Source organism: Corynebacterium sp. LaCa54, assembly GCF_046717495.1.
GTDB lineage: Bacteria > Actinomycetota > Actinomycetes > Mycobacteriales > Mycobacteriaceae > Corynebacterium > Corynebacterium kefirresidentii.
This window is the reverse complement of record NZ_CP177115.1, coordinates 1,538,025-1,768,710: the sequence shown is the minus strand read 5'-3', so window position 1 is coordinate 1,768,710 and position 230,686 is coordinate 1,538,025. Positions and strand designations below refer to the sequence as shown.

General features: G+C 57.6%; 201 protein-coding genes, 3 tRNA genes, 1 other RNA gene, 10 pseudogenes and 1 riboswitch (2 of these 216 only partly in view). Of the genes and pseudogenes, 134 read left to right on the top strand and 81 right to left on the bottom strand.

All coding sequences use genetic code 11. From position 1 onward, the window contains the following. The 3 genes from accB to ACLI1M_RS08570 all read left to right on the top strand — a co-directional run. Positions 1-385 carry the 3' portion of an acetyl-CoA carboxylase biotin carboxyl carrier protein gene (accB, locus tag ACLI1M_RS08580; RefSeq protein ID WP_023021021.1) on the top strand. Its footprint begins 167 nt before the window's first position, so 385 of the gene's 552 nt are visible here — the last part of the coding sequence; its start codon lies off the left edge, out of view; it ends in the stop codon at positions 383-385. A gap of 33 nt (positions 386-418) precedes the next feature. After that, positions 419-1,792 (top strand): acetyl-CoA carboxylase biotin carboxylase subunit, encoded by a 1,374-nt coding sequence (gene accC, locus ACLI1M_RS08575; protein WP_411706507.1) that lies wholly within the window; start codon positions 419-421, stop codon positions 1,790-1,792. Positions 1,793-1,959: 167 nt separating this feature from the next. Next, positions 1,960-2,883, top strand: coding sequence for a DMT family transporter (locus ACLI1M_RS08570; protein ID WP_284835913.1), 924 nt, complete (start codon positions 1,960-1,962; stop codon positions 2,881-2,883). 11 nt (positions 2,884-2,894) lie between these two features. On the opposite strand, the gene ACLI1M_RS08565 is transcribed toward ACLI1M_RS08570, so the two are convergent. Then, positions 2,895-3,962, bottom strand: coding sequence for a PDR/VanB family oxidoreductase (locus ACLI1M_RS08565; protein ID WP_284835914.1), 1,068 nt, complete (start codon positions 3,960-3,962; stop codon positions 2,895-2,897). 464 nt (positions 3,963-4,426) lie between these two features. On the opposite strand from ACLI1M_RS08565, the gene ACLI1M_RS08560 reads away from it, so the two are divergent. The 5 genes from ACLI1M_RS08560 to ACLI1M_RS08540 all read left to right on the top strand — a co-directional run bounded on the left by ACLI1M_RS08560 (position 4,427) and on the right by ACLI1M_RS08540 (position 11,309). Further along, a complete protein-coding gene (locus ACLI1M_RS08560; RefSeq protein WP_284835915.1) occupies positions 4,427-5,794 on the top strand; it encodes an oxygenase MpaB family protein in 1,368 nt (455 codons plus the stop codon). A gap of 44 nt (positions 5,795-5,838) precedes the next feature. Continuing rightward, positions 5,839-7,206: an oxygenase MpaB family protein gene (locus tag ACLI1M_RS08555; protein WP_284835916.1), complete on the top strand. Its 1,368-nt coding sequence runs from the start codon at positions 5,839-5,841 to the stop codon at positions 7,204-7,206. A gap of 43 nt (positions 7,207-7,249) precedes the next feature. After that, positions 7,250-8,455, top strand: a complete 1,206-nt coding sequence (locus ACLI1M_RS08550) for an oxygenase MpaB family protein (protein ID WP_284835917.1) — start codon at positions 7,250-7,252, stop codon at positions 8,453-8,455. Between the two features lie 98 nt (positions 8,456-8,553). Beyond that, positions 8,554-9,927 carry an NAD-dependent succinate-semialdehyde dehydrogenase gene (locus tag ACLI1M_RS08545; RefSeq protein ID WP_284835918.1) on the top strand — a complete coding sequence of 458 codons (1,374 nt, stop codon included), beginning with the start codon at positions 8,554-8,556 and terminating at the stop codon, positions 9,925-9,927. Positions 9,928-10,739: 812 nt separating this feature from the next. Beyond that, positions 10,740-11,309: a tyrosine-type recombinase/integrase gene (locus ACLI1M_RS08540; RefSeq protein ID WP_158093101.1), complete on the top strand. Its 570-nt coding sequence runs from the start codon at positions 10,740-10,742 to the stop codon at positions 11,307-11,309. 324 nt (positions 11,310-11,633) lie between these two features. Here ACLI1M_RS08540 and ACLI1M_RS08535 read toward each other — a convergent pair. The 7 genes and pseudogenes from ACLI1M_RS08535 to merA form a co-directional block, all read right to left on the bottom strand. Then, positions 11,634-12,831 (bottom strand): annotated as a pseudogene (locus tag ACLI1M_RS08535) (IS3 family transposase). Between the two features lie 860 nt (positions 12,832-13,691). Then, positions 13,692-14,276, bottom strand: coding sequence for an antirestriction protein ArdA (locus ACLI1M_RS08530; protein ID WP_316327760.1), 585 nt, complete (start codon positions 14,274-14,276; stop codon positions 13,692-13,694). A 283-nt stretch (positions 14,277-14,559) separates the two neighbouring features. After that, positions 14,560-15,153: a recombinase family protein gene (locus ACLI1M_RS08525; protein WP_086589213.1), complete on the bottom strand. Its 594-nt coding sequence runs from the start codon at positions 15,151-15,153 to the stop codon at positions 14,560-14,562. Positions 15,154-15,725: 572 nt separating this feature from the next. Next, positions 15,726-15,876, bottom strand: a pseudogene (locus ACLI1M_RS08520) (IS481 family transposase); the annotation flags it as partial. Between the two features lie 375 nt (positions 15,877-16,251). Further along, positions 16,252-17,208: a cytochrome c biogenesis CcdA family protein gene (locus ACLI1M_RS08515; RefSeq protein WP_411706506.1), complete on the bottom strand. Its 957-nt coding sequence runs from the start codon at positions 17,206-17,208 to the stop codon at positions 16,252-16,254. Next, on the bottom strand, positions 17,205-17,687 hold the full coding sequence (locus ACLI1M_RS08510) for a TlpA family protein disulfide reductase (protein WP_083311901.1): 483 nt from the start codon (positions 17,685-17,687) through the stop codon (positions 17,205-17,207). Before ACLI1M_RS08510 ends, ACLI1M_RS08515 begins: the two co-directional genes overlap by 4 nt. 227 nt (positions 17,688-17,914) lie before the next feature. Then, positions 17,915-19,338: pseudogene (gene merA / locus ACLI1M_RS08505) on the bottom strand (mercury(II) reductase). 108 nt (positions 19,339-19,446) lie between these two features. On the opposite strand from merA, the gene ACLI1M_RS08500 reads away from it, so the two are divergent. The 3 genes from ACLI1M_RS08500 (at position 19,447) to ACLI1M_RS08490 (ending at position 22,093) form a co-directional block, all read left to right on the top strand. Beyond that, positions 19,447-19,836, top strand: coding sequence for a heavy metal-responsive transcriptional regulator (locus ACLI1M_RS08500; RefSeq protein WP_004601215.1), 390 nt, complete (start codon positions 19,447-19,449; stop codon positions 19,834-19,836). Positions 19,837-20,125: 289 nt separating this feature from the next. Continuing rightward, positions 20,126-20,836 (top strand): IS6 family transposase, encoded by a 711-nt coding sequence (locus ACLI1M_RS08495; protein WP_411706504.1) that lies wholly within the window; start codon positions 20,126-20,128, stop codon positions 20,834-20,836. Positions 20,837-21,544: 708 nt separating this feature from the next. Next, positions 21,545-22,093, top strand: coding sequence for a CAP domain-containing protein (locus tag ACLI1M_RS08490; protein ID WP_248100438.1), 549 nt, complete (start codon positions 21,545-21,547; stop codon positions 22,091-22,093). Between the two features lie 647 nt (positions 22,094-22,740). On the opposite strand, the gene ACLI1M_RS08485 is transcribed toward ACLI1M_RS08490, so the two are convergent. After that, positions 22,741-23,349, bottom strand: coding sequence for a P63C domain-containing protein (locus ACLI1M_RS08485; protein WP_248100436.1), 609 nt, complete (start codon positions 23,347-23,349; stop codon positions 22,741-22,743). 41 nt (positions 23,350-23,390) lie between these two features. On the opposite strand from ACLI1M_RS08485, the gene ACLI1M_RS08480 reads away from it, so the two are divergent. Both ACLI1M_RS08480 and ACLI1M_RS08475 read left to right on the top strand, forming a co-directional pair. Then, positions 23,391-24,101: an IS6 family transposase gene (locus tag ACLI1M_RS08480; protein ID WP_411706504.1), complete on the top strand. Its 711-nt coding sequence runs from the start codon at positions 23,391-23,393 to the stop codon at positions 24,099-24,101. A 501-nt stretch (positions 24,102-24,602) separates the two neighbouring features. Then, entirely contained in the window at positions 24,603-24,776 is a 174-nt protein-coding gene (locus ACLI1M_RS08475) for a type IIL restriction-modification enzyme MmeI (protein ID WP_411706740.1), read from the top strand. A 132-nt stretch (positions 24,777-24,908) separates the two neighbouring features. Here ACLI1M_RS08475 and ACLI1M_RS08470 read toward each other — a convergent pair whose 3' ends face one another. The 6 genes and pseudogenes from ACLI1M_RS08470 to ACLI1M_RS08445 form a co-directional block, all read right to left on the bottom strand. Then, positions 24,909-25,163: a hypothetical protein gene (locus ACLI1M_RS08470; protein ID WP_411706739.1), complete on the bottom strand. Its 255-nt coding sequence runs from the start codon at positions 25,161-25,163 to the stop codon at positions 24,909-24,911. An 18-nt stretch (positions 25,164-25,181) separates the two neighbouring features. Beyond that, positions 25,182-25,679: pseudogene (locus ACLI1M_RS08465) on the bottom strand (ThiF family adenylyltransferase); the annotation flags it as partial. A 270-nt stretch (positions 25,680-25,949) separates the two neighbouring features. Further along, positions 25,950-26,300, bottom strand: coding sequence for a hypothetical protein (locus tag ACLI1M_RS08460; protein WP_248100421.1), 351 nt, complete (start codon positions 26,298-26,300; stop codon positions 25,950-25,952). 5 nt (positions 26,301-26,305) lie between these two features. Next, complete coding sequence (locus ACLI1M_RS08455; RefSeq protein ID WP_248100423.1) at positions 26,306-27,010, bottom strand: hypothetical protein; 705 nt, start codon at positions 27,008-27,010, stop codon at positions 26,306-26,308. 172 nt (positions 27,011-27,182) lie between these two features. Then, positions 27,183-27,605, bottom strand: a complete 423-nt coding sequence (locus ACLI1M_RS08450; RefSeq protein ID WP_248100425.1) for a hypothetical protein — start codon at positions 27,603-27,605, stop codon at positions 27,183-27,185. A gap of 879 nt (positions 27,606-28,484) precedes the next feature. Next, positions 28,485-28,997, bottom strand: coding sequence for a hypothetical protein (locus ACLI1M_RS08445; RefSeq protein WP_411706505.1), 513 nt, complete (start codon positions 28,995-28,997; stop codon positions 28,485-28,487). Between the two features lie 736 nt (positions 28,998-29,733). Between ACLI1M_RS08445 and ACLI1M_RS08440 the strand changes: the two genes are divergently transcribed. After that, positions 29,734-30,444 (top strand): IS6 family transposase, encoded by a 711-nt coding sequence (locus tag ACLI1M_RS08440; RefSeq protein WP_411706504.1) that lies wholly within the window; start codon positions 29,734-29,736, stop codon positions 30,442-30,444. 214 nt (positions 30,445-30,658) lie between these two features. Here ACLI1M_RS08440 and ACLI1M_RS08435 read toward each other — a convergent pair whose 3' ends face one another. From ACLI1M_RS08435 to ACLI1M_RS08425, 3 genes are all read right to left on the bottom strand, one after another. Next, on the bottom strand, positions 30,659-31,033 hold the full coding sequence (locus tag ACLI1M_RS08435) for a hypothetical protein (RefSeq protein WP_248099831.1): 375 nt from the start codon (positions 31,031-31,033) through the stop codon (positions 30,659-30,661). Further along, positions 31,030-31,260: a helix-turn-helix domain-containing protein gene (locus ACLI1M_RS08430; RefSeq protein WP_039676313.1), complete on the bottom strand. Its 231-nt coding sequence runs from the start codon at positions 31,258-31,260 to the stop codon at positions 31,030-31,032. Before ACLI1M_RS08430 ends, ACLI1M_RS08435 begins: the two co-directional genes overlap by 4 nt. 344 nt (positions 31,261-31,604) lie before the next feature. Next, positions 31,605-31,677, bottom strand: a tRNA-Asn gene (locus tag ACLI1M_RS08425). A gap of 251 nt (positions 31,678-31,928) precedes the next feature. Here ACLI1M_RS08425 and ACLI1M_RS08420 point away from each other — a divergent pair. Both ACLI1M_RS08420 and ACLI1M_RS08415 read left to right on the top strand, forming a co-directional pair. Then, entirely contained in the window at positions 31,929-33,266 is a 1,338-nt protein-coding gene (locus ACLI1M_RS08420) for a glycosyltransferase family 4 protein (protein ID WP_200288807.1), read from the top strand. A gap of 173 nt (positions 33,267-33,439) precedes the next feature. Then, the gene (locus tag ACLI1M_RS08415) at positions 33,440-34,816 is read left to right on the top strand and encodes a glycosyltransferase family 4 protein (protein WP_411706503.1); all 1,377 of its coding nucleotides are present in this window, start codon (positions 33,440-33,442) and stop codon (positions 34,814-34,816) included. Here ACLI1M_RS08415 and ACLI1M_RS08410 read toward each other — a convergent pair. Both ACLI1M_RS08410 and ACLI1M_RS08405 read right to left on the bottom strand, forming a co-directional pair. Next, positions 34,799-35,644 (bottom strand): ABC transporter ATP-binding protein, encoded by an 846-nt coding sequence (locus tag ACLI1M_RS08410; protein WP_234288171.1) that lies wholly within the window; start codon positions 35,642-35,644, stop codon positions 34,799-34,801. The genes ACLI1M_RS08415 and ACLI1M_RS08410 overlap by 18 nt on opposite strands. Continuing rightward, entirely contained in the window at positions 35,634-36,578 is a 945-nt protein-coding gene (locus ACLI1M_RS08405) for an ABC transporter permease (RefSeq protein ID WP_259825054.1), read from the bottom strand. Before ACLI1M_RS08405 ends, ACLI1M_RS08410 begins: the two co-directional genes overlap by 11 nt. Before the next feature lie 72 nt (positions 36,579-36,650). Here ACLI1M_RS08405 and ACLI1M_RS08400 point away from each other — a divergent pair, with 72 nt between their 5' ends. The 7 genes from ACLI1M_RS08400 (at position 36,651) to ACLI1M_RS08370 (ending at position 47,382) form a co-directional block, all read left to right on the top strand. Further along, positions 36,651-37,427, top strand: coding sequence for a DUF6270 domain-containing protein (locus ACLI1M_RS08400; RefSeq protein WP_200288809.1), 777 nt, complete (start codon positions 36,651-36,653; stop codon positions 37,425-37,427). A 115-nt stretch (positions 37,428-37,542) separates the two neighbouring features. Next, positions 37,543-39,084: a hypothetical protein gene (locus tag ACLI1M_RS08395; RefSeq protein ID WP_248099835.1), complete on the top strand. Its 1,542-nt coding sequence runs from the start codon at positions 37,543-37,545 to the stop codon at positions 39,082-39,084. Beyond that, on the top strand, positions 39,081-40,988 hold the full coding sequence (locus ACLI1M_RS08390) for a glycosyltransferase (RefSeq protein WP_234288172.1): 1,908 nt from the start codon (positions 39,081-39,083) through the stop codon (positions 40,986-40,988). Before ACLI1M_RS08395 ends, ACLI1M_RS08390 begins: the two co-directional genes overlap by 4 nt. Before the next feature lie 123 nt (positions 40,989-41,111). After that, the gene (wecC, locus tag ACLI1M_RS08385) at positions 41,112-42,377 is read left to right on the top strand and encodes a UDP-N-acetyl-D-mannosamine dehydrogenase (protein WP_284698439.1); all 1,266 of its coding nucleotides are present in this window, start codon (positions 41,112-41,114) and stop codon (positions 42,375-42,377) included. Continuing rightward, positions 42,368-43,306, top strand: coding sequence for a hypothetical protein (locus ACLI1M_RS08380; RefSeq protein WP_200288811.1), 939 nt, complete (start codon positions 42,368-42,370; stop codon positions 43,304-43,306). Before wecC ends, ACLI1M_RS08380 begins: the two co-directional genes overlap by 10 nt. Positions 43,307-43,315: 9 nt before the next feature. Continuing rightward, complete coding sequence (locus ACLI1M_RS08375; protein WP_248099837.1) at positions 43,316-45,526, top strand: glycosyltransferase; 2,211 nt, start codon at positions 43,316-43,318, stop codon at positions 45,524-45,526. Between the two features lie 8 nt (positions 45,527-45,534). After that, positions 45,535-47,382: a hypothetical protein gene (locus ACLI1M_RS08370; RefSeq protein WP_200288813.1), complete on the top strand. Its 1,848-nt coding sequence runs from the start codon at positions 45,535-45,537 to the stop codon at positions 47,380-47,382. 53 nt (positions 47,383-47,435) lie between these two features. Here the strand turns inward: ACLI1M_RS08370 and ACLI1M_RS08365 are convergent, their stop codons facing one another. The 5 genes and pseudogenes from ACLI1M_RS08365 to ACLI1M_RS08345 all read right to left on the bottom strand — a co-directional run bounded on the left by ACLI1M_RS08365 (position 47,436) and on the right by ACLI1M_RS08345 (position 52,257). Then, a complete protein-coding gene (locus ACLI1M_RS08365; RefSeq protein ID WP_200288814.1) occupies positions 47,436-48,599 on the bottom strand; it encodes a hypothetical protein in 1,164 nt (387 codons plus the stop codon). 168 nt (positions 48,600-48,767) lie between these two features. Then, positions 48,768-49,811 carry an ATP-grasp domain-containing protein gene (locus ACLI1M_RS08360; protein WP_200288815.1) on the bottom strand — a complete coding sequence of 348 codons (1,044 nt, stop codon included), beginning with the start codon at positions 49,809-49,811 and terminating at the stop codon, positions 48,768-48,770. Positions 49,812-50,024: 213 nt separating this feature from the next. Further along, positions 50,025-51,218 (bottom strand): annotated as a pseudogene (locus tag ACLI1M_RS08355) (IS3 family transposase). 145 nt (positions 51,219-51,363) lie between these two features. Beyond that, entirely contained in the window at positions 51,364-51,783 is a 420-nt protein-coding gene (locus ACLI1M_RS08350) for an organic hydroperoxide resistance protein (protein WP_049358550.1), read from the bottom strand. A 54-nt stretch (positions 51,784-51,837) separates the two neighbouring features. Beyond that, positions 51,838-52,257, bottom strand: coding sequence for an organic hydroperoxide resistance protein (locus ACLI1M_RS08345; RefSeq protein WP_411706502.1), 420 nt, complete (start codon positions 52,255-52,257; stop codon positions 51,838-51,840). A gap of 100 nt (positions 52,258-52,357) precedes the next feature. Here ACLI1M_RS08345 and ACLI1M_RS08340 point away from each other — a divergent pair, with 100 nt between their 5' ends. Continuing rightward, complete coding sequence (locus tag ACLI1M_RS08340; protein ID WP_248099839.1) at positions 52,358-52,840, top strand: MarR family winged helix-turn-helix transcriptional regulator; 483 nt, start codon at positions 52,358-52,360, stop codon at positions 52,838-52,840. A 5-nt stretch (positions 52,841-52,845) separates the two neighbouring features. Here ACLI1M_RS08340 and ACLI1M_RS08335 read toward each other — a convergent pair whose 3' ends face one another. The 3 genes and pseudogenes from ACLI1M_RS08335 to ACLI1M_RS08325 form a co-directional block, all read right to left on the bottom strand. Then, positions 52,846-53,457 carry a hypothetical protein gene (locus ACLI1M_RS08335; RefSeq protein ID WP_248099840.1) on the bottom strand — a complete coding sequence of 204 codons (612 nt, stop codon included), beginning with the start codon at positions 53,455-53,457 and terminating at the stop codon, positions 52,846-52,848. 37 nt (positions 53,458-53,494) lie between these two features. Next, positions 53,495-54,040: pseudogene (locus ACLI1M_RS08330) on the bottom strand (PTS transporter subunit IIC); the annotation flags it as partial. A gap of 116 nt (positions 54,041-54,156) precedes the next feature. Next, a complete protein-coding gene (locus ACLI1M_RS08325; protein WP_248099841.1) occupies positions 54,157-55,062 on the bottom strand; it encodes a DUF5067 domain-containing protein in 906 nt (301 codons plus the stop codon). A gap of 132 nt (positions 55,063-55,194) precedes the next feature. On the opposite strand from ACLI1M_RS08325, the gene ACLI1M_RS08320 reads away from it, so the two are divergent. After that, positions 55,195-55,268, top strand: a tRNA-Ile gene (locus ACLI1M_RS08320). 106 nt (positions 55,269-55,374) lie between these two features. Next, the gene (locus tag ACLI1M_RS08315) at positions 55,375-56,430 is read left to right on the top strand and encodes a trimeric intracellular cation channel family protein (RefSeq protein WP_200288823.1); all 1,056 of its coding nucleotides are present in this window, start codon (positions 55,375-55,377) and stop codon (positions 56,428-56,430) included. Between the two features lie 256 nt (positions 56,431-56,686). On the opposite strand, the gene ACLI1M_RS08310 is transcribed toward ACLI1M_RS08315, so the two are convergent. Beyond that, positions 56,687-56,983, bottom strand: coding sequence for a hypothetical protein (locus ACLI1M_RS08310; protein ID WP_248099842.1), 297 nt, complete (start codon positions 56,981-56,983; stop codon positions 56,687-56,689). 147 nt (positions 56,984-57,130) lie between these two features. On the opposite strand from ACLI1M_RS08310, the gene ACLI1M_RS08305 reads away from it, so the two are divergent. Together ACLI1M_RS08305 and ACLI1M_RS08300 are read left to right on the top strand one after the other, a co-directional pair. Then, the gene (locus ACLI1M_RS08305; RefSeq protein WP_248099843.1) at positions 57,131-58,738 is read left to right on the top strand and encodes a mechanosensitive ion channel domain-containing protein; all 1,608 of its coding nucleotides are present in this window, start codon (positions 57,131-57,133) and stop codon (positions 58,736-58,738) included. Between the two features lie 143 nt (positions 58,739-58,881). Further along, positions 58,882-59,970, top strand: coding sequence for an alkene reductase (locus tag ACLI1M_RS08300; protein WP_248099845.1), 1,089 nt, complete (start codon positions 58,882-58,884; stop codon positions 59,968-59,970). A 147-nt stretch (positions 59,971-60,117) separates the two neighbouring features. On the opposite strand, the gene ACLI1M_RS08295 is transcribed toward ACLI1M_RS08300, so the two are convergent. Then, complete coding sequence (locus ACLI1M_RS08295) at positions 60,118-61,809, bottom strand: alkaline phosphatase D family protein (RefSeq protein WP_200288827.1); 1,692 nt, start codon at positions 61,807-61,809, stop codon at positions 60,118-60,120. A gap of 156 nt (positions 61,810-61,965) precedes the next feature. Between ACLI1M_RS08295 and ACLI1M_RS08290 the strand changes: the two genes are divergently transcribed. Further along, a complete protein-coding gene (locus ACLI1M_RS08290; RefSeq protein ID WP_023021124.1) occupies positions 61,966-62,760 on the top strand; it encodes a serine hydrolase domain-containing protein in 795 nt (264 codons plus the stop codon). Between the two features lie 500 nt (positions 62,761-63,260). Then, complete coding sequence (locus ACLI1M_RS08285) at positions 63,261-63,671, top strand: hypothetical protein (protein ID WP_051138330.1); 411 nt, start codon at positions 63,261-63,263, stop codon at positions 63,669-63,671. Positions 63,672-63,753: 82 nt separating this feature from the next. Here ACLI1M_RS08285 and ACLI1M_RS08280 read toward each other — a convergent pair whose 3' ends face one another. Next, positions 63,754-64,539 (bottom strand): HAD-IIA family hydrolase, encoded by a 786-nt coding sequence (locus ACLI1M_RS08280; protein WP_023021126.1) that lies wholly within the window; start codon positions 64,537-64,539, stop codon positions 63,754-63,756. After that, positions 64,536-64,829 (bottom strand): acyl carrier protein, encoded by a 294-nt coding sequence (locus tag ACLI1M_RS08275; protein WP_239204490.1) that lies wholly within the window; start codon positions 64,827-64,829, stop codon positions 64,536-64,538. The genes ACLI1M_RS08280 and ACLI1M_RS08275 overlap by 4 nt, the downstream gene beginning before the upstream one ends. A gap of 27 nt (positions 64,830-64,856) precedes the next feature. Between ACLI1M_RS08275 and ACLI1M_RS08270 the strand changes: the two genes are divergently transcribed. Further along, complete coding sequence (locus ACLI1M_RS08270) at positions 64,857-65,855, top strand: alpha/beta fold hydrolase (protein ID WP_023021128.1); 999 nt, start codon at positions 64,857-64,859, stop codon at positions 65,853-65,855. 125 nt (positions 65,856-65,980) lie between these two features. Here ACLI1M_RS08270 and aceE read toward each other — a convergent pair whose 3' ends face one another. After that, complete coding sequence (gene aceE, locus ACLI1M_RS08265) at positions 65,981-68,728, bottom strand: pyruvate dehydrogenase (acetyl-transferring), homodimeric type (protein WP_248099847.1); 2,748 nt, start codon at positions 68,726-68,728, stop codon at positions 65,981-65,983. Between the two features lie 337 nt (positions 68,729-69,065). Here aceE and ACLI1M_RS08260 point away from each other — a divergent pair, with 337 nt between their 5' ends. Both ACLI1M_RS08260 and ACLI1M_RS08255 read left to right on the top strand, forming a co-directional pair. Next, complete coding sequence (locus ACLI1M_RS08260) at positions 69,066-69,464, top strand: DUF3052 domain-containing protein (RefSeq protein ID WP_023021130.1); 399 nt, start codon at positions 69,066-69,068, stop codon at positions 69,462-69,464. Between the two features lie 68 nt (positions 69,465-69,532). Next, positions 69,533-69,605, top strand: a tRNA-Val gene (locus tag ACLI1M_RS08255). Between the two features lie 218 nt (positions 69,606-69,823). On the opposite strand, the gene ACLI1M_RS08250 is transcribed toward ACLI1M_RS08255, so the two are convergent. Together ACLI1M_RS08250 and ACLI1M_RS08245 are read right to left on the bottom strand one after the other, a co-directional pair. Further along, a complete protein-coding gene (locus tag ACLI1M_RS08250; protein ID WP_200288830.1) occupies positions 69,824-70,828 on the bottom strand; it encodes an SURF1 family protein in 1,005 nt (334 codons plus the stop codon). Between the two features lie 10 nt (positions 70,829-70,838). Then, complete coding sequence (locus tag ACLI1M_RS08245; RefSeq protein WP_034655439.1) at positions 70,839-71,330, bottom strand: low molecular weight protein-tyrosine-phosphatase; 492 nt, start codon at positions 71,328-71,330, stop codon at positions 70,839-70,841. A 95-nt stretch (positions 71,331-71,425) separates the two neighbouring features. Between ACLI1M_RS08245 and ACLI1M_RS08240 the strand changes: the two genes are divergently transcribed. From ACLI1M_RS08240 to ACLI1M_RS08220, 5 genes are all read left to right on the top strand, one after another. Next, positions 71,426-72,565, top strand: a complete 1,140-nt coding sequence (locus tag ACLI1M_RS08240; protein WP_248099848.1) for a Nif3-like dinuclear metal center hexameric protein — start codon at positions 71,426-71,428, stop codon at positions 72,563-72,565. Further along, positions 72,566-73,282 (top strand): zinc ribbon domain-containing protein, encoded by a 717-nt coding sequence (locus ACLI1M_RS08235; protein ID WP_023021134.1) that lies wholly within the window; start codon positions 72,566-72,568, stop codon positions 73,280-73,282. It abuts the gene before it with no gap. Beyond that, a complete protein-coding gene (locus ACLI1M_RS08230; RefSeq protein ID WP_248099851.1) occupies positions 73,282-74,415 on the top strand; it encodes a bifunctional RNase H/acid phosphatase in 1,134 nt (377 codons plus the stop codon). The genes ACLI1M_RS08235 and ACLI1M_RS08230 overlap by 1 nt, the downstream gene beginning before the upstream one ends. A gap of 15 nt (positions 74,416-74,430) precedes the next feature. After that, positions 74,431-74,880: RNase P RNA component class A (rnpB, locus tag ACLI1M_RS08225), an RNA gene on the top strand. A gap of 25 nt (positions 74,881-74,905) precedes the next feature. After that, positions 74,906-76,300, top strand: a complete 1,395-nt coding sequence (locus ACLI1M_RS08220) for a ribonuclease catalytic domain-containing protein (protein ID WP_239204450.1) — start codon at positions 74,906-74,908, stop codon at positions 76,298-76,300. A 12-nt stretch (positions 76,301-76,312) separates the two neighbouring features. On the opposite strand, the gene ACLI1M_RS08215 is transcribed toward ACLI1M_RS08220, so the two are convergent. Continuing rightward, a complete protein-coding gene (locus tag ACLI1M_RS08215) occupies positions 76,313-77,587 on the bottom strand; it encodes a galactokinase family protein (protein ID WP_411706501.1) in 1,275 nt (424 codons plus the stop codon). 259 nt (positions 77,588-77,846) lie between these two features. Between ACLI1M_RS08215 and ACLI1M_RS08210 the strand changes: the two genes are divergently transcribed. Then, on the top strand, positions 77,847-78,035 hold the full coding sequence (locus ACLI1M_RS08210) for a hypothetical protein (protein ID WP_023021138.1): 189 nt from the start codon (positions 77,847-77,849) through the stop codon (positions 78,033-78,035). A 58-nt stretch (positions 78,036-78,093) separates the two neighbouring features. Here ACLI1M_RS08210 and ACLI1M_RS08205 read toward each other — a convergent pair whose 3' ends face one another. Both ACLI1M_RS08205 and ACLI1M_RS08200 read right to left on the bottom strand, forming a co-directional pair. Beyond that, the gene (locus ACLI1M_RS08205; RefSeq protein WP_086587349.1) at positions 78,094-79,824 is read right to left on the bottom strand and encodes a CYTH and CHAD domain-containing protein; all 1,731 of its coding nucleotides are present in this window, start codon (positions 79,822-79,824) and stop codon (positions 78,094-78,096) included. A gap of 135 nt (positions 79,825-79,959) precedes the next feature. Continuing rightward, on the bottom strand, positions 79,960-81,018 hold the full coding sequence (locus ACLI1M_RS08200) for a DUF2786 domain-containing protein (protein WP_248099853.1): 1,059 nt from the start codon (positions 81,016-81,018) through the stop codon (positions 79,960-79,962). Positions 81,019-81,210: 192 nt separating this feature from the next. On the opposite strand from ACLI1M_RS08200, the gene ACLI1M_RS08195 reads away from it, so the two are divergent. From ACLI1M_RS08195 to ACLI1M_RS08170, 6 genes are all read left to right on the top strand, one after another. Further along, positions 81,211-82,548, top strand: coding sequence for a glutamine synthetase family protein (locus tag ACLI1M_RS08195; RefSeq protein WP_023021141.1), 1,338 nt, complete (start codon positions 81,211-81,213; stop codon positions 82,546-82,548). 7 nt (positions 82,549-82,555) lie between these two features. Further along, positions 82,556-85,627: a bifunctional [glutamine synthetase] adenylyltransferase/[glutamine synthetase]-adenylyl-L-tyrosine phosphorylase gene (locus ACLI1M_RS08190; protein ID WP_411706500.1), complete on the top strand. Its 3,072-nt coding sequence runs from the start codon at positions 82,556-82,558 to the stop codon at positions 85,625-85,627. Between the two features lie 97 nt (positions 85,628-85,724). Then, entirely contained in the window at positions 85,725-86,069 is a 345-nt protein-coding gene (locus ACLI1M_RS08185) for a hypothetical protein (protein ID WP_239204435.1), read from the top strand. Then, complete coding sequence (locus ACLI1M_RS08180) at positions 86,062-86,529, top strand: hypothetical protein (RefSeq protein WP_248099857.1); 468 nt, start codon at positions 86,062-86,064, stop codon at positions 86,527-86,529. The genes ACLI1M_RS08185 and ACLI1M_RS08180 overlap by 8 nt, the downstream gene beginning before the upstream one ends. Positions 86,530-86,674: 145 nt before the next feature. Further along, a complete protein-coding gene (locus ACLI1M_RS08175) occupies positions 86,675-86,893 on the top strand; it encodes a hypothetical protein (RefSeq protein WP_248099859.1) in 219 nt (72 codons plus the stop codon). 10 nt (positions 86,894-86,903) lie between these two features. Further along, positions 86,904-87,611, top strand: coding sequence for an AAA family ATPase (locus ACLI1M_RS08170; RefSeq protein ID WP_049361304.1), 708 nt, complete (start codon positions 86,904-86,906; stop codon positions 87,609-87,611). A 14-nt stretch (positions 87,612-87,625) separates the two neighbouring features. Here the strand turns inward: ACLI1M_RS08170 and ACLI1M_RS08165 are convergent, their stop codons facing one another. Then, complete coding sequence (locus ACLI1M_RS08165) at positions 87,626-88,933, bottom strand: MFS transporter (protein ID WP_248099861.1); 1,308 nt, start codon at positions 88,931-88,933, stop codon at positions 87,626-87,628. A gap of 39 nt (positions 88,934-88,972) precedes the next feature. On the opposite strand from ACLI1M_RS08165, the gene thrC reads away from it, so the two are divergent. From thrC to ACLI1M_RS08145, 4 genes are read left to right on the top strand one after another with little or no spacing between them, the layout of a single operon-like run. Further along, positions 88,973-90,415, top strand: coding sequence for a threonine synthase (gene thrC / locus ACLI1M_RS08160; protein ID WP_248099863.1), 1,443 nt, complete (start codon positions 88,973-88,975; stop codon positions 90,413-90,415). A 3-nt stretch (positions 90,416-90,418) separates the two neighbouring features. Continuing rightward, complete coding sequence (locus ACLI1M_RS08155) at positions 90,419-90,565, top strand: hypothetical protein (protein WP_023021149.1); 147 nt, start codon at positions 90,419-90,421, stop codon at positions 90,563-90,565. Positions 90,566-90,587: 22 nt separating this feature from the next. Continuing rightward, on the top strand, positions 90,588-91,376 hold the full coding sequence (locus tag ACLI1M_RS08150; RefSeq protein ID WP_239204427.1) for a trypsin-like serine protease: 789 nt from the start codon (positions 90,588-90,590) through the stop codon (positions 91,374-91,376). 29 nt (positions 91,377-91,405) lie between these two features. Further along, the gene (locus ACLI1M_RS08145; protein ID WP_248099865.1) at positions 91,406-91,951 is read left to right on the top strand and encodes an NUDIX hydrolase; all 546 of its coding nucleotides are present in this window, start codon (positions 91,406-91,408) and stop codon (positions 91,949-91,951) included. On the opposite strand, the gene ACLI1M_RS08140 is transcribed toward ACLI1M_RS08145, so the two are convergent. The 3 genes from ACLI1M_RS08140 to glnA all read right to left on the bottom strand — a co-directional run bounded on the left by ACLI1M_RS08140 (position 91,948) and on the right by glnA (position 95,033). Beyond that, on the bottom strand, positions 91,948-92,328 hold the full coding sequence (locus ACLI1M_RS08140; protein WP_023021152.1) for a hypothetical protein: 381 nt from the start codon (positions 92,326-92,328) through the stop codon (positions 91,948-91,950). The two genes, ACLI1M_RS08145 and ACLI1M_RS08140, sit on opposite strands and share 4 nt — an antisense overlap. 64 nt (positions 92,329-92,392) lie before the next feature. Next, a complete protein-coding gene (locus ACLI1M_RS08135; RefSeq protein WP_084279088.1) occupies positions 92,393-93,358 on the bottom strand; it encodes a TDT family transporter in 966 nt (321 codons plus the stop codon). A gap of 241 nt (positions 93,359-93,599) precedes the next feature. Then, positions 93,600-95,033, bottom strand: coding sequence for a type I glutamate--ammonia ligase (gene glnA / locus ACLI1M_RS08130; RefSeq protein WP_023021154.1), 1,434 nt, complete (start codon positions 95,031-95,033; stop codon positions 93,600-93,602). 118 nt (positions 95,034-95,151) lie between these two features. Here glnA and ACLI1M_RS08125 point away from each other — a divergent pair, with 118 nt between their 5' ends. Further along, positions 95,152-95,625 carry an RDD family protein gene (locus ACLI1M_RS08125; protein WP_248099866.1) on the top strand — a complete coding sequence of 158 codons (474 nt, stop codon included), beginning with the start codon at positions 95,152-95,154 and terminating at the stop codon, positions 95,623-95,625. Positions 95,626-95,701: 76 nt separating this feature from the next. Here the strand turns inward: ACLI1M_RS08125 and ACLI1M_RS08120 are convergent, their stop codons facing one another. The 7 genes from ACLI1M_RS08120 to sucB form a co-directional block, all read right to left on the bottom strand. After that, complete coding sequence (locus ACLI1M_RS08120; protein ID WP_023021156.1) at positions 95,702-96,487, bottom strand: DUF4191 domain-containing protein; 786 nt, start codon at positions 96,485-96,487, stop codon at positions 95,702-95,704. Between the two features lie 81 nt (positions 96,488-96,568). Then, positions 96,569-97,633, bottom strand: coding sequence for a lipoyl synthase (gene lipA / locus ACLI1M_RS08115; RefSeq protein WP_200289024.1), 1,065 nt, complete (start codon positions 97,631-97,633; stop codon positions 96,569-96,571). Positions 97,634-97,754: 121 nt separating this feature from the next. Beyond that, positions 97,755-98,564: a lipoyl(octanoyl) transferase LipB gene (gene lipB / locus ACLI1M_RS08110; RefSeq protein ID WP_023021158.1), complete on the bottom strand. Its 810-nt coding sequence runs from the start codon at positions 98,562-98,564 to the stop codon at positions 97,755-97,757. An 80-nt stretch (positions 98,565-98,644) separates the two neighbouring features. After that, positions 98,645-99,037 (bottom strand): glycine cleavage system protein GcvH, encoded by a 393-nt coding sequence (gene gcvH, locus ACLI1M_RS08105; RefSeq protein WP_023021159.1) that lies wholly within the window; start codon positions 99,035-99,037, stop codon positions 98,645-98,647. A gap of 36 nt (positions 99,038-99,073) precedes the next feature. Next, entirely contained in the window at positions 99,074-100,186 is a 1,113-nt protein-coding gene (gene gcvT / locus ACLI1M_RS08100; RefSeq protein ID WP_023021160.1) for a glycine cleavage system aminomethyltransferase GcvT, read from the bottom strand. A gap of 2 nt (positions 100,187-100,188) precedes the next feature. Next, positions 100,189-103,032 carry an aminomethyl-transferring glycine dehydrogenase gene (gcvP, locus tag ACLI1M_RS08095; protein WP_023021161.1) on the bottom strand — a complete coding sequence of 948 codons (2,844 nt, stop codon included), beginning with the start codon at positions 103,030-103,032 and terminating at the stop codon, positions 100,189-100,191. Between the two features lie 292 nt (positions 103,033-103,324). Beyond that, positions 103,325-105,028: a 2-oxoglutarate dehydrogenase, E2 component, dihydrolipoamide succinyltransferase gene (gene sucB, locus ACLI1M_RS08090; RefSeq protein ID WP_308767020.1), complete on the bottom strand. Its 1,704-nt coding sequence runs from the start codon at positions 105,026-105,028 to the stop codon at positions 103,325-103,327. Between the two features lie 125 nt (positions 105,029-105,153). Between sucB and ACLI1M_RS08085 the strand changes: the two genes are divergently transcribed. Next, positions 105,154-105,564: an oxidoreductase gene (locus tag ACLI1M_RS08085; RefSeq protein ID WP_411706499.1), complete on the top strand. Its 411-nt coding sequence runs from the start codon at positions 105,154-105,156 to the stop codon at positions 105,562-105,564. Here the strand turns inward: ACLI1M_RS08085 and thiC are convergent. The 3 genes and pseudogenes from thiC to ACLI1M_RS08070 all read right to left on the bottom strand — a co-directional run bounded on the left by thiC (position 105,556) and on the right by ACLI1M_RS08070 (position 109,840). Continuing rightward, positions 105,556-107,352, bottom strand: a pseudogene (gene thiC, locus ACLI1M_RS08080) (phosphomethylpyrimidine synthase ThiC). The gene ACLI1M_RS08085 and the pseudogene thiC sit on opposite strands and share 9 nt — an antisense overlap. After that, positions 107,351-107,461: riboswitch (TPP riboswitch) on the bottom strand. (Overlaps the previous pseudogene by 2 nt.) 316 nt (positions 107,462-107,777) lie before the next feature. Continuing rightward, positions 107,778-108,314 carry an isochorismatase family protein gene (locus ACLI1M_RS08075; protein WP_023021166.1) on the bottom strand — a complete coding sequence of 179 codons (537 nt, stop codon included), beginning with the start codon at positions 108,312-108,314 and terminating at the stop codon, positions 107,778-107,780. 38 nt (positions 108,315-108,352) lie between these two features. Further along, complete coding sequence (locus tag ACLI1M_RS08070) at positions 108,353-109,840, bottom strand: leucyl aminopeptidase (RefSeq protein ID WP_248099868.1); 1,488 nt, start codon at positions 109,838-109,840, stop codon at positions 108,353-108,355. Positions 109,841-109,943: 103 nt separating this feature from the next. Between ACLI1M_RS08070 and ACLI1M_RS08065 the strand changes: the two genes are divergently transcribed. After that, positions 109,944-111,041 carry a branched-chain amino acid aminotransferase gene (locus tag ACLI1M_RS08065; RefSeq protein WP_282439251.1) on the top strand — a complete coding sequence of 366 codons (1,098 nt, stop codon included), beginning with the start codon at positions 109,944-109,946 and terminating at the stop codon, positions 111,039-111,041. A gap of 8 nt (positions 111,042-111,049) precedes the next feature. On the opposite strand, the gene ACLI1M_RS08060 is transcribed toward ACLI1M_RS08065, so the two are convergent. Together ACLI1M_RS08060 and ACLI1M_RS08055 are read right to left on the bottom strand one after the other, a co-directional pair. Continuing rightward, on the bottom strand, positions 111,050-111,844 hold the full coding sequence (locus tag ACLI1M_RS08060; RefSeq protein WP_200288853.1) for a nicotinate-nucleotide--dimethylbenzimidazole phosphoribosyltransferase: 795 nt from the start codon (positions 111,842-111,844) through the stop codon (positions 111,050-111,052). Between the two features lie 12 nt (positions 111,845-111,856). After that, positions 111,857-112,547 (bottom strand): annotated as a pseudogene (locus tag ACLI1M_RS08055) (DUF3043 domain-containing protein). 141 nt (positions 112,548-112,688) lie between these two features. On the opposite strand from ACLI1M_RS08055, the gene ACLI1M_RS08050 reads away from it, so the two are divergent. After that, positions 112,689-113,033, top strand: a complete 345-nt coding sequence (locus ACLI1M_RS08050) for a HesB/IscA family protein (RefSeq protein WP_005324455.1) — start codon at positions 112,689-112,691, stop codon at positions 113,031-113,033. A gap of 66 nt (positions 113,034-113,099) precedes the next feature. Here ACLI1M_RS08050 and asnB read toward each other — a convergent pair whose 3' ends face one another. Beyond that, positions 113,100-115,022: an asparagine synthase (glutamine-hydrolyzing) gene (asnB, locus tag ACLI1M_RS08045; RefSeq protein ID WP_248099870.1), complete on the bottom strand. Its 1,923-nt coding sequence runs from the start codon at positions 115,020-115,022 to the stop codon at positions 113,100-113,102. 388 nt (positions 115,023-115,410) lie between these two features. Between asnB and ACLI1M_RS08040 the strand changes: the two genes are divergently transcribed. From ACLI1M_RS08040 to ACLI1M_RS07985, 12 genes are all read left to right on the top strand, one after another. Further along, positions 115,411-116,484 (top strand): cytochrome c oxidase subunit II, encoded by a 1,074-nt coding sequence (locus ACLI1M_RS08040; RefSeq protein WP_049361049.1) that lies wholly within the window; start codon positions 115,411-115,413, stop codon positions 116,482-116,484. A 19-nt stretch (positions 116,485-116,503) separates the two neighbouring features. Next, positions 116,504-116,935 carry a cytochrome c oxidase subunit 4 gene (locus tag ACLI1M_RS08035; protein WP_049361050.1) on the top strand — a complete coding sequence of 144 codons (432 nt, stop codon included), beginning with the start codon at positions 116,504-116,506 and terminating at the stop codon, positions 116,933-116,935. Between the two features lie 572 nt (positions 116,936-117,507). Then, positions 117,508-118,092 (top strand): heme-copper oxidase subunit III, encoded by a 585-nt coding sequence (locus ACLI1M_RS08030; RefSeq protein ID WP_193387608.1) that lies wholly within the window; start codon positions 117,508-117,510, stop codon positions 118,090-118,092. 53 nt (positions 118,093-118,145) lie between these two features. Next, the gene (locus ACLI1M_RS08025) at positions 118,146-119,033 is read left to right on the top strand and encodes a c-type cytochrome (protein ID WP_049361051.1); all 888 of its coding nucleotides are present in this window, start codon (positions 118,146-118,148) and stop codon (positions 119,031-119,033) included. Then, a complete protein-coding gene (locus ACLI1M_RS08020) occupies positions 119,030-120,250 on the top strand; it encodes a ubiquinol-cytochrome c reductase iron-sulfur subunit (RefSeq protein WP_023021176.1) in 1,221 nt (406 codons plus the stop codon). The genes ACLI1M_RS08025 and ACLI1M_RS08020 overlap by 4 nt, the downstream gene beginning before the upstream one ends. Next, complete coding sequence (locus ACLI1M_RS08015) at positions 120,250-121,872, top strand: cytochrome b (RefSeq protein WP_023021177.1); 1,623 nt, start codon at positions 120,250-120,252, stop codon at positions 121,870-121,872. Before ACLI1M_RS08020 ends, ACLI1M_RS08015 begins: the two co-directional genes overlap by 1 nt. Before the next feature lie 968 nt (positions 121,873-122,840). Continuing rightward, entirely contained in the window at positions 122,841-123,470 is a 630-nt protein-coding gene (locus ACLI1M_RS08010; RefSeq protein ID WP_200288857.1) for a C40 family peptidase, read from the top strand. A 113-nt stretch (positions 123,471-123,583) separates the two neighbouring features. Continuing rightward, on the top strand, positions 123,584-124,627 hold the full coding sequence (locus tag ACLI1M_RS08005; RefSeq protein ID WP_200288858.1) for a C40 family peptidase: 1,044 nt from the start codon (positions 123,584-123,586) through the stop codon (positions 124,625-124,627). Continuing rightward, positions 124,628-125,731: a glycosyltransferase family 4 protein gene (locus ACLI1M_RS08000; RefSeq protein WP_284835831.1), complete on the top strand. Its 1,104-nt coding sequence runs from the start codon at positions 124,628-124,630 to the stop codon at positions 125,729-125,731. It begins immediately after the preceding gene. A 38-nt stretch (positions 125,732-125,769) separates the two neighbouring features. Then, entirely contained in the window at positions 125,770-126,702 is a 933-nt protein-coding gene (locus ACLI1M_RS07995) for an ROK family protein (protein ID WP_239204393.1), read from the top strand. 23 nt (positions 126,703-126,725) lie between these two features. Further along, positions 126,726-127,466 (top strand): lysophospholipid acyltransferase family protein, encoded by a 741-nt coding sequence (locus ACLI1M_RS07990; RefSeq protein WP_248099872.1) that lies wholly within the window; start codon positions 126,726-126,728, stop codon positions 127,464-127,466. A gap of 65 nt (positions 127,467-127,531) precedes the next feature. Then, positions 127,532-128,623: a hypothetical protein gene (locus ACLI1M_RS07985; RefSeq protein WP_248099874.1), complete on the top strand. Its 1,092-nt coding sequence runs from the start codon at positions 127,532-127,534 to the stop codon at positions 128,621-128,623. Here the strand turns inward: ACLI1M_RS07985 and ACLI1M_RS07980 are convergent. Next, positions 128,529-129,710 carry a glycosyltransferase 87 family protein gene (locus tag ACLI1M_RS07980; RefSeq protein WP_248099876.1) on the bottom strand — a complete coding sequence of 394 codons (1,182 nt, stop codon included), beginning with the start codon at positions 129,708-129,710 and terminating at the stop codon, positions 128,529-128,531. The two genes, ACLI1M_RS07985 and ACLI1M_RS07980, sit on opposite strands and share 95 nt — an antisense overlap. 74 nt (positions 129,711-129,784) lie before the next feature. Between ACLI1M_RS07980 and ACLI1M_RS07975 the strand changes: the two genes are divergently transcribed. After that, on the top strand, positions 129,785-130,294 hold the full coding sequence (locus ACLI1M_RS07975) for a polyadenylate-specific 3'-exoribonuclease AS (RefSeq protein WP_239204554.1): 510 nt from the start codon (positions 129,785-129,787) through the stop codon (positions 130,292-130,294). 44 nt (positions 130,295-130,338) lie between these two features. Next, positions 130,339-131,727: a class II 3-deoxy-7-phosphoheptulonate synthase gene (locus ACLI1M_RS07970; RefSeq protein WP_411706498.1), complete on the top strand. Its 1,389-nt coding sequence runs from the start codon at positions 130,339-130,341 to the stop codon at positions 131,725-131,727. Here the strand turns inward: ACLI1M_RS07970 and ACLI1M_RS07965 are convergent. Further along, positions 131,724-133,058 (bottom strand): protein kinase domain-containing protein, encoded by a 1,335-nt coding sequence (locus ACLI1M_RS07965; RefSeq protein WP_248099878.1) that lies wholly within the window; start codon positions 133,056-133,058, stop codon positions 131,724-131,726. The genes ACLI1M_RS07970 and ACLI1M_RS07965 overlap by 4 nt on opposite strands. 10 nt (positions 133,059-133,068) lie before the next feature. On the opposite strand from ACLI1M_RS07965, the gene ACLI1M_RS07960 reads away from it, so the two are divergent. Beyond that, positions 133,069-133,473 carry an Rv2175c family DNA-binding protein gene (locus ACLI1M_RS07960; RefSeq protein WP_023021188.1) on the top strand — a complete coding sequence of 135 codons (405 nt, stop codon included), beginning with the start codon at positions 133,069-133,071 and terminating at the stop codon, positions 133,471-133,473. Here the strand turns inward: ACLI1M_RS07960 and ACLI1M_RS07955 are convergent. The 3 genes from ACLI1M_RS07955 to ACLI1M_RS07945 are packed head-to-tail and all read right to left on the bottom strand — an operon-like array spanning position 133,442 to position 136,626. Further along, complete coding sequence (locus tag ACLI1M_RS07955; RefSeq protein ID WP_239204385.1) at positions 133,442-134,932, bottom strand: alpha-(1->6)-mannopyranosyltransferase A; 1,491 nt, start codon at positions 134,930-134,932, stop codon at positions 133,442-133,444. The two genes, ACLI1M_RS07960 and ACLI1M_RS07955, sit on opposite strands and share 32 nt — an antisense overlap. A gap of 9 nt (positions 134,933-134,941) precedes the next feature. Continuing rightward, complete coding sequence (locus ACLI1M_RS07950; RefSeq protein WP_034655886.1) at positions 134,942-136,021, bottom strand: polyprenyl synthetase family protein; 1,080 nt, start codon at positions 136,019-136,021, stop codon at positions 134,942-134,944. A 50-nt stretch (positions 136,022-136,071) separates the two neighbouring features. Beyond that, entirely contained in the window at positions 136,072-136,626 is a 555-nt protein-coding gene (locus tag ACLI1M_RS07945; protein ID WP_023021191.1) for a GNAT family N-acetyltransferase, read from the bottom strand. 231 nt (positions 136,627-136,857) lie between these two features. On the opposite strand from ACLI1M_RS07945, the gene ACLI1M_RS07940 reads away from it, so the two are divergent. From ACLI1M_RS07940 to ACLI1M_RS07840, 21 genes are all read left to right on the top strand, one after another. After that, positions 136,858-137,289 (top strand): SAV_6107 family HEPN domain-containing protein, encoded by a 432-nt coding sequence (locus tag ACLI1M_RS07940; protein WP_086587385.1) that lies wholly within the window; start codon positions 136,858-136,860, stop codon positions 137,287-137,289. A 109-nt stretch (positions 137,290-137,398) separates the two neighbouring features. Next, entirely contained in the window at positions 137,399-137,797 is a 399-nt protein-coding gene (locus ACLI1M_RS07935; RefSeq protein WP_086587386.1) for a DUF3040 domain-containing protein, read from the top strand. A gap of 451 nt (positions 137,798-138,248) precedes the next feature. Beyond that, the gene (gene mraZ, locus ACLI1M_RS07930; protein ID WP_005324499.1) at positions 138,249-138,683 is read left to right on the top strand and encodes a division/cell wall cluster transcriptional repressor MraZ; all 435 of its coding nucleotides are present in this window, start codon (positions 138,249-138,251) and stop codon (positions 138,681-138,683) included. Between the two features lie 158 nt (positions 138,684-138,841). Beyond that, positions 138,842-139,882, top strand: coding sequence for a 16S rRNA (cytosine(1402)-N(4))-methyltransferase RsmH (gene rsmH, locus ACLI1M_RS07925; RefSeq protein WP_239207524.1), 1,041 nt, complete (start codon positions 138,842-138,844; stop codon positions 139,880-139,882). Continuing rightward, the gene (locus tag ACLI1M_RS07920; RefSeq protein ID WP_248099879.1) at positions 139,879-140,655 is read left to right on the top strand and encodes a hypothetical protein; all 777 of its coding nucleotides are present in this window, start codon (positions 139,879-139,881) and stop codon (positions 140,653-140,655) included. Before rsmH ends, ACLI1M_RS07920 begins: the two co-directional genes overlap by 4 nt. A gap of 207 nt (positions 140,656-140,862) precedes the next feature. After that, complete coding sequence (locus ACLI1M_RS07915) at positions 140,863-142,731, top strand: peptidoglycan D,D-transpeptidase FtsI family protein (protein ID WP_034655422.1); 1,869 nt, start codon at positions 140,863-140,865, stop codon at positions 142,729-142,731. A gap of 9 nt (positions 142,732-142,740) precedes the next feature. After that, complete coding sequence (locus ACLI1M_RS07910) at positions 142,741-144,276, top strand: UDP-N-acetylmuramoyl-L-alanyl-D-glutamate--2,6-diaminopimelate ligase (protein WP_200288862.1); 1,536 nt, start codon at positions 142,741-142,743, stop codon at positions 144,274-144,276. Positions 144,277-144,278: 2 nt separating this feature from the next. Further along, positions 144,279-145,808, top strand: coding sequence for a UDP-N-acetylmuramoyl-tripeptide--D-alanyl-D-alanine ligase (locus ACLI1M_RS07905; RefSeq protein ID WP_200288863.1), 1,530 nt, complete (start codon positions 144,279-144,281; stop codon positions 145,806-145,808). Between the two features lie 30 nt (positions 145,809-145,838). Then, the gene (gene mraY / locus ACLI1M_RS07900) at positions 145,839-146,945 is read left to right on the top strand and encodes a phospho-N-acetylmuramoyl-pentapeptide-transferase (protein ID WP_023021199.1); all 1,107 of its coding nucleotides are present in this window, start codon (positions 145,839-145,841) and stop codon (positions 146,943-146,945) included. A gap of 41 nt (positions 146,946-146,986) precedes the next feature. After that, positions 146,987-148,378, top strand: coding sequence for a UDP-N-acetylmuramoyl-L-alanine--D-glutamate ligase (gene murD, locus ACLI1M_RS07895; protein WP_248099880.1), 1,392 nt, complete (start codon positions 146,987-146,989; stop codon positions 148,376-148,378). Between the two features lie 28 nt (positions 148,379-148,406). Beyond that, on the top strand, positions 148,407-149,807 hold the full coding sequence (locus ACLI1M_RS07890; RefSeq protein WP_248099881.1) for an FtsW/RodA/SpoVE family cell cycle protein: 1,401 nt from the start codon (positions 148,407-148,409) through the stop codon (positions 149,805-149,807). A 23-nt stretch (positions 149,808-149,830) separates the two neighbouring features. Continuing rightward, positions 149,831-150,931: an undecaprenyldiphospho-muramoylpentapeptide beta-N-acetylglucosaminyltransferase gene (murG, locus tag ACLI1M_RS07885; RefSeq protein ID WP_248099882.1), complete on the top strand. Its 1,101-nt coding sequence runs from the start codon at positions 149,831-149,833 to the stop codon at positions 150,929-150,931. Then, on the top strand, positions 150,932-152,395 hold the full coding sequence (murC, locus tag ACLI1M_RS07880; protein WP_248099883.1) for a UDP-N-acetylmuramate--L-alanine ligase: 1,464 nt from the start codon (positions 150,932-150,934) through the stop codon (positions 152,393-152,395). It abuts the gene before it with no gap. Beyond that, positions 152,395-153,066: a cell division protein FtsQ/DivIB gene (locus tag ACLI1M_RS07875; protein WP_239207527.1), complete on the top strand. Its 672-nt coding sequence runs from the start codon at positions 152,395-152,397 to the stop codon at positions 153,064-153,066. The genes murC and ACLI1M_RS07875 overlap by 1 nt, the downstream gene beginning before the upstream one ends. A 310-nt stretch (positions 153,067-153,376) precedes the next feature. Beyond that, positions 153,377-154,696, top strand: coding sequence for a cell division protein FtsZ (ftsZ, locus tag ACLI1M_RS07870; RefSeq protein ID WP_023021205.1), 1,320 nt, complete (start codon positions 153,377-153,379; stop codon positions 154,694-154,696). Between the two features lie 24 nt (positions 154,697-154,720). Then, a complete protein-coding gene (gene pgeF / locus ACLI1M_RS07865) occupies positions 154,721-155,452 on the top strand; it encodes a peptidoglycan editing factor PgeF (protein ID WP_023021206.1) in 732 nt (243 codons plus the stop codon). After that, entirely contained in the window at positions 155,452-156,150 is a 699-nt protein-coding gene (locus ACLI1M_RS07860; RefSeq protein WP_023021207.1) for a YggS family pyridoxal phosphate-dependent enzyme, read from the top strand. Before pgeF ends, ACLI1M_RS07860 begins: the two co-directional genes overlap by 1 nt. A gap of 104 nt (positions 156,151-156,254) precedes the next feature. Then, positions 156,255-156,707 (top strand): cell division protein SepF, encoded by a 453-nt coding sequence (locus tag ACLI1M_RS07855; RefSeq protein WP_023021208.1) that lies wholly within the window; start codon positions 156,255-156,257, stop codon positions 156,705-156,707. A 76-nt stretch (positions 156,708-156,783) separates the two neighbouring features. After that, positions 156,784-157,077 (top strand): YggT family protein, encoded by a 294-nt coding sequence (locus tag ACLI1M_RS07850; protein WP_023021209.1) that lies wholly within the window; start codon positions 156,784-156,786, stop codon positions 157,075-157,077. Between the two features lie 204 nt (positions 157,078-157,281). Beyond that, complete coding sequence (locus ACLI1M_RS07845; RefSeq protein WP_317001146.1) at positions 157,282-158,457, top strand: DivIVA domain-containing protein; 1,176 nt, start codon at positions 157,282-157,284, stop codon at positions 158,455-158,457. Between the two features lie 99 nt (positions 158,458-158,556). Beyond that, the gene (locus tag ACLI1M_RS07840; RefSeq protein WP_200288871.1) at positions 158,557-158,778 is read left to right on the top strand and encodes a zinc-binding dehydrogenase; all 222 of its coding nucleotides are present in this window, start codon (positions 158,557-158,559) and stop codon (positions 158,776-158,778) included. 49 nt (positions 158,779-158,827) lie between these two features. On the opposite strand, the pseudogene ACLI1M_RS07835 reads toward ACLI1M_RS07840, so the two are convergent. Then, positions 158,828-159,799 (bottom strand): annotated as a pseudogene (locus tag ACLI1M_RS07835) (HNH endonuclease signature motif containing protein). Between the two features lie 318 nt (positions 159,800-160,117). On the opposite strand from ACLI1M_RS07835, the gene ileS reads away from it, so the two are divergent. Beyond that, a complete protein-coding gene (gene ileS / locus ACLI1M_RS07830) occupies positions 160,118-163,288 on the top strand; it encodes an isoleucine--tRNA ligase (protein ID WP_248099886.1) in 3,171 nt (1,056 codons plus the stop codon). Between the two features lie 69 nt (positions 163,289-163,357). On the opposite strand, the gene ACLI1M_RS07825 is transcribed toward ileS, so the two are convergent. The 4 genes from ACLI1M_RS07825 to ACLI1M_RS07810 form a co-directional block, all read right to left on the bottom strand. Then, positions 163,358-164,590, bottom strand: a complete 1,233-nt coding sequence (locus ACLI1M_RS07825) for an MFS transporter (protein ID WP_248099889.1) — start codon at positions 164,588-164,590, stop codon at positions 163,358-163,360. Further along, positions 164,587-165,231, bottom strand: coding sequence for a GntR family transcriptional regulator (locus ACLI1M_RS07820; RefSeq protein WP_248099891.1), 645 nt, complete (start codon positions 165,229-165,231; stop codon positions 164,587-164,589). Before ACLI1M_RS07820 ends, ACLI1M_RS07825 begins: the two co-directional genes overlap by 4 nt. Before the next feature lie 65 nt (positions 165,232-165,296). Further along, on the bottom strand, positions 165,297-165,920 hold the full coding sequence (locus ACLI1M_RS07815) for an exonuclease SbcCD subunit D (RefSeq protein WP_248099893.1): 624 nt from the start codon (positions 165,918-165,920) through the stop codon (positions 165,297-165,299). Then, complete coding sequence (locus ACLI1M_RS07810; RefSeq protein ID WP_248099895.1) at positions 165,910-166,059, bottom strand: hypothetical protein; 150 nt, start codon at positions 166,057-166,059, stop codon at positions 165,910-165,912. The genes ACLI1M_RS07815 and ACLI1M_RS07810 overlap by 11 nt, the downstream gene beginning before the upstream one ends. A 143-nt stretch (positions 166,060-166,202) precedes the next feature. On the opposite strand from ACLI1M_RS07810, the gene ACLI1M_RS07805 reads away from it, so the two are divergent. Beyond that, a complete protein-coding gene (locus ACLI1M_RS07805; protein ID WP_239207532.1) occupies positions 166,203-167,591 on the top strand; it encodes a DNA polymerase IV in 1,389 nt (462 codons plus the stop codon). A gap of 4 nt (positions 167,592-167,595) precedes the next feature. Here the strand turns inward: ACLI1M_RS07805 and ACLI1M_RS07800 are convergent, their stop codons facing one another. Beyond that, positions 167,596-168,483, bottom strand: coding sequence for an asparaginase (locus ACLI1M_RS07800; protein WP_248099897.1), 888 nt, complete (start codon positions 168,481-168,483; stop codon positions 167,596-167,598). A 108-nt stretch (positions 168,484-168,591) separates the two neighbouring features. On the opposite strand from ACLI1M_RS07800, the gene ACLI1M_RS07795 reads away from it, so the two are divergent. Beyond that, a complete protein-coding gene (locus ACLI1M_RS07795) occupies positions 168,592-169,242 on the top strand; it encodes a hypothetical protein (protein ID WP_239207534.1) in 651 nt (216 codons plus the stop codon). Here ACLI1M_RS07795 and ACLI1M_RS07790 read toward each other — a convergent pair whose 3' ends face one another. Beyond that, the gene (locus tag ACLI1M_RS07790; protein ID WP_023021221.1) at positions 169,243-170,184 is read right to left on the bottom strand and encodes a hypothetical protein; all 942 of its coding nucleotides are present in this window, start codon (positions 170,182-170,184) and stop codon (positions 169,243-169,245) included. Positions 170,185-170,225: 41 nt separating this feature from the next. On the opposite strand from ACLI1M_RS07790, the gene lspA reads away from it, so the two are divergent. The 5 genes from lspA to ACLI1M_RS07765 are packed head-to-tail and all read left to right on the top strand — an operon-like array spanning position 170,226 to position 173,460. After that, complete coding sequence (lspA, locus tag ACLI1M_RS07785) at positions 170,226-170,717, top strand: signal peptidase II (protein WP_034655419.1); 492 nt, start codon at positions 170,226-170,228, stop codon at positions 170,715-170,717. Next, a complete protein-coding gene (locus ACLI1M_RS07780; protein ID WP_248099899.1) occupies positions 170,710-171,636 on the top strand; it encodes an RluA family pseudouridine synthase in 927 nt (308 codons plus the stop codon). Before lspA ends, ACLI1M_RS07780 begins: the two co-directional genes overlap by 8 nt. Further along, positions 171,633-172,169: a hypothetical protein gene (locus ACLI1M_RS07775; protein WP_248099901.1), complete on the top strand. Its 537-nt coding sequence runs from the start codon at positions 171,633-171,635 to the stop codon at positions 172,167-172,169. The genes ACLI1M_RS07780 and ACLI1M_RS07775 overlap by 4 nt, the downstream gene beginning before the upstream one ends. A 60-nt stretch (positions 172,170-172,229) precedes the next feature. After that, on the top strand, positions 172,230-173,252 hold the full coding sequence (locus ACLI1M_RS07770) for an HNH endonuclease signature motif containing protein (protein ID WP_248099904.1): 1,023 nt from the start codon (positions 172,230-172,232) through the stop codon (positions 173,250-173,252). 13 nt (positions 173,253-173,265) lie between these two features. Continuing rightward, positions 173,266-173,460, top strand: coding sequence for a permease (locus ACLI1M_RS07765; RefSeq protein ID WP_248099906.1), 195 nt, complete (start codon positions 173,266-173,268; stop codon positions 173,458-173,460). 61 nt (positions 173,461-173,521) lie between these two features. Here ACLI1M_RS07765 and rarD read toward each other — a convergent pair. Continuing rightward, a pseudogene (rarD, locus tag ACLI1M_RS07760) lies at positions 173,522-174,372 on the bottom strand (EamA family transporter RarD). A 45-nt stretch (positions 174,373-174,417) separates the two neighbouring features. On the opposite strand from rarD, the gene dnaE reads away from it, so the two are divergent. Next, on the top strand, positions 174,418-177,990 hold the full coding sequence (gene dnaE, locus ACLI1M_RS07755; RefSeq protein WP_316326365.1) for a DNA polymerase III subunit alpha: 3,573 nt from the start codon (positions 174,418-174,420) through the stop codon (positions 177,988-177,990). A gap of 72 nt (positions 177,991-178,062) precedes the next feature. Next, positions 178,063-179,253, top strand: coding sequence for a cobalamin-independent methionine synthase II family protein (locus ACLI1M_RS07750; protein WP_200288885.1), 1,191 nt, complete (start codon positions 178,063-178,065; stop codon positions 179,251-179,253). Positions 179,254-179,302: 49 nt separating this feature from the next. Here the strand turns inward: ACLI1M_RS07750 and ACLI1M_RS07745 are convergent, their stop codons facing one another. After that, the gene (locus ACLI1M_RS07745) at positions 179,303-180,100 is read right to left on the bottom strand and encodes a hypothetical protein (RefSeq protein ID WP_248099911.1); all 798 of its coding nucleotides are present in this window, start codon (positions 180,098-180,100) and stop codon (positions 179,303-179,305) included. A gap of 98 nt (positions 180,101-180,198) precedes the next feature. Between ACLI1M_RS07745 and ilvA the strand changes: the two genes are divergently transcribed. The 4 genes from ilvA to ACLI1M_RS07725 are packed head-to-tail and all read left to right on the top strand — an operon-like array spanning position 180,199 to position 182,740. Further along, positions 180,199-181,467 carry a threonine ammonia-lyase IlvA gene (gene ilvA, locus ACLI1M_RS07740; protein ID WP_023021232.1) on the top strand — a complete coding sequence of 423 codons (1,269 nt, stop codon included), beginning with the start codon at positions 180,199-180,201 and terminating at the stop codon, positions 181,465-181,467. Beyond that, positions 181,467-182,105: a YigZ family protein gene (locus ACLI1M_RS07735; RefSeq protein ID WP_023021233.1), complete on the top strand. Its 639-nt coding sequence runs from the start codon at positions 181,467-181,469 to the stop codon at positions 182,103-182,105. Before ilvA ends, ACLI1M_RS07735 begins: the two co-directional genes overlap by 1 nt. A 2-nt stretch (positions 182,106-182,107) precedes the next feature. Continuing rightward, positions 182,108-182,350, top strand: coding sequence for a hypothetical protein (locus ACLI1M_RS07730; RefSeq protein ID WP_023021234.1), 243 nt, complete (start codon positions 182,108-182,110; stop codon positions 182,348-182,350). Further along, a complete protein-coding gene (locus tag ACLI1M_RS07725; protein WP_023021235.1) occupies positions 182,351-182,740 on the top strand; it encodes an RNA-binding S4 domain-containing protein in 390 nt (129 codons plus the stop codon). A 10-nt stretch (positions 182,741-182,750) separates the two neighbouring features. On the opposite strand, the gene ACLI1M_RS07720 is transcribed toward ACLI1M_RS07725, so the two are convergent. The 5 genes from ACLI1M_RS07720 to ACLI1M_RS07700 form a co-directional block, all read right to left on the bottom strand. Then, entirely contained in the window at positions 182,751-183,749 is a 999-nt protein-coding gene (locus tag ACLI1M_RS07720) for a GTP pyrophosphokinase family protein (RefSeq protein WP_023027873.1), read from the bottom strand. 10 nt (positions 183,750-183,759) lie between these two features. Then, positions 183,760-184,377: a hypothetical protein gene (locus ACLI1M_RS07715; RefSeq protein ID WP_023021237.1), complete on the bottom strand. Its 618-nt coding sequence runs from the start codon at positions 184,375-184,377 to the stop codon at positions 183,760-183,762. Positions 184,378-184,453: 76 nt separating this feature from the next. Beyond that, positions 184,454-185,785 carry an exonuclease domain-containing protein gene (locus ACLI1M_RS07710; protein WP_248099915.1) on the bottom strand — a complete coding sequence of 444 codons (1,332 nt, stop codon included), beginning with the start codon at positions 185,783-185,785 and terminating at the stop codon, positions 184,454-184,456. A gap of 13 nt (positions 185,786-185,798) precedes the next feature. Next, positions 185,799-187,997 carry a glycogen debranching protein GlgX gene (glgX, locus tag ACLI1M_RS07705; RefSeq protein WP_193387609.1) on the bottom strand — a complete coding sequence of 733 codons (2,199 nt, stop codon included), beginning with the start codon at positions 187,995-187,997 and terminating at the stop codon, positions 185,799-185,801. A 21-nt stretch (positions 187,998-188,018) separates the two neighbouring features. Further along, positions 188,019-188,558 carry a TetR family transcriptional regulator gene (locus ACLI1M_RS07700; RefSeq protein WP_411706497.1) on the bottom strand — a complete coding sequence of 180 codons (540 nt, stop codon included), beginning with the start codon at positions 188,556-188,558 and terminating at the stop codon, positions 188,019-188,021. A gap of 161 nt (positions 188,559-188,719) precedes the next feature. On the opposite strand from ACLI1M_RS07700, the gene ACLI1M_RS07695 reads away from it, so the two are divergent. Next, positions 188,720-189,505 carry a hypothetical protein gene (locus ACLI1M_RS07695; protein WP_200288888.1) on the top strand — a complete coding sequence of 262 codons (786 nt, stop codon included), beginning with the start codon at positions 188,720-188,722 and terminating at the stop codon, positions 189,503-189,505. Then, the gene (locus ACLI1M_RS07690; protein ID WP_248099917.1) at positions 189,480-189,992 is read left to right on the top strand and encodes a hypothetical protein; all 513 of its coding nucleotides are present in this window, start codon (positions 189,480-189,482) and stop codon (positions 189,990-189,992) included. Before ACLI1M_RS07695 ends, ACLI1M_RS07690 begins: the two co-directional genes overlap by 26 nt. A 9-nt stretch (positions 189,993-190,001) precedes the next feature. On the opposite strand, the gene ACLI1M_RS07685 is transcribed toward ACLI1M_RS07690, so the two are convergent. Beyond that, positions 190,002-190,898: a hypothetical protein gene (locus ACLI1M_RS07685; RefSeq protein ID WP_411706496.1), complete on the bottom strand. Its 897-nt coding sequence runs from the start codon at positions 190,896-190,898 to the stop codon at positions 190,002-190,004. A gap of 126 nt (positions 190,899-191,024) precedes the next feature. Here ACLI1M_RS07685 and hisD point away from each other — a divergent pair, with 126 nt between their 5' ends. The 15 genes from hisD to ACLI1M_RS07610 all read left to right on the top strand — a co-directional run bounded on the left by hisD (position 191,025) and on the right by ACLI1M_RS07610 (position 204,177). Then, on the top strand, positions 191,025-192,335 hold the full coding sequence (hisD, locus tag ACLI1M_RS07680; RefSeq protein WP_248099921.1) for a histidinol dehydrogenase: 1,311 nt from the start codon (positions 191,025-191,027) through the stop codon (positions 192,333-192,335). Beyond that, complete coding sequence (locus ACLI1M_RS07675; protein WP_248099923.1) at positions 192,336-193,466, top strand: histidinol-phosphate transaminase; 1,131 nt, start codon at positions 192,336-192,338, stop codon at positions 193,464-193,466. Next, positions 193,463-194,065, top strand: coding sequence for an imidazoleglycerol-phosphate dehydratase HisB (hisB, locus tag ACLI1M_RS07670; protein WP_023021246.1), 603 nt, complete (start codon positions 193,463-193,465; stop codon positions 194,063-194,065). The genes ACLI1M_RS07675 and hisB overlap by 4 nt, the downstream gene beginning before the upstream one ends. A 5-nt stretch (positions 194,066-194,070) precedes the next feature. After that, positions 194,071-194,238 (top strand): hypothetical protein, encoded by a 168-nt coding sequence (locus tag ACLI1M_RS07665; protein ID WP_023021247.1) that lies wholly within the window; start codon positions 194,071-194,073, stop codon positions 194,236-194,238. Continuing rightward, positions 194,235-195,485, top strand: coding sequence for an MFS transporter (locus ACLI1M_RS07660; protein ID WP_023021248.1), 1,251 nt, complete (start codon positions 194,235-194,237; stop codon positions 195,483-195,485). Before ACLI1M_RS07665 ends, ACLI1M_RS07660 begins: the two co-directional genes overlap by 4 nt. 3 nt (positions 195,486-195,488) lie before the next feature. Next, entirely contained in the window at positions 195,489-196,121 is a 633-nt protein-coding gene (hisH, locus tag ACLI1M_RS07655; RefSeq protein WP_239204308.1) for an imidazole glycerol phosphate synthase subunit HisH, read from the top strand. A gap of 14 nt (positions 196,122-196,135) precedes the next feature. Next, a complete protein-coding gene (priA, locus tag ACLI1M_RS07650; protein ID WP_023021250.1) occupies positions 196,136-196,924 on the top strand; it encodes a bifunctional 1-(5-phosphoribosyl)-5-((5-phosphoribosylamino)methylideneamino)imidazole-4-carboxamide isomerase/phosphoribosylanthranilate isomerase PriA in 789 nt (262 codons plus the stop codon). A gap of 3 nt (positions 196,925-196,927) precedes the next feature. Further along, positions 196,928-197,710: an inositol monophosphatase family protein gene (locus ACLI1M_RS07645; protein ID WP_023021251.1), complete on the top strand. Its 783-nt coding sequence runs from the start codon at positions 196,928-196,930 to the stop codon at positions 197,708-197,710. 30 nt (positions 197,711-197,740) lie between these two features. Then, positions 197,741-198,511 carry an imidazole glycerol phosphate synthase subunit HisF gene (gene hisF / locus ACLI1M_RS07640; protein ID WP_023021252.1) on the top strand — a complete coding sequence of 257 codons (771 nt, stop codon included), beginning with the start codon at positions 197,741-197,743 and terminating at the stop codon, positions 198,509-198,511. Then, positions 198,508-198,870, top strand: a complete 363-nt coding sequence (gene hisI, locus ACLI1M_RS07635) for a phosphoribosyl-AMP cyclohydrolase (protein WP_411706495.1) — start codon at positions 198,508-198,510, stop codon at positions 198,868-198,870. Before hisF ends, hisI begins: the two co-directional genes overlap by 4 nt. Continuing rightward, positions 198,867-199,505: a TIGR02234 family membrane protein gene (locus tag ACLI1M_RS07630; RefSeq protein WP_248099929.1), complete on the top strand. Its 639-nt coding sequence runs from the start codon at positions 198,867-198,869 to the stop codon at positions 199,503-199,505. Before hisI ends, ACLI1M_RS07630 begins: the two co-directional genes overlap by 4 nt. A gap of 84 nt (positions 199,506-199,589) precedes the next feature. Beyond that, positions 199,590-200,420: an indole-3-glycerol phosphate synthase TrpC gene (locus ACLI1M_RS07625; RefSeq protein ID WP_248099930.1), complete on the top strand. Its 831-nt coding sequence runs from the start codon at positions 199,590-199,592 to the stop codon at positions 200,418-200,420. Positions 200,421-200,465: 45 nt separating this feature from the next. Next, complete coding sequence (lgt, locus tag ACLI1M_RS07620; RefSeq protein WP_248099932.1) at positions 200,466-201,419, top strand: prolipoprotein diacylglyceryl transferase; 954 nt, start codon at positions 200,466-200,468, stop codon at positions 201,417-201,419. Between the two features lie 158 nt (positions 201,420-201,577). Next, positions 201,578-202,993, top strand: a complete 1,416-nt coding sequence (pyk, locus tag ACLI1M_RS07615) for a pyruvate kinase (protein ID WP_248099936.1) — start codon at positions 201,578-201,580, stop codon at positions 202,991-202,993. A 293-nt stretch (positions 202,994-203,286) separates the two neighbouring features. Continuing rightward, positions 203,287-204,177 carry a cation diffusion facilitator family transporter gene (locus ACLI1M_RS07610; protein WP_005328806.1) on the top strand — a complete coding sequence of 297 codons (891 nt, stop codon included), beginning with the start codon at positions 203,287-203,289 and terminating at the stop codon, positions 204,175-204,177. 7 nt (positions 204,178-204,184) lie between these two features. Here the strand turns inward: ACLI1M_RS07610 and ACLI1M_RS07605 are convergent, their stop codons facing one another. Together ACLI1M_RS07605 and ACLI1M_RS07600 are read right to left on the bottom strand one after the other, a co-directional pair. Continuing rightward, positions 204,185-204,868, bottom strand: a complete 684-nt coding sequence (locus ACLI1M_RS07605; RefSeq protein WP_198010462.1) for a hypothetical protein — start codon at positions 204,866-204,868, stop codon at positions 204,185-204,187. A gap of 103 nt (positions 204,869-204,971) precedes the next feature. After that, the gene (locus ACLI1M_RS07600) at positions 204,972-206,315 is read right to left on the bottom strand and encodes an IS256 family transposase (RefSeq protein WP_023021258.1); all 1,344 of its coding nucleotides are present in this window, start codon (positions 206,313-206,315) and stop codon (positions 204,972-204,974) included. Here ACLI1M_RS07600 and ACLI1M_RS07595 point away from each other — a divergent pair. Further along, positions 206,217-207,476, top strand: a complete 1,260-nt coding sequence (locus tag ACLI1M_RS07595) for an alkaline phosphatase (RefSeq protein ID WP_308767323.1) — start codon at positions 206,217-206,219, stop codon at positions 207,474-207,476. The genes ACLI1M_RS07600 and ACLI1M_RS07595 overlap by 99 nt on opposite strands. Before the next feature lie 71 nt (positions 207,477-207,547). On the opposite strand, the gene ACLI1M_RS07590 is transcribed toward ACLI1M_RS07595, so the two are convergent. Further along, complete coding sequence (locus ACLI1M_RS07590) at positions 207,548-209,938, bottom strand: glycogen/starch/alpha-glucan phosphorylase (RefSeq protein ID WP_248098821.1); 2,391 nt, start codon at positions 209,936-209,938, stop codon at positions 207,548-207,550. Positions 209,939-210,038: 100 nt separating this feature from the next. Then, positions 210,039-211,244: an amidohydrolase gene (locus tag ACLI1M_RS07585; protein ID WP_248098819.1), complete on the bottom strand. Its 1,206-nt coding sequence runs from the start codon at positions 211,242-211,244 to the stop codon at positions 210,039-210,041. Between the two features lie 36 nt (positions 211,245-211,280). On the opposite strand from ACLI1M_RS07585, the gene ACLI1M_RS07580 reads away from it, so the two are divergent. Then, positions 211,281-211,679 carry a hypothetical protein gene (locus ACLI1M_RS07580; RefSeq protein WP_200288896.1) on the top strand — a complete coding sequence of 133 codons (399 nt, stop codon included), beginning with the start codon at positions 211,281-211,283 and terminating at the stop codon, positions 211,677-211,679. Here ACLI1M_RS07580 and ACLI1M_RS07575 read toward each other — a convergent pair. Beyond that, a complete protein-coding gene (locus tag ACLI1M_RS07575; protein WP_248098816.1) occupies positions 211,676-212,758 on the bottom strand; it encodes a glycerate kinase in 1,083 nt (360 codons plus the stop codon). The genes ACLI1M_RS07580 and ACLI1M_RS07575 overlap by 4 nt on opposite strands. Positions 212,759-212,956: 198 nt before the next feature. On the opposite strand from ACLI1M_RS07575, the gene gdhA reads away from it, so the two are divergent. Together gdhA and ACLI1M_RS07565 are read left to right on the top strand one after the other, a co-directional pair. Next, complete coding sequence (gdhA, locus tag ACLI1M_RS07570; protein WP_248098814.1) at positions 212,957-214,303, top strand: NADP-specific glutamate dehydrogenase; 1,347 nt, start codon at positions 212,957-212,959, stop codon at positions 214,301-214,303. Between the two features lie 199 nt (positions 214,304-214,502). After that, entirely contained in the window at positions 214,503-215,261 is a 759-nt protein-coding gene (locus tag ACLI1M_RS07565) for a DivIVA domain-containing protein (RefSeq protein WP_023021265.1), read from the top strand. 184 nt (positions 215,262-215,445) lie between these two features. On the opposite strand, the gene ACLI1M_RS07560 is transcribed toward ACLI1M_RS07565, so the two are convergent. After that, positions 215,446-216,093 carry a hypothetical protein gene (locus ACLI1M_RS07560; protein WP_023021266.1) on the bottom strand — a complete coding sequence of 216 codons (648 nt, stop codon included), beginning with the start codon at positions 216,091-216,093 and terminating at the stop codon, positions 215,446-215,448. Positions 216,094-216,243: 150 nt separating this feature from the next. Between ACLI1M_RS07560 and ACLI1M_RS07555 the strand changes: the two genes are divergently transcribed. The 10 genes from ACLI1M_RS07555 to ACLI1M_RS07510 form a co-directional block, all read left to right on the top strand. Further along, a complete protein-coding gene (locus tag ACLI1M_RS07555) occupies positions 216,244-216,789 on the top strand; it encodes a YceD family protein (protein WP_023021267.1) in 546 nt (181 codons plus the stop codon). Beyond that, positions 216,786-217,556, top strand: a complete 771-nt coding sequence (rnc, locus tag ACLI1M_RS07550) for a ribonuclease III (RefSeq protein WP_200288899.1) — start codon at positions 216,786-216,788, stop codon at positions 217,554-217,556. Before ACLI1M_RS07555 ends, rnc begins: the two co-directional genes overlap by 4 nt. Positions 217,557-217,558: 2 nt before the next feature. Next, positions 217,559-218,374, top strand: a complete 816-nt coding sequence (gene mutM, locus ACLI1M_RS07545; RefSeq protein ID WP_248098812.1) for a bifunctional DNA-formamidopyrimidine glycosylase/DNA-(apurinic or apyrimidinic site) lyase — start codon at positions 217,559-217,561, stop codon at positions 218,372-218,374. A gap of 53 nt (positions 218,375-218,427) precedes the next feature. Then, positions 218,428-219,927 carry an alanine/glycine:cation symporter family protein gene (locus tag ACLI1M_RS07540; protein ID WP_200288901.1) on the top strand — a complete coding sequence of 500 codons (1,500 nt, stop codon included), beginning with the start codon at positions 218,428-218,430 and terminating at the stop codon, positions 219,925-219,927. 22 nt (positions 219,928-219,949) lie between these two features. After that, entirely contained in the window at positions 219,950-220,228 is a 279-nt protein-coding gene (locus ACLI1M_RS07535; protein ID WP_023021271.1) for an acylphosphatase, read from the top strand. A 78-nt stretch (positions 220,229-220,306) separates the two neighbouring features. Further along, entirely contained in the window at positions 220,307-223,816 is a 3,510-nt protein-coding gene (gene smc / locus ACLI1M_RS07530) for a chromosome segregation protein SMC (RefSeq protein WP_411706494.1), read from the top strand. Between the two features lie 102 nt (positions 223,817-223,918). Continuing rightward, the gene (gene ftsY, locus ACLI1M_RS07525; RefSeq protein WP_200288903.1) at positions 223,919-225,883 is read left to right on the top strand and encodes a signal recognition particle-docking protein FtsY; all 1,965 of its coding nucleotides are present in this window, start codon (positions 223,919-223,921) and stop codon (positions 225,881-225,883) included. 371 nt (positions 225,884-226,254) lie between these two features. Then, on the top strand, positions 226,255-229,233 hold the full coding sequence (locus ACLI1M_RS07520) for a DUF4040 family protein (protein ID WP_200288904.1): 2,979 nt from the start codon (positions 226,255-226,257) through the stop codon (positions 229,231-229,233). Then, complete coding sequence (locus ACLI1M_RS07515; protein ID WP_023021275.1) at positions 229,233-229,709, top strand: sodium:proton antiporter; 477 nt, start codon at positions 229,233-229,235, stop codon at positions 229,707-229,709. Before ACLI1M_RS07520 ends, ACLI1M_RS07515 begins: the two co-directional genes overlap by 1 nt. Continuing rightward, a protein-coding gene (locus ACLI1M_RS07510) for a monovalent cation/H+ antiporter subunit D family protein (RefSeq protein ID WP_023021276.1) crosses the window boundary here: on the top strand, positions 229,709-230,686 show its 5' portion. It continues 564 nt past the right edge of the window; only the first 978 of its 1,542 coding nucleotides appear in the window; it begins with the start codon at positions 229,709-229,711; the stop codon falls past the right edge of the window. Before ACLI1M_RS07515 ends, ACLI1M_RS07510 begins: the two co-directional genes overlap by 1 nt.

Genomic DNA, 230,686 nt, shown 5'->3' with positions numbered 1-230,686 from the left:
GCCTGCAGCTGCTCCATCCGCATCCCCAGCAGAGCAAGCTCCCGTACAGCAGGCGCCGGCCCAAGCGGAGCCTGCACCAGCTCCCGCTGCACAAGAACCCGCTGCTCAGGAGGAGCCAAAGGCTTCCGGAGCTCCGGCAGCAGAGGGCGAGACCGTCACCGCTCCTATGGTCGGTACCTACTATGCTTCCCCGAAGCCGGGCGCGGACCCATTCGTCAAAGTTGGCGATGAGGTCGAGGTAGGACAGGTGCTGTGCATCGTCGAGGTTATGAAGCTGATGAACAATATTGAGGCCAAGTTTGCCGGAACTGTCAAGGAAATCCTCGTGGATAACGAGGATGCCGTTGAGCACGGCCAGCCACTAATGATCATCGAACCAAAGTAAACCCCGTTCCCACACACCGATCTGGAGGAAAACATGTCAGATCTCTTAAATAGCGTTCTGATTGCCAACCGCGGTGAGATCGCATTGCGTGTTATCCGCGCCTGCAAGGAGCTGGGGATAAAATCCATCCTCGTCTACTCTGAGGGTGATAAGGATTCCTTGCCCGTTAAACTAGCTGATAAGGCCGTTTGCATCGGCCCAGCCAACGCCGCGAAAAGCTATAACAGCCCCGAGCTCATCCTTTCTGCAGCAATGGCTTTTAAGGCCGACGCCATTCACCCCGGCTACGGATTCCTATCTGAAAAGCCTGACTTTGTACGAATGGTAGAAGAAGAAAACATCGGCTTTGTCGGCCCCTCTGCCGAACACATTGGTTTGATGGGAGATAAGATCGAGGCAAAGCGCATCGCGCAAGCCGCCGGCGTGCCTACTGTGCCCGGCTCCGATGGCGTAGTCACCGAAATTGATGAGGCAATGGAAGTTGCCCGAAATACGGGCTTCCCGCTGCTTATTAAGGCGGCAGCCGGCGGCGGTGGTCGTGGCATGCGTGTGGTTGAATCCGAGGACACGCTGGAAAAAGATCTCAATGAGATCATGAATGAGGCCGAATCGGCGTTCAACGATCCCTCGGTGTACATCGAGCGCTATCTCACCGATATTAGGCATATTGAGATTCAGGTGCTTTCGGATGGAGAGAACGTCGTGGCCTTGGGAGAGCGTGACTGTACCTCCCAGCGCCGTAACCAGAAGCTTATTGAGGAAGGCCCGTCCCCGGTCCTGACCGAGGAACTCCGAGCGGGTATGCAGGAAGCTGCCATCAACCTGTGCAAGGAAGTTAAATACAAAAACGCCGGTACCATCGAGTTCGTCTTCGACAACACGGAAAACAAGTACTACTTCATCGAGATGAATACCCGTATCCAAGTCGAGCACCCGGTCACGGAAATGATCACCGGCGTGGACCTCATCAAGGAGCAGCTACGCATTGCCTCCGGACAGAAGTTGTCCATCAGGCAGGATGATATTGAGATACGCGGCCACGCTATTGAATGCCGCATCAATGCTGAGGACCCGAACCAAAACTTCGCTCCTCGCCCCGGCAAGATCGAACACTATCGCGTTCCAGGCGGCTTTGGTGTACGCATGGATGCCCACATCGAAACCGGCTACACCATCCCACCTTTCTATGATTCTATGGTCGGCAAACTTATCGTGTGGGCAGAAGATCGCGATGAAGCCATCGCTCGAATGCTGCGCGCTATCGATGAGTTAGAGGTGGAGGGCGTGGTGACGACTGCGCCGTTCCAGGCGATGTTGCTCGATAGCGAAAAGTTCCGCAGCGGTGAGTTCAATACCGGTTATGTGGCCAAGCTACTGGAGAACACTGACTCCATTCCCGCGGATTAATAAATCTTCTGGTAGCTAGCCCGCACCATCTCATGGCAGTGCTGCCGCCACTCCGAGAGTGCAGGTCCCACAACCCTGGGCCTGCACTTTCAGTGTTTCTGCATTGTGCAATGTGGCAGAAACCATGCTTGGCGATGCCCCCAGCTGCTTATAAGAAAGGACGCCCTATGTTGGTCATTGCCGCCCTGCTGGTCGGCGCCATAGTGCCGGTACAGACGGCCATTAATACGCGGTTTCGTGAAAGCGTTGGCTCCCCAATTGTGGCGGGATTCTTTTCCTTTATTATTGGCTTGTTCGTTTCTGCGCTTATTGCTCTTGCGCTCACCGGCCACCTAATTCCGGATTTAGCCACCGCTGCGCAACAGCCTTGGTGGGTGTGGCTCGGCGGGTTTATGGGAGTTTCCTTCATCGTGGGAAATATTCTGCTTTTCCCTCGCATCGGCAGCGTGGAGACCGTTATCTTGCCTATCTTGGGGCAGGTAACAATGGGCCTGCTTTGCGATACCACTGGCATATTTAATTCCCCACACGTTGGAGTCGGCCCGCTGCGCATCCTCGGGGTGGCCGTGGTGTTGGTGGGAATCGCGTTGGTATTGGAAATCGGGCGCGGTGCCGCTACTACGCACGCCACAGCCAGTGGTGTGAAGCTGTGGTTGTGGCGGCTTTTTGGGGTTCTTATTGGAATGGGCTCAGCAACCCAAACTGCTGTCAACGGCTTCCTCGGCCGTGCATTGGGAAGCCCCCTTCCCGCCGGCGAGATTTCTCTAGCGGTCGGCGTGCTTTTGCTTGCAGTGCTGTCTATTGTCCCCCGTGGTCCGCGGCGTGCTCTTTTCACCCGTCCCGCCCCTGGTCCATGGTGGATGTGGTCCGGTGGAGTGCTAGGGGCTCTCTTCGTGGTTGGCGGGGCTACGCTTTCTCCCATCTTGGGCACGGGAACAACCGTGATTGGATCGCTGGTGGGATCAATTGTGTGCGGTCAGGTAGTAGAGTCGCTCGGCTGGGGGCATGCGCGCCGGGGACTGCCCCCTATTCACCGCGTAGTGGGACTGGCCTTAGTCATCATTGGGGTCGTGATGGTGCGTTCGCTCTAAAGCGTAGTGCCTTAGCGGCGCCAGCGCTCGAGCACCAGGCGTCTATCCAGTGACCGTGAAACGCAGGGCGCAAAGGCGCCGTCTGTATGCATTTGTTCATTAAAGACGGAATCTCGATTATCTGGCTCGCCTTCTATCACTTTCATAACGCAGGTGCTGCAGGTGCCTTCTAAACAACGTGACATCACCGGCAAGTCAGCTTCCTCGAGTGCCTCGAGTACAGTGACATTGGCTGGAACGTGTACGGTTTCCCCACAAAATTCCACGTCGAAAGCGCAATCGCCTGCACCGGCATTTTTCTCTCCGCTAAGCGCTTCCATATCAGGGTGGAAGTTTTCCCAGTGGAAATTCTGGTGGGGAAGATAGTCCAGCACTACCTCCTTTGCGCCGGACATGAACCCTTGCGGACCGCATACATAAAACACTGTTTCCTGCGGGGCTTGGGACAACAGGTGTCGGTAGATTTCTTCTTGCCGTGCACGGGGTGAGCCAAAAACTTCAATGAGACTATCGCCGCATATGCTGCGCAATTGGGGCAGCAGTACGGCGCGGGTAATGCTAGAGGCGAAGTAGAGAACCATGAAGGGTTTGCCTTGGCGCTGTAGCGATTGGGCCATGGAAAGCATAGGCGCAATACCAACACCGGCGCCGGCGAGCACATAGTAGCTGGCGGTGTCAACGAGTTCGAAGTTATTGTGCGCTGGGGAGATAAGTAACTCATCGTCCGCGCGAAGTTGCATCATGACAAGGGAACCACCTCGCGAATTCTCTTCGCGTTTGACGGCGATGCCGTAAGTTAAGTGTGCACCGGCGTTATAACTGGAGATCTCCTTGGATGGCATTTCAAAAACGGAGTACTGGCGCACTAATTCTATTTCTTCTGGCCCGGTGAGCGTGACGTCTACGTGGCAGCCGGGGGAGTAGTCGGGGAGTTTCTCTCCATCCTTTAAGCAGAATTCCAGCACCATAAGGTCATCAGCGACTGGGGTGACCTGCTGTACTGTGGCCCGCAGCCGCGAACCTTCGCTCCGTTTTGCTGTGCCTCGTGCCGGAGAGTGTTTTAAGGAAGTTTCGTCCATTGTGGCCCCTTTCTGCTCAATGGCGTGGGCGGAGCGAGGGAAGCCTGTGAAGCGTTCTAACGCTGTGCGGCCCATTCGCATCTCGCGGCACCACTTCACGCCATTCAGCTTTTAAAGTAATTGAGGACATAGTAGCCACTAACTGAGTTCTATGTCACTCATGTAGTAACACTGGGCCAGTTAAGCGCATTCGATACACCCACATGGGTGGGTGAAGGCTTCAAATTAAAAGATTTCCTGGCGCATCCTTCTGTCTTATTTCTCATGGTAGGGGGTGTAATTCAAGCCCTTCTGTCCACTGTTGAAAGTTTAAAGCAGAGCAAAATGGGTAAACCTCCGCGAATTCCATTGCGGTGCAATCTGACTCTCTATACGATGACCACTACGTATTAAAGGTGACATAGAGCACATATTGTTCAACAGTGTGTGGTCTCACACTTGAGTGAAGAAAGGGAGTCACTGCAATGTCAACCCCCACCAAGCCCTTGGCGAGCGAAACCACGCAGCCAGAGATTTTGCCGATGTCCGATAATCCTTATGAGGATTTCCGCTATTTTTACCGCGATGGAATGCCGCTACGCCCGGCGCCTAAGCGGCGCGTAGACAAACCGGGGTGGTCCACGCTTCGCCACAATATTTTTGACAAGTGGCACACTGTCCACGATGACTGGGCCGGGTATGACACACCCCAAACACGACTCCTAGATGACCATATGTGGCAAACGGATGAACAAGGCGCCGCTTTGGCTGAATCCTTCCGTCGCGATGGCGCAAAGAAAGCTCGGGCCGACTTTGAGCAAGCTCTAAATAAGGGCATCGAAACCGTCGAAGAACCGTCCTCAGAACTCGTTGCGTTCTTTGAGCAGGTAGATACTATTCCCGAGTGGATTGATCTGGAGGCCGCTGAGCGGGGGCGCGTGGCTTATTACAATGCCACGCCAAGCGCAGATTTGCTCACCTTCAATTTTGGTTATTGGGCTACCACCATGGAGGATCGCACCTCTGCGGCCACGGGTGAGACCGGCATGTTCGAATTCAAAGCGATGCAGCGCGCGCTAGAGACTTCCAAGTTCTTTGTTGATTTGGGCAAACAGGATGTCTTTGATCGCTTTGGGGAAGGCCGCAAAGCGGCAGTGCACGTTCGCCTTTTGCATGCACAGGCTAATAGGGGACTGGAAAAGCTATGGGGCCCAGAACACTACAACGAGTTCGGACGGCCGATTGGCTCGAGCTTCCTCGTTTCGGGTGAGGGCTGGTTTGCGCTCATGCCACTAGCCATTGACGAGATATTCGGTCGTCCTCACTCTGGACAAGACTGGGATGACGTAGCTCAGTACTGGGCTTATGTCTTGCACATGATGGGTGCAGAGCACCGTCTCATTCCAAAAAATGGTGATGAGATGCGCAAAATGACTGACTTCATTTACGCAAATGGTGGGCGGTCTTCCGCGTATCACCAGCGTGTTGCCACTGCGCTGATGTCCATTGTGGAACAAATGGATCCCAATCTGCCGCTAGAAATGCTGGGCTCGTTGGCCACGTTGGTTGGCCCTGAAGATACCAAGTTCATGGTGGAGGGGACCCGTTGGGCCGAATTGGACTTTAGCCAGGCTGCGAAGGATTTTGAGGAAAAGGCCCGTAAAGAGGCTGAAGAAGCCCGCGAAGCGGACCAACGACCAGACGCTGAAGCCTATAAGAAGCAGAAAGCTACTCAAGGTCGCCCGCCGTGGTCAAACGCCTTGGAAGAAGTGCAGGAATACATCAAAAATAACGAGCCCGACGTCAAGGTGGTCTGGACTTTGCACGACGATTCGAAAGAAGCAAAGCGCTAGATCCCGCGCCACCGATTTAAAGATTAGAAAGTGAAGTGACTGGAATGTCAACCCCCACCAAGCTCTTGGCGAGCGAAGTCACACAGCCAGAGATTTTGCCGATGTCCGATAATCCTTATGAGGATTTCCGCTATTTTTACCGCGATGGAATGCCGCTGCGCCCGGCACCTAAGCGGCGCACCCCCACCCCGAGCTGGTCCGTGCTGCGCCATAATATTTTTGATTCTTGGCACTCAGTGGAAGATTCTTGGGAGGGCTACGGTACTGCGCAAATCCGCCTTTTAGATGACCACATGTGGCAAACCGATGAGACGGGTGAGAAGCTCGCTCAAGCCTTCCGTCGCGATGGTGCGAAGGAATCGCGGAAGAAATTCGAGCAGGCGCTAAATCAGGGCATCGATACTGTGCGTGAACCTGCCCCTGAGTTGGTGGAGTTTTTCCAAGAAGTAGATCGGATCCCAAGTTGGCTAGATCTCGAGGCCGCCGAACGCGGGCGCGTAGCCTATTACAACGTCACCCGCACCTCAGAGATTCTTGCTATCGCCTTTGCTTATTGGGCAACTACGTTGGAGGATCGCACCTCAGCGGCCACAGGCGAGACCGGAATGTTTGAGTTTCAAGCCATGCAACGGTCTATTGAGACTGCACAGTTCTTTGTGGATCTAGGAAAGAAGAACGTTTTCGAGCGCTTTGGTGAGGGGCGCAAGGCGGCGGTTCGCGTGCGTTTGCTCCATGCCCAGGCAAACCGCGGATTGGAAAAGATGTGGGGTCCGGAGCACTATAACGAATTCGGGCGTCCAATCGGCTCCAGTTTCCTCGTCTCTGGAGAAGGCTGGTTTGGCATGATGCCGCTTGCAATCGACGAGTTCTTTGGCCGTCCGCATAGCGGCCAGGAGTGGGATGACGTGGCTCAGTATTGGGGATACATCCTCTACATGATGGGAGCGGAGGAGCGCCTTATCCCTAAAACTGGCGATGAAATGCGCAAGATGACTGATTACATCTATGGCAATGGCGGATATTCCTCTGCTTACCACGAGCGTGTGGCTACCGCGCTGATGTCCATCCTAGAAAGCCTCAACCCCCTCGTGCCACACGTTGCCCTTGGCGCACTATCTACCATCTGCGGCGAGAAAGACACCAAGTTTATGGTGCAGGGCACACGCTGGGAAAAGATCAACTTTAGGCCTTGGGCCATCCTCTTCAAGGCGGCCGCTAAAGCGGAAGCTCGTGCGGCCCGAGTTCGGGACAAGCTGCCAGGTGCGAAAAGGGCCAGGATAAAGCGTGCCAATAATGGCAAACCCCCTTGGACTGCGGTGACGGAGGTGATCAAAGACTACATCGCTAAGAACGAACCAGATACCAAGTCCGATTACACCTTGCACGATGACTCGAAAGAAGCCCGCAGCTAAACCGACTTCACCAACTCTCACCAGACTATAAGGAGAAACCACAATGAATGCACCAGCACCGTTGAGCGCCGTAAATGAATGGCCGGCCGGCCGCGGTAGCCGCGAAGAATTTGTGGCCAAGTATGGCACGCAGCGCGCAGACCGCTACCAAGAGGCCTTCTGGGCTATGGATCCCGTGGCAGACGCTCTATTCACCAGCGGTCATACGGTTAAGGAAATCATGCCCAACCTGCGCGAGGCCTTAGCTCGCGGCACCGCCGATGACAATACCCTGCCGGAGGTAGCGGCATTGATTGAGGATATGACCAAGGCACTTGCGGGTCTAGACGCGGAAAAGCTTGAGCGCGGTCGCCGCACCTACCTGTCCATCCCGCCGTTGAGCCACGGTCTGGCATTGGGCCCTGGTTCCTTGGTACATACGTATGCTACCCCGGCCATCGCTGACCTTTTGGTTAACACCGGCGAGCTTACTGACGGTGCCGTCAAGCGCCTTGCCTACACCACAAACTGGACCTATTCGCTCTACCTGCCGGATGCTTTGCAACCAGGAGGGGAAGGCTTTATTCATACAGGCATGGTGCGCGCGATTCACGCTCATGTGCGCCGCGTACATAACCGCAAGGGCTTGGACTATTCCGACTATGGTGCGCCGATTAGTGAATTCGACATGCTGCGCACCTGGTTCGACTTCACGTATATCCCATATGCCGGGCTGCGTCGTATGGGCTGGCAACTCACCGCAGAAGAAGAAAAGGACGTGTTCTATCTGTGGAAGATAGTCGGCCGCATGTTGGGTATCCGTTCCGATCTCTTCCACGGTGAAGATGGTATAGAGGCCTCGCAGGAGACCATGGATGCCATCCATGCGGTCGACGGCGAAATTAATGAGGCTGCCCGCCAGCTTGTCGATGCCCTGATGTCCGGCTTCGTTGTTAATGCTAAGGAACTCACCGGCTTCCCAGAAAACACGCTTGCAGATTGGACCGCTGCGCACGTGCGCATCATCCACGGCGATGAGGTGGCTGATGCCTGTGGCGTGGCGCAGTCCGTGATGCAGCCCATCTTGGAGATGGAAGCCCCACTAGTGCAAGAACGTTTTGACCTGCTGCGCCAAGACAAGGAAGCCCTCGAGGCGGAAATCCAGAAGAATGAGGACATGGTCCGCCAGATGCTTACCCGTGATGCCACCTACATGAAGCAGGATGAGGGCGTGAAAATGAAGGACGGCTCGATGGCCGTCGGCGCTTAAATCGGTGACATGGCTAACAAAAGTCGCGTACTGTTGTGACAGGCACAATGCCTGCGCGATGTACATCAATATCAACACCCCATAGGAAGGAAGTCCCGATGTCTAAGGGCTACGCAGTTACCAACCCCGCCACAAATGAAGTGGTAGAAACCTTCGATACCTTTACCGACGAGCAGATTCAGGATGCACTAGCCAAGTCTCACGAGGCCTTTCAAACCTGGCGTAAGACCCCAATTGACGAGCGCGCCAAGATTGTCTCCCGTGCTGCTGAGCTCTTTAAGGAGCGTAAGGGCGAACTAGCCAAGATTGAGGCCCAAGAAATGGGCAAGGCCACCCCGGAAGGGGAGTGGGAGATCAACTTCTCCGGCGATATCCTGCAGTTCTATGCGGATAATGCGGCAGAGCACAATAAAGACAAGCCAGTCGATGTACCCGGCGGAAAGGCCGTGGTTCGCCGCCTTCCCGTTGGCTCTCTCCTGGGTATCATGCCGTGGAACTACCCCATCTACCAGGTCGCACGCTTTGCCGGACCGAACTTGATGAATGGCAATTGCATTTTGCTAAAGCATGCCGAAATTACCCCGAAGTCCGCCGCTGCTATCGAGGAGATCTTCCGCGAGGCGGGCCTGCCCGAGGGCGTGTACATCAATATATATGCCGATCATGACCAGATTGCGGACGTTATTGCTGATCCGCGCGTCCAGGGTGTTTCTCTCACTGGTTCTGAGCGTGCCGGCGCCGCCATTGCGGAAATCGCCGGCCGCAACCTTAAGAAGGCTGTGCTGGAGCTCGGCGGCACTGATCCGTATATTATTCTCGATGCCGCCGATATCACTAAGGCGGCTGAGGAAGCCTGGGTCAAGCGCATCGAGAACGTCGGCCAGGCCTGCACCTCCAATAAGCGCATCATCGTCATGGAGGATATCTACGACGAGTTTGTTGATGAAATGGTGCGCATCGCCGAGGGAATGGCACAAGGTGATCCTTCCAGCCCAGCGGATAACCAGTACTACCCAATGTCCTCGCGCAGCGCCGCAGAGAACCTAGACAAGCAGGTCCAGCGCGCCGTGGACAATGGCGCCACCATCCGTACCGGTGGCGAGCTGCATGAAACCGCGGCCTATTACACGCCAACCGTGCTTACCGACGTCCCCGTAGGCTCCGAATCCTACTATGAGGAGTTCTTCGGCCCTGTGGCCGAAATCTATAAGGTCTCTTCCGAAAAGGAAGCAGTGGAGCTAGCCAATAACTCCAACTACGGTCTGGGCGGCGCCGTCTTCTCTGAGGACACCGAGCGTGCCACCAACGTGGCTGACCAGATCGATACCGGCATGATTCACGTAAACCTGGGACAGTACTTCTCCCCAGTGCTGCCTTTCGGCGGAATCAAGAATTCCGGCTATGGCCGCGAACTTTCTGTCTTTGCCCTAGATGAGTTCGTAAATAAGCAGTATCTGTACATCAACGACTAGGCCACAAGCCGTTCTAGCCCAGAGGTAATAGGGCTGAATACAAAAGTTCCCGCTTAGCAAAGCTAAGCGGGATTTTTGCTCCTCCAACTGGGCTCGAACCAGGTAGAGTAATTAAGGTAGAAATATAAAATACCTGCATATAAACGTTTATTGACGACATTGAACGCCATTGAACGTCAATCAGTGCCAATAGATGTAGCATGTATGTAGCACGCAAGGAGGAGCGCATGCCACAATCACGAGGACGCCGCGCACGGTGGGGGTCAATCAAGAAATTGCCCTCCGGACGCTGGCAAGCGTCTTACCCGGACCCGTCAGCAGAAGGCACCCGCAAACGCATCACAGGACCAACCACATATGACAGGCGTGCAGACGCAGAAGTGTGGCTCGCCAGCGAACACGCCCTCATAGCCCAGCACGCATGGACACACCCACGCGAACGAGAAGAGACCCAAGCACGCGAGGCGGCAGAACGACAGCGAGGTGCAGTCACGTTCAAGCAATACGCAACACAATGGGTTGACACCCGCACGAACTCACAGGGAGATAGGCTCGCCAGCAGAACACGCGAGGAGTACAGGCGCTATCTCACCGACAGGCTCAGCGTATGGGCCGACATGCCGATCAACGCGATCACGCCCGACCAAGTACGAACGTGGCACGCAGAACAACTCAAATCCGGCAAGAAGACGTCTGTAGGACGCCAATACGACCTGATGAAGAGCGTGTTGAAGACCGCCGAGGAAGACGGACTCATAGCAAAAAACCCGTGCAGGGTACGCGGCGGGTCGAAGACATCCACAGAACTCACCGTGACGGCACCAACCGACTCAGAGCTAGACATCATTATTGAGGCGATGCCTGAACACCTTCGCTACCCAGTCATTACTGCAGCAGCGGCGGGTTTGCGCTGGGGAGAGATACAAGCACTGACACGTGATGACTTCACGGTCACACGGGACGAACGCGGCGAGATCGACGCCGTGCACATCAACGTGGACAAGGCAGAGGTACGACTCGCAGGCGGCACCCGCGAAGTCAAACGGCCCAAGTCACGAGCCGGAGTGCGCAGCGTAACTGTCTTCGGCAACGACGCACGATCAATCGCAGACCACGTAAACACGCACGGAGACCAACTGCTCAACGTTACCTATTCAGGTTTCCAGTACCACTGGCGAAAGGCGCGAACACAAGCAGGACGCCCAGACCTACACTTCCACGCATTGCGGCACTACTCAGGCACACGGTTTGCACAGGCAGGGGCTACACTCGCAGAGATCATGGCATGGCTAGGACACTCAGACGTCGCCAGCGCGATGCACTACCAAGAAGCCGCAGAAGAACGCATGAACGAACTCGCACGACGCGCCGCAAGGAACTAACGAGACGAACACAAACCCGCCTCAGAACGAATGCTGAGACGGGTTTCTTACCGCCAGAGACCGAATTGAGGCACTACTGCCGACGAACCCTAACAGACCTCAGAAGACCGTACAGGGCGTGTAGCAGGGCTACAGCTAGTCGTCGTCTCTGATCAATTTCGCAGCACGGTAGACCACCGTGCTGTCGATGTCGGCCTGGACACGCCGCGGCGCGCGCTCGCCCCAGAGGACGACACCCTTACCGAACAGCGGCAAGAACTGACCGGTCAGCGCAACGCACTGCTGGGTACCTGACCCCCGGACAGTGGACACGTCGGGGGTTAGCTATGCTGCTTTGGTCAGTGTAGCTGATGTGAGTGCTTCGAAGGCATCGGGAGCTAGAAGGTTGCACCACGAGTGTCGCCGGCGCGTGTTGTAGCGCATGCACCACCGGAAGACTTCCTGCCGGCAGATAATGGGATTGTCAAAGACTTTCCTATCACGTAAGACTTCCCGCTTTAAAGTAGCGTTAAACGACTCTGCCAGGGCATTATCCGCACTCGTTCCTACCGCGCCCATGGATTGGCGCACACCCAACGACGAGCAATAGCTCCTAAAGGCTTGTCAGCTGTACACACTGCCGTGATCGGAATGGAATACAGCCCCGTCAAGACTGCCACGCACACCGTGCGCGCGGGCTATTGCATCGACGACCAGTGACACTCGCATCTGACAGTCTGCGAGCGAATAACCTGCAAGTTTCCGTGAATACGTGTCAATGACTGTGGCCAAATACATGTTCTTGCCACCCTTACAGGGCAGGTAGGTAATGTCGCCAACATAAATGCGGTTCGGCTCGGTGGCTGTGAATTTACGGCCTACTAAGTCCGGCATGACACGGTGGCCAGGCTTGCGCCTGGTAGTGGCACATCGGCGGCGCTTGGTAAAGCCTTTAAGTCCCATGGATTTCATGATGCGTGCGACTTTCTTGTGATTTATCGGGCCGAAATTCGTATCACTGTTGAGGCTTGCAGCGATGCGTTTAGCACCATAAAGCCCGTGCTCATCATCGAAGATGGTTGTAATTCTCGCACCAATAAGGGCATCGGAACACATCTTTAACCTGAGCTTTTCACGGGTTTGGACCCATTTATAAAACGAGGAGCGATTGAGCTTTAAAACGTGGCACATCCGTGTGAGCCGAGTATTCGGTTTGGTGGGCATAGACAAACTGGAAGCGGATCACCAGTGAGTCTCTTTAAGCAAAATACTTCGCGGCCTTGCGCAGGGTATCGCGTTCTTCGCGTAGTTTAGAGACTTCCTTTTCTAGCTGGCGGATCCGTTCGGAATTGTTCGCCGTTTGGGCTTTCTCATGCACGGCTTTAATGCGCGCACGTTTGCCGGTGCCGTACTTCTTGACCCAAGAATGCGGCGAGGCACGGTTGATACCGAGCTCTGCTGATGCTGCGTTCAGTGAGAGGTCCTCATTGTTCTCATAGAGGGCCACGGCATCGCGTTTGAACTGTTCGGAGTACCTGGACATGGTGGTAGATTACCTTTCTTCCTAACCCAACCGGGCTGGATATCAGGTGTCCACCCAAAAGGGGTCAGGCCCCAGCAACTGAATGTTGCTGCATAGATTTTAAGCCGAATAGGCCACCGTAGACCTCACCCCGCTGGGTGGGGTCTTTTTTAAATGTGGGGATAAGAGAGGCGTCGGCTTTGCCGACCACACGCAGGGGTCTTGCCCCAAGTGTGCCACTCTCTCTTATGCCCTTTATCCCCCTTGCGCCCTTAGACCACCTACGGTGGTCGCTGGCGCGGTAAAAACGTACGATGACGTGGGTAAATGGGTAATAAAGTACTCTTTAAAAGTACCCATTTAAACGCGTCTTCGGGTATTTTAAAATTAAACCGCAGGTTTAAAACTCCTGGTCAGGGGATTTTTAAAGTATCCAATTTTTAAAATTGGTGACGTATCGTGGCACACGATGAAAATTGGCCGGGTTGGAGCGATTTCGCTGCAACCAATTTTAAAATTGCCCCTTTTAAAGGGGCTACTACCTCGTGGCTGGCACACCCCGGTGGCACTCTTGTCACCTCGCGGTGTGTCAAAAAAATAAACCACCCGTAGGTGGCTTTAGGCACTAACCACACGTGGTTAGTAGATGGCTTCTGTATGGTCGCTGTATGGTCGCTACCATACACGAACCATAGATGGTCAGTACTTGGTCTGTATCTGGTCGCTATCTGGTTGCCACCACACACTAACCACACGTGGTCGCTATCTGGTCACTGTATGGTCTCTACCACACACTAACCACATACTAACCACACATGGTCAGTATCTGGTCGAAAAAATAAACCCCGCTACTGCATAAGCAGCAACGGGGGTCTTGAGTGTTAGAAATTGCGATAGATAAATACTCCACCCTCGCGGGCGTCGGTAGCGGTGACGGTGTAATCGTAAGCTAGGTCACTCACCCAGGAGTCCCAGTCAAAGTAGGTCCGTAACGGAGAGTCGGGGTCAGTATCCTCCATCAACCCAGTGTCTTCGGCGAGATTTAGCGCGTACTCATAAAAGCTCGGCCACCATCCGCAGAACTGTTCTTCAAAAGTGGCAACATCAGGTACATTGTCCATATCTTCAACAACAACACCATCTTCAGCCCAGCGACAAAAGGCGGGCCATAGTGTGTAGCCGATCTGCTCATATGCAGCAGTCCATGCTTCAACGTTTACCGGCTCAATTGAATAGCCTTCTGGCACACCATAGGAACGGAATATTATCGCGCCCCTACACCTATCTGTCATGGGATATCCATTCCACTCATGCACGTCTTTAGCGGTCGGAACACCTTCCCATTCAGATACTTTAATAAATCGCCCTTTGTCGATACCGTCGACGGTGTAGCAGTGCTCGCACATGACAAGCGCGCCAGGCTCGCGCTCTAGAACTGTATCGGGTGCTTCTCGTTGGGTGAACATGCTCGGTCCTCCTTGTTAGTGACTGACTTGCCACCACTAACTCCGCACCGGGTCGCTACCCGGTGTGAGGACATAAAAAATACCCCTGCACTCACCGCTCTCTACTAGATGACACTTGATTTCTCCATCCAACAAATGGGGAACAGTTCATTCCCTGGTAGGGGACGGAAGTTGGTAACGGGGGCAGGATTCGAACCTACGACCTCTGGGTTAGACGCCCGAGTTCAAACAACGGGCCTGACCCCCGACGTGTCCACTGTCCGGGGGCCAGGCCCGCGCCATCCTAGGCGTTTTTCAACGCCCGATACACGGTAGGGCGAGTGATCCCGAATTCTCGCGCCAAGGCTGCTTTCGACTCCCCTGCCAGTGTGCGCCGCTTAATCTCCGCCACCTGCTGCGGACTAAGAGCAGGTTTGCGGCCTTTGTACTTGCCTGCCTTTTTCGCCAACGCAATCCCCTCCGCCTGCCGCTCCCGGATAATGGCCCGCTCAAACTCCGCAAACGAACCCAAAATACCGAGCATAAGATCCGCGCGCGGATCCGTGGTGTCTTTCGCAAACGCGAGATTCTCATGCAGAAAAGTAACAGTCACGCCCTTGCCGGTGAGTTCATCGACAATACCGCGCAGATCGGTTAGCGATCGGGCGAGGCGGTCAATTGACGAGACGACGAGTTCGTCACCGTCGCGCACATAGGCCATGCATTCGCCAAGTCCAGGGCGTGCAGTCTTGGTGCGGCCGGAAATCTTATCTTCAAAGAACCGGTCAATCCTGCCGGAAGCATTGAGTAGTTCTTTCTGGCGCTGATTATTCTGCTCCACCGTGGAAACACGGATATAGCCCACCCGCTGCCCATGCGAACCAGGGTCATTGCCCATTAGTCTTCGCCCCGCGAGGGTTTAAAGGAAACAGTCTCTTGTTCTATGACCGCATCACGATATGACTCGATTGCATCCGAGAGGGCGTAAAGCTGAACACCGTCGAGACCGTCAGCGTCAGCAAGCAAGGACTGTACAATCCTGCCCAACGCCTGCTGTCCCGACGATAATCCACCATGTAGATCTTTCACTCGCGCCAACGCGGGCACAGAGTCAATATGACTTTCAATATGGAAACCGTCAGACGACAACACCACACTCACCACTTTCTGTAAACATAAGGCCTAGACCCCACTAGACACGTGTAAAACAATGCTAGGAACGGCCCTTTTTACAGGAAACATTCTGTCGCACACCGGCGTAACAATAGGGTGTACCCCAAAAGCCTCATGTCTCGATTATGCCTCACAAACCCCTACCGAGCACCACCCTGCGACAACTTAGGGCGAGACGCTTTAGTGAGACGGGGAGGAGGCCAATTGCCCCATGAAACGGTCTCACATTCCAGTTCCTGCCGGGTGTCTCATAAAACTTTAGGTTTTCAGGACGCTCCGCGACCGCTAGTGGGCCATATAAGCGAGTCGGGTGTGGTCATCGACAGCGGCATGGACGTGGTCGAACCCGATCGGGTCTTCCGGTCGCGGATCGGTCGTGGACTCGCCAACCGCCGCTGTCGGGGGTGCGGCTGAGTTTCTTCACATCGATATGGATGAGCTTGCCTGGCCACCAGCAACGCTCTCGCATGCGTGGTCAAGCGGGCGTTACCGTTGGGCATAGAGGCTTCCTGGCAGTGAAGAACTAGACAGCTCCACTAAGCCAGGAGGCCTAGCTATTTCACAAGACCGAAAGTGCCACCAACGTCACGGTCGAGTACAACTAGTGGGTGTCACTGTGGCTTTCCGAAGTCCACCACACTGACGTTCCCGTCATTGCGGGGGCGGTACAGAGGGCTCCTGACGGATTGCCCGAAGTCCTCTGCACGAATTGACTTCCGGCCTGATGCCGCTGTACCAACCTGTCCTGATAGGCGCGCGCCTCGTTTGCCAGAAGATGGGCAAGGTTCCCTCTCCCCATTGCTTTTTGGGAGTCCTCGGCCAGCTACGGGATCGTGCCTGGCCGGTCCTCGGTCGAGTTGTTGTCCGGAGTTGGTGTGCAGCAGTCGGGTTCCCCGCTTTGCCCGGGACCCTCGCCTGTGGGCGGCGTTCCCTGTCTGATGCGCAGTCTCCTGCGCCGGTTGAGGGCGGCCAATGCCGATGCGAGCACCACGGCTGCGGCGAGGGCTGCGATCAGGGTGCTGTTGTCGCTGATCCAGGCGCTGGCGGCGGCCGACCATACGGCGAGGCTGTTGGCCTGTGCGGTTCCGCCGGTGGCGGCGGGATACCAATACCAGCTGAGGTAGGCGCCGGTTATGGTGAGGATGAAGGCGGCGATGCGGTTGCTGTGCTTGGCCAGGCCGGTGATTCTTCGCCCGAGGGCGGCCCCGGCGATGGCCGTGCCTGCCGAAACGAGTATCAGGACAGTGGCCGAGCCTGCGGCGTAGGCGGCGAAGACCGCGAGCAGCCCGGCGTAGCTGGCGACGGCCTGGGCTTGGGCGATCACGGCCAGGAGCACCCCGAGGGTGCAGCCGAGGGATGCTGCGGCGTATCCGATCCCGAAGGCCACCATGCGCCCGGTTTTGTGACCTGCCCCTGCGGCTTCTTGTGTGCGGGGTTTCGTGGCCCAGGCCGGCAGACGGAGCCGTGGTGTGAGTCCGGTGAGCATGGCCAGGCCCAGCAGGAGAAGGATCACCCCGGTGGCCATTCCCAGCCAGGGCGCTGCGCTGATCAGGGTCCTGGCGCCCGCGCTGACGATCAGCCCGAAGGCTGCCAGGGTCCCGGCGAAGCCGAGGCTGAGCGCGAGCCCGGCCCGGAGCCCGTGGGCCAGACGCAGCGCGAGCGGGCGCGTCCGGGCGTCCCCGATGGTCTGGGCTATCCAGGCGGGCAGGAGGGCGAAACCGCAGGGATTGACCGGGGCAATCATTCCAGCGGCGAAGGCCAGGGCAAGCACGGCTGTCATTGGGCACCGGCCTTGGTGAGTTCTTCTTGGATCTTTTCCGCAGACGGGTCGGTGGCCCGGAAGGTAACGTCGCCCTTCGCGTCGACCACCACCAGGGTGCTTATGGAGGTGACCTTGTACCGGGTGGTCAGTGTGGCCTCGGTGTCGATGACGGCAGGGAGCTCAGGGGCCTTGATGTAATCGCGGAATCCGTTGATGGTCTCCTTCGGTTCTCGGGGGTCCACGTCCACCAGGAGGTAGTCGGCCGAGCTTCCCAGGGCCGTGGAGGCCTTGTTCAGGGAATCGGCCCCTTCTGCACACTCACCGCATCCGGCAGAGAAGAAGAACAGTGCTGCGGGCTTACCGTCCGGGATGGTCCGGGTAGTGCCGTCAATGTCGGAGACCGTAACGGCAACGGCACCGGCCGCGTCGGGCGACGAACCGCCTGGCGCGGCCGACGGGCCGCTCGGTGAGCTGGCGCAGGCGGTTGTCAGTGCCATGACCGCTGCCAGAAACAGGGCGCAGGCGAGGTGCCTGGGCCGGGGAACGGACAGAGAACGGCGGGATCTCGGGTATGTCATGGTGTCTGGTGGTTCCTTCCAGGAATGGGGATGGGGACTCAGGCGGTGCCGTGGTCGGTGCGGTGGTGCTCGGGGACAACAGATAGGTGAGGGCCTGGTCGGTGGCGGTCAGGGCATTCCTTTGCTTCGGTAGTGGGGGCTGGAGCTCAGGCGCAGCAGGAGAGCTCGGAGACGTCGGTGGTGAAGGCCTTGACGGCGATCCTGATTCCCTCGGCCATCGTCAGGTAGGGGCTCCAGGCGGCGGCGACCTGCGCGGTGGTCATGCCCGCTTCGAGGATGTAGACGCCGGCGGCGGCGATTTCCCCGGCGTCCTTGGCCACCGCGGAGAGGCCCAGGATCCGTCCGGTGTCGCGGTCCGCGACAACCTTGATGAAGCCGCGGGTGTCGCGGTTGACCACGGCTCGCGGCACGTACTCCAGGGGGAGGACCCGGCACTCGCAGCTGATCCCGGCGGCGACAGCTTCCTTTTCCGTCATCCCGACCGCCCCGATGGCGGGACTGGTGAAGGTGACCCGGGGCAGGTGCCGGTAGTCGACCTCGGCCAGGGCATCGGTGAACGCATTGTCCACGGCCAAGGCGCCGTGGGCCGCTGCGACGTAAACGAACTCCCGATGGCCGGTCGCGTCCCCGGCGGCCCAAACCCGCGGGTTGGACGTGGCCAGGCGGGAATCGACCACGATCTCGCCGGATGCGCCGGTCTTCACCCGACGGCGTCAAGGTCCAGTCCCTCGGTCGCCGGGCGGCGGCCCAGTGCCACGAGGATGCGGGAAGCGCGGAACACCTCCTCGCCCCCGGCCACGTTTGCCGTCACCGAGACCCCGTCCGGGCCGGAGGCCACGGAGTCGGCCATGACCCGCCGGACCACCCGGATCCCCTCGTCGGCGAACACCCCCGCCAACGCCTTGGATACCTCCGGTTCCTCCTGCGAGGCCAACCGGGAACGGACCAGCATGGTCACCCGGGAGCCCAGCCGGGAGAAAAGCTGTGCCATCTCCAGGGCAACATAGCCTCCGCCCAGGATCAGCATTGATTCGGGCACCTCGTCCAGTTCCATCGCCGTCGTCGAGGTCAGGTACCCGGCCTCGGCCAGTCCGGGAACGGGCGGCACGTAGGGTGCGGAGCCAGTGGCCACGAGGTAGTGCCCGGCCTCGATCGTTCTCACTGCACCATCCGGGGAGATCACCCGGAGCAGCGGTGCGTCCTGGGTTCCGGTGAACGACGTGTCCCCCGAGATCATCGTCCACCCGTAGTCCGCGGCCAGATCGACGTACTTCTCCGTGCGCATGCTTTCAACCAGCGCGGCCTTGCCCTGAATCAGGGCCGGCATGTCCACCGGGCCCGCCGAGGCCGCCACCCCAGGGAAGCGGGCCGAATCCAACGCCACGTGGCGGGCCTCCGCGGCAGCCAGGAGCGCCTTCGACGGGACGCAGCCCGTGTTCACGCATGTCCCGCCCACGGTGCCGCGCTCCACCATCACGACGCGCTTGCCCAGTCCGGTGGCCCGGATCGCGGCCGCAAACGCTCCGCCGCCGGAACCAATAATCGCCAGATCGAACTTTTCGTTTGTCATTCCAGATGTCTCTTCCCTGTGGTTCAAAAGTTCCTATGGAACCATTGTGAACCTTCCAGTACAATGGAAGGTCAAGTGTGGTGGCCATTGGAAGGGGAATCGGCGAACATGAGGATCGGACAGCTTGCGGAAGCAACCGGAACCACGACCAAGACCCTGCGGTTCTACGAGGAGTCGGGGCTGCTCCCTCCGGCCGAGCGATTGGCCTCCGGCTATCGGGACTACGCCGAGGATGCCGTGGGTCGGGTCGGGTTCATCCACCGGGGCCAGGCCGCCGGGCTGACCCTCGCCCAGATCCGCCAGATCCTCGACATCCGCGACGGCGGCCAGGCGCCCTGCGAGCACGTGCGCGACCTGCTTGACGTGCGCCTCGCTGAGATCGAGCAGCAGATCGCGCAGCTCTCCGTGCTGCGCGACACTATCGCGGACCTCAGACAGGACGCCGCACACCCGGACCCTGAAACGTGCAGCACCGATCAAGTGTGTAGGTACTTGTAATCCAATTGGGCACACCTTCTTAGCAACCACGCTATGCGAGAGTTGCAGCTCGACGAGAGCCAGGATGACAGGATTAACCGCCAGGAGCTATCTATAAATAGGGACTATTTCTTACCTGGAAGTAACATTTTGGCGGTTGAGGATAATACCTTTGGTGCATTTTGAGCCAAAAGCTTCTTGGCCTCTGGACTGACAGTTGCCACCACAGCACTCGCAACCAAAACTGAGCCTATAAGGTGCTGTTGCAAAGTTCGGGCGACAGGAAGACCTGCGTGAAATAATCACAGCCATGGGCATTTTCTCCGGTCGTCATTTCCCCCGTGAAATCATCCTGTGGGCGGTCCGGTGGTACTGCCGCTACGGCGTGAGCTACCGCGACCTCGAAGAAATGATGACCGAACGCGGCGTACCGGTCGATCACAGCACCATCTACCGCTGGGTCCAGAAATATGCTCCTGAGCTGGACAAGCAGACCCGGTGGTACCGACAAGTCCCGGATTGGCAGGCTAGTTCCTGGCGGGTGGATGAGACCTATATCCGGGTCGGGGGAAAGTGGTGCTACCTCTATCGGGCCATCACCGCGGGTGGGCATACCCTGGATTTTTACCTGTCCCCAAAGCGTAACGTGGCCGCAGCGAAGCGTTTTCTGGCCAAGACCCTGAGGTCGAACACGATAACCGGGTTCCCGCGGGTGATCAACGCCGATAAAGCGCCCTCCCTGGCCAGGGCAATCGCCGAGTTGAAGTCAGAGGGAATCTGCCCGCCAACAGTGGAACACCGGCAGGTGAAATACCTCAATAACGTCATTGAAGGAGATCATGGGCGGCTGAAACGGATCCTCGGACCGAAGGGGGCGTTTAAAAACCGGACCTCGGCGTACCGGACGTTGAAAGGGATGGAAGCGATGCACTCATTACGGAAAGGCCAGGGCGCGATGTTTGCCTACGGGCAACCGAAGCCGGATGCGGTGATCGTCAGCCGGGTGTTCGAGGCTGCCTGAGAACGCCGACCCGCAGCGAGCATCAGAGGATGAAGACTGGGTCGTCACGGCTCTCCGCCTGAAGTTTGCAACAGCACCGCCTGATAGCCCGGAGATATAAGTAATCCCCCAATGGCCGTTGGTCTGACCAGAGGGGGAGTAGGCGTAGTTTATTTTACTTGCCGTTGTTGAGGCCAAATAGGCCGCCTAGACCATTGAGGGTGTCGGCGATGCCCTTGGCGGTGTCTACGCCCTTCTTGGCGTTGTCTAGTCGCATGCCGGTGATTTCGGCTTGCTCCTTCGGGTCCTTCTTGGTTGGGGCCTTTTGGTCTAGGAAGAAGCCAGGGTCGACGTTGGTGGTGTCGGGGGTGGGGTCAGGGGTTTCACGTTAAGGTTGTGAGTTGGTGGTTTCGCTCTTTTGTTTTTGGCTTATGTTTTAGTGGATCTTTTGGTTTTGGGGCACCCCTAGTTATTGGAAGGGGGAGGGGCTTGGTTTTGGTACGGGGGCAAATTTGGGGGTGGATGGAAGTAGGTGGAAATCACGTATTGTAATTGAAGCTACTCTCAATCTGAGAATCGCCTTAAAATTCACAGATCAAACAATATTTATACGATAAGTATTATAAGAAAACTTCTCACAGGTGGAAAAGGTCAGAAAAGCGCCTACTCTGGGTGCCGAGGGAAAGTGAAAACCGTCCCCAACATTCTCTCATTGCAGAAAGGCACACAATGCTCACTCTGAAACCAACAAAACTAGTCACACCTATCGCCGTCACAGCAGCCCTCATCGCAGGAGGCATCGCAGCACCAGCACAAGCCCAAACAACATCCGCTAACCTCAGCAGCGACATCGAAACCACTAACGGCCTTTCCTCCCAGGCCTCCAGCAAAGCTAGCAGCAAAGAACCAAATGCCGTACGAGCAGAATCCATTTACATCTACACCAACGGTGTACGCATAGTCAACGGCCGCAAACCAGTACGCAGAAGCCCAGCCCTTAACCACCTCTCCCAAGACTGGGCAGACCACCTAGCCCAAGAGGGCGAACTACAACACCGCCCTAATCACTGGGAATACTATCCCTCTAGCATTCCGGCAGGCGGAGAAAACGTACTCCAAGCATGGGACGACTATTCCAACGCTCGGCTAGTTAAAATGTGGGCCGATTCTCCAGGACACCGGAAAAACCTTCTTGACCCCGACGCAAAATCTGTAGGCATTGGAGTTGCTAAAGATAAGGACGGAAAACTTTTCGTAGTCCAAAACTTCGGACGATAAACCAAAATCAGGCTACAGGCTTCGAAGCTGATAAAGGCGTCACCAACAACCGCGTCGCATTTGCAGTAAAAGGTGACGCCTCTTCTTCTTTGTAGACATTAAGCAAAAGCTTGTACTAAACTCAGGTTCACTCGGTTTTGCTCGTTGAATCCGGGGGCCGGCAGTTCATTTTTATGGTGTCTGCTGTGAGGGAATGAACGAAGAATGAATGATGTGGACTGCTGGTCTTTTGGAAGGTCACTAGGCTTTTTCGGGCGGCGTTTGTGGGAAACGCTGTAGCCTGGTGGCCTTTCTTTTATGGTGTGAGGCAAATGCCACAGTTTGAATAATAGATTTATGAGTTTCTTAATATTAAGGTAAGTCTTGTCAGTCAGTTACATTGTTCTGACTGATGTCCAGGGGCGATCTCTCCCTGGTCACCCATCGCATTTCGCCTGTGTTGTATGTGATGGGTCTCCGGGAGAAGGCCACCAAGCTCTTTTTCATCCTTGTAGTTATGTGCCTGGTGGCCTTTTCTTCTGTCCCGGGCGGTCTTTAAGTTCATTAGGGGACAATTGCGGCTTTCTGGCGCCACATTCATGGTCTGATTTCCCGCCCCTTGGTGCTCTGCCACTTCCACATGACAAGCACCAAGGGCGGATCCTTTTTCAAAATTCGAGCATTTCTTGAACTGGTTTGCTCCTGCTCATTGCTTTATTGAAAAGAGTGTCGAACTGAAGCTTGTCCTCAGAAATCTCCATGATGGTTATAACCTTTGCTACCTGACGCTCCAGGTGCGCGACTCCGGTGTCCTCAGTGAGATGTTGGTGATGTTTTCTTGCGCGGTTCCCTTGTTCATTCTTGGGATTTAAGTCGCGTAGTTTCTCGAGGACTCCTTCCGGCATGTGCTCGTAGACATATGTGTTGATGAAGCGTCCAACGTACTGTGAATGATGGTGGTTTCCTGGGATAAATTTCCATCCTTGCAGACGGTAGATTTCACGGAAGAATGCTTCAGGGAAGCGGCGTACCCATGGTTGGAACTCTTCTGCAATATAGGCGTCGAGTAGTCGTTGCAGTTCATCTTTTGCTCTCGTTTCTTGGTAGCCCGTGGCCTCATCAACGAGCGCCGTAATTCCAACGAGAGCGAGAGCCTTAATGACTTTTCGGGCTGCTTCAGTTGCTGGTTTCTGGCTGGGAAGCAGAACTCCGGCTTCTTCGGCGTCGAGATAGACATTGCATACCCGAGGAAGGATTTCTGCATGGTGCTGTTGCAAAGTTCGGGCGACAGGAAGACCTGCGTGAAATAATCAGAGCCATGGGCATTTTCTCCGGTCGTCATTTCCCCCGTGAAATCATCCTGTGGGCGGTCCGGTGGTACTGCCGCTACGGCGTGAGCTACCGCGATTTGGAAGAAATGATGACCGAACGCGGCGTACCGGTCGATCACAGCACCATCTACCGCTGGGTCCAGAAATATGCTCCTGAGCTGGACAAGCAGACCCGGTGGTACCGACAAGTCCCGGATTGGCAGGCTAGTTCCTGGCGGGTGGATGAGACCTATATCCGGGTCGGGGGAAAGTGGTGCTACCTCTATCGGGCCATCACCGCGGGTGGGCATACCCTGGATTTTTACCTGTCCCCAAAGCGTAACGTGGCCGCAGCGAAGCGTTTTCTGGCCAAGACCCTGAGGTCGAACACGATAACCGGGTTCCCGCGGGTGATCAACGCCGATAAAGCGCCCTCCCTGGCCAGGGCAATCGCCGAGTTGAAGTCAGAGGGAATCTGCCCGCCAACAGTGGAACACCGGCAGGTGAAATACCTCAATAACGTCATTGAAGGAGATCATGGGCGGCTGAAACGGATCCTCGGACCGAAGGGGGCGTTTAAAAACCGGACCTCGGCGTACCGGACGTTGAAAGGGATGGAAGCGATGCACTCATTACGGAAAGGCCAGGGCGCGATGTTTGCCTACGGGCAACCGAAGCCGGATGCGGTGATCGTCAGCCGGGTGTTCGAGGCTGCCTGAGAACGCCGACCCGCAGCGAGCATCAGAGGATGAAGACTGGGTCGTCACGGCTCTCCGCCTGAAGTTTGCAACAGCACCTTCGCTCTTGACTCCGTCTACCTGAGTACCTTCTTGAGAAACAACTGGATCCTCTTGAGCGACAGCATTTGCCAAAGACAGCGAAGAAAGAGGCATTGTTGCAGCTAAAGCAAGTGCTACTACGCGTTTCCGCGATCGAAAAATCATCTAGACGTCCTTTTAGCATCTAGACGTCCTTTTAGCTCTGAGTGGAAAGAAGACCAATCCACAAACCTACATTACGAAGTGCACGCACGGCATTAACCTATTTCAGATAAACCCATAACGTTCAACTTCTACATTTAGGCTAATCTATTTAATTCATCGTTTCAATAGATTCCGTTAGAGAAATTCTCCTATCAACACGTTGAGTTCTCTGGATATTAGCAATTACCAGTGGGTATACACTGCTTTCCGCGTAATGAAACCAATCCTTAACGCTCACTGATCGGGCACTACAACCCGCTCGCAATGGCACCGGAACTCATCAAAGCGCATGACGCGCTCGACCGCGAGGTGGATAAAGCGTTTGGTGCACCACGAAAGCTGACAACTGTTCGGCAGCGCCAGGAGTTACTGTTTGCCAATTACGAAAAGCTCACCACACAGCAGCCGTAAAAACACCTGGTATGTCCTGTCATATGGCAGGACATATGTTTAGGCATATGTTATAGTGTATGTTCTGCCATATGCTAAAGCATATGTCCACCCGCATGGACTGCCGTGGTTAGTGCTTGTGCTGGTGGGTTTCTATATTTCGCGGGGAAGTAGTGGGGTGGCGTGGCTTTTACGCCAGGTGTTGGTGGCGCGGAATACTTCGCCTTGACGCAGTATTTTGAGCCCTATTTCACCGCGCTTGAAACCGAAAAGGGCGTGGAGCATGTTCACGGTGGCGGTCGCATCGGCTACTGCTGCGTGCGCGTCCGGATTGTCCAGTCCCAGGCGGTCAAGAAGTGCGGGCAGGTTGTAGGGGCCACGGTCGAGTGTTTGCTTAGCAAGGTCAATGGTGTCGATGAAGGGGAAGAACTCGTCCTCATAGACCGGGCCGTGGCCGGAATGGAAGACGGTGAGCTGCGCGTCGTATCCCAGAAGCGAGGCCCACACGTGCGGAATGTCCAGCTCATGGGCAGCTCAGGAGGCTAGGTGGCAGGAGTAGAAGTTATCGGTGCCGTCGATGATAAGGTCAGCTCCGCGCAGCTGGTCGAGGGCGTTATCGGGTGTCAGGCGCGAGAACTGCTCGACGGTGCACTCCGGGTTGAGGGCGTTTAAGGCTTCGGTGGCGGATTCGTTTTTGGGCTGACCTACGGTCGCCGTGCTGTGGATGACCTGGCGGTGCAGATTGGAGAGGGAAACGGTGTCGTCATCGAAAAGCAGGATGCGGCCCACTTACATCCCGGCAAGGTAAAGCAGGGCAGGTGAGCCGAGGCCACCGGTGCCGATGACTGCGACGGTGGCGTTAACCAGGAGCTTCTGTGTGTCAGTGCTCCACAAGGCTTCCTGTCGTGCGTAGCGTGAACTCATCCTGAAGTTCTCCGAGCTTTCTTGGGCTTGCCTTGATTCAATAACTCCTTGTGGCGGGATTCTGAATCCAAATCTCCCTGGCACTCTCAAGGCGTCACAACTCCATAGTTAAGAGCTACTTAACCCTTATGTACCCTTTTTGATAGATGCACCAATTTGGCCACAGTACCCGCATGAGTACTGTGGCCAAATTTTGGAAGACAGTTTAGCAAGATCCTATCACTTTTTATCAAGTGATTAATAGACTGCTAGCTCCACTTAAAACACCAATCATGCCGCTGCTCGACGAAAGACTATATGGTTATTGGGCCAGAAAAAGTAGCAGATGCCTAGGAACACCACGACTATTCGCCCAACCAAGCTAGGGAAGAAAGCTGTAATAGCTATCGTTGCAGCAAAGAGGAAAATGGAACGCACACGATGCATCCAAGGAGATACCGCTTTTTCACCCATGATCATGGAAATCCCAAAAAGGATTACTCCCAATATTGAATAGATCCACAAATATCCAGAATTGAAAAAGTGTTCAACTCCATATTTCTCAATAAGATCCGAGGGGAATATAGTGACAAAAGCCCACAGAGTTTCTGGAAAGCGAATAAACTTTGGATCTTTATCCATCCGCATTAGTCATCCTCAATCTCTGCGGTAATTGGCGGAAATCCCCACTTAGAGTACCAGGTGATGCCTTTACCCTGCGCGACCGCCCCTGTGATTTTACCAGCAAGATCGAGAAAGTAAGCTGTCCCAAGAGCACCGGCAGCGCCAGCAATAGCAGCTCCGATCGGCCCGCCTGATACAGCACCCCAAGGAAAGAATGCCGCCTCAAGAGCAGCTGGCCCTTCCATTGCCGCTGCGGTAAGAGTTGCAGCCGCCCCAACCTTCAGATCGCTATTTGATACGTGGCCGAGCTTGTGATCATATGTAGTAACAATTTTTGGCTCGTTTTCCTTGTGCTGAACAATGCTTTCATCCTCAGCAAGCACTGAGTGGAAAAAACTGACATCTTTGTCTTCGAAACCATAATCACTACGGAGCTGATCATCGTTGAGATCGGACTTGAGGTTACCCTCATCGTCGTAATCAATATGTTCACCGACGTTACTAATTAGCTCAAGCTGCTTCGTCTCTTCAGGAGTGATCTCCTCAAGAGACCTATCAAATTGCTCTTCAGACCAAACAGGAGTTTTCTCTGCTTGTTCAACCGTTTCGGCAGAAGCTGCGGGGGCAATACCTGCAGTGATTAGAGACGCAACTGTCAGAAGCGCGATTCGATTCAGGGTAGAACCTTTCTGTATCGATAGGCGGGCCAAATCGATGATACACGCCATCCTGACATCCCGCTTCTCAGATGAGCCGCACCCTACAGCATGTGGAATACTCTCGCTGGCGGAATGAGAATTGCGGGATTCCCGATGTCTCATAAATGAGAGTTCTCGCCTGTGATGGGTTCAATCACAATGACATTCGCGAATTGCTCCGAGTAGCCAGCACGGCTTGGAGCTATTCAATAAGCCCGACCCCGGTGGCCCCGGGGGCAAGCTCGAAGGTGCTGCGCCGGGCGAAGGAGCCATCGGCAGGGGACTTCTCGAACAGCCACCAGGTTTTCCCGTCGGTGAGGATTCCGTTGTAGCGGGAACCATCTTGGCTCATGCGGGTAGTGACGTAGCCAGCAAGTTGGTTGATGTAGTCCGCGTCGGCACTCTCGTTGGTGAGCCGCTTTTTTACTTCGATGACAGTGGCTCCGGTGGCGATGTCGATTCGTCGGCGAGAGCCATCACCGATCTGCTCTTCCAACCGCGGGGTATCCAGGTCGAAGTCGGCGGTAGTCAACAGGGTCTTGATGTCGGACTGAATGTCAGCTTCAGTGCGCCCAGTGACGTCTGGAGACGCCAGGCGAGTGATCAGGGATTGTGGTGTGGTCATGGCTTTCTAAGGCGGGTAGGTAAGTCTTAGTTATTGATTCTTTCACGACGTACCCGTAACAAGGGCTGGTTGGAGGCAACCAAATCTATTGATTTGGGCGGCAGCCCAACGAGCCGCAAGGCGAGGCGGGAGCAAGAACCGCACCCCGTAGTGAACGGTTTTGTTGGTTGATCGGCTGGGGATATAGATCTACAGGGATATAGTTATAAGCGACCTGGGAAAATAGATAAACCCGCAGTTAAACCCCTGTGGATAACTGGCCTCGTATTGGTAAATCAGCGCAGCTTGACCTGGGGTCCGTTTGTGTCAACTTATGCGCACGCTACTTTTGGGTAAAAAGAAAGCGCCCCGGAGGGCGCTGCTTCTTCGCGATTGGTCTAGTCGAGTTCGGGGCGAGGTGGCTTCTGTTGAATTGATGGGCCGGTTTTAGTGACTGTCACACCGTTCGTGTCTGCTGTAATGCCGGCGTTGGGCCATGCGGTAGTGAGCTCAAGAATGGATTTCTTTATTTCATTACAGAAGTTTCTTCGTGCGTACCAGAGAGCCTCCTGCCGCTGCAACAGCTAGCGTAGCTACTAGCGCGGGAAAATACACATCCTGTGTGAGTAAAAAATCATGTACAAAGATTGCGATGCTAAAGCAGAGTCCAATCCACATTGTGAATAAACCAAACCGGCGTATTCCCCGTTGCTGAGCTTTTCGATCTAATCTTTGTCTCTCTGGAAGGAGAACAAGCAGCAAGGCACCAATGACTGCGATTCCAATACTCAAAGGAAGTTGGCGAAAAAACGCGAAAACACATGTTAGTGCTGACACTATTATGCCGAGTTCTATTCGAGTGACGTGCATGATCTCTTTTCCAAAATTAAGTACTTGCTTTTAGCACTGGCTGCCCACAAGAGCGAAGAAAGCATCGACTCCATAAGCCCAAATAGCGGCGGCTAGTGCTGCCCCTGCAGGTCCCTCGGCTGCGATTATTCCCGCTGCTGCTGTCCAACCGACATGATGAATTATTCCTACTGCCCAAAGTAGCATCGCACAAGGCACCGAGGACCAATTAAAATATGGAGTAACAACAGGTTTTCCCTGTTCCGAATTTCCTCGCGTATTTGGAATCTTAAATTTTTGTTCATTGTTGTTTTCATCGATTACGGTCGCTGTGCCTGCAGCTTTATCAACCGTGACTTGATATTGATGATCTGGGGTCGATACTTGGAATTGACTTCCTGAAAGCCTTTGAATCTTAGAGCCTTCGGAAAATAAAGTATCTTCAGAATTCTTGGGCACAGATTGATGCTTTGACTGAGCTGTCATAGGAGCCGGTGTCGCGTGAGCCTCTACGCCGGTAAAACTAAGGAGTGCGGCAACCAAAAACGCCACGGTTTTTCTCATTGTTTTCCTTTCTAAAGGTGGTGTCCACAAACATTTTTGATTTTAGATCTAGTTAGGAAAGATAAGAAGAGAGCAAACTTACAATGTGATAATGAACTAAATTCAGAGTTTTTACACTGTTGAGTTGCCAGTTACTGAGAGCTGTTTATTTGGGTGAGTACTTTTAGGTTTTAAGGAGGGAAGTTTCATATCACGGGTGGGGCGTTTTGGTGGCAACCAAATCTATTGATTTGGGCGGCAGCCCAACGAGCCGCAAGGCGAGGCGGGAGCAAGAACCGCACCCCGTAGTGAACGGTTTTGTTGGTTGATCGGCTGGGGATATAGATCTACAGGGATATAGTTATAAGCGACCTGGGAAAATAGGTAAACCCGCAGTTAAACCCCTGTGGATAACTAGCAAGATGATGGTAGATCAGCGCACGCGTGATGGTAGATCAGCGCAGTCTGACCTGGGCTTTTCATTCGTGATGGTAGATCAGCGCAGCCTTTTTCTTTTAACGGTAAATCAGCGCAACTTGCCTTCGGATAAAAAGAAAGCGCCCTGGAGGGCGCTAGTCTCTACGTTCTGTTTAGTCGAGTTCTGGACGAGACGGTCGTTGTCGGATTGAGGGGGCTGTCTTGATTAAGGTGACACCGTCGGTATCGGCGGTAATTCCAGCGTTAGGCCACACACACAGAATGTGGTGCTGTTGCAAAGTTCGGGCGACAGGAAGACCTGCGTGAAATAATCACAGCCATGGGCATTTTCTCCGGTCGTCATTTCCCCCGTGAAATCATCCTGTGGGCGGTCCGGTGGTACTGCCGCTACGGCGTGAGCTACCGCGACCTCGAAGAAATGATGACCGAACGCGGCGTACCGGTCGATCACAGCACCATCTACCGCTGGGTCCAGAAATATGCTCCTGAGCTGGACAAGCAGACCCGGTGGTACCGACAAGTCCCGGATTGGCAGGCTAGTTCCTGGCGGGTGGATGAGACCTATATCCGGGTCGGGGGAAAGTGGTGCTACCTCTATCGGGCCATCACCGCGGGTGGGCATACCCTGGATTTTTACCTGTCCCCAAAGCGTAACGTGGCCGCAGCGAAGCGTTTTCTGGCCAAGACCCTGAGGTCGAACACGATAACCGGGTTCCCGCGGGTGATCAACGCCGATAAAGCGCCCTCCCTGGCCAGGGCAATCGCCGAGTTGAAGTCAGAGGGAATCTGCCCGCCAACAGTGGAACACCGGCAGGTGAAATACCTCAATAACGTCATTGAAGGAGATCATGGGCGGCTGAAACGGATCCTCGGACCGAAGGGGGCGTTTAAAAACCGGACCTCGGCGTACCGGACGTTGAAAGGGATGGAAGCGATGCACTCATTACGGAAAGGCCAGGGCGCGATGTTTGCCTACGGGCAACCGAAGCCGGATGCGGTGATCGTCAGCCGGGTGTTCGAGGCTGCCTGAGAACGCCGACCCGCAGCGAGCATCAGAGGATGAAGACTGGGTCGTCACGGCTCTCCGCCTGAAGTTTGCAACAGCACCCATCGTCGTAACTCTTAAACTCAGTATCAAAGCCAAGATCGAGGCGCACCTCATCGCCAGCCATCGCGCGAACGCTAGGCAGATCACCGAACTCGACAGTCGCGGAATCAGCAGCGCCAGCAGAGCCGGTTCCAGATTAACTGCCCGGACACGTCCGGTCAGTTAATCTGCCCGCCCATAGGGTATATTGACCGGATTCTGTTCGAACGGTTTGACCTGCGGGTGTGCGGTCAATGTTCGAATACCCTACGTCATCACTCATTTGAGTGATGACGAGATTCGCGTCACTTTCACCCTCGCGCCAAGCATCAACACGGTGCAAAACGGTGGCCAGATCGGTCAAATCCCCGCGTTGATCTGACGCGAAATCGACCAACGTTACAGACCAGCCGAGCGCATCGTTTTCAATCTGCTGATACCGCTGCAAGACACCATCAGATAGACTGGAGGGTTGAACTGCGATGTTCCAGTCCTCGTTGCAACTACCAGCGGGGGCTGTTCCCATGCTCATTGGGCATCACCCGCCACGGAGACGGAGTCGCCGTAAATTACCCGTGCTAGCTCAAGGGCGGAAATACGCAGCGTTTTACCATTGCCGCGCGAGCCAGGGACAGCCTGCAGCTCACCACGTGAGAGCATCCTATCGAGTGTGCGACGGGACACACCAGCACGTTCACAGAACTCACCTGCGGTATACGTGCGCAGGAGATCGTTCCTATCCAAAACGATTTCGGACATGCGAAAACCTCGAAGAAGTTAGTTATCCTTCGAGGCCTCACCATGCACCACGCATCTCAGCGTCTAGCGGCACAAGGCTTACTGTTCTGACAGTAGAGACCCAGACGGCCAGTTAATCACCAACGCGACAACATCACGCTGTTAACGTCTGCAAGCCGATTACCCCTGTTGAAGTCTTGGGCGAATTTTCGTATGCCACCAGTGTACCGACAGTGCCGATCAATGTCAATGGTGAACGGCGAGAATCAACCTCCGAACCATCAAGTAGCACGTTTGTAGCACGCAATACAACGATGACACTCGGAACAAGTAAAAAACCCACCGTTACCAGTGGGTTTGTGTTGCTCCTCCAACTGGGCTCGAACCAGTGACCCTTCGATTAACAGTCGAATGCTCTGCCAACTGAGCTATGGAGGAATAAATGATGTACTTCGAACTTGCTGTTCTCTGTGCAACGAGGAATAACTATATAGGGTTCATGCGATTTCAACAAATTGCCAGCACACGGCGGTAAAATGACTGAATTCGTTGTCCTTATGTAGCGGGAACGCGTCAGGAATGGGTCAGGACTCCACTCACGGGGGTTCCTGTGCAAAAATGGTGGGTAAGAAGGCTAGTTCTATGGGAACCAGTAAGCTGGAAATAGTGGATCAGTACGCTATTGAGGCTTGAGAGCGACGGATTTAGTACTAACGAAAGAGAGAAAATTGCGGATCCTCATCATTTCGCAGTATTGGTCGCCAGAAAGTAACGTGCCGCAGCGTCGCTGGGAATGGATCGCTAGCATTCTAAAGTCTCAAGGCCACGAGATTAGAGTCATTGCTCCTCCGCCGGCTTCTGTTCGACGGGCCTCTATTAAGCACTGGTGGAGCGCATCTCTTTTCCGTCCTCGAACAGAAGAAGAAAAGAATGACGCCGTAGATTTAGTCATCCGGAGTGGGTTTATCCCGTGCGGTGGCTCATTAATACAGCGTGCAATCGGTCAAGCAGGCATCGCTCTGGGGTCTCTCTATGCAGTACTAGTAGAGTTTGGCTTTTGGAAATCTTGGAAGCCTGAATTGGTTATAGGTACAGTGCCGGCTTTGCCAACCGCCGTGGTCGCCTTTGTAGCAGCGAAAATCTCAAGGGCGAAATTTGCTATCGACTTAAGAGACGCCTGGCCCGACCTCTTAGCCTATTCGAGTGAGTGGAATAAGGGGATCAAGAGTGCTTCGCTAAAGCATAAAATCTTGAGCAGAGGGCCGATTCAGTTCGTTAGTCTTGTGGTTGCCAGGACTCTCTACTACGTCTTGGGGAAAGCCCAAGGTGTCATTTTTACGGCAGAAGATTTGAAATTAGATTTTCAGAATCGACCTCAGCTGCGGAAGAACTCAAAGCTTCTGAACAATATGGTTACTATCCGGAATGTTTTTCCCCGAGAGGGATTGGGGCAGAAGAAGGCTCCAGGCTCAGGGGAAGGACCTCTAAAGGTGCTGTATGCCGGCACTATAGGTCGCGCCCAACGACTTCAAAACGTGATTGATGCAGCGGTGATCGCGGCGGAGCGTGGAGTGCCGATTGAGCTAAAGTTCGTGGGCGCAGGAGATGCTCGCTTGTCAGTAAAAGATTATGCAAAGCAAAGAAAAGTTCCCGCAACTTTCATTAAGCGGAAGTCAGCTGACTCCATCTCAGACTATTACGACTGGGCAAATACCGCGCTTGTCCATTTAACTGATTGGAAGCCATTAGAAAGAACTGTTCCCTCTAAACTGTTCGAGCTTATGGAGTACGGGGTGCCAATAACAGGTGTTGTAGCCGGGGAATCGGTCAGGTTGATCGAGTCCTTGGAAGCCGGTTATGCGGTTCCTCCCGAGTCGCCGGAAGCTCTAGCGAACCTATGGTGTGCCTTAGCTCAGGGCGAATTGTCTCTCAAGGCTAGCGAAAGAGCTAAACATTGGGTTGAGAACGAACGGAACAACGTTGTGCCCAGCTTGATTGCTAAGTTCTTGAAGCAGATGGAGTCATAAGCATGCCTGCTGGAATTGGTCGCTCGGTCATCAAATTTTGGTCCATCAATGTTGTGGGACTTGTACAGGATCCTGTGCGATTTTCGAATCAAATGGTTGAATTCGTGCGCTTAAACTCAGAGTCCAAGGTAGCCCGAGCATGTGTGAAGGGGGCACACTTTGTACTTTCGGCAATGAGGATCCCCGGGTACGAGACCGCCGAGGCCGGGGAATTGAGTAGGGCGATAAAACAGCTGGAAAAGGCGCGATTCCTTAGGCCATTGACGTTTTCGTTTGAGAGATATCTCCGCGGGAAACTTCTGCAACTCCAGTCAGTTGAATGCTTTGAGGGAGCAGTTGAACGCAGCGGTAGCGCAGCCGCCCCGCGGGTACTGTTTCATTTCACGAATGCATTGCCCTATACCCAATCTGGATACACGCTTCGGTCTAAAGCACTATTCAAGAGTTTAAGGGCAAGGGGAGTAGAAGCGTTTGCTTGTACGCGCTACGGATATCCGGAGAATATCGGTAGATTCCATCATGGTCCATATTTTGTCAACGATGGTCTCGAATATTTCGTGTTGGGCTCCTTATTTGCTCCGTTTTCAATTACTCGCCAGGAGGATCTGGCCGTCCGCCAACTAGTAAGACTCGCGAGGGAAAAGCAAGTAAACATACTTCACACCACCACCCCGTACACAAACGCGCGCGTGGTGGCTCGCGCAGCCGCTCTACTTGACGTCCCATGGATCTATGAGATCCGAGGCGAGCCCGAGAGCACGTGGGCTTCGCAGTCTCCAGACCCAGAAAAACGCCGCAGCTCGGAGTTTTTTGAATTAGCGCGTCAGGCCGAAACAGCGGCGATGATGGCTGCAAATCAAGTAATAGCGTTAAGTGAGGTGTCGAAAGAGGACCTAACGCGTCGAGGCGTTCCAGAATCGAAAATCAAGGTCGTTCCGAACGCTCTGGAAGCTGATCAGCTTGAAACTCATACTGACAAAGCGCACGCCCGAAAACGATTGGGCCTAGGCGACGAGTTCTTAATCGGTGCAATTACCTCAGTCGTGGATTACGAAGGGCTAGACATTGCTATAGCTGCGATGAAGGAGATTCCAGACGCAACTCTCATTATCGTAGGAGATGGAGTGGCTCGACCAGGTCTTGAAGACCTAGCCGATGAGCTTGATTTGAATGATCGGGTTGTCTTTACTGGTAAGCAGCCGGCTACTGATATTCACCTTTGGTACGCTGCCTTGGATGTGTTCGTGGTACCGCGGCGAGACGTTGAAGTTTGTAGGAGAGTCACTCCGCTTAAGCCGCTACAGGCGATGGCCTGCGGAGTACCGGTAATCGGAACTGACCTACCAGCGTTAAAGGAAATCACCGGTGGATTAATGGTTGAAGTTGAACCGGATAACCCCTCCGCGCTGGCCAAATCAGTTGATTTAGTCCGGCAGGGGGAACTCATCGTGAATCCTCGGGAGCTTGAAGAATGGGCCAAGAAGCGATCATGGGAGCGGAATGCGCACAGCTTGGAGGGTCTGTACTTAGAGCTACTGAGGGGAAGATGAATGGGTCAAGAACTTTGCGGCCTCAGAATCCAGTAGGATTTTGTGCGGTTTAAACGCCTTCCGTTGCCGCTTGATGATGCGGTCAGCTTCTTCAAGTTTTCCCGTACTAACTCTGTTTCCCCAGACACGGTAAGTTGTAGTTACGGTTTCCGCATCTCCGTCAGCAATCATGTCGCCTTCGTGCAGCCATATGGCACGAGTGCAGTGCGTTTGAATCGTCGCGGCACCATGAGACACGAGAAAGACTGTTCCGGATCCAGCGAGAAACTCGTCCATACGATCCTTAGCCTTAGCTTTGAACGTGGAATCTCCGGTGGAAAGGGCTTCGTCAATTAGTAGTAGCTCGCGTCGAACTGCTGTAGAGATCGCAAAAGTCAGGCGAGATTTCATGCCCGACGAATAAGTCTTTAAGGGACGATCGATTGCAGACCGGAGATCCGCCCAATCGATAATCGGATCCACTAGCTTCGAAGATTCCGCTGGGGTTAGCCCCATTGCCAAGAGGCCTAAATTAATATTTTGGCGACCGCTTAAATTTGATTGGAGAGCCGCCCCGACGCCGAGCAAGGTGGGCTGGGAGGAAACAAACACGTCACCGGAATCGGGCTTTGATGACCCAGCAATCATTCGTAGAAGGGTTGACTTTCCTGAGCCGTTTTTACCCAGGATGCCGATCGATTCTCCAGAATAAGCTACAAAGCTAACACCTTTTACTGCTTCCACAGTATGCTTCGAAAGTTTTTTGGATAAAACATGCTCAGAACCGGAGCGACTAAGGTAGTAGGACTTCTTGAGATTACGAGCGACAACCGTTGGGTTATTTGACAACTGCGTACCTTTCCTCGGCTTGCCAAAAGTAGAAGTATCCAATAATCAATAGCCCGAATGACCAAGCTGCAATATACAGCCAAGTGCCTAAGGGCGGTACCTCACCGTCCAAAACCAGCTGTCGCACCGCGGTAAGAAACTGGTAAATGGGATTAGCTTGCATGATCGCTTGAATATGAGGATTTTTATCAAATTTACTCAGATCGAAGAATACACCCGAGATGAAAAAGAGACCTCGATTGATGATTCCCACCACTGACTTTAGATCGGGAATAAATGCTGTAGCTCGTCCCACAATGAACATGCAACCGAGCGAGAAGCAGTGGATTAAGAAATACAAGGGAACCACTAGAATGATGGTCCAAGAAATTCCTTTATCGAGCTGAAAAAGAAGTGCGCCTACTATCGCAACCATGGCGGGGATTGCATGGTCGATCATTTGCTTAATAGTCGTTGAAATAGGGACGGCTGCTGTGGGGAAGTTAAAACTGCTAATCAACCCTTTAGATCCACGGATGATGGAAGTGCCAGCTGACAAACCGCCGGTTGCGAATTTGAGGTAAATTACACCGATTGTTAGGAAGCCAATGAAATTGTCCATTCCCCTAGATACGTGAAGAACGTAGCCGAAAATGAAAGCGTAGACTGCCACGTCTAGGATCGGTTGAAGGATAAGCCAAGCGCGTCCGAGGAACATATTTCTACCTCGGCTAAGCGATTTACTGCGTGCATAAGCCGAGATGAAATGTCGGCGGTCAAAAAGACAACGAGTATAAGACGCTAGGTTATCTCGGCTCCGTAGGTTATATAACTGGGAATCGTCGACGAGCTCCAAGTTGCGGAAACTAGCGTTTTTAACGCGCTTGGGCTTTTCTTGTTTTGCGTTGGTTCCCTTGGGAGCACTGTCGCTGTCGTTGTTCAATTGTGATTCCACAATTTCTCCACTGTGATGATTGCTCTGTAGTTACGGTCTAAGCTGTCACTGAGGATAGTCTAGAATCATCGTATGCAGTTAGGAAACTTTGAGCCGGCATCTTCCAAAGAAGAAGCCACGCCTGTCCATACCTTTATTTTTGGTGGGTGTGTGAGTCGGGACACTGTTGAGTTTGCGAAGCACACCGACTTCAAGGTGCTCCGCTATGTGGCGCGTCAGTCTCTACTTTCCGTGGGCTCAGACGCGAAATCCAACATTCCTGATTTCAAACTGAAAAGCTCTTTCCAGCAGCGCATGTTAGAGAGTGATTTGTCGGGAAACCTCATGCGCGAGATATCGAAGAAAAACGGTATTGATGTTTTTGTCTGGGACTTGGTCGTTGAGCGGACCGGGGTTTGGGAGTTTCCAGATGGGAGCATTGCTACCAATAGCGCGGAAATCAGGCGGCTGGAGGGCATGCCCCAAATTCTGAAAAAGGCCAGAAAGATTCCTTTCGGGTCCGCCGAGCACTTCCAGCGTTGGCAGGGGGCTGCAGCTTTATTTACTGAGTTTTTGGATTTTCTTGGGTTGAAGCAAAAATGCCTAGTCTTGGCACCGGAATGGGCCGAGTATCGCTCAGACAATAAGAAGACTGGCCGGATACGTGGCTTATCTGCCTCGCAGTATAATGAGATGTTCCGTAGATATTACGTGGTTCTAGAAAGGCTGGGGATTACTGTGTCAAGGATCGACGGCACAGTAGCTGACGAGAACCATAAGTGGGGAAATGCACCATTCCACTTCACTCGTTCGGCGTATGCTTCGATGGAGTACGAGATTAAGAAATCAGTGCACCAGACCAGGAATTAGCGGCATAGATATGAAACTAGAAGGTTTGCCGGCTTCCTTGCTGAAGAGAGCTCGTCAAATCCCGCACGGTATTAGAGCGCGAGTATACCGGGGGCGTTCCAGAGTCGAGGCGACTGTGGGTACTCGCTTTCTCGGACCGGAATTGGACGAAAACGCGAAATCCACCCTGCAAGGAGCTTGGCGCGGGTTGTCAGACGCTGCGGTGGGAGAGAAACGGCGAACGTCTAGCAGTAGCGGGGAAGTGCGGGCTTTTTCGCGTGGATATGAGTTCAGCAACCAAGGGTTCCTTCAACCACCGCCTTCACCGCGTTGGAAGGAGCTGGCTCTAGGTGAGGGGCGCCTTCGGGTTGAAGAAAACCTTCCTGTTGCATTGGCCCAGAAACGTGGAGTCTCAGTTGCCGTGCTGGGGCTTGCTATCGACTCGGAGGAAGGAATATCTGATAGCGACCTCATCGCTGACCGTATTGCTGATTTAATATTGTCTGGAAATAGCCTCGAGGCGATTGATGAGTACGTCCTGTGGCTAGGGGGCCGGTTCGTCCTTATCGCCGGGTGTGAAGACCGGTGGCGTATTCACGTAGATGCAATGGCAAGCAGAAGTTGCTACTGGACCGTCAGAAATAAACAACTTTTCGCTGCATCGCATTCTGCGTTGGTCGCTAGAGAGATAGAAGAATTCTCGAGGAAGCGGGCATATTGGGTTCTTTCAAATCCTGACTATGTGAGTGCTGCGGGAAAATGGTTGCCAGGCCGCATTACGCCGCATGATTGCACCGAGCTAGTAAGTGCTAATTGTGTGCTGTCTTTTGACGGGGAAAGGACCCTGCACTCCCGCATTTTCCCATTGGAAAAGCACCGAATATCCGCGGAATATTCGCCAAAAGAGGTCGCTCGCATTCTGATTGGTGAGCTTAGGGTGCAGACTTCGGCGTGGCTCAATACCTCTGATAAAACCTATCTCGCTTTGACCTCAGGCCAAGATTCTTTGGTAGTGCTGTTGTCGTGTATTGATCTTTTCCAAAAGCACTTCACCAAAGCTATGACCTACATTTTCGCGGAGAGAAAGGATCCTTTAGGGATCAATGACCTCCAAGGAGCCAATTTCCTAGCTATGCTGTCTGGTCTGCAACACAAGGTAGTGAAAGTGGAACCGTTCATTTTTGAAGGAAAGTTTGCTTCCGCGTACAAACGATCGTTTCCTACTTGGGCTCGTTTTCCGGCTTTAGCCAAATCTTTGTGGCAGAACTTCCCCAAAGAATCCGTAGTCCTTTTTGGGATCGGTGGTGAAATCGGCACAGTCTTTTATAAAGATAGGACCGAGAGTCCGGTTAACGGCGAAATCCTAGCCGGAAAGTTTACGACGAGTAAATTCTCCTCCAATTCTCGCCTTGTCGCAGAGATGGAGGAGTACATAGCTTATACCCAGCTAGATTCAGTCTCCTCGTCGCTTGCAAGCTTCTATGACCTCTATTATTGGGAAAATCGAATGACCAGTTGGGCGGCTGCGGGATACTCCGAATATGAGTTAGGGCCCTCAATAGGTCTTCCGTTCAATACTAGGAGAATAATCTGGCCAATGCTCAACTTGTCGTACGAGAATCGGTTAAACAAAGCAGTGTACAAAACAATAATTCGTTGGAGTGGGTGGCCTCTGTGACTCAAAATGGAAAATTAAACAAGATGGTGAATAAAACTGAATATTATTTTAAACGGGCGCGTCAGGTGGCCCGAGATGAAGGCCCTTCTGAATTAATACGCCAGACTAAAAGGCGATTTAACGTAGGAACGGTAAGCAAAAGGACCGCTACGTTTGACCCACTGGCAGTAACCGCCCAAGGGAAAACTAACAGGACAAGCCCATTCAAGGACCTATGCGTTGGCGTAATCATGGATGAATTTTCTCTCCTGGCATGGGGAGAGGAATTTTCAATCGTGCCAATCTTGCCCGGGGAAGAATCGAAACTTAAATCCTATGAGCTTGATTTATTCTTGGTCGAGAGTGCTTGGGACGGAAATGGAGGAGCCTGGAAGTACCAATTGACTGGCGGTTCCGCTCCCAGCACCGCGCTTTCCGTGATCGTCGAGCAATGCAAACAACTTGGGATTCCTACGGCCTTCTGGAATAAAGAGGACCCTCCCCATTTTGAGGAATTCTTAGATACTGCGCGGTTGTTTGATTTCGTGTTTACGAGCGATGTCAATTTGGTAGATGCCTATAAGCACGCGTTGGGGCATGATCGAGTGTGGCCTTTGAGCTTTGCTGCTCAGCCTGCGATTCATAACCCTATCCGGACTGATATGCCTAACTATCAGAAAGGAGACGTGGCTTTTGCGGGCATGTATTTTGCTCACAAATATCCAGAACGCCGTGAGCAAATGGAGATGCTGCTGGGCGGAGCTATGGATGCATCAGGGCATCTTGAAGACGGTCTCCGTATCTTCTCTAGATTCGAGGGAAAAGACGAGCGCTATCTCTTCCCGCAGCCGTTTTCCCAAAGAGTCGTGGGGTCTCTGCCGTACGAAAAAATGATTGCGGCTTACAAGAATTTCAAAGTCTTCCTAAATGTGAACTCTGTAGTTGACAGTCCCAGTATGTGCTCCCGTAGAGTGTTTGAACTTCTTGCTTCTGGCACGCCTGTAGTCTCTACATGGAGCAAGGCACTTGAGGAGACTTTTCCTTCTACTGAATTAGTGCTTGTAGATAGTAGGGAAGAAGCCACGTTGTCTATTCGTGCCTTGGTTAATTCTCCTGAGTTGAGAGACAGGCTGGTACATCGGGCGCAAAGAAGGATCTGGGAGAGCCATACCTATACAACTCGGGCAATGGAGATTTTGGAACGAGTTAGTCCCTCTGAATCTGAAGGTCTGAAGACTAAACCAAAAGTTAGTGTTATTTGCTCTACGGTGCGGGAAGGGCAATTGAAGCATGTATTTGAGCAGGTAGGTCGGCAATCCGGAGTGGATGTCGAGCTGATTTTGGTTCTGCACGGGATTCAAGTTGGTGACAAGGAGATTGCAAACTTCGCTGAGGAGGCGAAAGTTCATCAATACCGTGTACTTAGGGAGGAGCGAAGTTCCTCGCTAGGAGAGTGCTTAAATGCAGGTATCGCTGCTTCGTCAGGCGATTTCATCGCCAAGTTTGATGATGATGATTTTTACTTTGCTTCATATCTTTTGGATATGTATAACTCGTGGTCCTTTTCTGGTGCTGACCTGGTAGGCAAACAGGCAAACTATGCGTTTTTGGGCAATGAAGAATTGCTGATAGTTAGGCGGCCGGAGAGGGAACATCGCTGGACGAACTTCGTAGCTGGCCCTACTTTCTTCGGTCCCCGCAATACGTTTGCGGAAAATAAATTTGAGGCGCGTTCCCGAGGGGAAGACACTGCGTTTATTCGTTCTCTTTTGAGGAAAGGGGGGAAAATATATTCCACAGACCGCTTCAACTTTGTTCAGATGAGAAATGCTGGACAACATACTTGGGAAGTCTCAAATGCATCGTTTTTGGCTAATGGGCAGGTCGTGGGGATTGGTCGGAATTTCGAGGCTGTTGAATGCTAGATGGACCGCGTGCTCCCCAAGGGTTTTCGATGTAGGAGCGTCCCCTTTGTGGAATAATGCACTGCGGTTCTAAAACGTCGAATTAAAATTTGAAAATACTTTTTCTCCCGAGGAGGGGTTTTAGTGAGCATTGAAGAGAAACAATTGGGACCCATAAACAAGGTTTGTGTTGTTGGGCTGGGATACATTGGTCTCCCGACTGCAGCTTTTATCGCTGATTCTGGTATCTCCGTAGTGGGGGTGGACATCAATGAGCGCCATGTGGAGAAGATCAACAATGGTGAAATGCCCTTTTTTGAACCTGGCTTCGAAGCTTTATTAAAAAGCGTAGTCGCCGATGGACATCTCAAGGCTGATACAGAAGTAGCGGAAGCAGACGCGTTCATTGTGGCTGTCCCGACGCCGTTCAATGATGACTATTCAGTCAATATGTCCTACATCGAAGCGGCAGCGAAGAATATTGCTCCTGTGCTTCGACCGGGGGCGCTCGTGGTCCTAGAATCAACCTCCCCTCCAGGGACCACTGAAAAGATGGCTGAGATTCTTTTAGCCGAAAGGCCGGACCTATCGACGGATCCTGAAAGTGCTAACCGTCTCTTAGTCGCACACTGCCCTGAGCGGGTATTACCGGGCAAGATTATGGAGGAGATGGCCGCTAATGACCGAGTTATCGGAGGCCTAAATCCCCTGTCGACGGATAGGGCGAAACAGCTATACTCCTTTTTCTGCAATGGCGAGATGCTATTGACGAATGCAACAACCGCTGAGATGGCAAAGCTGACCGAGAACTCGTTCAGGGACGTGAATATTGCCTTTGCAAACGAGCTGTCAATCATCTCAGACAAGCTTGGAATTGATGTTTGGGAATTGATTGAACTCGCTAACCATCACCCACGAGTCAATATTCTGAATCCGGGCCCTGGTGTGGGTGGCCACTGCATTGCAGTTGATCCTTGGTTCATTGTTTCTTCGGCTCAGGAGGAAGCCAAGCTGATCCGTACGGCGAGGGAGGTTAATGACGGCAAGCCTGCCTACGTTATTGCCAAAATTACTGAAGCAGTCGAGGCCGAAGGCGCAGATTCAATCGCCGCACTGGGAATAGCATTTAAGCCGGATATCGATGATTTGAGAGAATCCCCTGCTCTGTCTATCGTGCAACAAATGGCCGAGAAGTGGCCGGAGAAAAACATCCTAGTAGCTGAGCCTAATGTGAATGAGCTGCCCGAGAGTCTAACCGCATATCAAAACGTGCAGCTAGTTGACGCTTCTCACGCGATATCTTCAAGCCCCGTGGTTGCTGTCTTAGTGGACCATACACCTTTCAAGAGCCTCGAAAAGAGCGTCTTGGAAGGAAAGAATGTCGTTGACACACGTGGCATGTGGAGCTGATCCTAGGGATGAAGAGGTTGGAATCCGGCAAGTCGCTTGCAAGTCTTGCCGTGTTAGCCGCTGTGTTGTTAATTGCCGCGGTGCTGTCAAGCAACTTAGTTCGCGCTGGGCTGTTGATTTTGGCGGTGGTAGTAGCGGCTTTGATCTTGATTTTAAGCGTTTCTTGGACACGACGAGTAGAGGCACAACGCCGACAGGATTACCGCAATGTAATGTCCGTTGCTAAAGAGTTGTCGCTGCTCCGAAATATGTCGGGAAGTATAGCCAAATCGCGAGAGAGTCAACGCTTTCAAGAAGAACAACTAACCCAAATCAATTCCGCGGTCGAGGAATGGCGACATGGTGAGACGGGTTCAGGGGGCGCAATCTCAGAACCTTTATCCTATTTTTCCCCTAGGCGTATCTCTGCATCGAAGCCTGTGGAGAAACCCAACTCTCATGTGGCCGGGCGACAGGCGGCGCTGCAAGACACTGGTGAGGGGTCCAAGGAAAAGCTACGGGATCTCCTTTATCCTTCCAACGAAATGACTCGAGTAGTGGCCGTTTTGGGCTCTTCCGACCTCCGTGAAAGTCTCTCGGGCTTCTGCTCCGTCCGGAAAATAGATTCTGCCGTTGACCTAGCGAAGTTTGGGAACGACATTTCCTGGCTTGTTATCGAAGAGGCGTCTTTAACCTGTGGTCGCTGGTTTGGGAGTCTGTCAGCTCAAGGGACGCATCTTTTTCAGGAGCTCCATAGCCAGATTGTGAAAGCGCAACGAAAGAATAATGTCCTTACGGCGGTCGTGGCTAATGCACCGGCCTCACATATGACGAGCGTTTTGCGTGACACCGCTGATGTTGTGCTTCCTAAGAAGCCAGGACAAGATTCTCGGGGCGCCGAAATGGCGAACCCAGTGATAAAGGCTATCGACGCATACGCGTGTAAGTGAGGTTAAGAAGTGAGCACCGCTGTAGTTTATGGGGACATCAGTCCGAATGTTGTAGATGGCTCGTCGATCTGGCTCATGTCAATAACCGAAACGCTTTCAAAGACATGCGATGAGGTCCATCTCCAGCTCAAAATGAAGCCGGATAACTATCGTCTCTTACAGTCCGTAGACAAGATTGAAAACGTCGTCCTACATCTTCCTCCGGACACCAGTTCTCCACTCAACGAGGAAGCCGCGGTTCCTGTCCTTGAATCGTTGGTCAACAGGGTCGGTGCTGACATCCTCGTTTCTCGAGGACTGAATTTGGCACACACATTAAGTCGCTCTTCGACCTTGGCGCCGATACTTTGGGCTTATATAACGGATCTTCCTTTCCCAATCACCAAGCTTTCTAAGACCAATGTGGGCCGTTTGCAAAGAATCTCGGCGAACTCTCGGAGAGTATTCGTACAAACTGAAGCGGCCCGAAACTATCTAGAATCGATCGCTCCATTCGCGGCAGGGAAGACCTGCTTGATGCTCCCAATGGTACCGAGTGAGGCGTTTTCCAAGGAAAAGCGCGGGGAGAACTACGAACAGTCGGACAAGCTCCGCATTGTCTATGCGGGAAAGATGGCTAAGGACTGGAAGACACTCGAAATGCTGGAAATCCCCAAGCATCTCAGAAAGTTGGGAATCGAGTCAGAGCTATTAGTTGTCGGCGACAAGATAAATAGGGATAAGAGCGATCCTTCTTGGCACATCCAGATGAAAGAGGCGCTAGAGAAGGCAGCGGCAGATGCTGATAGCGGAGTTGAATGGTTAGGTGGTGTATCTCGGGATGAATCCATGGCAGCCATTTCGTCCGCCCATATTGGATTAGGTTGGCGGACAGCGGTACTAGATTCAAGCCTAGAGGTTTCCACAAAGGCGTTAGAATATTCTGCTCTTGGAACTCCTGCCTTAGTTAATTTTAACGATGACACCCGTGCTCTCTTCGGTAGCGATTATCCATTCTTTATTGATGCGCAAGCTACCGCAGTGGATGCTGCAAAGGTCATTGCTAAAACTGCAAACTCTATTGACCTAATGAGCCCAAAGGTTCGGGGCAAGGTAGCAAACTTTTCAATGGATTCAGCGGTAGAGCGTCTAACTGGCTACTTCGAAGCGGCCGGCATAGTCCGTTCTAGTAACCGTTCGGTGCCTATGGATGCGATTAAGGTCGTAATCGCTTCCCACGATTTCAAGTTCATGGGCGAATTAGTGGATGCGCTTGAGAAGGATCCTCGGTTCATACTCGAGAAGGACGTTTGGTCGTCTCTGCATCAGCATGACGAAGAACGCAGCCGAAACCTGGTCAATTGGGCGGACATTGTATTTTGCGAATGGTGTGGTCCGTCAGTCCGGTGGTATGCAGAGCATAAGCGACCAGGGCAGAGGCTAATTAGTCGTCTACATGGATTCGAACTTCGTGGCCCCGGCCCATGGATGAAGGAAATCGACTGGCAAGGCGTGGACGAATTGATTTTCGTTTCGCAGCATTACGAGGAAATGGCGCTGGAACGACTTCCACTGCAATCCACGGCTACTCGGGTAATTCCAAATGCAATTGATTTAGTGGACTTTGACCGGGAAAAGCTTTTTGGTGCTCAGTTCCATATTGGTCTGGTCGGCTACGTTCCCTTCTTAAAGCGACCAGATAGAGCTGTTTCATTCTTTGAAGAGCTATTGGAACACGACGACCGGTACGTCCTTCACATAAGAGGCAGGGCCCCTTGGGAATACCCTCACGAATGGAGTAAGCCGCTGCAGAAGCAGTTGTATCTAGATTTTTTCTCTTCTATTGCCTCGAACGAGCGACTACGGGATCACGTAGTGTTTGAAGATTTTGGGCCAGATATGGCGTCTTGGTTTAGGAAGATCGGCATTGTGTTGTCGCCAAGTGATGTGGAAAGTTTCCATCTTGCGCCTGCAGAAGGAATGGCCTCGCGTGCAGTCCCCATCGTGTGGGAGAGAGATGGGGCGAAGAACATTTTTGGTCCGTATGTAGATGGGGGTAGTGACCTCGCAATCGATCGCGTACTCGCCCTACGTGAACCGGAGACATTTGCAGAAGAGGGCCAAAAGGCACGTGAATACGCCTCCCGTTGGGGAGTTAAGAAAATTATTTCCGAATGGATCGATGCCTTGACTGGGCAAAATGTTGCTGTCAAGGAGTCTGAGCGTACGGAAACTATCTAGGAGCTAGGATGTCCATTTACCTTTTGGCGGTGCCTAAGAAGAAGCTTCGCTCTACCGTTTCTGACGACCTTGCAGAGCATAATTCCGAACTGCTACGTCGGTGCTTCCAGAAATACCGCAGTTTGGTCAGTGATCACTATCGGAGTGAAATAAAAGTTTCCACACCGGGACAGCATGGGACTGCATCTATAGGTGTGTGGAAAAGGACGAACGAGTCGAACCGCGTCGTCGCAAAGAAAGACTGGTGGGCGCATTCTAGCGGCCAGGATGTTTCCGAGCTCCTGTTCGAGAAGGTGTCCAGGCGTGGCGGCGAGGTTGTTTACACCGATCCTGTTTGGGGCAGCTATACGGCGATCTGGGGTGAGCGCTATCGCGATCGCGTCATACTATGGAACACAATTCCGGCTCTAGAAGCGGTACATTATGCGGAGACGGAAGATTATGTTTTCGCTAGCAACAGACCACTTCTTGCTGCAGTAGCAAGAGCAGAGGGAGAAGCTTCTCCAGTGGCATTGGAAACTGACTTTTTAGATCAGTATTTGATGTTTGGGTTTAACCTCGATGCCGTATCTCCGTTTGAAGGCGTATCTACGATTGCAGTGGACGAGGCACTCGAGGTTAATAGCGGAGAAGTAAAGATTATTCCTCGTCCCGCAGGTCTAATCGCTAATCTCCCTAACCTTCACTCTGAAGAGGAAGCAGCTGAAGCTCTCGCCGACGCGCTAAAGGCCTCTACGCAGAGAGCATTAGCGAACTTTTCGGGCAAGAACGTTCAAGTACGAATGAGTGGCGGTAAAGACAGCCGGCTATTGCTCGGACTAGTTAAGGACTCGGAGCAACCTGTCTATGGGGTAACCTTTGGCAAGCCGAATGATGAAGAGGTCCGAGTGGCACATAATTTGTGCCGAGCGGCTAAAAAGAACTTGGAAGTAACTGCACCATCCCCAGTTGATCGGTCAAGCTTGGCGGAAAAGGTTGATCGAACAATTCTCATGTCTGATGGCATCCCGGCATCTGAACCGCATACTTCTATTTATTATGGCTCCTCGCCGCGTGTTGCTGGTGACGCAATCATGCTGGGGCAGTGGCCACTAATGAAGGGCGGTCAGGCAAAGAAGCTGCACTATTCTGAGTCGGGCTTGCAAAACGCTTTGCGACGACAAGCCGGGTGGTTCGTAAACGAGGGGATCCGAGCGCAGTACGCTTACTTCCTTGAACAATGGCAGCGTGAAGTAGAGACATCTATCGATCTCGAGTACTTGTATCTCTTTGCCCGAAACTTTAGGTCGGGACGCTGGCTGCATGCACACATAAACCTTTACGAGCGTGATGCAGTCATTGCTTATCCAATCGCTGATGAAGAGGTAGCTGCGATTTCTGACGCTATGACGATGTCAGAGAAGGTTTCACAGCGTGTTCTCTTTAGGGCCTTAGAAATGATTTGGCCCGAAGCGAACCGCATTCCTTTGTCCAACGGCAATAAATGGCGGTTTGAGAGTGCTGGTCCGGCGGAGAATCTTGGAGAAGATTCCTTTGCCGAGCGATATGCCGAAGTTCCTGCTCACGAAAGCGATGAATTCTTACAGGTGGATCCTCGGCTTAAAGATTCAAAAGCGATAGAGTACACCAAGGTTGTGGCCGTTCAGATGGCCAGAGAATTGGTGGAATCTGCTAACTGGGATCTGCTCATTTCAAAGGTCACTCCCGAATTTGGGAAAATCTTGGAAGCGGCCGCGAACGGAGAACTTATCGTTCCCGAAAAGTCGTCTCAAAGAGAGATCGTGAAATTCATTTGGCGTTTGTACGTGGCTGATCGTTGGCTGCGGAAGGAATGGCTAGCGGCGAAAGATAGTTAGCCCAAGGCTGTAGGTCGGTGAACATGATGTGCTCATGCTCACCGACCTCACTTTTAGTCTTCGGTGGGAAATAGCTGCAGCTTTAGTTTGCAGAAGTCATGGCGAGAGGAAAGCATTTGCTTTTCTTTCAATGAGAAGGTCTCTTCTGTGCCTTTTGCAAACTTGTGCTGGGCGTAGTACGAGTCCAGATAGCGCGCGATGGGGTTTATAGATTCCCCGTAAGTGGGGTAGATAAAGGAGGTCGCGTGAGGGAAAGAGTTGACTTCCAAAACTCGTGGCATGTCGTCTTTCAAACTACGCACCATGATATCGACGCCGCCAGTGTATAGACCCGGAATCGCGGCAACTGCTCGAACAGCGGTGTCCCTAATTTCCTCTGAAATGATATCGGTGATATTTGCAGTTTCAGCACCGAAAGAAATATTAGAGATTGCGCTGAGGAGAACGCGTTCTCCTGCTTCGGGAATATCTGAGAAAGACAATGAATTGGAGCGCATGAACGCTTCCATGTTCGCGTTTCGGCGAAGAAGTCGCTTGCTTCGTGCGCGGTCCTTCTGACGCTCGTCATTTTTAAGCGCCATCAGTTCTTCGATGTTGTGGGTTCCGTCGCCGGTAACGTAGGCAGGGATTCGGATGATTGAACCGAAAAACTCTCCCTCCACAACGGTGACGCGCAATTCAAAGCCGTCAACCATTTCTTGGACAATTACCGAGGGCTCTCGCTTTCGTTCCTTTTGCATCTCCACGCATTCGTGGAAGCGCTCTTTGAAGTCCTGTTCAGTAACGTTAAGAAAAACTCCGAGACCTTGGGAGAAGCTTGGTGCTTTGACCACGACTTCTCTCCGGCCTTGAGCAAAAGCGGTGTCGAAGGCGTCGTCAGCCTCGTCCGGTCCAAAAACCTGGTACCAAGGAACATTAATGCCAGCGGTGTGCAGGATTTTTTGTGTTTTTACTTTGTTCTGGCAGATTCGTCCAGCTGTCTTAGTGCAGGTAGGTACGTTCCAAGGAGTAACTACTCCGATGGGATCATCTGCAGAATCCTTTAGAGTGATATACGGACGGTTCTTTTTCGAGCGGTCAATATGGAAGTTGCGCCCCGAGCGGCGGACAGTCCGAATCCACGCGTTGTGTATGCCCGTGGTGTAACCATCTTGCCAATAATTTTGTTCAAGGCTGGGCAGAGAATCCAGAATATGGTTTAGGTGCTCGGTACGCATGTAGTTCCAATCATCTGAGCTAGGAGTGGGTTGCTTATCGCACAGATTTTAGCAACGAGGTCAGGCTGACAAGTTAGTTCGCCTTGGTTCTCACTATTAAGCCCGAGGCGGTGCAGAGATTTAGCGGAGTTACGCCGACCCAGCAACGCCTAGAGCCTTAACTAGTGCCTAAGAGTAGAGCAGCTGTGTTCGCTCGATCTGGTCGACAATATAACTAGCCGCATTAACAGGCTCGCCGTAGCTTACATAGTGGTGGATGTCGAAGAAAGGCTGCGTATTGATCTCTAGAACTGTGATGTCGGCGTCAGGCTGCAAGGAAGAGGTGAAAATGTCTACTCCCACTGTTCCCGTCCCTGGGAAGGCCCGAGCAGCGCGCTCTGCAACCGCGATGTGTTGACGAGAAATTTTATCGATGACATTAAGCGTGAAGCCGCCGCCACCTACGGAGGATATTGGATTTAGAACGACTACTTCGCCGTGCTCGGGCACTTGCTCGAGTGTCCAAGGGCTTTCGGCTAGCCAATCTTCATCTATGTTTATCTCCGTAGATTTTAGGTAAGCATCGGCAAGTCGGCGTTGGAGCTCGAGATCCACCAGTTCTTGAACCGTATGCTTCCCGTCACCTACTACAAATGCGTTTAGCCTAGAGCAAGCAACGCGTACACGGCCACCGATGACTAAGACGCGTATATCGAAACCAGCGAAGTATTCTTCGATTACAATTTCATCGCCGTAGCCGCTGTCAGCTGCTTTAGACCAAGCCTTTTCAAAGGTCTCGGTATCTTTGATATTGAGAGACACGCCGCGCCCTCGGGTGCCGCCATTCGGCTTAACTACGACAGGGCGATCTTGCGCCTTAAAATATTCGAGGGCCTCAGCTTTAGTGGCTGAATTGAACTTCTGGCCGTTAGGCGTCGGCACGTTATTGGCTTGAAGAGTCAATTTTGTGGCCTGTTTGTCGTTGGAAACCCTTCTAGCGAACATGCTCTGGGTAGATGGGCCGTGATAAACGGTTCCTCCCACCGTTTTACCGTTATTCAAAAATATCCATGTGCCGTCTTTGACTTTTTGGGTCTCCCAGCCGCGGGACCTCGCTTCGCCCAGCATAAGTTTTGTGCGGGACTTAATCCGGTCATAAGTATTGATTGGCAGCTTTGGTTTCAAAATTTCGTCATTTACCAAAGCAATTAGGTTTCTAGGATCGTAGCTCACGTAGGCATAGTACATTTAAGATTCTCGCTTTTGTACCGACTAACTCACTAAAACTTATTCACTAGTTCGCCCCATCGATGACCCCTTCAAAATCACCGCAACACGTCCGACGTAAATAGTGGCAGTTCCTTGAACTTTCATAAGATGCTGTCTCTAATGTGGTGGGGTTTCTATGGGGCCTGACCCCCGGAAAGTAGACACGTCGGGGGTTAGCTATGCTGCTTGGGTCAGTGTAGCTGATGTGAGCGCTTCGAAGTCATCGGGAGCTTAGAAGGTTGCACCAGTAGTGCCGTCTGCGGGTGTTGTAGCGCATGCACCATCGGAAGACTTCTTGGCGGCAGACGATGGGATTGTCAAAGACTTTCCGATCACGCAGGACTTCACGCTTTAAGGTGGTGTTAAATGATTCTGCCAGGGCATTATCGGCACTCGTTCCCACTGCTCCCATGGATTCGCGCACGCCAAGCTGGGCGCAGTGGTCCCTAACAGCCTGTGAGGTGTACACACTGCCATGATCAGAATGGAAAATTGCCCCTTTAAGGCTTCCGCGGACTTTCCTGGCATGAGATAAAGCTTCGATAACCAGCGATACCCGCATGTGATCTGCGAGCGCATAACCTGCAAGTTTCCGCGAGTAAGTGTCAATAACTGTGGCCAAATACATGTTCTTGCCGCCCTTACACGGCAGGTAGGTGATATCGCCTACGTAAACGTGATTCGGCCTGTCAGCTGTGAATCTGCGGCCTACTAGATCTGGCATGACTCGACGTCCAGGCTTGCGCCTGATGGTGATACACCGACGCCGCTTAGTAAAGCCTTTCAGCCTCATGGATTTCATGATGCGTGCGACCTTCTTGTGATTGATCGGAGGAAAGTCCGTATCGTCGTTGAGGTTTGCAGCAATGCGTTTTGCACCATAAAGCCCGAGCTCATCATCGAAGATGGTCTTGATTCGTGCACCAATAAGAGCATCAGAACACATCTTTAACCTGCGTTCTTCGCGAGTGTTGGCCCATTTGTAGAACGAGGAGCGATTGAGCTTTAACACCTGGCACATCCGCTTAACCGAGTACTCGGTTCGGTGGTCATAGACAAACTGGAAGCGGATTACCAGCGTGTCTCTTCGGCAAAATATTTCGCGGCCTTGCGTAGGATGTCGCGTTCTTCGCGCAGCTTCGAGACTTCTTTTTCTAGCTGGCGGATCCGTTCAGAATCAGTCGTCTCCTGGGCCTTGTCGCGTATGGTCTTCGTGCGGGCACGTTTGCCAGTGCCGTACTGCTTAAGCCAGGAATAAAGTGAGGAGCGATTGATTCCTAGCTCTGCTGCAGTCGTGTGAAGTGAGAGGTCCTCATTGTTTTCGTAGAGGGCCACAGCATCACGTTTGAACTGTTCGGAATACCTAGGCATGGTGGTAGATTACCTTTCTTCCCAACCCAACCGGGCTGGATATCAGGTGTCTACCAAACAGGGGTCAGGTTCGGAGCACAACGTATAAAAATACCCACGCGGCGCGCATGATGGCGCCGTGTGGGTTGGGGAAGAGGACTAGAAATTAGTCCTGTGCAACACCGACGTTGACTTCGATGTTGCCGCGGGTGGCCTTGGAATAAGGGCACATCTGGTGGGCGGCGTCGGCAAGCTCCTGTGCCTTGGCGTCCTCAACGCCTGGGATGGTGACCTCGAGGTCAACGCCGAGGAAGAAGCCCTCGTCGTTCTTGCCCAGCTTAACGCGGGCGCCGACGGAGGAATTCTCCACGTCAACACCCTTGTCCTTGGCCACTGCCTTGAGTGCGGAGTGGTAGCAGGCGGCGTAACCGGCAGCGAAAAGCTGCTCCGGGTTAGCGCCCTCACCGCTGCCGCCCATTTCCTTTGGGGCGGTCATGGTGAAGTCCAGATCGGAATCCTTGACTACGGCGCGGCCGTCGCGGCCTGCTCCGGTGGACAGTGCTTCGGTGGTGTATACGGCGTCCATAATGACTCCTTTTCTATCGGGTCTTTGTACGTCCGCCGATTGTACGCAAGAATTCTAGTCCTCGACGACGTTGACGGTGACCTCAATATTGCCCCGGGTGGCATTGGAGTAGGGGCAGACCTGGTGGGCGGCGTCGGCAAGCTGCTGGGCTGTGGCCTTGTCTTGAGCTGGGATGGAAACCTCCAGGTCCACTGCGAGCTGGAAGCCTTCGCCCTGCTTTCCGATGCCCACTCGTGCACCCACCGCAGAGTCACCCAACTCGACCTTCTGGTTGCGGGCCACGGCCTGCAGGGCGGAGTGGAAGCAAGCGGCGTAGCCGGCGGCAAAAAGCTGCTCTGGGTTGGTACCTTCGCCGCTGCCGCCCATTTCCTTCGGGATGGCTAGGGCGAAGTCGAGGTCAGAGTCCTTGACGGTGGCGTGGCCATTGCGGCCTGCTCCGGTGGCTAGTGCCTCGGTGGTGTACATGGCGTCCATGATTGCTCCTTTCGATTTTACAATCCGGTTTTAATATCTAATTTTGATTGTACACAATTAAATTGTGGGCAATGTTTTCTTGACGTCTATACTTTTGGCTATGAATGACGCGCCCACTGATTACCTTTCTCTCGATAGTCAGCTGTGCTTCTCGATTTACCGTGCGAGTAGGGCGGTAGTGCGTTCCTATCGGCCACTCCTCGATGAGCTGGGGCTGACCTACCCCCAATACCTGGTCATGTTGGTGCTGTGGGAGGCCGACGACGCGGTGCCACTTAAATTCATTGATTCCCGCCTCGGTCTGGATAGTGGCACGCTCACCCCGCTGCTAAAGCGCCTGGAAAAGCAGGGGTACGTGGAGCGGCGCCGCGATCCTGCCGACGAGCGCCGCACTCTCGTTAGCCTCACCGCTGATGGTGACGCCCTGCGCTCCCGCGCCGAGTGCATCCCCGAAGCAATGGCCGAGGCTTATGAGAAGTTGGGCCTCGACCTAGTGGAATTTAAAGAGTCTCTCGATGTCCTTGCCGCTACTCCCGTCGACGTGGAGCTACCGTGGCCGTCCGAAGAAGACTTTGTGAGGTAGGGGGCTTAGTTCGTCGTGGCCACGCGCCTGGACCATATGCTTTTGTCGGCGGTTTCGAATGAGGCGCGAACTGTTTTGTCTCCGGGCTTTTCGCACGTGAGAACTCGCTGGTCGCTGCCCATGCGGCAGTCAAGGTCATAGGGTTGTTTGGTCACCGGGCTGCTGGCGGAGACATCCGCGTGGTATACCGATGTCACCGTGGGATCTGGGGAGCGCAGAGTGTAGCTGGCCTGCATCGCGGCATCAAAGACCGCGGCGGCGAATTCGCAGGAAGTCGCATCGCCGGCGTCGATGGAATCGCCTGATGAAGATGTACCGCAGTAGCCGCCAATCTGGCCTACATGGATGTTGTGTTTGCCGCCGGCCGGTGGTGTGGGCTGCTCTGGGGCTGCCTTTTTGGTGACCGTTTCGGTGCGACGTTGCTTCGTTTCCTTCTCCGGGCTGGTTTCTTCTGCATTTTCACCAGCCGGGGAGTTGCTATCTTGCGCAGTGGAGAAGGCTGGCTCTTCTGCTGGGGTGGAATCAGAGTTGGAGTCTGAACCGGAGCCGCAGGCGCTTAGCACAAGACCGGTAGCGAGGAGCACGGACGCGAGAGGGAGAATGGAAGGGCGTTGCATAGGGATACTGTAGCGCCCTTCGGGGTGTGGCGCGCGGCTAATGGTCTATACGAGCGGGTGGAACTGGCGCACCTTCGGGTGGCAGAACCTTCGGGTACTTTGTGGCTGTGCCGGCGGAAGTGGGTGCGCCGGCTGCACCGCTGGTTGCGGCGGCATCGGCGTTGCTGGTGAGGGAAGGGCGGTGGGGAGTGGGGTCCCAGTGGGCGTCGACAAGCGTGCGCTGGCATACCCAGCCCAAAGCCAAAATAGCCAGTGCGATAAGGGCGATGAAGACGAGGCCCAGTGCGCCGTCGGCATGAATAGACCAGCCCAGCAGCAGGCCGAGCCAGCCAAAATCGGCATCGCCGAAAGTGGTGTTCGCAGAGCCGAAGGAACCCAAGACGCTGAGGAGGAATGCCGGCAGGAAGGTGATGATGAGGCCATTGGCAAAGGCGCCGAGCGCGGCACCACGTCGGCCGCCAGTGGCATTGCCGTAAACGCCTGCCGCACCGCCAGTGAAGAAGTGCGGCACCAAACCAGGCAGAATCAAAGCCACGCCAAAGGCTGGGTTAAGCCAAGCGGAAAGGACGGCAAGGTCCGTCAAGTACAGCCTGTGTTAGGGAGAAATAGGCTCGATTTCACTTTGGGCTTTGTATCTCGGCGGGCTTCGCTTTTTCCATTAGCTAGAGCGCGAGATATACGCCCGTTGTGCGTGGACAGTTAATCAAGCTCGAAAGTTTGGCGGCCGATCTCGTCTTGGCTGTAGGGCTTAGATGCAACAAGGTCCACAGGCGTAGTTAGATCATCGAGCTCGTAGGCCGTTGTTCCGGCGACAGTGCCTCCCTTTTTAATCTCTTCAAGCTGAGTATCGGAATTTTCAGGCTCAAAATAGGCACCGACTTCGAGCTCGTTTACCTTATTCGGATCATTGTCTTGGAAGGCGGTGAAGTACACGACAAAGTCGGTGGTGGTTAGGGTTTCATCCGTTTTATTCGTTACGTCATAGTTAAAGACGAGAAGTGGCTTCTCACCTATTTCATTGCCAGGCTCACCGGGCTTAATAACCCGGTGATCGGTAATTTCGAACTTGGCGGCTGGAACATCCAAGACTCCATCTTTAAAGGTTTGGCTGAAATCTGTGCTCTTTAGCTCATTAACGGTTGTCGGTTCATCCTTCATCTTCTTCATATGTGTGGTGAATTCCTCATCTTCAAACGCCACCTTGAAAGTTAAGGTGTCGTCATCGATAGAGAAATCTTTCTTGTCGGACCCAGCGGCCATCCACTCAGAGTCGGTGGCAACGGCATCGCGGTTTGAAGTAACGGTCTCACCGGATGCGGCGGCTTGAGCGTCAAAAGTGCCAATCCAGTAGATCATGCGATTTTCGCCGTTGTCCATGACCCATTCGATGGTGATGACATCATCGGTGATGCTGGCCTCCATCCAGCCATCTTCAGAAGCGTTGTCCTCTTGCTTCCACGTCCCAATTACGGACTTCGCATCGGCCTGTGCATCGGACGCGGAATTACTGGAGTCGCTCGTCTTTGAGCTGTCACTACCGCTATCCGAGCAGGAGGTAAGCGTGAGAGCAGAGACGAGAATGAGAGAAGAGAGTAGTTTGCGCATAATTAACTTCTACCCGCAGGGGGTAGGAAGCGTACAAATACTCAATAGCGAAGGGGGCAAATTGGTCTTTGGCCGCTCTTTGACTAATCTTTTCAGGGCAGAGAGTCGCCCAAGTGGGCGTGCAATCTGCGTGGGGCTATAGCTCAGTCGGTTAGAGCTACGGACTCATAATCCGTTGGTCGCGGGTTCGAGCCCCGCTGGCCCCACGGTGATAGGGAGGCGTCGGCAAGCAGTGCTGGCGCCTCCTTGTGCTTATCTGCGCATATGGGTGTGCTGATTGCGCAAGGGCGGGCGGTGAAGTCTAATAACTATATGGTTGAAGTAGATCCGCTCATTGAATCTCTCTACCGCTGGTCCGATATCAGTGGTGTGCTGCTGATGGGAATTATCGGTGGCACTATGGCGCGCAAGCGCGGCTACGATATCATCGGCTTTTTCTTCATTGCGATGTTCTCGTCGCTAGGCGGCGGCATGGTGCGCGACGTGCTCATTAACCGCGGCACCGTCGCGGCAATGAGCCAGCCGGAATACCTCTACTTGGCTTTTACCGGCGCGCTGATTGCTCGCTTTGTTTACTTCAAAGGCAAGACCTGGGATTATCTGCAGGCGCATGGCGACGCCGTCGTTTCCGGCCTCTGGGCCGCTACCGGCGCGGTGAAGGCTATTACCTACGGCCTGCCGCTTATTCCATGCATCATGATGGGCGTGTTTACCGCCACGGGCGGATCGATGATTCGTGACATCGTGATGGGGCGCGAGCCGAGCGTCTTCGGTGATAACCAGCCAACAGTCATTCCGGCCGTGGCTTGTGCGATTATTGTGCTGGTAGGCCACCATTTCGACATGATGGCAGTGGGCATGATTATTGGGCCGTTGGTCTCCATCTTCTTGGCGCTGCTAGGCATTTGGGCTGGGTGGCGCGTGCCGGCCTATCAGGATTGGGCACCTATTAATGACACCGCCGCACAGGTTAAGGTGTTGGCCAAGAAAGCCGAAAATAAGAGCCGTGCAGTGGGGCGTCGCCTAGAGCCGCACCGCCTACGTTCTTGGCGCCACCGCCAGATGGAGGCAGCGCTGCAGCGGCGCATTGAAAAGGAAGTGCGCTCCGGTAAGCGGCGCAAAGAAGCCGCTGCGGAGGCCAGCGAGTTTCTGGAGTCCTTCGAGTCTGATGTGGATCAGCTCAGCGCAGTGGTAGCTGAAGGCGAGGACACGGACTTCGGCGTGGACCTCACCGGTGATTCCTACAACGAGGAGGAACAGTCCTCCCATGAGGAATCACAGCGCCTCCTCGATGCCATTTTGGAAGATGACAAGCTTACGGATGAACTCATTGATCGCCTCATGAAGCGCTACGACTCCCGCGACTAGCCTGCGTTTCTTTAGTGCGGCGGCTTAGCGCCCAACCGCGCCGCAAACCTGCGGGTCCGTGATATAGCCTTGCTCGCAGCCATATTAGGTTTGGATTTCTCCGGAGCTCTTATTCCGGTTGCCGTTGGCATCGTTGCCATAGCCACACAGGTAGGCAGGACACTCTGCGCTCGGCCCATTGGGCGCTTGTACTGGCGGTTGAGCGTTTGATTCCTTGCACAACGCGGCAAACTCCACCCAAGTGCCGTCCGCGCATTTATACTGCGCGGTGTTTTCCTGCGGCCTGCGGCTGGTTTTCGGTAGCCGGTTGCACGGCTTCCTGATTTTCTGTTTGCGGTTCGGCGTGCTGCGCGGTCTCTGTAGTTGCTTCTTTGGTGGTCGTTTCTTCTGTGGATGTTTCCTCGGTGCTGGATTCTGTAGAGCTCGTTTCATTGGCCGTTTCCGTAACGGTTTCTTTCACCGTGGAAATGGTGGTGGCGGTCTCGTCGCTGCCGCCGCAACCGGTGGCAAAAAGGGCTAGGGAAAAGAAGGGAATAAGGAATGATTTCTTCATGCCCCATACCGTAGCTAAACAAGGCGGCGGGTGCCGGAGTCTGTGCAGGGCATAGGGGGAAACGGGCTGTGCGAGGGGGGAGTGTTTGCATGGTGGCTGGCAGTGAACTGGCATCCAGTTTTCAGCTCCGCCACCTACGGTAGAGGCATGAACCTGAAGTATTACTTCTACGAGCTGTGGAGCATCTTCGTTGACCACGGCTTACCGCTTATCGCGCTGCTGCTCATAGGCATTTTGATCCCACGCATCGGCAGGCTGGCGATCCGCATCATAGAGCGCCGCCTCGATGAAGATGAAGAATCCACCAAGGCGCGCCTGGCGCTGACCGGTGCGCTGGTCTACATCGTGCAGGCCATCGCGTACTTCCTCATCATTTGGGCGGCGCTGACCAATATCGGTGTTCCTGCGGTAGGCGCGGCGGTGCCGGCGACGATAGTTTCGGCCGCCGTGGGTTTTGGCGCCCAGTCCATCATTGCGGATTTCCTCTCCGGCTTTTTCATCCTGTCAGAAAAACAATTTGGCGTAGGCGATTACGTCAGCTTCGATGGCGTAACCGATGTGGAAGGCACCGTGGTGATGCTGACTTTGCGCACCACCAAGGTGCGCACTCCCACCGGCGAGCTCGTCACCGTGCCCAATAGTTCTGCCGGGGCGGTAACAAACTATTCCCAGGAATGGTCGCGCGCCGTGGTCAACTTCGACGTACCCGTGCAAGAAGGAGAGACCCTGCCAGAGATTACCCGCCGAGTGCGCACCATTTCTGAGCAAGCCATCCAAGAGCCGTCCATCGCCGTGGATGTCAACGGCGAGCTCGAGGTGCTGCCAGCCACGCAGCTGGTTGCCCCGCAGGCCGCCGGCCAATCGTGGCACGTGACCTACCGCGTACTGGTCACCGTTAACCCGGCCCGCCAATGGGCGGTGGAACGCGCCATTCGCTCGGCGCTGCTCTCGGAGTTCTGGGATCACTACAATGTGGCCGATCTCGATGAACTGCAGCGCCCGCTGACCCCACCGCAGGGAAATACCGCGGCTCAAGAATCCGTGAAAGACGCTTCCACCGCAGGGGAGGGCTCCCACCCTGAGACGAAGGTGGAGCGCAGTGCCGCCACCGCGGACGCTGAGGTGGATGGCCCGGCTAGTGACGGCCCCGGAAAACCCGCGCTGTCTGATGCGGACGACCAAGAACCAGAGCCCTCCCAGGGCATCTGGCGTGGCTTGGAGGCCAATAGCAAGTTCCAAAAGATCGCCACATTCGGCGGCCGAGTCCGCGCCTCCACCACGGGCCTTGTCCTCGCGCTGTTTGTCGTCGGTGCCTTGGCCTTGGCCTCGAGCAATCCCGAAAATGCGGACGCGGGCTGGCTCTCGCCCGAGCACTGGCGCGATAGCGGCAAGGAAACCTCCTCCTCACAGCTTTCCGACGCCCCCTCAAACCAACCCACCCCAGCAACCACCGAGACCGGTACACAGTCTGAACCAACGGAAGATAGTGCCGCTCCCACGGAAACCGACTACCCACAGGGCACTAATGACACTGGCGTGACTGATACGCCTGCCGGCGGCAGGCAGGGAACAGGCGCTACTGGTAATGCCTCCCCGGCTCCGAGCGCTGCCAATGGTGCAGGCAATGCGGGGACAGATTCCGGGACCGGCGCCGGCACTGCGCCCACTGCGGGAGGTGACGCCGGCGACGGCGCCCAAGCTTCCGGAACGGCCGGTAGCGCAGGCACAGAGATTCCGGCAGAGCCTCGTCAGTAGGATGTGCCCCCCATTTCGACCATTGCTTCCTATTGTGGTTGGCAAAGTCGGCATAAACGCTCATGTCATTGTTATTGACGTGCAGAAATGATCTTGTGTGGCAAAGGGGAAATAGTGCGAGCTAGCTGCGCGTTGCACCTAGCATGACTTCACTATTTGAACCTCTGGAACTTGGCCGATACACGATAGATAATCGCGTGACCATGGCGGCGCTGACCCGCCAGCGCGCAGGCGAAAGCGGTGTGCCTACCGAGCTGCACCAGAAGTACTACTCGCAGCGTGCCACGGCCGGGCTGGTTGTCACGGAGGGAACCTTCCCGGCGTGGACCAACCGCGCATTCCCAGGCCAGGCAGGCATTGCCACCGAGGAGCAGGCAGAAGGCTGGCGTGCGGTAGCAGACCGAGTCCACGAGGCCGGCGGCACCTTGTTCATGCAGATCATGCATGGTGGCCGCACCAGCCACCCAGATCTGATTGACGGTGCAGATCCAGAGGCCCCGAGCTCCTTCGATTGGGGCGGAACCGTGCGTGGCTTTTCCGGCAAAATGGATGCGCCGGTCCCGCGGGAGCTGAAGAAGGAAGAGCTGCCGCGCATCGTGGAGGAATTCCGCCAGGGTGCGCGCCGGGCTATCGATGCCGGCGTTGACGGCGTGGAAATCCACGGCGCGAATGGCTACCTGCTGCACGAGTTTATGGCGGCCTCGTCCAATAAGCGCGAGGATGAATTCGGCGGCAGCCCGGAAAATCGCTGGCGCCTGCCGGAGATGGTCATCCGCGCCGTGGCGGAGGAAATCGGTGCCGACCGCGTCGGTGTGCGGTTCTCGCCGGCGCACAATGTGCAGGGTGTTATCGAGGATGACCAGGACGACATGCTGGCCACCTACGGCGGACTGCTCGATGCCCTGGCGCCGCTGAACCTGGCTTATGTGTCGCTGCTACACGGCGAGCCGGAAAGCGAGCTTATCGCCACGCTGGCGCAAAAGGCCCGCGCAAATGGCGTGACCAAGGTGCTGATGAATGATGGCTTCCCCACGGTGACTTCCAAGGAAGATGCGCAACGTGAAATCGAGCTGGACTACGTGGATGCCGCAGTGGTGGGCCGCCAGCTCATCGCCAACCCGGACCTAGTGCGCCGCTGGCGTGAGGGCTTGGAGCTCAACGAGCCGGACCAGGATACGTTCTACCTGGGCGGCGAGCGTGGCTACATTGATTATGAATATGCCGCGGACTAGGGAAAAATCCGCGGCATAAAGGGGGGGCCGAGAGGCATCAGAGTGATAGGTAGTGAAATTCCCCAGAGAGGGTCTTTCACTATGCCTATCGAAGGTGTACTACCCGTTCGTTAACACCAAGTGCCTGTCATGTGACAGAACTTACAACTACTTGGTATAGCCCTTGCCTGGGCGCCAGGTCATGGTCACAGCCTCGCGCACCGGGGACTTAGCGGACAGCAGGTTATCCACACGCAGCCAGTGCATTTCTGCGGAATCCGGGCGCACGGTTACAAAGCTATAGCCGTGGTGGTCCAAGTCCACGTGGCGGGTGTGCGGGTTGGCACCTAGCAGGTAACGCTCGGCAAGCTTGGAAAGCTCGTTGCCTTCCGGCAGCTTGAGCTGCTCGTTGACATTGGGCGCAGAAACGGAGGCGCAGACCAGCTCGGCGCCAAAGATGCGGCCATCCTTGCTGATATTATGCGCCCACTCGGAATGGATATCGCCGGTGACAAAGAGGGTGTGGGCATCGTGCTTGGAAAGGGCGTCGATAAGCAGGCGGCGCTCTGCAGAGTAGCCATCCCACTGGTCGCCATTGACCGGAATGCCGGTGATATTGGAAGACAGCGAGGAAGAAACCGGCTTGGTCTTGTCATCCTTTTGCAGGGTAGCCAGGTTCATGGGGGAGAACATGACGGAATTGCCCAGCATATTCCACTTCGCAGAAGAGGTCTCAATCTTATTGAGCAGCCAATTATATTGCTCGGATCCGAGCATCGTGCGGCCTTCTGCGGCCATCTTGTGCGGGCCAAAGCGCACCTGCTCATCGCGGTAGGTGCGCAGGTCCATCATGGTTAGTTCCACCAGGTCACCAAAAGTCAGGCTGCGGTAGAGGTGGCCCTGCTCGGAAGGATTGGTTGCGCGCACCGGCATCCACTCGAAGTAGGCCTGCATTGCGGCCTTGCGGCGGTCGAGGAAGGCGCCCTCCTTGCCCTCGGTGTGGTTTTCGGCGCCCTCGCGCCAGTTATCGTTGGCCACCTCGTGGTCATCCCACACCACAACCCACGGCAGTGCCCCGTGTGCGGCTTGCAGGTTTTCATCGGTGCGGTAGCGGCCGAAGCGAATCCGGTAATCCTCTAACGAGATAATCTCGTGCGCAGGGTGGTGCAGGCGCACCGGGCCATTACCGGCGTACTCGCGCTGCGGGTATTCGTAGATATAGTCGCCCAAGAAGATCATATAATCCAGCTGGTCGGCGCGGCCGCGCTGGGCAATATCGCCATAGGCGTTAAAGAAGCCGGACTCCCAGTTTGCACAGCTAGCCACACCGAAGGTGAGCTCTTCTGGGGAGGCGCTCAGCGCCGGGGCGGTCTTGGTACGGCCAATGGGCGAGTACTTATCCTGCGCCTTAAAGCGGTAAAAGTACACGGTCTCCGGCTCTAGGCCGTGCGGATCCACGTGCACGGTGTGGTCCTGGTTGGCGTCGGTGGTCACTTCGCCCTGCTTGACGACGTCCCCGAACCCCTCATCCTTGGCAATTTCCCACTCCACCCGGGTGGCCTCGCCCAGGCCGGATCCCGGCATGGCATCGGCATCCGGGGTTACGCGGGTCCACAAAATGACCGAATCCGGAATAGGATCGCCCGAGGCAACGCCGTGGAGGAAGGGGCGCTCGCCCAGTTGGGGCTCTACCATGTGCTGCTCCACGCGCGGGGAGAGGCTGCTTTGGGCATTGGCAGAGTTGGCGGCGGCGGTGGACAAAGCGATGGCGGCGCCGGCGGTGCCGGTGGTTTGCAGGAAGCGGCGGCGATTGACGTTTCCGCGGGCAGAAGCGGACTGATTCTGAGAATTACTAGGCATGATTTAAAGCTTCGTCATGTTTGCCGCCTGTGCAAGCGATCCTAGGCCAATTACATAAAGAGTTCTTTTTGTCTTAACTGGCGGTTAACTTCCTTGCCCCTCGCCCGGCCCTAGAGTGCGGGCCTTGGGCGGGCTTGGCTCAGTAGGCTGGAGGGCATGAGTGAATTTAGCCAGATCAGCCAATGGCCCGCGGATACGGTGGCCGGTGCTTTGCTGCACCGCGGCGAGGTCATAGAAACGGTAGGAGATACCGCCCGCGAGTTTCCAGTGGCATCGGTGACCAAGCTGGTTGCGGCCTATGGCGTGATGCTTGCCGTGGAAGAAGGCGCGGTGGAATTGGGGCAGCCGGCCGGTCCGGAGGGCTCGACCCTGGAACACCTGCTTGCACACGCCTCTGGCATTTCCTTTGACTCCCGAGAGCCGCAGAAGCCGGTAGGCGAACGCCGCATCTATTCCTCGGCCGGTTATGAGTGGGCCGCAGATACCGTGGCCGATGCCACGGGCATGGACTTTGCCGAGTACCTACGCGAGGGTGTACTTACCCCGTCGGGCATGGATTCCACTCGTCTCGAAGGTTCGGCCGGTCACGGCTTGGTCTCCACGGTGAAAGATTTGGCGGCCTTTGCTGCGGAAGTCCAGGATCCGCAGCTGCTGCACCCATCCACCGTGGCCGATATGCGCCGCGTCCATTTTGGTGGCCTGCGCGGCATTGTCCCGGGCTACGGCAATTTTAAAGATTGTACCTGGGGCCTTGGTTTTGAAATCCACGGCGACAAAGAACACTGGATGGGCGCCCTGCCTGCCGACGCCGTCGGTCACTTTGGCATGTCCGGCACCTACCTCTGGGTGGCCGGCGAGTATGCCATGGTGGCGCTCACGGACCGTGACTTTGGCGAATGGTGCAAGCCACTCTGGCACGATACGAATACCTCCATCTGGAACGCCTTGTAGGCGTCCGGACTCGGCGGAGCTAGCGCCTCCAGTGCGCTAGCGCGTGTCTATAACCTTTTATCGGGGAAGCGGCACGGTGGAAGGCTCCCCCGCAGGGTGGGAAAATCGAGGATTTTTGTGCGGTAGGGGCCATAAAACTTGGGATCGCGGCGTGCCTGTAACTAGCCGCTGTTGGAGGTAAGTCAAATAGGGTTTTCGCGCCCATGAGCAGGCCGTCTGGTGGAGAATATAGAACAAGCCTAGGGAGTTCACAGAAAAGGCCAAGTTTCACATTAATAACACTGGTTTCACCTACAACTTTAGTCCCAGTCTGTACCTGGGGTTGAGGTTTAGCAAACGGGGGTTGAAGTGAAAGTTGAGGGTTGTAGGGGGAGGTGTGACGCAGGAAAATTGTGTGCAGACGCATCAGACAGTTCGTTGGGGAAGACGAAGCTCGTCTTGCATCGCGCCGGGCCGGCAGGCCTCGTGCGGTGGTGATCTATGTCGAGGGAGAATCGGCTATGAATACGTGCGTTAACCCTGCGCCGGTTGAACAGCCGGCCTCCACCTCCGCGTGGCCCTCCGTCAACGGTGGTGCCACCGTGGTTACCGGTGTGCTCAAGATTTCCGGGATGCCGCGCTCGCTGCGCTCGGAGATTGAACGCGCCATGGATCGGTGCATCCGTACCGAGTCGGAATTTATCATTCCGGGCGATGACCCACTGACCGCTCAGTGGTGCACTCGCTGGTTCCGGGATGGGCTTTCTGTCGCGGCGCTTGCTCGAGGCGGCAAAGCCTGTGCCCACTCAGACAGCGGTATTGGCTGCCACCAGGTGCTGACCGGCACCCGCGAAGAGCTAGATGCGCTGGACTGCGTCGTGCGCTACCTTGCGCAGCGCCACGGCTTTACTGCTGCCGTGCGCCTGCCGTAGAAAGCACAGGGAGGGTGGACCAACAGCTGCTGGTCCGCCCTCCCTTTTCCTTTTGCCATTAGTAGGGCCGGTTGAGGGCGGCCTATTCCTCCTCGGCGAAGGGATCAAAGATTTTGTCCGGCAGCTCGGCCACTGATTTCAGCACGGCAGAAGGGCGGTAGGGGTAGCGAGAAATCTCTCGGTCATCGGAGATGCCGGAGCGCACCAAAACTGTGCGCATGCCGGCCTCGAGACCGGCCTTAACGTCTGTATCCATGCGGTCACCAATCATCACCGTGTGCTCCGAGTGGGCACCAATATGATTGAGCGCCGAGCGCATCATGACTGGGTTGGGCTTGCCCACGTAATAAGGCTCGCGGTTGGTGGCGGCGGTAATCAGTGCAGCCACGGCACCGGTGGCCGGCAATACTCCTTCCGGGGCAGGGCCGGTGACATCTGGGTTGGTGGCGATAAAACGAGCACCATTGCGGATGAGGTTAATCGCGTTCGTGATGGCCTCAAAAGAATAGGTGCGGGTCTCACCAAGCACCACAAAATCAGGGTCATCGTTGGTAAGGATCCACCCAGCCTCGTGCATGGCGGTGGTAAGGCCGGATTCACCCACTACATAGGCCTTGCTGGAGCTTACCTGGCTGGAAAGAAAATTCGCGGTGGCGGTGGCGGAGGTCCAGATGCGCTCGGCAGGAATATCCAAGCCGGTATTGCGCAGGCGGGCAGAAAGATCCCGTGGAGTAGACATGGAGTTATTGGTCAGCACCATGTACTCGATGTCATTATCCTTGAGCGCTTGGATAAATTTATCGGCGCCAGGGATCATCTCGCCTTCTTTGATGAGTACGCCGTCCATATCGGATAGATAAGAAATCATTGGTGGTCCTCCACATACTCGGCAATATCGCCGATGGTTTCGCAGTTGAGCATCGTTTCCTCAGAAAAACGCACCTGGAAGGTCTCTTCCGCGCGCACGGTCAGCTCCACTAGATCTAGCGATTCGACGCCAATATCCTTCAGCCGCGTATCCCGGCTCAGATCTTCCTCGGTACCGGTGACCTTGTTTATGAGCGCGAGGAGCTGGCCGAGCGTATCGCGCTCCGGCTCCTTTTCCGGCGCGCTCGCGTTGAACTTTGCCTGTAATTGAGCGCTGAGGTCGTTTGCCATGCCCACCAGTCTAGTATTGATCCCGTTATGGCATTGAGAAAACGTTCTTCCGTTGTGGCGCGTAGTTGGCTCAAGCGCCTGCGCCCCTCGCACCGCGCCGAGCTAGAAAAACTCTATGGCGGATTGCATGATCCCTCCACCGAGCCGGGCCTTACCCAGGTCAGCGCTTCCGGCACTGTGGAACACGATGGCCTAGATATTGCCTGGTACGAGGTGGGGCGCGAAGACGCGCCAGTAACCGTGGTCTTCATTCACGGCTATTGCTTATCCGCGGAAGCCTATTATGACCAGGCCAATTATCTCCGCGGTCGCAATGCGCGTGCACTCTTGGTGGATTTGCGCGGGCACGGCCAGTCCTCCACGGTCGCCCCAGAGGAGTGCACCGTTGATACGGCGGCTGACGACGTCCTCGCCGTCATTCGAGAGCGCGCTCCCCGTGGCAACCTGGTCATCGTCGGCCATTCCCTGGGCGGCATGGTTGCCTTAAACCTCATCCGCCGTGCTCCAGCCGAGGTTTATGAGCGCATCAAGGGCGCGCTGCTAATTTCAACTTCGATGCGCCGCTTTGCAGCAAAGGGCGTAGCGCAGATTCTGCAGTCGAAATCTCTGCATGCGCTCTACCGCCTCTGTCTGCGCCTGCCTGGTCGCGTCGATAGCGCGCGCTTTGAGGCCGCCCGGTTCATTGCGCCACTTTTTGCTGCGACCTTGGCCGGCTTTCCACAAATGGAGAAGCTGCAATTTCACGTTGCCATGCTTCTCGATACCCCCTTGGCCTCCTACTCCGGCTTCTTCGACGACCTTTTGGAACACGCCGAGTACGGCGCCGCCCCACGGCTGGCGAAGCTCAAGGGCGAGGTGGTAGTCGGAACCGCCGATATTGTCACCCCGCGTTCACAATCCGAGGTGCTCTGTAAGCATTGGCCCGCCGCGAACCTGCAGACGGTGGAAGGCTCCGGACACATGGTGATCCTCGAAGACCCCGAGGCTATCTCCGCGGCCCTTGGCCGCGTCCTTGATGCGATATAGTGCGATATAGACGGGCCGGATGCATAAGCCCGTTTGCTGGGTACGCAAAAGGCGCCGCGGCGGGGAAGCCGGCGGCGCCTTTCTTGTAGCGCGTGGCGCGGGCCTAGCCAGCACCAAAGCGGGGATTAGTCTTCGATGTGGGTGGTCACGGTCGGATCATCCAGCTTGAGATCCTTGGCTGCCTTCTCCACAACGGAGCGCTCAATCTTGCCCTCGCGAGCCAAGCCATCGAGCACTGCGACGACGATGGACTCGGCGTCGATATTGAAGTAGCGGCGAGCGCCCTCGCGCGTATCGGAGAAGCCGAAGCCGTCCGCGCCCAAGGTGATGTAGGTGCCTGGGACATACGGGCGGATTTGCTCCTGCAGCTCGGTGGTGAAGTCAGAGACACCAACGAACGGACCCTCGTAGCCCTTGAGCTGGGAGGTAGCAAAAGCCTCGCTCGGCTCCTCGCCCTTGCGCAGGGCTTCCTTGTTACGGCGGGCGCCGTCGCGGGCCAGCTCGTTCCAGGAGGTGACGGAGAAGATGGAGGCCTTGACATCGAAGTCGTCGGCAAGCATCTGCTGTGCGCGCAGCGCCTCGTGCACGCCTACACCGGAAGCCAGGATATTGGCAGCAATGGAGCCGCCCTCTGCGGTATTGAAGTGGTAGATGCCCTTGTGCAGGCCCTCCACGTCCAAATCCTCCGGCTCGGCCGGCTGGTGTACCGGCTCGTTGTAGACGGTGAGGTAGTACATGATGGCCTCGTTGTCCTTGCCATACATGCGCTCAATACCGCGGCAAACCAAGTGGGCAACCTCGTAGCCGAAGGCCGGGTCATAAGAAACCACGGCCGGGTTGGTCGCAGCCAAGACAGGGGAGTGGCCGTCCATGTGCTGCAGGCCCTCACCGGTCAGGGTGGTGCGGCCGGCGGTTGCGCCAATGATGAAGCCGCGGCCCATCTGGTCGCCGGCTGCCCAGAAGGCATCGCCGGTGCGCTGGAAGCCGAACATCGAGTAGAAGATGTAGAGCGGAATCATGGCCTCGCCCTGGGTAGCGTAGGACGTTGCCGCAGCGGTAAAGGAGGCAGCGGCGCCGGCCTCAGAAATACCCTCGTGCATGATCTGGCCGTCAGTAGCTTCGCGGTAGGAGAGCATGAGGTCATGGTCAACCGGCACGTAGTTCTGGCCACGCGGGTTCCAAATCTTCATAGTCGGGAACCAGGAGTCCATACCAAAGGTGCGGGCCTCGTCCGGAATGATCGGCACGACGCGCTTGCCCAGCTCCTTGTTGCGCATAATTTCCTTGAAGGTGCGCACCAAGGCCATGGTGGTGGCTACTTCCTGCTTGCCAGAGCCCTTGCGTACGGAGCGCAGCTTGTCCAACGCCGGTGCCTCGAGAGGGGTGAAGTCCTCGCGGCGCTCCGGCAGGAAGCCGCCCAGTTCTTTGCGGCGCTCCAGCATGTACTTGATCTCCGGGGAGTCCTTGCCTGGGTGGTAGTACGGTGGCAGGTACGGATCCTTTTCCAGCTCCGCATCGGAGAAAGGAATTTCCTGCTTATCGCGGAAGCGCTTCAGGTCATCCAGGGTCAGCTTCTTCATCTGGTGGGTAGCGTTGCGGCCCTCGAAGTTGTGGCCCAAGCCGTAACCCTTAATGGTGTGCGCGAGGATGACGGTTGGCTTGCCGGTGCCCTTGTTCTCCAGCGCGCGAGCATAGGCGGCGTAGACCTTGCGGTAATCGTGGCCGCCGCGGCGCAGTGCCCAAATCTCATCATCGGAGATGTCTTCTACCAGCTTGGCCGTGCGCTCATCGCGGCCGAAGAAGTGCTCGCGCACATAGGCGCCATCGTTGGCCTTGAAGGTCTGGTAGTCACCGTCAGAGGTGGTGTTCATGACGTTGACCAAGGCACCTTCGGTGTCCTTTTCCAGCAGCTTATCCCAGCCACGACCCCAAATGACCTTGATGACCTCCCAGCCGGCACCGCGGAAGAAGGATTCTAGCTCCTGGATGATCTGGGTGTTGCCGCGCACCGGGCCATCGAGGCGCTGCAGGTTGCAGTTGACCACGAAGGTGAGGTTATCCAGCTCGTAGAGGGAAGCGATCTGCAGCAGGCCGCGAGATTCTGGCTCATCCATCTCGCCATCGCCCAAGAATGCCCACACGTGCTGCTTGGAGGTGTCCTTGATGCCGCGAGTCTCCAGGTACTTATTAAAGCGTGCCTGGTAGATAGCGTTAATCGGGCCCAAGCCCATGGACACGGTGGGGAATTCCCAGAACCATGGCATCAGGCGTGGGTGCGGGTAGGACGGCAGCCCCTCGCCCTCGCCACGGGATACCTCCTGGCGGAAGCTATCAAGGTCCTTTTCAGTCAGGCGGCCTTCCATGAAAGCACGTGCGTACATGCCCGGTGAGGCATGGCCTTGGAAAAAGACTTGGTCGCCGCCCGAAGGATCATCCTTGCCCTTGAAGAAGTGGTTCAAGCCCACCTCATAGAGCGGGGCAGCACCCGCGTAGGTCGAGATGTGGCCACCTACGCCAATTCCTGGGCGCTGTGCACGGTGCACCATGATGGCCGCATTCCAGCGGATCCAGCGGCGGTAGCGCTTTTCCAGTTCCTCGTCACCAGGAAACTCTGGCTCCATGGAGGTTGGGATGGTGTTGACGAAGTCCGTGGACGTCAACGAAGGCAGTTCAACGCGCTTAGCGGTAGCGCGCTCGAGTAGGCGCAGCATCAGGTAGCGTGCGCGCTCCGGATCGGAGTGCTCCAGCAGACCATCGAGGGAATCCATCCACTCGCGGGTCTCTTCTGGATCATTATCGTGAAGATACGATGCAACGCCGTCGCGGATGAGCGGGAAGTTGGAGTCGCCCTTGGTGGCGTCCTTCTCGGCCATTTAAACCTCCTGTATAAGGGTCTGCACAGTTTGCTTACTAGGATACGCGCTCACAGATCCACAATGGTTGTGAAGCCCGACTTAAGGGGACGTGCGGTACGTTACATCGTCATAACCAGTATCTTTACCGGGTTTATTGGGGTAAAAGAGGGTAGTTTGCAAACTCTGCGGAACTGGGCGAAGTGGTGGGAGGGCCTGCAAAATGGGGGAATTGCGCCCCTTAGGCGGGTAAAAGGGGCCGGTGGGCGTTAAAATACTTCTATTAAGCCGCGATTTACCCGCAGGATGCGGGGGATGCGCGGACCGGACATTCACCAAATTAGGAAGGAAATGCATAGTGGCTGACGCTGCAGTCAAGCTCGGAATCAAGGAAGGGCAAATCGCCCTAGAGCTTGGTTGGGACGAGGATTGCGATACCGCGATCTCTGAATCGATCGAAGCCGTGCTCGGCGATGATTTCTTGGAAGAAGAAAATGACGAGCTGTGCGATGTAGTCCTTCTTTGGTGGCGCGACGAGGATGGCGACCTTGTGGATGGACTCGTTGACGCGAGCCGTCCGCTGGCCGATAACGGTGCGGTCTGGCTGCTTACCCCGGGTGCCGGAAAGCCTGGCACCGTAGAGCCAGGGCTCATCTCTGAGTCCGCTCAGCTGGCAGGCCTAGTGCAGACCAAGGCAGAGCGCCTAGGCGAGTGGCAAGGCTCTTGCTTGGTGCAGCGCGGATACACCAAGAAGTAGGGCTTTACCTGCCGATTTGTGTTGCTCTAGCAACCTGCGCTACTGTTTCTAACAGCGCAAGAGCGCATGCGGCTTTAGCTCAGCTGGAAGAGCAATTGGTTTACACCCAATAGGTCGGGGGTTCGATCCCCTCAGGCCGCACAACACAGACCGTCTCTCGGATTGATTTCCGGGAGGCGGTCTTTTCCGTATGCATGGGCACGGGCTAGCCCGGGAGGGACTCAAGGCTTAAGGCGCCTGTGGGCCAACTTTCGGCCACGTTGTGCATGGCAGTTGGGGAAGTAGCCCTATTAGCGTGGCTGCTTCTTAGGCTTCGGCTAAGTACTCAGGCACTTCAGCCACGGCTGCGGGTTGTCGGCTTAGTAGCGCTCGCGGCGGCGCTTATTCAGCTTGGCGTAGTGATCCGGCTTCGAATCGCCGTAGCGGGAGCGATTGCGGCGGCTGGCAGCGTGCGAGGAGGACGCGGCGGGAACGGCCGTGGAATCGTCGTTTGCGGGCGCATGCTCGCTGGGCACGGAGTCAACGCCGGCCGTTGGTTCTGCGGGCGTGTGGTCCGCAGCGGAGGCGTCACTAGAGGCAGGCTCGGAGGGGGTAGAGGCATCGGCGTCGAGGGCGGCGAGGGCCTCTTCCTCTTCGCGCAGGCGGCGTCGCTCACGGATTTCGGACCACACGAAATAGCCCAAGCCCAGCGGGGCCATGATGCCAAAGGCAATCCATTGGTAGCCATAGGAGAGGTGGTTGCCGCGGTCGAGCTGCGGGATGGGCATGGGGTTGAGCACGCCGGGCTGGTCCGCGGAAAGCTGGATGTAGTCGTGGGCTAAGGGGGCGTCGATAAGCGAGGCAATCTGCTCCGTGTGGATGGAATAGACCTGCTGGTAGCCCTCCTGCTTAATGGGTGCGGACGGGTGCTCGGCCTCGTCGGCGCGGATCATGCCGGTAATAGTGGTCTCGCCCGAAGGAGCGGCGGGAATATCCGGCACGGCGTTGGCCTCGCCGGCCTTGACCCAGCCGCGGTTAACCAAGATGGTCAGCCCGGAATCGGTACGGAAGGGGACCAAGGACTGGTAAGACGGGCCAGACTCGGCTGGGCGCAGGCGCAGCAGGACTTCATCCTGCGGCAGGTAGCGGCCGTGCAAGGTGGCGCGGGACCACTCATCGTCTTTGATAGCGCCGTGGTCATCCACGAGGTCTTCTACCGGCTGGGGGTCAGCCTCATAGGCGTGAGTGATGAGCTCGTTGCGTTCCACAATGTCATCGTCCTTGCCCAGCTGCCACGGGGCGAGGACGGTAAAAGCGAGGTAGGAAAAGGCCACGACGAACAGCAGCAGTAGAACCCAACCCGGCTTAAGGAACGTCTTTAGCATGGGGCCTAGTTTAGTCGTGGTGAGCGCGAATCCAATCCAGCAGGCCAGGTACGGCGGCCTCGATATTGTTGCGGGTGGTTTCGAAATCGGCGGCAGAACCGTAATACGGGTCTGCCACGTCCGCGTCTTCCGGGGAGTTGGGATCGAAGCTGCGCATCAAGCGGATCTTGTCCGGGTCGATGCTGCGCTCAATAAGGGCGTCGCGGTGGCCTTTGTCCATGGCGATGAAGAGATCAGCATCCATGTGCTCAGGCCCCAGCTTGGCCGCGCGGTGGGAACCACCATCGTGGCCGCCGCGGCGCAGCTCGGCAATGGCGCGCGGATCCGCTCCTTGGCCCACATGCCAGCCGCCGAGGCCGCAGGAGTCCACGGTGGCGACAAGGTCAAGCATGTCCTTTTCCATCTCATCGCGCGCGATGATTTCTGCCATGGGGGAGCGGCAGATATTTCCGGTGCAAACAAAGACGAGGTAGAGGCCGGAGCGGGCAGCGGATTCGGTCATGCGGAAAACCCCTTCGCGCGAATAGTACTGTGGTGCGGAAGATAGGATATAGCAGTAGTAACTATTCCATGAAACGAGCATAAAGGAGTACCTCCATGTCCGCTGTGAGCGTGGGCGATGTCCGCCGCGTACTCGATGAGGCCTACCCGCCGCACCTGGCGGAAAAGTGGGACGCCGTGGGGCTTATCTGCGGTGATCCGACCGCGGAGGTCAAGCGCGTGGCTTTTGCCTTGGACTGCACCCAAGCGGTAGCGGAGCGGGCGGTTGAACTCGGCGCGGATATGCTCGTGGTCCACCATCCATTGCTCTTGCGCGGGGTGGAGTCCGTGGCGGCCGATACGCCCAAGGGCAAGGTCATACACACGCTGCTGAGCAATGGTGTTGCGCTTTTTGCGGCCCATACCAATGCCGATAAGGCGCGGCCGGGCGTCAACGACAAGCTCGCGGAGCTGGTGGGCATTAACCCAGGCCGGCCCATCGTGCCGGAGCCCCAGGGCGTGGATAAGTGGGGCGTGCACGTGCCGGTTGCCGCGGCCGAGGAGGTGAAGCAGGCGCTTTTCGACGCCGGCGCGGGCCACATCGGCGTCTACTCTCACTGCTCCTTCGATATCGCCGGCACGGGCCAATTCCAGCCGGAAGAGGGAGCAGACCCGGCGGAGGGAGAAATTGGCGCCCTGCACCGCGGCGAGGAAATCCGCGTCGAGTTTGTCGCGCCGGCCGCGCTTCGCTCCGCCTTGTTGCAGGCCCTGCACGCCGCGCACCCTTATGAAGTACCGGCCTATGACATTACGGAAACCGCTGGCCACCAAGACCTGGATAAGGCGCTCGGCCTCGGACGCGTAGGAGAGCTGCCACAGGAGATGACCCTGCGCGAGTTTACCCAGCAGGTGGCCAATGCCCTCCCCGAGACCGCCTGGGGTATCCGCGCCGCCGGGGATCCGGAACAAAAGGTGCGTACCGTAGCGGTTTCTTCCGGCTCGGGAGATTCCTTCCTCTCCGCGGCCGCGAAGCTAGGCGTAGACGTGTATGTCACGTCGGATCTGCGCCACCACCCGGTGGATGAGCACTTGCGTGCCGGCGGGCCGGCCGTCATCGATACCGCCCACTGGGCCAGCGAATTTCCGTGGACGGCCCAGGCGCGCGATATCGTAGAGAATGCTTTAGAACTGGATACGGAAATTATCAGCCTGCGCACCGACCCGTGGACTATCTCTGCGCACCCAAAGGAGTCATAAGTGAAACTATCGCAAGAACTACAGCCGGTACTGCTGGAGCTGGCCAACCTGGAACGCTCGCAGGGCCATGGCGCGAAGAAGGAAATCCCGGAACAAGCCGAGTATGACAAGGCTAAAGAAGAACACAAGCGCCTACTGGATGCTTCCGGCTCCGCGCAGATGGCCGTCGATGACATGGAGACTGAAATCCTGCGCATCCAGGCCGATGAGCGCAAGCTGCGCCAGCGCGAGCGCGATGATAAGCGCCAGCTAGGTGCTGCCGTAGATCCAGAAACGCGCAAGGACCTAGAGCACGATCTCTACGCCGCCAAGTCCCGCATCGCAGATCTCATGAGCGAGCTACAAGAAGCACATAATGAGGTGCACGCGCTGCGTTCTAACCTGGACGTGCACGGTGCGCGCGTTTCTGAGTCCGAGCGCAAGCTGGAAAAGCTGCGTCGCGCGGCCGAGGCGGCACAGGAGGCGGCTGCCAACCAGGAAGACCCGGCCGTGCGCATCGGCGAGTTGCGCCATCAGCTGCCTGCCGGGGTACTGAGCGAGTACGATACCCAGCGCGAGGAAAACGGCGTGGGCGCCGCCCAGTTCAAGGCCAACCGCGCTTGTGGCGGCTGCTTCATTGTCCTGCCGCCGGCGGAGCAAAACGCGGTGCGCAATGCCCCGGCCGATGAATTGCCGCAGTGCGGCGATTGCGGCTCCTACCTGGTGCGTTTGGTCTAATGAAGGTCATTATCTATGCCGATGGCGGCTCCCGCGGCAACCCTGGTGTGGCCGGTTCCGGCACCGTTATTTATGACGGCAGCGGGCAGCGCATCCTGCGCGAAATCGTCTACGTAGTAGGTACCAAGTCCACCAATAACGTCGCTGAGTACAACGGCTTATTGCGCGGCCTGGAAGCCGCCACCGAAATGGGCGCTACCGAAGTGGAGTTCCACATGGATTCCAAGCTGGTGGTAGAGCAAATCAACGGCCGCTGGAAGATAAAGCACCCGGACATGCAGAAGCTGGCCCTGCGCGCCCGCGACTACATCAACGGCTTTTCTTCCTTCAGCTTGGACTGGGTGCCGCGCGCTAAGAATAAGGTGGCAGACGCCCTATCCAATGACGCCATGGACGCCGCGGCCGCCGGACATCCTGAAGGCATCGTTGCCGGGGAGGAAGATACTGCCGAACCGGCACAGGCTACGGAACACGACACCACCGCGCCGCATCCCACCGATTGGCTTGGGGACCGCGGACCTACCACTCGCTTTATCCTGCTGCGCCACGGGCAGACGGACATGTCGGCCGCTAAGCAGTACTCCGGGCGCGCCAACCCGGGGCTTACGCAGCTCGGGCAAAAGCAGGCGCTGGCCGCAGCCCAAGCGCTTGCCGACGCCCACCTTGATGCCATCGTCTGCTCGCCCCTGCGCCGCTGCCAAGAGACAGCGGCGGCCGTGGCCAATGGCCGCGATATCGAGGTAGAGACCGTGGAAGGACTCATCGAGGTGGACTTCGGCGCATGGGAAGGCAAGACTGCCGCCGAGGCCCACCAGCGCGATCCGGAACTGCACGAGGAATGGCTGCATGACGCGAGCGTCGCCTGTCCGGGCGGGGAATCGCTGCAGGCGCTAAACCGCCGCGTGCGCACTACCCGAAAGGAGCTACAAGAGCGCTTTGCGGGCAAAACCGTGCTGGTAGTAAGCCACGTCAATCCGATTAAGTCCTTTATCCGCCAGGCGCTTGATGCCGGGCCGGCTACCTTTGGTCATCTCTTTTTAGACCTGGCTGCCATTTCCCAGGTGGAATTCTGGGAAGGCGGCTCTATGGTGCACGGATTTAACGATGTGGGCCACCTGGCAGGCCTGCGCTAGAATAAGGAACGCGAATGAGCCGGCCGGGTGATCGCGTCGCTTCATACGGGCAGCGAGCTGCTGCCGCGTGGGCGCCGAGGAAAGTCCGGACTCCATAGAGCACGGTGGTTGCTAACGGCAACCCGGGGAAACCCGCGGGCAAGTGCAACAGAAAGTAGACCGCCTTGTGCCTCCGCTTGAGCTTCGGCCCAAGTTGGAGCAACAAGGTAAGGGTGAAACGGTGCGTTAAGAGCGCACCAGCACCGTCAGTGATGGCGGTGGCTGGGTAAACCCCACCGGGAGCAAGGCATCACGGCCCCGCCACGTTGCGGGGCCCGATCAGGCGTTTTAAGGCTGCTCGCTCGAGCCTGAAGGTAGCTGCTGGAACCAACTGGCAACGGTTGGTCTAGATGGATGTTCACCGCACGGTGCTCCCTTGGGAGTGCCGCGATTAGACAGAATCCGGCTTATAGGCCGACTCATTCGCCCCAAGACGTTTATGGTGGTGGACATGAAGCTCTACGCCGCCCCGCTCGATTTCCGCGCCATTGCCGCAGAATTTTCGGTAGCCACCGATTTTCCGGCTGCGGTCACCCACCAGGCCGCCCACGCGCAAGACCGGTATGCCGACTCGCGCCGCGACGCCCGCGATATTCCCTTCGTAACCCTCGATCCCGCCGGCTCCATGGACTTGGATCAGGCGGTTTACCTGGAAAAGCGCGATGGTGGCTACCGCGTCTTTTATGCCATTGCGGATGTCGCCGCCTTTATTGAGCCCGGCAGCGAGCTGGAGCGCGAGTCCTTCCGCCGCGGCCAGACTATTTATCTTCCCGATGCGCCAGCTCGCCTGCACCCGCCCGAGCTTTCCGAAGACCGTGCCTCACTGCTGCCTAAAACCGATAAACCGGCCGTGCTGTGGACCTTTGATCTAGATGACGCCGGTGAGGTGGAGTCTTTCCACGTCGAGCGCGCGCTCATCTACTCCCAGGCCCGCCTGGACTATGAGGGCGCGCACGCGGACTTGGCGGCCGGTAACCTGCACCCGTCTATTGCATTGCTGCCGGAGGTGGGACGATTGCGCCAGGAGTCCTCCCTGCGCCGCGAGGCCATTTCCTTGCGCCTGCCCTCCCAGCGCGTAGTGGAAAATTCTGATGGCACCTTTGAGCTCATTATCGAGCCTCGCTATGAGGTCATGGACTATAACTCGGAGATCTCTCTGCTTGCCGGCATGTGCGCGGGACGCCTCATGCAGGAAGCGGGCGTGGGTTTTCTGCGTACTTTGCCCGCCGCCGAACCGGAGCACGAGCGCCAATTTCGCGCCGAGGCCCAAGCCCTGGGCTTTGCGCTTGGCGATGCCCCCATTCCCCAGTTTCTCCTCACCGTCGACGCCGATTCCCCACGCGGCATGGCAGTCATGCGCGAGGCCCAAAGCCTCCTGCGAGGCGCCGATTATGCGTGGCTAGGAGAGCAGGAAGCGCAGGTGCATGCCGGGATAGGCGGCTACTATGCACATGTGACCGCGCCGCTGCGGCGCCTGTCCGATAGGTTCGCCACCGAGGTTTGTCTAGCCCTCTGCGGCGACTACGAGGTTCCCGGCTGGGTGGGGGAGCGCGCCACGGAGGTCATTGGCGCAATGCGTTCTACCTCGCAGCTTGCCTCCCAAGTGGATAAGGCCTGCCTCAACCTCACCGAGGCCACCGTGCTGCGCCCCTGGCTCGGCACCAATTTCCCGGCCACCGTCGTAAGCGGCGATGCAAAGCGGGACAAAGCTCGGATTTTTGTGCCGGAGCCACCCGTCTTCGCCCAATCTGTAGGCGCGCCAGAAACCGGCAGCGAAACCACAGTCTCGCTGGTGACAGCGGATACCGATTCGCGCGAGGTACTCTTTGCGTGGCCTGCTGACTAGCTGGTGAGGCTACTAGCTCTCGCCGCGTGCGGCCTCGCCCGGCTGTAATTCGACTACGAGCAGGCCATCGTCTGCCAGGTCGGCCGCAAAATTATGCGCGCTCTTCGCCGGCACGTAGGCAATGACTGCGTTCGATGTGCCCGCGTGTGCCGAACGCCCCGCTACGGCACCGCGGACCGTGACTAGCTCGGCGAGTTTTTCTGCCGAGTCCAAGCCGTAGATATTGGCCAGGGAGGACTGTGATTGCAAAAGGATGGGGAAGAGCTCCGCGCCGCGGTGCGAGCGCAGGAAACGGGTGAACTTTTCTACCCGCTGGGTTTCTTCCTCATAAAAGGCCATCCATTCCGTAGCGGCGCTGATGCTCGGGTGCCCCTCCTCGCCGTAGACCTTGTGGACGGCCTTGAGCCAATCGAGGACGCGCTGTTGGGCGTCTGGAAGCAAGCGCAGCGAATCGGTGCCAAAGGAATGGCAGGCATCATCAATAAAGCGCTCCCGCTGGCGGATATCGGCGATGGCCTTTTCTTCCTGCGCGGAAAAATCTTCCGGCACCGCCACCGCGAAGGCAGCTATCTCGCGACCAACAAGGTGCGGTGCGTGGGTGACAGAACCGTCGGCGTAATCCATGATGCATACGCCCTCACCCGTGCTGCGCAGAGCCGCGCTATGGCGGGCACGCAAAGGCGGCCGCGCACCAAAGGTAGTAACGGCCTGGGTGCATACATCTGCCACCCGGGCCCTTAGCGGCGCATCCAGGTCCGCATCAGCCCCCATGAGTGCCAGCGCTACCGCGACGTCCGCGGCGGCATCCGCACCCAAACCAGCACCTTCCGGAATGTCGGAGGCGATGGTGATATCCGCACCGGCTGTCTCACGAGAGAGCAACTGGCGGTTAATCATCGTGTGGACAATGCCACCCACGCGGGCAGCCAGCCCTCCCTCCGGAGCCGGCGGAATGATTGGCTGGCCCTCTGCATCCGTGGTGGGTTGTTGCGCTGTTGCCAGCTCTGCGAGCGCTTGCAGGCTTATCGAATCATGGGCAGGCTCACCTTCTGCCGGGTGAAAATGTACCGCTACCACGCCATCGGTGCGTGAGCTTACTGCCGCAGCGGCACGTAGCTTGTCCACGCACATGGCAACAATGCCGCCGAAGTGGTCAATGTGTTCACCAATAAGGGGCCACGTTGCCGGCGCGCTAGCGGTATGAGTTGGAGCGCTGCCCGTGAGATCAGTATGTGCTTGGGCGGCGCGCTCGGCTACAGGCTCTGCAGGCGTTGACCACAGTGGCATGGGTGCTAAAGCTCCTTTTCCAGGTTCTGGGACCAGTAGTCTTCGTTGCTACTCGCACGCGGCGGTGCGCTTAAAGCAACGAATGCCCGCCATCTTTTGGTGCGGCGGCGGGGAATACGACATGGAATCGTATAAAAGAAATGTGCTGCCCCACATTCTAGCGGGCATCGCTTAGACGGCGTGGGTAGTGTGGACACAAACCATACCAGCGGCAGCGATCAGCCGGTGCCGCTGGCGCTACGACTGAGAGGATAGTTTTATGAGCGATGCAGACCAGAAGTGGTTCTTCGATCCAACCACCAAGGAAGTCAGCCAAGGCAAGACCTCTGGCTGGGAAAACCGAATGGGCCCGTATGACACCCGTGAAGAAGCAGAAAACGCTATCGAGATTGCCCACGCCCGCAACGATGCGGCAGATGCCGCAGACAAAGAAGATGACTGGAAGTAAATAACCTCCAGCCATCTTTTCTACGCCGTGTTTCCCGGTAACTGCCCGGGAAGCGCGGCTACTTTAGCTTCTTACGCAGCGGCTTAAACGCCGCCTTGATGTCTTTGAAAGACTCGGCGTAATCATCCAGCGCCTTCAGCCCGATGGTGCGCTCGCGCTGATAGAGCAGACCGTAGCCAAAGGTATTTTCCCCACGGCGGCGAGCGGAATCTGCCAGTTCGAGCAGCTTATCGCGCGAGGTCACGGAATCTTGGAAATCACCGAGCACCGACTGCATCTGCTTGCAGGCCTTATAGAGACGCTTGGTCTTAAGGTTGGTGGCAGAACCAGCTGCTTCTGCTGCATAACGCAGCTTCTTTGCAGCCTTACGCATATCGTGGAAATAGTCCTCGCGCTCGTGTAGGGACAGCTCCGGGTTATCCCAATTCTCTACGGCCTTCTTATGGCGCTTGACCAGCTTGTTATAGGCCTTTTCAAGGTGTTGCGCCATCACGGTGTCCATGTCCGCGGACTTGTCCTTGGACTTCTTCTCTGGCTTCTTTTTGGCCTTCTCTGCAGCAGCCGCGTTATCCTCGCGGGACTCGGAAGAAGCAGCGCCTTCCTCCGTAGAGGACTGTTCTTCCGTCTGCTCCGCATCATCATTTACCGGAGCGGATTCCTGTTGCTTATCGGCCGTTGGCGGATCCGCGAGCAGGCGGTCGAGGGACTCTAGCAGCTCGAGGTAACGCTCGGAATCAAGCGCGGCGATAACGCGACGGTGCGCACGGCGGTAGGCGGTGCCCATATCCTGCGCAATGTGCTCGCGGGTGGAATCATCCAAGGTGTCAGAATCTTCGGACTCCAACAGCTTCTGCCAGCGCTCTTCAACAACCTCCGCATCGCGAGCAACCCCCAAAATGCCAGCGAGCTCCTTCAGATCGGCTTCAATTTTTTCGATTTCTGGTCCGACCACGATGCCATGGAAGGTCTGAAGGTGGCTGCGCAGCTCGCGGGTAGCTACACGCATCTGATGCACCGAGTCCCACTCATCGCGGCGCACACGTGGATCATAATCAACCAGCTTGTCGCGGTTAGCTTGCAGTGCGGTGATCACGGCGGCGGCAGGGGAATCCGGGTCCACGTCCGGCGATACCAGGGCCGGGGGAAGCGGGGCGTTGGCATAAGAATCACCCAAGGCCGATTTCAACTTGGATGGGGAAGAAGATACGCGTGCACCGGCACCGATGAGAAGAGAGGTAGCACGGCGAATGAACTGCGTTCCTTCCTCGGTACCAGGTAGCTCACCTGCGAGCTCTACTTCCCATTCGCGCCACGACTGTTGCTCGCCGCCGGGAAGGAAGGAAAAGGCGGTGACGTGGTCATCGCAAAACTCTGCCACTGGCTTATTATCGGCATCCGCCAAGACCATCTCGGTGCGCTTGTTGTCTACCTGAGCAATTGGGGTGAGCTCGTTGTGGCGGACAATGGAGCGAACCTGATGGAGCAGCTCGCTAGGAACTTCATAGCGGCCATCGACAGGCTCTCCCAATTCTGCGTGGATTTCGGTACGGCCAGCCTCGCTAGGAATCTTGATATGCCAGCCATCATCATTGCCACCGGTGCGGCGGCGGAGGGTGACCTTAGCGTGGGTGAGGCGGAGGTCTTCAGTGTCGTAGTAGATGGCCGAAAGAGCGTGGTGGCGCGTGTCTGCGACGTGGTCAACTCCCTCAAGGCGGGTCAGTTCAGGGAGCTGAGTGGACTCGGCTACGGAGAATTTCGCTTCAACTTCGAGAAAAGACTGTGTAGACATTCACGTACCTTCTACTTTCTAGACCTAATCAATCTCATCGGTGATCTTACCTGTAATGACCTCGTTGCGGTGCCATACTCTGCCCCCGTTCGCTAGCAGGGAACGGGGGCCAAGAACCGTATCAAACAGGGGAAATTACCGTGTAATTTCTGGAACTGAACCGAGCCCTGAGGCGTCACCTCCCAAGTGAGATTTATCGGCAGCGGCAATGCCATCGTTGATGCCGTGCAGACTGTTCATTGATAGCGACATCTCTGTGAGATTGGGAAAGAGGCGGTTGCGGGTATCGATGGCGTGATCGGTGCGTGCTTGCAAAGCGGGAAGGGTTTGGGTGGCTACAGCCTCTGCATGGTGAGAGCAATACTGAGACTCACGCAGGTTTTCAGCAATTCCGTCCTCATTGGCTTGGGTGAGCAATTCACCGATGCGGGCGGCATAAGACAGGCGGAAGCTGCGGCGATATGCGGCAGTGGAATTAGTAGCGCGGGCGATTTCCGCGCCATCGCCGTTACGCATAAACCAGTCGCATTGGCGGTTGAGGGAGGCAAAGAGGTCGGCGCAATGGGCGGCGTCGGCAGGAGCACCGATGACACAGGCTAGGCCTTTGTCATGGATGAGGAGCGTGGTGCATCCATTGGCGTCAGAAATGGTGCTGAGCAGGGAAGCCTGGTGCTTGATATAGGGCGGGTGGATGTGCACGCGGTGGGAAATGAGATTGGGGAGCTCGGAAGTAAGCAGATCCTCGATGCGATACTTCTGTTGCAGGGACTGCGCCTTAGAAATCAGAACCTCGGCCTCGTCTTCAAAACTGGTGGACTCAGCCTTGCGTAAAAGTCCTAGGACCTTTGCACGAATTTTGCGTTGTTTATCGCTAAGCCCGTCTTCTCGCAAGGATTCGCCAAAGGCCAAAAGTTCAGTATCGCGCAGCCTAGGCAGGTGGATGAGTTCTTTAATGATGACCCGCAGCTTATCGCGCGGAATGAAATTTTCGTCCGGCGGAGCCATTTGTAGCCAAGCCTTGCGTAAGGCAGGGGAGGTAATCCGTGCCGGAACATGGGGGCTAGCACGGTAGATAATGGGGTAAGCATGCGGGCCTAAGACGTGCTCTAAATCCGCCGGTGCCCAACCATGTTGCGCGGCGGTGATGAGGCGTTCGATTACGTGAGCAGAAAGGTCATCGCAGTGGGTGGTCATAAAACTTCGTCCTTTAAAAGGTGTACGTGTGTTCGCTTGCTTCCTCAGCAAAGCATGCACATCAGTAGGCCCGTGAAGGAAAAGCCCCCGCTTGATACCCCCTAGATACTCTTGCGACCTGCGCATTTCGCCCTGGAAAAACTGTCGCATGAACTGCACATCCCTCTGAGGTGAGCCGGTAAGGTCTAAGGCATGAATAGCCAACACGAATTTGTCCTACGAACCGTTGAGGAACGCGATATCCGCTTTATCCGCCTGTGGTTTACGGATATTTTGGGCGCCCTTAAATCCGTGGTCATGAGCCCATCCGAGCTGGAATCGGCCTTTGAAGAAGGTGTTGGCTTCGATGGTTCTTCCGTGGAAGGGTTCTCTCGTATCTCTGAGTCTGACACCATCGCGTTGCCAGATCCCTCCACCTTCCAGATTCTGCCCTTTGATATGGATGAGCCGGACCTGCAATCGGCCCGCATGTTCTGCGATATCGCGCAGCCGGACGGCCAGCCCTCCATGGTGGATCCGCGCCATATCCTGCGCCGCCAGGTTACCGAGGCCGCCAATGATGGATTTACCTGCATGGCCTCGCCAGAAATCGAGTTCTACCTTTTTGAGCGTGGCCGCGAACTCACGGACTTGGTACCGACCGATAATGGTGGTTATTTCGACCAGGCTACTCATGATACCGCCCCGCTTTTCCGTAGGAAGGCGATGCTGGCGCTGGAATCACTGGGAATTGCCACGGAGTTTAGCCATCACGAAACCGCACCGGGGCAGCAAGAAATTGATCTGCGCCATGCGGACGTGCTGACCATGGCTGATAACATCATGACCTTCCGGCACGTAATCAAACAGGTGGCAACCAACTCCAACGTGCGCGCCACCTTCATGCCTAAGCCTTTCGAGCATCTGCCAGGCTCCGGCATGCACACCCACTTGAGCCTTTTTGAAGGCCAATCCAATGCCTTCCACGATCCGGACGATGAATTTTCCTTATCGCAGACTGGCCGACAGTTCATCGCCGGAATCCTGGAACACTCCACGGAGATGTCCGCCATTGTTAATCAGTGGACAAATTCCTATAAGCGCCTGATGTTTGGCAACGAGGCACCGGGTTCAGCAACCTGGGGTGTGTCTAATCGCTCTGCGTTGGTCCGCGTGCCCACCTACCGGCTTACTAAGGAAGATTCCCGCCGGGTAGAAATTCGTTCCATTGATGCCTCCATGAACCCGTACTTGGGTTATGCGGTGCTCTTGGCAGCCGGTCTGCGAGGAATCCGGGAAGGCTACGAACTCGATGATCCAGCTGAGGACGATGTCCACCAGCTCACCCGCCGCGAACGCCGGGCAATGGGATATAAGGATCTGCCCACCAGCCTGGACCAGGCTTTGCGCGAGTTTGAAAAATCCGAGTTCATGGCGGAGGTGTTGGGCGAGCACGTCTTTGAGTTCTTCCTGCGCTCCAAGTGGGATGAGTGGCATCACTATCAGAGCCAGATCACCACCTTTGAGCTGCGCAATAACCTGAACTTCTAGGAGAATAATGCGTCCTGCTGCTGTACCTTCACCGGCCACGCTTGGCCTTACCCGCCCGCATGCTGCTTCGGATATTGAGCAGCTGGGCTGGAATAACCCTGAATCGGTCAATCTTTTGTGGACCCTTGCGGCCGTGGGGGATCCAGACCTGGCCCTCAACAATCTCATCCGCATCTATGAACAAGTCCCAGAGCTCGATGAGGCTGTGCGCGCCAATGAAACGGTGCGTGTGCGCCTTTTTGCCCTGCTGGGTGCTTCGACCGCCTTTGGTGATCACCTCGCGGCAAACCCTGAGTTGTGGCGAGAGCTAGAAAAGCCCCTCCCACAGCCCGAAGAGATGCTGCAGAGCCTGCTCGGCGCCGTCGATGCCCAGCCCGCGGAATTTGCTCAGGATATTGATCGGCCCGATCCGGCGCGTGAGGATCTTAGCGCGCCGGGCACCTACCGCGCCGGCGAGGGAGAGCATAAGCAGGCGCTGCGCACGACCTACCGCACGTTAATGATGCGCATTGCCGCTTGCGATGTGGCCGGTACCTTCCATGCACGCAAGGGCCAGACCACACCCCAGCCGGAGGTAGGATTCCGCCAGATTACGGCTCTGACCACCGCGCTTGCCGACGCTGCCTTAACCGCCTCCCTCGCCTGCGCTGTGCGCACCATCTACGGGGACGAGCCTGTAGACGCACAACTAGCAGTCATGGCGATGGGAAAGTGCGGTGCGGGGGAGCTGAACTATATCTCTGATGTGGACGTCATTTTCGTCGGCAGTGAGGCAACCCCACGGGCAATACGCCTGGCGGCGGAGTTCAATCGCATTGGCTCCACCACCTTCTTCGAAGTAGATGCGAATTTACGCCCAGAAGGAAAATCGGGTGCTTTGGTGCGCACTTTGGAATCACACGTTGCCTACTACAAGCGGTGGGCGGAGACTTGGGAATTCCAGGCGCTCCTGAAAGCGCGCGCCATGACCGGTTACCTACCACTGGGGCAGGACTATCTGGATCAGATCCGCCCGATGGTGTGGACGGCCTCCCAGCGCGAGTCCTTTGTAGAAGACGTCCAGGCCATGCGCCGCCGCGTGTTGGCTAATGTTCCTGCAGAACTCAAGCATCGCGAGCTGAAGCTGGGCGTGGGTGGCCTGCGTGATATTGAATTTGCAGTCCAGCTCTTGCAATTGGTGCACGGGCGTTCCGATGAAACGCTTCGCGCATTATCCACAGTGGATGCGCTGGAGGCATTGGTTTCGGCAGGGTACGTCGGACGTGAGGACGGCACCCAGCTCATTGAAGCCTATGAGTTTTTACGCTTGCTTGAGCACCGATTGCAATTGGAGCGCTTCCGGCGAACGCACACGCTGCCCGATAGCGATGATGAAGACGGGATGAAGTGGCTAGCACGCATCGCCGGTTTCTACCCGCAGGGCACTCAATCCGCAGCCGAGCGCATGCTTTCGCACCTGCGCCGGATTCGCCTGCGCATCTCCGAGCTGCATTCGCGCCTGTTTTATCGGCCGCTTCTTAATTCTGTGGTCACCATGTCCGCCGATGAGCTGAAGCTCTCGCCCGAGGCCGCCAAGCTGCAGCTGGCCGCGCTGGGTTATAACCACCCGGACCGCGCATTCGAGCACCTGACTTCTCTGGCGGCAGGAACCTCACGCAAAGCACGCATCCAGGCGATCTTGCTGCCCACCTTGATGGAATGGCTTTCCGATACCGCAGACCCAGACATGGGCCTGCTGAACTATCGCAAACTTTCCGAGGCTGCGAACGATAGGTCGTGGTTCTTGCGCATGCTGCGCGATGAAGGAATTGTGGGCCAGCGGCTCATGCACATCCTGGGCACGTCACCGTTTACCTCGGATCTGATTATTAGCGCGCCGGATTCGCTAAAGCAGCTTTCCGACGGCGCCACTGGCCCCAAACTACTGGAAACCAAGCCCGAGCAGGTCTCCAAAGCACTGGTTAATTCCAGCAAGCGCCACGCCGACCCAGATAAGGCGGTGGCGGTGGCTCGCTCGCTGCGCCGGGTAGAGCTTGCCCGCATTGCTAGTGCGGATTTGCTGGGCTTTATGCCGGTCAAGCAGGTGTGTTATGAGCTATCTACCATTTGGGATGCCGTGCTGGAAGCTGCCCTTCGCGCCGAGGTGCGGGCATGGCGCCTAGCCAACGAGGATGCGGAGCCACCAGCGCGCATTGCCGTCATTGGCATGGGTCGGCTGGGAGGCATGGAGCTGGGCTTCGGTTCAGATGCGGACGTGCTCGTGGTAGCAGAACCCGCCGAACAGGATGCTGACTCTGATGCGGAAGGGGAGGCAGTGAAGTGGGCCATCGGGATCGTCGATAAGCTCCGGCGCCGCTTGTCTAAACCCTCGGGAGACCCCCCACTGGATGTCGACTTAGGCCTGCGTCCCGAAGGTCGCTCCGGTGCGGTGGCGCGCACTATCTCCTCCTATGAGCGTTACTACCGCGAATGGGGCGAGTCCTGGGAGCTGCAGGCTTTGTTGCGCGCGGCCTTCGTTGCTGGGGATAAAGAGGTAGGCGAGCGCTTTATGTCCATGGTGGATAGCTTCCGCTATCCAGAAGGTGGCGCCAGCGCATCTACCATTCGCGATATTCGGCGCATGAAGGCACGTGTGGACAATGAGCGCCTACCGCGCGGCGCGGACCGCAATACTCACACCAAGCTTGGTCGCGGTGCGCTAACCGATATTGAATGGACCGTTCAGCTACTGACGATGATGCATGCCCACGAGTACGCCGAGCTCCATGATCCGTCTACGCTGCGCGTGCTTGATGCTTTGGAAGAAACCGCTATCCTTTCCGCCGGGCAGGTATCTGACCTTCGCGAAGCCTGGCTTATGGCTACCGACGCCCGCAATGCGCTAGTGCTTGTGCGCGGCAAGCGCGTGGACCAACTGCCTGGACCTGGCCCGCAGCTGGCCCAAGTAGCCGGTGCCGCCGGATGGGCACCGGAAGATAACCAGGAGTTTTTGGAACACTATTTGAAACTAACCCGGCATGCCCGCAAGGTAGTCGATGAAGTCTTTTGGGGCGAGGAGGAATCCTTCGAGCATTCTTAGAGTTGCCCTTGAAAATCCCCGGTGTGAGCACTGCGGCCTTACTTTTTGCACTGCCGGACTCTAGAGTGGGATGGGAAAGAGGAAGGACTGGCTAGTTATGTCTTTTAAGCTGCAACTTGATGTGAATAACGCTACGGTGGGCGAGCTATCCGCATTGCTTTCCGCTGCGCGTGCCGCGGGCGTGCGCGACGGCGACGCCCTCCACCTTGATGGCACCACAGTGACCATTGAGGTCTCCACGCCTCGGGAGCACAAGCCCACACCGCCGAGCCCGGAATCAACGCCGCAAAATTCCCGCCAAACCCCTCGCTCATGGGGCCGCGCCGACCGCATAGGGGAGGCCACCATTCGCTCCATCATTGATGCCCTCAATGATCGCGGCGAAAACCCGCGCGGCAATGACTACGGTTCTTTTAGCGATGGCGCTGGTTTCCATGGCTAAAATCAGTGGGGTACACCGCCGCAAACTCATCTATCTATGGGTCTTTGTGGCCGTGGCCGTCATCGTGGCCATCGCAGTAGGGGTATGGGCAACCAACCGCGACAATCCACCCAAAGGGACAATGACCGTGGGCGAGGCCGTGGCCGGTGGCGTAGTCCAAGAAGACGTTCCTGCGCAGGTCAATGGTGCCATTAAGGACGATAATTCCACCGATGCTAACCGGGTGACCTCCCTGGCTAAGGCATTGGGCATTCCATTAAAGTCCGTCCCGCGAGATATTACCCAGACCGAAAACGGTAAGTCTGATGTGCGCGTGTACCTTGAGCGCGAGCTGAGCAGTGCAGTGGAAGCCGGTGACATCAGTGAATCTGATGAAAAAGCGGTTCTCGTAGCTTTTGAGCGAGGCCTTGTTATGCCGGCTAGTGATGGGATTGTGGCGGAAAGCTACCCGGCAAACTAACCAGCCTTTACCGTGCAAGTTGGGGACGAAAATCCAGGAAAACCGCAGCTGCGAGGCATCGCCTTGGCAGTAACTCTCCCTAAGGTAAAACATCACAAATTGGTAACGAGCATAGTGCTTGGTGCCGAAGCCTTTGGAGGAGACTATGACTTTCAAGACCACGCTATCGACCGCGGTGGGAGTAATCGCCGCCATCGCCATTCCTATCACCGGTGGGGTAGGGGTGGCCTATGCAGTCAATACCGTGCCGGCCGATACCATCGCCCAATCACTTCCCACTGGTGATTTGGCCGGCCACCTGAAAAACTTTGGTGCGGAAGCTACACGTGAAGACGCGCTGCGCATATTGGATGAGCTGAATTAGTCTAGAGGCCATGCTGATTGATGCCCTAAGCCTGAAATTTAAGCCCGATGACTACAGGGCAAAGCTGCCGGTTTTCGATTACTTGGCCGACCTAGGAAGCTTTAAGCTGCGGAGGCCGGTAACCGTCTTCGTGGGGGAAAACGGCATTGGTAAATCTAGTTTGCTCGCCGGCGTGGCCAGTGATTTGGGCTGCTCTCCCGAAGGCGGACGGATGGACGATCCCGATGAAATCGTTCCCCGCAGCCCCATTCGCTGCGTCACGGATAAAGTCATCCAACGCGCCTATTTCCTACGCGCTGAAAAACACGAGCATCTGATTGCACGCGGAGATTCATCGGACGAACGGGCAGGACGTTCCACCTTGTCCCAGAATGTAGATTTATCTCGCCGCTCGCACGGACAATCCGTCTTCGACATGCTCTATGAGCACATCAATGGCCAAGGCGTATATGTCCTTGATGAGCCAGAATCGGGACTTTCCGTTATCCGGCAGCTGGCCCTAGTGGGGGAAATAGCCCAAGCGGTTGACCGCGGCGCGCAGATAATCATCGCCACGCACTCGCCAATTCTTTTGGCCTGCCCGGGGGCAGACATTGTGGAACTAAACGATACTGGCTTTGAACGCATCGCCTTCGATGAGGCGGAAGCCGTGGCGGCTACCCGTGAGCTTTTAGCGGATCCTGAAGGAACCATCCGCTTTATTGTCAACCCCGAGTAACCAAGCTCTGGCCTTTAAGAAACCTCCACGATGGTGACAGAAGGCCCATCCTCGCCAGCGCGGCGCCGCAGGAAGTGGGTGACTACCACACCAATCATGCCGACCACCCACACGGCTAGCACCGCCGCGGAGGCTGCAGTGAAATCCGGCATGGAGTAGTTAGGGGCAGCAGAGGAATGGTCCAGCACCATGCCGAAGAGCTGAGCGCCCAGCATGCCGGAGGTAAACCCGCCCATATTGCCCAGGCCCGTAGCAGTGGCCACCACGGATCGATCCATGTGCTCGCGCACGATATCGAAGCCATAGTTAGCCGTCGGCGTGCAGAGCGCGGTAACGAAGGACACCACTAAAATCGCGGCCAGACCACTGTCGGTGCCGAAGGTAAAGAAAATGAGCCAGGTCAGAACGTGGACCGCTACAAAACCCAGGCTGAGCCACGGGCGAATATGCTGTGCGCGGGAGGAAATCTTGCCGTGCAATGGGCCGACGAGGACCAAAAATACCGCCAACAAGGTAAGCACCAGGCTGGACTTCGCCTTGGATAGCTCCATTCCTTGGGTCATCATGGGCATTCCCCAGAGCATGACAAAGACGATGAGCGGGAGCATACCGATGTAGTGAATGAAGTAGGCCTGCCATGCCACTGGGGAGCGGAATACTTTCTTCAGGCGCGCCGGGATGCTGGTGGCCTGAGAGTTGGGCGGTTCTTTTTCCGTGGGGATAATGCCCAGCTTTTCCGGTGAATCTGCCACCGCCACAATCGCGGCGATGGCCACGAGAATGCCCACCGCACCAAGGGTAACGAAGGCGGCGGTCCAGCCGGCTGCGCCCAGCAACCACAAGAAAGGCACTGCGGAGATGAATTGGCCCATTTGCCCGAGCGACGAGGTCACCTGGGTAAACATTGGCGTGCGGTGCAGCGGGAACCAATAGGGAAGGATGCGCATCACGGAGAGAAACGCCGTGGCATCGCCCGCGCCAATAAGTATGCGGGCAGCGATGGCTACGCCGTAGCTGGTGGTAAAACCCAGCACTACCTGGCCGATGCCCATGATGACGGCGCCGACTACCAGGAGTAGGCGTGGGCCAAATTTATCGATCAATATGCCGGTAGGAATTTGGGCTAGGGCATACACGCCCAGCTGCACGGAGGTAAAAACAGCGATACGGCCGGCATCAACATCGAAGCGCTCAATAGCGTCCAGGCCGGCAACGCCAAAAGAGGTACGGCCAGTAATCGCTACGAGGTAGACCGCCATGGCGGCCACCCAAATGCCTAAAGCTTGAGTGGTAATGACTTCTCTGGGATTCGGCTGCGACATGGCTGATACCTTACGCCTTAACTACTAAGATTCTTTTGTGTGAAGTATATTTCGACCCGCGATACCGCCCGTCAGCCCGCATCTTTTACGGATATTCTCCTTGGCGGGCTTGCCCCCGATGGAGGTTTGTACCTGCCAGAGAGCTACCCGCAGTTGGATTTCGCCACTTTAAATTCATGGCGCACGCTCCTTGCGGATGAAGGCTATGCGGCACTCGCGGCCGAGGTGCTCAAGCTTTTCATTGACGATATTCCAGCGCAAGATATCGAGGATATCGCCGCCCGGGCCTATACCAGGCCCAAGTTTGCAGACCCGGAGATCGTCCCCGTTACCGAACTGGGGGAGGGCCTTTTTATCGGGCACCTTTCTGAAGGACCTACTGCGGCATTTAAAGACATGGCCATGCAGCTTTTGGGGGAGCTTTTTGAATATGAGCTCGCCCGCCGCGGCGAGACGCTGAATATTTTGGGCGCCACCTCCGGTGATACGGGCTCTTCAGCAGAGTATGCGATGCGAGGTCGCCAGGGCATTCGCGTTTTTATGCTCACCCCGGCCGGCCGCATGACGGCCTTCCAGCAGGCACAGATGTTTGGCCTGGATGACCCGAATATCTTCAATATCGCCCTTGATGGCGTCTTTGATGATTGCCAGGATGTGGTCAAGGCGGTCTCGGGAGATGCCGACTTTAAGTCCACCTACCGTATCGGTGCGGTCAATTCCATTAACTGGGCGCGGCTTATGGCCCAGGTGGTCTACTACATCTCCTGCTGGCTGAAGGTCACCGACAATGCCGAGCAGAAGGTTTCCTTCAGCGTTCCTACCGGCAACTTTGGCGATATCTGCGCCGGCCACATCGCCCGCCAGATGGGGCTTCCCATCGATCGCCTCATCGTGGCTACCAATGAAAATGACGTGCTAGATGAGTTTTTCCGCACCGGAAACTACCGTCCGCGCCCTGCCGCAGAAACCATGGCTACGTCTTCGCCGTCGATGGATATCTCACGTGCCTCTAATTTTGAGCGGTTTGTGTTCGATTTGCTCGGCCGCGATGCAGCCCAAGCAGCGGAGCTTTTTGGCACGAAGGTCAAAGAGGGCGGTTTCAGCCTCAACCAAGAGAAGATCGCCGCCGCCGGTCAAGAGTACGGATTCCTATCTAGCTCCTCCAGCCACGCCGATCGCCTCGCCACCATCAAAGACGTGCACGAGCGTTTCAACTACCTGGTGGATCCGCACACGGCCGATGGCATTAAGGTCGCCCGCGGGGCGCAGCGCGAAGGCGTGGAGACGCCCATCGTATGCTTGGAGACTGCACTGCCGGTGAAGTTTGCAGAGACCATCACAGAGGCCATTGGCTCTGCCCCCGAGCCGCCTGAGCGTTTTGCTGGCATTCTCGATACTGAGCGGCATGTTAAGGACTTGCCCAATGATGCTGCGGTGGTCAAGGATTACATCACCACGTCGATTCAGAAAACGGAGGTTTAGCTCATGGCCCTAGAAAATTTTGCCGGCCCGGAACACTACACCGAGTTTGACCCAGAAAAGTTCATCCGCGATCTCAAGGCCCAGGCGGAGATGGCTAAGGATGAAGACGCTAAGGACGACGCCGGGGATGCGGGCGCGGATAGCAACTAGCGTTGGTGCAGTCTGCACGGCCGTGCTCCTCGCGGCCTGCAGCCCGATTCGGGGTGGGGAAGAACCAAGTTTTTCTGCCCTGTCTTATAAAAACCTCATTCCTAATGAGGTCTATTCCCCGGCCGTGGCGCCTATCGCGCCGGGCACGGCTCTTGAGCTCTCCGGCGATGACCCGCAGCCGGGTGCTTATTTCCAGTACCACTCTTGTACGGCGGCATGGTCATTTACGCTTGCCGACGCCCGCACCATCGCCGTTACCGCCGGCCATTGCGGCAAACCTCACGATAAGGTCTGGGCTGGCTCTGCCGACGGTGAGTTCAAATATCCCGCCGAGCCCATTGGTGAGGTCATTTATTCTGATATCTACGCCGAAAAGAGTTATGACCTCGACGTAGCTTTTATCGAAATCACCGGCAGTGCTGATTACTATATCCCCGGGGAAGTAGACAATACCGTCGCCACCTCCCTGGCTCATCTGCCGCAGAAGGTGTGCAAGCTGGGCGTGGTTACTAATGAGACGTGTGGATCGCTATCCCATGATGCGGAAATTGCGCAGCTTACCTGGCAGGACCGCCAGTGGGATTCGCTTGCTGCACGGGCACATGTGTGCAGTACCAATGGCGATTCGGGCGGGCCGGTCTATGGCGAGGTAGAAGGCAAACAGACCATCGTGGGCGTGGTCTCCGGAACGACGCAATCCCTCGAAGAAGGGCGCTCCTGCGAGAACACACAGACGGATATGGAGCTGACTTTCACCTTGGCTACCGATATTCAACGGCTTGCCAAAAAGGTGTTGGGCCCGATGGCCTAGATCGGCGGCACTGGTCTACCCTAGGTGGCATGCCGACTCCAGATTTCATTGTTCAGCTGCGCGAAAAGATTGGTCACGATCAGATCTTCGTGCCGGCCTGTAGCGCCATTCTCCTCCGCGATGTACCCGCAGATGCCGCATTGTGGGAGGTTCCTTCCGTGCTCCTAGTCAAGCGCTCCGATAATGGTGTGTGGACACCGGTGGAAGGAATCTGTGAGCCGGGCGAGGAAATTACCACCACTGCGCTGCGAGAGGTCAAAGAAGAAGTCGGACTCGAGGCCAAGGTGGAAGCGCTTTTGGGCGTAGGGCAAACCGGCCCAGTGACCTATCCCAATGGCGATGAGTGCACCTTCATGGGAACGGCGCTGCGTGTATCGGTAGCAGAGGGCGCAGAGCCGGTCATCAGTGATGAAGAAAATACCGAGGCGGATTGGTTCTCGGTGGCGAAGCTTCCCGATAGCGTTTCGCGCCGCCACCGCCTCATGATTGCTGACGCCGTAGCGCAGATGAAACATCCCCGCGGTTTTGCCCCGCGCATGGGCTGGATGAAGCGCAGCGAGCAACCAGGGCTTTAGGTCGGCTTTGTTGCGGCGTCGGCAAGCAGCTTGCACAGATGCTGCGGATTGCGGGCGGCGATAAGCTCTTGTGCAATGCAGTCGCGCGCAGTGGCGATGTCTTCTTTATCGCCGCAGGCAATCACCGCAGTATTAATGGTGATGAGGACCTTGCCCTGTCGCGCCAACTCATAGAAAAGCGGGCAATCATCTGCACTCCAGCGCCATGCTGTGGCGTAGAAGTCCCGTGCGCCTTGGCCCAGCCACGACGTCTCCAAGAGCAGGTGCTCGCCGTAGAGATAGATGCCGTTTCGCTGCACGCCGGCGAGTACCTGTCTTACTGCAGTCAGGTCCGCGCACTCCCAAGCGATGAAGGTGATGGGGGAGGAACTATACATTAGCGGCGACCGTTGCGGCGCTTCCCACCTTCAAAGCTGGCGTCTCGCATAGCGGTTGCTCCTTTTATTGGCCTGTAGTGATAAGTGGCTCTTCAGGGCCTGTTTCCTTTTTGCCTTCCCATACCCAGCTCAGGAAGCGGGTGGAGCACAGCATCCAGTGTGCGGTGAGGAGAACCGGGATGGTGAGCGCAATGGCGTCGATAAGCTCGGAGCCATTGACCAATGCCAGCTGGTGGCCGCCCATGCTGACGGTTCCCGGCGGGAAGGTGCACGACCACCAGGCAGGGGAATAGGGGACCCACCGAGCTACGTTGGGATAGAAGGTAAACATCGCGTAGATGGATAGCGGAATGGCGATGATGAGGGCAGTCAGGCCGTAATAAATGGATACCGGGCCGGGGAAAAGAATCTGCATAGCCGTGGTGGACTGGCCTACCACGCCTAGTGGTACCCAGGCAGTGGCTGATTTCGCACCGGTAAAATCCACCTTCCCGTGCCATGCGGCCCAGTACACGCGAGCAAAGGTCGGCACCGCCGTTACCAGGGACATGAAGAAAAATATCGTGCCCATTACGTGGTAGAACTGGCCGTAATCGTGAGCCAGCCAACCAGAAACCGAGGCCGAAATCATGGGGCCAACCAGTGGCAGGCCCCAGGTGAACTTCGGCTCGCCATCAAAGCGTGTGAGCTGGATAGCCCACGTGATAACCGTAATTGGGCCACCGATCCAAAAGCCTATGAGGCGGAAAGTAGGAATGTCCGTGAGCCCGGAAAGCGCGGCGCCGAGCGCCAAGATTCCGATGAAAAACATCGACCATTCCGCCATCGTGGTGCGCTCGAAGCTGGGATGGCGGTAGCGCAAGAAACCCGCGGTGAGGACGACAAAGATGACGCACGCAATGGCGGCAAAAATGCCGGCCAGGATCATCATGCCTTCTTCCACGAGTAGGCGCGAAACGATGGAGGTGCCCATGAGGCTGCCTCCCCACGCGGGGCCGGGGGCTGGGAGTTGGCGGAATCTATCAGTCACACCCACATGTTAATTTCTTTCGGTCGGGTTATCAGAATTTTGCTCTCGTTTGGGCTGGTGAGAACTCTCGCTAAGTATGGATTTAGGGGCGGGGGTCAAGCCTAGATCATCTTGTGGCATCGATCGCATCTCGCGGGGTCGGCTTAGAAAAAGCAAGTCCCGAGACCCACTGAAGGTCTCGGGACTGAGCTTTGTAGGCGCGTGCCCTTTCGTCCCCTATAGGACGCTGGCTAGCGCAGCTTTAGCAATCGAAATACATCTCAAATTCCTGCGGGGTCGGGCGCAGGCGAACGGGGTTAATCTCGTTCTCGTACTTGTAGTTGATGTAGGTCTCGATGAGGTCCTCGGTGAAAACATCGCCTTCGGTGAGGAAGTCCATGTCCTCCTGCAGGGCCTTGAGGGAAGCCTCGAGGGAGGTCGGGGCCTGCGGGATGGATTCAGCTTCTGCAGGCGGCAGCTCGTAGAGGTCCTTATCTACCGGAGCGTGTGGCTCGATGCGGTTCTTTACGCCGTCGATGCCGGCCATCATCATGGCGGCAAAGCCCAAGTACGGGTTGCCGGATGGGTCCGGAGCGCGGAATTCGATGCGCTTAGCCTTCGGGTTGGAACCGGTAATCGGGATACGGATTGCAGCGGAGCGATTGCGCTGGGAGTAGACCAGGTTAATCGGAGCCTCGAAGCCTGGGACCAGACGGTGATAGGAGTTCAGCGTTGGGTTGGTGAACGCAAGCACAGCACCAGCGTGGTGGAGGATGCCGCCAATATAGTAGCGGGCGATATCGGAAAGACCTGCGTAGCCGGCTTCATCGTGGAACAGCGGCTTGCCGTCCTTCCACAGGGACATGTGGGCGTGCATGCCGGAACCATTATCGCCGGCCAACGGCTTGGGCATGAAGGTGGCGGTCTTGCCCCACTGCGCTGCGGTCTGCTTGACCACGTACTTGAAGGTCTGAATGTCATCGCCCGCGTGCAACATGGAATTGAAGCGGTAGTTGATTTCGTTCTGGCCGGCGCCCACCTCGTGGTGGAAGCGCTCGATGTGGAAGCCTACCTTTTGCAGGTTTTCCACCATGGCGTCGCGCACTTCACCGTGCTTGTCATACGGAGCGGTGGGGAAGTAGCCGCCCTTCAGGCGGGTCTTGTAGCCGGTGTTCGGGGTGCCGTCGAAGTTGGTTTCGCTATCGCGGTTCCACCAACCTTCATCGGAATCAACCTCGTAAAAGCCGTGCTGGACGTCGGTGCCAAAGCGTACGGAGTCAAAGAGGTAGAACTCGGCCTCAGCGCCAAAGTTGCAGGTATCGGCGATGCCGGTGGACTGCAGGTACTCTTCCGCCTTGCGCGCGATGTTGCGCGGGTCGCGGGAGAACGGTTCAAAGGTAAATGGGTCGTGGACGAAGAACTTGATATTCAGGGTCTTGGCCGTGCGGAACGGATCAATATGCGCGGTGGCTGGATCCGGCAGCAGGGTCATATCGGACTCATCGATGGTGGTGAATCCGCGGATAGAGGAGCCGTCGAAAGCGAGGCCGCTTTCGGCATCTTCTACGGTGAACTCTTCTGCTGGGATGGAAAAGTGGTGCTCGGTGCCTGGGACGTCCGTAAAACGGATATCGACGAATTTTACGTCCTCGTCCTGAATAAATTGGACGATGTCCTGCACTGTCTCGAAAGACACGTTTGTCTCCTCGTTGTTGACCGGTGAATTGTCTCTCTATAGCCTACTAGGTTCTCGCCTTAGGCATCGCGATTCCCCTCGTTTCACATCTCACTTTCCGCCCGCTAGATTGGTGAGCATGGCAGATAAGCGTACGTGGCTCGACGGCCCAAATATTCCGGGCGAATACGATGATATGGAAGGCCCCGGTCGCTGGCCGGGAGAAAAGCTGGGTCTTCCGGAGTCCGGACCGGGGTCACTAGCTTCCGTTGGCCGCCGCGCCGGCGCTGTGGCGCTTGACTGGATCGTGTGCATGCTCATCGCCAACCTGATCCACATGTTCACCACGGAATTCGGCGGTGTGGCTTTCTTGGGCTACGCGCTGTGGGTAGTCATGGGAATCGCATGTGGTTGGCTCTTTGCTCGCACACCCGGCATGTTGCTTTTAGGCATGGGTGTTGCCCGGCTTGACGTTCCCGGTGCCCGCGTGGGCCTATGGCGCGCGGCGCTGCGCACGGTGCTCACCGGTGTGCTGTTCCCAGCGGCCATGGTTGATGCGGATGGACGCGGAATGCATGACCGCGCCACCGGTACCATCGTTATTCGCTCCTAAGTCGCCCGGATTTTCCGGGCAAGAGAAAATCCCTGCCACACCTCATATGGTGCGGCAGGGATTCGCTTTAGGCGCCCTACTTATTTTTTTTGCGCTGCTGGGCGCGGCGCATGCGGCGATTCATGCCGGCCATGTTCTGCGCCTGGTGGGGCATTGGACCCTTGGGCATGCCCGGGGTGGTACCCGGCATGGAGTCCATGGCCTCGATGCGGCGGATGTTTTCGTAGGTTTCGTTCTTATTAAAGTTGCGCGGCAGCTTCATGACCTTATTGCGCAGCTTGGAAACGGGAACCTCGTCCTCGCCGTTGCCTACGAAGATCTCGTAGATGGGAACGCCGCCGGCGATCTTGTCTACGCGCTTCTTAAGCTGGTTGAGGGTAGGGCGCACGCGGTTCTTATTGCCCTCGCACACGAAGATGACGCCGGCATTGCCGATGACGCGGTGGATAAGATCCTGCTGGCGGGTGGCGGCCACGCCGGTTTTGACGGACCAGACGATGCCCACGGTATTGCGCAGCTGCTGCTCGAGTGCCCAGCCCGCAGCACCTGGCTGGTCTTCCACGCGCTTGTACATATCGCGCTCAAGGCGGCGGGTAAATAGGAACATTGCGAGCAGCGCGCCGATGCCCAAGCCCAGGATGAGCATGAACCACTGGCCGTTGAAAAGCGAGCCGATCAGGAAGAAGAGCAAGCCCATGCCCAGGAAGGCGCCCAGCATGATGGGGATAAGCGCCTTATCCTGCTTGCGCTGCATATTAAATGCTTGCCACATTTGGGACCAGGTTTGCTTACGCTGCTGGCGCTTGGCCGCGCGTTCTTGCTTCTTTGCAGCCTTTAGTGCTGCCTTGTCATCTTTCGCCATGGCTCCTACTTTAAAGGTCAATGGGCATGAATGTTAAAACGGCCCACGCGGAAAGCGCAGGCCGTTATGAAAACGTGTGGTTTAGCGGACGGTGGCCGCCGCCGAATTCGCATTAGCCGGAGCCTTGGCCATGCGGGTGGTCACGGGAGTCTCCTCCGATGGGCCGTATTTCTCCAGCAGGGTGGAGGCTTCTTGGGCGGTGGCACCCTGAGAGGTCTCCGCTAGGTGCTTGAGGTTATCCGGCAGCTCGAAGCCGCGCTTTTCCATAGCCTGCACGTAGAGGCGGCCGGCGCGATAAGAAGAGCGCACCAGCGGGCCGGACATGACGCCGCCGAAGCCGAGTTCCTTAGCCAGCTTGGAGTGGGCCACGAATTCCTCTGGGCGCACCCAGCGCTCAATCGGGTGGAAGCGCGGGCCGGGGCGCAGGTACTGGGTGATGGTGATGATATCGCAGCCAGCAGAGCGCAGGTCACGTAAAGCTTCCTCGACCTCTTCCTCGGTCTCGCCCATGCCCAAAATCAGGTTGGACTTGGTAATGAGGCCATAATCATGTGCCTGGCGGATGACGTCCAAGGAGCGCTCGTAGCGGAAGGCCGGGCGGATGCGCTTAAAGATGCGCGGCACGGTCTCCAGGTTGTGCGCGAAGACCTCCGGCTTGGCCTCGAAGACCTCCTCCAGCAGGTCTGGCTTGCCAGAGAAATCCGGGGTGAGGTTTTCCACGCCGGTGTGGGGGTTAAGCTCGTGAATCTTGCGCACGACCTCGGCGTAGAGCCATGCACCCTCATCGGGGAGATCATCGCGGGTAACACCGGTAATGGTGGTGTAGTTAAGGTCCATTTCCCGGATATTTTCGGCTACGCGGCGCGGTTCATCGCGGTCTAGTTCTTCCGGCTTGCCGGTGGCAATATCGCAGAAGTCGCAGCGGCGGGTGCACTTATCGCCACCGATGAGGAAGGTAGCCTCGCGGGATTCCCAGCACTCGTGGATATTCGGGCAACCTGCCTCCTGGCACACGGTGTGCAGGGAGGCCCCAGCCACGCGGGACTTCATGTCCTCATAGCCCGGGCCAGTGCGAACCTGGTTGCGGATCCAGCGTGGCTTTTGTTCGATGGGTGACTCCGCATTCTTCTTTTCAATGCGGAGCATCTTGCGTCCTTCAGGCTTAACAGTCACAAAAACTCACTTTATCGGTTGATGGTGGTGATGGCTAATAGCTCTTCTAGGTATAAGTCGCCGCGGTCACATCCTATTCCGCGCCAGCCCCAAACTAGGGTTCTTGCCGCGCTTGCCGACGCCTCTGTCTAGCCCTTTCATTCGCTAACTTCGTGGGATCAGGGGCTGAGCCAAAGGTGTGGTCGGCGACAATGAGGCGGCCCGAGAGGGCGTCATCAAGCGCCTGCAAAAGCGGTTGGGTGGCATCCTCGAGGCTGACCTGGCGTCCGAGCTCCAGCGATAGGGTGGTGACATCGGCGTCATCGATGCCACATGCCACGATGTGGTCGTAGTATTCCAGCGTATTGCAGCAGTTAAGCGCCAAACCGTGCATGGTCACCCCGCGAGTAATGCGGATTCCAAGAGCGGCAATCTTGCGGTCACGCTTCGGAGCGGAGGGATCCTTGGCTTCGGTAGTGGAAGGAACCCACACGCCCGAGCGGCCATCGATGCGCCCGGCGGTGGTTACCCCCATCTGGCGGACCGTCTGGATGGTGGCCTCCTCGAGGCGGCGGACATAGTCGACGACGTCGACGGGCTCGGCCAATTTGATAATGGGGTAGATGACCAGCTGGCCTTCGCCATGCCAGGTGATGCGCCCGCCACGGTCAACGGTGATAACGGGCAGGCCGTTATCTGGCATATCTTCCGGTTGGGTGCGCTTGCCGGCGGTATAGATATTGGGGTGTTCGACTACGAGCACCACATCGTCTTGTTCCCCCTTGGCGCGCGCGGCTGCTACCTCGGCCTGGTAGTCCCAGGCCTCCTGGTAGTCCATCCGGCCCAAGAAACGGACCTCTAGTGGTTTATCGGAGGCGCGGATAGAACGCTCGGCGGGGAAGAAAGGATCGCGTGGTGCAGTCATAGACTCAAAGTTTCCTCTGGTGCGGTGGGCAAAGCAAAGCGGGAGGGTGCGCGTGGCACACCCTCCCGCGTGGGGTCGAATTAATCTAGGCCGTTGGCGGATGCATAAGCTGCAGCATCCATGAGCTCGCCGGCCTCATCAACCTCAACCTCGAAAAGCCAGCCCTCGCCGAACGGGTCGTTGTTGATGACAGCGTAGTCATCGTGCACATCCTCGTTAACGGCCTTTACGGTGCCGGTGACAGGGGAGTAGAGGTCAGAGACGGACTTCGTGGATTCGACCTCGCCACAAGACTCGCCGGCGGTAACGGTATCGCCTACCTCCGGCAGTTCGGCGAAGACGACCTCACCGAGGCGGTCAGCAGCCACGGAAGTAATGCCGATGCGCACGGTAGCGCCAGCAACGGCATCGGCGGCAGCGTTGACCCACTCGTGGTCTTCGGAGTAGGAAAAATCTTGAGGAAGGTTAGCCATGGTGATGTGGTCCTTTCGGGCTGGTTGAAAAGATGCTTACTTGTCGCGCTTATAGAACGGCAACGCGGTTACTTCAAAAGGATAGCGCTTACCGCGAATCTCCACCTCCACAGCGGAGCCGGGCTCGAGGTTCGCGCCGGTATTCAGCAGCGCGATGGCCACTGGGTGTCCCAGAGTGGGGGAAGGCTGGCCGGAGGTGACCGTGCCTACCTTCTCATCGCCCACGAAAACCTCGGCACCGGCGCGGGCTGCGCGGCGCTGCTCGGAGGTGAGACCGGTGATCGCTACCTGCGGGCCTTCGGCGGCGCGTTGGCGGACGACCTCGGAGCCGACGAAATCGGCTTCCTTTTTGGCAAAGGCACGGGCCATGCCCGCCTCTACCGGGGTGATGTCGCGGGAGAGCTCGTTGCCGTAAAGAGGCATGCCGGCCTCGAGGCGTAGGGAATCGCGGGCGGCGAGGCCGCACGGCTTGAGGTCGTATTCTGTACCGGCCTTGAGCAGCTCTTCCCACAGCTGCGCGGCATCGGAGTTGTACACAATGAGCTCGAAGCCATCCTCACCGGTGTAGCCGGTGCGCGCGATGATGGCAAAGGTGCGCGCCACCTTACCCATGGTGGCGGCGTAATAGCCGAGGTTGTAGACCTCGTCCTGCTTATTGTCTTCCACCAACGGGACGAGGATTTCTGCGGCCTTAGGGCCCTGGACGGCGATCATGGCCACGTCACGGGACTCGTTCTTCAAGGTGACATCGAAGCTCTCGGCGCGCTTGTTGAGCTCGTCCCACACGGTATCGGCGTTGCCGGCATTCGGGACGACGAGGAATTTATCTTCCTCAAAGCGGTAGGTAATGAGGTCATCGATGATGCCGCCGTCCTCGGCGGTGATCATGGAGTACTTGGCCTTGCCCACCTTGAGGGGCTCAAAGTTGGAGATGAAGGCATAGGACAAGAACTTGCCGGCGTCGGCGCCGTTGACCCAGATTTCGCCCATATGAGACAGGTCAAATAGACCGGCGCTGTTGCGTACGGCGCGGTGCTCGTCTAGCTCGTTCTGGTACTTCAGCGGCATGTTCCATGGGCCGAAGGCCGTAAAGGTGGCGCCGAGTTTCTCGTGCTCGGCATTGAGTGGGGAGGTAAGAAGTTCGGTCATGTTTACTCCTCAGAATCGTCGATATCGAATGCTTCCGGCGGCGGGCAGCTGCAGACCAAGTTGCGATCACCATAGGCCTCGTCGATGCGGCGCACCGGCGGGAAGTACTTGTAGCTGTGGCGCAGGGATTTCACTGGCCAAGCGGCTTTTTCCCGGCTGAAGACAAAGTCCCACGTATCGGCGCTAACGGACTCCGCGGTAAACGGAGCATGGTGGATGACGGAGCCTTCGTAGGACACCTGGCCGTCGATGATTTCCTGGATCTCGGCGCGGATGGTGCGCATTGCCTCGATGAAACGATCCAGCTCGCCCAAGTCCTCGGACTCGGTGGGCTCCACCATGAGGGTGCCGGCCACCGGGAAAGCCAGGGTCGGGGCGTGGAAGCCAAAGTCTACGAGGCGCTTGGCGACGTCCGCGGCGGTGACCCCAGAGGCGTCGGTAAGCGCGCGCAGATCCAGGATGCATTCATGGGCCACCAAGCCAGCATTGCCGGTGTAGAGCACAGGGAAGGAATCTTCCAGGGACTTGGCCAGGTAATTTGCGCCCAAAATTGCGTGGGCGGAGGCTTGAGCAAGTCCCTGCGCGCCGCTCATAGCTAGGTATGCCCAGGAAATCGGCAGCACACCGGCCGAGCCGTACTTGGTACTGGTAATAGGCACGCCTTGCCCAACCGGGGTAGCAGTGGTTGCATCCAGCTGCGGATCCGCGGCATTGGTGGGCAGGAACGGGATAAGGTGCTCGGCCACTGCTACTGGACCCACGCCTGGGCCGCCACCGCCATGCGGAATGGTAAAGGTCTTGTGCAGGTTGAGGTGGGACACATCGCCGCCGAACTGCCCTGGGCGGGCCCAACCGGTCAGCGCGTTCATATTCGCACCGTCAATGTAGACCTGGCCGCCCACCGCGTGGACTTTATCGCAAACATCGCGAACCTCTGGGTCAAAGACCCCGTGGGTGGACGGGTAGGTCACCATGATGCCGGCGATGTGGTTGCCATGCTTGGCAATCTTTTCATCCAAATCCGCCAGATCAATAGAGCCGTCGTCCGCGGTCTTTACCACCACAACGCGCAGGTTAGCCAGCGTAGCCGAGGCCGCATTCGTGCCGTGTGCGGAAGCCGGGATGAGTACTACATCGCGCTCGTTATCGCCATTGGCTACGTGGTAGCGGCGGATGGCCAAAAGGCCGGCCAGCTCGCCCTGGGATCCGGCGTTGGGCTGGATGGAGACCTTGGCATAGCCGGTAATCTCGGCCAACCAACCTTCAATCTCCTCGACCAGTGCGCGCCAGCCAGTGGTTGTCTCTTCCGGGGCGTAGGGGTGGATGCCAGCAAATTCCGGCCAGGAAATCGGCTCCATGGCGGCGGTGGGGTTGAGCTTCATGGTGCAAGACCCCAGCGGGATCATGGTGCGGTCAAGTGCTAAGTCCTTATCAGCCAGCTTGCGCAGGTAGCGCAACATCTGGGTTTCGGAGTGGATGCGGTTGAATACCTCGTGCTGGAGCGGCTCCTGGCTGCGCTGCAGGCTCTTAGGCAGGTCGAAGTCAGCCTCAGTCGCCTCAGCGCCGAAGGCTTGGGCGAGCTTGGCGACGTCCTCCTTAGTCGCCGACTCACCGAAGGACACCGATACCTTGTCCTCACCGATCGCGCGCACGAGGTATCCCTCCTTCTGGAGGTTTTCCTTGATGCTGGTGGCATCCACGCCGGCGACGGTGACTGTATCGAAGAAGTCTTCAGATACCAGCTGCTTTCCGGCATCCTTGACGGATTGGGCGAAGCTGGAGGCAAGCCCATGCACGCGCTGTGCGATAGCCTTGAGGCCTTGCGGACCGTGGTAGACGGCGTACATGGAGGCGACATTAGCTAGCAACGCCTGCGCAGTACAGATATTAGAGGTGGCGCGCTCGCGGCGAATGTGCTGCTCGCGAGTCTGCAGTGCCAAGCGGTAGGCCGGGCGACCATCCGCGTCCTTAGAAACACCGACGATGCGGCCAGGCATCTGCCGCTTGAGTTTTTCTGTAACCGCCATATAAGCAGCGTGCGGGCCACCGAAGAAGAGCGGCACGCCGAAGCGCTGGGAGGAACCTAGTACAATATCGGCGCCCAGTGAGCCAGGGCCTTCCAAGAGAAGCAGGGAAAGCGGGTCGGTGACCACAGCGGCTAGCGCGCCGCGGGTATGCAGCTCTTCGATGAGGGAAGAGGGATCAAAAATGTCGCCCTCGGTGCCGGTGTAGGCAATGACGGCGCCAATGAGGTCCTCGCCTACGAGGCCTTCGCGCAGGTCGACGATTTCCACCTCGAGGTCAATCGCGCGGGCACGCTCCGCGGCGACGGTAAGCACCTGCGGGTGCAGGCGGGAATCGAGCACTACACGGCGGCCCTTCTTTACCGCACGGGACATAAGGCCCACGGCCTCAGCCGCGGCAGAAGCCTCATCCAAGAGAGAGGCATTCGCAATCGGTAGTCCAGTGAGGGATTCAATCATGGTCTGGAAATTCAGCAGCGCTTCCAGACGCCCCTGGGAAATCTCCGGCTGGTACGGCGTATAAGCGGTATACCAACCAGCATCTTCTAGCAGACCGCGGCGGATGACCGCTGGGGTGAGGGTATCTGAAAAGCCCTGACCATAGAAAGGCTTTAGCACAGTGTTCTGGTTGGCGTACTCCCGCAACGTAGCCTGTGCTTCATCCTCCGAGAGTGCCTCAGGAAGCTGAGGCAATTCTGCGGCGCGGATCTTGGAGGGAATGGCGGCATCGACCAGCGCGTCCACGCTGTCGTAGCCTACCTTCGCAAGCATGGTGGCCTGCTCCGTAGAATCCGGCCCTAGGTGGCGGGAGATGAATTCCATGTCAGTGAGACTCCTTAGTGGGGGACAATGGCTATAACCGCCCTAATTATATGTTTAATAATGGGTGAGCCGATCCCCCTTGAGAAACTTTTATGCACCGCATCACTGTCTAAGGTGGCTCCAAAGGCGCTCACCACGGGCTTAGGGGGAACGACCGCGAAAAGCCTCGAATAAAACGGGATGGATGGTTCGGCTAAAGGCGGATCTATCACCCCCACTTGGCACCCCAGACATGGCAAAAGCCTCCCAGCCCCGCGGTGGGGCTGGAAGGCTTTAAGCGGCGATAGAACCTTTAGACTTCGAGGTCTGCCTGGAAGTCCGCGGTCTGCAGGCGATCCTTGATGGTGGTGATGAAGCGGCCTGCGTCCGCACCGTCAACCACCTGGTGATCGTAGGTGAATGGCAGGTAGCACATCTGGCGGATGGCAATGGCATCCTGGCCGTTTTCGTTGACAACCACCGGACGCTTCTCAATGGCTGCGGTACCCAGAATGCCGGCCTGTGGCGGAACCAAGATCGGGGTATCGAGCATGGCGCCCTCGGAACCGATGTTGGTCACGGTGAAGGTAGCACCGGTCAGATCGTTCGGCTTCAGCTTGTTATTGCGGGCCTTATCAGCCAGCTCCGCAATCTGCTGCGCGATCTGCGGCAGGGTCATGTCCTGTGCCTTGTGGATGACCGGGGTGAGCAGACCCTTCGGAGTATCAACAGCGATAGCGATGTTGACGTCCGCGTGGTAGGTCATCTCCTTGGTTTCTGGGTTATAAGACGCATTGACGTTCGGGTGGGAGACTAGGGCCTCAGCGGTAGCCTTCACGATGAATGGCAGGAAGGACAGGTTGGCACCGTGCTTGTCGATGAATGCCTGCTTGTTCTTCTTGCGCATATCCCAGATGGCAGTCATGTCGACTTCCTGCACGTGGGTAAGCTGTGCGGAAATCTGCAGCGCCTCTACCATCTTGGAAGCGGTGATTTCGCGAATGCGGTTAACCTTCTGGGTGGTGCCGATAAGCTCCTGCTTGGCCGGATCCACAGACTTGGTGGACCAACGAGCGCGTGGGGAGTTATCGGATTGCGCACCGGACTTGGCAGGTGCGTCTCCCTCGCCAGCGGCAGCAAGCACGTCCTGCTTGCGGATACGGCCACCGACGCCGGTGCCCTCAACGTTGTTGAGGTCTACGCCGTGCTTGTCAGCCAGCTTGCGTACCAGTGGGGTGACATAAGGAACGTTGTCGCCGTTGTTGACCTTCGCGGAGGTATTGAGAGAAGAATCCTGCTGGGTTTCCTTCTTGTCCTCTGCCTTTGGCTCCGGCTTCTTATCTTCCTCTGCCTTTGGCTCTTCCTTCTTTTCCTCTTCCTTCTTTTCTTCGGCCTGGGGTTCTGGCTTGGAGTCGGAGGAGGATGCGGTGGCGTTTTCGTCGCCGATGCGGGCGATGACTGCGCCTACCTCGATGGTGTCATCTTCGTCGGCGAGGATTTCTACCAGGGTGCCTGCTACTGGGGATGGAATTTCGGTGTCGACCTTGTCGGTGGAGACCTCGAGCAGTGGCTCGTCTACTTCGACGGTGTCGCCGACGGACTTGAGCCACTGGGTGATGGTGCCTTCGGTGACGGACTCGCCAAGTTCTGGCATTTCCACGTCGGATGCGTCGCCGGAGCCGCCGTTAGAAGAGTCAGCCTTTGGCTCTACCTGAGCTTCTTCTGCTTCTTCCTCGTCCTTGTCAGCGGAGGAGTCGTTGGATGCGGAGCCTGCCTCATCCTCGTCACCGATGATGGCAATGACCTCGCCAACCTCGATGGTGTCATCCTCGTCAGCCTTAATTTCAATAATGGTGCCGGCTACGGGGGAGGGGATTTCGGTGTCGACCTTGTCGGTGGAGACCTCGAGCAAAGGCTCGTCTACTTCGACGGTGTCGCCGACGGACTTGAGCCACTGCGTGATGGTGCCTTCGGTTACGGATTCGCCCAGCTCGGGCATCTCAACGGAGTTCGCCATGAGTTATAAGACTCCTCGAAAGTTGGAAGTGTTCTATCGCTACCCGACAATCTTACAGCGTGATGCTCACCCTCGTGCAGATGTGGGGTTAGTAACTACCCTCCTTCCGGGTAAGCTAGGGAATTATGTTCAACCCCTTCCGCCGCAACAAGTCCAGATCGTCACTGCGACCACCCCGCGGACCGGGGGAGACCATCCGCCCAGAAGACGCGCAGGATTTGCAACAGTGGGCCGCCGGAAGAATGTATGTAGAGGCCTTTGTGGAGCCGGAAACAGTGGTCAACGAGATGTCGGTTGTCGTTGTCGATGAAAACGGCGAGTTCATCCGCCGTCGCATCGGCGGGCCAAAGGGTATCGACGCGGTGGCCGCATTATTGAGCTGCGATATTTATGACGTGGAAGAAACCGGCTACCCGCAGCGCATGCGTGAACGCCTGGAGCGAAACCGCATTCTGCGTAAAAGGGAAGAACAAAGAAAACGCCGCGCCCGGTTCGAGCGCGGCGAGAACCCCTATACGGGGACTGAATTAAGCTAGATCGCTCTCTTCACGTAGGTAGACCTGGGAGCCGCGGCGGCGGAATTCGGCAGACTTTTCTTGCATGCCTTTCTCCGGTGCAGTGCCGTCGACGGCCTCGCGGACTTGCTCACCTAGCGTTGGCATGCCTAGCTCGGCCATCTGCCCGCCAAACATATCCCGAATGTCTTGGCTGATGCGCATAGAGCAGAACTTGGGGCCACACATGGAACAAAAGTGGGCGGTCTTTGCTGGCTCGGCAGGCAAGGTTTCGTCATGGTAAGCCTGCGCGGTTTCCGGATCGAGGGAAAGCGCAAACTGATCATTCCAGCGGAATTCAAAGCGGGCCTTGCTCATCGCGTCATCCCAGGCACGGGCGCCAGGGTGACCTTTGGCCACGTCCGCGGAGTGCGCGGCAATCTTATAGGTAATGACACCAGTTTTTACGTCATCTCGGTTGGGTAGGCCCAAGTGCTCTTTCGGGGTCACGTAGCACAGCATCGCCGTGCCACCCATAGCGATATGGGCGGCGCCGATGGCAGAAGTGATGTGGTCATAGCCGGGAGCGATATCGGTAACTAGCGGGCCGAGAGTATAAAAGGGCGCGTCAGAGGCCCAATCTTGCTCGAGCTCGTTATTTTCTTGAATCATGTTGAGCGGGACATGGCCAGGGCCTTCCACCATGACTTGGACGTCATACTCCCAAGCCCGGCGGGTAAGTTCGCCAATCGTCTTAAGCTCAGCGAACTGGGCTGCGTCGTTCGCATCGGCTAGGCTGCCGGGACGCAGGCCGTCGCCAAGCGAAAATGCAACATCGTATTGCGCAAAAATCTCGCATAACTCATCAAAGTGCTCGTAAAGGAAAGATTCTTTGTGGTGGGCCAAGCACCAGCCCGCCATAATCGAGCCGCCGCGGCTTACAATGCCAGTCACGCGATTGCTAGCTAGAGGCACATAGGCCAAAAGCACACCAGCGTGAATCGTCATATAGTCCACGCCCTGCTCGCATTGCTCGATGACGGTATCACGGAAGATCTCCCACGTGAGGTCCTCCGCTACGCCATTGACCTTTTCCAATGCTTGGTAAATCGGAACGGTGCCGATGGGAACCGGGGAGTTGCGCAAGATCCACTCGCGAGTGGTGTGGATATCGTCACCCGTAGACAAGTCCATGACGGTATCCGCACCCCATTGGGTAGCCCAGCGCAGTTTGGATACTTCCTCATCGATGGAGGAGGTTACCGCTGAGTTGCCGATATTGGCGTTAATCTTGGTAAGGAATTTGCGGCCAATGATCATAGGCTCGGACTCGGGGTGGTTGACATTATTGGGAATAATCGCGCGGCCGCGAGCGACCTCCTGACGTACGAATTCCGCATCGCAATGCTCGCGCAGAGCTACAAATTCCATTTCTCGGGTAATAATTCCCTGGCGGGCATAATGCATCTGCGTAACGCGTTGGCCTGCCTTCGCCTTAAGCGGCAGGCGCTTAGAGCCCTTCCATTCTTGGGAGGCAGCACCGCGGCGCTGTGCACCGCGGCGCTGTGCGGCGCGGCCGTCGTCAGCGAGCTCTCGGTTGCGGCCTTGGTATTCTTCGGTATCCGCGCGTTTTGAATCCACTCGGTGCGTAATGCCGGAAGCCCCTGCTCCGGTGCGCATTCGGGACCACGCGTGCGGTAAACGCGGAAGGGCTCGTTAGGGGCATGAGGGGAATCGTCCAAGTGGATTTCGGTCTCTGGGACCTCTAAGCCGTTGTGTCGAATGGGGGGAATAGGAATGCTTGGGGTGGTTTTCTGGGGCAGCCGTCATGGCAGGCTCTCCTCTCTTCCTTCGTAGGTATTAACCAAACAGGTTCGAACGGTAGATGCGCAGCTGTAGCGCACTCTCAGCCCGTGCTCGGGCACCCGTGGGGACGCAGATCACCGTATAACAAACGCTTCACCCAGCGCAGGGTTTTCTGCATGTGGTCTAGGCCTAGCGATGCGTGGTGGGAGGGTGAAGGAATGTGGTTGCTAGGTCAACAGGAAACTTTCAGGATCTTTCCACCCGTATCCAATATCGGTAACCCATACTAAATTCATGCGTTTGAGAGAGCGCATGCGAGAGAGATAGAGAGAACCCCTCATGTTTCCAGAGGGCGGCTGTTTTAGCCGATACATGGAAACACCTTGTAGAGAGACGCCTGCGGCCCTCGGACCACTTTCGGTTCGAGGGCCGCAGGCGTTTTCTTTTGCCTAGCAGATCGTGGCGCCGGCAGCGGCTAACTCTTGCAACGCCACCTCACCGCGAGATTCATTTACCGGGGAGCAATAGTCACGCAGAACGCGGACGGTGAACCCCTCCTGTAGGGCATCAGTAGCGGTGGCACGAACACAATGATCGGTGGCAATGCCCACGATGTCTACGGCATCGATGTGGTGCTCGCGCAACCAGTCAGCAAGCAGGGTGCCGTTAGCAGCACCCTCAAATCCGGAATAGGCGGCGGTGTATTCGCCCTTGCGGAAGTAGGCTTGGGCCGGCCCGATAGCCTCATGCATGGCCGCGCCGTGGGACTCGGCTACACAGTGTACGGGCCAGGAATCAACAAAATCCGGACTCTGCGAAAAGTGAGAGCCCGGATCTATATGCCAATCCTGCGTGGCTACGACGGTGTCATAATCCTGTTGCAGAGTCGCGATTTTGGCGGCGACTTCATTGCCTCGTTCGGTGCCTAAGGCACCGCCGGGGCAAAAGTCATATTGAACGTCAACGATAATCAGAGCAGGCTTCATGCCTTTAGGAGTTTAATCGCATAAAGCCTGCTGTGGTGCTACTTTAATTCAGCAATTTCGCGCAGGGCTGCTACCACCGTGCGGGTGGGCACGCCGGTGCCCATCTTTGGGGTGTATCCATAAGCGCCAGTGGTGTTGAAGGAAGGGCCGGCCACATCGATATGGGCCCATTCGATTCCTTCACCCACAAAGTGTTGGAGGTAGGTGCCGGCATATTCCATGCCGCCCTCACGCTTAGCGTTGATATTACGGATATCGGCGCTGGCGGATTTTACCGATTCCTCGTGTTCCTCCAGTAGCGGCATGGCCCAAGCCTTCTCGCCCACCTCGCGGCCGACTTCGGCCATGCGGTCACGGAATTCCTCGGAACCCATAACGCCGGCGGTCCGCTCACCTAGAGCAACCATCTGGGCGCCGGTGAGAGTAGCCGTTTCAATGAGGTAGTCAGGGTTGTCCTCGCTGGCGCGCGCAATGGCATCAGCAAGCACGAGGCGACCTTCCGCATCGGTGTTGAGCACCTCGGAGGTAATGCCGCCGTAGTGGGTGATGACGTCACCTGGGCGGGTGGCATCGCTGCCTGGCATGTTTTCTGCCAGTGGCAGGGTAGCGGTGATACCCACCTTGAGGTTCAGCTTTGCCGCAGCGATGATGGCAGCGGCCATTGCGGCGGAACCGCCCATATCGGAAATCATGTCCCACATCTTGGCGCCTGGCTTCAAGGAAATGCCGCCGGTATCAAAGGTAATGCCCTTGCCCACCAGCGCGACGTGGCGCTTGGCCTTCTTCGGGCGCCAGCTCAAGCGGACCAAACGCGGCGGACGTGCAGAGCCACGGCCGACCGCCAGGATGCCGCCAAAGCCCTGCTTTTCTAGGGCCTTTTCATCCAAGACCTCTACCTCAAGGCCCGCCTCTGCTGCTTGGGCGGAAAGGAAAGCGGCGTAGCTTTCTGGGTAGAGCAGGTTGGATGGAGAATTGACCAGATCGCGGGCGAGAAGAACGGATTCAGCGGTAATCTTCGCGTTTTCAAATTCCTCTTGAGCTGACTTCTCGGCCACTACGGTAAAGGTGGTGGGCACCGTAGATGGCTCGCTGCGTAGGCCGGAGTACTTATAGCCGCCGAGGATGAGGCCTTCTACCACTGGGGCGATGCCAAAATCGCCCAGAGAGGTAGCTACCTGCTCAATCTTGTTAATGGAGCGGGCGGCCTGGCCTGCAGCGCGGCGCAGCGTTTCATCGTCTACTTCTTCTGCTTCGCCCAATCCCACGGCGATGATGGAGGCTACGCCAGCCTTAGCTGGAGCCGGTACGCGCGTGACCTCGCCGGCCGTGCCGGAAGCCCCTACGGCCACCAGTGCCTCATAGGTGGAGCGAAGTGCGGCAGCCCCTAGCAATTCGGTACCCGGCAGTTCTAGCCCGCCTTCGCCCTGGAACGCAGCGATTAGTAGCGCGTCCGCCTTCTTAGGAGCCTTCTTCCCCAGCTTTAGCTTGGGAAAGTGACCGCGTGCGGGCAATTCGTTTTGTGCCATAGTGTCCTCCTTTATAAAAAGGCTTATCAATCTTCCCTCTACTGTACCGCGCAGCGGTGAACTTATTCCTGCCTCGCTATAGATAAAGGGGTAGATTGTGGGCATGCTTGATTACACGATTACTCGGACCGATAATCCCACGTCTGCGGAGGAATTGAGTGAAGTCCTCGCCAACCCCGGCTTTGGCAAGCACTTTACGGACCACATGGTCACCATTGATTGGACCGAAGAAAAGGGCTGGCACGATGCTCAGGTAAGACCGTACGGGCCGATGACAATGGAACCGGCAAGCAACGTATTCCACTACGGGCAGGCAATCTTTGAAGGCATCAAGGCCTATCGTCAGCCCGATGATTCCATTGCCACCTTCCGTCCCGACCATAATGCCCAGCGGTTTATCAACTCTGCTGAACGCTTGGCTATGCCGGAGCTGCCGCAGGAGGAGTTTATTGAGTCTTTGCGCCAGTTGGTGGAAGTAGATAAGGACTGGGTACCGGAAGCCGGTGGAGAAGCGGCGTTGTATCTGCGTCCCTTTATGATCTCCACCGAGGTTTCCTTGGGGGTTCACCCGGCCAAGTCCTACCGCTACGTGCTTATAGCCTCCCCAGCGGGTTCCTACTTCAGTGGTGGCATCAAACCGGTATCCGTCTGGCTGTCCACCGACTACGTGCGCGCAGCGCCCGGCGGCACCGGCGCGGCCAAGTTTGCGGGCAACTATGCGGGCTCGCTATTGGCCCAAGCTCAGGCGGATGAAAAGGGCTGTGACCAGGTGGTCTGGTTGGACGCTATTGAACGCCGCTACATCGAAGAAATGGGCGGAATGAACCTCATGTTTGTCTATGGCTCCGGCGAGAATGTGGAGATTGTTACGCCAGAACTATCCGGTTCCTTGTTGCCGGGCATCACGCGCGAATCTCTTCTGCAAGTTGCCCAAGACCTGGGCTACAAGGTCACCGAACGCCGCATTACGGCCGAGGAATGGCAGCGCGATGCAGAATCCGGCGCAATGTCGGAGGCCTTTGCCTGCGGTACTGCCGCGGTTATCACCCCGGTGGGCCACGTGCTGGGCGATTCCGCCGATTTCCAGGTCAATGGCAATGAAGCAGGCGAGATCACCATGACCTTGCGCGAGCACCTAACCGGAATTCAGCGCGGTGCCGTGGAAGATACCCATGGCTGGCTGCATACCCTGGTGAAATAGGCCGCGGCTTAGGCGTCTGCGGCGATCTCGACTCCGGTAAGTAGCATCGGCAGCGCCGCTAGGGCGCCGAGGGTGGGCTCCGGCTCCATTGCCAGTTGGTGCAGTGGCTGGAGGCCCAGTTTTCTTAGCGCCAACTCATGGGCAGGGGCGGTGGAAAGGGTAGTGGCAAAGAGCCACTCTTTCACCCCAGGGTTATCGCGCTCGGCAAGGAGCGCCGCGGTTGCGGTTAAGGGGGCATCGATAAGGAGGGGCGTGCGACGCTCCGCGGCTCGGGTAATGAGCCCCACCGCAGCGGCCAGCACCGCAGACTGGCAGGAGGCTACGAGCTCCATGCCCTCGAGGTTGCGGGCGCGGAACATAGCATCTCGAATGGCAGAGACCTCTCGCTTCCAGTCTTCCACGCTGGGCTGCTTGCCGACGATCACTACCGGCTCCGTCTGCGTCATCGTCGCCATGACCACGGCGGGGACGCGGGCGCTTTCCACGCCGCCGGGAATCAGTAGGTCCGCACCGGCATCAATTTCCGCATCTGCGGTAGCGGCTCCCAAGTCATATGCCTGGGATAGATCCGTCACCGTGACTACATTCAGTCCGGCCCCGGCCCGACGCGCAGCGGTCTCGGGAGCCGGTAGCTGGGGCTCCTGCTCAGCAAAGACGATGGCTCGTATACGCTGCGGCTCCTGAGCGGGGGCGCTGCCTTGGCAGGCGGCTAGCCATTGGGCGGCTTCGGTCAGGCGCCCATAAGGCGCGAGCTGTGCGTCGTGTGCGGTACGTGCCTGAGAATCGGGCTGCGGAATGGCCATGAGCACATCTCCCTAAACGTCAGCACCGAGCTCCACGCGGGGGCGCGGAATGCGCCACTTGCGCGGCTGGCTGGCGCGGGAATATGCATAAAAGCCCAGGCTAAAGCCGGCTTCAGTGGTGCCAGGGAACTTGGTACGCACGGCATTATTGCAGCGGCGGGCCAAGATGATGCCCTCGATGGCAAAGATAATGAGGATAACCATCGCCACCGCGTTAATGACTGTCGCGATGCTTGGTACCGCGTAAGTCAAGAACACGACCACGATGAGAACTAGGGCCATTGGCATAACCCAATTGCTCAAGCTGCGGCGCGCATCTACCCAATCGCGCACATAGGCGCGTTCTGCGCCCTGATCGCGAGCGGGAAGGAAACGCGGATCACCGTCAGCCATGCGGGCCTGCTGCTCACGGTTGGCCTGCTGGCGCTCTTGGCGCTCCTTTTTCTTATATTCCTTCCACTCGTCCTTGCTCATGGACTTCTTCATGTCCTTGCGGTGCTGGTAACGCTGTGCTTCGGACATGCCATGGGGATCGCGCTTTACGCCGCGCGCGATCTCTTGTTCGGAGCGCTTTGGCGTAGGACGACCCTTCGGTGGGGTATAGCCCTTGCGCTGGGGCTCTTTCTGAATTTCTTCCTGCGCCTTGTCCTGCGCAGGCGGGCTCAGTGGAGGTCTTGTCATCTTTTTGCCACGGGAGTTTCACGCTCCTCACACTACAAGGTTTAGGCGCGAATAGGGGAATAGGCCCGGCCCAGTAGATGTTGTAGCAGTGGGCTACCTTTTCCCACCTGAAAGAAGCGGGTAGGGTAGTGGCAACGAAACCAATACTTATTGAGGAGAAGTGATGACCGCTCCAGCTTCCGCAACCGGCGTCATTCTGACTGAAGCAGCAGCCGCTAAGGCAAAGGCGCTGCTTGATCAGGAAGGCCGCGACGATCTCTCCCTACGCATTGCCGTTCAGCCTGGTGGCTGCGCTGGCCTGCGCTACCAGCTTTACTTTGATGATCGCACCTTGGATGGTGACAAGGTCGACCAGGTAGGCGGCGTAAACCTCGTCGTGGACAAGATGTCCGTTCCTTACCTGACCGGTGCCAAGATTGACTTCGCTGACACCATCGAGTCCCAGGGTTTTACCATCGATAACCCGAATGCCACCGGTTCTTGCGCCTGTGGCGATTCCTTCAACTAAAAAGAAGGACAGCAAAGAGGGTGGGTGCCGATGGCACCCACCCTCTTGTGTATGTGTGGAAGGCTCTTAGAGCTTGACTGGATAGTCGCGCTGCTCGATCTGCGGATCGATGCGCTTTTCCACAAAGATGCCGTGCCAAATCATAAAGGACAGTACGGTCCACAAACGGCGGGAGTGGTCGGAGACGCCGTCGCGGTGCTCCTTGAGCATCTCGAGAACTTCCTTCTTATTGAAGATGTCCTCGGTCTGGGATTCGTTGATGGTGTCTTGGGCCCAGCCGTAGAGCTCGTCGCCGGCCAACCAGTGGCGCATCGGCACGGGGAAGCCCAGCTTCTTGCGGTGCAGAACGTGGGCCGGAACGATCTGCTCCATTGCCTTGCGCAGTGCGTACTTGGTGGTGCCGTGGGAAATCTTCAGGTCATAAGGGATGGACTCGGCCACCTTGAAGACTTCCTTGTCCAAGAAGGGCACGCGAAGCTCAAGCGAGTTGGCCATATTGATCTTATCGGCCTTGACCAAGATGTCACCGCGCATCCAGGTAAAGAGGTCTAGGTGCTGCATGCGTGCGACCGGGTCAAAGCCCTCGGACTGCGCGTAGATGGGCGCAGTTACCTCGCGGTGGTCCCATTCGCGCTTCGCCCACGGAATAACCCGCTGCATCTGCTCAAAATTGAAGGAACGAGCGTTGCCATAGTAGCGCTCTTCCATGGTCATCGAGCCACGGTTGAGCAAAGACTTGCCCTTCATACCTTCTGGCAGCACCTGGGAGAGCTTGCCCAACCCGCGGCGCAGTGGGGAAGGGATCTTCTCAAAGGGCGCGAGGGACAGTGGCTCCTTATAGATGGTGTAACCGCCAAAGAGTTCGTCCGCGCCCTCACCGGAAAGAACAACCTTGACGTGCTTGCGGGCTTCTTGGGCCACGAAATAGAGCGGAACCAGCGAAGGGTCAGCTACCGGATTGTCCAGATACCACATGATCTTCGGGATGGACTCGGCATACTCCTCCGGGGAGACAATCTTGACGATGTGCTCTACGCCAATAGCTTCCGCGGACTCTGCCGCGACATCGACCTCAGAGTAGCCCTCGCGCTCGAAGCCGGTGGTGAAAGTCAGCAGATCAGGGTTGTGGCGCTTAGCCAGGGTGGCAATAGCTGTGGAGTCAATGCCGCCCGACAAGAAGGAGCCTACGGTGACGTCGGCGCGCATGTGCTTAGCTACGGAATCCTCCAGCGCCTCCGCAATCCGGTTAAAGAGTTGCTGCTCTTCACCTTGCTTTACCTGTTGAACAGGGAAGCGGGGCTTGAAGTAGCGCTCGAGGACAACCTCTTCGCCTGGACGAAGGGTAACAGTGCAGCCGGATTCCACGCGGCGGATATTCGCGTGGAGGGACTCCGGCTCCGGGACGTATTGCAGGTCGACGTAATGCTCAATGGCGCGGCGGTCAAGGTTGAGCTCTAGACCGATCTCGTCTGCCATTTCCAGAATGCACTTCATCTCGGAGGCAAAGACAGTGCCAGCGTCGGTGGTGGCGTAGTACAGCGGCTTGATGCCGAATTGGTCGCGGGCAGCAAACATCGTCTTAGTGTGGGTGTCCCAGATGACGATGCCGAACATGCCGCGCAGGTGGTTGACCACGTCCTTGCCCCAGTGGTGGTATCCCACCACGATAGGCTCACCATCGCCTTCGGTATGGAAGGTATAGCCGAGGCCCTTGAGCTCTTCCCGTAGTTCTACGTAGTTGTAGATTTCGCCGTTGAAGGTCATGGCGTAGCGGTCGGGCTGATCCTCCGGGCCCCAGCGAAGGGGCTGGTGGGAGTGTTCTAGGTCAATGATGGACAGGCGATTGAAGCCAAAGGCAGCATCGCCGTCGTGCCAGGTGCCTGCCGCATCTGGGCCGCGGTGGCGCATGCAAGGCAGGGAACGTTCTAGCGCGTCAACGTACTTATCTACGTCGCCCGTGGTGGCGAGCATGCCAAGAAGTCCGCACATGTAAAGATTGCTCCTTAATATAAGCGTCTATTGCTAGTCACCCACTTTACGGCTCGAGAGGTGCAAACTAGAACACGCCACGGCTTAAGGAAAGCTGTTGGCTGCCTTGGAAATAGCTTCCCCGATAGGGTGCGAACTTTCGGTTGATGTATCCCCGGGCAAGCTGTGAATTGACACACATGGCCGTGTTGGAACCTTAGGGTCCGGTTGGAACATTGTGCAGGTGGGGCGGTAACCTACAAGAAGGAGAATATGAAATGAGTGCACTAGGTGCCCTTTTATGCCTTTAAATAGGCTGGGAATCTGGCAATTTTCCTCTATTCTGATTGGGTAAGAGTGCTCTGTGAGTATTCGAGAAGTTTTGTGTGGACAGAAAGGCAGAACACACGTGGGACAGCGTAATAAGCGCACCTTTGCCCGCAAGGCGGGCGTAGCTGGCGCACTTGCCCTGGGTGGACTCGCTCTGGCAGGTTGTGACGTTCAGGCGCCAACTGCTGTAGAGAACCTCCTAGGATTCGGTTGGCCAAAGGGTATTACCCCTGAGGCAGAGGCCATGTACAACTTCTGGATTTGGGTCTGGGTTGCTGCATGGATCGTTGGTTTTATTATGTGGGGCCTATTCCTCACCGCTATCTTCCGCTGGAGCGCGAAGAAGGCGAAGAAGGATGGCAAGGGCGAGTTCCCGCGCCAGATTCAGTACAACGTACCGCTTGAGATGGTTCTGACCATCGTTCCGATCCTCATTATCATGGGCCTGTTCTTCTTTACCGTTCAGACCCAGCAGAAAGTTACCGCCTTGGATAAGGATCCGAAGGTCGTCGTCGACGTCACCGCTTTCCAGTGGAACTGGAAGTTCGGTTACGCGGAGAACCACGTTAACGGTGAGAACTATGACGGTGCTGATAAGGAACGTCAGGCCGAGGCAGAAAAGTCTGCTCACGACCCAGAGGGTATCGATAACCCGAACCCAATCCACGGCAAGTCCATGGGCGACCTTTCCTACCTGAACTACAACAAGATTGAGACCGTCGGTACTACCGAAGAGGTTCCGGTTCTGGTTCTTCCTTCCGATACCGCGATTGAATTCCGTCTCGCTTCTGGCGACGTATCCCACGCATTCTGGGTACCGGAGTTCCTATTTAAGCGCGACGTCTACGCACACCCAGAGGCAAACGCTCAGGAGCGTAGCTTCCAGGTGGAAAAGATTGAGAAGCAGGGCGCATTCGTTGGTCGCTGTGCCGAGATGTGCGGTACCTACCACTCGATGATGAACTTCGAAATTCGCGTTGTATCCCCAGAGGACTTCAACAAGTACATGAAGTTCCGCGAGAACAATCCGGAAGCTACCAACGCCGAGGCTCTCAAGGAAATCGGTCAGGACCCATACGCGGTTACCACCCACCCGTTCTCCGGCGAGCGTGATACCGCTAATGGTGACAACTTCGTCAACACGGCGGCATAAGAGATAAGGACACAACACAATGCGTGCAACATCGAAAGTCTTTTACTCAATCGCGACCTACCTTCTTGTCTCGCTGATTGTCTACATCTTCGGCGTTACCTTCGTTAAGGACGACGGCTACCTGTATGGTGCCGAGTGGGTTGGCATCGTGGGTATGTTCCTTGCCTTCCTGCTGTGCATGATGCTCGGTGCTTACCTGCACTTCACCGATAACCGCAGCGACGTCCTGCCAGAGGATTGGGAAGAGGCAGAGACCGAGGACGCGGCTGGCATCCTAGGCTTCTTCTCTCCAGGCTCCATCTGGCCGCTGGCTATGACCGGTGCTATCGCCCTCCTTGGCCTGGGTATCATCTTCCTCTACTTCTGGTTGATCGCTCTCGGCGCTGTCTGCCTCATCGCGGCATGCACCGGTCTTTCCCTGCAGTACGGTCTGCCAAAGGAAAAGCACTAGTTCTTCACTCTGAAGAAATCCCCGCCTAAAACTTCTCCGCCCTCCTAGCTTTGGAAGCTAGGAGGGCTTTGGCGATCGGTAGTCGGATGTTCCGCGAAAAAGTTCCCTAGATTCCAAAAAACTTTTCTGTGGTGGGGTAGTGGCTGGATATCTAGCAAGACTGCTACCTGACTGTCTACGTCATTCGGGCACGTAGAGGCGACTTTTCGCGGGGGTCGACCGAAAGTTGTAGACCTGCGGGTTTGGGGTAATGAGTGGGTGTGATTTATCTCTCCAGAAAGTATCAATCTCGCGTACTTGTTAATGCATCTACAGGTCAGAATTACTGAGGTGGGGGCGCTCGGGAATTTCTAAGCGTGGGGCGTCGTGTGTTGTCACCTGCATCGATGGGGCGTCGTAAAGCAGAGGAAAAAGTTCCCGGCGGAAAAAATAAAAATATCGCAGGGAACTGGCTGAACGTCTGCTGGCTAAAGCATCAAAAATGAATAGTGATAACGGGGGGAATCGAGGTGACTTTGCCGCCCAGAACAGCCATAATGGCCTCTGTGACGAGCGTAGTTTCTAACCAAGGTATGACAGCACCACGTGCTGCCTCACTGAACCGACCAAATATGGTCAGTGTGGGCACCATCGTGTTCCTGTCTCAGGAATTGATGTTCTTTGCCGGACTGTTCGCGATGTGGTTCACCTCGCGAGCAAACGGTCAAGAAGGCGACTGGGCGGAGCACACCGCCCATATCAACCTGCCCATGGGTTTCCTCATTACGGCAGTGCTGATTACTTCTTCTGTGACCTCTCAGTTCGGCGTGTTTGCCGCAGAAAGGGGTGACGTTTACAAGCTTCGACTCTGGTACACCGTGACGCTGGTACTGGGCGTTGTGTTCCTGTGCATCATGGCATTCGAGTGGACCGAGTTGATTCACGCAGGTGTGACTGTGCAGTCCAGCGTCTTCGGTTCGGTGTTCTACATCATCACCGGCTTCCACGCTGCGCACGTGACCGCAGGTCTGATTTCTTTTGCAATCATCCTGGCGCGCGTTGCTAAGTCCAAGTTCACGCCGGCGCAGGCGACCGCCGCAATGGCAGTGTCTTACTACTGGCACTTCGTTGACGTTGTGTGGATCGGCGTCTTCACCGTTATTTACTTGGTCCAGTAGAACTGGCCACTATCCCCAAACAGTCCTCCCGTGTTCGAGTTATCTAAAGGAAAATGATGGATAACAATTCGCAGTCCGTGGCAGTGGAGCAGACCACTGCGGCGGCTAAGAAGACCCGCCGTCGCCGCAAGGCGAAGCGCACCATTGCCGGTGGCTTCGCTTTGGCGATTGGCCTGTCCGGTGCGGGCGTCTTGGCTTCTGCCTTGACCCCAGACGCACAGGTCGCCACGGCGGAAAAAGATGACCAAGCCCTCGTTCAGGAGGGCAAGGACATCTATGACACCGCTTGTATCACTTGCCACGGTGCCAATCTGCAGGGCATCGAAGGCCGCGGTCCCTCCCTCGTTGGCATCGGCGCTGGTTCTGTGTACTTCCAAGTACACTCTGGCCGTATGCCGATGATGTCTAACGATGCGCAGGCAGAGCGCAAGGCTCCGCGTTACACCGAGCAGCAGACTCTGGCATTGGCTGCATACGTAGCAGCCAATGGTGGCGGCGCAGACATCGTTTACAACGATGACGGAAGCGTTGCCCAGGAATCCCTGCGTGGTGCTAACTACAATGGCGAAATCCAAGCAGAAGACGTAGCGAAGGGCTCTGAGCTCTTCCGCATGAACTGTGCATCTTGCCACAACTTCACCGGCCAGGGTGGCGCGCTGTCCTCCGGTAAGTTCGCTCCTGAGCTTGCCCCGGCAAGCGAGCAGGAGATTTACCAGGCAATGCTGACCGGCCCGCAGAACATGCCTAAGTTCTCCGACCGCCAGCTGACTGCAGACGAGAAGAAGGACATCATTGCCTACCTCAAGTCTGCAAAGGAAACTCCTTCCCCAGCAGGTTGGGACCTTGGTAGCCTCGGCCCCGTAGCGGAAGGCCTGGCAATGTGGATTATCGGCATTAGCGCCCTGTGCGCCGCCGCTATGTGGATTGGATCGCGCTCATGAGCAATGTAAAGAAGAATTACACTAATGCTGAGCTCGATAAGATGAGCAACGATGAACTCGCTGCTCTAGGTACCGAGCTCGATGATGTCACCGTCGCGTTCCGCAAGGAGCGCTTCCCGGTTGAAGGCGACCCGGCTGAAAAGCGTGCGGGCCGCAACGTCGCCATCTGGCTTTTCCTGTCTGTCATCGGCGGGCTGGGATTCCTCGGCGTTTACCTGTTCTGGCCGTGGCAGTACAAGCAGCTAGGGGAGGAGGGCCACATTTGGCACACCCTCTACACTCCTTTGCTGGGTATTACCGCCGCACTCGCAATTTGTGCGTTGGGTATCGCCATTGTTCAGTACGTTAAGAAGATCCTCCCAGAGGAGATTTCCGTACAGCGTCGCCATGACGGTCCTTCCGAAGAGGTTGACCGTCGTACCTTGACCGCGTTGCTGAATGATTCTTGGAAGACTTCCACCCTTGGTCGCCGTAAGACCGTTCAGGGGCTGTTGGGCGGAGCCGGCGTTCTGTTCGGCCTGACTGTGATTGCACCGCTGGGCGGCGCAATCAAGAACCCATGGAAGGTTCGCCACAACCTGAACTACGCCGGTGACGGAACTCTGTGGACCTCCGGCTGGACCCTTCATAATGAAGGTGTCAAGCTTTACCTGGCCCGCGACACCGGTACCATCGCTGAGAAGCACTCCGGTGAAACCGGCGAGCACTACAGCACCAAGGGCGTTACCCGCCTGGTTCGCGTGCGTCCGGAGGATCTGGCAGCAGGCGGTATGGAGACCGTCTTCCCGCTGGCAGAAGAAGACGTCAACGATGGCGATAAGTACGATGCCGAGCGCGATGTCTACGAGCACCACATGCACTCAATTCACGGCAACCGCAACGCCGTGATGTTGATCCGACTGCGTCACAACGATGCGCAGAAGGCCATCGAGCGCGAAGGTCAAGAAGACTTCCACCACGGCGACTACTACGCCTACTCCAAGATCTGTACTCACATCGGTTGCCCGACCTCTCTCTATGAGGCTCAGACCAACCGAATCCTGTGTCCATGCCACCAGTCGCAGTTCGACGCTTTGCACTACGGCAAGCCGGTCTTCGGTCCTGCAGCCCGTGCACTGCCACAGCTGCCTATCACGGTGGACGACGAGGGCTACCTCGTTGCACAGGGCAACTTCATTGAGCCTGTCGGCCCGGCATTCTGGGAGCGTAAGTCATAATGAGCAATAAACTCGCCCAAATGGGCAACAATATGGATGAGCGTTATAGCGCCGCCGGTGTGCTGAGGACTCAGCTGAACAAGGTCTTCCCGACCCACTGGTCCTTCATGCTCGGTGAGATGGCGCTGTACAGCTTCATCATTCTTGTACTGACCGGTATCTACTTGGCGTTGTTCTTCGACCCTTCCATTACGAAGGTCATTTACGACGGCACCTACGCACCGTTGAACGGTGTGGAAATGTCTCGCGCTTACGCCACTGCGCTGGACATCTCTTTTGAGGTTCGTGGCGGTCTGTTTGTGCGCCAGATGCACCACTGGGCAGCCCTGCTGTTCATGATGTCCATGGTGGCTCACATGCTCCGCATCTTCTTCACCGGCGCATTCCGCCGTCCACGTGAAGCAAACTGGATCATCGGCTGCGCACTCATCTTGCTGGGCATGATCGAGGGCTTCCTCGGTTACTCCCTGCCGGATGACCTGCTTTCCGGTGTTGGTCTGCGAATCATGTCCGCCATCATCCTCGGCCTGCCTATTATCGGTACCTGGCTGCACTGGGCAATCTTCAGCGGTGACTTCCCGTCTGACCTGATGCTGGATCGTTTCTACATCCTGCACGTTCTGGTCATTCCGGGCATCATCCTCGGCCTGATTGCTGCCCACCTGATTATGGTTTGGTTCCAGAAACACACCCAGTTCCCCGGACCGGGCCGTGCCGAGAACAACGTCGTTGGTGTCCGCATTATGCCGGTCTTTGCTACCAAGGCAATTGGCATGGGCATGATGGTCGCCGGCGTACTTGCTCTGATGTCTGGTCTGCTGACCATCAACGCCATCTGGACGCTTGGACCATACAACCCGTCCCAGGTCTCCGCCGGTTCTCAGCCGGATATCTACATGCTGTGGACTGATGGTGTTGCCCGTGTCATGCCAGCTTGGGAGCTCTACATTGGCAACTACACCATTCCTTCCGCGTTCTGGGTTGCTCTGCTGTGTGGTCTGATGGTCGTACTGCTTATGGCATATCCATTCTTGGAGAAGAAGTTCACCGGTGACGATGCACACCACAACCTATTGCAGCGTCCGCGCGATGTTCCTACCCGTTCCGCTATCGGCGCAGCTGCCATCGTATTCTTCTTGCTGGTCACGCTGTCCGGTGGTAACGACCACGTAGCGCACTTCTTCCAGATTTCGCTCAACGCGATGACCTGGGTTGGTCGTATCGGCTTGATCATCTTGCCTCCGATTGCATACTTCATGACCTACCGCATCTGCGTTGGTCTGCAGCGCTCCGACCGTGAGGTTCTGGAGCACGGTATCGAGACCGGCGTTATCAAGCAGATGCCGAATGGTGCCTTCATTGAGGTTCACCAGCCGCTCGGCCCGGTTGATGCCGATGGTCACCCAGTTCCCCTCGAGTACGCAGGTGCTCAGGTTCCAAAGCAGCTCAACCAGCTCGGCTTGGCGGATTCCGAGACTCAGGGCACCTTTAGCCCTGACGATGAGGCGCTCATGCACCGCGTCCATGAAATCCACTCGGATAACCACGATGAGGAAGCGGAGATGTTCCGTCGCCTCAACGAGGCTAACCGCCGCGAGGACGAGGAAAACGGCCGCATCTAAGCCCTTTTCCTGAGGATTACTCGAAACACGCTCATAGACCCACCCTGCTCCTCCTGAAGGAGCAAGGGTGGGTTTTGCGTTTTGCTGGCCCAATACTTCTCTAGGTGCTGTTGTTGTTGAGGTGTAATCCCGAAGCGCAGAAAGAGTACTGGAATGGAGCCCCTACGCTGCGGGCGGCCTTGGAGCATGGAGGAGCAATGTTTAGACGATAAACGCGTGAGAAGTCCATGGAGTTCCTCGGCAGGCGTTCATAGCCGGGCTTGTTGTTTTCGTTTGGCGTTGTCCCTACGGGCAGTCAGGCTTCGATGCTGCTTCTTGTAGGGGCTTTCTCAAGTTCCTTGTAGTTACGCCCTATTTTCTAGTCTCGCGGTGACCTTCACTATGGGTTTCGGTTAAAGATCTGTACGCGGCGAGAGGCCGATACTGCTCGGCTATGTAGGGAGGTTCGACTGTCGTGAAGGGGCTACAGTGCGGTGGAGTAGAAGGGGTTAACTTACGGCTAAATAGGGCCATCAAATGTGTTAGTGGCTAAAGTCACAAATTAGAACTTGCTTAATTGTTGAGTGTCAGCATTGTGAACATACGGCTTTGAGCGGTGTGGTCTGAGCTTTGATATTTATGCAGGTAGTAGGTTTATAAGTTCTGCTAGCGGTGAACTTATTTCGTTCTATGGGTGATAAGTCTCGTCTAGGTCAAGGGAAGGTAACGAACCGATAACAAAGCAAAATTGGGTAGTGCGAATGGACATCGGTTGTAATGATTTCGTAACCTATTCGAGACATTGAGTTACCGCCCGAAAGGTGCTCAATCTAAACAGAAGAATTACAGCGCCGCATCTGGCTCCTCCTACTGAGGGGCCGAGTGGAGGAAATCCTAAAGGAACGGATTTCCAACGAACGCTAGTCCCCCAGGGTCAGAGCTTCTCTTAGTAGAGAAGTAGGCGCGCAGGAAGATTTGGAGTTTTTCTAATGGCACAGCACCGTCGTCAGGGCATTAAGAACACCCGTCGAATCGCATCTACCGCAGCACTGGCTGCCACCGCAGCTGTCGTTGCGCCAGGCGTAGCGCAGGCGGCAGAGGTCGTCGTACCTAATACTGACTACCGCTTCGAGGTAGCAGGTCTGGAAAACGTCCCGAATATTGACCAGGTCCCGAACATTGACCGCTACGTTCCGTCTTTGGGCCAGGTTTCTGACCAGCAGAACACCAACTACGCAGCCGCCGGCCACAAGCAGGCAGCTCCGGCACAGCAGACCGTTGGTCAGAAGGCGCTGGCAGCAGCCCGCTCCGTTATCGGCTCCCCGTACGTTTACGGCGCTGCAGGCCCTAACGCCTTCGATTGCTCCGGCCTGACCAGCTGGGCATACGCTCAGGCTGGCAAGCAGATTCCGCGTACCTCTCAGGCACAGGCCTCCGGTGGTACTCCGGTTTCGCTGGATCAGCTGCAGCCGGGTGACATCATCGCTTACTACGGTGGTGCTTCCCACGTCGGCATCTACACCGGCCACGGCACCATCATTGACGCTTTGAACTCCGGTGTTCCGGTTCAGGAGCGCGACATGAACTACATGCCGATTCACTCCGCTGTCCGCTTCTAATAGGTTGCGGATAGAGCCCTCCCTTCCGTGGGAGGGCTTTGTTGTGCATTAGGGGGTAAAACCCGCTATAATTGATGCGATTTTTAAATTCCTCTTAGTCTAAGGGTCCTTACGTGTCTAAACGAGTACTTCCCGTAGCTGCAATCGTGGCAGCTCTTGCTGTGTCGTCGGTTTCTGGGATTTCGCAGGTAGTTGCGCAGGAAGCGGCGCCGCAACAGGAAAACGCCACGGAAGATATGGACGCGTTGGTGGAGCGCGTTGGCGAGGTTGCGCGCAAGGTTTCCGCCAAGAATGAAGAAGTAAAAGAGCTAGAAATCAAGCTCGAGGAAAAACAGGCGGAAGTCTCTGATTCTGAGAGCGCAGCCGCTGAGGCGCAAACTCGGGCGGATGAGGCGAAGGGTGACGTGACCGCGCAGCAGAGCCGCGTCGATGACCTCGCTCAGTCGCGCTACCGCGGCGATTCTCGCTCCGCTGTATCGGGAGCGCTGGCTGCAGAAAATCCTTCCGATGCAGTTGAGCGCATGGGTTACCTCGGCGCGCTTTCCCGCCAGGCGCAGCGCACCCTTGATGCAAAGGCGAGCGCCGCTTCGACGGCGGAGGGAGAAAAGCACAAGGCTACTGAAGCCGCTACTAAGGTACGCGAGGAAAAGAAGGCGCTAGAAGAGCAGCGCGAGAAGCTCCTCAAGGAAAAGGAGGAGCTGGAAAAGCAGCAAGAGGACATCGAGAAGCAGGTAGACGCCCTCGATGAGCAACAGCGTCAGGCCTGGGAAGGGCAGTTCGGCGGTACCGATAAGCCTGATATGGATTTGGGCGAGGTTGCTGATGGTGCCGCTTCCGCTGCTCTGTCGAAGCTGGGTGCACCTTATGGCTGGGGCGCTGCAGGCCCAGATCAATTTGATTGCTCTGGGCTGATGTTCTGGGCGTATCAGCAGATTGGCAAGTCGATTCCACGTACGTCGCAGGCTCAGATTGCTGGCGGCACCTCGGTACCGCTAGAGGACCTGCAGCCGGGCGATATTGTGGGTTATTACCCTGGTGTCACTCACGTGGGTATGTACATCGGTAATGGGCAGGTGGTCCATGCCTCTACCTATGGCGTGCCTGTTCAGGTGGTGCCGTTGAAGTCCATGCCGATTACCGGAACGGCGCGGTACTAAGTGGCCCGCGTTCTGCTGGTAACCAATGATTTCCCGCCCAAGATCGGCGGGATTCAGTCTTACCTCCGGGATTTTTTAGCAACCTTAGATCCGCGCGGCGTCGTGGTATTTGCCTCGACTCAGGAGTCGCCGGCGGAATTCGATGCCGCGGTGGACTACAAGGTTATCCGTTGGCCTCGCCGAGTGATGCTGCCGACGCCGGCCACGGTGCGCCGCATGCAGGAGATTATCCGCGCCGAGGGCATTGACATCGTGTGGTTCGGTGCAGCTGCGCCCCTTGCCTTGATGGGCAAGGCCGCTAAAGAGGCAGGAGCCACCCGTGTGGTTGCTACAACCCACGGACACGAGGTGGGGTGGTCGATGCTGCCCGTCGCCAGGCAGTGCCTGCGCCGCATTGGTGATCACGCCGACGTCATTACTTATATCTCTGAATACACCCTGCGTCGGTTGCGCCGAGCATTTGGGCCGAATCCGCGGTGGGAGCATTTGCCTTCCGGCGTGAGTGTAGAAGGACTTTTCCCGGCCACACCGGAGCAACGTGCAGCTGCAAAGGCTGAGTTCGGTGTCAGCGGGCCGACTATCGTGTGCATATCGCGGTTCGTACCCCGCAAAGGCCAGGATCAGCTCCTACGCGCCATGCCCTTAGTACGTGGAGAATTCCCCGATACGCAGCTACTTCTTATCGGGCGCGGGCGCTATCGCCGGGCCTTAGAGGAACTGGCGGATATCTACTGCCCGGATGCGGTGATTCAAGAAGCAGAGAGCATTGAGACTGCCTTGCACGCGGCGGATATCTTTGCCATGCCGGCGCGCACTCGCGGCGGCGGTCTGGATGTTGAGGGCCTAGGCATTGTCTACTTGGAGGCCCAAGCGTGCGGCCTGCCGGTTATTGCCGGAAACTCCGGCGGAGCACCGGAGACAATGACGGAGGATACCGGAGTCGTCGTCAATGGCTCATCGGTGCAGGAGCTGGCAGAGGCAGTAAAGTCTCTTTTGGCGAATCCGCAGCGTAGGCTCAGCATGGGGCAGGCGGGGCGTCGCCATGTAGAAGCTCATTGGACCTGGCGGATTATGGGCCAGCGATTGCGTCGGCTGATGTCCTGATGTGACCCTAACCAGGTTGTCGGTATATTCTGTTATGCATGCTTAAGAACAACTCCGCCGATCTCACTATCGGCTTTGACGTCGGTGGCACCAACGTGCGCGGTGGAGTGATCACTCGGGAAGGGGAAATTCTCGCGAGCCGTACCGTTCCCACTTCTATGGACGTCGAGCAACTGGAAGCGGACATAGTGGGTATCGTCGAGGAACTGCGCGCTGAATATACAGTGGATGCGGTTGGCCTCGCATTGGCGGGATTTCTGGATCCTTCGTGCGAAGTAGTGCGCTTTGCCCCGCATCTTCCATGGCGGCAAGCCCACGTGCAGGAGTCGCTTTCGCGCAAGCTAGACATGCACGTGCGCTTGGAGCATGATGCAAATTCTGCTGCGTGGGGAGAATGGCGCTTTGGTGCTGGTCGTGGCGCGGAAGATTGGGTCTTTTTTGCAGTGGGAACCGGAATCGGCGCCACGCTGATGACGCATGACACCATTTACCGCGGTGCGTTCGGCACCGCACCAGAGTTTGGGCATATCGTGGTGTCTCCTAATGGGCGGCAGTGCTCGTGTGGCAAGCGTGGCTGTTTGGAGCGTTATGCCTCCGGGACTGCCTTGCCGGATACCTGCGCCGATCTGCGTGAACATTATGAGACTTCGTTGCCGGCGGAGCCTACAGGTAAAGAAATTACCCAGGCAGCGCGTAGGGGAGACCCGCTTGCTGTAGCGGTGATGGAAGACTTCAGCCGGTGGCTAGGTCAAGGCCTGTCCATTGTGGCCGATGTCCTCGATCCAGAGCTCATAGTGCTTGGCGGCGGCGTATCTCAAGACGCGGACTTGTACCTCGAAGGGGCCACCAAAGCCATGGGGCAAGATATTGTCGGGGCAGGGCATCGCCCCCTCGCACGTGTTGCCACCGCGGAATTGGGGTCTGCAGCGGGTATGATTGGCGTAGCCGATTTGGCCCGTAGCGGCCGTTAGAACGAACAAAGGACGACCTGGCGATGAAAAACAAGTGGTACTGGGCTTTTAAGTACATATTCTTCGGACCTGTCCTGCGCGTATGGAATCGCCCGTGGACCGAGGGAATTGAAAACATCCCAGCGGAAGGGCCCGCGATTTTGGTCTCGAATCACCAAGCTGTGATGGATTCTTTCTTCTTTCCTTTGGTATGCCCTCGCCAGATTACCTTTCCAGCTAAGTCGGAATATTTCACCACCCCTGGGTTCGTCGGTAGCTTGCAGAAGTGGTTTTTTACTTCGGTAGGCCAAGTCCCCATCGAGCGCGATAGTGAAGACGCTGGCGATGCCATTGTGCAAACCGCAGAAAGCATCTTGTCCCGCGGGGACCTTTTCGGTATTTACCCGGAAGGCACCCGTTCTCCGGATGGTCGCGTTTATAAGGGCCGCACCGGCATGGCGCGCATTGCGATGGAGACTAACCAACCGGTTTTCCCCATTGCGATGATCAACACGTGCAAAGCTAATCCCATTGGCTCGTGGATTCCTCGCCCCTTCAAGGTCGGCGTGCGGGTGGGCGACGCCATCTGGCCGCATGAGTGGGCCAAAGAGCGCGGTATGAATCCAAAAGAGCATGAGACGATCCGTGCCTTTACTGATTTTGTGATGCGCAATTTGGCCGAGATGAGCGATAAGCCTTATGTTGATGTGTACGCCTCCGATGTGAAGGCTTCACTCAAAGCTGGCCATGGTTACCCCGCCGGCGCAGAATACAAGGGGAGGTAATCACTATTCCCAAGGCCCGCTTAGCCTGGCCAGATACCGCTAAAGGCGTATCCATTATCGGCGTCGTGCTGCTGCACGTCACGCTGGTAGTTCCAGAAGGTGAGCTAACGTGGTTGGCTGCCCTAAACGTATGGCTGGACCCGCTCCGCCTACCCTTGTTCTTTCTCGTATCCGGCTATTTCTCTACCAAGATTTTTCGCTATTCTTTTAGCGAGCTATTTACTCGACGCCTGTGGTTTTTCCTCGTTCCCTATACGGTGTGGATGACCGTTGAACTATGGACCAAGCGCATCGAATATCACTGGGTTTTCGGTGATCCCTATCTCCAGGTTACTGAGCTACTGTATAACCTGCTTTTGGGGCACACGATGGCTTGGTTTATTCACTCGCTCATTTTGTTCAATATATTTTTGTGGGCCGTGCGCAAGCTGCCAGCGTGGGCGGGCATAGGACTAAGTTTTGCACCGCTGCTTTTTATAGCCTGGCAGGACCACTATTTTTTCATCGGCAAGGCAATTATGTTCTTGCCCATTTTCGTGGGGGCGGCCTATTTGCGTGGACCAATTACGCGGTTTGCCGACGCCGCCGAAGCACCCTTCAAGGGCAACTTCCACACAGGATCGCTATGGGTATATTGTGCGGCCATCATTAGCTACATCACGGGACTGTCCCTCCGCCAAACCTGGAATGCTATCGAAGGTGACGTAGCTGTGCAGTGGCCATTGCCAGGTGGGGACGTCCTCGGCCGGGGCGATTTAGATCTCTTGATTCGCTTTGCAGAGCAAACGCTCGAAACCCCAGCGGGCATCGTCGGTGCGGTCATCATCAGCCATATTCCGGCGCTTTCCACCTTCGTAAAATTTGTCGGCCGGCACACGTTGCCCATTTACTTGGCCCACCCCATTGGTATGACGGTGGGATTCGGGTTCTTCATGGCCCACCGAGACTACGCGGTGAGCCTGGCCGGCGCGTGGCCCATGGAAAATACCTGGTTCTGGATTGGAGCCTGCTTTTTCTACTCGGCAGTGGCCTCGGTGGCACTGTGGGCGCTGGGCAAGGTACCTATCCTTGGGTGGACGCTGGTTCCACCGCGGATTGATAAGCGCCGGCCCGTCGTAGAGCCAATGGTAGCGAACAAAGAACCAGCAGGGCAGTAACGATGGCGTAATCATTGCCCACGATGTGCTGCCACCAGGCCCAGCTTAGCTCTTGGCCATTGGCATGAGGCACGAGCCAGTGCCCGCGAGCCAGAAGCGCCAGCCACGTTAGTGCGGCAAACCCCCAGTGGCGACGGGCCACCAGAAGCACTCCCGCCAAAACGAGCCAGGTAAAGTGGTGCGACCACGACACCGGCGAGCACAGCAGCGAAACTGATGCGGCCAGAAGCATGAGCACCGCTTGGTTCTCCTGTGAGAGACGCTCCATGGTAAACCAGACGAGGGCAATGACGAGGAGAACAGCTACGAGCCATAGCTTTTCGGCGTGTTCTGGGGCTAGGCGGCTGAAGAATCCGCGCAGAGATTGGTTGGAGCTATAGGCAAGGCCGCCAATGCGGTTGGAATCGCGCAACGTATCGCTCCAGTACTGGATGGAACTATGCGGATTGCAAGCAAAGGCAAGGAGACCCGCGGCTAGGAAGGCGCCTAGCGCGCTGAAAAATGCGCGCCATTCCCTGCGGACAAAGAACACGGCGAGGAATACTGCGGGGGTGAGCTTGATAGCCATTGCAATACCGGTCAGCACGCCGCGGCCACGGCTGGGGCTAAGCCAGAGGATATCCACCACCACTAGTGCGGTCAGCAAGATATTGACCTGCCCGAAGCTAAAGGTCTCCGTGATCGGCTCAGTAAGCATTGCGGCCAAAAGCGCCCAACCTGCCCAGCCAGGGCAGCGCAAAGCACGCAGAACGAGGGCTACGCAGCCCCAAAGCGCAGCAAAGGAAGCGATAGATATGAGGATGCTTGCGGCGGTGAGGGGAATCCAGCTCAATGGGACAAAAAGCAGCGCCGCAAACGGCGGGTAGGTAAAGGGGAGAGAGACATCGCGATTGCTGCCCACTAGGTAATCTTTGGCATATAAATCGCTGCCAAAGCCGGCACCGCCTTCGCGGTAAACGTCGAGGTCAATGTGGTAGTAGGTGGAGAAATGGCCGGAGAAAAGCTCCGGAATATCAATCAGCCACCAAAGGGCCACGAGGGCAGATAGGCACAAGGGAAATGCAGTAAACCACACAGACTTCTTCACGCCAGAAGTGTACAACTGTCTCTTTAAGGAGCCAATTTACCGCCCCGGATAAGGCGACGCTAGGCTTGGGAGACGTGCGCTACTTCTATGACACCGAATTTATCGAAGATGGACAGACCATTGAATTGGTCTCCATCGGCATCGTCGGTGAGAATGGCAGCGAGTACTACGCTGTGTCTACGGATTTTGATCCGGCAAAGGCCAATTCTTGGGTAAAAGACAATGTATTAGCCAAGTTGCCCAGCCCCCGGGATCCAGTGTGGAAACCTTTGGAGACCATCCGCACGGAGGTCTTTGAATTCCTGACCCAAAGTTCCACTCCGATAGAGCTGTGGGCGTGGGTGGGAGCCTACGATCACGTGGTATTGGCGCAGTTGTGGGGAGATATGGCCGGGCTGCCTAGGCGGATGCCGCGCTATACCCGCGAGCTCAAGCAGTACTGGGAGTTTGCAGGACGACCAAGCTTGCCCGCCGTGCCAAAGGGCAATCATGATGCGCTTGTCGACGCCCGCCATAACCTTGCCAAGTTCCGTGCCTGCGCCCAGGTGCTTCCGCTCTCTAAGGGCAATAGAATCAATATCTAGAATTTAACTAACGCGCTATAGGTCCTTAATGGTTAAATAGCAGTGTGAGTTGGACAGTAGATATTCCGCAAGGCGTTCTCCCGGACCTTCCACCATTGCCTGAGGGCATCGAGGAAGTCTTCCAAGACGTCATCAAGCGTGATGCAAAGCAGCAGCCAAGCTGGGATCCCTCCCAGGCCAATAACGTGCGCAAAATTCTCGAATCCGTGCCTCCTATCGTGGTTGCGCCCGAGATTGAAGCGCTCAATAAGAAGCTGGCAGACGTTGCCCTAGGCAAGGCTTTTTTGCTGCAAGGCGGCGACTGTGCAGAAACGTTTGAGTCAAATACCGAGCCGCATATCCGCGGCAATGTGAAAACGCTGCTGCAGATGGCCGTGGTGTTGACCTATGGTGCCTCGGTTCCCGTGGTGAAACTGGGCCGCATCGCCGGCCAGTACGCCAAGCCGCGTTCCTCTGATACGGATTCTAACGGTCTGTTGAACTACCGCGGTGACATTGTCAATGGCGTGGAGCCAAGCGAGGAGGCGCGCCGTCACGACCCTGCCCGCATGATCCGCGCCTACGCAAACTCTTCGGCGGCAATGAACCTGGTACGTTCGCTAACCTCGTCTGGAACTGCGGATCTCTACCGCCTGCATGAGTGGAACCGTGAGTTCGTGCGTAAATCTCGCGCTGGTGCCCGCTACCAGGACCTAGCCCGTGAGATCGAAAACGGCCTGAACTTTATGAATGCCTGCGGCGTGCACGATGACACCTTGCGCTCTGCCGATATCTACTGCTCGCACGAAGCATTGCTGAAGGACTACGAGCGCTCCATGCTGCGCTTGGGCTTGGATAATAACGGCGATACCAAGCTCTACGATCTTTCTGCGCACCAAGTATGGATTGGTGAGCGCACTCGAGGTATCGAGGATTTCCACGTGAATTTTGCGGCGATGATTGGCAACCCAGTGGGCATCAAGCTGGGGCCAGGGGTAACCCCAGAGCAGGCCGTGGAGTACGCAGAAAGGCTCGACCCGAACCGCGAACCTGGTCGCCTGACCATGATTTCGCGCATGGGCCACGATAAGGTCCGAAGCGTTCTACCTGCCATCGTGAAGGCAGTGGAAGACTCAGGCCACAAGGTGGTTTGGCAGTCTGATCCGATGCACGGCAATACCTTTACCGCATCCAATGGTTATAAGACTCGCCACTTTGACAAGATTGTGGACGAGGTCCAAGGCTTCTTTGAGGTCCACCGTGAACTGGGCACCCATCCGGGTGGCGTGCACCTCGAGTTCACCGGTGAAGACGTCACCGAGTGCCTAGGCGGTGCCGAGGACATCACCGACGTGGACCTGCCGGGCCGCTATGAGTCTGCCGTAGATCCGCGCTTGAATACACAGCAATCGCTAGAGCTGTCCTTCCTCATTGCGGAGATGCTGCGTAACTAAATCCACAGGTTCGGCGTCATGCCATAAAGCGAAGAACCGAACCACCACCCGCCGATCGCCACCGCGCCAACAGCAATCGCTACCACTAGTAGGAAAAGAACTAGTGAAAGCGGATTGCGGTTGGTCAACGGACGCTCGGCGGGTTCTTCTTGTGCGCTGTGGACCGGTTGCTCAGGGACAGACGCCGACACCGGTGGTGGCGCAGATGCAGCTGCCGGGGCAAACGGCTCGAGGGGGGACTCGGCCGTGGAATATGGCTGCGGTTGTGGCTGCGGCCCTGGAGCGGCCTCCGCCTGAGGCATATCCAGTTTTGTTTCAAAACTAAGGCGCTGCGGCGGGATGACTTCTGTCGGGCCACCGTCAAGATGTTCCGTTTCGTCCTGCGAGATGCTGCGAGTGGGCTCAAAGATCTCGGTGGCTCCTGTGCCAGAAAAATCCGTAGGAGCCTGTGCCGTGCGCGCTGCCGCAGCGTTCCTTGGCACGGGGATGGTCACGTCTGGGAGATCGAGCTCTCGGCAGACGTCATCGAGTGCCTCGAGAAACTCGCCGGCGTCGGAGAAGCGCTCACGGGGATCACGGGCGGTGGCGGTGGCCACGAGGGCGTCGACAAGCTTGGGCACACCAGAGATACGCGACGACGGCGCGGGGACGTCGGAATTTAAGCGGGCCGTGGCATGCGCCATGGGAGTATCGCCAGAAAAGGGAACGGTGCCGGTAAGCAGCTCGAAGAGGACAATACCGGCTGAATATACATCTGAGGCCGGGGTAATTTCCTCACCTGTGACTTGCTCTGGCGCAAGGTAGGACACGGTGCCCACAATCATGTTTGTCGTGGCTTCGGCATTGGTGGCGCGCACCAGCCCAAAATCGCCCACCTTTACTCGGTGGTGGGAGGTAATAAGCACATTATCGGGTTTGATGTCGCGGTGGATGAGCCCGGTGGAATGCACCTCCTCTAGGCCGCGGAGAACATTGCGCAGGGTAGAGGTGGCCGCCTGCACTGGGAAGGGGCCGCCTTCGGCCAGAAGCTCGCGCAGCGTACCGCCATCGATGAGCTCCATGATGAGGTAGATGGGCTCACCATCGGCCGAAAAGTCGTGAATAGCCACGAGGTTGGGATGCTGCAAACGAGCCATGGCGCGGGCCTCGCGCGAAAAGCGCTTGATAAAAACTGGGTCATCGGAATAGCGCTCGTCCATGACCTTGGCCGCTACCGCTCGCCCAAGCCGCATGTCCACGCAACGATAGACGGTAGACATGCCACCGCGGGCAATGGGGCGATCGATGCGGTAACGGTTTTCCAGCACGTCACCAATTTCCAACCTAGTCATGCTTCCCAGTATGGCTGATCCTCTAGCCCGCGTTAAAGTAGAGAACGTGACTAATGCAGAAAAATCCCTAGATACCTTGCTCGCTAACGAAGAACTGCTCAGCATGCAGCAAGTAGCAGAAAAGCTAGACTTGCCCATTACGCGCGCCTATGACCTGCTGCAGGACCGAAAGTTCATCGCCTGGGATTCCCCAGAAGGAAAGCGGGTGCCGCTGGCCTTCTTCAATGATAAAGGTGTCATTGCCAAGCATGTGACCGCGGCGATTACCGTATTGACCGACGGCGGCTATAAGGACACCGAAATCTTCAAGCACCTCTTTACTGAGGATGATTCACTGCCGGGCCGCCCCATCGATGCCTTGCATGGTCACCTCGCCCGCGAGGTTATCCGGCGTGCTCAGGCTGCCGCTTTTTAGGCACGCCTTCAAATATCCACTGAATGGCAAACCATGCCACCACGATCATCCCGATGACCCAGAACCAGTTGTAGAGCTGGTGATTGCCATCGCCGGAGAAGGAGACGCCGATAAACAGGGCCACGCCGGAGGCGAATTTAATAAGCCATAATGGCGGCCGGAACGTGCCCATCAGGGTAAAGATGGAGGCGTAATACCACGGCAAGGTCACGGCATTGAAGACAAAGGCGACCTGGTAGGCGGCCGCGGTGCCCATGACAGCGTCGCGGTCGTCCTTGCGGCATAGCCACCACACCGCCACCAGTCCGATGAGCATGCAGGCCATTGCGATGCTGCGCAAGACAGCCAGGATGGCGTTATAGGAAGCATCCGGCATAAAGATTTGCACGGCGGGGAAGATTACATCAGTGGCTAGGGTTGGCCCCGCAAGCGGGTTGATCACCTTGGAATTGCCGCTTACCTGAGACAACCAGCCCCAAGACGTTCCCGAAATCCATGTGATGAGGGCTACCGCAGCGATGATTTCTACCAGCGCAGTTAGGCCAGAAAGCACAAAGACGAATAGCGACCGCCACTTGCTAGAGCCTTTGGGCGCGTAGTAGTGAAGCATCATCCATACAATGAAAGGTGCCGCAATGACGGCAGTGGCCTTCATCGCCACTGCCGTGCCTACGAGGAGGAGGGCGGCGTGGAAATGCCTGTTCAAAGCTGCTAGCAGCCCGATAGATACGAGACCCACCATGAGAGATTCATTGTGCATGCCGCCGATGAGGTGCAAGATAATGACTGGGTTTGCCACGCCGAGCCACAAAGCTACCGCCGGATCAGCGCCGAGTTTCGAAGCGATGCGGGGGATAGACCAAGCGATGGTGATAAAACCTAATAGGGAAAGAACCTTATACGCGGCGACACCTGCGGTGACGTTGTCACCCACCAAGCCGGTGACCAATTCACCTATCCATAAATGAAGGGGGCCATAGGGCGTGGTGGTATTGCGCCAGTCCTGGGAAACCTCAAGAAGGAAGGGGCCTGGATTGACAGCAGCACCTTCGGTATAAGGATCGAAGCCGTCGCGGACCATTGCGCCCTGCATGAGATAGGAATACACATCGCGCGAAGCCAGGGGACCGGCAAATACAAGGGGAGTGACCCAGGCAAAGAGGATGCGCTGGATATCGCGTAAGCCGCCCTTGGGGCGAGGGTTAGTAAGCTGCGGGCGAATAATGGTGCGCCCAGCGAGTACCCAAGCCGCAGCTAAGAGGAAAATGCCCACCCAGTACAGCGCAAGACCGAGATTGCGCCCGTGACCATAAGACAAGAAGCCAATATTTAGCGCCTCAAGGAGCCCGCCGCGGTTCCGGGTAGCGCCGCCGGAGAATGAGGCAAACAGCAAAATACAGGATGCCGATAATCCCAGTGGTAGCGCGCGCGGAATGGGAAAGGAGTACGTCTTTGACACGGCAAAAACCTACTTGTGGCGAGCCGTGGCCTTGATTGCCAACTGCTCTAGGGTTTCGGTTACCGCGGGATCTACTCGTGCGGCGCGCAGGTGCTGCAAACCGGATTGCGTCAGTGATGCGATGCGGCGCTCAATCTCTTCCGGTGCGCCCGAATCAGCGATAATCTGCGCTAAGCGCGATAGCTCCTGGGGATCTGAGGTGTGACCGATGAGCTTGCGTAGGGTGGCCGCAGCCTGCGGGTCGGATTCATCCGCGCGACGAAGCGCTAGCGCCAAAAGCTCGGTGCGTTTTCCTTCGCGCAGATCATCACCGGCAGGTTTGCCGGTTACGGCGGGATCGCCAAAGACACCCAATTGATCGTCGCGCAACTGGTAGGCAATGCCGATATCTTGCCCGTAGCCGCGGAAGGCTGCGATAAGTTCTTCGCTAGCACCGGCAATCGAGGCGCCCAAGTGCAATGGGCGTTCAATGGTATAGGCGGCCGTTTTATAGCGGTTGACGGAATTGGCAAGCTCTACGGATTCGGAACCGGCCGCCTCCAAAGAGATATCTAAAAGTTGTCCGCCAATGACTTCAGTTCGCATGCCGCGCCACGGGCTGCGAGCTCGGTGTAAAGCTGCCGCACTAAGACCGGAGTCCTGGAACATGTCCTCCGCATACACCAGCGCTAGATCGCCGACCAAGATTGCTACGGACGTGCCAAAAAATTCTGGGTCCCCCAAGTATCCCGACTCGCGGTGCAGCTTTTCGACGCCTCGGTGCACCGTAGGATTGCCGCGCCGGGTATTTGAAGCATCGATAATGTCATCATGGATGAGCGCACATGCCTGGATAAATTCCAGGGAAGCGGCCGCACGGAGCATGGCCTCCGGGTCTTCTTCTCCGCGACCAGCAGCGAGGTATCCTGCCCAGGCATAGGTGGGGCGCACCCGCTTGCCGCCGTCAAGCACGAAGGATTCCAAAAAGCTCACGGCCTTAGTTACAGGGGCACCAATTGCGGCCACCTGCTCTCGGCGTTGATCAAGAAAGGCAGCGAGTTCTTCGCGTACCGCACCGGGAATGTCCGCCAGCTCAGGAATATTTTGCATAGTCACATCCCACACGATACCGCCTAGAGCACTTAAGAAATAACAGAGGTTTACAGCGGCAGCCTAGCGCCCAAGATGGCAAAAGGGCGGGCATCGGCGGGGTAGAGGTGATTGCGGAGGACATCGAAAAAACCGGCGGACCTATAGAGGCGGAAGGCACCGTTGTCCTCGTTTGGTACTTCAGGCGTGGACAATAGGGCATAACGCGCCGGGGCATTCCATAACAATCCCTCTAAGAGCTTTTTACCCAGGCCGTGTCCCTGGTATTGCGGCAATACGTGGATCTCCGCCAATTCGTAGTAGTTGCGTACGATGTCCCACTGCTCTTCAGTGGGACCGCCTTGCAAACGTAGCCCGCGACGAAGCTCAGCGTCCCACCAGCTATCCGGAGAACCTAGAAACCCATAGGACACCCCAACGATGCCGTCGTCCTGGGTGGCTATCTGCGCGCTGAATCCAGGGCGCGTCAAGTCACGTCGCCAGCTGGAGATGCGGCTGTGCACGATGGCGGGGTTGTAGTTCATTGCCTCGATATGGATTTCAACCAATTGAGGGGCCAGTAAGGAAAACTCCGGCGGGGTTAGGCGGCGAATTTCAAAGCTCACAGTATCTATGACACCAGAAGTCTGGCCCAGAGGCGGACAGTGGGGCGAACTCTGTCTTTCGGACGCGGTGTTAAAAAGTCGAACAATCGGCCTTATAGAACCTTGTGCGCAGGGTATACCCTTGTCTAATTCGAACAGGTGCACTATTCTTAAGGGTGAAATGTCCGGCGGCTTCCTTAGGGTCAATGGGCAAAACCAACGACGTTATTTATTTAGTTAAGGACAAAGGCAATGGCACAGATTATTTCGGCAACGCGTACCCGTTCTAATGGCCGGGCGGGCGGCAAGCGAGCGCGGTTCCTCTTTCAGGCTCGAGAATTATTGGATGCCGCACGCGGTTATGCGGCTGAGGGGAGGTTCGATCAAGCTTTAGAGGTGGCGTACCAATCGGCCCTTCGCACCGCGGGGGCGCGGGTAGCTGCATCGGCGGTGGCTCGACGTCGCCGCCTCCCCTCTAGCGCATGGGACCGGCTAGCGCTCGTAGGTGTGGAGGAAAAGCGGTGGGCTGAATCTTTTAAGGGCTATTCGCGTACCCGCGCTCGCGTAGCATCGGGCTTGGATGAAGTCCCGGGCGAGGATTTTGTCTACGGTCTTATGCAGCGTGCTGCACAGTTCTTGGATGAAAGTGAGTTAGAGACTTCTTTTGGCTCTTTTGCTGCGTAGTCACTGCGTGGGGGCGCTCACTACCTTTTAGGGAACATACTGATTATTCTGGGCGTTAGTATAAGTAGAACTATTGCCGCCCGAAGCCCAAACCCTAGTTGGAGGAACAGTGTCTCTTTCTGAACAGGAGCAGCGTACGCTCCGTGAAATTGAGGAATCGTTACTTGCTGATGATCCTAAGTTTGGCGCTTCCGTTTCTGAGCCTGCGTCGTTCGGTGGCTCTGGCGGCGCGGTAACCCTGCGTGGCGTAGCACTCGTTGTTGTCGGTCTATGCATGCTCATTGGCGGTGTTGCCCTCGCGCAACAGAGTCTGTGGTTTATTGCGCTTTCCATTGCGGGCTTTTTAGTGATGTTTGCCGCTGGTGTGTGGATGCTGCGCGGTGATGGCTCCGGCTATTCGGTGAAGAAGCGTGATTCTGGTGCCCGTGCAAAGAAGTCTGCCGCCCGTAGGGGCGGAGTCAGCGATAAGCTGGAGGAAAACTTCCGCCGCCGTTTTGAGGGGCGTTAGCGCTTCTCATTTTCAAGCTCACCCCGGTCGACCTAGCAAAGGTTGACCGGGGATTTTTGTATCCAACCAAAATTCCCCACTTTGCCCCACCGGAGAAGCGTTCGGTGGGCTGTTGTGGGGTAGCTTTCCCGTTAGCCCAGTCAAAACGCCTCGATAACACAGGATATGGGGGAGGTGAGGGGATCGGGGCGCATTATATTGGTGTTGCGGGTGGGGTGTAAGGGGTGGCGGTAATGGGCTGTCAAGGCCATTTAGGGGATTTCTTCCCACTGAAAAAACTGCTATCTAGCTGCGGGAAATTGTGGACTAACTGAAGGACACGCGGCAATAAGTGGGTTAGGTGGGGGAAAGTGGGGTAGAGTGGGGCGCAGCGGAGGAAAGAGGGGCTTCAACGTCTCGATTCTGAAGTGAGAGAATCCGGAGTTTTCGAGTAAGGAAGGTGGATGCCGGGATGTTTCTCGGAACCTACACTCCGAAGCTCGATGACAAAGGACGTCTTACGCTTCCGGCAAAGTTTCGCGATGAACTCGCGGGTGGCCTCATGGTCACCAAGGGGCAGGACCACTCGTTGGCCGTGTACCCACGGGAGGAGTTTGCGGCACGAGCACGGAAGGCAGCGGCGGTTTCTCGAACCAACCCAGAAGCACGCGCTTTCATTCGCAACTTGGCAGCAAGTGCGGACGAACAGCGACCGGACGGGCATGGTCGAATCACGTTGTCCGCGGGGCATCGGGAGTACGCGAACCTGTCCAAGGAATGCGTTGTGGTTGGCTCTGTGGACTTTCTCGAAATTTGGGACGCGGCCGCGTGGGCCGAGTACCAGTCGCAAACTGAAGATGCTTATTCGGCCGCAGATGCCGATGACGTACTGGCGGGCTTGCTCTAAGCCTGCACAAGAGTGCGTGTAAGGACTCTGTCCGAGGCGGATGATTCTGGTGTACTTCCCCGATATCAGAAACCTGCCTCGGACAGGGCCCTATACGCACTCGCATGCTTTCCACCACTGGAAGTCCGGGATTCGAAGAAAGGGGGTTGCGGGGAGACATGGCTATTGAAAACCTAAATTATGACGTGGCTGATAATCACGGCCATGTGCCTGTCATGCGCGAGCGCATGGCCGATCTCCTACGCCCCCAAGTAGAAACGGCGGGGGATAAAGCCGTGCTTGTTGACGCCACCTTGGGCGCCGGCGGCCACACCCGCTATTTTCTAGAAGCTTTCCCCAATGTCCGAGTGATTGGCGTAGACCGCGATCAGCAGGCGCTGCGCAACGCAACCGAACGTCTAGCTCCTTATGGCGATCGCTTCATTGGCGTCAACGCTCGCTTTGATGAGTTGGGCAGTGCCATTGCGGAAGGCGAGGGCTATAACTTTGATCTGGCCCGCAGCGTTGGCCTTGCGGGAGCCCTCTTTGACCTTGGCGTTTCTTCGATGCAGCTCGATCAGGCGGATCGCGGATTCGCGTACAAGACGGATGCACCGCTGGATATGCGTATGGATCCCTCGCAGGGGATTACTGCGGCGGATGTGCTCAACACCTATTCGCACGGTGATTTGGCTCGGATCCTCAAGACCTATGGCGATGAGCGTTTTGCCGGGAAAATTGCCTCGGCTGTACTGAAGGAGCGCGGTAAGGAGCCTTTCACTAACTCCGCGCGCTTAGTTGAGCTGCTTTACGACGCCATTCCGGCCGCGACCCGGCGTACAGGGGGACACCCCGCGAAGCGCACCTTTCAAGCCTTGCGCGTCGAGGTCAACCGCGAGTTGGAGGCTATCGAAAATGTGCTGCCGGTTACTACCCAAGCACTATCGGTAGGAGGCCGTGCCGTATTTATGAGTTACCAGTCCTTGGAAGACCGCATCGTGAAGGCGGCCTTTAAAGAATTGACCACGTCCACAACTCCGGCCGGACTGCCAATGGACCTTCCTGGCACCGCGCCGAAATTCACAATCGTGACGCGAGGCGCGGAAAAGGCCTCCGAAGAGGAGATTGCAGAAAATTCCCGGGCCGCGTCGGTGCGTGTTCGTGCCATCGAAAGGCTCGAGGGAATGCCAGAATTTCTACCGCCGGGAGGCAGGCCATGAGCACAATCCCACGTCGAAACCACCTAAAGACTGACAGCCGCGACAGAGAGGCCACTCGCACCATGGGCGCCAGCCGAGACTTCACCACCGGAATCGATACCGGAGCCCCGACGGCGCTGCGTGAGCGTCCCAGCACGAAGCGTGCCCCGAGCCGCACCCGGGTTCCGCACCGCAGCCGCAGCACGAACCGCCTGGGATCGAAGCAGGTTGTTAGCTTCCGCGGCCGGCAGCTGCAGCCGCAGACTAAGAAGAGCGGGCTGTTTGCCGGCCTGTCTGTCATCGCGCTTACGCTTCTCATCGTCGGCGTAGCTGTGGCAATGTGGCTGTCCGGTTTGTCTACCAAGCAAACCTTTGCCATCCAACAGCTCACCGTTCAGGATTCCCAACTGGATAACCAGATTGAAACCCTCAACCGTGATGCAGAAAATCTCAGCTCTTCTGCAGACATCGCGCGCCGTGCGGATGAAATGGGCATGGCCATTCCTAAGCAGCCAGGTATTGCGGAAGTCGGCGGCGATGGAAAGATCGTCGATAAGCGCGAAGGCACCCCGGATACGGAAAAGCTTATTGACGTAAACGGAGAACCTATCCGCCCCAGCCAAGCTTCCAGCGACCCGAAGGATACTGAAGGCCTCTCGGATTCCTTAAACGCCGTGCCGCAAGGCCAACAGCGCACCACCCGCGGCGGTGATGCCGGGAATACCGGCGCCGCGCAGGATGACGCGCGCCCCAACCTTCCCGCACGTGCGCCGTACGCCAGCCGCGCCGAGTAGTCGGAGTAGCTAGGAAAGAATATTCGGTGAAAATGATGATGCTCGCGCGTGGTGGCGCGGGCATTCTGACTTTTGTAGGGCACAATCAATACACGCAAGAAATTGTGGCGGAAATAGGGAAGGTGACATTGGACTGTGACTACGCCAAGTAGGGCTAGGCGCCGCCCGCGCCGCACCACCAGCTCCGCGGTGCCGCAAAAGAAGCTGATGCGCAAGCGTCTGCGCATTATCGTCTCCGTGGTGCTCGTGGCTATGGTTGTCCTTGTCGGCCGACTAGCCTGGGTGCAGCTCGTATGGGGTCCGGACCTTTCCGCCAAGGCCGTAACTCAGCGCGAGCGCGTCTATATTGAGCCGGCCCGTAGGGGAGAGATTTTAGACCGCGACGGCCAGCGCTTGGCTTATACGATGAAGTCTCGGTCCTTGACCGTCTCACCTACTCGTCTGCGCGATGAGCTAAAAGACAAGGCCGAAATCGAGGCCCAGAATGACGGCTCGACTGAGGGCATGGACGATAAGAAGCTCGATAGCTTCCTCAACCAGAAAATGGAGGAGACCCTCAAAGACATGGCGGAGGGAATCCCGAAGATGATTGAGGATTCGGGAGCTTCGACCTCCAAGGTGGAAAAGGAAGACATTCTTAATAAGCTCAAGGCCGATACCCAATACGAGGTATTGGTGCGCAATGTCGATCCGGATGTAGCCGTAGAGATTTCCAATAAGTACCACGGAGTAGCAGCGGACCGGCAAGACATTCGCCAGTACCCCAATGGCGCTATTGGGGAGAATGTCGTGGGCAAGGTATCCATGGATGGCCATGGCCAATTTGGCTTCGAGGCCGCGCGCGATACGGAACTAACCGGCATTGACGGCCAGTCAACCGAGGACGTATCCGCGGATGGCCAGGTTATTCCGGGCACGCTCCGTGATGTCGTTGATACCGTTGATGGCCGCGATGTCACCCTCACCCTCGATTTGGATCTGCAGACTTATGTGCAGCAAAAGCTGGAGAAGGCCAAGGCCAATTCCAAGGCTTCTGGCGCGGAGGCTGTGGTCCTTGATGCTGCGACCGGCCAAGTCCTCGCCATGGCCAATACCGATACCGTAGATCCCAACAAGAATATTGAGGATCAGCTCGATGAGGGCAAAGACTTTGAAAACCACAGCGTCTCGCACCCTTATGAGCCAGGCTCTGTAGCCAAGGTGGTTACCGCCGCTGCCGCATTGCAAGAGGGAGTGACCACCCCGGACGAGGTGCACCAGGTTCCGGGATCCATCGATATGGCGGGTGTGACCGTTAACGATGCGTGGCAGCACGGCACCGAGCCCTATACAACGACCGGCATCTTTGGTAAATCCTCCAATGTGGGCACCTTGATGCTTGCCGATAAATTGGGCCAAGAAAAATACGCGAAGTACTTGGAAAAGTTTGGTTTGGGTAATACCACCGGCGTAGAACTACCGAATGAATCTGCCGGTAGCGTGCCGGACCTGGAGCAATGGTCCGGCGGCACCTTCGCCAACCTGCCCATTGGTCAGGGCCAGTCCTGGACCACCTTGCAGATGGCGAGCGTGTACCAAACATTGGCAAATGGCGGCGAGCGCATCGAGCCGCGCATCATTGACTCTGTGAAGGGGCCAGACGGCAAGGAAGAAAAGCTGGAGGAGCCAAAAAAGACCCAGGTGATAAGCCCTGAAACCGCCAAGACAACGGTGGATATGTTCCGGGCCGTCTTCCAAGACGATGACGCTGGCCTGCAAAATGGCACGGCCGGTAATGCGCAACTCAAGGGTTATCAGCTCTCCGGCAAGACTGGTACAGCTCAAAAGGTCGATCCGAATACCGGGGCCTATTCGAACTCCGCCTATTGGATCACCTTTGCCGGTATCGCACCGGCCGATGATCCGCGCTTCGTCGTTGCCGTCATGTTGGATGAACCCAAATCCGGTGTGGAGGACAATGGAGGCGGCGGCCAATCGGCAGCGCCGATTTTCCGAGACATCGCCTCCTGGCTGCTCAACCGTGACAATATTCCGACTTCGAAACCAGCACCGCGGCTGACCCTGCGGGCACAATAGGAGCTTAGTATGACCGTTTCATTGGATACTCTCGCCCAGCTTTCTGGCGGGCGCGTCATTGGTGATGCCTCCGTGGAGGTCTCCGCGTGCGGGCTGGATTCTTCCCGTCTGCCTGAGGGCGCGCTTTTTGCCGCCCTGCCGGGCACACGTGCACACGGCGCGCAGTTCGCCCGCGATACTAAGGCTGCGGCTGTGCTTACCGACGCCGCCGGACTCGACCTGCTCAGCCGGGCCCAAGAAACCCGCCCCATTGTGGTGGTGGACGATATTCGTGCCGTGCTCGGTCCGATTTCCGCTGAAATTTATGGCCACCCCACCCGGGAACTGACGGTCATTGGCGTCACCGGTACCTCCGGCAAGACCACCACGAGCTACCTGCTTGAAGCTGGTCTGCTCCATGCTGGGCATTCCGTGGGGCTTATCGGTACCACCGGTACTCGTATTAACCGCACCCCGGTTCCTACCTCGCTTACTACTCCCGAGGCACCTACCTTGCAAGAGCTATTCGCGCGCATGAAAAGCGAGGGCGTCACCCACGTGGTGATGGAGGTATCTTCGCATGCACTGGAGTTGGGACGCGTGCGCGGAACCCGGTTTGCCGTGGGCGGGTTTACGAATTTAAGCCAGGATCACCTGGATTTTCACCCCACCATGGAGGACTACTTTGAAGCTAAGGCCAAGCTCTTTGCTGGGGAACAGGCGGCCGAGCAGGCTGTAATCTGCCTCGATGATGAGTGGGGCGGGCGCATGCGCGGCGTCGCCGAGAGCGCTGGCCACCCCGTAACCACGGTGGCCACTCAGGGGGCTGCGGCCACGATTTCTGCGCACCAAACCGCCACCGAGGCTACCGGCGCCCAAGAGGTCGCCTTGAACTATGACGGTGCCGATTTCTCCTTCCGGTTGCCACTGCCTGGCGAGTTCAATATCGCCAATGCCTGTTTGGCGCTGGGCATGGCCGTAGCGGTAGGAGAGGAGCCGGCGGAGTTCCTCTCGGGCGTGGAAAAGGTCGCTGTTCCCGGCCGTATGGAGCGCATCGACCGCGGCCAAGACTTTGTGGCCGTGGTGGACTATGCCCATAAGCCGGCAGCTATCGCCGCGGTGCTTGATACTCTGCGCGGCCAACTAGAAGGAACCAAGGGGCGCGTCGGCATCGTCGTCGGCGCCGGCGGAGACCGTGATAGCTCAAAACGCCCCATCATGGGCGCTGCCGCGGCCACCCGCGCTGACCTCACTGTGGTCACCGATGACAACCCACGCTCTGAGGACCCTGCCACTATTCGTGCTGCGGTGGTGGACGGTGCACGCGAAGCCGCGCCCCAGGGCGATATTCGTGAGGTAGGTTCTCGTGCCCGTGCCATCGATGAAGTCGTTGACTGGGCCGAGCCAGGCGATGCCGTCATCGTCGTCGGCAAGGGCCACGAGGTGGGCCAACTTGTTAACGGGAAAACCTTGCACTTTGATGACCGCGAAGAAATGGCACGCGCCATCGAGAAGAAACTGGCCGGAACCCTACAGCGCGATACCCTTAGGGATGCGAAGGAGTAGTCATGATTCCACTTTCTATTGCCGATATTGCCGAAATCACCGGGGGCAGCCTCGATTGCGTTTCTGACCCAGACCAGCGCGTTACCGGGTTCATCGAATTCGATTCCCGGAAGGTAACCAAAGGTGGGTTGTTTCTTGCCCTGCCCGGCGCCCGAGTGGATGGCCACGACTATGCGGAAAAGGCCGTTGAGCAGGGCGCTGTAGCGGTGCTTGCCGCGCGGCCGGTCGGCGTTCCGGCGGTCGTCGTCAAGCCTCAAGGCCGCGTTACCGGTGATGCTGCGAACGCGGATATCTATGCTCACGACGAGGACGGCTCTGCCGCTGCGGTTGTCCAGGCGCTGTCCGATATTGCCAGGGAAGTCACCCGCCGCCTGACCGCGGAGCAGGGCCTAGAGATCGTCGGTGTGACCGGCTCAGCCGGAAAGACCTCCACCAAGGACCTGCTGGCCACTATTTTCCGCGCAGAGGGCGATACCGTTGCCCCTCCTGGTTCCTTTAATAACGAGGTCGGCCTGCCCTATACCGCTTTGCGCTGTGATGAGCACACTCGCTTCCTTGTTGCCGAAATGTCTGCCCGCGGAATTGGCCATATCCGCCATCTGACAACCATTACCGCACCCACCGTGGGCGTAGTGCTCAACGTCGGCACCGCTCACCTAGGCGAGTTTGGCTCGCGTGAAAACATCGCCCAAGCCAAAGGCGAGCTTGTGGAGGCCTTGCCCTCGGCCGCTGAGGGCGGGGTCGCTGTGCTCAATGCCGATGATCCCTTCGTCGCCGGCATGGCGCCACGCACCTCAGCAAAGGTCGTTTACTACTCGGCAAATAAGCCGCCGGCTGCCGACGCCCAGTACTACGCCAGCGATATCCAGCTCGATGATGTGGCCCGCCCCTCGTTCGTGCTGCATGCGCCGGGCACAGACCCGCTTCCAGTAAAACTGCAGGTCTTTGGCCGGCACCAAGTATCTAATGCTTTGGCAGCGGCGGCCGCAGCCATTGAATCAGGCATGGACCCGCAGGTGGTAGCCAGCGCGCTATCGGGGCACCAAAATGCCTCCGAACACCGCATGGACGTGCGAACCCGCCGCGATGGAGTCACCACCATCGATGACTCCTATAATGCCAATCCCGATTCCATGCACGCGGCGATTGCCGCGCTGGCCTATACCTCAGCCGCTCGTCCGGATGCCCGTGCCATCGCCGTGCTCGGTGAGATGGGAGAACTCGGCGGCGAAGCGGTGGCTGCCCACCGCACATTGGGCGAGGTCCTTTCCAAATACCACGTTGGCTACCTCGTGGCCGTGGGAGATAACGAGAATATGAGGGCGATGGTCGAGGCCGCACGGGCGCAGGGTATAAATACTACTATCAGCCCAGATGTTGACACCGCTGCGGCGGCGGTCGAAGACATCATTAGGGTAGCGCCTGCCGGCATCGAAGACTGGGCGGAGCGCGAGGCCAAAGACGTTGTCCTCATCAAATCATCGAATGCCCAGCGCCTGTGGCGCGTGGCAGAAAAGCTCAATCGCCGTTAGTCCTCAGTACAAGGAGAAAGACCTCTAGCAATGACTCAGATCATTATCGCGGGCATCCTCAGCTTCCTCGTCGCGATTTTTACCACTCCCATGTTGGTCCGCTACTTTTCCGGCGTAGGCAAGGGGCAGGAAATCCGCGAGGATGGGCCACAGCTGCACCTACGCAAGCGCGGCACCCCAACCATGGGCGGACTGGCGATTTTGCTCGCCATCACTGTGGCCTACCTTGTGGTGGGCATTTACGCCCGCGTGACGGGCAACGGTGGCTTTAGCCCCTCCGGTCTCTTGGTCTACTTCCTCACCATGGGCTTGGGCGGACTGGGCTTTGCCGATGACTTCATCAAGCTGTTTAAAAAGCGTAACCTCGGCCTCAATAAGACCGCCAAGCTGGTAGGTCAACTAGCCGTCGCGCTTATCTTCGGCATCTTGGCACTGCAGTTCCCAGATGCACACGGCTTGACCCCGGCGTCTACAAACCTGTCCTTCGTCCGCGATTTTGACACCTTCGATATCGCCGTGGGCGGCGCCATTATCGGCACCATCGTTTTCTTGGTCTTTCTCTATCTACTCATCGCGGCGTGGTCGAATGCCGTAAACCTCACCGATGGCCTCGACGGTTTGGCCGCCGGCACCACTGCGATGGTCATGGGAGCCTACGCGCTCATTTCCTTCTGGCAGTTCCGCAATTCTTGCGCGGTGTCGCCTGCGGCGGGGTGCTATGAGGTCCGTGATCCACTCGACCTCGCCGTGCTGGCTGCAGCTGGCCTGGGCGGTTGCTTGGGCTTTTTGTGGTGGAATGCCGCACCGGCGAAAATCTTTATGGGCGATACCGGCTCACTAGCACTCGGTGGTCTCGTCGCTGGCCTGTCCGTGACCACCCGTACCGAGCTGCTCATGATCATCATCGGCGCCATCTTCGTTATTGAGACGGTCTCCGTGGTTATCCAGATCATCGTCTTCCGCAGCACCGGAAAGCGCTTTTTCCGCATGGCGCCCATCCACCACCACTTTGAAAACGGTGGCTGGGCAGAGACCGCCGTGGTCACTCGCTTTTGGTTGCTCAGCGCCATGGCCGCCATTGCCGGCGTATGCATCTTTTATGGTGACTGGCTGTCCGCGGTCGGTTTTAGTTCTTAAGACTCACGCCTTCTAGCTTTATCGAGGAAAGAGGAAAACAGATGACCGAGTTGCCATCCTCCTTGCGCGGTCGCGTGCTCGTGGCTGGGGCGGGAGTATCCGGGCGCGGTTGCGTCGCTATGCTCACCAGACTCGGCGTGGACACTACCGTGGCAGATTCCAACGAAGCTGCTCTAGAGGCGTTGGCGGAGGACTACGGCGTAGCTACGGTTTCCGTTGACTCCGCCGCCCAAAGCGAGTTTGACCTCGTGATTACCTCGCCCGGCTGGCGTCCTGACTCGCCTTTGTTGGTTGCTTTTCAGAACGCTGGGGTAGAGGTGATCGGCGATGTGGAGCTTGCCTATCGCTTGGACCGATCCGGCGTCTTCGGGGCACCGCGCACCTGGTTAGTGGTCACCGGAACTAACGGCAAAACCACCACCACCGGAATGTTGGCCCAGATTATGCAGGCCGATGCCGAGCGCACCGGCAAGCGCGCACTGGCGGTGGGCAATATTGGCGTTTCGCTTTTCGACGCCCTCACCGCCACCCCTCGCGTCGACGTCCTTTGTGCCGAGCTTTCTTCTTTCCAGCTGCACTGGTCTAGCCAGTTGCGCCCAGATGTGGGCGTGCTGTTGAACTTGGCAGAAGACCACCTCGATTGGCATGGCTCGTTCGACGCTTATGCGCAGGCCAAAGCCAAGGTGCTCGACGGCCAAGCCGCCGTCGTGGGCAAGGACGATGCCGCGGCGGTGCGCTACGCCGAGAATACAGCTAATCTATACGGTTTTACCGCCGCTGAACCTGCAGAGAGTGAGGTAGGCGTAAGCGCCGGCCGCCTTGTCTCGCGGCTCGCCCAGGAGCGGGAGGATCTCGCTTCCGCCGAAGGTATCGAGCCCGCCGGCTTGGCAGGAGTCTTGGACGCTGCGGCCGCGGCGAGCGTCGCGCGCTTGGCAGGCGCTAGCCCGCGCTCCATCGCGCAGGGGCTGGCAGCGTATACCGTCGCCGGGCACCGTGGCGCTGTTATTCATGAGCATTCCGGTATCAGTTTCATCGATAACTCCAAGGCCACCAACCCACACGCAGCGGATGCGGCGCTAAAAGGGCTCAACTCCGTTGTATGGATTGCCGGCGGGCAGTTGAAGGGGGCGGAGGTAGACGGGCTCGTCGCCAAGCACGCCGCCCATATCAAGGCCGCGGTAGTTCTCGGCGCGGATAGGCAAGAAATCGCCCAGGCACTGGCCGAACACGCACCACATGCACCTGTAGACGTTATCGAAAGCAACGACCCTGCCGCGGCCATGAATGCAGCGGTGGATGCTGCACTGCAACACGCCGAAGCCGGGGATACCGTCCTTTTGGCACCGGCTGCGGCATCGTTGGATATGTATACCGGCATGGCTCAACGCGGTGACTTCTTTGCCGCAGCCGCGCGGGAGCTCACCCGTGACTAGAGCTTGATATTGAAGATCAGGAGAACATATGATGGCCACCTCCCAGCAGCGCCCGCGCTCCAAGAGCTTTGGCGACCGCGTTCGTGAGCTGCGCGAGCAAGCCCGCCAGCAGGCCGGCCTAGATTACCAGCTGTTGCGCTTTATCATTTTCACGCTCGTGGGCATTGGTGTGCTCATGGTCTTTTCCTCTTCAATGGCCACGTCATTGACCGAGGACGGCGGGGTGTGGAACCAGGCGCTACGGCAGTGCGTCATGGTGTTTTTTGGTCTCCTTGCCTTTTGGCTGGGCCTGCAGGTCTCGCCACATACTTTGCGCAAATGCGTGCCGTGGATCGTGGGTCTTTCTATTATTTTGCTCATTGCGGTGCTCATCCCCGGTGTAGGCACCGGCCGTGAAGAGGTGGGTTCGCAGTCGTGGATTTACCTCGGTCCGTTTTCCTTGCAGCCCTCGGAGCTCGCGCGCATTGCCGTAGGCATGTTTGGTGCGAGCGTCCTGGCCGACAAGGAACACAAATCCATGAAGCTTTCTGACCCCTTCATGATGTATTCCTTTATTTCTGCAGGAATGTTTTTGCTCATCGTCGGTCAAGGGGACATGGGCATGGCGCTGTCCTTCGCCATCGTGGTGGTCTTTACCCTCATTTTCGCCGGCGTTGACTGGAGAGTCCCCGCAACGATCGGCGTTGCCGCGGTCTTGGGGTTGATCGGGATTTTCTTGAAAGGCGGTTTCCGCTCGAATCGCTTCCACACCTATTTCGACGCCTTGTTGGGCAATATCTCTGATACTCAAGGCACTGGTTTCCAGTCTTACCAGGGCTTTCTCTCGCTTGCCGACGGCGGCTTCTGGGGCGTTGGCATCGGCCAATCCCGCGCCAAGTGGTTCTACCTGCCAGAGGCGAAGAATGACTTTATTTACGCCATCGTGGGTGAGGAGCTTGGCTGGTGGGGCGGCGCGCTCGTTATCTTCCTCTTTGCCGCTTTGGGATATGTGGGCCTGCGCACCGCGATGCGGGCACAGAATCAGTTCCAATCTTTGCTCGCCGCCTCGTTGACCATCGGTGTGGTTACCCAGGCCTTCGTCAATATTGGCTATGTCATTGGCCTGCTGCCAGTGACCGGTATTCAGCTGCCCATGATCTCCGCCGGCGGTACCGCGGCGATTATCACCATCGGTTCGATGGGCGTGCTGTGCAATGTAGCGCGCCACGAGCCGATGCAGATTTCCGCAATGCAGAACTTTGGCCGCCCGTTTTTTGATCGCCTCTTTTTCATTGGCGAGCCGCAGCCGGTATCTAAGCCGAAAAAGAAGCAGCGGGGGCGTCACGCCCGCCCGCAGGAGCCGCGCTCCCGTGTGCGCGAAGAGCAATTTGGTCGCCCGGTGACTGGAAGCGGCCGCCGCTATCCGCGCGCCGAGCGCCGCTATCGATAGGTGGCGCTGGTAGCCTTTAGGCTATGAATTCCACGCCTATTTCCGTCGTCATTGCAGGTGGCGGCACTGCCGGACACATTGAACCCGCCCTTGCCGTGGGCGAAGCTTTGCGCGAGCGCCACGGCGCTCGCATCACCGCTCTCGGTACCGAAAAAGGCCTTGAGCGCGATATCATTCCCGCCCGAGGCGTGGACCTTAGACTGATTACCCCCGTGCCGATTCCGCGCAAAATCAACGCGCAGCTTTTCAAGCTACCGTTTAACCTCTCCCGCGCGGTGAGGGAGGCCAAGCAGGTACTCAAGGACGTCGAAGCAGACGTTGTCTTTGGCACCGGCGGCTACGTGGCCGGCCCAGCCTATATTGCTGCGGGTTCCCTCGGGATCCCGTTCTATGTTTTGGAGACCAATGCCTTAGCCGGAATCGCCAATAAACTCGGCGTGAAAATGGGCGGCATCGGTCTCAACGCCCACCCGGATTCCGGAATGCCAGGTGAGGTCGTGGGCATTCCCGTGCGCCCGAGCTTGGCGGAGGACCCGGACGGGTCCCTTGCTGCAGGCGCGCGCACCAAGTGGAACTTGGCCGAGCTTCCCACCGTCCTCATTACCGGCGGCTCCCAAGGCGCAGCCAGCATCAACCGCGCGGTTGCTGGGGCAGTGGAGGACCTAGCCAAGGACTTCCAGCTCCTGCATGCTTATGGCAAGAAGAATGACGAGCCCGCAGCACATCCGAACTACGCTGCTTTGCCGTATATCGAGGATATGGGCTCGGCCCTTGCGGTAGCCGATCTCGTCGTATGTCGCTCCGGTGCTATGACCGTTGCCGAAGTATCTGCCGCAGGGCTGCCAGCGATTTACGTGCCGTTGCCGCATGGTAACGGTGAACAAGCGCTCAATTCCCGTGAAGTGGTCGAGGCGGGCGCTGCCATCCAGATTCCCGATGCGGAGCTGACCCCTGAGCGTCTTATCTCTGAGGCGCGCGGCATTCTCGATGACCCTAAACGTCTAGCATCGATGACGCATGCCGCCGCCCACGCCAGCGCCGGCGACGTGGCTAATACCATCGCAGACCGCATCGCTGCCCGCGTGTCCGAGGCCGAAACCGCCGCCGGAAGGAAGGAAAAATAAATGACTGATCCCGCACACTACGATCTCCACCGCGTTCACCTTATCGGCATTGGTGGCTCTGGCATGTCGGGGCTGGCGCGAATTCTTGCCACGCGCGGCGCCGTGGTTACCGGTTCCGATGTAAAAGACTCCACCCCGGTGGAGGTGCTGCGCACCATGGGCGCGAAGATCGCCATCGGGCACGCTGTCGAAAACCTGCGCCTATCGGGTGAACTGCCGACCGTCGTGGTGACTTCCTTCGCTGCCATTCCGCAAGACAATCCGGAGCTAGTAGCCGCGCAGGAAAACGATATCCCCGTCATCCGCCGCTCCGATTTGCTCGCCGCATTGATGGAAGGCCACAAGCAGGTATTGCTAGCCGGCACGCACGGCAAAACGTCCACTACGTCGATGACCGTGAGTGCGATGCAACACGCAGGTCTCGATCCTTCCTTTGCCATCGGCGGCCAGCTCAATCGCGCGGGCACCAACGCCCACGGCGGCACCGGTGAGGCGTTTGTCGCCGAGGCTGATGAATCCGATGCCTCCCTGCTGCGCTACAGCCCCGATGTTGCGGTGCTGACGACCATCGAGCCCGATCACCTCGACTTCTTCCACAGCGAGGAGGCTTACTTCAAGGTCTTCGATGACTTTGCTGGCCTGGTCACCCCAGATACCGGCTATCTTGTTGTCTGCGCCGAGGATGAGCACGCCGCCCAAGCAGGCGAGCGTGCGCAGGAGCGCGGCATCAACGTCGTGGCCTATGGCGCAGCGGACAAGTCTTTTACCTCTACCGTGCCGCTGGCCGCTGAGCTGGAACGCGAGGAGACCACCGCTGAAGGGATGGACACCACCGTAAAGGTTAACCTTCCTGGCATCTCTGAAACTGTGCGCTACGAGCTGCAGATCCCGGGACACCACATGGTGCTTAACTCGATGGGTGCCTTGTTGGCTGGTGTGCTTTCCGGTGGCGCCCCGGCTGCCATTGCTGAGGGATTGGCTGATTTTAGCGGTGTGCGCCGGCGCTTTGAGTACCGGGGGAGCGTCGACAAGCAGGGAAAGCCCGTGCGCGTCTTTGATGACTATGCGCACCATCCCACCGAGGTTGCTGCAGTTCTGCGCGCCGCTCGGGCAAAGGTTGAGGCCGAAGGCCACGGCGGCCGTGTCATCGCCTGCTTCCAGCCGCACCTGTACTCGCGCACCATGGAATTCGACGCCGAGTTTGCCCAAGCGCTCTCGCTTGCCGACGCCGCCGTAGTCCTCGACATCTACGGCGCGCGCGAACAACCTGTGGAGGGAATTACCTCCCGCATCATTACCGATAAGATGCCAAGTGACATGCAGGTCATCTTCGAACCAGATTTTTCTGCCGCTGCCCGCGACGTTGTTTCGCTCGTAGAACCTGGCGATGTTGTGCTGACCATCGGTGCTGGCTCGGTAACTATGGTCGCGGCAGAAATTCTCGATGAATTGCGGGCGAGCTAGTGCGCGTATCCACCAAGCTCATTGCCGGGATCAGTGCAGCTGTCGTTGTCGTAGCCTTGATCATTGCCGTCGTAGTGTGGACGGTGCCCATCTTAAAAGTCCGCCATTTTCAGGTGGAAGGTACCCACCAGCTTGATGCTGCGCAGGTAGAGGAGGCCGCCGGGGTTGCCGAAGGAGAAAACCTCCTGCGCGTAGATGCAGGCAAGGCAGCCTCCGGTGTTGCTGGATTGGATTGGGTTGATTCGGTAACTGTCTCGCGCGATTTCCCCTCCACCTTGACTATCAATGTGGACGAACACAAGGCTGTGGCTTTTGTAAAGCGCGATAATAAGCCTTTCCTGATTGATGATAAGGGCGAGGAATTTACCTCCGCGGAGCCTCCCGCCGGCGCGGTTGAGGTCACTGGTTCTGTTGATAGCGGCTCCCGCCAAACCCAAGACGCGGTGCGCGCGATCGCTGCGTTATCGGATGATGTGCGCAACCAAGTAGGAACCCTTGATGTGGACGATGAATACTCGCTCATCTTTACCACTAAGGATGGCCGCCGCGTCTTTTGGGGCGCGAGCGACTCCAATGATGATGACAAGGCGCGTGCCTTTGCCACCGTGTTGAAGATGGAAGGTCGCGAGTGGAATATTTCCAACCCTGAGTTGGTGACCACCCGCGGATAGGGGACGGGTGCCCCCGGACGCATTTTTTACCCTTCTGTGGTCCCTGCAGCGCCGCTTAAGCGCGTGCGCTGCAGGGGCCTTTTTCTCTGGCACCAATGTGGGGCGGATGGTGCGGGTGTGACTAACAAAACCGCAGGTGAACAACCCTAAAGTGCAACTTGAGGGTCTCGACACGCGCAAAATGTGCGTGAAAATTACACGGCTGTCGTTAAAGATGGAAAGGAACGCGATTCGCCTTCGGCGGACCGCATTACATTCCTCGTTTAATGCACGTGCAGACTTAAAGTAGCGAAAGGTGAGACCAACTCACATGATCTCTTCCAATAACAATCTCGCGGATATCAAGGTCGTCGGCGTCGGCGGTGGCGGCGTCAACGCCGTCAACCGCATGATCGAAGAAGGCCTCAAGGGCGTTCAGTTCGTCGCCATCAACACTGACTCTCAGGCCCTCATCTTCTCTGATGCCGATACCAAGCTGGATATCGGCCGCGAGGCCACCCGTGGCCTTGGCGCCGGCGCTAACCCTGAGGTGGGCAAGACCTCCGCAGAAGATCACAAGTCCGAAATCGAAGACGCCCTACAGGGTTCCGATATGGTCTTCGTGACTGCTGGCGAAGGCGGCGGTACCGGCACCGGTGCCGCTCCGGTTGTGGCATCCATCGCGAAGAAGATGGGTGCGTTGACCGTGGGCGTTGTCACCCGTCCGTTCAAGTTCGAGGGTGCCCGCCGTACCCGCCAGGCTATGGCCGGCATCGAAGAGCTGCGTGAGGTATGCGACACTCTTATCGTTATCCCGAACGACCGCCTGATGCAGCTCGGTGGGGAAGAGCTTTCCATTGTCGAGGCTTTCCGCGCCGCCGATGAGGTGCTGCACAATGGTGTGCAGGGTATTACCAATCTGATCACCATCCCAGGCATGATCAACGTCGACTTTGCCGACGTCCGCTCCGTCATGTCCGACGCCGGCTCTGCCCTGATGGGCATCGGCTCTGCCCGCGGCGATAATCGCGCCATGACCGCTGCCGAGCAGGCCATTAATTCCCCGCTATTGGAATCGACGATGGAAGGCGCCAAGGGCGTGCTGTTGTCCATCGCCGGCGGCTCCGACCTTGGCCTGCACGAGGTTAATGCCGCGGCTTCCATGGTGGAGGAGCGCGCTGACGAAGACGTCAACCTTATCTTCGGTACCATCATCGATGACACCTTGGGTGATGAAATCCGCATCACCATCATTGCCACCGGCTTTGATGCCGAGGCCAATATGACCCAGGCCGCTGCACAACCGCAGAAGCAGCAGGAACAGCGCAAGCCAGGGTCCCTTTTTGACAATCGCCAGCGCGCGGCCGCAGAGCCCGTCACCCCGGCTCCGGCACAGCCTGGTGCGGCCGAGCCGGTACAAGATGATTACTCCCCGCGCCACTCCTACGAGCCGCGTGCCGGCCAGGAGCGGGAGCGCTACACCCCAGAGCGCCCTGCCGAGGAGCGCCGCCCAGAATCTACCGGTCTGTTCACCAATTCTGACCGTTTCTCCCGCGAGGAGCGTCGTGATGACTACCGTTTGTCTCGCCCATCCCAGCGCCGCGATGATGATGGCGACGACGATCTGGACGTGCCTTCCTTCATGCGCTAAGCGCAAAGCGCTACGCTGGTGTGCATGCCAGTAAACGAGGAACATCGCACCAAACGCCCCGTCCGCATGGTCTTTACCAGCCGTGCCGGCGGGGCGTCTGCTATTCCATATGACTCTTTTAATTTAGGGCACCATGTTGGCGATGACCCCGCCGCGGTTGCTGCGAATCGAGATCGCCTAAAACGCGTGACCGGCGTGGACGATATCGTGTGGATGGAACAACTACACACCAATACAGTCACCGTTATCGATGGTCCACAGGATGAACCTGTGCCAGCCACCGACGCGATTGTCACCACGCAGCGCCGCCTTGGGCTGGGCGTCCTTGTTGCAGATTGCACGCCGGTTCTGTTTGTCGACGTCGCCGCTGGTGTCATCGCCGCCGCCCACGCTGGCCGCTTGGGCGCCCGCAACGGCATCATCGTCAATACCGTGCGCGAAATGGAGAAACTCGGCGCTCAGCCCGAGCGCATCCAGGTGGTTATGGGACCAGCTGCCTCCGGCAAAAACTACGAGGTGCCGAAAGAGATGGCTGAGGATGTAGAACGTCGGCTGCCCGGTTCGAAGACGCGGACGTCGAAAGGAACCTGGGGAATTGACGTTCGCGCAGGTTTGATCCGCCAGCTCATGGGCCTCGGCATCACCGCGATTGAATCCGATCCGCGCTGCACAATTGAAGACGAAAATTTCTTTTCCTATCGCCGCGAAGGCACTACCGGCCGCCAGGCCGGGCTGATCTGGTTGGAGGCTAACTAATGGCAGACCGTAAAGCACAGCTACGAGAAAATCTCGCCGCTACTCGAGCTGAGATTGAACGGCTATCGGCGCAAGCAGACCGCAAGCCCCCGCAGCTACTGCCGGTGACGAAGTTTCATCCAGCTGCGGATATCGCCCTACTTGCTGAACTCGGGGTTAGTGACGTTGCCGAAAACCGGGAGCAAGAAGCTCGCGCCAAAGCTGCCGAATTGCCACAGCTGCGTTTCCATATGATCGGCCAGATCCAGACCAAAAAGGCCAATCACGTGGCTCGTTGGGCGGCCAGCGTTCATTCGCTTGATTCCCTCAAACTTGCTCAGGCTTTGGAACGGGGCGTCGCCTTGGCAAAGGAACGAGGGGAACGCGAGAGCAACCTGCCGGTCTTTGTCCAAGTGTCTGCCGATGGCGATGACGCTCGCGGAGGCGTTTCTCGCCACGCGCTCGACGAGCTCGTCGAAGCAGTAGAAGGAAGCGAACACCTCGACTTCGCTGGCCTCATGGTAGTCCCGCCCCTCGACGCCGATGCGGGCGAGGTCTTTCGCGGTGTGCGAGATGAGGTCGACCGGCTATCTGCCGCGCTGAAGCGCCCGCTGAAATTGTCTGCTGGAATGAGCGCGGACATGGCCGAAGCAATTGCTGCGGGCAGCGATATCGTGCGTGTCGGAACCAGTATCATGGGGCCGCGGCCAGTAGGTTGAAAGCATTGCAAAAGCGCATTTCACAGCGTAAATCACATGAGTCACACTAGACACATTTTGCGCGTTTAGACTTGTACAAATTTAGGTCAGAGGGAGACCCAAAAATGTCATTCATTGATAAGACGAAGGATTTCTTCGGGCTGGGCCCGGTGGACATCGAAGAAGACGATGCCTACTACAGCGAGGAGCCGCGTTATTCCGAAAATGCCTCCTCCGCCTACGCCCCGCGTCGTGCTCCGCAGTCTTATGAGCCTGCTCCGGTGAAAGAAGAGTTTGTGCCGACCATCGTGGCTATTTCGCTGACGTCTTTCAATGACGCTGCCAAGGTGGGCGAGCCTTTCCGCGACGGCGACGCAGTGGTCTTTGAGCTTACCGACGCCGACAAGGCCACCGCAAAGCGCTTCATCGACTTCGCTGCCGGTCTCTGCTTCGGCTTGGAAGGGCGCATGCTTAACCTCACCAAGGGATTGGATACCGAGCGCAAGGTCTTTTCTATCGTGCCGAAGTCTGCGGACATCGCTAGGCACGAGCTCGAGCGCGCCGCTGGCCTGCGCTAAAGCGGTAAGTTTTTCTTGACCCCCGTGGGGTGCCGATTGGGCACCTGCGGGGGTCTATTAGATAGGCTCGGTTATTGTGACACAACTCGGAATTATTCTTATCCTGCTCGTGCGGATTTATACGTGGGTTCTCATCGCCCGCATCATCATTGAGATGATTCAATCCTTTTCCCGGCAGTTTAACCCGCCACGTTGGTTTATGGTTGTGGCGGAGCCACTGTTTGTAATTACGGATCCGCCGGTAAAGGCGCTACGCCGTTTGATCCCGCCGCTCCAGATGGGCGGGGTGGCCCTCGACGTATCGGTGCTCGTGCTATTTATTTTGCTTTCGATACTTACACGAATCTTGCAAATCGTATTTTTCGGTTAGCACCCCCGTCGCCTCGCAACCTGTGGTAAACGTTGAGACTCGGCGGGGCGTCGATTATTGTGGTCGTTTGGTTACGATAAATCGCGATAACCCGTATTATGAACCACATGTACCTTTGTGGGGAAGGTTTAGTTAGACCTGAACCGCAGCTCCTAAGGCCCTGGAACCTCCGGGGTTGTATCAACCTGAAGGGGAAGAGAAGACATGCCACTGTCACCAGCTGATGTTCACAACGTCGCGTTCAGCAAGCCGCCCATTGGCAAGCGCGGCTACAACGAAGACGAGGTGGATCAGTTCCTCGACCTCGTAGAGGATGCGCTTGCCCAGCTGCAGGATGAGAACGAAGATCTACAGGCACAGGTCAGCGATCTCAATTCTCAGGCCAAGGCGGGCGCTGGCGCCGGTGCTGCTGGTACCGCAACGGCAGCCTCCGCTCGTACCGATGAGGCTGCACTGCGCAAGGAGATTGAGGCCAAGCTGCGCGCCGAGTACGAAACCAAGCTGGCGGACTCCAAGTCCGAGCTGTCCCGTGCTAAGGAAGAAACCAAGAAGGCACGCGAGCAGGTAAAGGCAGCCCAAGCTGAGGCTTCCAAGGCACAGGAGACCGGCTCTGCCGCCGCTTCCGCTTCTGCAGACCTGAAGGCCGCCCGCGATGAGGCAGCACAGGCAAAGAGGGAAGCTGAGGCAGCTCGTGCAGAGGCTGCACAGGCAAAGAAGGACCTTGAGGCTTCCAAGAAGGAAAATGATGAGCTGAAGAAGTCCGCTTCCGCAGCTGGTTCTTCCAAGGCCGGCGTTGCAGCTGCAGGCCTTGCAGGCGCTGGTGCAGCTCAGACTGCAGATGGTCTGGCTACCCCAGAAACCCACATGCAGGCCGCTCGCGTTCTGGGTCTGGCACAGGAGATGGCAGACCGCCTGACCTCCGAGGCTCGTGCGGAGTCCGAGTCCATGCTGTCGGAGGCACGCACCGCCGCCGAGAAGCAGCTGACCGACGCAGACTCTCGTTCCAAGGCGCAGCTTGCCGACGCCCAGAAGAAGTACGATGCCCAGCTGCAGGACGCGGATTCCCGCTCCAAGAAGCTGGTGTCTGACGCCGAGGCTAAGGCAAAGCAGACCGAGTCCGATGCGTCCTCCCGTGCTGAGGCACAAATCCGTCAGGCTGAGGAGAAGGCTGCTTCCTTGCAGGCCGATGCTGAGCGCAAGCACACTGAGGTTATGAACACGGTCAAGCAGCAGCAGACCGCACTGGAGGCTCGTATCTCCGAGCTGCGTACCTTCGAGCGCGAGTACCGCACTCGCCTGAAGACCTTGCTCGAGTCTCAGCTGGAAGAGCTGGCTACTCGCGGCACCGCCGCACCGAACGGCGAAGCTGGCAATAACTAAGCCACCGCGTTCTCTCTAGCGCCCCCGCCACCGCTGCGGGGGCGCTATTGTTGTTTTAGACCGTGGTGCCCTATCCCGACCTAACCGAAAGGAACCATTGTGCTTGTTGCCGCCTTAGTTCTCGCCCTCGTGGCATTCGTAGCCTTGGTCAACTTCGTCATCTCGGGTGCCGACTGGTCGCTGTATATCGTCTTCGCCGCCGCTGGCCTCGGTCTGGTGTGCTTTATTCTGGATTGGGCGCATAAGCATCGCAGCGATAAAGCCCGGGCAGCACAACACCCTGAGCAAGATTCCTTGCGCGAGGCTTTACGCGAGAACTAAAATAGCACGCCAAAAAGGCGCTCGAGGCGCCTTATTTCGCGGTCTTGTCTTAGCAGTCAGGGGGCTGCCACCGAATCTGTCCATTCGTGCGGCTAAGTCGCCCGCGTAGCGGTGGGGCATTGGGATCGTCATCGTTGGCTCCATTGTGGTAGGCGCAGGCTGTGGATAAGTTTGCGATATTGGTCAATCCACCGTGTAGCCAGGGTTCTAAATGGTGAATTTGGCATTCGTCGGCGGGCTTAGCGCACCGCGGCCACGGGCACACAGGATTTTCTGCACCCGCCATCAATCGCTGCTTAGCATTGGCGAAGCGCTCCGTGCGATACAGGTTTACCGCGCCTTCGTAGGGGCTGACTAGCGTGATGAGTCCATGTTCCTTTAACGTGCGGCGCAAGTATTGCGCACCCGAAAGCGTTGCCCCGTTTGTCATCTGCAGGGTGATTTCCTCACCGTCACCGTTGACGATGCGTACGTAATCTTCCAGCCGCACGATGACATTGGTTACTACGGTGCTCCGTTGCGCGCTATCGTCCCCGAAAAGGTATCTTCCACCACATCTAGCGGCTTTTTAATTCTGGTTTTCTACCGCTGCGTGCAAATCCGCAATAAACGAAGACGATCCATCGAACGCAAGCGTCCACGGAGCATCTTTGCGTCGGATGATGCGCACGCCTGGTTTCACGGTGCGCTTTTTCTTCGGGACTTTGGACTGAGCCAGCTTCTCCAGCGCCCCTGCTGTGGCCTTGGTAGTGCAGAGTTGTTCGCGGAGAACCCAGGCGTCGAAAAGCGTAGGCATTTTCCGCGCATACTTTTCAATGATGGATAAGGCAACAATGGAATGCCCATTGTGCTGGGCGCCTTCGATAGCGCGGCGACGTTTCCCCGTGAACTTGGTCGTGCCGCAGTATGCTTCCTTTAACAAGGCCAGCTCGCGGGCAGTCTTTTCGGCAGCGCCCCGTGCGCAGAGGTCGTCCTCAGACATGCCTGCGCACCCAAGGACGATGTCCATCCCAGGTGCCATGGCTGCGAGCTAAGTATCTAGCGCGTTCACGACTCACAATTTATTGCCCCGCGCAAGCCCCCACAAGGGAAAATTTTTAGCCTGTGGATAACTTATTGTGCACGAAGATTCTGGGGCGCTATACTTTGTGCTACATGCAGTGATCCGGCCATCACCGGGGAGCAATTCAGAAGAACAGCCAGTGCGGCCTAGTAGAACTGAACGGGTGGGACCGTCAACTCCTTCACCGAAACGAAGCGGAGCCTTCGGGCTCAAGCAGGGTGGTACCGCGAGCCTGACAGGCGCGTCCCTGCACCGAGTGATGAGTGAAGGATTGTAATGGCGAAAAAGATTTACCCCAAGGTTGACATGACCGGAGGCTCAAGTCGCTTCCCGGATATGGAAGAGGAAGTTCAGAAGTACTGGAAGCAGGATGATACCTTCCAGGCTTCACTAGAAAAGACAAAGGATTGCCCAGAATACATCTTCTATGATGGCCCTCCCTTTGCTAATGGCTTGCCGCACTATGGTCACCTGTTGACCGGTTATGTAAAAGATATCGTTCCGCGCTATCGCACCATGGCAGGCAACTACGTGCCTCGTGTCTTCGGCTGGGATACCCACGGTCTGCCCGCCGAGCTGGAAGCGGAAAAGCAGCTGGGTATTACTGATAAAGCGCAGATCGAGGACATGGGCTTGGAAAAGTTCAATGAATACTGCGCCAAGTCTGTGCTGGAGTACACCGACGAGTGGGAAGATTACGTCAACCGCCAGGCCCGCTGGGTGGATTTTGACAACGGCTACAAGACCATGGACATCAACTACATGGAATCGGTCATGTGGGCGTTCAAGGAGCTTTATGACAAAGGCCTGATCTACAAGGGATTCCGCGTCCTTCCTTACTCTTGGGCAGAGCATACTTCTCTGTCCAACCAGGAGACCCGACTGGATGATTCCTATAAGATGCGCCAGGATCCGACCCTGACGGTTACCTTCCCTGTGGAGGGCGCTCGTGAGGGAAGCGCGGCAGAAAAGACACTGGCGGAGCACCCCGCGCTTGCCGACGCCTCCTTCCTCGCCTGGACCACCACCCCCTGGACCTTGCCTTCTAATGAGGCATTGGCGGTTCACCCAGAGGTCTCTTACGTGCTCTTTAGGGCCACCGACGGCGATTTTTCCGGCCGTACCTTCATCATGGCGGAAAACCTGCTGGCTACCTTGGAAAAGGAACTAGGTGAGGCCGAGGTACTGGAGACCTTCACCGGCGCGCAGCTCGAGGGCTTTACCTATGAGCCGATCTTTGGTTTCTTCCCGGATTTGCGCAATGCTTACCAGGTATTGGTCGCTGATTATGTCACTACCGAGGATGGCACCGGCGTGGTTCACCAGGCTCCGGCGTTTGGTGAAGACGATATGAATACCACTAACCAGTACGATATCGAGCTGGTTATCCCAGTGGACGAGGACGGCAAGTTCACCTCGCAGGTACCGCCGTATGAGGGACAGCTGGTTTTTGATGCCAATAAGGACATCATCAAGGACTTGAAGGCCGCTGGGCGAGTGGTGCGCCACGTGACCATCGAGCACTCTTACCCGCATTCGTGGCGCTCGGGTGAGCCGCTAATCTACATGGCTCTGCCAGCCTGGTTTGTGAAGGTAACCGAGTTCCGCGATCGCATGGTGGAGCTCAACCACAATGAGATCGAGTGGCTGCCGGAGCACATTCGGGACGGTCAGTTTGGCAAGTGGCTCGAGGGTGCGCGCGACTGGAATATCTCGCGTACCCGCTACTGGGGTGCGCCTATCCCGGTGTGGATGTCCGATGATGACAATTACCCACGCATGGATGTCTACGGCTCCTTGGATGAGCTGGAGCGTGACTTCGGCGTCCGCCCGGAGTCCCTGCACCGCCCGCACATCGATGAGTTGGTGCGCCCGAACCCGGACGATCCAACCGGCAAGTCTATGATGCGTCGCGTGCCGGACGTATTGGACTGCTGGTTCGAGTCCGGCTCGATGCCGTTCGCGCAGAAGCACTACCCCTTCGAGAATAAAGAGTGGTTTGAAACCCACTCGCCGTCTGACTTCATCGTGGAGTACTCCGGTCAAACGCGTGGCTGGTTCTATGTGATGCACGCGCTGTCCACCGCGCTGTTTGATCGTCCGGCATACAAGAAGGTCGTAGCCCATGGCATCGTGCTGGGCAACGATGGCCTCAAGATGTCCAAGTCCAAGGGCAATTATCCAAACGTCAATGAAGTCTTTGACCGTGACGGTTCGGATGCCATGCGCTGGTTCCTGATGTCTTCGCCTATCCTGCGCGGTGGCAACCTCATCGTGACCGAGCAGGGCATCCGCGAGGGCGTGCGCCAGGCTATCTTGCCTATTTGGAACGCCTATACTTTCCTGCAGCTCTACGCGGAAAAAGAAGCCAAGTTCGACACCACCTCTACGCATGTTTTGGACCGCTATATCTTGGCCAAAACCCACGATGTCGTAGCTAAGGTGGACGCGGCGCTTGCCGATACCGATATCTCTACGGCAACCGAAGAGGTACGCCTGTTTGCAGACGTTTTGACCAACTGGTACGTGCGTCGCTCGCGCGAGCGATTCTGGGAGGGCGAGGAAGCCCATCCTGAGGCCTTCAATACCTTGTACACCGTGTTGGAAACCGTGACTCGCGTGGTCGCGCCGCTTTTGCCGCACGTGGCGGAAGTTATCTACCGCGGGCTAACCGGCGAGCGTTCTGTGCACTTGGCGGATTTCCCGCAGGCCGCGGATTACCCAGCCGATGCAGATCTGGTGTCTGCGATGGATGCGACCCGTGCGGTGGCCTCGGCAGCATCGTCGGTGCGCAAGTCCAATAAGTTGCGCAACCGGTTGCCGCTGCCGAAGCTGACGGTGGCTCTTGCAGGGGCACAGCGTTTGGCGGACTTTGCCGATATCATTCGCGACGAGGTCAACGTTAAGGAAGTTGAGCTTACCGATGATGTCGATTCGGTGGGCACCTTCCAGGTAGTCTGCAACGCCAAGGTCGCCGGCCCGCGCTTGGGCAAGGACGTGCAGCGCGCCATCAAGAACCTCAAGGCGGGCAATTATGAGCGCCGCGGCGATGAGGTCGTGGTTGACGGCGATATTGTGCTTGGTCCGGATGAGTACACGGAGCGCCTCCAGGCAGCGAACCCGAAGTCGACCGCGCGTATCGAAGGGCTCGATGGCCTTGTGGTACTCGATACTGAAGTGACCGAAGAGCTCGAGGCTGAAGGCTGGGCGGCGGACGTTATCCGTGGCCTCCAGGATGCCCGCAAGGCTTCTGGGTTCGAGGTCTCGGATCGCATCGCGGCCGTACTTGCCGTACCGGAGGCGAAGAAGGCATGGGCTGAGCGTCACGCCGACCATATAGCCGGTGAAGTACTCGCCACCGACTTCCAAGTGACCACCGAGGCGCTTGATGGCGAGGGCGTGCACGAGGTGGTTAAGGGGGTTAGCGCTACCGTCGTCAAGCAGTAGCGCGCTAGCTGCCACCTAAAAATAATTGCCCAGCCGGCGTGGCTGGGCAATTTTTATGAGTGATAGGACTTAGCGGACTGGACCGGGCAGGTGAGCGCGCCAGCCGAGGACCGCGTTAACTAGGCAGCACAGTGCAAGCACGGCGCCAATGAGGAATAGGGTGGTAAAGCCGAGCAGCGGGGCGAGCGCGCTGAAGGCCATGGGGATAAAGAAGCCGGTGTAGGACACCGAGTAGTACACGGCGGTGAGGCCAGCGAGTTCTTCAGGGCGGGCGATGCGCTGGACCTCGGATAGACCGGCGACAAGGGCTAGGCCATATCCTGCACCCATGACGGCTGCGCCGGCGATACCGAGCGGCAGCGAACGGGTACTAGAGGCAACCGCACCGAGGATGGTGCCTACGGTGATAACTCCCATTGCCACCGCGGAAGCACGGGCGGACCGGCTGGTGTCAATGACCTTGCCGAGCATTTGGACGCCAACGCCGCAGCCCAAGGTGATAACAGTCATGAGGCCGGAGAAAGCAATGGGTGCTTCACTGGCAGACTTGGACAAAAGTTGGGGCAAGAGCGCGTAGGCGGCACCAGCGCAGCCGAAGACCCACGGTGCTACCGGCAAGACGATGCGCACGAAGCGGCGGTGTGCTGCGGAGGGAATGTGCAGCATGCGCAGCATGTCGCGGATGCTCAAGTCAAGGAAGGTGTCTTTTACCGTAGCGCCACGTGGCGGGCGAGTCTCCGGTGTCTTCATCAACCAGATAGCGGTGGCGACGGTGAGCAGGATGTGCAGGATATAGGCTAGGTGGGTAGGCCATGGCCCCCACTGGGCCAGCACCGAGGCGAGGCCAGCCCCGATGAGGAAACCGAGGGTCAGGCACATCGAAGCGTGGCGCGGTCCAGCGGCGGGGTCGCCGCCGGCGCGGGTGATAAGCTCCGCCACCCACGTGGAGCCGACCGCCATGACGATGCCTAGAGCTAAGCCACACATGATGCGGCCCACGGCGATGACGAGTGGCTCGTTCGGTGCGATGGATAGAAGGAAGGAACCTAGAAGCGATAGTGGTGCGGCAGGCAGCATCGTGGGGCGGCGGCCGATGTAGTCAGAAAGCGGGCCAGAGATAAGCAGTGCAGGCACGATGCCGAGCACATAAGCGGCTAGGAGCCCGTTGACGGTGACCTGCGAGAAGTGTGATTGCTCGCGGTACATAACTAGGAGAGGGGTGAACTCATTGCCTCCCCACGCCACGGCAACCATGCTGCCGGCGACGGGAAACCATGAGTGTTTGGCAAACTTTTCGGTCATAGTTGATTCCTCGAGTTGGTTAGGTGGGTATCCAATGCAGAAAGGTAGGCGTCGAGGTCGCCGGTGCGGAGGGCATCGGCAAGCGTGCGGTGCTGATCCACGAAGGTGCGGGCGCGGGCCACGTTGCGGCCAATGGCTGTGGCGGTAAAACGCTGTTGGCGCTCGCGCAACTGGTGTCCCAGTCCCGCCAGCAGGCTATTCGCCCCGCCATCCATGATGATCTGGTGGAAACGTGCGTCCAGCTGGGCATAGGCGCGTAGGTCTGCGCCATCCAACGCCGTGTCTTGTTCCGTGATGGTCGCGTCTAGCTGATCAGCGATGTCCGCGCGCTCGGCATCAGGCATGGCGCAGATTTTCTCAGCGCAGTGCCTGTCTACGAGTAAGCGCGCCTCATAAACCTCGCGGATTTCCTGCGGGCTAATCGGCACGATAAGTGCACCTCGCCTGGGATAGAGCTGGAGGAAGCCTTCGACCTCTAGGCGCAGGAAAGCCTCGTGCATTGGGGTGCGGCTAATCCCCATCTCGGTAGCCAGGGAGGCCTCGGAAAGCATCTGCGAGGGCTCGAAGGAGCCGTCGATGATCTTCTCTTTGACGAAGTCATAGGCGCGCTCCGCAGCGGGCTGCATTCGTTCATTGGACATGCATCCATCTTGCATACAAGCTTGCATGCAAGCAAGCGTGAAGGTGTACTTTGTGGGGAACGAATCTAGTTAGGCAATCGTGTGACGTGGCACGTATCGGGGTCGAAGAGTAAGCCGTTGCCCATGCCGACCCAGCCGATGAAGGGGGCGTCGGCAAGCGTGAGCGGCGAATGTACATGTCCAAGGATCCAGGCGTCGGCACCGCAAGCCCGTAGCTGGTCTACAGAAAGTGGTAGACAGATGGCGTGGGAAAACTCGCCGGTGACGGAGGAGTGCAGGAGGCCAAGAAAGGGTGCGTCGCTGGGTCGCGGCGGAAGCTGGAGGCGGCGCAGGTCCGGATCGGTTGCGGCCGCTGCGCTAAGCACTGTGGTCTCCCCAATCTGAAAGGTATGTACTTGCGTGCTATGCACGGTGACCTCGGGCGGGAAGTCTAGCTCATGGTGAGTATCGTGATTTCCGGAAATGAAGTGGACTTCGTTGAAAAGCTCGACAGCACGGTCCAAAACGGTGCGGACCTGGGGCACACACTCGCTCGCTGTGGCATTACGGTCGATGATATCGCCTAGGCACACGCACGCCGTAGCACCGCTATTGGCGGCAGCCTCAAGTTCTTGAAGGGCCCAGCGCAGTCCAGGGGAGTCAGGGTGGCCTAGGTGCAGATCGGCAAAGACAAAGATGCTAGCGGGCATGTGCGGTCTTTCGGGTGCGCCACCACGTGCTAGCTACCAAGTCAACGGTGGACTTGCCGCGGAGATTGGTCTCGGGGCAGGCCTTATTGCCGGCGAATTCGCGCTTTCTGCCGCGCAAGACTACGTGTGGTGAGTTCATATCTAGAAAATGCCTTCCTTAAAAAGGACCCGTAAAAGATAAAACCGTGACATTGCAGGGGAGTGGCCCGAAGATGGAAAGCAATCAAAGCTTTAATTAACGGCACATAAACGCTCTGGGGGACGCCTATTAGACTGGGCTGCATGCAACGCTGGGTTCTACACATCGACATGGACGCATTTTTCGCCTCCGTCGAGCAGCTGACCCGGCCTACGCTGCGGGGGCGTCCGGTTTTGGTGGGCGGAACCAGCGGACGCGGCGTGGTGGCAGGCGCCTCCTACGAGGCGCGCGTGTACGGTGCGCATTCGGCCATGCCGATGTACCGCGCGCAGCAGCTCGTTGGGCTCCGTGCGGTAGTGGTGCAGCCGCGCCGGGTGGTCTATTCGGCGGCCTCGCGCCGGGTATTCGACATCATCGCGCAACACGTGGAAGTCATCGAGCAACTTTCCATCGATGAGGCCTTTATGGAACCCGCCGCCCTGCAAGGCGCGAGCGCGGATGAGGTCAAGCGCTGGGCGGATGAATTGCGCGCGCTCATCCGTAAGGAAACGGGGCTGCCGTGCTCCATCGGTGCGGGTTCGGGTAAGCAATTTGCCAAGATTGGCTCAGGCGAGGCGAAACCCGATGGCACCTTCGTAATCCCGGCCGAGCGCCAGCTTGAAATGCTGCACCCGCTTGCGGTGAACAAGCTATGGGGAGTCGGCCCAGTGACCGGCGCGAAGCTGAATTCCATTGGGGTGGAAACCATTGGACAGCTCGCGGCGATGACGCGCAAGGAAGTGGAGATTTCTATCGGCAGCGTGGTAGGTCTGCAGCTGTGGCAGCTGGCCCGCGGTATTGATGACCGAGAGGTAGCGCCGCGCGCTATTTCTAAGCAGATTTCTACCGAGCACACCTACCCGAAGGATTTGCTAACCGTGCCGGAGGTCGATGCAGCTATAGCCCGCGCGGCGGAGGGCGCACACCGCCGGCTGCTCAAGGACGGGCGTGGCGCACGCACCGTGACGGTGAAGCTGCGCATGGCGGACTTTCACATCGAGTCGCGCTCAACTACCTTGCCGTACGCGACTGACGACGCCGCCGTGCTCACCGCCGCCGCCTTCAAGCTCGCCCGCTATCCCGATGAGCTCGGGCCCATTCGCCTAGTGGGAGTGAGCTATTCCGGGTTAGAAACCGCCCGCCAAGACGTGCTCTTCCCGGAACTGGACCGTGAAATCGTGCGGCCCGCGCCGGCAGATACGGACTATGAAACCGGGGTGAGCGACGACGTTGCGCCGCCAGTACCGACACCGACGGTGACGGTGGAAGAAGAAACCGATAACCAGTGGCACGCAACGCAAGACGTATTCCACCCCGAATACGGCCACGGCTGGATTCAGGGCGCCGGGCATGGGGTAGTAAGCGTGCGCTTTGAAACCCGTGCCACGGGGCCCGGCCGGACCAAGTCTTTCGCGGCCGATGACCCCGCGCTCGTGCCGGCGGATCCGCTCGACTCGCTTGATTGGCAGGATTGGCTCGCCACCGAAGACTAAGCATTTACTGTCGGAATAGCTCAGCTGGGTCGGTGCCAGTGGCCAGTGCCGCTGCCAGCAGGATTCGCGCCTGGCTCGGGCGGAAAGACCCGGCGTTAATAGCGCCCAGTTTCTCAAGGCTCGCGCCACCGCCGTCGCCGCCGTAGGCAAGCGCTGTTGGGCCGTAGGGTGTGCGGGTTGAAATGACGACGGGGAGGCCGGTGCGGAGGGCGTCGGCAAGCGCGCGGCCCATGTCCTCGCCCATATTGCCCGAGCCCATGGCCTCGATAATGAGGCCGCAGGTAGGGGAATTGGCGGCGGCATCAACCAGCAGGCGCCCGGCCCCCGGATAGGCTGGGATGATCTCCACCGGGTGCGGCGCCAGCGGGGCAGGAGCTAGGCGCGGCGTGGTGCCAGGGATACCCAGAGACTCGAATCCGCGCAGGTCACTGGTGTGCCGCTTGCGCGCACCGCGCGCCGGAATGCTCGCACCCCCAAAGCAGAGGAATACCCCGGCGCGCCCGCTGGCTGCAAGATTGCGGGCATCGCGCAGGTTGCTAGGGCCGTCCGCCGCGGGGTGATCGTGGGAATGCTGCGCACCAGTAAGCACGATGGGCTTTGCACCGCTACAGAAAATCTCCAGCGCCAACGCGGTCTCTTCCATCGAGTCGGTGCCATGGGTGATGATTACACCGTCGATGTCCTCCCGCGACGTTTGGGCGTTAACCACCGCAATGAGCTCATCGAGGTCCGCCAAAGTGATAGAGGAGGAGTCGAGCTGCCGAAACTCCACTACCTCGGCGTCGATATCTGCGGCTAGGGTCGCGCCGGAGACGGTGGGAACAAGGGAACCATCGGCTGTGGTGGTACACGCTATTGTGCCGCCGGTGGCGATCAAAGCAATTCGGGTCATGTATCTAAGGTTAAAGAAATCTGCGTCCACGCGGCGGGCGCAATCCGGAAAAGGGTGGTGCAGCTGTAAACTGATGGGAGTTTGGAACCCACACGTGAGGAGTTAGAAGTGAAATTCCGCAAGTTTAGCGCCGCGTGCCTCGCACTGACCGCGGCTACCGCCCTGGCCGCCTGCTCTTCCGACGATGAGCAGGACAATTCCGCCGCCGCCAACACCGAGGCACAGGAATCCGCTTCCTCGGACGGCGATTCCGCCGCCCCCGCGCTGCCGTCCCCGGCTGACCTAAACGCAATTTTGGCCAAGGCCACCGACCCCAATGCCTCCGAGCAAGAAAAGACCTCCACCGTGCAAGGCGGCGAGACCGCGCCGGAAATCTTTGACACTATGGCAAAGTCCAAGGCGGAATCCGGCGCTGAATTCGAGGTCGTTGATCCTGTACTGCCGGGCTATGACCCGCAGTCCGTGCTTACCACCGTGAACTTCACCACCGCTGACGGCCAGCAGCAGACCGCAGAACAGGTGGAGTTTGTGTATGAAAATGGCACCTGGAAGCTTTCCAAGGCTTGGGCTTGCACGCTTATCCAAAACACGGTGCCGCCAGAGCAAGTTCCAGAAATGTGTGCGGACACTGGCGCCGGTGCCTCCGCACCTGCCCCGGCTCCGGCCGAGGGCGACGGTGCACCCGCGGAAGGCGATGCCCCCGCTGCTGGTGCCGAGCAGGCCCCGGCAGAGGCTCCTGTAGAAGCCCCGGCCGAGTAACTAGGAAAAGTTCAGCTCCGTCAGGCTCGACTGCACCACGCGCAGCTCCGAGCCGGCGGCACCATAAATGACCTTAGTGTCGAAAGACACGTCACCGTCTACGGGCAGCGGCTTGCTCAAATCCACCGTGATGCTGCCCTTGGATTTGGTGCTGGAATCTAAAACCTTGAGCTCTTTGTTCTCCAGCTCCGTGCCCTGGGCCTGGCCTTCAAAGGACAGTGCGCCTAGCGAGGGCCGCTGTTCTACCTCTACGTTTAGTTTCACTCGGTCGCCATCGATGGAATCGACCGTATAGCGCGTGGTCTGCAGCAGGGTAGACTCGCCGGTCACGCGCGAATCCACCGACCAGCTCGCGCCCTTGCCCACCTCCTCGGTAGGGAAAACTACGGGTAGGGCCGTCAGCTTCATAATCGCTTGTTCGACGGAGCCGCGGGCATCATCCGTGGCATTCTGGGGCGCGGCTAAGCGCAGCGAATTCATCTGGCCGGTGTCCTGGCCACGCCAACCAAATTGGAATCCCTCCGCCGAGGAGACGTCTTTATCTCCGGTAGATTCTGGAGTTCCGGCCGTGACGAAGGCATTGCGGCTGGCTGGTAGCTGGTCTTCGACGTCCTCGCTGGCCTTTTCTACCTTGGCCGATAGCGGCAGGGTAGTAGTGGTGGAATCGACGTCGGCGGCCTGAAACTTCTCAGCTGCGGACTTTTTGAGCAGGTCCTGCGCAAAGCCCTCGGTAACGCGGTAGTTTAGGTCCTGCGTGGAGTCGATATCGCGGTATTCCAGGAGTTTTTTCTCTCCGGTTCCGGGATTATCCACGGTGACGCGCGGGGCGTCGATGGTCAGGCCTACGGGTTGTTCCACCGCCGGGCCTGGCTTTTCAGAGGAACACGCCGTAAGCGCTACGGCGGCTGTGGTCAGGGCTGCAAAAACTTTGACTCGAAACACGCTTACCAAAATACCGGACGCTCCCGTTTAGAATAGACCGGGTGAGTCAAAAACGAAGGAGCAAGACAGGACTTATCGCCGCAGTAGTCATTGCCGTGGCGCTGGTGGATCAAGCCGTGAAGCAGGTAATGCTCTCCATCCTTAACGAGGGCGAACCCCTGCCGGTGATTGGGGACTGGTTCCGTTTTACGCTGCTTTTTAATCCTGGTGCCGCCTTTTCCATGGGCGGGGAGGGATCTACGTGGCTGTTTACTACCATCCAATTGGTCTTTGTGCTCGGCGTGGCCGTAGCCGCCCCGCGCATTACCCACTCCGGTCAGGCAGTAGGCCTAGCGCTCATTGCTGGCGGTGCGCTGGGTAATTTTGCCGACCGCATCTTCCGCGCCCCCGGCTTCTGGTTCGGGCACGTGGTGGACTATATTTCGGTTGGCTCTTTCGCCGTGTTCAATATCGCAGATGCGGCTATCACCTGCGGAGTGGTGCTTTTCATTATCACCATGGTGCTGGAGGAAAGGAAGGCCGAGCATGAATAGGCAGATGCGCAGCTTCCCCATCCCCGAAGGGCTAGAAGGCATGCGTGCCGACGCCGCCCTGGCCAAGCTCCTTGGCCTTTCCCGCAGCGCCACCGCGCAGTTGTGCGCCGAGGGCAGCGTGACCATCGATTCCCAGGAGCTGGGCAAGTCCGAGCGTTTGATTTCCGGCAACGTGGTCTCCGTGCTTTTGCCGGAGCCAGAAAAGCCGCTGCTGCCGCGCGAAGAGCTGGTCGAGGGCATGGACGTGCTCTACAGCGATGCCGATATCATCTGCGTGCATAAGCCGGTGGGCGTGGCCGCGCACCCCAGCGTGGGTTGGGACGGGCCGACGGTGATCGGCGGGCTGCGCGCGGCCGGCTATACCGTGGCTTCGTCCGGGCCGACCGAGCGCCAGGGAATCGTGCACCGCCTCGATGTGGGTACATCTGGCGTGATGGTCGTGGCTTCCTCGGAGCGCGCCTACTCTGCGCTCAAGCATGCCTTTAAGAATCGGAGCGTGAAAAAGACTTACCACGCTGTGGTCCAAGGCCTGCCAGATCCCATTGAGGGCACCGTCGATGCGCCCATCGGCCGCCACCCCAAGTCGGGCTGGAAATTCGCCGTGCTTGACGACGGCAAAGCGGCCGTCACCCATTACAGCCTCATCGAGGCCTTTCGTGAGGCCAGCCTCATCGAGGTGCACCTAGAGACCGGCCGTACCCACCAGATCCGCGTGCACATGTCCGCCACCGGCCACCCGTGCGTGGGCGATCCGATGTACGGCTCGGATCCGAACCTGGCTAAGCGCCTTGGGCTCCAGCGCCAGTGGCTGCACGCGGTAAAACTCGGCTTTACTCATCCCGGCACCGGAAAATGGTTCGAGATTCAGGCACCGTATCCAGCCGACCTCGACCATGCCTTGGAGGTTCTGCGGGGATGAGGAAGGTCTACCGGCGGCGTCGGCTAGCGGCCCTGGCGGTGCTAGCGGTGCTTTTCCTTGCCGCCCTTGCGCTCTTCGGTGCCTTGGGGACACAGGCTTCTTCGCAGGTGCAAGGAGACCAGCTCGGCCCGGATGGGGAATCGCGAGCGGAATATATTGCGCGCGTGGCGGGCAGCGACATTCCCAATGAGCCTGCCTACGCCCTGGTTACCTTTGACGAGGAACTACCGCCCGTAGCCGCCGCGGCCGCCGTTGCAGCGGCCCCGCGCATGGATGCCATCCTCATTGGCTCCACCGCCCCCATCGACGTCCCCGAACCGAGAGCTGGTGAGGACCGTGCCGGCGTCATCCAGCGCGCCTTCGACCGCATCGATGCTTCCTATGGGCAGCGGCCCAGCGCGGTTAGCGCAGTTGTGGTGTGGGGATCGGGCGCCCAGCTTGCCGACGTCGCCTCCACCCCCTCCGTTGCCGCCGTCGAACCCGCGCCTGCCGACGCCGCCTGGGGCAGCTTCGCTATCCGCCCTCCCAGCTAATCTCGCCTTCTTTGCTCCCGCAGCGCGCAGTGCCCCCGCAGCGCTTTTAGCATCAGGGGCATGGAACATATTCGGGCCTATATCGCGGCACTGAACTCGGCAATGGATATCCTCGCCGAGGCCGCCGCCGTTTCTGCTGCCGACCTTGCCGCCGCCGGCATGCCCGATGCCGCAGCGGACTCTATTGCGCAGCTCGCGCAGGTCTACTTCGGCCCCACCAGCTTTCGCCGCCGCCAACGGCGCGCGGTGGATGGGGCGCGGCGTAACAGGCATTCACTGCCGACGCTGGAGGTCATCGAAAAGCATGCGCGTCGCGCGCCCACCCAAGCTCGCGCCTGGGCCCTGCGCGCCGAGCTCACCCACCTTGCCTGCGATACGCGGGAGATGGAAAGGCGTGCCCGCACCAAGCTGCGCAGGATGCGCGCGCCACGCGAGCACAAGCCTGGCGTGCGGCTGCGGCGCCGCGCCGCCGGAAAGCCGTGGACGCTTTCTATCACCGGTCCTTCCGCGCTCATTGCGGAACTTCACCAGCATGCCGGCTCGCTTGCCGACGTCGCCTCCCTCTTCCGCACCGGTGCCTCTACCTCTACCGTGCGCACTAATGTTGTGGTGCCACTAGATAAATTGGTCGGCGTGGCCCATGGCAGTGATGATGTGGTGCTGACCATGACCAACGGCGCGCAGATAACCGGTGCCGAATTGGCCCAGCGCGCGCTGGCAGAGGAGGGGTTTGTCACCCTGCTGCATCCCGTGGAAGGTCCGGTGAATCTGTACCGCATGCGCCGCGGGGCGACCTGGAAGCAGTTTATGATGGCCGCGGCGGAAAACCCCACCTGCCCGGTTAAGGGCTGCCACAAGCCTGCCGATGAGTGCCAAGTCCACCACATATTCAGCTGGGCCGGCGGCGGGTGGACGAACGCGAAGAACCTCACCACCGCCTGCGCTTATCACAATGGCCGCAATGACGATCATCGCACCGGCCCGCCGCGCAACGGCCGCTTCGAGCGCACGGCCCGCGGCGTGCGCTGGGTCAACCCCTGGGAAGAGCCCCCGCCGGATCTGGTTGACACTAGCCCTACCTAGGTAGGCTAGACCTATGTTCTCGCAGCAGCCTTTTTCGCAGTGGATGCCCAACTACAAGTTTGCTTATATCGCCGCCTGGGTTGCGGCGGTGGTCTCCGGCATCGCACTGCTTATTGGCCTCGTTTCCGGCGGCACCCCGATGACGCTGGTGTTTTCGGGGATCGTGTGTGCCTATGGCATCTTCCTTATCGCAGTGATGCCCCGCTAGGCACTAAAAGCGGAGGAAGAGCAGGCCGCACGACGCCGTGCTCGCGCTGCCCGCGAGGAACTCAAGCGCTCCTAGCCATGCGCACTAGGTCGACCACGTAGATTGCTACGGCTAAGCCGATGATGCCGAAACCGATCCACCGGTGGGTCGAAAAGTGCTCGTGGGTGACGAAAAGCGCCCATAGCATTTGCATGATGGGGGTGAGGTATTGGAGCATGCCGATCGTCGATAAGCGTAGCGTCCGCGCGCCCTCTGCAAAGCAAAGAAGCGGCAGTGCGGTGATTAAGCCGGCGCTCACCAAAAGCAGCGCGTGGCCGGTTCCTTCGCTAGCGAAGGTGCCCTGGCCGCTACTTTCTAGCCACAGGATGTAGCCCACCGCTAGTGGTGACATCACGAGCGCCTCCGCTGCCACCGAGACGGCCGAGGATACCCGCACCTGCTTTTTGAGCAGCCCATAAATCCCGAAGCTGAAGGCCAATAACAGCGAAATATAGGGCGCCTGGCCGGTAAAGAATGTCAAATACAGCACCGCGATGGCCGCAACCCCCACCGCGCCGGCCTGCCACGGCCGCAGCCGCTCTTTCAAAAACACCATGCCGAGGGCAACTGATACGAGGGGATTGATGAAGTACCCCAGCGCCGCATCGGCTACGTGGTTGCTATTAATCGCCACCACGTAGGTGCCCCAATTAGCCGTGATGAATACTCCCGCGGCCGCGAGCCAGCCCCACGTGCGCTTGTCCATGCGCACTAACTCGCGCCATCGGCCGGCGAGGCACAAAAATCCCGTGACCAACACCGCGGTCCACAGCACGCGGTGGGCCAAGATTTCTAAAGGCGATGCCGGCAACAAGAGAGGGAAGAACGCGGGGAAAATCCCCACATGATGTAGGCGGCCAGCGTGTAGAGCATCACAAAATAATAGCCCATTTTGACCGCCCCGCTATGATGAGCCGCATGGCCAAAAACTCCTCCTTCGTCCACCTGCACAACCACACCGAGTTTTCCATGCTGGACGGCATGGCCAAGGTCGATATGCTGGCAGACGAGGTGGTCCGCCAGAAAATGCCGGCCGTAGGCATGACCGACCACGGCAATATGTACGGCTCCGATGCCTTCTACCGCCGCATGACCGGCGCCGGTATCAAGCCCATTATCGGCATCGAGGCGTATATGGCACCGGAGTCTCGCTTCAATAAAAAGCGCGTGCTGTGGGGCACACCGGACCAAAAGCGCGACGATGTTTCCGCTTCCGGCGCCTACCTCCACCAGACAATGATTGCGGAAAACGCGACCGGCCTGCGCAACCTTTTTACCCTGTCCTCGTTGGCCTCCTATGAGGGCCAGCTGGGCAAGTGGCCGCGCATGGATGCTGAGCTCATCGCGGAGCATGCTGACGGCATCATTGCCACCACCGGCTGTCCTTCGGGCGATGTCCAGACCCGACTGCGCCTAGGCCAGTTCAATGAGGCGCTTGAGGCTGCGGCCATGTGGCAAGACATCTACGGCAAAGATAACTTCTTTTTGGAGTTGATGGACCATGGGCTGGACATCGAAAAGCGCACGCGCGATGGCCTATTAGAGATCGGCCGCAAGCTGGACCTGCCGCCGCTGGTGACCAACGACTGCCACTACGTTTTGGAATCCCAGGCGCCGGCGCACGAGGCGATGTTGTGCGTGCAGACCGGCAAGACCTTTATGGACCCTGATCGCTTCAAGTTCGGCGGCACCGGCTACTACATTAAATCGGCCGCGCAGATGCGCGAGACCTGGGACGATATGATTCCAGATGGCTGCGATAACACGCTGTGGATTGCCGAGCGTGTACAAGACTATGGCGAGATTTGGGAAGAGCACACCCACGATCGCATGCCTATTGCCGACGTCCCCGAGGGCCACACCCCAACTTCCTGGCTCACCCACGAGGTTATGGAGGGCCTGCAAGCTCGCTTCCCCGGTCAGGATGTTCCGGAGGAGTACATCGAGCGCGCGAAGTATGAGATTTCCGTTATTGAGATGAAGGGATACCCGTCCTACTTCCTTATCGTGGCCGAGCTCATCAAGCACGCGCGCTCGGTGGGCATTCGTGTGGGGCCAGGCCGTGGTTCGGCGGCCGGCGCGCTTGTCGCTTACGCGCTGACCATTACCAATATCGACCCCCTGGAACATGATCTCCTCTTCGAGCGATTCTTGAATCCCGAGCGCCCGTCCGCCCCCGATATCGATATCGACTTCGATGACCGCCGCCGCGGCGAAATGATCACCTACGCGGCCGAGCGCTGGGGCGAGGACAAGGTGGCGCAGGTGATTACCTTCGGCACGGTGAAGACGAAGCAGGCCATTAAAGACTCCGCCAAGGTGCACTTTGGCCAGCCTGGCTTCCAGATGGCCGACCGCATCAACGCGGCGTTGCCACCTGCGATCATGGCCAAGGATATTCCGCTTAGGGGCATCACGGACCCGGATCACGAGCGCTATTCTGAGGCCACCGAGGTTCGCCAGATGGTGGAATCCGACCCGGATGTGAAAAAGATTTATGACACGGCTAGGGGCTTGGAAGGCGTCGTCAGGCAGGCGGGCGTGCACGCCTGTGCGGTGATTATGGCCTCGGTCCGCCTCATGGACCACATCCCCATGTGGAAGCGCCCAGCCGACGGCGCCTACATTACTGGTTGGGACTACCCGGCGTGTGAGGCCATCGGCCTGCTGAAGATGGACTTTTTGGGCCTGCGCAACCTCACCGTTATCGGCGATGCGATTGAAAACATCAAGCGCAACCGCGGCGAAGAAGTTCACTTGGAGCAGCTGCATGCCGACGACCCCAAAGTCTCCAAGGTCTATGACCTGCTCTCGCGCGGCGATACGCTGGGCGTCTTCCAGCTCGACTCCGGTGGTATGCAAGAGCTGCTCAAGCGCATGAAGCCTACCGGCTTTAAAGATATTGTGGCATCCCTTGCGCTCTACCGCCCGGGACCGATGGGTGTGAACGCCCACTGGGACTATGCGGACCGCAAGAACGGCCGGAAGGAAATCACCCCGATTCACCCGGAGCTAGAAGAGCCGCTGAAGGAAATCCTGGATGAGACCTACGGCCTCATCGTCTACCAGGAGCAGATCATGCGTATCTCGCAGAAGGTCGCCAACTACACGGCCGGCGAGGCAGATGGCTTCCGTAAGGCGATGGGTAAGAAAAAGCCCGAAGTGTTGGCCCAGCAGTACGACAAGTTCTGGGGCGGCATGCAAGAAAACGGCTATTCAAAGTCCGCCATGGATGCGCTTTGGGGCACCATCGAGCCCTTCGCGTCCTACGCGTTTAATAAGTCCCACGCCGCGGGCTATGGCCTGGTGTCTTTCTGGACGGCCTACCTCAAGGCCTACTACGCACCGGAATACATGGCCGCGCTGTTGACCTCGGTGGGCGATAAGAAAGACAAGTCTGCCATCTACCTTTCGGACTGCCGCCACCTGGGCATTAAGGTGCTCCCGCCTTCCGTCAATGAGTCCGAAGAAGACTTCCAGGCGGTGGGAGAGGATATCCGCTTCGGCATGGGCGCTATCCGCAACGTCGGCTCGGAAGTGGTGGAATCCATCATTAAGTCGCGCCACGACAAGGGCGCGTTTACCTCGTTTGGTGACTACCTGGACAAGATCGAGCTGACCGCCTGTACTAAGCGCGTAACAGAAGCGCTCATCAAGGCCGGTGCCTTCGATGACTTGAACCACCCGCGCAAGGGTCTCATGCTCATTCATGAGGACGCGGTGGATGCAGTGCAAACCACCAAGAAGGCCGCTGATAAGGGCCAGTTCGATCTCTTCGCCGGAATCGGCGGAGGAGAAGATAACGAGGTCGCCAATGCCTTTGCCATGGATATCCCAGAAGATGAGTGGGACCGAAAACACGAGCTTGCCCTCGAACGCGAGATGCTTGGCTTGTACGTGTCCGGCCACCCGCTCGATGGCTTCGAAGAGGCGCTGGCCGCGCAAACGGATACCCCGCTGACTAAGATCCTCAACGATGAGGTGCGCAACGGCCAAGAGCTCATCATCGGTGGCATCATCTCGGGCGTGGACCGCCGCTTCTCCAAGCGCGATGGCTCCCCATGGGCCATTGTCACGGTGGAAGACCACAACGGCGCGCAGGTGGAAATCCTGGTATTCAACAAGGTCTACTCTCTCGTCGCCCCGCAGATTGTGGAGGACAACATCATCTTGGCACGCGTGAACGTCAAGATTCGTGATGAGCGGCGTTCCCTGTTCTGCTCCGATATTCGCGTCCCAGACCTCGGCCCGGGCGGGGGTGCGGGCCTGCCGCTGCGCCTGACTATGCGCACGGACCAGTGCACCATGGAAAATATTGCCCGGCTCAAGCAGGTTCTGCTCAAAAACCAGGGCGAGTCGGACGTGTATCTCGAGCTTGTCGACGGCTCCGAGTCCACCACCATGATCCTCGGCGACCACCTGCGCGTGGAACGCTCCGGCAACCTCATGGGCGATCTCAAAGCCACCATGGGCGCGGGCATCTTAGGCTGAATCTAATTTCGGTGGCCGGCGACCCCCTCCACTAATATAGACAGCACAGTCTATTTTGATGGAGGAAACCTGATGGTTTGTAAGATTCGCACTACCCATGTCGGCTCGCTGCCGCGCACCCCGGAGCTCCTGGAGGCCAACCTGAAGCGCGGGGAGCTGCCGGCCGCGGAGTTCCAGGGGATTTTGGAGGCTGCGGTGGCGGACGTCGTCAAGCGGCAGCTTGATCTGGGCCTCGATATCATTAACGAGGGCGAATACGGCCATATCACCTCGGGCGCTGTGGACTATGGCGCATGGTGGAATTACTCATTTAGCCGCCTGGGCGGGCTGACGATGACGGATACCGACCGCTGGGAATCGGCTGAGGTAGTGCGCTCGAAACCGGGGGAGCCGCGGCTGACGTCGTTTATTGACCGCCGCGACCGCGCGCTGTTCTCCGAGGCCTACAACGACCCGGATTCTGGCATCTTCACCGGCCGAGCCAAGGTGGCAAACCCAGAATTTACCGGCCCGGTAACCTACATCGGACAAGATGAGGTCGCCGCCGATGTCCGCCTGCTTGCCGACGCCCTACCTTCCGGCACCCCAGGCTTCATCGCCGCCCTTTCCCCCGGTTCGGCTGCGCGCCTTAACAATCGTTACTACGACGATGAGCACCAGCTGCTTGCCGACGTCGGCCGTGCCATGCGCACTGAATACCAAGCCATCACCGATGCCGGGCTCACTGTGCAATTCGATGCACCCGACCTGGCCGAGGCCTGGGACCAAATCAACCCGGAGCCAACCGTAGAGGACTTCCGTGGCTTCATTCGTGAGCGCATCGATGTCCTTAATGATTCCATCGCCGGCCTGCCCAAGGAACAAACGCGCCTGCACATCTGCTGGGGCTCCTGGCACGGCCCGCACGTAACCGACGTCCCATTTGCAGATATCATCGAGGAAATTTTGCGGGCCGAGGTCGGCGGATTCTCTTTCGAAGCCGCGTCACCGCGTCACGCGCACGAATGGCGCGTGTGGCAGGACCACGCGCTGCCGGAAGGCACCGTGATTTACCCAGGCGTGGTTTCGCACTCCACCAACGCGGTAGAGCATCCGCGCCTCGTGGCAGATCGCATCATCCAATTCGCCGAGGTAGTAGGCCCTGAAAATGTTATCGCGTCGACCGATTGCGGTTTGGGCGGTCGCCTGCACCCCCAGATTGCGTGGGCGAAGCTGCAATCTTTGGTAGAAGGCGCTGACATCGCTACCCGCGAACTGTTCTAAAAACGCCGAAAGCCGCTCCGAAACTTCGGAGCGGCTTAATCTGTGGCGTTTAGAAGCGCACGCCCAGCTGCTTGAGGGCGTTCTTCATCGGCTCCAGCACAGCCGGGTTTACCGTGGCAACCATGTTGAAGGCCTGCAGCAGCGCAGCCACGAGGCTGGCGGCCACGGTCACCCAGCTCATGACCTCGAGGAACTTTTCGGGGGTGGAAGAGCCCCAAATAGGCAGACGCTCAAGTGCCTCGATCTGGTGCTGCTCCGCCTCCTTGGCTACGCAGTCCGGCTCTTTGGGCATTTCGGAAGAACCGTAGCCATTGGCAAGGCCCTGCATAAGCTCCTGCGGGGTGCGAGCGGAAGATCCGAGCTCGCCGCTCTTGATCTTTTTGAGGTGCTCTTCCTTGTCCTTGTCGACCTCGGCCTGGCACTCAGCCGAAAGTTGCTTTGGCTGCTCTTCTGTGGCAGAAGCGGTAGCTGGTGCGACGAGGCCTGCTGCCACGGCGGTGGCGGCCAGGCCAACGGGGCGCGCGGACACAGACTTAATCTCCCTGTTACCACCGGCGGAGATGGCGCCGATCTTGTGCGGGTGGGAGGGATCGGAACCATCTAAGATATCGACCTCGCCGGAGCGCGCATTGACGGTGAGGATGCGCTGGGACGCGGCGTGATAAGCGACGATTTCGGCGGCCGATTTGCCCAGCACACCCGATTCATGAGAACCGATGGGGTTAAGCTGCAGCGCAGCGGTGGGCGCGGAATGCTCCAGCACGTTATCCACGACGTGGGCATGCGCGGCAGGGGAGCAGGCGAGGACGAGCGAGGAGGTAACGCAGAGAGAGATGCGTTTGAGCATAGATTTCCTTTCTTGTGGTTATGTCCACTATTGCCTACGTAGGTAACGGTGCAACTAAAGGCCAGTGAATTTCCAGTGAATGGGTAGACTGTCAAGACATGACTGATTCGACCATCCATGCATCCGATATCCAGCAGGCGCAGGCACGGATTAGCTCGGAAATCGCCCCGACTCCGCTGCAGTATTGCGCCCGGCTTTCGGCCGAGACGGGCTGCGAGGTCTACCTCAAGCGGGAGGATCTGCAGGACGTGCGCTCCTATAAGATTCGTGGCGCGTTAAACGGGATGTCGAATCTGCCGCAAGAGCAGCGGCACCGGGGAATTGTTACGGCCTCGGCCGGCAATCATGCGCAGGGCGTGGCTTATGCCTGCCGCACAATGGGAATCGCCGGCAAGATTTTTGTGCCAGAGCCCACGCCAATGCAAAAGCGCGACCGCATCCTGGTTCACGGCGGCGACCAAGTAGAACTGGTGGTAGTTGGTTCCAACTTCGATGAGGCAGCCGCAGCCGCGCATGCCGACGCCGCCGAGCGCGACGCCGCCTTCATCGAGCCCTTCGACGCCCGCGATACCATCACCGGGCAGGGCACCGTAGCCGCAGAGGTTCTCGCGCAGCTTTCGGCCAAGGGCAAGTCGCCCGATGCCGTTGTCGTTCCCGTAGGAGGCGGTGGCCTGATTTCTGGCATCACCTCCTATCTGGCGGATATGGCACCGGATACTCGGGTGGTGGGCATGGAGCCGGAAGGGGCGGCGTCGCTAAGAGCGGCATTTGACCACGGGGGCCCGGTCACGCTGGATGCGGTCGACCCCTTCGTTGATGGCGCGGCCGTAAAGCGCTTGGGCGCGCTGCCCTATGAGATTTTGGACGCCAATCGCGAGCGCCTGAGCTTTGACACCGTGTCCGAAGGCGCGGTGTGCACGGACTTGCTCAACCTGTATCAAAATGAGGGCATCATTGCCGAGCCGGCCGGTGCATTGTCGGTGGCGGGCCTGCATCAGCTGGACCTGAAACCGGGCTCGACGGTGGTATGCGTGATTTCAGGCGGCAATAATGACGTGCTGCGCTATGCAGAAATCATGGAGCGCTCCCTAGTTCACCGGGGCCTCAAGCACTACTTCCTGGTGAACTTCCCGCAGGAGCCCGGGCAGCTGCGCCACTTTTTGCACGAGATTTTGGGTCCGACCGATGACATCACACTCTTTGAGTATCTCAAGCGCAATAACCGGGAAACCGGTGCGGCGCTAGTGGGCCTGCAGCTTAGCCGCGCCGAGGACCTCGACGGCTTGCTGCAACGCATGGGGGAATCCAAGATTTCGGTGCAGTACCTCAAGCCCGGCACCCCCGAGTATGAATTCCTCGTAGCCTAATGCAAAATTCTTATCGTCGCCCCGTAGGCCAGGTTGAACACGACATTGAAATCAAGCGTTCCCGATTTATTACTTTGATCGGTCGCGTCACCAATGAGGAAGAGGCCCGCGCGTTTATCGACGCCGCCCGCACCCGCTTTCCCGACGCCCGTCACCATTGCTCCGCCTACGTCTATCACGTCGACGGCGCAAACCCGGTGGAGCGCTCCTCCGATGATGGCGAGCCCTCCGGCACTGCCGGAAAACCCATGCTGGATGTGGTCAAAGGCTCCGGCATGCTCGATGTCTGCGCAGTGGTAGTGCGCTACTTTGGTGGCATCAAGTTAGGCGCCGGCGGCCTCGTGCATGCCTATGGTGGCGCGGTGAGTGAGGCCATGGAAAAGGTGCGTGCGGTAACCCGGGCGCGCCGGGAGCTTTATGCCGTGGAGTGCCCACATGCAACTGCCGGGCGGGTGGAGGCGGACCTGCGCGGGCGCGGCTATGAGATAACCGATACCGCCTACGCGGCCGCAGTAACCTTTACCGTGGCCGTGCGCCCAGGTGGGCTGGAAGAGCTGGAAGCAACGCTGGCAGCGATCTCGCAGGGCCAGCTCGCGGCGGCAGAAGCTGGCAGCGCGTGGGTTGAGGTAAGATCCTGAACATGAGTATGCAGCAGCGACCGAATAACCCCATTGCGCAGCGCAAGCAGCAGGTGCGCAAGCACTCCCGCAACGCCGTTGTGTGCGTGGTTGCCGGCCTCGGCGTGGGCGCAGTGCTGGGCGTGCTATCTGCGGCAAGTTTCTGGGCCTGGATGTTGGTGGGTGCCATCGTCGCCGTAGTCGGTGGCGGCTATAACTGGCTGAAGATCCAGAAAATCGTCAACGAGAACCACAACCAGTATTAGATGCCGGCACCGCAACCTAGCGGCCGCCCCGTCCGGATTGATGCCTGGGTGTGGGCCGTGCGCATGTTTAAGACCCGTTCGGCGGCCGCGACGGCCGTGCGCGCCGGGCATGTCAAGATAAATGGCGAGGCTGTCAAGCCCTCCCAGCAGGTGGTGCCGGGCGACCGTGTGCGCGTGTGGCGCAATCACCACGAGCATGACCTTGAGGTCTTAGCGACTGTGGCCAAGCGCGTGGGCGCACCCGTGGCGCGTACGTGCTACACGGACCATGCGCCGCCGCCTCCACCCAAGGAGTTTATGCCGTCGGTACCCGTGCGCCCACGCGGGGCGGGCCGACCGACGAAGAAGGAACGACGCGATATGGAGAAATTCCGCGGCGGTTTCCGATAATCAGCCGAAACTAGTGGGCAGCGCGCAAGGCCTTCAGGCGCGCAGTAAGCCGACGCTTGCGGCCCGGGCGGTCGCCGGATTCGGCGGTGGCCTCGATATGCTGCTTGCCAAATTTGTTGAGCAGCAAGTCGTCGATAAGCCGCACCTGGCCGGGACGAAAGCGGTAGCGCATGGCGTCGTGGACGTGGGCAATGGCAGTATCGTCAAGCAGCTGCTCGAGCTGGCTCAAGTGGCGCACGCCGTTTTGCTCCAATAACTCCGCCAAGAATCGGTAGTGCTCCGAGCGCGAGAGCGGGAAACGGTTGCCCAGGATAATGGCCAGCACGCCCGGTAGGGTCTCGGCGGTAAGCTCGACGTCCCGATCGGTTTCCGTACCTGGGGCCTTGAGTGCAGCAATCTCGTCGAATTGCTGGTCCGCAAGCTCGATAAGCCCCGCGGCCAAGGTAAAGAGGCGGTCCACTTCAGGTGAGGGTGGGTTGGGCCCTTGCTTGTAGCGGATATCGTGTTCAAACTCCGCCCATGCGTGCTGCAGAACGGTGCGAATCTGCACCTCAAAGGTCCAACCTACGTAGTTCGCGAGCTCTTCCATTGCGGCAGCGCTATCTTCGGTCACGGTGAGCACGAGGTGGTGGGAGCCGTAGCCAAAGCCGCCGGAAATGCGGGTCTCGGCTGCTTTATCAACGGAACGCTCGACTTTAAACGATTCACCAAAAACGCTCAGCGCTTCTGGAATCGCGGTGGAGTGAAACAGCGTGACCCGCACCCCCATCACATCGTGGATCTCCTGCCACGGCTGGGGGTAGACAAAATCGCCGTTCTCGCGGCGCTTTTTGGCCTTTGCCTTAAGCGAGGGCCAAGTCTTGACGCGGGTAGAAACGCGGTCGAAGATGATGCCGGCGTCGTTGAGGAGATCCTCGATGGCGGTGCGGAAGTCCCCCGCAGCGGTGGGGTGGTTGCGCGCCCAGTCGTGGTACTGGTTGCTTAGCCGCGACATCCTACTTTCCGGCATGGTGCTCCTTTCATAACTCCCGCGGGAATCCGTTAGACCATACTAGCGGGCGCGGGTGGAGCACGGTGCGATGGTAGGGCACGCGCGCGACGGCATCGGCAGCCAGCTGGCAGGCATAGGTGTCCGGCAGGCGGGCAAAAACGAAGAGGGTGGCGGAGTCTGGGACAAGGTAGGTCAGCGAGTGCGAACGCAGGAGGCGGCGCATGTGCTTGTCCAGCACAGTAAATGTTTCTGGGTGAGCGATCCAGGAGGAAATCGGTGCGCCGTGGGAGCGAACCTGTAGGCCCCCGAGGTGGGAGGCGGAAGGGAGCTCGCAGGCAGCCGGACGAGTCCAGAAACGCAGTCCCTGCGAATCGAGGGCGGCGCGTTGCAGGTTATGTGAGGCGTGGTTCCACGCCCGGCGCGTGGAAATGTCCATGTCTGCCAAGCCGCGGTGGCTTAGTCGGCGAAAGCTACGCTTGCCTGGAAAGACAAGCGCCATGGACAGGCTGGGGGAGAGCTGGATGGTGGCAAGGGAATCGCAAAAGCCGTCGTCGGAAAGCCGCTGTTCTTTCAGCCAGGAACGGGCAAAGAGGGCAGGCAGCAGGTTTGCGGTGGTAGGACGCGGCGAACGCAGGGCGACGGTCACGACGGGGCTCTCCAGTGGGGTAGGGTGCAGTCGCCTTTATTGGACTGGAGAAACCGCCGTTTGGTTCCCGGGAAAATTAAAAGGGCGGCTCGGCGTCGAGTTGGAGTTCGGCAAAGAGCTTATCGGCCGGCCAGATGTCGATTTTTTGGCCCTTGGCCTGCAGTTCCTCCGCACGCTTTTCCTTGGAGGTTTTCTTGGCCCATTCGCCCACGATAAGCAGCGTGGTCTTTTTGGTGACGTTTTTGGCTACCTGGCCGCCGCGCTCGGCGATGCCCTGCCACAGCACCCCCTTGTCATAGGGCTCGAAATCACCGGTGAGGGTGACATGCTTGCCATAAAGTGCGCCTTCCGGATCAGCGTCTGGATTGGGCTCGGGGATAGTATCCGGCGTGGCGACAGACTGCCAGGGGGCGGGGCCACCGGACTTCTTTTTTGCCGAGCCGGCCGCACGGGTTTGGTCGCGGAAGTCGGTGCCTGCGCCGAGGTCGGCGCCGGAGGTCGGGGCCGTGTGGGCGCGCAGGACGGGAAGGACGGCCGTGGACTCGAGGCGGCCAAGGGTGAACTCGCGGGCGGTGAATAGATCGCGGATGCTGCCGGTGTGTCCGAAGCGCTCTGCCAAGCGGGCGATGATTTCGCCGGCTGCGCGGGCATCTTCGGTGGCGTCGTGGTGGCTAAAATCCGGAGCGGAAAGGTGGGCTGCGACGGTGGGCAGCTTGTGATTGCGCACCGAAATTACCTTGGCTTTAGAGGCGTCGCGGGCTAGCGCGAGGGAGCATGCCAGCGGCACCGTGGGTACCTCGGCGCCGGCGGCAAGCAGGCCGGAGCGCAGTGCGGTGGAATCGAATTGGGCGTTGTGCGCGACAAGTACGTCGCCGCCGAGGAAGTCGAAGAGCTCCTTGGCGACGTCGGCAAAAGCTGGCGCCCCTTCCACATCGCTCGCGGTAATACCGTGGATGGAGACGTTGATATCCGCAAAGTGCTCTAGGCCCGGCGGAGGGGTGCACAGCCAGGAACGGGAGTCGGTCTCTTGGCCATCGCGGAAGCGAACCGCGCCGATTTGGCAGATAGAGCCCCAGTTATCATTGGCCGTTTCTACATCCACGGCGGTGAAATCGAGCCCCGGGATGGTGGCGGTGGCGGAGGGGGCCTCGCCGCGCTGGCCGGCGGCGATGGCGCGGGCGACGGCCTGCGGGTCTTGGTGCGGGGCGAAAGCGATGGAACCGGCGGCGCCAAGGTCGAGGGCGCCAAAGCCGGTGGCGGTCGGTTCATTCACGCGCACAGTGTCGATGGAATCGAGCGGGATATCCTGCGTGGCGGGGGCGCCAAGGCTGGTGGCCAGCAGCGTGCGGTGGAGCACGAGTTTATCCGCTGTGACATCGATGAGTACGCCGTGCGCGGGAAATGACACGAGGGGCCTTTCTCTAGGAGTCAAAAACGGGCGGCTCAACCTGACGCAAGATCAGCGTTGAACGCGGTTGCACCGTGATCGTACCCTCTGCCTCAATGAGGGTTTCCTCCGCGGGGTAGCCGCCGGAATCGGCGGTATCGACCATCAGCCGCCAGGTGGCGCCGAGATCCTTGGTAGGCAGGGTGAACTCGATTTCGCCGTCGTGGGAGTTGAATATCATGATGAAGGAATCATCGGTGATACGTTCGCCGCGGGAGGTGGTCTCCGTGATGGCATTGCCATTGAGGTAGACCATAAGAGCGCGGCCGAAATCGTGGTCCCAGTCGTCTTGGGTCATCAGGCGACCAGAGGGGACCAGCCAGGCGATATCGCGTTCTTTTACATCCGCGCCTAGCGGGCCACCGGCCAAGAAGCGTTTGCGGCGGAATACGGGGTGGTGGTTGCGAATGGCCAGCACGCGCTTGGTAAATCCCAGCATCGCGGCGGACTTTTCCTCTTTCAGCATGGACCAGTCCATCCATGCCAGCTCGTTGTCCTGGCAGTAGACGTTATTATTTCCGTCTTGGGTGCGGCCGAACTCATCGCCGTGCGAGAGCATCGGAGTGCCTTGGGAGAGTAGGAGAGTGGTTAGGAAATTGCGCACCTGGCGGCGGCGCAGCTTGCGGATTTCTTCGTTATCGGTGGGGCCTTCTTCACCGCAGTTCCAAGAGCGGTTGAAGGACTCGCCGTCGCGGTTGTCCTCGCCATTGGCCTCGTTGTGCTTGTCGTTATAGGACACGAGGTCGCGCAGAGTAAAGCCATCGTGGGCGGTGATGAAGTTGATAGAAGCGGTGGGGCGGCGGTCATTATCGGCATAAAGATCCGAAGAGCCGGTCAGTCGGGAGGCGAATTCACCCAGGGTAGCGGGCTCACCGCGCCAGAAATCGCGGACGGTATCGCGGTACTTGCCGTTCCATTCGCTCCAAATAGGTGGGAAGTTGCCTACCTGGTAGCCATCGTGGCCAATGTCCCAGGGCTCGGCGATGAGCTTGACCTGGCTGACAATGGGGTCTTGTTGGACAAGGTCGAAGAAGGTAGCGAGCTTATCGACGTCGTCAAGCTCCCGCGCCAAAGTCGCCGCCAGGTCGAAGCGGAAGCCGTCGACTCGCATCTCCGTGACCCAGTAGCGCAGGGAATCCATAATCAGTTGCAGCGAGTGCGGGTTGCGGACATTGAGGGAATTGCCGGTGCCGGTGTAGTCCATGTAGTGGGCTTCATCGCCTTCGACGAGGCGATAGTAAGCGCCATTGTCAATGCCGCGGAAGGCAATGGTGGGCCCCATGTGGTTGCCTTCGGCGGTGTGGTTATAAACCACGTCGAGGATTACCTCGATGCCTGCCTCGTGGAAGGCACGGACCATGGTCTTGAATTCGGAGACCACCTCGCCTGGCTTTTTGGCATAGGCGTAGTCATGGTGCGGGGCGAAAAAGCCGAAGGTGTTATAGCCCCAGTAGTTGCGCAGGCCCAAGTTGCGCAGCCGATCGTCTTGCAAGAATTGGTGGACGGGCATGAGCTCGACGGTGGTGACGCCGAGCTCCTTGAAGTAGTCAATGATGGCGGGGTGCGCCATGCCGGCGTAGGTACCGCGCAGTTCTTCCGGCACGTCTGGGTGGGTCATAGTCATGCCCTTGACGTGGGTTTCGTAAATGACCTTCTCGTTGTCTGGAATGTGCGGGCGATGGTCGCTGCGCCAGTCAAAGAAAGGGTTGATGACCACGGAGAGCATGGTGTGGCCCAACGAATCTTCTTCGTTGCGGCCGGTGCCAGGTTCTTCGGCGTGGATGTCATAGGAATATAGGGAGGCATCGCCGTCGAATTCGCCGTCGAAGGCGCGAGCATATGGATCTACGAGGAGCTTGGAAGGATCGCAGCGCAGGCCGTTTTCAGGTTCATAGGGGCCATAAACGCGGTAGCCATAGCGCTGGCCAGGGGTGACATTGGGGAGGTAGACATGCCACACATGGGCGGTGACCTCTGACATTTCTATGCGCTCTTCATTGCCTTCTTTGTCGATGAGGCAGAGCTCGACCTTGTCTGCAACCTCAGAAAATAGGGCAAAATTGGTGCCGGATCCGTCAAAGGTGGATCCCAGTGGGGTAGGTTTGCCAGGCCAGATTTGGCGGCCGTAGCGCTCGGTGGGCGTGGGGACTGCGTCCATGGCGGGAGTGTTCATGCCCACGAGCATAACCACTTTTTAGTCTCCAGTGCCGTGCGTAAGCCCAGCGTGAATAATGCGAATGCCGCGATGGAGGTCGTCGCGATAATTAGAGCCAGGAGCCTCGCCGGTGGTTTCTGCAAGCTGGCGTTGGGACTGTTCCATCAAGGTGGCACCGAGTACGAGGTGAATGGCCGATAGGGCGGCGGCGCGGTGGGTACTGTCGGCTTCATAGGCACCACGCCCTGCGGCAGAGCAAAAGACGGATAAGAGGTAGTCCCAGGCGGGGGCCTGAGGCAGGGAGAGACCGGCAATGACTACCTCAGCGCCGTCGCGGTGGGCAAGTAGCGCATCGCGCAGGCTGAGGCTGAGCTCCTCGAGCGACTCCCCAGAAACGGGGGAGATAATGTACTCAGCCAAAGCCGCAATGAGCGCCTGTTTATTGGCAATGTGCCAGTAAAGCGCGCCGGGGGCAACGCCGAGGGAGGATGCAACGCGGCGCATGGTGACGTCGCCCAGCCCATAGGTATCAAGCAAGGAAATAGCGGCGTCGATAATACTCTCGCGATTGATATGCACCTTGGTGATTGTACGGACTAGGACTAGCGGGGCGGTAGCTCACAGGTTCCTTTAATGGAGTATCAATGTCATTTCCATCGTGGTGTTGTTAGTATTGCGAAGACAAAAAGAAGCTGCCTTAAGGCGCTTCACATTCGCAAGATTGATTCAGGAGTTTTCCCTTGTCCTTTTTGACCCCTGCTAAGAAGTCTCTTATCGCAGTAGCGCTGGTTGCCCCCTTGGCGCTGGCTGCATGTGGTTCGGATGACAACAACGACGATTCTAAGAAGGCTGCCGCCACCACTGCCTCCAAGTCTTCTGAGGATAAGTCTGCAGACAAGTCCCAGGACAAAGACGCCGATAAGGACAAGGACAAAAACAAGGATAAGGATAAAGACAAGGACGGCGAAAACAAGGACGGCGCTGCTGGTGCAGAGGGCCAAGACGGCGAGGGCGCCCCTGGCGAGGGCCCAGATCAGATGGCCAACCCGCTAAATAATGGCGAGGATCCTTTCGCTGGGGCGAAGGACATCAAGCCGATTGAAGGTGGCCAGGACGCAAATGATGCTGACAAGCAGGCCATCGAGCAGCTGGTCCGCGGCCAGCACGAAATCGATAATGTGAAGGAATACTTCAACTACATGCCGCAGCACGCCTGCCAAGCCGTGCGTGAAGGCCAGGCCAAGGAGTTTGGCCAGTACCAGCAGTACGTCGATAGCCTGCCGAACCAGTCCTTCGCTGAGTACGCCAACACCATGCGCCAGCAGGGCGGCGGCAACGGTGAGGTGGAGAAGTTCGCTAGCCAGCTGGAGTCCATCCCGCAGTCGACCAAGCTGCAGTCTGTTAACGACATTGTGGTCAACGGTGACGATGCTTCTGCAACCGTGAGCGTGTCTAACTCTGAGGGCAATGAGACCTCTACGGTTCGCTTCCGTCGCGAGAATGGCAACTGGACCTTCTGCAACTAAATTGTCTCTTTCCCAGCGCCGCTTACCCCGCACCCTAGGTTTTGGTGCGGGGTTACTCGCGTGTGCGCTCTTGGTCTTTGGCGTGGCAGGTGCGCTGTGGGGGCTTTCCCGTCCGACGCTTGCCGGCCACGAGGTAGACGATGGCGGTTATGCCATCGAAGCGATGGGCAGCGCCCAGTTCATCGCCTTCATTACCTTTGCCCTCATAACTGGCCTACTCGGACTGCTTTTGGGCTTGGGTGCATATCTGCGACGGCAAGAGCGGGGCTTGTCGATGCTCTTGTGGGTCGGCGTGTGCGCCTTGGCAGGCGCGGCCTCGTTTTACGTATTTGGCGGGGTCACCGCCACACATCCGCCCGAAAACCCCGGAGAGTTCGTGGAATTTGCACCGAAATTCTCCCCGGCCATCTCTTGGGCGGTGGCGCCTTTTATGGCGATGTTTTCCTACTGGTCCACGGCTTTTGTGAGTTCCGATGATGATTGGTAAGCCGCGCGCCTAGGGCCATTCCACGGGGGAGGCGCCGGTGACTTCCTGCGCGATGTCATCGATTCCGTGCAGGATGTGTTTAAGGCCGCGGCCGATAGCGCTAAAGAGTTGGGGCCGCGTTAGGCCGGCTGCGGCAATGGTGGTGGCATCCATCCGCACCTGCAGGCCTTCGGCGGTGTGGTGGCAAAATGCAACGGCGCCGTGATGGGCGCGATTCCAGTCATTGCAAATGAGGAATAGGCGGGTAAATTCCGCTTCCTCCAAGCTGGGGTCCCAATGTCCCTTGATGATAAGGCTGGGGCCGTTGTCTAAAGCGAAGGAAAAGAGAACATCATTGACCCACGCGTAGATAGCCGTGGCGCCGTCGCTTTGGAAGCGTTGGATTCCGATAAGCGGCAGGATTTCGGCCAGGCTATCGAGGGTAAAGGGCTCTAAGGGGGCGTCGGCAAGCGGGGCTAGCTGCGGTGAGGCTTCGCGCACGAGGCCGGGATGGGATTGGGCGAGCAAGTCCATGAGGACCTCGGCATTGCGCAGTGCCGGTAAGACAAACGCCGCGAGCTGTTCCCGGCTCGGGGAGTTATCCGCCGGTAGATAACTATGACCGGATACGCTTACGCACTCAGGCTGGTCAAAATCAACCACTATCGCCGGTGAGAGGCAATCGTGGTTCCACTCGTTGGCCACATGCGCTAGTTCGGATATCTCACTGAGGTCCACGCCGCCGCGGGGGCTGGTGTGTAGGTGGAGTACCGGTTCTTCTAGTTGGTCTATAAAGATGAAGGTAGATCCGCCGGCTGAGTGGGGTACTAAAAGTTCGCCTGAGGGTAGCGCCCAGCAGGACAAGCCATGTTCGCGGGCGATGGCGCGGACATGCGCGAGCAGAAGGGAAGGATCACTCTCGCTCATCACTGCCACCACCTTAAAGCTGTGTTGAGTCCGAGTCTATCGTCCAAACCCGCCCCCTCGCTGGCATTTGGACATTAGGATATTGGTTTAATAATAGAAATCCGATAAGAATAATGGGAGCCGGAAATGCTTCGAACCATCGATTTGCGCGGCACAGAGCTGCGCCCTGCCCAGCTGCGGCGAGTCCTGCCACGCGGCGGCACCGACGTCGCCGCTGTAGTGGACAAAGTGGCGCCAATGGTTCATCGCGTCCGTCAAGAAGGCGCCGCGGCGGCACTGGACTACAGCGAACTTTTTGATGGCGTGCGCCCGCGCCACCTGCGGGTACCGCAAGCGGAATTGGACAAGGCCGTCGCTGGCTTAGACCCGCAGGTGCGCAGAGCAATTGAGGCCTCGATTGAGCGCGTCCGCAAGGTCCACCTCGAACAAAAGCCGACCGCACATACCACCGAACTGGCTCGGGGCGCCACGGTGACAGAGGTCTTTCGCCCCATCGAGCGCGTCGGTTTGTACGTGCCGGGAGGCAAGGCCGTCTATCCCTCGTCTGTGATCATGAACGCGGTGCCGGCGCAGGCGGCCGGCGCAGAAAGCTTAGTGGTGGCCTCGCCCCCGCAAAAGGAGTTCGGCGGTCTACCGCACCCCACGGTGCTAGCTGTGTGCCAGATGCTTGGCGTGGATGAGGTGTGGGCTATAGGAGGTGGCCAGGCCATTGCGCTGATGGCCTACGGCGATGATGATGCCGAGCTGGCACCAGTAGACATGATTACGGGGCCGGGAAATATTTTCGTTACCGCAGCCAAGCGCTTGGTGCGCGGGGTAGTGGGGACAGATGCAGAAGCAGGTCCGACCGAAATTGCCATCATCGCCGATGACACCGCAAACCCCGTGTATGTGGCTTATGACCTTATCTCCCAGGCCGAGCATGATCCGATGGCAGCGAGTGTGCTTATTACGGAATCAGAAAGCCTCGCTCAGCGGGTGAACGCGGAGGTGGAGGCGCGCTACGGCGCTACCGCTCATGCGGAGCGGGCGGCCGCGGCCTTAGGCGGCGAGCAATCCGGCATTGTGGTGGTCGATTCCCTGGACGCAGCGATTGCGGTGGCTAATGCCTATGCCGCCGAGCACCTGGAGATCCACACCGCAGAACCCGGCACGGTAGCTGAGCGGATTAAGCACGCTGGTGCCATCTTTGTGGGGGACTTCGCCCCTGTGCCACTCGGGGACTACGCTGCCGGTTCCAATCACGTGCTGCCCACCTCCGGCACGGCGCGCTTTTCGGCTGGCCTGTCTACCCACACCTTTATGCGGCCGGTCAACCTCATTAATTATGACCGAGCTGCGCTGGAAGAAATTGCCCCGCAGGTCATCGCCTTCGCTGAGGCCGAGGGGCTGCCTGCCCACGGCGAAGCAATTCGCGCCCGATTCGAGGAGAACTAAATGACGCAATTGACAGATCTTCCCCTGCGAGAGGAATTGCGCGGCAAGTCCGCCTATGGTGCGCCGCAACTCACTGTGGCCTACCAACTCAATACCAATGAAAATCCCTATCCGCCCTCTCCAGCGCTCGTTGCTGACTTGGTGGCGGAGACTCAGCGCCTTGCCTCCACGCTCAATCGCTATCCGGAACGCGATGCCGTAGAGCTGCGTAAAGCCTTGGCCCATTACGTTTCCGAACAGACCGGGGTGGGGGTTAGTTATGAGCAGGTATGGGCGGCGAACGGATCGAATGAGATTTTGCAGCAGCTTCTACAGGCCTTTGGTGGTCCAGGCCGCAGCGTGCTCGGCTTTACGCCGTCTTATTCCATGCACCCCATCCTTGCGGACGGAACCTACACGCAGTTTGTGGAGTGCCCGCGGGACGAGGATTTCCGCATAGACATGGACCGGGCTCTGGCGGCCGTGGCGCGGCACCAGCCGGATATCATCTTTGTGACAACGCCGAATAACCCCACCGGCGGGGTGACTAGTCTGGACGATATTGCCGCGCTTGCCGACGCCGCGCCGGGAATCCTCATCGTCGATGAAGCCTACGGCGAATTCTCCTCTTCGCCCTCCGCAGTGACGCTGCTGGATAAATACCCCACAAAGTTGGTGATCTCGCGCACCATGTCCAAGGCCTTCGACTTCGCCGGTGGCCGCCTTGGCTATTTTGTGGCAGATCCGGCCTTTGTAGAAGCCGTCATGTTAGTGCGACTTCCGTATCACCTGTCTGTGCTCTCCCAAGCTGCGGCGACAGTGGCGTTGCGCCATAGCGCGGATACGCTCGCCACCGTGGAAAAGATCGCCAGCGAGCGCGAGCGCGTGGCAGCTCGCTTGCGGGAACTGGGCTATACGGTCCTGCCTAGTGAATCCAATTTCCTCTTCTTCGGCCGCTTTGCTGACCAGCAGCGCGTATGGCAGCAGTTCTTGGATAAAGAAGTACTCATCCGGGATGTCGGGATTGCCGGGCACCTGCGCATGACCGTGGGCCTGCCGGAAGAAAACTCGGCCTTTTTGGCAGTAGCTGAGGACCTTGCGGATACAGTAGTAGCGGATAATCCGGCCGGAGGAGAAAGGAGCGAACCATGAGCAACCGTGTAGGACGCGCCCAGCGGTCTACCTCTGAATCGCAGATTTCCGTGGTCATCGACCTAGACGGCACGGGACGCAGCGATATTTCCACCGGCCTGCCCTTTTTCGATCATATGCTGACCTCGTTTGCCACCCACGGCAGCTTTGATCTCACCGTGCAGGCAGCGGGTGATACCGAGATCGATGCCCACCACACCGTGGAAGATACCGCCATCGTGCTCGGTACCGCACTGCGGGAAGCAGTGGGGGATAAGGCCGGCATTCGTCGTTTCGGCTCCCAGCTACTGCCCATGGATGAAACGTTGGTTGAAGCGGTGGTGGATTTTTCTGGCCGCGCTTATTTCGTGATGAACGGCGAGCCAGAGCACCTGCAGTGGCACATAATTGGTGGCCACTACGCCACGGTGATTAACCGCCACTTTTTTGAAACGCTTGCTGCCCACGCTGCGATAACGCTGCACCTCAACGTGCGCTATGGGCGCGATCCGCACCACCTTACGGAGGCGGAGTTTAAAGCCGTGGCGCGTGCGCTGCGCGCTGCCGTGGAACCCGACCCCCGTCGGACTGGAATTCCTTCGACGAAGGGAGCACTCTAAAAAGCATGCATGTTATGATCTTGGTTCTTTTCCTCGTGGCAGGCATGTTAGTAGGCGGTGCATGGACTGCCTACCAACAGGGGTCGAAGGCAATGACAGTAGTAGCCTCCCTTTTGGCCGCAATTACCGTGGTAGCAGCAATTTCGTGGATGGTAGGAGCGTTTGGTAAGTGAGCAAAACCCAAGAGACTAATATTTGGAAGATCCCGGGCTATACCGCCACTATGATGGCCATTGCCGCTGCTTTCGGCGCTTGGTCCATCCTCCTTCCGGTGGTGCCGCTCGCTGTCATTGATTCCGGCGGCTCAGCTACTTTGGCAGGCTCATCCACCGGCATCTTCATGGCCTTTACCGTGCTTACGCAGATCATTTCCCCGTGGCTGCTGCGCCGTTGGGGCTATCGCCGCGTGATGGCACTTTCCGCCTTTACCTTGGGCGTCCCCGCCTTCGGACATCTTTTGGGAACAGATGCTTGGGTTGTCCTACTCTTTTCCGCTTTGCGCGGGGTGGGCTTTGGCGCGCTGACCGTTTCCGAGTCTGCGCTTATTGCCGAGTTGGCACCTGTTCGCCTTTTGGGCAAGGCCACCGGCATGATCGGTGTGTTTACGGGACTAGGCCAAATGGTCTTTTTGCCCTTGGGCTTGGTCATGGCGGAAAAGCTGGGTTATGCCTCGACGTATATCACTGCCGGCATCATTGGCTTCGTGGGCTTTGGTTTGTGCTTGCGCATTCCCAAGATAAAGGTCACGCTGGCTTCTGATACCGAAGACGAGCCCAACCTAATCCGCGTTCCCACGTGGAAGCTGGTGGCAGTGCCTGCACTAGCGTTAACGACTTTCTCCATGAGCTACGGCGCCGTGTCGTCCTTCCTGCCGCCGGCGGTGCAGGAACTAGATGCAGAGCGTGGCGCCAGCCTTGCCGGCATCATGCTGTCCATCGTGGGTGGCGCGGCCATGATTTTCCGCTACTTCGCCGGCATGGTGGCAGACCGCGTGGGCACTCCCGGCCGGTTGTATATCCCCAGCCAGATCATGGCCATTGTGGGTGTGCTCGCCATCGCCGTCCCGCTCTACCTCGACGGCTCCGTGTGGTGGCTTGTGCTGGGTGCCTTCCTATTCGGCGGGGCCTTTGGCATTGCCCAAAATGAAGCCCTGTTGTCGATGTTTGACCGTCTACCGCGCGAGCGTGTCTCGGAGGCTTCGGCCATTTGGAATATCTTTTATGATGGCGGCACCGGCTTGGGCTCGACCCTTTTGGGTGCGTTGGTTGCCGGCTACGGCTACGCGGGGGCGTTTGGCGCCGGTGTGGCTATCCTCGGCGTTGGCGTACTAATGACGCTGGCAGATTTTATCCTTGGGCGCACCCGCGTGAGTGAAACCAACGATATCCGAACGCGTCTGCGTCGCATGCGTAAGGTATAGCCCATGGCAAAGACGGTCGCATTATTGGATTACGGCGCGGGCAATGTGCGCTCGGCACAGCGCGCGCTGGAGCGAGTAGGCGCGGAAGTTGCCGTGACTGCGGATCCCAAAGCAGCGGTGGACGCAGACGGTCTGCTTGTCCCCGGCGTTGGCGCTTTTGACGCATGTATGCGCGGGCTAAACGCGGTTCAGGGGCCAAGGGTCATCGGCCAGCGCCTGGCAGGAGAGCGGCCAGTGCTGGGTATTTGCGTAGGTATGCAGGTGCTTTTCGACGTCGGAGTGGAGCACAACATCAATTCCACCGGCTGCGGCGAGTGGCCCGGCACCGTTGAAAAACTTCACTCTACGGTCCTGCCGCATATGGGGTGGAATACCGTTGCGGTTCCCGTCGGCAGCGATATGTTTGCAGGCTTGTCCGAAGACGAGCGGTTCTATTTTGTGCATTCCTATGGCGTCCGCCGCTGGGAGTTGGAAACGGAAATCACCCGTCCACCCTTGGTCAGCTGGGCCGAGCACGCGGGTGATAGGTTTGTCGCGGCGGTGGAAAATGGCGCTTTGTGGGCGACCCAATTCCACCCGGAAAAATCCGGGGACGCTGGCGCACAGCTTTTGGAAAACTGGATGCGCACGCTCTAGGTAGGATGATGACTATGACTTTTACGCTCTTGCCCGCAGTTGATGTCTCTCAAGGTCAAGCGGTGCGCTTGGACAAAGGCGAAGCAGGCACCGAAACCTCCTACGGTGCGCCGCGCGATGCCGCATTGAAGTGGCAGTCCCACGGCGCGCAATGGCTGCATTTTGTGGACTTGGATGCGGCATTCGGCCGCGGTTCCAACCACGAGCAGATGGCGAATATCACCGCAGAGCTGGGCATAAACGTGGAACTTAGTGGCGGCATCCGAGACGATGCCGCAGTAGAGCAAGCACTGGCTACCGGCGCGCAGCGCATTAATATTGGCACCGCTGCTCTTGAACAGCCGGAATGGATAGAAGATATCCTTGCGCGCTATGGCGATAAGGTTGCCGTGGATCTCGCCGTGCGCGAGGAAGGCGGCGAGTGGCGCACTGCGGGCAATGGTTGGGTTTCCGATGGCGGCGACCTGTGGGAGGTGCTCGAGCGCCTCGATGCTGCCGGATGCCAGCGCTTTGTGGTGACAGACGTATCTAAAGACGGCACGCTAAGCGGACCGAATATCGAGCTGCTGCGCGAGGTCGCCATGGCTACGGAAGCTAAAATCACCGCCTCCGGTGGTATCTCTAGCGTGGAAGACCTGCGCGAGCTTGCTCTCTATGAAAATGAGGGCATTGATTCCGCCATTATTGGAAAAGCCCTCTACGAGGGGAAATTCAGCCTCGAAGAAGCTCTCACAGCAGTGGCCGAGGTAGAGCCGCTGCCGGCGGAAGAAACCATTGACCCGTTCGACCCTGAGGACAACTAAGCCATGATGGAACCCCGCGAGTTGGTGGCCTTCGCGGAGGCGGCCGTAGACCAAGTAGAACCCATTTTTCGTTCCGGCCTTGGTGCGCAGCCCGCCCGCTTTAAAGGGCAGGGAGATTTTGCCACCGAGGTAGATCTCGTCATCGAGCAACAGCTGCGGGATATTTTGACTCAAATGACCGGCATCCCGGTGTACGGAGAAGAATCCGGCGGCAGCGTGCTAGATACCGTCTGGGTAGTAGATCCGATTGATGGCACCGCAAATTACTCCGCTGGAAACCCTTTAGCCGGCATCTTGGTGGCGCTCATCCATAAGGGCGCACCTGTTGTAGCGGTGTCTGATTTCCCATTATTGGGGCGACGTTTGGTCACTTGCGATGGCTCTCCTCTGCGCTCAGTAGGCGGGCCTGCTACTGGCTTCGGCGGTGGGGAGGACGCGATGGGCTTCGATGAAGCGCGCGGACACGTGGGCTGCTCTTCTCATCTGCCCACTGAGATCTTCCACGAGCTGCGCGAAACCGGCCTGCGCCCGCGGATGACCGGTTCAGTGGGGCTGGATAATGCCTTTGTTGCGCAGGGCGTATTTGATGGCGCGATTAACTTCTCCCCACACCCGTGGGATAACGCCGCTGGTGCACTGCAAATTCAAACCGCCGGCGGAGTAGTGACTGATCCGGAAGGAAATCCGTGGACTGCGCAGTCGCGTGGCTTGGTCGCAGGTACCCCGCAGGTCCATGCCACTATCGTGGACATCCTGTCCCGTCATAGCGGTTCCTTTCACCGCTAAGACTTCATTCTCACAAAGGAGGCGGCCGATATGGCTGTAGCCGTACGTGTTATCCCCTGCCTAGACGTGGACCAAGGCCGGGTGGTCAAGGGCGTTAACTTTGAAAACCTGCGCGATGCCGGTGACCCGGTGGAGTTGGCCGCGCGTTATGACTCCTTAGGCGCTGACGAACTTACATTTTTGGATGTATCTGCCTCAAAGCAAGGGCGTTCAACCATGCTAGAGGTTGTACGCCGCACTGCGGACCAGGTATTTATCCCACTAACAGTCGGCGGCGGGGTACGCAGCGTCGACGACGTCCGGGAGCTACTGCGCGCCGGTGCAGATAAGGTTTCCGTAAATACTGCAGCGATTAAGAATCCGGAAGTGCTGCGCGAAATGGCCGAGGTTTTCGGGACCCAATGCATCGTGCTGTCCGTTGATGCCCGCCGGTGCCGGGAGGAGTTTGCGCCCTCTGGTTACGAGGTCACCACGCATGGTGGCACGAAGTCGGCCGGAATAGACGCCATTGAGTGGGCTCGCCGTGGCGAGGAACTCGGAGTAGGGGAGATTCTCCTCAACTCGATGGATGGCGATGGCACCAAGCAAGGATTTGATGTGGACCTGCTGTATGCCGTGCGCGAGGCAGTGACTATTCCCATCATCGCTTCTGGCGGTGCGGGCAGCGCCGCGGATTTCCCACCGGCCGTTGCGGCCGGTGCCGATGCCGTTTTGGCCGCAAGCATTTTCCATTTTGGTGAGGTAGAAATTTGCGACGTAAAGGACACCCTAGATGCCGCAGGTTACGAGGTGCGCCGATGAGTAACCCGGCCGACTATGAACTAGATGGGGGCATCGCCAAGCAGCTCAAGCGCAATGACCAAGGCTTGGTGCCGGCCATTGCCCAGGCTGAGTCCGGTGAGGTGCTGATGATGGCATGGATGGATGACCATGCTTTGGCGCATACCCTTGCCACGCGCAAGGCCACGTATTTTTCGCGCTCGCGCAATGAGTACTGGGTCAAGGGTAAGACTTCTGGCCACACCCAAGAGGTGCTGGGCGTTCGCCTTGACTGTGATGGAGATACTATCCTGCTGACCGTGCGGCAGCGTGGCGGCGCCTGCCATACCGGTGACCGCACGTGCTTTGACGCCACAGATCTCCTAGGAGGACAATCGTGAAGGCTAAACGCCTTGGACCGCTACTTATCGCTGTAGGAGCCATCGTATTGTGGCTGTCTTCCCGTGCCACGTGGGTGGTTGCTGCCAGCGAAGATGATAAGACCGGCTCCGCCGCCAATGACATCATAGGTTCGGCATGGTCGCTAGAGATTATGGCCTTGACTCTAGTATTGGTTGCCGGCGCCGTCGCAGGGTTGGCTCTGCGCCGCATCGGTAGGCGCGTAGTGGGCATTATTTGTGCCCTCGCAGCAGCGGCCAGTGCATGGACCCCGGTTAGCTTGCTGACGGCGGGCGCGGATGTTGAGCGCGCGCAGAAGATCCTGCAAGGTGCCTCGGCTAATAAGAATGCAGTAGATTCCGCGCAAATTTCTCAATGGGCCACAGTGGTTTCCACCGAGGTGCATGCCTGGGGGCCGATTCTGGCCCTGGTAGGAGCGGCAATGGCCCTTTTTGGTGCGGTTATGCTAGCTCGCAACCCCGGCGAGGATAAAATGAAGGCATCTAGCAAATACGAGACGCCGGCAGCGCGCCAAGCGAAATTGGAGGAGGATTTGGAAACCTCCTCTGATTCTGGCCGCGTGATGTGGGACGCGCTTGATAGTGATATCGATCCCACTGATATGGATAAAAAATAGCCCCGTAGCCTGTGCAATTTCCGCAACTGCACGGGAGCGGGTTAACCTAAGTGTGATTTCAATCGCCCGTGGAGGGAGGTGCTGATGCCTACGCCCATTGCCGTTGACCACCTAGTAGCAGGAGTCTTAGAGGACGTCGCTGCGCGGGAGTCCCGTGTGTCGTTCCAGGAAGTAAAGGCACGCTCGCGTGACATGGAATCTCCCCGGGATGTGCGCGCAGCTCTCTTGCGCCCCGGCTGCTCCGTTATCACGGAACTCAAGCGTGCCGTTCCCTACGGCGGCGAGATTGCACATGTTGGTTCTGCGGAGCACATGGCGCAATGGGCCCGCACCTTTGAAGACTGCGGCGTACACCTTATGGCGTGCCAGACTGATTTCCGTCGCTTCCACGGTTCTTTGGAGGACATGGCGGCTGCCCGCGCCGCGATTGATGTGCCCATGATGTCACGAGATCTCATCGTGGATCCCTACCAAATTCATGAGGCCCGCTGTTATGGGGCCGATGCTATCCCACTGCAAGTAGAGCTGCTGGAGCAGGCTCGCTTGGAGGCACTATTAGACCGCGTGGAATCGCTTGGTATGACCGCCATCGTCGAGGTACGCAACTGCGCCGAGGTCGACCGCGCAATTAAGGCTGGAAGTAGCGTTATTTCCATCAATGCGTGGTCTTTAGCCTCGGACGCGATTAACCGTGACGCGTTCAACGATATTGCCCCGGGCCTGCCCGAATCCATCCTGCGCATTGCAGTAGGTGGGGTAAACAACGCGCGCAACCTTTTTCACTATGCTTCCCGGGGCGCCGATGCGGTGCTCGTCGGCGAATCAGTCATGGCGGCCCAAGATCCTACAGCGTTGGCTCGGTCGTTGGTGGCCGCCGGCCAGCACCCAGCGTGCCCCGCGCGCAAATTAGAGTAATACCCCGACTAGCTGGCGGGGTGGGGGATAAGGCACACTGGCTACGTGCACACAGAAATTCTTGCAAATATTCCGTCTCCGCCGCAGGGCGTGTGGCAGGTGGGGCCACTTCCCATCCGTGCCTACGCGCTGTGCATCATCGTGGGCATTATCGTCGGCCTGCGCATGACCTTGCGCCGTTATACCGCTCGCGGCGGCAACCCAGACACAGTATGGGATGCTGCCATCGTGGTTATCCCAGCCGGCATCATTGGCGGGCGGCTCTACCACGTCATCACCGATAATCAGAAGTACTTCTGCGATGGTTGCAATCCCGCGGATGCGCTAAAGATTACCAATGGCGGCCTTGGCATCTGGGGCGCTGTTGCTCTCGGCGCGCTGGCCTTGTGGGTACTTTTCAAAGTGAAGAAGGTGCCACTCGGCCCCTTTGCTGATGCGGTGGCCCCGGGCCTGGTCCTCGCGCAGGCGATTGGGCGGCTAGGCAACTGGTTTAACCAAGAACTCTACGGGCGCCCGACCGACGTTCCATGGGCTTTAGATATTTACTACCGAGTCAATGACAACGGCGGTTATGCGCCGGTTTCCGGGCACTCCACGGGTGAGGTTATGACTTCGGTGCATCCGACCTTTCTCTACGAGCTGGTGTGGAACGTCCTTGTATGTCTATTCCTCTTGTGGGCGCACAAGGCATGGAAGTTGGGGCACGGACGAGTCTTTGCCCTCTACGTCATGGGCTATACGTTGGGCCGGTTCTTTATCGAAGGAATGCGTTCCGATGAAGCTACCCATATCTTCGGGCTGCGCGTGAATATCATCGTCTCCCTGGTGATTTTCATCATCTCTGCGGTCGTCTTTTTCTTGCTTGATAGGCGCCGCCAAGGCCCAGAATCTCCCGCAGAGGTAGATCCTAAGTATTGGGCCGAGCGCCGCGATAGTAACGGGGGTGGCGATGGTAGCGCGGTACCTGAGGGGCAGCATCCGGACTCTGCAGCAACGTAGGTTCTACCCCAGTATTTCCGAATAGGTTTGATTGTGTGGGGTTTGGGGCATTTTTGAGTGTCCGTTCGGAAAATAGGGGTCCAAAATTGTGGCCGCAATCCATACGAAGGAGTAGGTTGGGGAGTGTTCAGTTTCCCCGACGGAATAGGCCAATAATGCTGGATAGAAGAACAAAGATTGTCTGTACTCTCGGCCCTGCCGTTGCTAGCGAGGATGGCATTTTGCGCCTCGTTCAAGACGGCATGGACGTTGCCCGCTTGAATATGTCTCACGGCGAGCACGCGGACCACGAGGCGAATTACAACTGGGTGCGCCAGGCTACTGATAAGACCGGCCGCGCCGTCGGTATTTTGGCGGACCTGCAGGGCCCCAAGATTCGCCTTGGCCGCTTTATTAACGGCGAGGAGCAGTGGGATAACGGTGAAATCGTCCGCATTACCGTGGACGATATCGAAGGCACCCACGACCGAGTATCTACCACTTATAAGGGCTTGGCCAAGGACGCCAAGCCGGGTGACCGCCTGCTTATCGACGACGGAAAGGTCGCCGTTGTCTGTAAGGAAGTCGACGGCAATGACGTCGTGTGTGAGGTTACCGAGGGCGGCCCAGTTTCCAATAACAAGGGCGTTTCCCTTCCTGGCATGGATATCTCCGTGCCGGCTTTGTCGGAAAAGGATATCGCCGACCTGCGCTTCGCTTTGAAGCTCGGCGTTGACCTCGTGGCACTGTCCTTTGTCCGCTCCCCAGCAGATGTGGATAAGGTCCATGAGATTATGGACGAAGAGGGTCGCCGCGTTCCGGTCATTGCGAAGCTGGAAAAGCCTGAGGCAGTAGACGCGCTCGAGTCCATCGTGCTGGCATTCGATGCCATCATGATTGCCCGTGGCGACCTAGGTGTTGAGGTGCCGCTGGAGCGCGTGCCGCTGTTCCAGAAGCGCGCTATCCAGATTGCTCGCGAGAACGCTAAGCCGGTCATCGTGGCTACCCAGATGCTGGATTCCATGATTTCTAACCTGCGCCCGACCCGTGCAGAGGCTTCCGACGTGGCTAACGCCGTTCTCGATGGCGCTGACGCCGTTATGCTCTCTGGTGAGACTTCCGTGGGTATTGACCCGCAGAACGTCGTGCGCACCATGTCCAAGATCGTGGCTAATGCTGAAGATGGTGGCAAGGTGCCACCGCTGACTCACGTTCCGCGCACCAAGCGTGGTGTGGTGTCCTATTCCGCCCGCGACATTGCCGAGCGCCTCAATGCAAAGGCCATCGTAGCCTTTACTACCTCCGGCGATACCGCTAAGCGAGTGGCTCGCCTGCGCTCCCAGCTTCCGCTGTTGGCGTTTACGCCGGACCCAGCGGTTCGCTCCCAGCTGGCTTTGACGTGGGGTGCTGAGACCTTCTTGAGTCCGCACGTTAAGTCCACCGATGACATGATGGAAGCCATCGATGATGCATTGCTGGAGATGGACAGGTATGAAGAAGGCGACATGATTGTCGTCATTGCTGGTACCCCTCCAGGAATTGCCGGCAATACCAACATGATTCAGTGTCACTTGTTGGGTGAAACCAAGAAGTAGATTTTTGGCACGAGCGCCGCGACCCACCCTTTAACACGTTCCACGGGTCGCGGCGCTTTTCTATATACATTTATACAAATGTAGATTTATATTTACCTCGAGTACACTCAGCGGTTGCTTTCCTGACATGCGGCTGCAGTACTTTTTGGTTGTTCATGTTTCAGCTTCTCTACACATTCAAAGGACAACTGCACAATGACCTAAATCAGGCCGACTTGGCCTCAGTGGCTGCGCTTACCGCCATCCATTTTCATTTAATTGTCAATAAGCGTCGACGGGGATAGGCTGAGTGCATGGCACACGAGCACCACGACCACGATCACTCCAGCACGCCGCTGCGCGCACTCTTGATTGCGCTAGGCATTACCGGCACCGTCTTCTTCGCGGAGCTGATCGGCGGCTGGTTGGCGGGTTCGATGGCGCTGATGGCGGATGCGATGCACATGCTTTCCGACGCTGCGGGGTTGATCATCGCGGTGTTAGCGGTGTTGGTTGGGCGCCGACAAGCATCGGCTCAGGCCACGTACGGCTACCGACGAGTGGAGGTGCTTGCTGCACTGGCGAACGCAGTGATGGTGCTGGCGATCTCGGTGTGGATTGTCGTCGAGGCGGTGCGCCGCCTGCAGAGCCCGGCCGAAGTGCAGGGAAAAACGATGCTGATCATCGCGGTGATCGGCCTGGTGGCGAATGCGCTATCGGCGTGGGTTCTGCACCGGCACCGCAAATCCTCGATCAACGTGGAGGGCGCGTTCTTGCACGTGTTAGTGGATATGCTCGGCTCGGTCGCAGTAATCGTAGCCGGCATCGTGGTACTGACCACGGGGTTTGTGGCGGCGGACGTGATCGCCTCCCTAGCGATCGCGGCGATGGTGCTGCCGCGCGCCTGGCAGCTCATGCGGCTTTCGGCGAGCGTGCTGCTCGAGCAAGTCCCGGCGGACTTCGACGCCAGTGCGATCGAGCCCGCGCTGCGGCAGGTCGAGGGCGTTGCTGACATCCACGACCTGCACCTGTGGAGCCTGGACGGCGTGAACGTGCTCACGACCGTGCATATCGTGCGCGACGGCACCGTCGGCACCGGCCCGCTGTTGGATGCCGCCCAGCAGGCCCTGCGCGAACACGGTATCGAGCACTCCACCATCCAGATTGAGCACCCAGAGCACGAATCCCACGAGACGGTGTGCTGATTCCCTTCTAACCTGACTTAGGCCAATTTTGTGCGGAAGTTCGCGGCCGGTGATTACTTGGATGGTGGCAGTGAGGTCGGGCGGGAATGGTACGGCGGCGTGAATGGTTTCGCCGCCAACGACGAGTTGAAAGCTGCGGTATTTCTTGAGTGTTCTCACGAGGCGTTTGATGAAGTGACCACTGCGGGTCTCCATCAGGTGGGTCACGGCTAGTGCTGCCATCACAATATTGAGATGTGCTGTGATCGAGTTTTGTTTCCTCGCATAGATTGGGCGTGCTTTCAGGTCTGATTTCGACATCCGATACGACATTTTCAATGTGGAATAGCCTGCGGTAATGCCCGATAACCTCCTGGGCGGGAAGAGCGGTCAGGTCGGTTTCATAGCCTTTAATTCCGGCTAGGGCTCGGTGTTTGGCAGCAAGAGCGTAGTTGACCTTCTTGTTCGGGGTGGAAAGATCGAAATAGCGGTTGCGCTTAATGGCGATTTCGCCGTCAACAGCGCGTTTGGCTTTTGCGACTTGCTCTTTGATTCCGCGCAGGCCGCGTCTGGCCCGATCATAGGAGTACTGGAAGTGGGTCACCGTATTCGGGGTTGTGTGTTTGCGCGCATCGCTTGCCGAGGCTTGTGTCCAGATCTGGCCGTGGGCGTAGGCTTCACCAGGGATTTCCCGCCGCCAGGTTTCAATCACCTCAGGCACGGTGGGGTTTCACCGACAAAATGTAGTGCAGACCTGCATCTATCAATGCTTGCTTGTTCGGAGGGTGTCAAGTTGTTTGTGTGTGGGGCTAGGTTTATAGGTATTTGTCGAAGCTGTCGGGGTAGGCCACGGCCATTTGGTTAATGGCTTGTTTCCAGCCGGAAACTCGGGTCCCTTCCATGAGTCTGCCGGTTGTCGCTGAGACTCGTTTGCCCTGCTTCGCTCTCTTGGCAGCTCGTCTGTCTTCGATATTGCAGATCATCAACCATAGCGTCTTGAGCGCTGATTCATTGTTAGTGAACTGCACCCTGTTGCGGGTAGCTTTCCGCAGTTCATTGTTGAATGATTCAATCGAATTCTTCGTGTAAATGACCTTGCTGGCTGCTGGTGGGAACTGGAGAAACGGTACGAAACGCGCCCATGCATCTCGCCAGACTTTGACTGAGCGTGGATACTTTTCTGCCAATTCAGAGGCTTCAAATTCGTCTAAGGCAGCCTGAGCTGTGGACTCGTCCGTGGCGGTGTAAATCTTTTTCAACGCGGCCGATACGCCCCGGCGATCCCTGTAGGCTACCCATCGGTTAGCGGCACGAATCAGGTGCACGATACAGGTTTGCACCATAGAGTTCGGCCAGGTTGCCTTTACTTCTTCCGGCAAGCCTTTGAACCCGTTACAGCAAACGATAAAGACGTCTTTAACCCCACGGTTAGAAAGATTGGCGCATACTTGCGCCCAGGATGAAGCGCTTTCTTCTTTGGCAATCCACGATTCCAAAAAGTGCTTGATACCGTCGAGAGCCACGCCGATTGCCATGTACGCGGACTTATTGACCACTAGGCCGCCATCGCGGATTTTAATGCGCAGCGCGTCCAGGAAAATGACCGGGTAGAACTCGTCTAGCTGGCGGTTTTGCCAGACCATGACCTCATCGAGGACGGCATCGGTGACTGCGGAAATCGTCTCATGAGAAATATCAACACGCATCGCCGTTGCCATATGATGCTGGATATCCCTAATTGTCATCCCACCGGCGTACAAGCTGACAATCATGTCATCGACATCAGTCAAGCGCCTAGAACCTTTAGGGACCATAGTTGGCAAGAATGTTCCAGCCCGATCTCTCGGGACATCAACGGCAACTGGCCCGTAGTTAGAATCCACAGTCTTTGGATACGACCCGTTGCGGTGATTGTCTGTCCCAGCAGCAGCTTTAGCGCTCCTGTCGCCAGACTCGTAGCCCAGGTGGGCATCCATTTCAGCGTTGAGGCCTCTGGTAATCGAGGCCTGTAACATGCCGCGAACCAGGTCATTGGCATCCGTCGTGGACGTGCCTAGGTCATCAATCAGTTTCGCGATTTCTGGGTTAGCAAGCAACTTCTTTTCAATCGCATCAATCTTGGCCTTATCAGCCGGATCTCGTCTTGTCACAGTAGTCATTCTGGCTTATCTCCTTATGCAGGTTGGGAACCCACACACAAACCATCAGACACTCTCTATTCCGAAGCCACTCCGGCGGCGTGGGCCGCGCACAACATGGACCGCAATAAGTTGCCGGACATCAGCCGCGAGATGCTTGGCAGCGACCTCGACGTGGTCATGGCAGCTGGTCACCCGTTCTACGACAATGACCACCAAAAGGTCGATACTCCGGATTACAGCTTCATGTATGAGGAGGACTACGCCAAGCTTTCCGCTGGCGAGACCGACTGGAACTACTTTGAGTCCAACGATGACTTCAAGAAGATGGCGGAAGGCGACGTCAAGCCGGATCAGAAGTACTGGGGTATCGCACAGGTAGGATCCACCTTGCAGAACTCCCGCTCTGGCGAGGCGAAGGAGCCGTACTCTGATCCGCTTAACGACGTCGTGGATCTCCCCACCATGACCACCGGCGCACTCAACGCACTGGGACAGGATGAAGATGGATTCTCCGTCATGATCGAGGGTGGTGCCATCGACTGGGCCGGACACGGCAATAACCCGGTGCGCGATATCGAAGAAACCCAGGACTTCAACAAATCGGTCGATGCCGCCATCAAATGGGTCGAGGAGAATTCTTCCTGGGAGGAGACCCTGCTGGTTGTTACCGCAGACCACGAAACCGGCTATCTCTCCGGTGCGAACGAGGCTCCGACTGAGGATAACCCTGAGGCGGATAACCGCTTCAACGCTATGGAAGGTGAGAAGGGCAAGGTTGCTCGCCACGGTTGGTACTCCGGTCAGCACACCAACCAGTTGGTGCCGTTCTTCTTCAAGGGCGCCGGCTCCGGGGACATCATGGCCCGTATCTTTGGGACCGATTCGGTCCGCGGTGACTACATCGACAACACCCTGGTAGCCAACTTGACCTTTGATGAGTGGTGGAACGATGGCACCGGCCAAGCAGACGACCCAGAGCAGCCAGAAGACGCTGCCAACCCGTCCGATGACGCCGGCAAGGAAGGCAGCAGCAAGGAATTTGCCGCAGGCCTAGCTACAGGCCTAGGAATCTTGGGCGCTGTCGTTGGTGGACTCGGTTTCCTAGCTACGCAGATGGGCGTGCTTAACATTGACTTGAAGCCCATTTATGAGCAGCTCAAGCGCGTGGACCTGCGCTAAACAGAATCAGGCACACCGCCTTACCTAAAGGTCCTGCCCTTCGCCGTGGAAGCGAAGGGCAGGACCTTTTCTTAGCGCTGGGAAATCGGGGTCGGCTGGATCTTCCACACCTCGTTCGCGTAGTCCGCGATGGTTCGGTCCGAGGAGAAACGACCGGAATAACAGATATTTAGCCACGCCTTCTTTGCCCACGCAAGCTCGTCCTCTTTATACTCTGCGGCCATGCGGTCGCGGGTCTCGCGGTAGTCGGCGAAGTCACCTAGGACGTAGTACTGGTCTTGGGCGTGCTCCCCGAAGCCGTCGAGAAGCGAGGCGCGCAGATCGCCGAAGATACCGGCATTGTTTGCGCCCAGGGTGCTGTCGACAAGCGCATCCAGTACGCGGGCCAAGCCTGGCACGCTCTGGTAAAGCTCGCCCGGGTTGTACTCGGCGCGCAGCTGCGGCAACTCCTCATTGCGGGCGCCGAAGATATAAGCGTTGTCCTCGCCAACCGCCTCGACGATTTCTACGTTTGCTCCATCCATGGTGCCCAAGGTCAGTGCACCATTCATCATGAACTTCATATTGGACGTGCCGGAGGCTTCCTTGCCAGCCACAGAAATCTGCTCGGAGATATCAGCGGCTGGGATGATGTGCTCTGCGGGGGAGACGTTGTAATTCTCTACGAAGACGACGCGGATGATGTCCTTGGTGTCCGGGTCGTTATTAATCAGGTCTGCGATGGTGTTGATGAGCTTAATAATCGCCTTGGCGCGGTCGTAGCCCGGCGCGGCCTTGGCACCAAAGATGAAAGTACGCTTCGGCACGGTTTCGCCCTCGTCCTTGATGCGGAAGTAGAGGTCAAGGACGTAGAGGGCGTTCATCAGCTGGCGCTTGTACTCGTGCAAGCGCTTAATCTGCACGTCAAAGATGGAATCAGGGTCGATTTCAGCGTCTTGGTGGTCGTTTACCCACTGCGCAAAGTCGCGCTTATTGGCCTGCTTGATGGCGATCAGTTCTCGTAGTAGGTCAGCATCGTCGGCCTTATCGGCGAGTCTGGCCAGCTGGGTGAGGTCAGTAACCCACGCATCGGAACCAGCCTGCTGGGTGAGCAGTTCTGCCAGGCGGGGGTTGCACATCTTCAGCCAGCGGCGCGGGGTGACGCCATTGGTCTTATTGTTGAATTTTTCTGGCCAGAGCTCATGCCATTCGGACAGCGTATCGGCCTTGATGATTTCGGTATGCAGGGCGGCGACACCGTTAATGGAGTAAGCGGCGTAGCAGGCGATCCAGGCCATGTGAACCTGTCCGTTGGACACCGGCGCCATGTAGTCAATGCGACCCTGATCCAGGCCGCGATGGGCCATATCTTCGCGGAAGCGGCGATCGATTTCTTCCACCAACTGCCAGATGCGCCAGAACAGCTTTTGGAAGATGGACACTTCCCAGCTCTCCAGTGCCTCTGCGAGCACGGTGTGGTTGGTGTAGGCGAAGGTCTCGGTGACGATTTTCCACGCCGCATCCCAGCTCAGACCATGGTCATCGAGCAATATGCGCAAGAGCTCTGGGATGGCGAGCACTGGGTGAGTGTCATTGAGCTGGATGGAGTTGTACTGCGCAAAACCGGTGAGGTCCTCGCCGTGCTGGGCAATGTAGTTATCCACCATGGTTTGCAGGGATGCGGAGACAAAGAAGTACTGCTGGCGCACGCGCAATACCTTGCCCTCGTACGTGGTGTCATTGGGGTAGAGCACGCGGCAGATGTCCATAACACGCTCGCGCTCGACGATGGCCTCGGTAAAGCGCTGGGAGTTAAAGGCATCGTAATCGAAGTCATCGATGGGCTCGGACTTCCATAGGCGCAGGGTGCCTACGTTATCGGTCCCGTAGCCGGTGATAGGCATGTCATAGGGAATTGCGCGCACGTCCATGTCATCGAAGTGGACGCGGCGCTGTTCAGAGGCACGGCGAATGACAAAGTCATAGCCGTTTTCCATCCACGCATCTGGCTGTTCTTTCTGGAAGCCATTCTCAAAGGACTGTCGGAAAAGGCCGTAGCGGTAGAGAAGGCCATAGCCGGTTACGGGGTAGTCCTGAGTGACAGCGGAATCGAGGAAGCAGGCGGCAAGGCGTCCGAGGCCGCCGTTGCCGAGCGCGGCATCATGCTCGGCTTCGAGGACATCGCTCAGCTCGTGATCGGTTGCCTTGGCCGCGGTCTTGGCATCGTCAACAAGACCCAAGTTGGTGAGGTTATTGAGCAGCGCGCGTCCCTGCAGGAATTCCGCAGAGAAGTAGTGCTGTTGGCGCGTTTCCGCGTAGGCAGCACGGGTGCGCTCCCAATTATCGGCAATCTGCTCCATGACGGCACCGGAGAGGCCCGACCAGAACTTACGGTTGGAAGCGCTGTGCGGGCTCACGCCAGAGGCCGCGCGGACATGGGAGGGAACAGTGGATTCGAAAGCAGAATGCCGTGGCTGGCTCATTTTCAACCTTAAGTTTGTGGGGAGTCACGAAACGCCTGCCAGCTTAATAGCATTGGCCCTGCGCCGCAGGCGGGGGAATGAGAATACGCGTCTCGGGCACCTAGGGCGTGGCCAAGTAGGTCATTGCCGCACCATATGCCGCCCGGGTGGAGGCATAAACGGTGGGGGCATAGTCAGGCAGGAAGGTTGCTTGGTGGTTGACCGGAGGATCCTGCAACTCATCTTCCGGGGTGCAGCCGATGTGCCAAAAGACATAAGGTACCCCCCACGCCTGCGGCAGGTAGCAAAAGTCCTCGGAGGCGGTGGAGGGGGCCGCGATGACTGAGTCGGAGCCAAAAGCGGCGTCGAAAACCTCGCCTACTGGGGCATGGGCAGCGGCGTCATTATCGGTGACCTCGCCGTGGGCGTAGTACTCAAAAATAGGGTCCTGCTCGCTTCCGGAGGCGACACACTCGGCCTTAACCATGCGTTCGAGGGAGTGGTAGACCTTTTCTGCCAACGCGGGATCATAGTAGCGAGTATTGAGTACCAGCTCGGCGGAGTCGGGGATGATGTTGTTTTTATCGCCGGAGTGAAGCTCGCCTACGGAGATGACAAAGAACTCGTGCGGGGCGACCTCGCGGCCCACAATGGCTTGGAGGCGGGTGACGATCATAGCCGCGATGTAGGTCGGGTCGATGGAGTTATGGGGCATGGAGGCGTGGGCGGATTTGCCAAAGACGCGGATACGCAGGGAGTCGCATCCGGCCATGATCGGGCCGGCGGTGTGGCGAACCGTGCCGGCGCGGCCGGGCATGATGTGCTGGCCAAGGCAAATATCGGGGCGCGGGACGCGTTCAATGAGGTTATCGGCCAGCATGAATTTAGCCCCCATGGAGGATTCTTCGGCCGGTTGGAAAAGGGCGAGGAAGGTGCCGGACCAGGAACTACGGGAGGCGTCGAGAAGCGCGCAGGCACCTAGCAGCGCGGTGGTGTGCATGTCGTGTCCGCAGGCGTGCATATTTCCATTGGCAGCGGAATAGGAAACACCGGTGGCCTCCTCTACCGGCAGACCATCGAAATCCGCGCGCAGCAAAGCGGTGGGTCCATCGCTATTGCGGAAGATGGCGACCATCCCATAACCCCCGATGTTCTCTACTACCTCGCAGTCAAAATCGGCGAGCTTGGCGCGGATGCGACCGGCGGTTCGCTCTTCCTCGTGGGAAAGCTCGGGGTGGCGGTGCAGGTCCTCATAAAAGTCCTGCTGCCACTCCAGATCGGCCTGCTGGGAAGTGACGAGCTGGGCGATGCGGGCAGAATCAGACATGGTTTCACACCTTAGGAATTGGGTAGGGTTAGCGCTATGCCGGTTATTCAATTTGATGTTTTGGTTCCCAACGCACAAGCAGAGCGCGTCGCGGATATCTTTACCACTGCCACCGACAAGTTGGTAGAAAGCGGTTCATTAGCCTCCGCTGAGGTTACTCGCCCTGATGCACCGCAGTTTCCAGAGGGGTTGGAAGAACAGCTGCGGCAAAATTATCGCGATGAGCATGAGGACCGCGACCTTGAGGACGCGAGCGTGCACCGCTACGACATTGCGGTAACAGGGGTGAGCGGCTCGGTTAACCAACTAGGCATGGTGCTCTCGCGCCTTCTTACCCCGCATGCAGTGCTGCCGAAAGACCACGTCTTGCTGGAAGATGAGCTAGCGCATGAACGGCCAGCTATCTTCCCATGGTCGCTGTCTATCCGGCCTTAGAGCTGCTTGACGATGTCCCTGGCGGCCGCCGCCAGCTGTTGCGCCAAGAGGCCTTCTTGGCTAAGCGATGCGCAGTAGGCGTCCGTGCCATGCTCGAAAGAACCGGCGATGATGCCCATGGGCGTGCCTGCGTCCCGGGCGAGAGCCGCAATGGTTCCGACGGCCTTTCCGGTCAAAGATTGCTCGTCAAACCGGCCCTCGCCAGTGATGACGAGATCGGCGGAGGATATTTTTTCTGGAAGCCCGAGCGCAGTGGCGACATGTGCGCCGCCGGATAAGACGCGAATATGCTCATCTGAGCCCCAGAGCGTGCGAGAAAGCCAGTGCAGGCCGATGGGAAGGCCACCCGCGGCACCGAAATATTCGGAGTCCGCATCGGCGCCGGTGACTTCGCATGCTTGCAACATGGCACCGGCCAGCAGCGCTACCTGCTCGCCTTGCGCTCCTTTTTGGGGGCCGTAGATGGTTGCCGCCTGTACTGGAGTAGCGCGGGTATCTGCCAGCAATGTGAAGTCAAGCATGCCCGCTTTGATATTGAGCTGCGCGGTGTCGATGTGATCGAGCTGAACTAGGGGAGCGCCGCCCTTGGGCAGGGCGTAGCCGCGGGCGTCGTGCGCGGCAGCGCCGAGCGCGGTAAGGATGCCCATGCCAGCATCGATGCTGGCAGTTCCTCCCAATCCGAGCACAATCGAGGTGGCGCCGCGCGTTTCTGCATCCGCAATCAATACGCCGGTGCCATAAGAATCGGCGTGCAGCGGATCAAGGCTGTCCTGCACTGCGGGCAGGCCGGTGGCAGAGGCGACGTCGATAAACGCAGTGGTTCCGGCCAGGGCATAGCTTGCCTGAGTCAAGCGGCCTATGGCGTCGGTGGTAGGCAGGGTGATGTTTTCGACGGATTGTCCGCCGGCTGCGGCCGCTTGTGCGAGGACGGCGGCGGTTCCCTCGCCACCATCGGCCATGGGCATGGTGGTAACCGTGGCCTCGGGAAGAGCCTGGCGCACCCCCATAGCAATGGCTGCTGCGGCCTCGGGCGCGGAGGCGGTGCCTTTAAACGAGTCTGGCGCGACGACAATATGCATGCCCGTGATTATAAAGCCCGCCTGCGAAGGGAGTCTGCGCGGCTGAAGATCCGAACGTTCTACAGAAAATATTTTACTTTATTGTCGCTGGTAAAGACGGTTCGGATCTATGCAAGGTCTAGAAACTGCTTGCTTTATCGGTAGTTTGATAGGAAACTGGTATCTGTTCTTATACGTCCACAGAATGGAATGCACGCCATGTCAGTAGATAGCCAAATTTCTGAATACTACGACAAGTTGCTCAAGCGCAATGCGGGAGAACCAGAATTCCACCAAGCGGTTTCTGAGGTTCTGGACTCGCTGAAGATTGTCCTAGAAAAGGACCCGCAGTACGCGGATTACGGCTTGGTGGAGCGCCTCTGCGAGCCTGAGCGCCAGCTCATCTTCCGCGTGCCGTGGATCGATGACAATGGCGATATCCAGGTCAACCGCGGTTTCCGCGTCCAGTTCAATTCCGCGCTCGGCCCCTACAAGGGTGGACTGCGTTTTCACCCTTCGGTCAACCTGGGCATCATTAAGTTCCTCGGGTTTGAGCAAATCTTCAAAAATTCCCTGACCGGCCTGCCCATTGGCGGTGGCAAGGGCGGTTCTGACTTTGATCCCAAGGGCAGGTCCGAGGTGGAAATCATGCGCTTCTGCCAGTCCTTTATGACGGAATTGCACCGCCACATCGGGGAATATCGCGATGTTCCGGCCGGTGATATTGGCGTCGGCGGCCGCGAGATCGGCTTCCTCTTTGGTCAGTACCGCCGCCTGACTACCCAGCATGAATCCGGTGTCCTTACTGGCAAAGGCCTGACCTGGGGTGGCTCCCTGGTTCGTACCGAGGCCACAGGCTTTGGCACGGTCTATTTCACCAATGAAATGATGAAGACCCATGGCGAGTCCTTTGATGGTGCCAAGGTCATTGTCTCTGGCTCGGGCAATGTTGCCATCTACGCCGCAGCGAAGGCCCAAGAACTGGGCGCCACCGTGGTGGCCATGTCCGATTCCTCCGGCTATATCACCACCACACAAGGCGTGGACATCGAGCTTCTCAAGAACGTCAAAGAAACTCGTCGTGAGCGTATTTCCACTTATGCACAAGAGGCTGGCAGCGGCGTGGAATTCCATGAGGGCGGAAATATCTGGGAAGTAGGGGCGGACGTGGCACTGCCGTGTGCTACCCAAAATGAGCTGGACGGCGACTCGGCCAAAAAGCTTGTGGAAGGCGGCGTGCGCTACGTGGCCGAAGGTGCCAATATGCCGTCCACCCCGGAGGCCGTCCACATATTCCAAGAATCCAAGATCAACTTCGCGCCGGGCAAGGCCGCTAATGCTGGTGGTGTTGCTACCTCCGCGCTGGAAATGCAGCAAAATGCGTCCCGTGATTCTTGGTCCTTTGACTACACCGATGACCGCCTCCACGCGATCATGTCTAATATCTTTAAAAACATCGACAACACGGCGAAGGAATACGACCGCGAAGGCGATTACGTAGCCGGCGCAAATATCGCCGGCTTCAAGAAGGTAGCGGATGCCATGCTGGCACAGGGCGTCATCTAAAAATCGGCCTTTATTCAAGCTCCCCTTTTGCGCCACAGAGCGTGGCGGTAAAAGGGGCGCTTGTTTTTGTATATGCGTGCCATAAATTCTGTATGTGTGGGCGCGGACTGGCAAGACCGGTTGTGGAAGTAAAATCTGCAGTACACACTCGGTGCGTGGCCTCCACGCATGGCGGGTGAGGGTATGTAAAATTCGCGGTATGTACCGTGTCTTTGAGTCTCTAGATGAATTAGTTCAGCACTTGGAGGGGGCCCATGGCTTCCCCATGACCTCTAATTGCGTAGTTCCGCGCCATGAAATGCTCGCGCTTCTCGACGACCTCCGTAACGCGCTGCCCGTTGAGATTGATGACGCGCAGGATGTGTTGGATAAGCAGGATGAAATCCTGCACGGCGCTGAGGAGCGCGCGGACCAAACCATCAATGATGCTAATGCCCAGGCAGATGACATTGTGGGCCACGCCCGCGAGGAAGCAGATGCCACGGTGTCCCATGCAGAACAGCATGCCGCCAAGCTGGTGGCTGATGCTGAAGCTCGCGCTCAGTCCATGGTGGAGCAGGCCCGCGCGGAAGCAGACCGTACTATCGCTCAGGCGAATGATGAATATGAGCGTTCCGTCGCTGAAGGCCGCGCAGAGCAAGAGCGTCTGGTTTCGGAATCAGAAGTTGTTCGCCGCGCCGATGAAGAAGCACATCGCATTGTGGAATCCGCCCACACCGAATCTAACCGTCTGCGCAGTGAATGCGATGAATTTGTGGATGGCAAGCTAAGCGAATTTGAAACCACCCTTAATGGTCTGCTGCGTACAGTAAACTCCGACCGCTCTGCCCTGCGTGGCGGTGCCGGAGTGCGCTCCCGTGGCGGCGACTATTCGGCTCCGGGACGCGCCGGCGGCGCCGCAAGCAACACACGTTACGCTGAAGGCGAGACCTATGAGCGCCGCTATAACGAGCGCTAAAACTTTAGTTTCTTTATCGGCCTTAAACTCTATGGTTCGGTGCACACCGGGCCGTAGAGTAAGGGGCTAGGAAAGACCTATACACTAGGCACGGCCAAAGGCCCTATTTGGTGAGCAGGCGGTTCGTCGTACACCGTCTACTCACCAAATAGGGCCTTTATTCATCGCCGCTGGTCTGAGTAAATTAGGTGGTGGCACGAGTGCGAGGTTGCTTAGCGGCAATGGCCTTTCCTTTTTCATGGGGAGTAGGCGTTATGTGGGTGTGTAGGGGAACGGAGATGTCTTCCTGCTGCGGGAGAAGGTGTGCAGGCGCGGCGGATTGGACGGCCATGCATGCTGCAATAATCGCGGTTACCAAGCCTGGAAAAAGGAACGCAACGAGTGCAGTGAAGAAATAGGAAGACAATGATGTCAAGGGATTATCACTGAAATTTTGTGGAAAGCACACGGCACACACGCTAAGGAGCGCACCGGTAGCTAGCACCATCGTGCCCACAGAAATGAGCGCGGTAGGAATGGTCGCGCGGGAGAACCAAGTAATAGCACCTGCGCTTAGGGAAAAGATGAGCGCGCCGGTAAGGACCGAAAGGTCCATGCCGGTGGGCAATACTAAAATGGCACCGGCTACCAAACCGGCAACGACGCTACAGATGAGTGCGGTAAAGAGGCGAATGCCACGCGCGCCGTACATGCCTGAACGGTCCGGGCGTGGAGTGGCGTGAACGAGCATACCGGCAGTAGCTAACACCGCAGCGGGAAGACAGCTAAACACGGTGAAACCGAGCGCTATGCTGCGTAGATCCGTGGAGGCTAGTGCCAAGTGGTAGGTCATGCTTCCAGACTAAGGACGGCTTTCGCTCGGGAAAAGGCTAATCCGCAAAGGCATATGTCCTTTTACATTAAACGCCAGATTCTTGACAGAAACTTTCCTCGCGCGGGCCGCTAGGCGGAGTTTGCGGGGCAAGGTAGACTACCTAGTGTTATGACATCACCATTGAAGTTCGATGTGGGCGAATTGTTGAACGCCCAAGGCGCTGACGCACTGCCGGAACAACGCACCCAAACCGGCCCCTCACCTGAGAGGATCGGCGTGGAGATGATCGCCATCCCGCAGGGCGAAGAGCTCACCGTAGACGCTACCTTGACCCCTCTTGGTGCAGGTGTCTTAGTGGATGCCAACGTATCCGGACAGCTGACCGGGGAATGCGCTCGCTGCTTGAAGGAATTGCACCCACAGTTGGACTTGCACGTCACACAGGTCTTTGCAGCCGACGAATCCTTTGTCTCGGGAGATACCCCTTCAGACGGCGACGAAGGATCCGGAGATGAGATTCCAGAGATTGAAGATGATGAGCTGGATCTCTTGCAGGCCGTGATCGATGAGGCAGGCCTTAATCTTCCCTTTGCCCCAGTATGCGAAGATGGCTGCGAGATTGACACGCCTGAGGGCGTAACCACGGGTATCTCTGGCGAAGAGGACGAAGAAAAGGTCGATCCCCGCTGGGCTGGTTTGGAGAAGTTCCTATGAGCCGCAAGAAGAAGCTAACTGGGGAAGAGGCACTGGCTGCCGAGTTCGCTGCAGTAGACCATTCCCCGTTGTTGGAATCGCTCGGTGTGGAATTGCAACCAGAGCACCTGTGCCTAGCATTGACCCACCGTTCATTTGCTAATGAAAATGGGCACTTGCCAAACAACGAGCGCTTGGAGTTCTTGGGCGATGCGGTGCTGGGCCTTTCGGTAGCCTCTCAGCTCTACATCACCTACCCGTCCCGTCCGGAATCGGATATTTCCAAGATGCGCGCATCGATTGTCTCGCGCTACGGCCTGTCTGATATCGCCCGGGAAATAAACCTAGGACCGCACATTTTGTTGGGTAAGGGCGAGCAGTCCACCGGTGGCCGCGATAAAGATTCCATTCTTGCGGATACCACTGAGGCAATCTTTGGTGCCATTTACCGCGAGCATGGTTTTGAAACGGCGCGTGACGTCATCTTGCGCTTATTTGCGGAAAAGATCGAAAATGCGACTGTGAGCGGGCGCCACTTGGATTGGAAGACCTCTTTGCAGGAGCTGTGCGCGGAGCTAAAGGCGCCGATGCCGGTTTATTCGGCTACTTCCACCGGACCAGAGCATGACCAGACCTTTAATGCAGTAGCTACTGTGGCTGGTCTGACCGTAGGAAATGGTGTGGGCCACAATAAAAAGTTGGCCGAGCAGCAGGCAGCTCAGGAGGCCTGCCAGACCCTGCGCGAAACTCCGCTTTTGGTGCAAGGCACTGCACATAAAGAGGGCTGAGCATGCCGGAATTGCCGGAAGTCGAGTCCGTCCGCCGTGGCCTTGCACCACACGTGGTGGGACGGACTTTTGAGTCTGTAGAGGTGTTACACCCGCGTTCCAATCGTGGCCAAGATGAGCCGCTTTCCGGTCTCCTTGAGGGCAAAGAGATCTCTGCGGTGGCCAGGCGCGGGAAGTTTATGTGGCTGGAATTTGTGGGCGAAGATGCCATGGACCCCCACCGTGACGTCCTCTTTATCCACCTAGGTATGTCGGGTCAGATCCGAATAGGTGCCACCGAATCTTCGCACCTTCGCATTACCGCCCAGCTGAGCGGTGGGGTAGAGGTGTGCTTTGTTGACCAGCGCACCTTTGGGTATTGGTTGTATGCGCCGTGGGACAAGATTGCGCACATTGGCATTGACCCGCTGGAACCGGATTTCGATAGTGCGGCTACAGCACGGCGCCTGCGTGCGAAGAGGACCGCAGTGAAGACCGCGCTTTTGGATCAAACGCTGACCTCTGGAATCGGCAATATTTACGCTGATGAATCCCTGTGGGACGCGCAAATCTCACCCCGCAAGAAAGCTTCGACCTTGCGGCAAAAAGATGCTGTTGCTCTGCTTGCAGCAGCTCAGGAGGTCATGACAGCGGCCCTAAAAGTGGGTGGCACGAGTTTTGATTCCCTGTACGTAAATGTGAACGGCGAATCGGGGTATTTTTCGCGTTCCTTGGCCGCGTATGGGCGTGCTGGCCAGCCCTGTCTGCGGTGTGGAACGCCCTTGGAGCGCTGCATAATTTCAGGGCGGTCCACCCATTTTTGCCCCCATTGTCAATAATTTATGGCGTATGGGGTTCACGTTGTGAACCTTAAGGCAGTAAATTATTCTGCATGGATTTTCTTGAAAATGTCGTAACGACATTTAATGACGGCGTGTGGTCGTGGATTTTGCCGTGGCTGCTGATTGCTGCGGGCCTATTCTTCGGCATCCGTACTGCTTTGGTGCAAGTGCGCATGGTGCCGGATATGTTCCGCGCCGTCGTCGAGCGCCCCAAGGGGGAGGGCCGCGATGAGGACGAAGACTATGGCGGAATCTCCGCGTTTAAGGCCTTCACCATTTCAGCTGCTTCCCGCGTTGGCACCGGTAACGTTGCCGGCGTGGCAGTGGCCATTTCCGTTGGCGGCCCAGGTGCCGTCTTCTGGATGTGGCTGATTGCCATCCTGGGTGGCGCTACTGCGTTCATCGAGTCAACCTTGGCCCAGCTGTGGAAGGTCCGCGATGGCAATGGGTACCGCGGTGGTCCGGCGTATTATATGAAGCGCGGTTTGGGGTGGGGACCGCTCGGCGTGCTTTTCTCCATCGCCATCGCCTTTACCTTTGGCTTGGTATATAACGCCTTCCAGACCAACGCCATTGCGGATGCGGTGTCCTTTTCCTTTGACCGCGATGACACGATGTTCCGCTCCATTATCGGCATTGTTATCGCCGTGGTTGCGGGTCTTATCATCTTTGGCGGTGTGAACCGCATTGCCAATATCACCCAGGTCATCGTGCCATTTATGGCGGTGGCTTACCTGCTCATCGGTGGTTTTGTCGTCATTACCAATTTTGACAAGGTACCGGGAATGATTGGCGATATCGTCGGTCACGCCCTAGGAATCAAGGAAATTGCGGGAGCCGGTCTTGGCGCGGCCATGATGAAGGGTATTCAGCGCGGTCTGTTTTCAAATGAGGCCGGCGAAGGCTCTGCCCCTAACGCGGCGGCAACTGCGGCCGTATCTCACCCAGTCAAGCAAGGCTTGGTGCAGACCCTCGGCGTGTACTTTGACACCTTGGTGGTATGTACCATCACTGCTTTCATTATCTTGCTGGGACCAGAGATTGCCTATGGTGCAGAAGCAGAAGGCGTGTCCTTGACCCAGGCAGCCCTATCTTCTGAGGTGGGCGAGTGGGGAATCCACTTCGTCAGCTTTATCCTCTTCTTCCTGGCCTTCTCTTCCATCCTGGGCAATTACTACTTGGCGGAGTCTAACCTGGAGTACCTCACCCAGAGCAAGCCTGCGCTGGTGATTTTCCGCCTCGTCGTACTTTTCTTTGTCTGGTTCGGTGCGGTGGGCTCCTTGCCGCTGGTCTTTGCCTTGGCCGATACCGGCGCGGCAACCATGGTTATCCTCAATATCCTCGCCATCGTGCCGCTATCCGGGGTGGCCATCAAACTGCTCAAGAACTACAACGAGCAGCGCAGCCATGGCATTGACCCGGTATTCCACCGCGATATGCTGCCGGAGCTTAAAGGCGTGGAGTGCTGGGACGGCTCCGACCCCGTCACTCGTCGCAGCGAAGAGGACCGCCGCGTCCTGCGCGATAAGGGTCAACAAGATCACTACTAGGAGCTAGGGAGGCCGCTTGACCATGGAAAGAATGACCGCTTTTGTCCACGGGCACGTCCAAGGCGTGGGCTTTCGATGGTGGACGCGCTCCCGTGCCCTCGAGCTCGGCTTGAAGGGGCATGCTACTAATTTGGCCGACGGTCGGGTTCAGGTTGTAGCCGAGGGACCGCGGGAGAAATGTGAGGAGTTGCTAGGACTCCTCAAAGAACAGCCCAGTATGACTCGCCGGCCAGGAACGGTGGACCTAGTAGTCGAGCAATGGGCTGCCCCCAAGGGAGAGTCTGGCTTCATTGAACGCTGATGCATAGCACATGCCCGCAGTTTCGAGCCTTGAGGCTCGGCTGGGCAGGCGTGCTCTAAGCTTGCTAAACTAACCCAAATGCACCTGAAATCGCTGACGCTCAAAGGCTTTAAATCATTTGCGTCGGCGACGTCTCTGAAATTTGAGCCGGGCATTTGCGCTGTTGTCGGACCGAATGGTTCCGGCAAGTCCAATGTGGTCGATGCGCTAGCTTGGGTCATGGGCGAGGGAAGCGCCAAGACGCTGCGTGGCGGAAAGATGCAAGACGTCATCTTTGCCGGCGCCGGCGACCGCAAAGCCTTGGGCCGCGCCGAGGTAACCCTCACCATCGATAATGCGGACGGCGCGCTGCCGATCGAGTATTCGGAAGTTTCGGTCACCCGCCGAATGTTCCGTGACGGTGCCAGCGAATACGAAATCAATGGCGCCAAGGCGCGCCTTATGGATATTCAGGAGCTGCTCTCTGATTCGGGTATTGGCCGCGAGATGCACATTATCGTCGGCCAAGGCAAGCTTTCTGAAATCCTCGAATCGCGGCCCGAAGATCGGCGCTCCTATATCGAAGAGGCAGCGGGTGTGCTCAAGCACCGCCGCCGCAAGGAAAAAGCGCAGCGAAAGCTCACTGGCATGCAGGCCAATTTGGATCGCCTGCAGGACCTTACGGATGAGCTAGGAAAGCAGCTTAAGCCTTTGGCCCGCCAGGCCGAGGCCGCGCAGCGTGCGGCCACGGTGCAAGCTGATCTGCGCGATGCCAGCCTGCGCTTAGCCGGCGATAGGGTAGTGCGGCTGCGCAGCAAGTTTCAGGAGGCCGAGCGCACGGCCGAAGTTCTCGCCGAGCAGGTTGAAGAAGTTACGGCGCAGCTGGAAGAAGCGACAGGCTCCCAGCTAGAGGTAGAAGCCCAACTAGAAGAAATAAGCCCCAAGGCAGATGCCGCCCAAAAACTGTGGTTCGATCTGTCTACGCTTTCTGAGCGCATTTCCGCCACGCAGCGCATCGCGGAAGAGCGAGCGGCCAATGCTGGTGCGCAGGTGGCTTATTCTGGCCAAGATCCGGAGGACCTAGAGGCACGGGCCACCCGTGCAGATGAGGAGCATGCGGAGCTTCTCGCCGCGGCGGAAGAAGCTGCAGAACGCCTGGAAGCGATCCGCGAAGAGGTAGCAGAGCGTCGCGAAGCCTTTGAGGCGGCCGAGCGCGAACACATGGCCCAGCTGCGCGCCATTGCTGATAGGCGCGAGGGCGTAGTCCGCCTTATCGCGGCGGAGGAAAAGGCGGCAGGCCAGGTTACTTCGGCGGAAGAGGAGCTAGCGCGGCAAGAGGAAACCCTTGCTTCTACCAGCCAACGCACCCAGTCTGCCCAGGCAGAGGCCGATGAGGTGGCGGATAAACTGCAATCTTTGGCTGGCGAGCGCGAGCCGCTCGAGGAGGCACATGTGCGCGCAGCCAGTGAATCGGGTGCGGCCGACAAACGCTTGGAACAGCTGCGCGATGAGCAGCGCGAACGCGAGCGCGCCGTGTACACGTTGCGCTCCCGCATCGATACCCTGGCCCAGACTGCACCAGAAAAAGTCGATGTAGGTGAGCAGTTCCAGCCGCTGGCCACATTCATCAGCACCTCATATGAGACGGCGGTTGCTGCCGCATTGGGCGCCTTCGCTGAGGCTCAGGCCGGCGAGATTTCCGTTCAGCTCATTGCGGACCTGGAAAAGGGTACGCGCTCCGCGCTTATCGATGTCTCTGTGGCCGCCCCCGCCACTTCCTGGCGCGTGGATGCAACTTTGCCCACCGGAACCTCGTGGTTGCTCGACCACATTGCTGTGGTTCCGGAGGTATCCGCCGCGCTGCACCGCCTCCTTGCGGATGTCGTGCTCGTTCCCGATTTCGCGGCGGCGAAAAAATTGGTGGCAGAGGATCCTCGCCTGCGCGCCGTTACCGAATCGGGCGTGGTACTGGGCGAAGGTTGGGTAGAAGTAGGCACCGGTGCCTCGTCTACCGTAGAGGTCACCGCTCGCATCGCAGAGGCAGAGGAACAGCTGGAATCTGCGACGCAGGAGCTAGAAGAACTATCCGGCACACTTGAGGGCGCAAAGATTGCGGCAGAAGATGCCCGCGTGACCGCCGCCTCGGCGAAGGCTGCCTTGCGCGAACACGATACCGAGGTTGACGCGTGGAAGCGTGATCATCAGCGCCTGCTTAAGCAATACGAGGCCAATAAATCGGAACACGAAAAGGCCGCTGCGCGGGCGACCGAGATTGAGGTAAAGATCGCAGAAGCCCGCAAGCAGCTTGCCGACGCCCGCGATAGGCTCGCCCGCGTCGATGCGGACGAGCAGCCAGATGAGCCTTCTTCGGCGGAACGTGACGAGGCTTCGGCCGCATTAGAGCAGGTTAAGTCGATGGAGATGGAGGCGCAGGTTGCAGCCCGCTCTGCTCAAGACCAAGTGGGTCAGGTAGCGGGGAAGGGCGAGGCATTGCGTCGCCAAGCGCAGCATGAGCGCCAAGCCAAGGCTCGCCATGAGCAGGCCATGGCCCGGCGCAAAGCCCAAGGGGAATTGGCCGGTGCAGTGGCAAGGCATTCGCGTGATTTGGCCGCGCGCGCCACGCAATTGCTAGAGCGCGCCACCGCTGAGCGCGATGACTACTTTGCGCAGCGCACCTCCTTGAACGCGCAGTTGCAACAGGTAAAACAGCAAGTCTCGGCCGCGCGACAGCAGCTGGACCGGTTGACCAACCGCGCTCATGACTCAGAAATTGCTCGCTCGCAGGCACAGGTGCGCGTCGATGAAGCAGAAGCCAAGATTGTGGAGCAGCTCGGCATTGCGATTTCGGACCTTTTGCAGGACTACACCCCAGGCGAGGATTTCGATCGCGGGGCGGAAAATGCGCGCCTGAAGCAAGCAGAAAAGGACTTGAATTCTTTGGGCAAGGTTAATCCACTTGCGTTGGAAGAATATAAGGCTTTGGAGGAGCGTTATTCCTTCCTGTCCACCCAGCTGGAAGATGTCATCCAAGCCCGCAAGGATCTTGCCGGGGTTATTGAGGACGTGGATGCGCAGATTTTACAGCTTTTCACCGATGCCTGGCATGACGTGGAAGCGGAATTCCCCAAGGTCTTCCAGACCCTTTTCCCTGGTGGCGAGGGCCGCCTCATCCTCACGGAGCCGGAGGACATGCTTACCACCGGCATCGAGGTGGAAGCGCGCCCACCGGGCAAGAAGGTCAAGCGCCTGTCCTTGCTTTCTGGTGGTGAGAAGTCGCTCACCGCGCTGGCAATGCTGGTAGCAATCTTCCGCGCCCGCCCCAGCCCGTTCTACGTCATGGATGAGGTTGAGGCAGCGCTTGATGATGTCAACCTGCGCCGCCTCATCGCCCTTTTTGAAGAGTTGCGCAAGGATTCGCAGCTTATCGTCATTACGCACCAAAAGCCGACGATGGATGTAGCTAACGTGCTGTATGGCGTGACCATGCGCGGCGACGGTATCACCCGTGTTATTTCGCAGCGCATGAATCCCGCAGGTAGTGCCCCTGGAACAGAGCAAGCCAGCGAGGACGCTACCCGCCTGGGCGTTGATGCTCCACGGGGCGACTAGCCAGGGTGGTAGCCGCGGGCGTCGCCTGCCGGTAGGCCCCTCTATCCGGGATAGGAGGGGGTTTGGCGTGCCGCGAGCCCGCAAGACTGGCACTATAGAGACATGAATTCTTTATGGTTATGGATCGGCATTGCGATCGTCGTCATTGTGCTGATTATTCTTCTCGTAGTGATCGGCAAAAAACGCGGCGACGCCAAGAAGGTGTCCTTTGACAAGCCCACTGAGGAAGAACCGAAGCAGCTTACTCAGGAGCAAAAGTCCGGCAATTATCAAGCTAAGTCCGGCTTTAACTTCGCTCCTGCCGGTAGTGCCAAGGAAAAGCAGAAAAGCCCGGTGCAAGCGGAAAAGCCCGTGAAGAACCAGCCAGCTGCGGATAAGTCAGCTCCGGCACATCAGGAGGCAAAGGCAGAGCCTAATGCTACCGACATTGCCAACGAGCAGCTTAGCGGCAAGACCCCACAACCACAGGCCAAGCCGCAAGCACCTGCGGACAAGCCACAGCCCGCTCAGTCTCAGACCGATGCTGCGGCCGACAAGCCCGCGGTAGAGCAACCAAAGGAAAATAAGCCGGCACCACAACAGCAGGCAAAGCCGGCAGAAACCAATAAAACTACTGAGACCAAGAAGCCGGCAGATGTCAAAGAGCAGCCGACTGACTCTCTCCCAGATAAGTCCGAAAAGAACCCGTCCACGGGCGCTGGAGCCACGGCGGCAACCGCTGCCGGTGCAGCAGGGGTAGCGGGTACGGCAGCTGCGGCTGCAGAAAGTAAAGAAACACCTGCGGATAAAGCCCCAAAGTCGGTCGAGCAGCCAGCAGCAACATCCGAGCCGAAGGAGCCAGCGACGTCGCAGGCAGATAAGCCAGCGGAAGAGGCTTCGCCAGCTGCTGAAAAGGCAGAAGCTCCTGAAGATACCGTAGCTGTGGAAGACGCCGCAGTAGCAGAGGAATCCCCAGTCTTTGACGAGGTCGTTGAAGACAAGAACGCGGAAGACATTGAAGAGCGCGTCGATGACCGCGAGGAGGCCGAAGAGGCTGCGGCTGCAGCCGAGGCACAAACCGGCGCGGCCGAAGCTGCCAAGGAGCAGACCGAGGTTCCAGAGGGAGAGCCGGCCCCAGCGCCAGCACCACAGGAAGACATCGCTCCCGCCGGTGGGCGCCTCGGCCGTTTGCGTGGACGCCTGTCCCGGTCGCAAAATGCCATCGGCCAGGGACTTATGGGGATTCTTTCCGCAGGCGACCTGGACGAAGACGCCTGGGAGGAAGTAGAAGATACTCTCATCATGGCGGACCTAGGCACCAAGTCCACTATGAAAGTGACTGACTCCCTGCGCGAGAAGATTGCTGAGCGCGGCGTCTCCAGCGAGGACGAGGCCCGTGCCATGCTGCGTGAATGCCTCATTGAGGCAGGCCACCCAGAGATGGACCGTTCGATTAAGGCCATGCCGAATGAGGGTAAGCCAGCCATCGTTATGGTTGTCGGCGTAAATGGCACCGGAAAAACCACCACCACGGGCAAGCTTGCCCGTGTGCTTGTAGCCATGGGCCATAAGGTACTTCTGGGCGCGGCGGATACTTTCCGTGCTGCGGCCGCTGATCAGCTCGAGACATGGGGTCGCCGCGTTGGCGCCGATACCGTGCGCGGCAAGGAGGGCGCTGACCCAGCATCGGTCGCCTTCGACGCGGTAGCTCGCGGTGTAGAACAGCAAGTAGATGTGGTCTTGGTCGATACCGCAGGCCGCCTGCATACCTCCACAGACTTGATGGACCAGTTGGGCAAGGTCAAGCGCGTGGTGGAAAAGAAGACTGATGTGGACGAGGTTCTGCTGGTACTGGACGCTACCGTGGGACAAAACGGCCTGACCCAGGCCCGGATTTTCCGCGAGGTAGTAGATATCACCGGCGTCGTCCTAACCAAGCTGGATGGTACTGCCAAGGGCGGAATCGTCTTCCAGGTGCAAGAGGAGTTGGGCGTTCCGGTCAAGCTCGTGGGCTTGGGCGAAGGCGCCGATGATCTCGCGCCGTTTGAGGTCGAAGGCTTTGTCGACGCTCTCTTGGGTGAAAAATAACGGCCAACTTTGATACTCCCCCTGTATATCGGGAAGCGCGAGCGTGCGCCACGGTGTGCTGGGGGAGTTCTTCGTTTTCCTGGCTAAGTTCCAGCGTGTACCTTGCTCGCGAATCCTTTTCGCCGATTTGGGATCACCACTTCGCAAACTATGCGGAATGGGCAATTCAATTGGTATGGAAGAATGTCCTGCTAAGTGCCTGTGGTTTTTCTGACTATAAGCGTATTTGGGGCGGTTGTGCTCGCCTTTTATCAGCCGACAGGGAATGCTGCAATGTGGTTTGGCCTTGGTGAGAATGGTAGCCTGAAGGGGCTGTATTTAATGCGAAATTCGCATTAAACCTAGACCAAGGTTCGTGAGGCAAGTATTTCGTGACGCTACTTTATGCAGTCCTCCTCGCGGCGCTGGCAGTGATCTTGGCACCGGTAACCGTAAAGGTTATTGACCGAAAGGCAGGCTATCCACTAGCTGGCCTTTTCGTTATTGCGGCGGTCCTTATTGCCAAGGAATTTCCTGCCATTGCAGCCGGGGAGGAATTGAGTTTCCACGCCACTTGGGTGCGCGATTTTATCGCACCGGGCGTCGACGTAAGTTTTGCTCTCCGCGGGGACGCGTTGAGTATTTTCTTTGCTATGTTGGCGCTGGTCATTGGTGCCGTCGTCTTTACTTATTCGGCGGCTTATCTGCCTAAGAATGAGGGTAATACCAGCTTCTACACCTTGATGACAGCGTTTACGCTGTCCATTTTATTGCTGGTTTTGGCCAATGACGTTGTGGTTTTGTTCCTTGCCTGGGAGCTAGTCTCCTTGGCTTCCTTTATGCTGATTGCGCGCTCCGGTTCGGGCGGCGAAGCTGGTTCGCAGCGCACCTTGATCCTGACCTTCGTTGGTGGATTGACCCTGCTGACCGGGTTGGGTATTGCTGCGACGGTGACCGGATCGACTACGGTATCTGAGATTCTGGCGTCGCCGGTATGGACGCAGCGCCCAGGTGTAACAGCGGCCGTAGCCGTGTTGATCGCGGCGTCTGCATTTACCAAATCGGCGCAATTCCCATTCCACTTTTGGCTTCCTGAGGCTATGGCCGCCGCCACTCCGGTTTCGGCTTTCCTTCACGCAGCCGCAGTGGTCAAGGCTGGCGTGTATCTGCTGATTCGCTTTTCCACGATCTTCCACGATGTGGCGGTATGGAATTGGCTGCTCATCGTGGTCGGAATGGGTACCGCGGTAATGTCCGCGGTCTTTGCGGTGCAAAAGACGGATTTGAAGAAGCTCACGGCTTATTCGACCGTGTCCCATTTGGGCTGGATTGTCGCCACCATTGGTGTGGGAACCCCATTCGCTATCGCCGCAGCGTTGGTACACACGTTGGCGCACGCGCTATTTAAGTCCTCGCTGTTTATGCTTATTGGCGTCATCGACCACGAGGCCGGTTCGCGCGATATTCGCCGCCTCGGACCACTGTGGAATAAGATGCCGTGGACATTTGGCTCGGTAGTCATCGGCGCGGCCTCTATGGCCGCGGTACCACCGCTTTTGGGCTTTGTATCCAAGGAAGGCATGCTCACTGCGTTTGAAGACGCCCCGATTGGTGGCACTGGCCAGGGCATCTTGCTCATCGTTGCCGCCATCGGCGCCTTCTTTACCTTTACCTACTCCGCCAAGATCGTCTTCGGCGCCTTCTTTGATGGACCTCGCGATATGGGACATGTCCACGAGGCTCCGGTTTCCCTGTGGCTGCCTGCCGCACTACCGGGCTTTATGTCCCTGCCACTGGTATTTGTACTCGGAATCTTTAATAACCCGATTGACCATGCAGTGGCTGCTGTTGGTCTGGAACATCATTCGCACCTTGCCCTCTGGCACGGGCTTAATGTTCCTTTCCTTATCTCGCTCGTGGTCCTTATCGCCGGTATTGCCGGTATCTTTGCCCGCAAGACGATGTGGGCAAGCTTTGAGGACAGGGAGTTTATGCCGCGCAGCGGCAATGAGTTGCTGCACTCTTTGCAGTTGGGTTGTTCGCGGCTGGGACGAGTCTTGGCCAAGATGTCCGATTCGCATAATCCGTCCCGCCACATGCTGCCTATTGTCATTTTGGTTATCGTGTTGGCCGCGACCACCCTCATCCGCGAGGGCGTCGATGGGGTAGCGCTGCAGCCGAGGGTAGATGGTCTGGATAACCCATGGGATCTGCTGCCATTAGGAATCATCGCGCTGGCCATGTTTGGTTTGGTGCGCACTCAGAATCGCTTGACCGGTGCCATCATGATCGGCATTGCCGGCACTGGTGTAACCCTGCAGATGTTCCTGCTCGGGGCGCCGGACGTAGCTTTGACTCAGTTTATGGTGGAAGCCCTATCCGTCATCGTCATGATGATGGTGCTGCGCTACCTGCCGGAAACCTTCCAACCGGTGAAGGATAAGTCCCGCAAGACCGGCTCTATTATCATCGCAGTTTTAGCCGGTGTGGCTGCATTCTTGGGCGTGTGGGGACTAATGGGCCGACACGAGCGTTCGGATCTAGCCATGTGGTATCTCGATAATGCGCCGGATATTACAGGCGGCGATAACGTTGTGGCTACCATCATCGTGGAATTCCGTGCGCTTGATACTTTGGGCGAGCTTTCCGTGCTGGGCATGGCAGCAGTGGTTATCGCAGCCATTACTACGACGTTGCCGCGGTTCCCGTTCAAGTCAGGTACACGTCCTGCGCCATTTGGCCAGTCACAGCTGAACTCTGTGCCACTGCGCAAGGGCGTTCACGTGGTAATCCCGCTTCTGGTAATCATGTCTGTCATCGTTTTCTTCCGCGGGCATAATGCCTCTGGCGGTGGCTTCCCGGCAGCGTTGATTATGGGCGCCGCAATCGGGCTTATCTACCTGTCCCGAGGCTCTGATGAAATCGTCTTTGGCCGCATGACCCCGATTCACCTGACCGGCATCGGCATTATTACTGCCTTGATTGCAGGCTTCGTGGGCTACTTGCACCACGGCCTTGGAAATGGTGGCTTCCTCGCGGCTATTCATGCTGAGGCCTTTGGTCAGCACTGGACTACCTCGCTCATCTTCGATTTGGGCATCTACCTAGCGGTGTTGGGCATGTTGACCATGGCGATTAATGCCCTGGGCGGTTACCTGCGCCCTGGCACGGAGCGTGACTTCCTGCCGTGGATTCATGATGATAATTCCGCGCTGCCAACCACGCCGCGCATTTCGCTTGAGGATGTCGATGATCCGTATCCGGACCCGATTAACCCCTCGACCGATCCTTTGGCTTTGCTGACGCCATCGGAAGCAAGGACGAAGAGGAAAAATAAACGGTCCATGCCTAAGCGAGGAGGAGAGAAGTAATGATCCTTGCATTGACTATTGCTTTGCTCATAGGCAGTGCCGTCTACCTCATCCAGCAGCGCGGTTTGGTGCGCATCGTGTTGGGCATGATGGCCTTCGGACACGGAGCTAACCTAATGCTGCTGGCTACGGGCGTGTACTCCTACCGCGGCGAGTCCTTCCCCTCCCAGGTTCCACACGACCAGATGGCAGATCCGCTGCCGCAGGCCTTCGTGTTGACCGCGGTGGTTATTTCCATGGCAACCTCGACCATCCTGTTGACGATGGCGGCAATGGGCAAGAACGACGACACCGATGTGGTGGAGCCGGTTGATGACAACACCATCGACCATGCCTTTTCAACCTTGGGCCGTGACGCCCAAAATCGCCAGATTCTGGAAGAATCCACCAACCAACTTGACCGTATCGGTCAGGTGGACCACGACACTCCCGTAGCAGAGCGCGGGGCAGCTGAACAGAAGGAGGATGATAAATAATGACTGATGCTGTAGCTCAACTCCTTCCGCTATTCCCAGCGGTCCCGCTGATTGCAGCAGCCTTTGCACTGCTGGCACCGTGGCGTGCGGTGCGCGATTCCATCATGTTGATCATCCCGGGCATGGGAATCTTCGCTGGCCTGGGTCTGCTGATGTACACCATGAACAACGGGGTAGTTGCCCACACAGTGGGCCTATACCAAGGCAATGTGGGTATCCCGTTTGCTGCGGATGCTTTCTCCGCGTTGATGATCATCACCACGATGATTGTCGCTTTTGGCGCCAACTGGTTTGCCATTGCGGGCGGGGAGACCAAGTCTCGCTTTTATCCATCGCTCACCTTGATTTTGATTACCGGTGTCTGCGGTGCGTTGCTTACTGCTGACCTCTTTAACTTCTTCGTCTTTATTGAGGTTATGCTTCTGCCGTCTTATGGCCTTATCACCATGTCTGGTACTTGGTCGCGTCTGGCGGCCGGACGTGCCTTCGTCTTGGTGAACCTTTTCGCCTCCACCTTGCTGGTCGTTGGCGTGGGTTATATGTATTCGGTTACCGGCGCGGTTAACCTTGGCGCATTGAAGGGTGCGGCAGCAGGTAACGGGCCCGTCACCGTCGCCGCGGGTTTGATTCTCATTGCAATCACCGCCAAGGCCGGCGTATTCCCTGTGCAATCGTGGTTGCCTCGCACTTACCCGGGGACCTCAGCTGCGGTGATGGGCCTGTTTTCCGGCCTGCACACCAAGGTGGCCGTGTACATGCTCTATCGCCTCTACGTGCAGCTATTCGGTCTGGATCAGCGCTGGAATGTGTTGATCATCGTGATCATGATCATCTCCATGATGATCGGTGCCTTTGGCGGCCTAGCGGAGAACTCCATTCGCCGCGTGCTCGGCTATCAGATGCTCAACGGCATGCCTTTCATCTTGGTAATGCTTGCTTTTACCTCTGATGACCCACGCCGCGCACTAGCAGCCGGC

Excerpts from the sequence above, each read along its gene's own strand:
- asnB (WP_248099870.1), bottom strand. The coding sequence starts at position 115,022 with ATGTGCGGACTTCTTGGCATGCTCGCCACCACGGGCGACGTAGATAAG.
- ACLI1M_RS08510 (WP_083311901.1), bottom strand. The coding sequence starts at position 17,687 with ATGGCACTGACAACCGCCTGCGCCAGCTCACCGAGCGGCCCGTCGGCC.
- ACLI1M_RS08310 (WP_248099842.1), bottom strand. The coding sequence starts at position 56,983 with ATGAAGAAATCATTCCTTATTCCCTTCTTTTCCCTAGCCCTTTTTGCC.
- mutM (WP_248098812.1), top strand. The coding sequence starts at position 217,559 with ATGCCGGAATTGCCGGAAGTCGAGTCCGTCCGCCGTGGCCTTGCACCA.
- ACLI1M_RS07950 (WP_034655886.1), bottom strand. The coding sequence starts at position 136,021 with ATGCAAAATATTCCTGAGCTGGCGGACATTCCCGGTGCGGTACGCGAA.
- ACLI1M_RS08300 (WP_248099845.1), top strand. The coding sequence starts at position 58,882 with ATGACTTCACTATTTGAACCTCTGGAACTTGGCCGATACACGATAGAT.
- ACLI1M_RS08205 (WP_086587349.1), bottom strand. The coding sequence starts at position 79,824 with ATGTCTACACAGTCTTTTCTCGAAGTTGAAGCGAAATTCTCCGTAGCC.
- ACLI1M_RS07860 (WP_023021207.1), top strand. The coding sequence starts at position 155,452 with ATGGCAGACCGTAAAGCACAGCTACGAGAAAATCTCGCCGCTACTCGA.
- ACLI1M_RS07765 (WP_248099906.1), top strand. The coding sequence starts at position 173,266 with ATGTTCTCGCAGCAGCCTTTTTCGCAGTGGATGCCCAACTACAAGTTT.
- gdhA (WP_248098814.1), top strand. The coding sequence starts at position 212,957 with ATGTCAGTAGATAGCCAAATTTCTGAATACTACGACAAGTTGCTCAAG.
- ilvA (WP_023021232.1), top strand. The coding sequence starts at position 180,199 with ATGACTGATTCGACCATCCATGCATCCGATATCCAGCAGGCGCAGGCA.
- ACLI1M_RS08350 (WP_049358550.1), bottom strand. The coding sequence starts at position 51,783 with ATGGACGCCGTATACACCACCGAAGCACTGTCCACCGGAGCAGGCCGC.
- gcvT (WP_023021160.1), bottom strand. The coding sequence starts at position 100,186 with ATGACCGAACTTCTTACCTCCCCACTCAATGCCGAGCACGAGAAACTC.
- ACLI1M_RS08450 (WP_248100425.1), bottom strand. The coding sequence starts at position 27,605 with ATGACCACACCACAATCCCTGATCACTCGCCTGGCGTCTCCAGACGTC.
- ACLI1M_RS08220 (WP_239204450.1), top strand. The coding sequence starts at position 74,906 with ATGAAGCTCTACGCCGCCCCGCTCGATTTCCGCGCCATTGCCGCAGAA.
- hisF (WP_023021252.1), top strand. The coding sequence starts at position 197,741 with ATGGCTGTAGCCGTACGTGTTATCCCCTGCCTAGACGTGGACCAAGGC.
- smc (WP_411706494.1), top strand. The coding sequence starts at position 220,307 with ATGCACCTGAAATCGCTGACGCTCAAAGGCTTTAAATCATTTGCGTCG.
- ACLI1M_RS08190 (WP_411706500.1), top strand. The coding sequence starts at position 82,556 with ATGCGTCCTGCTGCTGTACCTTCACCGGCCACGCTTGGCCTTACCCGC.
- ACLI1M_RS07580 (WP_200288896.1), top strand. The coding sequence starts at position 211,281 with ATGCCGGTTATTCAATTTGATGTTTTGGTTCCCAACGCACAAGCAGAG.
- ACLI1M_RS07590 (WP_248098821.1), bottom strand. The coding sequence starts at position 209,938 with ATGAGCCAGCCACGGCATTCTGCTTTCGAATCCACTGTTCCCTCCCAT.
- ACLI1M_RS07555 (WP_023021267.1), top strand. The coding sequence starts at position 216,244 with ATGACATCACCATTGAAGTTCGATGTGGGCGAATTGTTGAACGCCCAA.
- hisD (WP_248099921.1), top strand. The coding sequence starts at position 191,025 with ATGCTTCGAACCATCGATTTGCGCGGCACAGAGCTGCGCCCTGCCCAG.
- ACLI1M_RS08440 (WP_411706504.1), top strand. The coding sequence starts at position 29,734 with ATGGGCATTTTCTCCGGTCGTCATTTCCCCCGTGAAATCATCCTGTGG.
- ACLI1M_RS07610 (WP_005328806.1), top strand. The coding sequence starts at position 203,287 with ATGGCACACGAGCACCACGACCACGATCACTCCAGCACGCCGCTGCGC.
- ACLI1M_RS07515 (WP_023021275.1), top strand. The coding sequence starts at position 229,233 with ATGATCCTTGCATTGACTATTGCTTTGCTCATAGGCAGTGCCGTCTAC.
- gcvP (WP_023021161.1), bottom strand. The coding sequence starts at position 103,032 with ATGGAATTCATCTCCCGCCACCTAGGGCCGGATTCTACGGAGCAGGCC.
- ACLI1M_RS08445 (WP_411706505.1), bottom strand. The coding sequence starts at position 28,997 with ATGAGAAAAACCGTGGCGTTTTTGGTTGCCGCACTCCTTAGTTTTACC.
- ACLI1M_RS07960 (WP_023021188.1), top strand. The coding sequence starts at position 133,069 with ATGGCTGATCCTCTAGCCCGCGTTAAAGTAGAGAACGTGACTAATGCA.
- ACLI1M_RS07855 (WP_023021208.1), top strand. The coding sequence starts at position 156,255 with ATGTCATTCATTGATAAGACGAAGGATTTCTTCGGGCTGGGCCCGGTG.
- ACLI1M_RS07730 (WP_023021234.1), top strand. The coding sequence starts at position 182,108 with ATGAGTATGCAGCAGCGACCGAATAACCCCATTGCGCAGCGCAAGCAG.
- ACLI1M_RS08245 (WP_034655439.1), bottom strand. The coding sequence starts at position 71,330 with ATGACCGAATCCGCTGCCCGCTCCGGCCTCTACCTCGTCTTTGTTTGC.
- ileS (WP_248099886.1), top strand. The coding sequence starts at position 160,118 with ATGGCGAAAAAGATTTACCCCAAGGTTGACATGACCGGAGGCTCAAGT.
- lipB (WP_023021158.1), bottom strand. The coding sequence starts at position 98,564 with ATGACTGCACCACGCGATCCTTTCTTCCCCGCCGAGCGTTCTATCCGC.
- ACLI1M_RS07920 (WP_248099879.1), top strand. The coding sequence starts at position 139,879 with ATGAGCACAATCCCACGTCGAAACCACCTAAAGACTGACAGCCGCGAC.
- hisI (WP_411706495.1), top strand. The coding sequence starts at position 198,508 with ATGAGTAACCCGGCCGACTATGAACTAGATGGGGGCATCGCCAAGCAG.
- ACLI1M_RS08550 (WP_284835917.1), top strand. The coding sequence starts at position 7,250 with ATGAATGCACCAGCACCGTTGAGCGCCGTAAATGAATGGCCGGCCGGC.
- ACLI1M_RS08085 (WP_411706499.1), top strand. The coding sequence starts at position 105,154 with ATGTTCAACCCCTTCCGCCGCAACAAGTCCAGATCGTCACTGCGACCA.
- ACLI1M_RS07815 (WP_248099893.1), bottom strand. The coding sequence starts at position 165,920 with ATGCCCGCTAGCATCTTTGTCTTTGCCGATCTGCACCTAGGCCACCCT.
- ACLI1M_RS08165 (WP_248099861.1), bottom strand. The coding sequence starts at position 88,933 with ATGTCGCAGCCGAATCCCAGAGAAGTCATTACCACTCAAGCTTTAGGC.
- ACLI1M_RS08285 (WP_051138330.1), top strand. The coding sequence starts at position 63,261 with ATGAATACGTGCGTTAACCCTGCGCCGGTTGAACAGCCGGCCTCCACC.
- ACLI1M_RS07685 (WP_411706496.1), bottom strand. The coding sequence starts at position 190,898 with ATGAGCGAGAGTGATCCTTCCCTTCTGCTCGCGCATGTCCGCGCCATC.
- ACLI1M_RS07820 (WP_248099891.1), bottom strand. The coding sequence starts at position 165,231 with ATGTCCAATGAACGAATGCAGCCCGCTGCGGAGCGCGCCTATGACTTC.
- ACLI1M_RS08400 (WP_200288809.1), top strand. The coding sequence starts at position 36,651 with ATGCAGTTAGGAAACTTTGAGCCGGCATCTTCCAAAGAAGAAGCCACG.
- ACLI1M_RS08500 (WP_004601215.1), top strand. The coding sequence starts at position 19,447 with ATGAGGATCGGACAGCTTGCGGAAGCAACCGGAACCACGACCAAGACC.
- murC (WP_248099883.1), top strand. The coding sequence starts at position 150,932 with ATGACTGATCCCGCACACTACGATCTCCACCGCGTTCACCTTATCGGC.
- ACLI1M_RS08195 (WP_023021141.1), top strand. The coding sequence starts at position 81,211 with ATGAATAGCCAACACGAATTTGTCCTACGAACCGTTGAGGAACGCGAT.
- ACLI1M_RS08145 (WP_248099865.1), top strand. The coding sequence starts at position 91,406 with ATGCCGACTCCAGATTTCATTGTTCAGCTGCGCGAAAAGATTGGTCAC.
- ACLI1M_RS07535 (WP_023021271.1), top strand. The coding sequence starts at position 219,950 with ATGGAAAGAATGACCGCTTTTGTCCACGGGCACGTCCAAGGCGTGGGC.
- ACLI1M_RS08270 (WP_023021128.1), top strand. The coding sequence starts at position 64,857 with ATGGCATTGAGAAAACGTTCTTCCGTTGTGGCGCGTAGTTGGCTCAAG.
- ACLI1M_RS07965 (WP_248099878.1), bottom strand. The coding sequence starts at position 133,058 with ATGACTAGGTTGGAAATTGGTGACGTGCTGGAAAACCGTTACCGCATC.
- ACLI1M_RS07800 (WP_248099897.1), bottom strand. The coding sequence starts at position 168,483 with ATGACCCGAATTGCTTTGATCGCCACCGGCGGCACAATAGCGTGTACC.
- hisH (WP_239204308.1), top strand. The coding sequence starts at position 195,489 with ATGGCAAAGACGGTCGCATTATTGGATTACGGCGCGGGCAATGTGCGC.
- ACLI1M_RS08030 (WP_193387608.1), top strand. The coding sequence starts at position 117,508 with ATGACAGCACCACGTGCTGCCTCACTGAACCGACCAAATATGGTCAGT.
- ACLI1M_RS07890 (WP_248099881.1), top strand. The coding sequence starts at position 148,407 with ATGATGGCCACCTCCCAGCAGCGCCCGCGCTCCAAGAGCTTTGGCGAC.
- ACLI1M_RS08180 (WP_248099857.1), top strand. The coding sequence starts at position 86,062 with ATGGCTAAAATCAGTGGGGTACACCGCCGCAAACTCATCTATCTATGG.
- murD (WP_248099880.1), top strand. The coding sequence starts at position 146,987 with ATGACCGAGTTGCCATCCTCCTTGCGCGGTCGCGTGCTCGTGGCTGGG.
- aceE (WP_248099847.1), bottom strand. The coding sequence starts at position 68,728 with ATGGCCGAGAAGGACGCCACCAAGGGCGACTCCAACTTCCCGCTCATC.
- ACLI1M_RS07940 (WP_086587385.1), top strand. The coding sequence starts at position 136,858 with ATGGCACAGATTATTTCGGCAACGCGTACCCGTTCTAATGGCCGGGCG.
- ACLI1M_RS08070 (WP_248099868.1), bottom strand. The coding sequence starts at position 109,840 with ATGGCACAAAACGAATTGCCCGCACGCGGTCACTTTCCCAAGCTAAAG.
- ACLI1M_RS08210 (WP_023021138.1), top strand. The coding sequence starts at position 77,847 with ATGAGCGATGCAGACCAGAAGTGGTTCTTCGATCCAACCACCAAGGAA.
- ACLI1M_RS08290 (WP_023021124.1), top strand. The coding sequence starts at position 61,966 with ATGAGTGAATTTAGCCAGATCAGCCAATGGCCCGCGGATACGGTGGCC.
- ACLI1M_RS08050 (WP_005324455.1), top strand. The coding sequence starts at position 112,689 with ATGACCGCTCCAGCTTCCGCAACCGGCGTCATTCTGACTGAAGCAGCA.
- ACLI1M_RS08335 (WP_248099840.1), bottom strand. The coding sequence starts at position 53,457 with ATGCAACGCCCTTCCATTCTCCCTCTCGCGTCCGTGCTCCTCGCTACC.
- murG (WP_248099882.1), top strand. The coding sequence starts at position 149,831 with ATGAATTCCACGCCTATTTCCGTCGTCATTGCAGGTGGCGGCACTGCC.
- ACLI1M_RS07575 (WP_248098816.1), bottom strand. The coding sequence starts at position 212,758 with ATGCATATTGTCGTCGCGCCAGACTCGTTTAAAGGCACCGCCTCCGCG.
- sucB (WP_308767020.1), bottom strand. The coding sequence starts at position 105,028 with ATGGCGAACTCCGTTGAGATGCCCGAGCTGGGCGAATCCGTAACCGAA.
- ACLI1M_RS08315 (WP_200288823.1), top strand. The coding sequence starts at position 55,375 with ATGGTTGAAGTAGATCCGCTCATTGAATCTCTCTACCGCTGGTCCGAT.
- ACLI1M_RS08370 (WP_200288813.1), top strand. The coding sequence starts at position 45,535 with ATGTCCATTTACCTTTTGGCGGTGCCTAAGAAGAAGCTTCGCTCTACC.
- ACLI1M_RS08365 (WP_200288814.1), bottom strand. The coding sequence starts at position 48,599 with ATGCGTACCGAGCACCTAAACCATATTCTGGATTCTCTGCCCAGCCTT.
- ACLI1M_RS08185 (WP_239204435.1), top strand. The coding sequence starts at position 85,725 with ATGTCTTTTAAGCTGCAACTTGATGTGAATAACGCTACGGTGGGCGAG.
- ACLI1M_RS07770 (WP_248099904.1), top strand. The coding sequence starts at position 172,230 with ATGGAACATATTCGGGCCTATATCGCGGCACTGAACTCGGCAATGGAT.
- ACLI1M_RS08340 (WP_248099839.1), top strand. The coding sequence starts at position 52,358 with ATGAATGACGCGCCCACTGATTACCTTTCTCTCGATAGTCAGCTGTGC.
- ACLI1M_RS07540 (WP_200288901.1), top strand. The coding sequence starts at position 218,428 with ATGGATTTTCTTGAAAATGTCGTAACGACATTTAATGACGGCGTGTGG.
- ACLI1M_RS08545 (WP_284835918.1), top strand. The coding sequence starts at position 8,554 with ATGTCTAAGGGCTACGCAGTTACCAACCCCGCCACAAATGAAGTGGTA.
- ACLI1M_RS08305 (WP_248099843.1), top strand. The coding sequence starts at position 57,131 with ATGAACCTGAAGTATTACTTCTACGAGCTGTGGAGCATCTTCGTTGAC.
- ACLI1M_RS07675 (WP_248099923.1), top strand. The coding sequence starts at position 192,336 with ATGACGCAATTGACAGATCTTCCCCTGCGAGAGGAATTGCGCGGCAAG.
- gcvH (WP_023021159.1), bottom strand. The coding sequence starts at position 99,037 with ATGGCTAACCTTCCTCAAGATTTTTCCTACTCCGAAGACCACGAGTGG.
- ACLI1M_RS08515 (WP_411706506.1), bottom strand. The coding sequence starts at position 17,208 with ATGACAGCCGTGCTTGCCCTGGCCTTCGCCGCTGGAATGATTGCCCCG.
- hisB (WP_023021246.1), top strand. The coding sequence starts at position 193,463 with ATGAGCAACCGTGTAGGACGCGCCCAGCGGTCTACCTCTGAATCGCAG.
- ACLI1M_RS08240 (WP_248099848.1), top strand. The coding sequence starts at position 71,426 with ATGTCCGCTGTGAGCGTGGGCGATGTCCGCCGCGTACTCGATGAGGCC.
- ACLI1M_RS08530 (WP_316327760.1), bottom strand. The coding sequence starts at position 14,276 with ATGTTCACCCAACGAGAAGCACCCGATACAGTTCTAGAGCGCGAGCCT.
- ACLI1M_RS08250 (WP_200288830.1), bottom strand. The coding sequence starts at position 70,828 with ATGCTAAAGACGTTCCTTAAGCCGGGTTGGGTTCTACTGCTGCTGTTC.
- ACLI1M_RS08035 (WP_049361050.1), top strand. The coding sequence starts at position 116,504 with ATGCGTGCAACATCGAAAGTCTTTTACTCAATCGCGACCTACCTTCTT.
- ACLI1M_RS07645 (WP_023021251.1), top strand. The coding sequence starts at position 196,928 with ATGATGGAACCCCGCGAGTTGGTGGCCTTCGCGGAGGCGGCCGTAGAC.
- ACLI1M_RS08275 (WP_239204490.1), bottom strand. The coding sequence starts at position 64,829 with ATGGCAAACGACCTCAGCGCTCAATTACAGGCAAAGTTCAACGCGAGC.
- ACLI1M_RS08555 (WP_284835916.1), top strand. The coding sequence starts at position 5,839 with ATGTCAACCCCCACCAAGCTCTTGGCGAGCGAAGTCACACAGCCAGAG.
- ACLI1M_RS08560 (WP_284835915.1), top strand. The coding sequence starts at position 4,427 with ATGTCAACCCCCACCAAGCCCTTGGCGAGCGAAACCACGCAGCCAGAG.
- ACLI1M_RS08230 (WP_248099851.1), top strand. The coding sequence starts at position 73,282 with ATGAAGGTCATTATCTATGCCGATGGCGGCTCCCGCGGCAACCCTGGT.
- dnaE (WP_316326365.1), top strand. The coding sequence starts at position 174,418 with ATGGCCAAAAACTCCTCCTTCGTCCACCTGCACAACCACACCGAGTTT.
- ACLI1M_RS07750 (WP_200288885.1), top strand. The coding sequence starts at position 178,063 with ATGGTTTGTAAGATTCGCACTACCCATGTCGGCTCGCTGCCGCGCACC.
- ACLI1M_RS08525 (WP_086589213.1), bottom strand. The coding sequence starts at position 15,153 with ATGGGCAATGACCCTGGTTCGCATGGGCAGCGGGTGGGCTATATCCGT.
- ACLI1M_RS08155 (WP_023021149.1), top strand. The coding sequence starts at position 90,419 with ATGGCCCTAGAAAATTTTGCCGGCCCGGAACACTACACCGAGTTTGAC.
- ACLI1M_RS08015 (WP_023021177.1), top strand. The coding sequence starts at position 120,250 with ATGAGCAATAAACTCGCCCAAATGGGCAACAATATGGATGAGCGTTAT.
- ACLI1M_RS08480 (WP_411706504.1), top strand. The coding sequence starts at position 23,391 with ATGGGCATTTTCTCCGGTCGTCATTTCCCCCGTGAAATCATCCTGTGG.
- ACLI1M_RS08490 (WP_248100438.1), top strand. The coding sequence starts at position 21,545 with ATGCTCACTCTGAAACCAACAAAACTAGTCACACCTATCGCCGTCACA.
- glgX (WP_193387609.1), bottom strand. The coding sequence starts at position 187,997 with ATGAACACTCCCGCCATGGACGCAGTCCCCACGCCCACCGAGCGCTAC.
- ACLI1M_RS08415 (WP_411706503.1), top strand. The coding sequence starts at position 33,440 with ATGAGGATCCCCGGGTACGAGACCGCCGAGGCCGGGGAATTGAGTAGG.
- ACLI1M_RS08565 (WP_284835914.1), bottom strand. The coding sequence starts at position 3,962 with ATGGACGAAACTTCCTTAAAACACTCTCCGGCACGAGGCACAGCAAAA.
- ACLI1M_RS08060 (WP_200288853.1), bottom strand. The coding sequence starts at position 111,844 with ATGGCCATTCCGCAGCCCGATTCTCAGGCACGTACCGCACACGACGCA.
- ACLI1M_RS08215 (WP_411706501.1), bottom strand. The coding sequence starts at position 77,587 with ATGCCACTGTGGTCAACGCCTGCAGAGCCTGTAGCCGAGCGCGCCGCC.
- ACLI1M_RS08125 (WP_248099866.1), top strand. The coding sequence starts at position 95,152 with ATGGCAGATAAGCGTACGTGGCTCGACGGCCCAAATATTCCGGGCGAA.
- ACLI1M_RS07825 (WP_248099889.1), bottom strand. The coding sequence starts at position 164,590 with ATGACCGAAAAGTTTGCCAAACACTCATGGTTTCCCGTCGCCGGCAGC.
- ACLI1M_RS07690 (WP_248099917.1), top strand. The coding sequence starts at position 189,480 with ATGGCAACTGGACCTTCTGCAACTAAATTGTCTCTTTCCCAGCGCCGC.
- accC (WP_411706507.1), top strand. The coding sequence starts at position 419 with ATGTCAGATCTCTTAAATAGCGTTCTGATTGCCAACCGCGGTGAGATC.
- ACLI1M_RS07845 (WP_317001146.1), top strand. The coding sequence starts at position 157,282 with ATGCCACTGTCACCAGCTGATGTTCACAACGTCGCGTTCAGCAAGCCG.
- mraY (WP_023021199.1), top strand. The coding sequence starts at position 145,839 with ATGACTCAGATCATTATCGCGGGCATCCTCAGCTTCCTCGTCGCGATT.
- ftsZ (WP_023021205.1), top strand. The coding sequence starts at position 153,377 with ATGATCTCTTCCAATAACAATCTCGCGGATATCAAGGTCGTCGGCGTC.
- ACLI1M_RS08120 (WP_023021156.1), bottom strand. The coding sequence starts at position 96,487 with ATGGCGAAAGATGACAAGGCAGCACTAAAGGCTGCAAAGAAGCAAGAA.
- rsmH (WP_239207524.1), top strand. The coding sequence starts at position 138,842 with ATGGCTATTGAAAACCTAAATTATGACGTGGCTGATAATCACGGCCAT.
- priA (WP_023021250.1), top strand. The coding sequence starts at position 196,136 with ATGACTTTTACGCTCTTGCCCGCAGTTGATGTCTCTCAAGGTCAAGCG.
- ACLI1M_RS07905 (WP_200288863.1), top strand. The coding sequence starts at position 144,279 with ATGATTCCACTTTCTATTGCCGATATTGCCGAAATCACCGGGGGCAGC.
- ACLI1M_RS07665 (WP_023021247.1), top strand. The coding sequence starts at position 194,071 with ATGCATGTTATGATCTTGGTTCTTTTCCTCGTGGCAGGCATGTTAGTA.
- rnc (WP_200288899.1), top strand. The coding sequence starts at position 216,786 with ATGAGCCGCAAGAAGAAGCTAACTGGGGAAGAGGCACTGGCTGCCGAG.
- ACLI1M_RS08455 (WP_248100423.1), bottom strand. The coding sequence starts at position 27,010 with ATGGCGTGTATCATCGATTTGGCCCGCCTATCGATACAGAAAGGTTCT.
- ACLI1M_RS07585 (WP_248098819.1), bottom strand. The coding sequence starts at position 211,244 with ATGTCTGATTCTGCCCGCATCGCCCAGCTCGTCACTTCCCAGCAGGCC.
- lipA (WP_200289024.1), bottom strand. The coding sequence starts at position 97,633 with ATGCTCCGCATTGAAAAGAAGAATGCGGAGTCACCCATCGAACAAAAG.
- ACLI1M_RS07775 (WP_248099901.1), top strand. The coding sequence starts at position 171,633 with ATGAGGAAGGTCTACCGGCGGCGTCGGCTAGCGGCCCTGGCGGTGCTA.
- ACLI1M_RS07745 (WP_248099911.1), bottom strand. The coding sequence starts at position 180,100 with ATGCTCAAACGCATCTCTCTCTGCGTTACCTCCTCGCTCGTCCTCGCC.
- mraZ (WP_005324499.1), top strand. The coding sequence starts at position 138,249 with ATGTTTCTCGGAACCTACACTCCGAAGCTCGATGACAAAGGACGTCTT.
- ACLI1M_RS08280 (WP_023021126.1), bottom strand. The coding sequence starts at position 64,539 with ATGATTTCTTATCTATCCGATATGGACGGCGTACTCATCAAAGAAGGC.
- ACLI1M_RS08075 (WP_023021166.1), bottom strand. The coding sequence starts at position 108,314 with ATGAAGCCTGCTCTGATTATCGTTGACGTTCAATATGACTTTTGCCCC.
- ACLI1M_RS07735 (WP_023021233.1), top strand. The coding sequence starts at position 181,467 with ATGCAAAATTCTTATCGTCGCCCCGTAGGCCAGGTTGAACACGACATT.
- ACLI1M_RS08570 (WP_284835913.1), top strand. The coding sequence starts at position 1,960 with ATGTTGGTCATTGCCGCCCTGCTGGTCGGCGCCATAGTGCCGGTACAG.
- ftsY (WP_200288903.1), top strand. The coding sequence starts at position 223,919 with ATGAATTCTTTATGGTTATGGATCGGCATTGCGATCGTCGTCATTGTG.
- ACLI1M_RS07780 (WP_248099899.1), top strand. The coding sequence starts at position 170,710 with ATGAATAGGCAGATGCGCAGCTTCCCCATCCCCGAAGGGCTAGAAGGC.
- ACLI1M_RS08495 (WP_411706504.1), top strand. The coding sequence starts at position 20,126 with ATGGGCATTTTCTCCGGTCGTCATTTCCCCCGTGAAATCATCCTGTGG.
- ACLI1M_RS07910 (WP_200288862.1), top strand. The coding sequence starts at position 142,741 with ATGACCGTTTCATTGGATACTCTCGCCCAGCTTTCTGGCGGGCGCGTC.
- ACLI1M_RS08020 (WP_023021176.1), top strand. The coding sequence starts at position 119,030 with ATGAGCAATGTAAAGAAGAATTACACTAATGCTGAGCTCGATAAGATG.
- ACLI1M_RS08140 (WP_023021152.1), bottom strand. The coding sequence starts at position 92,328 with ATGTATAGTTCCTCCCCCATCACCTTCATCGCTTGGGAGTGCGCGGAC.
- ACLI1M_RS08345 (WP_411706502.1), bottom strand. The coding sequence starts at position 52,257 with ATGGACGCCATGTACACCACCGAGGCACTAGCCACCGGAGCAGGCCGC.
- ACLI1M_RS07560 (WP_023021266.1), bottom strand. The coding sequence starts at position 216,093 with ATGACCTACCACTTGGCACTAGCCTCCACGGATCTACGCAGCATAGCG.
- ACLI1M_RS08325 (WP_248099841.1), bottom strand. The coding sequence starts at position 55,062 with ATGCGCAAACTACTCTCTTCTCTCATTCTCGTCTCTGCTCTCACGCTT.
- ACLI1M_RS08170 (WP_049361304.1), top strand. The coding sequence starts at position 86,904 with ATGCTGATTGATGCCCTAAGCCTGAAATTTAAGCCCGATGACTACAGG.
- ACLI1M_RS08065 (WP_282439251.1), top strand. The coding sequence starts at position 109,944 with ATGCTTGATTACACGATTACTCGGACCGATAATCCCACGTCTGCGGAG.
- ACLI1M_RS08010 (WP_200288857.1), top strand. The coding sequence starts at position 122,841 with ATGGCACAGCACCGTCGTCAGGGCATTAAGAACACCCGTCGAATCGCA.
- ACLI1M_RS07565 (WP_023021265.1), top strand. The coding sequence starts at position 214,503 with ATGTACCGTGTCTTTGAGTCTCTAGATGAATTAGTTCAGCACTTGGAG.
- ACLI1M_RS08430 (WP_039676313.1), bottom strand. The coding sequence starts at position 31,260 with ATGTCCGAAATCGTTTTGGATAGGAACGATCTCCTGCGCACGTATACC.
- ACLI1M_RS07990 (WP_248099872.1), top strand. The coding sequence starts at position 126,726 with ATGAAAAACAAGTGGTACTGGGCTTTTAAGTACATATTCTTCGGACCT.
- ACLI1M_RS07805 (WP_239207532.1), top strand. The coding sequence starts at position 166,203 with ATGCAACGCTGGGTTCTACACATCGACATGGACGCATTTTTCGCCTCC.
- ACLI1M_RS08175 (WP_248099859.1), top strand. The coding sequence starts at position 86,675 with ATGACTTTCAAGACCACGCTATCGACCGCGGTGGGAGTAATCGCCGCC.
- ACLI1M_RS07600 (WP_023021258.1), bottom strand. The coding sequence starts at position 206,315 with ATGACTACTGTGACAAGACGAGATCCGGCTGATAAGGCCAAGATTGAT.
- ACLI1M_RS07725 (WP_023021235.1), top strand. The coding sequence starts at position 182,351 with ATGCCGGCACCGCAACCTAGCGGCCGCCCCGTCCGGATTGATGCCTGG.
- ACLI1M_RS07720 (WP_023027873.1), bottom strand. The coding sequence starts at position 183,749 with ATGCCGGAAAGTAGGATGTCGCGGCTAAGCAACCAGTACCACGACTGG.
- ACLI1M_RS07625 (WP_248099930.1), top strand. The coding sequence starts at position 199,590 with ATGCCTACGCCCATTGCCGTTGACCACCTAGTAGCAGGAGTCTTAGAG.
- ACLI1M_RS08460 (WP_248100421.1), bottom strand. The coding sequence starts at position 26,300 with ATGGATAAAGATCCAAAGTTTATTCGCTTTCCAGAAACTCTGTGGGCT.
- pgeF (WP_023021206.1), top strand. The coding sequence starts at position 154,721 with ATGCCAGTAAACGAGGAACATCGCACCAAACGCCCCGTCCGCATGGTC.
- ACLI1M_RS08200 (WP_248099853.1), bottom strand. The coding sequence starts at position 81,018 with ATGACCACCCACTGCGATGACCTTTCTGCTCACGTAATCGAACGCCTC.
- ACLI1M_RS08295 (WP_200288827.1), bottom strand. The coding sequence starts at position 61,809 with ATGCCTAGTAATTCTCAGAATCAGTCCGCTTCTGCCCGCGGAAACGTC.
- ACLI1M_RS07915 (WP_034655422.1), top strand. The coding sequence starts at position 140,863 with ATGCGCAAGCGTCTGCGCATTATCGTCTCCGTGGTGCTCGTGGCTATG.
- ACLI1M_RS08435 (WP_248099831.1), bottom strand. The coding sequence starts at position 31,033 with ATGAGCATGGGAACAGCCCCCGCTGGTAGTTGCAACGAGGACTGGAAC.
- ACLI1M_RS07995 (WP_239204393.1), top strand. The coding sequence starts at position 125,770 with ATGCTTAAGAACAACTCCGCCGATCTCACTATCGGCTTTGACGTCGGT.
- ACLI1M_RS08025 (WP_049361051.1), top strand. The coding sequence starts at position 118,146 with ATGATGGATAACAATTCGCAGTCCGTGGCAGTGGAGCAGACCACTGCG.
- ACLI1M_RS07810 (WP_248099895.1), bottom strand. The coding sequence starts at position 166,059 with ATGAACTCACCACACGTAGTCTTGCGCGGCAGAAAGCGCGAATTCGCC.